Origin of the sequence: Streptomyces noursei, from assembly GCF_001646665.1 — a bacterium.
GTDB lineage: Bacteria > Actinomycetota > Actinomycetes > Streptomycetales > Streptomycetaceae > Streptomyces > Streptomyces lavendulocolor.
Window position 1 is genome coordinate 1 of record NZ_LWBU01000081.1, and the last position, 184145, is coordinate 184145.

Annotated in this window: 169 protein-coding genes and 3 pseudogenes; 62 read left to right on the top strand and 110 right to left on the bottom strand. The window is 71.8% G+C overall.

Features of this window, described 5'->3' with window-relative positions; translation table 11 throughout:
* The first annotated feature begins 94 nt into the window (after nt 1–94).
* Nucleotides 95–2344 (top strand): phosphoribosylformylglycinamidine synthase subunit PurL, encoded by a 2250-nt coding sequence (purL, locus tag A4V12_RS06550; protein WP_064068263.1) that lies wholly within the window; start codon nt 95–97, stop codon nt 2342–2344.
* Nucleotides 2345–2403: 59 nt separating this feature from the next.
* Here purL and purN read toward each other — a convergent pair whose 3' ends face one another.
* A complete protein-coding gene (purN, locus tag A4V12_RS06555) occupies nt 2404–3033 on the bottom strand; it encodes a phosphoribosylglycinamide formyltransferase (RefSeq protein WP_064068264.1) in 630 nt (209 codons plus the stop codon).
* Nucleotides 3030–3944, bottom strand: coding sequence for a MarR family transcriptional regulator (locus tag A4V12_RS06560; RefSeq protein ID WP_064068265.1), 915 nt, complete (start codon nt 3942–3944; stop codon nt 3030–3032). The genes purN and A4V12_RS06560 overlap by 4 nt, the downstream gene beginning before the upstream one ends.
* Nucleotides 3945–4540: 596 nt before the next feature.
* Between A4V12_RS06560 and A4V12_RS06565 the strand changes: the two genes are divergently transcribed.
* Nucleotides 4541–5557 carry a LuxR C-terminal-related transcriptional regulator gene (locus A4V12_RS06565; protein ID WP_159028828.1) on the top strand — a complete coding sequence of 339 codons (1017 nt, stop codon included), beginning with the start codon at nt 4541–4543 and terminating at the stop codon, nt 5555–5557.
* Nucleotides 5558–5925: 368 nt separating this feature from the next.
* The gene (locus tag A4V12_RS06570) at nt 5926–6354 is read left to right on the top strand and encodes a hypothetical protein (protein WP_064068267.1); all 429 of its coding nucleotides are present in this window, start codon (nt 5926–5928) and stop codon (nt 6352–6354) included.
* Nucleotides 6355–6424: 70 nt separating this feature from the next.
* On the opposite strand, the gene A4V12_RS06575 is transcribed toward A4V12_RS06570, so the two are convergent.
* Both A4V12_RS06575 and fdxA read right to left on the bottom strand, forming a co-directional pair.
* Nucleotides 6425–7522 carry a bifunctional succinyldiaminopimelate transaminase/glutamate-prephenate aminotransferase gene (locus A4V12_RS06575; protein ID WP_064068268.1) on the bottom strand — a complete coding sequence of 366 codons (1098 nt, stop codon included), beginning with the start codon at nt 7520–7522 and terminating at the stop codon, nt 6425–6427.
* 83 nt (nt 7523–7605) lie between these two features.
* Entirely contained in the window at nt 7606–7926 is a 321-nt protein-coding gene (gene fdxA / locus A4V12_RS06580; protein WP_031078476.1) for a ferredoxin, read from the bottom strand.
* A 113-nt stretch (nt 7927–8039) separates the two neighbouring features.
* Between fdxA and A4V12_RS06585 the strand changes: the two genes are divergently transcribed.
* Nucleotides 8040–9041, top strand: coding sequence for a GNAT family N-acetyltransferase (locus tag A4V12_RS06585; RefSeq protein WP_064068269.1), 1002 nt, complete (start codon nt 8040–8042; stop codon nt 9039–9041).
* A 5-nt stretch (nt 9042–9046) separates the two neighbouring features.
* Nucleotides 9047–9871: a transglutaminase-like domain-containing protein gene (locus tag A4V12_RS06590; RefSeq protein WP_064068270.1), complete on the top strand. Its 825-nt coding sequence runs from the start codon at nt 9047–9049 to the stop codon at nt 9869–9871.
* A gap of 54 nt (nt 9872–9925) precedes the next feature.
* On the opposite strand, the gene A4V12_RS06595 is transcribed toward A4V12_RS06590, so the two are convergent.
* From A4V12_RS06595 to A4V12_RS06615, 5 genes are all read right to left on the bottom strand, one after another.
* Nucleotides 9926–10597 carry a PepSY domain-containing protein gene (locus A4V12_RS06595; RefSeq protein WP_064068271.1) on the bottom strand — a complete coding sequence of 224 codons (672 nt, stop codon included), beginning with the start codon at nt 10595–10597 and terminating at the stop codon, nt 9926–9928.
* A 167-nt stretch (nt 10598–10764) separates the two neighbouring features.
* Nucleotides 10765–12831 carry a hypothetical protein gene (locus tag A4V12_RS06600; RefSeq protein WP_064068272.1) on the bottom strand — a complete coding sequence of 689 codons (2067 nt, stop codon included), beginning with the start codon at nt 12829–12831 and terminating at the stop codon, nt 10765–10767.
* Between the two features lie 142 nt (nt 12832–12973).
* On the bottom strand, nt 12974–13354 hold the full coding sequence (locus A4V12_RS06605; RefSeq protein WP_064068273.1) for a DUF6113 family protein: 381 nt from the start codon (nt 13352–13354) through the stop codon (nt 12974–12976).
* Entirely contained in the window at nt 13351–14235 is an 885-nt protein-coding gene (mshB, locus tag A4V12_RS06610; RefSeq protein WP_064068274.1) for an N-acetyl-1-D-myo-inositol-2-amino-2-deoxy-alpha-D-glucopyranoside deacetylase, read from the bottom strand. Before mshB ends, A4V12_RS06605 begins: the two co-directional genes overlap by 4 nt.
* A 92-nt stretch (nt 14236–14327) precedes the next feature.
* Entirely contained in the window at nt 14328–14522 is a 195-nt protein-coding gene (locus A4V12_RS06615) for a DUF2304 family protein (RefSeq protein WP_064068275.1), read from the bottom strand.
* A gap of 157 nt (nt 14523–14679) precedes the next feature.
* Between A4V12_RS06615 and A4V12_RS06620 the strand changes: the two genes are divergently transcribed.
* Complete coding sequence (locus A4V12_RS06620) at nt 14680–16806, top strand: S9 family peptidase (RefSeq protein ID WP_064068276.1); 2127 nt, start codon at nt 14680–14682, stop codon at nt 16804–16806.
* Nucleotides 16807–17036: 230 nt separating this feature from the next.
* Here the strand turns inward: A4V12_RS06620 and A4V12_RS06625 are convergent, their stop codons facing one another.
* The 12 genes from A4V12_RS06625 to A4V12_RS06680 all read right to left on the bottom strand — a co-directional run bounded on the left by A4V12_RS06625 (nt 17037) and on the right by A4V12_RS06680 (nt 33802).
* The gene (locus tag A4V12_RS06625; protein ID WP_064068277.1) at nt 17037–18080 is read right to left on the bottom strand and encodes an ABC transporter ATP-binding protein; all 1044 of its coding nucleotides are present in this window, start codon (nt 18078–18080) and stop codon (nt 17037–17039) included.
* The gene (locus A4V12_RS06630) at nt 18064–19047 is read right to left on the bottom strand and encodes an ABC transporter ATP-binding protein (RefSeq protein WP_064068278.1); all 984 of its coding nucleotides are present in this window, start codon (nt 19045–19047) and stop codon (nt 18064–18066) included. The genes A4V12_RS06625 and A4V12_RS06630 overlap by 17 nt, the downstream gene beginning before the upstream one ends.
* 6 nt (nt 19048–19053) lie before the next feature.
* Nucleotides 19054–20016: an ABC transporter permease gene (locus tag A4V12_RS06635; RefSeq protein WP_064068279.1), complete on the bottom strand. Its 963-nt coding sequence runs from the start codon at nt 20014–20016 to the stop codon at nt 19054–19056.
* Nucleotides 20009–20932, bottom strand: coding sequence for an ABC transporter permease (locus A4V12_RS06640; RefSeq protein ID WP_064068280.1), 924 nt, complete (start codon nt 20930–20932; stop codon nt 20009–20011). Before A4V12_RS06640 ends, A4V12_RS06635 begins: the two co-directional genes overlap by 8 nt.
* Before the next feature lie 29 nt (nt 20933–20961).
* The gene (locus A4V12_RS06645) at nt 20962–22587 is read right to left on the bottom strand and encodes a peptide ABC transporter substrate-binding protein (protein WP_064068281.1); all 1626 of its coding nucleotides are present in this window, start codon (nt 22585–22587) and stop codon (nt 20962–20964) included.
* 227 nt (nt 22588–22814) lie between these two features.
* Nucleotides 22815–23963 carry an ABC transporter ATP-binding protein gene (locus tag A4V12_RS06650; protein WP_064068282.1) on the bottom strand — a complete coding sequence of 383 codons (1149 nt, stop codon included), beginning with the start codon at nt 23961–23963 and terminating at the stop codon, nt 22815–22817.
* Nucleotides 23956–24990 (bottom strand): ABC transporter ATP-binding protein, encoded by a 1035-nt coding sequence (locus A4V12_RS06655; protein ID WP_064068283.1) that lies wholly within the window; start codon nt 24988–24990, stop codon nt 23956–23958. The genes A4V12_RS06650 and A4V12_RS06655 overlap by 8 nt, the downstream gene beginning before the upstream one ends.
* An 11-nt stretch (nt 24991–25001) precedes the next feature.
* On the bottom strand, nt 25002–25955 hold the full coding sequence (locus A4V12_RS06660) for an ABC transporter permease (RefSeq protein WP_064068284.1): 954 nt from the start codon (nt 25953–25955) through the stop codon (nt 25002–25004).
* A complete protein-coding gene (locus tag A4V12_RS06665) occupies nt 25948–26871 on the bottom strand; it encodes an ABC transporter permease (protein ID WP_064068285.1) in 924 nt (307 codons plus the stop codon). Before A4V12_RS06665 ends, A4V12_RS06660 begins: the two co-directional genes overlap by 8 nt.
* A gap of 155 nt (nt 26872–27026) precedes the next feature.
* Nucleotides 27027–28646, bottom strand: a complete 1620-nt coding sequence (locus A4V12_RS06670) for a peptide ABC transporter substrate-binding protein (RefSeq protein ID WP_064068286.1) — start codon at nt 28644–28646, stop codon at nt 27027–27029.
* A gap of 612 nt (nt 28647–29258) precedes the next feature.
* Nucleotides 29259–31166, bottom strand: coding sequence for a translational GTPase TypA (gene typA / locus A4V12_RS06675; protein ID WP_064068287.1), 1908 nt, complete (start codon nt 31164–31166; stop codon nt 29259–29261).
* Nucleotides 31167–31486: 320 nt separating this feature from the next.
* A complete protein-coding gene (locus A4V12_RS06680) occupies nt 31487–33802 on the bottom strand; it encodes an ABC transporter family substrate-binding protein (protein ID WP_064068288.1) in 2316 nt (771 codons plus the stop codon).
* Nucleotides 33803–34045: 243 nt separating this feature from the next.
* Between A4V12_RS06680 and A4V12_RS06685 the strand changes: the two genes are divergently transcribed.
* The 4 genes from A4V12_RS06685 to A4V12_RS06700 all read left to right on the top strand — a co-directional run bounded on the left by A4V12_RS06685 (nt 34046) and on the right by A4V12_RS06700 (nt 38267).
* Nucleotides 34046–34276 (top strand): hypothetical protein, encoded by a 231-nt coding sequence (locus A4V12_RS06685; RefSeq protein WP_064068289.1) that lies wholly within the window; start codon nt 34046–34048, stop codon nt 34274–34276.
* 443 nt (nt 34277–34719) lie between these two features.
* Nucleotides 34720–35580 carry a hypothetical protein gene (locus A4V12_RS06690; protein ID WP_064068290.1) on the top strand — a complete coding sequence of 287 codons (861 nt, stop codon included), beginning with the start codon at nt 34720–34722 and terminating at the stop codon, nt 35578–35580.
* Between the two features lie 15 nt (nt 35581–35595).
* The gene (locus A4V12_RS06695) at nt 35596–37500 is read left to right on the top strand and encodes a fumarate reductase/succinate dehydrogenase flavoprotein subunit (protein WP_064068291.1); all 1905 of its coding nucleotides are present in this window, start codon (nt 35596–35598) and stop codon (nt 37498–37500) included.
* The gene (locus tag A4V12_RS06700; protein ID WP_064068292.1) at nt 37497–38267 is read left to right on the top strand and encodes a succinate dehydrogenase/fumarate reductase iron-sulfur subunit; all 771 of its coding nucleotides are present in this window, start codon (nt 37497–37499) and stop codon (nt 38265–38267) included. The genes A4V12_RS06695 and A4V12_RS06700 overlap by 4 nt, the downstream gene beginning before the upstream one ends.
* 6 nt (nt 38268–38273) lie before the next feature.
* On the opposite strand, the gene A4V12_RS06705 is transcribed toward A4V12_RS06700, so the two are convergent.
* Nucleotides 38274–39383 (bottom strand): hypothetical protein, encoded by a 1110-nt coding sequence (locus A4V12_RS06705; protein ID WP_423552171.1) that lies wholly within the window; start codon nt 39381–39383, stop codon nt 38274–38276.
* Between the two features lie 104 nt (nt 39384–39487).
* On the opposite strand from A4V12_RS06705, the gene A4V12_RS06710 reads away from it, so the two are divergent.
* A complete protein-coding gene (locus tag A4V12_RS06710) occupies nt 39488–41182 on the top strand; it encodes a hypothetical protein (RefSeq protein WP_064068294.1) in 1695 nt (564 codons plus the stop codon).
* A 63-nt stretch (nt 41183–41245) separates the two neighbouring features.
* Here A4V12_RS06710 and A4V12_RS06715 read toward each other — a convergent pair whose 3' ends face one another.
* The 7 genes from A4V12_RS06715 to A4V12_RS06745 form a co-directional block, all read right to left on the bottom strand.
* Nucleotides 41246–43786, bottom strand: coding sequence for a SpoIIE family protein phosphatase (locus tag A4V12_RS06715; RefSeq protein WP_064068295.1), 2541 nt, complete (start codon nt 43784–43786; stop codon nt 41246–41248).
* A 149-nt stretch (nt 43787–43935) separates the two neighbouring features.
* Nucleotides 43936–44364 (bottom strand): ATP-binding protein, encoded by a 429-nt coding sequence (locus A4V12_RS06720; RefSeq protein ID WP_064068409.1) that lies wholly within the window; start codon nt 44362–44364, stop codon nt 43936–43938.
* Nucleotides 44365–44855: 491 nt separating this feature from the next.
* Nucleotides 44856–45296 carry a (deoxy)nucleoside triphosphate pyrophosphohydrolase gene (locus tag A4V12_RS06725; RefSeq protein WP_064068296.1) on the bottom strand — a complete coding sequence of 147 codons (441 nt, stop codon included), beginning with the start codon at nt 45294–45296 and terminating at the stop codon, nt 44856–44858.
* Nucleotides 45297–45357: 61 nt separating this feature from the next.
* Nucleotides 45358–45537 carry a hypothetical protein gene (locus A4V12_RS06730; protein WP_064068297.1) on the bottom strand — a complete coding sequence of 60 codons (180 nt, stop codon included), beginning with the start codon at nt 45535–45537 and terminating at the stop codon, nt 45358–45360.
* Nucleotides 45538–45801: 264 nt separating this feature from the next.
* Nucleotides 45802–46554: a GntR family transcriptional regulator gene (locus A4V12_RS06735; protein ID WP_064068298.1), complete on the bottom strand. Its 753-nt coding sequence runs from the start codon at nt 46552–46554 to the stop codon at nt 45802–45804.
* Between the two features lie 208 nt (nt 46555–46762).
* On the bottom strand, nt 46763–47839 hold the full coding sequence (locus A4V12_RS06740; protein WP_064068299.1) for a DUF4190 domain-containing protein: 1077 nt from the start codon (nt 47837–47839) through the stop codon (nt 46763–46765).
* Nucleotides 47840–48199: 360 nt separating this feature from the next.
* On the bottom strand, nt 48200–49777 hold the full coding sequence (locus A4V12_RS06745; protein WP_064068300.1) for a S8 family peptidase: 1578 nt from the start codon (nt 49775–49777) through the stop codon (nt 48200–48202).
* A gap of 179 nt (nt 49778–49956) precedes the next feature.
* On the opposite strand from A4V12_RS06745, the gene A4V12_RS06750 reads away from it, so the two are divergent.
* Nucleotides 49957–51072 (top strand): pyridoxal-phosphate dependent enzyme, encoded by a 1116-nt coding sequence (locus A4V12_RS06750; RefSeq protein WP_199831230.1) that lies wholly within the window; start codon nt 49957–49959, stop codon nt 51070–51072.
* Nucleotides 51073–51155: 83 nt separating this feature from the next.
* On the top strand, nt 51156–51404 hold the full coding sequence (locus A4V12_RS06755) for an SCO4226 family nickel-binding protein (RefSeq protein ID WP_064068301.1): 249 nt from the start codon (nt 51156–51158) through the stop codon (nt 51402–51404).
* A gap of 242 nt (nt 51405–51646) precedes the next feature.
* Here the strand turns inward: A4V12_RS06755 and A4V12_RS06760 are convergent, their stop codons facing one another.
* The gene (locus A4V12_RS06760; RefSeq protein ID WP_079136861.1) at nt 51647–53830 is read right to left on the bottom strand and encodes a DEAD/DEAH box helicase; all 2184 of its coding nucleotides are present in this window, start codon (nt 53828–53830) and stop codon (nt 51647–51649) included.
* 245 nt (nt 53831–54075) lie between these two features.
* Here A4V12_RS06760 and A4V12_RS06765 point away from each other — a divergent pair, with 245 nt between their 5' ends.
* Together A4V12_RS06765 and A4V12_RS06770 are read left to right on the top strand one after the other, a co-directional pair.
* The gene (locus A4V12_RS06765) at nt 54076–54327 is read left to right on the top strand and encodes a hypothetical protein (RefSeq protein ID WP_064068302.1); all 252 of its coding nucleotides are present in this window, start codon (nt 54076–54078) and stop codon (nt 54325–54327) included.
* Nucleotides 54327–54719 (top strand): hypothetical protein, encoded by a 393-nt coding sequence (locus A4V12_RS06770; protein ID WP_064068303.1) that lies wholly within the window; start codon nt 54327–54329, stop codon nt 54717–54719. The genes A4V12_RS06765 and A4V12_RS06770 overlap by 1 nt, the downstream gene beginning before the upstream one ends.
* A gap of 236 nt (nt 54720–54955) precedes the next feature.
* On the opposite strand, the pseudogene A4V12_RS06775 reads toward A4V12_RS06770, so the two are convergent.
* Nucleotides 54956–55174: pseudogene (locus tag A4V12_RS06775) on the bottom strand (hypothetical protein); the annotation flags it as partial.
* Nucleotides 55175–55268: 94 nt separating this feature from the next.
* Between A4V12_RS06775 and A4V12_RS06780 the strand changes: the two are divergent.
* Together A4V12_RS06780 and A4V12_RS06785 are read left to right on the top strand one after the other, a co-directional pair.
* Complete coding sequence (locus A4V12_RS06780) at nt 55269–55535, top strand: type II toxin-antitoxin system Phd/YefM family antitoxin (protein WP_064068412.1); 267 nt, start codon at nt 55269–55271, stop codon at nt 55533–55535.
* The gene (locus A4V12_RS06785) at nt 55528–55791 is read left to right on the top strand and encodes a type II toxin-antitoxin system RelE family toxin (protein ID WP_030207783.1); all 264 of its coding nucleotides are present in this window, start codon (nt 55528–55530) and stop codon (nt 55789–55791) included. Before A4V12_RS06780 ends, A4V12_RS06785 begins: the two co-directional genes overlap by 8 nt.
* A 204-nt stretch (nt 55792–55995) precedes the next feature.
* On the opposite strand, the gene A4V12_RS34430 is transcribed toward A4V12_RS06785, so the two are convergent.
* On the bottom strand, nt 55996–57180 hold the full coding sequence (locus A4V12_RS34430; RefSeq protein ID WP_079136862.1) for a tyrosine-type recombinase/integrase: 1185 nt from the start codon (nt 57178–57180) through the stop codon (nt 55996–55998).
* Nucleotides 57155–57721 carry a hypothetical protein gene (locus tag A4V12_RS06795; RefSeq protein WP_064068305.1) on the bottom strand — a complete coding sequence of 189 codons (567 nt, stop codon included), beginning with the start codon at nt 57719–57721 and terminating at the stop codon, nt 57155–57157. Before A4V12_RS06795 ends, A4V12_RS34430 begins: the two co-directional genes overlap by 26 nt.
* 139 nt (nt 57722–57860) lie before the next feature.
* On the opposite strand from A4V12_RS06795, the gene A4V12_RS37405 reads away from it, so the two are divergent.
* Nucleotides 57861–58025, top strand: a complete 165-nt coding sequence (locus tag A4V12_RS37405; RefSeq protein ID WP_159024987.1) for a helix-turn-helix domain-containing protein — start codon at nt 57861–57863, stop codon at nt 58023–58025.
* A gap of 116 nt (nt 58026–58141) precedes the next feature.
* Nucleotides 58142–59101: an AAA family ATPase gene (locus A4V12_RS06805; protein ID WP_064068306.1), complete on the top strand. Its 960-nt coding sequence runs from the start codon at nt 58142–58144 to the stop codon at nt 59099–59101.
* Between the two features lie 532 nt (nt 59102–59633).
* Here the strand turns inward: A4V12_RS06805 and A4V12_RS06810 are convergent.
* The 5 genes from A4V12_RS06810 to A4V12_RS06830 all read right to left on the bottom strand — a co-directional run bounded on the left by A4V12_RS06810 (nt 59634) and on the right by A4V12_RS06830 (nt 69279).
* Nucleotides 59634–61628 (bottom strand): ATP-binding protein, encoded by a 1995-nt coding sequence (locus tag A4V12_RS06810; RefSeq protein ID WP_064068307.1) that lies wholly within the window; start codon nt 61626–61628, stop codon nt 59634–59636.
* Between the two features lie 170 nt (nt 61629–61798).
* A complete protein-coding gene (locus A4V12_RS06815; RefSeq protein ID WP_064068308.1) occupies nt 61799–62521 on the bottom strand; it encodes a M48 family metallopeptidase in 723 nt (240 codons plus the stop codon).
* Nucleotides 62508–65621, bottom strand: coding sequence for a type I restriction endonuclease subunit R (locus A4V12_RS06820; protein ID WP_064068309.1), 3114 nt, complete (start codon nt 65619–65621; stop codon nt 62508–62510). Before A4V12_RS06820 ends, A4V12_RS06815 begins: the two co-directional genes overlap by 14 nt.
* Entirely contained in the window at nt 65618–66850 is a 1233-nt protein-coding gene (locus tag A4V12_RS34440) for a restriction endonuclease subunit S (RefSeq protein ID WP_159028830.1), read from the bottom strand. Before A4V12_RS34440 ends, A4V12_RS06820 begins: the two co-directional genes overlap by 4 nt.
* Nucleotides 66847–69279, bottom strand: a complete 2433-nt coding sequence (locus tag A4V12_RS06830) for a type I restriction-modification system subunit M (RefSeq protein ID WP_079136866.1) — start codon at nt 69277–69279, stop codon at nt 66847–66849. Before A4V12_RS06830 ends, A4V12_RS34440 begins: the two co-directional genes overlap by 4 nt.
* 373 nt (nt 69280–69652) lie before the next feature.
* Between A4V12_RS06830 and A4V12_RS06835 the strand changes: the two genes are divergently transcribed.
* Together A4V12_RS06835 and A4V12_RS06840 are read left to right on the top strand one after the other, a co-directional pair.
* Complete coding sequence (locus A4V12_RS06835; RefSeq protein ID WP_159028831.1) at nt 69653–70027, top strand: hypothetical protein; 375 nt, start codon at nt 69653–69655, stop codon at nt 70025–70027.
* A gap of 243 nt (nt 70028–70270) precedes the next feature.
* Entirely contained in the window at nt 70271–70543 is a 273-nt protein-coding gene (locus A4V12_RS06840) for a hypothetical protein (RefSeq protein ID WP_064068312.1), read from the top strand.
* On the opposite strand, the gene A4V12_RS06845 is transcribed toward A4V12_RS06840, so the two are convergent.
* The 7 genes from A4V12_RS06845 to ychF form a co-directional block, all read right to left on the bottom strand.
* Nucleotides 70536–70826, bottom strand: coding sequence for a hypothetical protein (locus tag A4V12_RS06845; RefSeq protein WP_064068313.1), 291 nt, complete (start codon nt 70824–70826; stop codon nt 70536–70538). The genes A4V12_RS06840 and A4V12_RS06845 overlap by 8 nt on opposite strands.
* Nucleotides 70827–70944: 118 nt before the next feature.
* A complete protein-coding gene (locus tag A4V12_RS06850; RefSeq protein ID WP_064068314.1) occupies nt 70945–71166 on the bottom strand; it encodes a hypothetical protein in 222 nt (73 codons plus the stop codon).
* On the bottom strand, nt 71166–71336 hold the full coding sequence (locus A4V12_RS06855) for a hypothetical protein (protein ID WP_234372094.1): 171 nt from the start codon (nt 71334–71336) through the stop codon (nt 71166–71168). Before A4V12_RS06855 ends, A4V12_RS06850 begins: the two co-directional genes overlap by 1 nt.
* A 94-nt stretch (nt 71337–71430) precedes the next feature.
* Complete coding sequence (locus tag A4V12_RS06860; RefSeq protein WP_064068316.1) at nt 71431–72261, bottom strand: helix-turn-helix domain-containing protein; 831 nt, start codon at nt 72259–72261, stop codon at nt 71431–71433.
* Nucleotides 72258–72803 (bottom strand): DUF6879 family protein, encoded by a 546-nt coding sequence (locus A4V12_RS06865; RefSeq protein WP_064068317.1) that lies wholly within the window; start codon nt 72801–72803, stop codon nt 72258–72260. Before A4V12_RS06865 ends, A4V12_RS06860 begins: the two co-directional genes overlap by 4 nt.
* On the bottom strand, nt 72787–72978 hold the full coding sequence (locus A4V12_RS06870) for a hypothetical protein (RefSeq protein ID WP_030145782.1): 192 nt from the start codon (nt 72976–72978) through the stop codon (nt 72787–72789). The genes A4V12_RS06865 and A4V12_RS06870 overlap by 17 nt, the downstream gene beginning before the upstream one ends.
* Before the next feature lie 331 nt (nt 72979–73309).
* Nucleotides 73310–74398, bottom strand: a complete 1089-nt coding sequence (gene ychF, locus A4V12_RS06875; protein ID WP_064068318.1) for a redox-regulated ATPase YchF — start codon at nt 74396–74398, stop codon at nt 73310–73312.
* 457 nt (nt 74399–74855) lie between these two features.
* Between ychF and A4V12_RS38405 the strand changes: the two genes are divergently transcribed.
* Entirely contained in the window at nt 74856–75341 is a 486-nt protein-coding gene (locus tag A4V12_RS38405; protein ID WP_064068416.1) for a DUF6542 domain-containing protein, read from the top strand.
* A gap of 19 nt (nt 75342–75360) precedes the next feature.
* On the opposite strand, the gene ppgK is transcribed toward A4V12_RS38405, so the two are convergent.
* From ppgK to A4V12_RS06895, 3 genes and pseudogenes are all read right to left on the bottom strand, one after another.
* Nucleotides 75361–76101 (bottom strand): polyphosphate--glucose phosphotransferase, encoded by a 741-nt coding sequence (gene ppgK / locus A4V12_RS06885; protein WP_064068319.1) that lies wholly within the window; start codon nt 76099–76101, stop codon nt 75361–75363.
* A gap of 44 nt (nt 76102–76145) precedes the next feature.
* Nucleotides 76146–77144, bottom strand: a complete 999-nt coding sequence (locus A4V12_RS06890) for a 4-hydroxy-3-methylbut-2-enyl diphosphate reductase (RefSeq protein ID WP_079136867.1) — start codon at nt 77142–77144, stop codon at nt 76146–76148.
* 475 nt (nt 77145–77619) lie between these two features.
* A pseudogene (locus A4V12_RS06895) lies at nt 77620–78381 on the bottom strand (sulfatase family protein); the annotation flags it as partial.
* A gap of 176 nt (nt 78382–78557) precedes the next feature.
* Here A4V12_RS06895 and xseA point away from each other — a divergent pair.
* The 3 genes from xseA to A4V12_RS06910 all read left to right on the top strand — a co-directional run bounded on the left by xseA (nt 78558) and on the right by A4V12_RS06910 (nt 80794).
* A complete protein-coding gene (gene xseA / locus A4V12_RS06900; RefSeq protein WP_064068321.1) occupies nt 78558–79787 on the top strand; it encodes an exodeoxyribonuclease VII large subunit in 1230 nt (409 codons plus the stop codon).
* A gap of 10 nt (nt 79788–79797) precedes the next feature.
* The gene (locus A4V12_RS06905) at nt 79798–80028 is read left to right on the top strand and encodes an exodeoxyribonuclease VII small subunit (RefSeq protein ID WP_064068417.1); all 231 of its coding nucleotides are present in this window, start codon (nt 79798–79800) and stop codon (nt 80026–80028) included.
* A 175-nt stretch (nt 80029–80203) separates the two neighbouring features.
* Nucleotides 80204–80794, top strand: a complete 591-nt coding sequence (locus A4V12_RS06910; RefSeq protein ID WP_064068322.1) for a malonic semialdehyde reductase — start codon at nt 80204–80206, stop codon at nt 80792–80794.
* A 200-nt stretch (nt 80795–80994) separates the two neighbouring features.
* Here A4V12_RS06910 and A4V12_RS06915 read toward each other — a convergent pair whose 3' ends face one another.
* Nucleotides 80995–81522 (bottom strand): DUF4245 domain-containing protein, encoded by a 528-nt coding sequence (locus A4V12_RS06915; RefSeq protein ID WP_199831232.1) that lies wholly within the window; start codon nt 81520–81522, stop codon nt 80995–80997.
* A 136-nt stretch (nt 81523–81658) separates the two neighbouring features.
* On the opposite strand from A4V12_RS06915, the gene glpX reads away from it, so the two are divergent.
* Nucleotides 81659–82690 carry a class II fructose-bisphosphatase gene (gene glpX / locus A4V12_RS06920; protein ID WP_064068324.1) on the top strand — a complete coding sequence of 344 codons (1032 nt, stop codon included), beginning with the start codon at nt 81659–81661 and terminating at the stop codon, nt 82688–82690.
* 174 nt (nt 82691–82864) lie between these two features.
* On the opposite strand, the gene A4V12_RS06925 is transcribed toward glpX, so the two are convergent.
* Nucleotides 82865–83242 carry a WhiB family transcriptional regulator gene (locus A4V12_RS06925; protein ID WP_064068325.1) on the bottom strand — a complete coding sequence of 126 codons (378 nt, stop codon included), beginning with the start codon at nt 83240–83242 and terminating at the stop codon, nt 82865–82867.
* Nucleotides 83243–83377: 135 nt separating this feature from the next.
* Nucleotides 83378–84049 (bottom strand): DUF1707 SHOCT-like domain-containing protein, encoded by a 672-nt coding sequence (locus A4V12_RS06930; RefSeq protein WP_064068326.1) that lies wholly within the window; start codon nt 84047–84049, stop codon nt 83378–83380.
* A 149-nt stretch (nt 84050–84198) separates the two neighbouring features.
* Between A4V12_RS06930 and A4V12_RS06935 the strand changes: the two genes are divergently transcribed.
* Entirely contained in the window at nt 84199–85878 is a 1680-nt protein-coding gene (locus A4V12_RS06935; RefSeq protein WP_064068327.1) for a fumarate hydratase, read from the top strand.
* 103 nt (nt 85879–85981) lie between these two features.
* On the opposite strand, the gene A4V12_RS06940 is transcribed toward A4V12_RS06935, so the two are convergent.
* On the bottom strand, nt 85982–87517 hold the full coding sequence (locus A4V12_RS06940) for a ricin-type beta-trefoil lectin domain protein (RefSeq protein ID WP_064068328.1): 1536 nt from the start codon (nt 87515–87517) through the stop codon (nt 85982–85984).
* 140 nt (nt 87518–87657) lie between these two features.
* Between A4V12_RS06940 and A4V12_RS06945 the strand changes: the two genes are divergently transcribed.
* The 3 genes from A4V12_RS06945 to A4V12_RS06955 all read left to right on the top strand — a co-directional run bounded on the left by A4V12_RS06945 (nt 87658) and on the right by A4V12_RS06955 (nt 92266).
* Complete coding sequence (locus A4V12_RS06945) at nt 87658–89061, top strand: class II fumarate hydratase (RefSeq protein ID WP_064068329.1); 1404 nt, start codon at nt 87658–87660, stop codon at nt 89059–89061.
* 82 nt (nt 89062–89143) lie between these two features.
* Nucleotides 89144–89833 (top strand): cytidylyl-2-hydroxypropylphosphonate hydrolase, encoded by a 690-nt coding sequence (gene fomD / locus A4V12_RS06950; protein WP_064068330.1) that lies wholly within the window; start codon nt 89144–89146, stop codon nt 89831–89833.
* Between the two features lie 234 nt (nt 89834–90067).
* Nucleotides 90068–92266, top strand: a complete 2199-nt coding sequence (locus A4V12_RS06955) for a SpoIIE family protein phosphatase (protein WP_064068331.1) — start codon at nt 90068–90070, stop codon at nt 92264–92266.
* A gap of 94 nt (nt 92267–92360) precedes the next feature.
* On the opposite strand, the gene A4V12_RS06960 is transcribed toward A4V12_RS06955, so the two are convergent.
* Nucleotides 92361–94628 (bottom strand): transglycosylase domain-containing protein, encoded by a 2268-nt coding sequence (locus tag A4V12_RS06960; protein WP_064068332.1) that lies wholly within the window; start codon nt 94626–94628, stop codon nt 92361–92363.
* Between the two features lie 211 nt (nt 94629–94839).
* On the opposite strand from A4V12_RS06960, the gene A4V12_RS06965 reads away from it, so the two are divergent.
* The 5 genes from A4V12_RS06965 to A4V12_RS06985 all read left to right on the top strand — a co-directional run bounded on the left by A4V12_RS06965 (nt 94840) and on the right by A4V12_RS06985 (nt 99646).
* Nucleotides 94840–95778 (top strand): SPFH domain-containing protein, encoded by a 939-nt coding sequence (locus A4V12_RS06965; protein WP_064068333.1) that lies wholly within the window; start codon nt 94840–94842, stop codon nt 95776–95778.
* On the top strand, nt 95775–96026 hold the full coding sequence (locus tag A4V12_RS06970; RefSeq protein ID WP_064068334.1) for a hypothetical protein: 252 nt from the start codon (nt 95775–95777) through the stop codon (nt 96024–96026). Before A4V12_RS06965 ends, A4V12_RS06970 begins: the two co-directional genes overlap by 4 nt.
* A 94-nt stretch (nt 96027–96120) precedes the next feature.
* Nucleotides 96121–96654, top strand: coding sequence for a PadR family transcriptional regulator (locus tag A4V12_RS06975; protein ID WP_064068335.1), 534 nt, complete (start codon nt 96121–96123; stop codon nt 96652–96654).
* Nucleotides 96651–97328, top strand: a complete 678-nt coding sequence (locus A4V12_RS06980; RefSeq protein ID WP_064068336.1) for an ABC transporter ATP-binding protein — start codon at nt 96651–96653, stop codon at nt 97326–97328. Before A4V12_RS06975 ends, A4V12_RS06980 begins: the two co-directional genes overlap by 4 nt.
* Nucleotides 97325–99646, top strand: coding sequence for an ABC transporter permease (locus A4V12_RS06985; protein ID WP_064068337.1), 2322 nt, complete (start codon nt 97325–97327; stop codon nt 99644–99646). Before A4V12_RS06980 ends, A4V12_RS06985 begins: the two co-directional genes overlap by 4 nt.
* 22 nt (nt 99647–99668) lie before the next feature.
* Here A4V12_RS06985 and A4V12_RS06990 read toward each other — a convergent pair whose 3' ends face one another.
* The gene (locus A4V12_RS06990) at nt 99669–100619 is read right to left on the bottom strand and encodes a LysR substrate-binding domain-containing protein (RefSeq protein WP_064068338.1); all 951 of its coding nucleotides are present in this window, start codon (nt 100617–100619) and stop codon (nt 99669–99671) included.
* A 133-nt stretch (nt 100620–100752) separates the two neighbouring features.
* Here A4V12_RS06990 and A4V12_RS06995 point away from each other — a divergent pair, with 133 nt between their 5' ends.
* Both A4V12_RS06995 and A4V12_RS07000 read left to right on the top strand, forming a co-directional pair.
* A complete protein-coding gene (locus tag A4V12_RS06995) occupies nt 100753–101307 on the top strand; it encodes a peroxiredoxin (RefSeq protein WP_064068339.1) in 555 nt (184 codons plus the stop codon).
* A gap of 18 nt (nt 101308–101325) precedes the next feature.
* Complete coding sequence (locus tag A4V12_RS07000; protein ID WP_064068340.1) at nt 101326–101874, top strand: alkyl hydroperoxide reductase; 549 nt, start codon at nt 101326–101328, stop codon at nt 101872–101874.
* A 78-nt stretch (nt 101875–101952) separates the two neighbouring features.
* Here A4V12_RS07000 and A4V12_RS07005 read toward each other — a convergent pair whose 3' ends face one another.
* The 5 genes from A4V12_RS07005 to A4V12_RS07025 form a co-directional block, all read right to left on the bottom strand.
* A complete protein-coding gene (locus tag A4V12_RS07005) occupies nt 101953–102675 on the bottom strand; it encodes a hypothetical protein (protein WP_064068341.1) in 723 nt (240 codons plus the stop codon).
* Nucleotides 102672–103991, bottom strand: coding sequence for an AI-2E family transporter (locus tag A4V12_RS07010; protein ID WP_064068342.1), 1320 nt, complete (start codon nt 103989–103991; stop codon nt 102672–102674). Before A4V12_RS07010 ends, A4V12_RS07005 begins: the two co-directional genes overlap by 4 nt.
* A gap of 125 nt (nt 103992–104116) precedes the next feature.
* Entirely contained in the window at nt 104117–104833 is a 717-nt protein-coding gene (locus A4V12_RS07015; RefSeq protein ID WP_064068343.1) for a transglycosylase SLT domain-containing protein, read from the bottom strand.
* Nucleotides 104834–105217: 384 nt separating this feature from the next.
* Complete coding sequence (locus A4V12_RS07020) at nt 105218–106540, bottom strand: PhoH family protein (protein ID WP_064068344.1); 1323 nt, start codon at nt 106538–106540, stop codon at nt 105218–105220.
* A gap of 357 nt (nt 106541–106897) precedes the next feature.
* Entirely contained in the window at nt 106898–107659 is a 762-nt protein-coding gene (locus A4V12_RS07025) for an isoprenyl transferase (RefSeq protein ID WP_064068345.1), read from the bottom strand.
* Nucleotides 107660–107836: 177 nt separating this feature from the next.
* Between A4V12_RS07025 and mgrA the strand changes: the two genes are divergently transcribed.
* Nucleotides 107837–108874 (top strand): L-glyceraldehyde 3-phosphate reductase, encoded by a 1038-nt coding sequence (mgrA, locus tag A4V12_RS07030; protein WP_079136870.1) that lies wholly within the window; start codon nt 107837–107839, stop codon nt 108872–108874.
* A 415-nt stretch (nt 108875–109289) separates the two neighbouring features.
* On the opposite strand, the gene A4V12_RS07035 is transcribed toward mgrA, so the two are convergent.
* The 4 genes from A4V12_RS07035 to A4V12_RS07050 form a co-directional block, all read right to left on the bottom strand.
* A complete protein-coding gene (locus A4V12_RS07035; RefSeq protein WP_064068346.1) occupies nt 109290–109649 on the bottom strand; it encodes a winged helix-turn-helix transcriptional regulator in 360 nt (119 codons plus the stop codon).
* Nucleotides 109650–109706: 57 nt separating this feature from the next.
* The gene (locus A4V12_RS07040; RefSeq protein WP_234372097.1) at nt 109707–111083 is read right to left on the bottom strand and encodes a DUF2079 domain-containing protein; all 1377 of its coding nucleotides are present in this window, start codon (nt 111081–111083) and stop codon (nt 109707–109709) included.
* 377 nt (nt 111084–111460) lie between these two features.
* Entirely contained in the window at nt 111461–111859 is a 399-nt protein-coding gene (locus A4V12_RS07045; RefSeq protein ID WP_064068348.1) for a cupin domain-containing protein, read from the bottom strand.
* A 58-nt stretch (nt 111860–111917) separates the two neighbouring features.
* Nucleotides 111918–112703 carry a prepilin peptidase gene (locus tag A4V12_RS07050; protein WP_064068349.1) on the bottom strand — a complete coding sequence of 262 codons (786 nt, stop codon included), beginning with the start codon at nt 112701–112703 and terminating at the stop codon, nt 111918–111920.
* 118 nt (nt 112704–112821) lie between these two features.
* Here A4V12_RS07050 and A4V12_RS07055 point away from each other — a divergent pair, with 118 nt between their 5' ends.
* On the top strand, nt 112822–113232 hold the full coding sequence (locus A4V12_RS07055) for a DUF192 domain-containing protein (protein ID WP_079136873.1): 411 nt from the start codon (nt 112822–112824) through the stop codon (nt 113230–113232).
* On the opposite strand, the gene A4V12_RS07060 is transcribed toward A4V12_RS07055, so the two are convergent.
* The 17 genes from A4V12_RS07060 to A4V12_RS07135 all read right to left on the bottom strand — a co-directional run bounded on the left by A4V12_RS07060 (nt 113204) and on the right by A4V12_RS07135 (nt 126270).
* Nucleotides 113204–114322: a glycosyltransferase family 39 protein gene (locus A4V12_RS07060; RefSeq protein WP_107415352.1), complete on the bottom strand. Its 1119-nt coding sequence runs from the start codon at nt 114320–114322 to the stop codon at nt 113204–113206. The two genes, A4V12_RS07055 and A4V12_RS07060, sit on opposite strands and share 29 nt — an antisense overlap.
* A gap of 11 nt (nt 114323–114333) precedes the next feature.
* Nucleotides 114334–114600 (bottom strand): hypothetical protein, encoded by a 267-nt coding sequence (locus tag A4V12_RS34455; protein ID WP_079136874.1) that lies wholly within the window; start codon nt 114598–114600, stop codon nt 114334–114336.
* 18 nt (nt 114601–114618) lie between these two features.
* Nucleotides 114619–114849, bottom strand: coding sequence for a hypothetical protein (locus A4V12_RS34460; RefSeq protein ID WP_079136875.1), 231 nt, complete (start codon nt 114847–114849; stop codon nt 114619–114621).
* 137 nt (nt 114850–114986) lie between these two features.
* Nucleotides 114987–115637, bottom strand: coding sequence for an OmpA family protein (locus A4V12_RS07070; RefSeq protein ID WP_064068351.1), 651 nt, complete (start codon nt 115635–115637; stop codon nt 114987–114989).
* Complete coding sequence (locus A4V12_RS07075) at nt 115637–116269, bottom strand: hypothetical protein (RefSeq protein ID WP_234372098.1); 633 nt, start codon at nt 116267–116269, stop codon at nt 115637–115639. Before A4V12_RS07075 ends, A4V12_RS07070 begins: the two co-directional genes overlap by 1 nt.
* A gap of 5 nt (nt 116270–116274) precedes the next feature.
* On the bottom strand, nt 116275–116853 hold the full coding sequence (locus A4V12_RS07080; RefSeq protein WP_079136883.1) for a pilus assembly protein TadG-related protein: 579 nt from the start codon (nt 116851–116853) through the stop codon (nt 116275–116277).
* Nucleotides 116850–117086, bottom strand: coding sequence for a hypothetical protein (locus A4V12_RS07085; protein ID WP_064068353.1), 237 nt, complete (start codon nt 117084–117086; stop codon nt 116850–116852). Before A4V12_RS07085 ends, A4V12_RS07080 begins: the two co-directional genes overlap by 4 nt.
* Before the next feature lie 113 nt (nt 117087–117199).
* Nucleotides 117200–117928, bottom strand: coding sequence for a response regulator transcription factor (locus tag A4V12_RS07090; protein ID WP_064068354.1), 729 nt, complete (start codon nt 117926–117928; stop codon nt 117200–117202).
* Nucleotides 117907–119190 carry a sensor histidine kinase gene (locus tag A4V12_RS07095; protein WP_064068355.1) on the bottom strand — a complete coding sequence of 428 codons (1284 nt, stop codon included), beginning with the start codon at nt 119188–119190 and terminating at the stop codon, nt 117907–117909. Before A4V12_RS07095 ends, A4V12_RS07090 begins: the two co-directional genes overlap by 22 nt.
* A 12-nt stretch (nt 119191–119202) precedes the next feature.
* Complete coding sequence (locus A4V12_RS07100; RefSeq protein WP_064068356.1) at nt 119203–120090, bottom strand: DUF5936 domain-containing protein; 888 nt, start codon at nt 120088–120090, stop codon at nt 119203–119205.
* A gap of 14 nt (nt 120091–120104) precedes the next feature.
* Complete coding sequence (locus tag A4V12_RS07105; protein WP_064068357.1) at nt 120105–121043, bottom strand: type II secretion system F family protein; 939 nt, start codon at nt 121041–121043, stop codon at nt 120105–120107.
* A gap of 189 nt (nt 121044–121232) precedes the next feature.
* A complete protein-coding gene (locus A4V12_RS07110; RefSeq protein ID WP_064068358.1) occupies nt 121233–122576 on the bottom strand; it encodes a CpaF family protein in 1344 nt (447 codons plus the stop codon).
* A gap of 16 nt (nt 122577–122592) precedes the next feature.
* Nucleotides 122593–122970 carry a TadE family protein gene (locus A4V12_RS07115; protein ID WP_064068359.1) on the bottom strand — a complete coding sequence of 126 codons (378 nt, stop codon included), beginning with the start codon at nt 122968–122970 and terminating at the stop codon, nt 122593–122595.
* On the bottom strand, nt 122967–123329 hold the full coding sequence (locus A4V12_RS07120; protein ID WP_064068360.1) for a TadE/TadG family type IV pilus assembly protein: 363 nt from the start codon (nt 123327–123329) through the stop codon (nt 122967–122969). Before A4V12_RS07120 ends, A4V12_RS07115 begins: the two co-directional genes overlap by 4 nt.
* A gap of 23 nt (nt 123330–123352) precedes the next feature.
* Nucleotides 123353–124600: an AAA family ATPase gene (locus A4V12_RS07125; RefSeq protein ID WP_064068361.1), complete on the bottom strand. Its 1248-nt coding sequence runs from the start codon at nt 124598–124600 to the stop codon at nt 123353–123355.
* A gap of 7 nt (nt 124601–124607) precedes the next feature.
* Nucleotides 124608–125330: a Flp pilus assembly protein CpaB gene (gene cpaB, locus A4V12_RS07130; RefSeq protein ID WP_064068362.1), complete on the bottom strand. Its 723-nt coding sequence runs from the start codon at nt 125328–125330 to the stop codon at nt 124608–124610.
* 97 nt (nt 125331–125427) lie between these two features.
* Complete coding sequence (locus tag A4V12_RS07135; protein ID WP_064068363.1) at nt 125428–126270, bottom strand: hypothetical protein; 843 nt, start codon at nt 126268–126270, stop codon at nt 125428–125430.
* 311 nt (nt 126271–126581) lie between these two features.
* Here A4V12_RS07135 and A4V12_RS07140 point away from each other — a divergent pair, with 311 nt between their 5' ends.
* Nucleotides 126582–128300, top strand: coding sequence for a chitinase (locus A4V12_RS07140; RefSeq protein ID WP_064068364.1), 1719 nt, complete (start codon nt 126582–126584; stop codon nt 128298–128300).
* A 3-nt stretch (nt 128301–128303) separates the two neighbouring features.
* Here the strand turns inward: A4V12_RS07140 and A4V12_RS07145 are convergent, their stop codons facing one another.
* Entirely contained in the window at nt 128304–128642 is a 339-nt protein-coding gene (locus A4V12_RS07145) for a hypothetical protein (protein ID WP_234372100.1), read from the bottom strand.
* Nucleotides 128643–128829: 187 nt separating this feature from the next.
* Nucleotides 128830–130167 (bottom strand): Nramp family divalent metal transporter, encoded by a 1338-nt coding sequence (locus A4V12_RS07150; protein ID WP_064068366.1) that lies wholly within the window; start codon nt 130165–130167, stop codon nt 128830–128832.
* 176 nt (nt 130168–130343) lie between these two features.
* Between A4V12_RS07150 and A4V12_RS07155 the strand changes: the two genes are divergently transcribed.
* Nucleotides 130344–131678: a M14 family metallopeptidase gene (locus A4V12_RS07155; protein ID WP_064068367.1), complete on the top strand. Its 1335-nt coding sequence runs from the start codon at nt 130344–130346 to the stop codon at nt 131676–131678.
* A 96-nt stretch (nt 131679–131774) separates the two neighbouring features.
* Here A4V12_RS07155 and A4V12_RS07160 read toward each other — a convergent pair whose 3' ends face one another.
* Genes A4V12_RS07160 through A4V12_RS07170 form a run of 3 tightly spaced genes read right to left on the bottom strand, consistent with a single transcriptional unit; the run spans nt 131775 to nt 134115 of the window.
* The gene (locus A4V12_RS07160) at nt 131775–132179 is read right to left on the bottom strand and encodes a RidA family protein (RefSeq protein ID WP_064068368.1); all 405 of its coding nucleotides are present in this window, start codon (nt 132177–132179) and stop codon (nt 131775–131777) included.
* Nucleotides 132176–132937, bottom strand: coding sequence for an IclR family transcriptional regulator (locus A4V12_RS07165; protein WP_064068369.1), 762 nt, complete (start codon nt 132935–132937; stop codon nt 132176–132178). Before A4V12_RS07165 ends, A4V12_RS07160 begins: the two co-directional genes overlap by 4 nt.
* Nucleotides 132934–134115, bottom strand: coding sequence for a sugar kinase (locus A4V12_RS07170; protein ID WP_064068370.1), 1182 nt, complete (start codon nt 134113–134115; stop codon nt 132934–132936). The genes A4V12_RS07165 and A4V12_RS07170 overlap by 4 nt, the downstream gene beginning before the upstream one ends.
* Before the next feature lie 123 nt (nt 134116–134238).
* Between A4V12_RS07170 and A4V12_RS07175 the strand changes: the two genes are divergently transcribed.
* Together A4V12_RS07175 and A4V12_RS07180 are read left to right on the top strand one after the other, a co-directional pair.
* The gene (locus A4V12_RS07175) at nt 134239–135519 is read left to right on the top strand and encodes an amino acid deaminase (RefSeq protein WP_064068371.1); all 1281 of its coding nucleotides are present in this window, start codon (nt 134239–134241) and stop codon (nt 135517–135519) included.
* Between the two features lie 11 nt (nt 135520–135530).
* Nucleotides 135531–137117 carry an N-acyl-D-amino-acid deacylase family protein gene (locus A4V12_RS07180; RefSeq protein WP_064068372.1) on the top strand — a complete coding sequence of 529 codons (1587 nt, stop codon included), beginning with the start codon at nt 135531–135533 and terminating at the stop codon, nt 137115–137117.
* A gap of 30 nt (nt 137118–137147) precedes the next feature.
* Here A4V12_RS07180 and mptB read toward each other — a convergent pair whose 3' ends face one another.
* From mptB to A4V12_RS07195, 3 genes and pseudogenes are all read right to left on the bottom strand, one after another.
* Nucleotides 137148–138614 (bottom strand): polyprenol phosphomannose-dependent alpha 1,6 mannosyltransferase MptB, encoded by a 1467-nt coding sequence (mptB, locus tag A4V12_RS07185; protein ID WP_064068373.1) that lies wholly within the window; start codon nt 138612–138614, stop codon nt 137148–137150.
* Between the two features lie 51 nt (nt 138615–138665).
* A complete protein-coding gene (locus A4V12_RS07190; protein ID WP_064068374.1) occupies nt 138666–139502 on the bottom strand; it encodes a S1 family peptidase in 837 nt (278 codons plus the stop codon).
* Between the two features lie 379 nt (nt 139503–139881).
* Nucleotides 139882–140660: pseudogene (locus A4V12_RS07195) on the bottom strand (SDR family NAD(P)-dependent oxidoreductase).
* Nucleotides 140661–140780: 120 nt separating this feature from the next.
* On the opposite strand from A4V12_RS07195, the gene A4V12_RS07200 reads away from it, so the two are divergent.
* Nucleotides 140781–141992, top strand: coding sequence for a pyridoxal phosphate-dependent aminotransferase (locus A4V12_RS07200; protein ID WP_064068375.1), 1212 nt, complete (start codon nt 140781–140783; stop codon nt 141990–141992).
* Nucleotides 141993–142074: 82 nt separating this feature from the next.
* A complete protein-coding gene (locus tag A4V12_RS07205) occupies nt 142075–142467 on the top strand; it encodes a hypothetical protein (RefSeq protein WP_064068376.1) in 393 nt (130 codons plus the stop codon).
* Nucleotides 142468–142525: 58 nt separating this feature from the next.
* On the opposite strand, the gene A4V12_RS07210 is transcribed toward A4V12_RS07205, so the two are convergent.
* Entirely contained in the window at nt 142526–144274 is a 1749-nt protein-coding gene (locus tag A4V12_RS07210; protein ID WP_234372101.1) for an Ig-like domain repeat protein, read from the bottom strand.
* 232 nt (nt 144275–144506) lie between these two features.
* Nucleotides 144507–146333 (bottom strand): phosphoenolpyruvate carboxykinase (GTP), encoded by a 1827-nt coding sequence (locus tag A4V12_RS07215; protein WP_064068377.1) that lies wholly within the window; start codon nt 146331–146333, stop codon nt 144507–144509.
* A gap of 206 nt (nt 146334–146539) precedes the next feature.
* Here A4V12_RS07215 and trhA point away from each other — a divergent pair, with 206 nt between their 5' ends.
* Nucleotides 146540–147217, top strand: a complete 678-nt coding sequence (gene trhA / locus A4V12_RS07220) for a PAQR family membrane homeostasis protein TrhA (protein WP_079136876.1) — start codon at nt 146540–146542, stop codon at nt 147215–147217.
* A gap of 86 nt (nt 147218–147303) precedes the next feature.
* A complete protein-coding gene (locus A4V12_RS07225) occupies nt 147304–147963 on the top strand; it encodes a TetR/AcrR family transcriptional regulator (RefSeq protein ID WP_079136877.1) in 660 nt (219 codons plus the stop codon).
* On the opposite strand, the gene A4V12_RS07230 is transcribed toward A4V12_RS07225, so the two are convergent.
* From A4V12_RS07230 to A4V12_RS07250, 5 genes are all read right to left on the bottom strand, one after another.
* On the bottom strand, nt 147941–150343 hold the full coding sequence (locus tag A4V12_RS07230; RefSeq protein ID WP_064068379.1) for a galactose oxidase early set domain-containing protein: 2403 nt from the start codon (nt 150341–150343) through the stop codon (nt 147941–147943). The two genes, A4V12_RS07225 and A4V12_RS07230, sit on opposite strands and share 23 nt — an antisense overlap.
* Before the next feature lie 50 nt (nt 150344–150393).
* Nucleotides 150394–151611 (bottom strand): glycosyltransferase, encoded by a 1218-nt coding sequence (locus A4V12_RS07235; RefSeq protein WP_064068380.1) that lies wholly within the window; start codon nt 151609–151611, stop codon nt 150394–150396.
* Nucleotides 151608–153269: an ArnT family glycosyltransferase gene (locus A4V12_RS07240; RefSeq protein WP_064068381.1), complete on the bottom strand. Its 1662-nt coding sequence runs from the start codon at nt 153267–153269 to the stop codon at nt 151608–151610. The genes A4V12_RS07235 and A4V12_RS07240 overlap by 4 nt, the downstream gene beginning before the upstream one ends.
* A complete protein-coding gene (locus A4V12_RS07245) occupies nt 153266–154522 on the bottom strand; it encodes a glycosyltransferase (RefSeq protein WP_064068382.1) in 1257 nt (418 codons plus the stop codon). Before A4V12_RS07245 ends, A4V12_RS07240 begins: the two co-directional genes overlap by 4 nt.
* A gap of 269 nt (nt 154523–154791) precedes the next feature.
* A complete protein-coding gene (locus A4V12_RS07250; RefSeq protein WP_064068383.1) occupies nt 154792–156822 on the bottom strand; it encodes a thioredoxin domain-containing protein in 2031 nt (676 codons plus the stop codon).
* A 174-nt stretch (nt 156823–156996) separates the two neighbouring features.
* Between A4V12_RS07250 and A4V12_RS07255 the strand changes: the two genes are divergently transcribed.
* On the top strand, nt 156997–160209 hold the full coding sequence (locus tag A4V12_RS07255; protein WP_199831231.1) for a tetratricopeptide repeat protein: 3213 nt from the start codon (nt 156997–156999) through the stop codon (nt 160207–160209).
* Nucleotides 160210–160505: 296 nt separating this feature from the next.
* On the opposite strand, the gene A4V12_RS07260 is transcribed toward A4V12_RS07255, so the two are convergent.
* The gene (locus tag A4V12_RS07260) at nt 160506–160739 is read right to left on the bottom strand and encodes a hypothetical protein (protein ID WP_064068385.1); all 234 of its coding nucleotides are present in this window, start codon (nt 160737–160739) and stop codon (nt 160506–160508) included.
* A 1-nt stretch (nt 160740) separates the two neighbouring features.
* Nucleotides 160741–161622 (bottom strand): mycothiol conjugate amidase Mca, encoded by an 882-nt coding sequence (mca, locus tag A4V12_RS07265; RefSeq protein ID WP_064068386.1) that lies wholly within the window; start codon nt 161620–161622, stop codon nt 160741–160743.
* Between the two features lie 151 nt (nt 161623–161773).
* Here mca and A4V12_RS07270 point away from each other — a divergent pair, with 151 nt between their 5' ends.
* Nucleotides 161774–162175, top strand: a complete 402-nt coding sequence (locus tag A4V12_RS07270; RefSeq protein WP_064068387.1) for a DUF4307 domain-containing protein — start codon at nt 161774–161776, stop codon at nt 162173–162175.
* A 178-nt stretch (nt 162176–162353) separates the two neighbouring features.
* The gene (gene greA, locus A4V12_RS07275; RefSeq protein ID WP_064068388.1) at nt 162354–162851 is read left to right on the top strand and encodes a transcription elongation factor GreA; all 498 of its coding nucleotides are present in this window, start codon (nt 162354–162356) and stop codon (nt 162849–162851) included.
* Nucleotides 162852–163027: 176 nt separating this feature from the next.
* On the opposite strand, the gene A4V12_RS07280 is transcribed toward greA, so the two are convergent.
* The 3 genes from A4V12_RS07280 to ilvA all read right to left on the bottom strand — a co-directional run bounded on the left by A4V12_RS07280 (nt 163028) and on the right by ilvA (nt 166320).
* Complete coding sequence (locus A4V12_RS07280; RefSeq protein WP_064068389.1) at nt 163028–163879, bottom strand: ABC transporter permease; 852 nt, start codon at nt 163877–163879, stop codon at nt 163028–163030.
* On the bottom strand, nt 163876–164895 hold the full coding sequence (locus A4V12_RS07285) for an ATP-binding cassette domain-containing protein (RefSeq protein ID WP_064068390.1): 1020 nt from the start codon (nt 164893–164895) through the stop codon (nt 163876–163878). Before A4V12_RS07285 ends, A4V12_RS07280 begins: the two co-directional genes overlap by 4 nt.
* A gap of 195 nt (nt 164896–165090) precedes the next feature.
* Complete coding sequence (gene ilvA, locus A4V12_RS07290; RefSeq protein ID WP_064068391.1) at nt 165091–166320, bottom strand: threonine ammonia-lyase; 1230 nt, start codon at nt 166318–166320, stop codon at nt 165091–165093.
* 114 nt (nt 166321–166434) lie between these two features.
* Here ilvA and A4V12_RS07295 point away from each other — a divergent pair, with 114 nt between their 5' ends.
* The 3 genes from A4V12_RS07295 (at nt 166435) to A4V12_RS07305 (ending at nt 167797) form a co-directional block, all read left to right on the top strand.
* The gene (locus A4V12_RS07295; RefSeq protein ID WP_064068392.1) at nt 166435–166959 is read left to right on the top strand and encodes a MarR family winged helix-turn-helix transcriptional regulator; all 525 of its coding nucleotides are present in this window, start codon (nt 166435–166437) and stop codon (nt 166957–166959) included.
* 89 nt (nt 166960–167048) lie between these two features.
* Nucleotides 167049–167546 (top strand): sigma factor-like helix-turn-helix DNA-binding protein, encoded by a 498-nt coding sequence (locus A4V12_RS07300; protein ID WP_064068393.1) that lies wholly within the window; start codon nt 167049–167051, stop codon nt 167544–167546.
* Complete coding sequence (locus A4V12_RS07305; protein ID WP_064068394.1) at nt 167543–167797, top strand: hypothetical protein; 255 nt, start codon at nt 167543–167545, stop codon at nt 167795–167797. Before A4V12_RS07300 ends, A4V12_RS07305 begins: the two co-directional genes overlap by 4 nt.
* A 24-nt stretch (nt 167798–167821) precedes the next feature.
* Here the strand turns inward: A4V12_RS07305 and A4V12_RS07310 are convergent, their stop codons facing one another.
* Nucleotides 167822–168976, bottom strand: coding sequence for a cystathionine gamma-synthase (locus A4V12_RS07310; protein ID WP_064068395.1), 1155 nt, complete (start codon nt 168974–168976; stop codon nt 167822–167824).
* A 60-nt stretch (nt 168977–169036) separates the two neighbouring features.
* On the opposite strand from A4V12_RS07310, the gene A4V12_RS07315 reads away from it, so the two are divergent.
* From A4V12_RS07315 to A4V12_RS39440, 3 genes are all read left to right on the top strand, one after another.
* Entirely contained in the window at nt 169037–170146 is a 1110-nt protein-coding gene (locus A4V12_RS07315) for a hypothetical protein (RefSeq protein WP_064068396.1), read from the top strand.
* A gap of 226 nt (nt 170147–170372) precedes the next feature.
* A complete protein-coding gene (gene msrA, locus A4V12_RS07320) occupies nt 170373–171035 on the top strand; it encodes a peptide-methionine (S)-S-oxide reductase MsrA (protein WP_064068397.1) in 663 nt (220 codons plus the stop codon).
* Nucleotides 171036–171052: 17 nt separating this feature from the next.
* Complete coding sequence (locus A4V12_RS39440) at nt 171053–171478, top strand: hypothetical protein (protein WP_064068398.1); 426 nt, start codon at nt 171053–171055, stop codon at nt 171476–171478.
* 51 nt (nt 171479–171529) lie between these two features.
* On the opposite strand, the gene A4V12_RS07330 is transcribed toward A4V12_RS39440, so the two are convergent.
* The 3 genes from A4V12_RS07330 to A4V12_RS07340 all read right to left on the bottom strand — a co-directional run bounded on the left by A4V12_RS07330 (nt 171530) and on the right by A4V12_RS07340 (nt 173874).
* Nucleotides 171530–171877, bottom strand: a complete 348-nt coding sequence (locus tag A4V12_RS07330) for a DUF1330 domain-containing protein (RefSeq protein WP_064068423.1) — start codon at nt 171875–171877, stop codon at nt 171530–171532.
* 202 nt (nt 171878–172079) lie between these two features.
* On the bottom strand, nt 172080–173345 hold the full coding sequence (locus A4V12_RS07335; RefSeq protein ID WP_064068399.1) for a L,D-transpeptidase: 1266 nt from the start codon (nt 173343–173345) through the stop codon (nt 172080–172082).
* A gap of 214 nt (nt 173346–173559) precedes the next feature.
* Nucleotides 173560–173874, bottom strand: a complete 315-nt coding sequence (locus A4V12_RS07340; protein ID WP_350498002.1) for a hypothetical protein — start codon at nt 173872–173874, stop codon at nt 173560–173562.
* A 133-nt stretch (nt 173875–174007) separates the two neighbouring features.
* On the opposite strand from A4V12_RS07340, the gene A4V12_RS07345 reads away from it, so the two are divergent.
* Nucleotides 174008–174298 carry a hypothetical protein gene (locus A4V12_RS07345; protein ID WP_064068400.1) on the top strand — a complete coding sequence of 97 codons (291 nt, stop codon included), beginning with the start codon at nt 174008–174010 and terminating at the stop codon, nt 174296–174298.
* A 30-nt stretch (nt 174299–174328) separates the two neighbouring features.
* On the opposite strand, the gene hutH is transcribed toward A4V12_RS07345, so the two are convergent.
* From hutH to A4V12_RS07370, 5 genes are all read right to left on the bottom strand, one after another.
* Nucleotides 174329–175870, bottom strand: a complete 1542-nt coding sequence (gene hutH / locus A4V12_RS07350) for a histidine ammonia-lyase (protein WP_064068401.1) — start codon at nt 175868–175870, stop codon at nt 174329–174331.
* A gap of 64 nt (nt 175871–175934) precedes the next feature.
* Complete coding sequence (locus tag A4V12_RS07355) at nt 175935–177221, bottom strand: GGDEF domain-containing protein (protein ID WP_079136880.1); 1287 nt, start codon at nt 177219–177221, stop codon at nt 175935–175937.
* A 30-nt stretch (nt 177222–177251) separates the two neighbouring features.
* Complete coding sequence (locus A4V12_RS07360) at nt 177252–178040, bottom strand: enoyl-CoA hydratase/isomerase family protein (protein ID WP_064068402.1); 789 nt, start codon at nt 178038–178040, stop codon at nt 177252–177254.
* A gap of 38 nt (nt 178041–178078) precedes the next feature.
* The gene (locus tag A4V12_RS07365; protein WP_064068403.1) at nt 178079–179248 is read right to left on the bottom strand and encodes an adenylate/guanylate cyclase domain-containing protein; all 1170 of its coding nucleotides are present in this window, start codon (nt 179246–179248) and stop codon (nt 178079–178081) included.
* A 108-nt stretch (nt 179249–179356) separates the two neighbouring features.
* On the bottom strand, nt 179357–180208 hold the full coding sequence (locus A4V12_RS07370; protein WP_064068404.1) for a biotin--[acetyl-CoA-carboxylase] ligase: 852 nt from the start codon (nt 180206–180208) through the stop codon (nt 179357–179359).
* 109 nt (nt 180209–180317) lie between these two features.
* Between A4V12_RS07370 and A4V12_RS07375 the strand changes: the two genes are divergently transcribed.
* The 4 genes from A4V12_RS07375 (at nt 180318) to A4V12_RS07385 (ending at nt 183056) form a co-directional block, all read left to right on the top strand.
* Nucleotides 180318–181919 (top strand): acyl-CoA carboxylase subunit beta, encoded by a 1602-nt coding sequence (locus A4V12_RS07375; protein WP_064068405.1) that lies wholly within the window; start codon nt 180318–180320, stop codon nt 181917–181919.
* A gap of 9 nt (nt 181920–181928) precedes the next feature.
* Nucleotides 181929–182138 (top strand): acyl-CoA carboxylase epsilon subunit, encoded by a 210-nt coding sequence (locus tag A4V12_RS07380; protein WP_064068406.1) that lies wholly within the window; start codon nt 181929–181931, stop codon nt 182136–182138.
* A gap of 119 nt (nt 182139–182257) precedes the next feature.
* Nucleotides 182258–182386 (top strand): morphogenic membrane protein MmpB, encoded by a 129-nt coding sequence (gene mmpB / locus A4V12_RS39445; protein WP_267893184.1) that lies wholly within the window; start codon nt 182258–182260, stop codon nt 182384–182386.
* Nucleotides 182387–182447: 61 nt separating this feature from the next.
* Nucleotides 182448–183056: a Maf family protein gene (locus A4V12_RS07385; protein WP_079136881.1), complete on the top strand. Its 609-nt coding sequence runs from the start codon at nt 182448–182450 to the stop codon at nt 183054–183056.
* Between the two features lie 12 nt (nt 183057–183068).
* On the opposite strand, the gene A4V12_RS07390 is transcribed toward A4V12_RS07385, so the two are convergent.
* Nucleotides 183069–183518 (bottom strand): hypothetical protein, encoded by a 450-nt coding sequence (locus tag A4V12_RS07390; RefSeq protein WP_064068408.1) that lies wholly within the window; start codon nt 183516–183518, stop codon nt 183069–183071.
* Between the two features lie 357 nt (nt 183519–183875).
* On the opposite strand from A4V12_RS07390, the gene A4V12_RS07395 reads away from it, so the two are divergent.
* The coding region (locus A4V12_RS07395; RefSeq protein ID WP_350498003.1) for a biotin carboxylase N-terminal domain-containing protein at nt 183876–184145 on the top strand (270 nt) is incomplete at its 3' end.

Sequence of the window (184145 nt, forward strand, 5' to 3'; positions counted from 1 at the left end):
ATCTGATGAGCCTCGACACCGGAACGGCCGAGGGAGCGACTGAGCGCCCGGCGCCGCGACGAGAGCACCACCCCGCGCGAAGGAGCGACCGAGCGTGACCCTCGACACCGTCAAGCATGCGACCGAGACCCCTGATGTCGAGCAGCCGTGGGCCGAGCTCGGTCTGAAGAAGGACGAGTACGAGCGGATCCGGGAGATCCTGGGCCGGCGCCCCACGGGGGCGGAGCTGGCGATGTACTCGGTGATGTGGTCCGAGCACTGCTCGTACAAGAGCAGCAAGGTCCACCTGAAGCAGTTCGGTGAGAAGGCGCCGGAGAACGATGCGCTGCTCGTCGGCATCGGTGAGAACGCCGGTGTGGTGGATGTGGGTCAGGGGTATGCGGTGACCTTCAAGGTCGAGTCGCACAACCACCCTTCCTACATCGAGCCGTACCAGGGTGCGGCCACCGGTGTGGGCGGCATCGTCCGCGACATCCTCGCCATGGGTGCCCGTCCGGTCGCGGTGGTGGACCCGCTGCGGTTCGGTGCGGCCGACCATCCCGACACCAAGCGTGTCCTGCCGGGTGTGGTCGCGGGTATCGGCGGCTACGGCAACTGCCTGGGGCTGCCGAACATCGGCGGCGAGGTGGTCTTCGACTCCTGCTACCAGGGCAACCCGCTGGTCAACGCCGGCTGCATCGGTGTGATGCGGCACGAGGACATCCACCTCGCCAAGGCGTCCGGCCCGGGCAACAAGGTCATCCTCTACGGCGCCCGCACCGGTGGTGACGGCATCGGCGGTGTTTCCGTGCTGGCCTCGGAGACCTTCGATGACACCAAGCCCACCAAGCGGCCGGCGGTGCAGGTCGGTGACCCGTTCCAGGAGAAGCTGCTGATCGAGTGCACCCTTGAGATCTTCAAGGAGAAGCTCGTCGCGGGCATCCAGGACCTGGGTGGCGCGGGCCTGTCCTGCGCGACCAGTGAGCTCGCTTCGGCGGGTACGGGTGGTATGCGGGTGGAGCTGGAGACGGTGCCGCTGCGTGATGCGTCGCTCTCGCCGGAGGAGATCCTCATGAGCGAGTCGCAGGAGCGGATGTGCGCGATCGTCGAGCCGCAGCACGTCGACCGTTTCATGGAGATCTGCGAGAAGTGGGACGTCATCGCCACCGTCATCGGTGAGGTCACCGACGGCGAGCGGCTGGAGATCTTCTGGCACGGCGAGCAGATCGTGGACGTGCCCCCGGGCACCGTCGCCCACGAGGGCCCCACCTACCACCGCCCCTACGCCCGCCCCGCCTGGCAGGACGCGCTCCAGGCCGACGACGCGAACAAGCTGCCCCGCCCGCAAAGCTCCGAGGAACTGCGCGAGCAGGTGCTGAAGCTGGTGGCGCATCCGAATCAGGCGTCGAAGGCGTGGATCACCGATCAGTACGACCGGTTCGTGCAGGGCAACACGGTGCTCGCGCAGCCCGAGGATTCGGGCATGATCCGGATCGACGCCGACACGAATCTGGGTGTGGCGATCGCCACCGACGGCAACGGCCGGTACGCGAAGCTCGACCCCTACACCGGTGCGCAGTTGGCGCTGGCGGAGTCGTACCGCAATGTCGCCGCCTCCGGCGCGAAGCCGCTGGCGATCTCGGACTGTCTGAACTTCGGCTCGCCCGAGGACCCGGCGGTGATGTGGCAGTTCGCCGAAGCCACCCGTGGTCTCGCCGACGGCTGCCAGAAGCTCGGCACCCCGGTCACCGGCGGCAACGTCTCCCTCTACAACCAGACCGGTGAGGTGGCGATCCACCCCACCCCGGTCGTCGCCGTCCTCGGTGTGATCGACGACGTCAACCGCCGCACCCCCATCGCCTTCGCGGAAGAGGGCCAGCTGCTTTACCTGCTGGGCGACACGCGTGAGGAGTTCGGCGGCTCGGCATGGTCCGAGGTCGTCCACGGTCACCTCGGCGGCCTGCCGCCGGCGGTGGACCTGGACCGGGAGAAGCTGCTCGGCGAGATCCTGATCGCCGCTTCCCGCGACGGCATGATCGACGCCGCCCACGACCTGTCCGACGGCGGACTGATCCAGGCCGTCACCGAGTCCTGCCTGCGCGGCAACAACGGCGCCCGCCTCATCGTCCCGGACGGGCTGGACGCCTTCACCTTCCTGTTCAGCGAATCGGCCGGCCGCGCGGTCGTCGCCGTCCCCCGCAGCGAGGAACTCCGCTTCACCGACATGTGCGGCGCCCGCGGCCTGCCCGCCACCCGCATCGGCGTCATCGACGGCAACACCATCGACATCCAGGGCCAGTTCACCATCCCCCTGGACGAGCTCCGCCACGCCCACGAAGCAACCATCCCCGGCCTGCTCGCATGAACGAGCCGAAGGCTGTGACCGTCTCCCGCGGGAGGACGGTCACAGCCTTCGGACGGCGGTCAGGGGATCAGCACCCTCCGCCCCACCAGGCGGTGGCCGTGCCGGGCGATGCGTCGCACGACGTCGACCAGCAGGGTGCGTTCGACCTCCTTGATGCGTTCGTGCAGCCGGGACTCGTCGTCCTCGTCCCGGACCTCGACCACGCCCTGGGCGATGACCGGGCCGGTGTCGACGCCGTCGTCCACGAAGTGCACCGTGCACCCGGTGACCTTGACGCCGTACTCCAGTGCGTCGCGGACGCCGTGGGCGCCCGGGAAGCAGGGCAGGAGGGCGGGGTGGGTGTTGATGACCCGGCCGCCGAACCGGGCCAGGAAGTGCTTGCCCAGGATCTTCATGAAGCCGGCCGACACGATGATGTCCGGCTCGTACGCGGCGACCGCCTCGGCGAGCGCCGCGTCCCACGCGTCACGGGAGTCGAAGTCGCCCACCCGGCACACGAAGGTCGGCACCCCCGCCCGTTCGGCCCGTGCCAGACCGGCGATGCCCGGCCGGTCGGCCCCGACGGCGACGACCGTCGCCCCGAAGCCGGCCGGGTCGGCGGCGGACGCGTCGAGAAGAGCCTGGAGGTTCGTACCGCCGCCGGACACCAGGACGACCAGGCGGGCACTCGATGTCTCTCGGAGTGTCATGACAGGGCGTCCACCAGTGCGTCCCCGCGGAGGGTGCGGGAGATCCGCACCTCCCGTCCCTGCCGCTCCCGGGAGAGCAGACCGGCCTGTTCCAGCTGCCGGCAGTGGTACGTCACCGTGCCGGCGGTGCAGTGGAGCATGTCGGCCAGCGTCCCCATGGAGACGGACTGCGTCCCCTTGCGGAGGATGACCGCCCTCAGCTCGCCGAGCGTCAGCGCCAGCGGATCGGCCGACGACGCCTCCTCCGGGTCGGCGCTCCCCCGCAGCAGCCGGCCGAGACCGGCGAGGGGGTACCCGATGTGGGCGTGCCCGTCCGGGTCGACGCGATGGACGCACGCACGTGTCCCGGAGACGAGAGGCGTGAGCGTCATCCTGCGCAGCGGGGTCGCGGGTGTCCGCGGCGCGTTCGCCGGGAGCACGAGATTGCCGTCCGCGAAGGAGATGCGGGGGCTGAGGTCGGCGAGAACCGCGCCCATCGCCCCGGTGACGGAAGCCACACCGATCCGCCCGACCTCCCTTTCGAGGAATGGTTTACTCCGCTGCCACAGCTCGGCCAAGGAGGCCCATACCGCGCGGGCCATAGCGGCGTAGGCGATAAGAAATCGAGACGGATTGTCGATGACTTTGCGCCATACCGGCGGTACTTTTCCGTCATACAGTCGGCCGAGATCGGCGAGCAGCACCTCGGGTGCCGTCTCGGCAATTCTCTGGGTCTCCTCACGGACGCTTCTGCCACCCTCGTCCCCGCTCATCCAGAGAAGGCGGGGAACATGAAGGGTGCCGGTCGAGGTGAGGGGCCCGGCCACGTCCGACAGGTGGTCCGGGCAGGCCGCCCTCAGCGACCTCCGCCAGCCCGCCGGCACTCCCTGCGGCACCCCGAAGGTGTCGGCCAGCAGGGAAAGAACCGACATACCGGGCTCAATAGATACGGATACTGGTATGTCCACACGTGCGCCTACCTGAAGTCGGACGATTTCGTCCACTTCGCTCCCCCGTTTTTCAGTGTTCAGCGGTGACCCGCATGCGATCCGCATGCCGAGGAAGCACCCTCGGCACACCAGGTGTTGCGACCTCGAGGATCTGTCAGTTCGGCGATCTGCGCACCGCGGCCGCTGCCGTGAGCGGCCCGGGCGACCCCGGACGCGGGGCAGGGCCTCCGGCCCCCGGTCCGCCGTCATGGCGCCGGGTCCGGCGGGAAAGGAACGTGCGCATGGTGCTACCTACCCTGCCGAAGCGAATGAGTGCACAGATCGGGCGAGGGCAAGGCACGACACCGTCCCCCCGCACGGCGATCCTCGCCTTCGATCCTTACTCAGCGCCCGGCCGAAGGGCCATCCGAATAGGTTGCCTGATGTTACATTGCACATCTGTGAAGCGGCATCAGAGGTGCGCATCGGCGCCCAATTGCGGCCAAGCCGAGCCAAAGGCTCCCTGCGATTGGGCGAAGGGCCTGTATCGCCAAGCAGTAGTTGAAGGCGATATCTTTATTGATGCCATACCGGATTGCTTGCGGAAACTTCAACTGCTCGTCATGTCCGGCGAGGAGGACGGGCCGGCCCGCGCGGTGCCGCCCCCCGTCGCCGCCGAGGCGGCCCTCCGGCCCCTGGAGGAGGCGATGGCGCGGCTCCGGCGGGAGGCGTCGGAGATCCGGGCCGCCGTGGCGGCGTACGACTCCGTGTACTCCGAGGGCAGGGGCCGTACGAGGGAGAGCCTCACCGTCGTGCACGGCAAGCGCGCCATCCACCACGCGCTGGAGGCCGCCGCGCACAGGTGCGCCACCGAGGTCCTCGTCGCCCAGCCCGGCGGCGGCCTGCCCGCCGAACTGCTGCAGCGGGGCCTCGCGCTGAGCCTGCCGCTGCTCGCCCGGGGGGTGCGCCAGCGCACGCTGTACCAGCACTCCGCACGGACCCACAAGCCGACCCTCACGCACGTCGAGCAGCTCCTCGAGCACGGTGCCGAGGTCCGCACCCTCGCCGAGATGTCCGACCAACTCATCATCTGCGACGAGGACGTGGCGTTCCTCCCGTCCGCGGAGGACGGGGGGCGCGCGATGCTGATCGCGACCCACCCGGACCTGGTCCGGTACCTCCGGGTGATGTTCGAGCGCTCCTGGGCGCAGGCCGCGCCGGTCGACCCGTCGGCGTCCCGGCGGCCGGACAGCCCGTTCATGACCGACCTCCAGCGGACGATCCTGCGGGCCGTTGTCGAGGGCGAGACGGACGAGCGCATCGCCCGCAGGATCGGCCTCAGCCGCAGGACCGTGGTGTCCCACATCCGCAAGGTCGCCGAGCACTTCGGCAGCAACAGTCGCGCCCAACTGGGCTTCCTGCTCGCCGGTTCCGGCCTCCTCGACGACGGCGTCGCCCCCGCGGGCGCTCCGGAGCCCTCGCCGGGCCGCGCCCGCCGGAGCGCCTCGGGCGGCGCGGAGGACGGTGCGGAGGACGGCGCGGAGGACCGCGCGGAGGACCGCGCGGAGGGCGGCACCGCGCCGCACAGACCGGCGTCGCCCTTCACGTCCGACTGACCCGCGCCGGCTCGCTCCCCCGCGCCGCCGGGCCACCCGCACCCGGGTGGCAGCGCTGGCCGCCGGGCGATCGCGCGCACGTACGGTGCCTCACCCGGGAGGGGTGTCCGCCGCCCTGTCCGGCGGCCGCGCCCGCCCCGGCGCACGCCCGCCGCCGCTTTTCCCTGCGGCCACCGGGAAGTGACGCTTCTTCACCTCTGCGCAGCACTGTCGTTTTGCCCTGGTTGAGGCGGAGCCGATTATGCGACGCATTACCAACTCTTTACGCGGGCCCTCCGCAACCTCTCCCGCCCCCGGAGCGGTTGTCACAGCGTCCGATCGTCGGACAGGCACCACCGTCGAACGACCTCCCCCGTCGAAGGAGCACCATGTCCCTCCCCCTGACCCGCCGGATCGCCCGTGCCGCGCTGCTGGTCGCAGCAGGCGCAGCTCCCGTGGTCGGTGCGGCCGGCTCCGCAAGCGCCGTGGACCTCCCCAAAGCCCCCGAGCTGGGCGGCGTGAGCAGCCTCGACACCGCCTCGGCGACCGAGACCGTCAGCGGCGCCACCACCAGCACGACCGGCACGGTCCGCGAGGCCGGCGGCAAGGCGGTGCGGCAGGCCGTGCCCGCCGCCGGCGAGGCCGTCGCCGGGGCGAGCGGCACCGCGACCCCCGCCGCCGAGAAGGCCGCCGGTGACGCGGCCGGCGCCGCCGGCGGGCTGGTGACCGGCGCCGCGGGCGCCGCACCCACCGAGGCGCTCGCCGGCGGCGTACCGGCGGACCTGCCGGTGCGGACCCTCCCGGCGCTGGGCGCGTAACCGCCCGCGGCAGCGCGAAGGGCCCGGGGAGTCACCCTCCCCGGGCCCTTCGGCATGCGTGGCCCGGCCCTCAGCCCAGCCGCTTGACCGCGGCCTCGACCCGCTCGTCGGTGGCCGTGAACGCCACCCGGACGAACCGCTCGCCCGCCGCGCCGTAGAAGTCACCGGGAGCGGCCAGGATGCCCAGGGACGCCAGGTGGGCGACGGTGTCCCAGCAGGGCTCGTCGCGGGTCGCCCACAGGTAGAGGCTGGCCTCGCTGTGCTCGATCCGGAAGCCGTGCGCCTCCAGCGCCGTGCGCAGCGCACCGCGCCGGGCCGCGTAGCGGGCGCGCTGCTCGGCCACGTGCGCGTCGTCGCCGAGCGCCGCGACCGTCGCCGCCTGCACCGGCGCGGGCGTCATCATCCCGCCGTGCTTGCGGATGCGCAGCAGCTCGCCGAGGACGTCCGCGTCACCCGCGATGAAGGCGGCACGGTAGCCGGCCAGGTTGGAGCGCTTGGACAGCGAGTGGACGGCGACGATCCCCTCGTACGACCCGCCGCACACGTCGGGGTGCAGGACGGAGACGGGGTCGGCCTCCCAGCCGAGCTCCAGGTAGCACTCGTCGCTGAAGACCAGGACGCCGTGCTCGCGCGCCCAGGCGACGATCCGGATCAGCTCGTCCTTGGGGACGACCTTGCCGGTCGGGTTGGACGGCGAGTTCAGCCACAGCAGCTTCAGCCCGGCCGGGTCCAGCTCCGTCGGGTCGTCGTAGACGACGGGGGTCGCGCCGCACAGCCGGGCGCCGACCTCGTACGTCGGGTAGGCGAGCCGCGGGTACGCCACCGTGTCGCCGGCGCCCAGGCCCAGCTGGGTCGGCAGCCAGGCCACCAGCTCCTTGGAGCCGACGACCGGCAGGACGTTGGTGTGCGCGACGCCGCGCGCGCCGAGGCGCCGCTCGCACCAGCCGGTGAGCGCGTCCCGCAGCTCGGGGGTCCCCCACACCGTCGGATAGCCCGGCGAGTCCGCCGCGGCCACCAGCGCCCGCCGGACCACCTCGGGAACGGGGTCCACCGGGGTGCCGACGGACAGGTCCACGATGCCGTCCGGGTGGGCCATGGCCGTCTTCTTGTACGGCTCGAGCCTGTCCCACGGGAAGACGGGGAGGCGTGAGGAGACGGGGGAGGACACGGTGCTCGCTTTCTTCTGCGTCAGGGGTGATACGCGTCGGTCCCGTACAGCGGCGGGGGCCGTACGGGACCGAGGATGCGCTATCAGCCGTTCTGCGGCGGCAGGGCGGCGATGAACGGGTGGTCGCGCTCGATCAGGCCCAGCTTCGAGGCGCCACCGGGCGAGCCGAGGTCGTCGAAGAACTCGACGTTCGCCTTGTAGTAGTCCTTCCACTCCTCAGGAGTGTCGTCCTCGTAGAAGATCGCCTCGACCGGGCAGACCGGCTCACAAGCACCGCAGTCGACGCATTCGTCCGGGTGGATGTACAAGGACCGCTGGCCCTCGTAGATGCAGTCGACGGGGCACTCCTCGATGCATGCCTTGTCTTTGACGTCGACACAAGGCTGCGCGATGACGTAGGTCACGCTGGTCGTTCCTCCTCGGTAGGGCTGTGTGCGCGGGAGCGCGGCGTCGTCGATGCCCGCACCTAGTATCTCCGTTCTCGGGACGGAACCGAACAGGAGGGGCGGACACAGCTGTGGAATTCACTGCGGGCGGACGGCTGGAGGTCCGGATCGACCCCTCTGACGTGGGTAAACGAGTCTCCGTCCGCCGGTTGAGCGACACCGGAGCACGGCCGGAGACGTTCACCGACACGGTCGGTGTTCTCACATCATGGACCGGCGGTGTGCTGCTGATCACACGACGGACCGGCGAAACCGTCCGCATCGCGGAATCGTCGCTGGTCGCGGGCAAGGTCGTGCCTCCCGCGCCCGCCCGCCGCAGGGGCCCCGCGGCCGGGTTCGAGGAACTCGCGAGGGTGACCGCCCGGGCCTGGCCGCCGGTGGAGGCCGAACCGCTCGGGGAGTGGACCCTGCGGGCGGCCTCGGGCTTCACGCGCCGGGCCAACTCGGTGCTCCCGCTCGGCGACCCGGGCATGCCGCTCGACGACGCCCTGGCCCGCGCGCGTGCCTGGTACGAGGAGCGGGGCCTGCCCCCGTACGTCCAGGTGGCGACCGGCGCGGAGGGCACCCAGGAGCCGCTGTGCGCGGCGCTGGAGGAGCGGGGCTGGCGCCGTGAGGTCACGGCGGAGGTACGCGTCGGGGGCCTGGCCCCCGTCGGTGACCTGGAGCCCGGTGACGTACGGCTGTCGAGGTCGGTCGACGAGGCGTGGCTGCGCCGCTACAACCGGTCGGGCGTCCCCGGCCCCCACGTCCTGGGCGTCCTGAACGGCGGCCCGTCGGTGTGGTTCGCCTCGGTGCCCGGTGCGGGCGGTGTGCCCGCCGCCGTCGGGCGGTGCGTGGTCGACGGGCGGTGGGCCGGTTTCATGGCGGTCGAGGTGGATCCGGAGCAGCGGCGGCGCGGCCTCGGCACCGCCGTGATGGCGGCGCTCGCCCGGCGGGCGCTGGAGGAGGGCGCGTCCGCGGCCTGGCTCCAGGTGGAGACCGACAACCGGGCCGCCCTCGCGCTGTACGAGGGGCTGGGCTTCGCGGTCCACCACCTCTACCACCACTTCCGATCTCCCGAAGCGGGTACGTGAGGCGTATGCACACCACCGAGTGGCGCCGCCGGTTCGCCGAGGAGGCCCGCGAGGAACGGCCCGACCTCGCGGCGCTCTGCCTGCTGGTGGGCGCGGAGGCGGACCCGGCGCTGGGCCAGGCCGGGATGGACGCCGCCGAGATCGAACTGGACCGGCTGGCCGGGCTGCTGCCGTACGGGCTGCGCGGCCCCCGCTCGTGGGTCACCGCGCTCGCCGGGCTCCTCGGTGAGCGGTGCGGCTTCCACGGCACGCCGGGCGACTACCAGCGGCTGGACTCGTCGCTGCTGCACGAGGTGCTGCGGCGGCGCCGGGGTCTGCCCATCCTGCTGTCCGTCGTCTGGATCGAGGTGGCGCGGCGGGCGGGCGCCCCGGTGTACGGGGTGGCGCTGCCCGGGCACTTCGTGGTCGGCTTCGGCGATCCCGGGGAGGGGGTGCTGGCGGACCCGTTCGCCGGCGGCCGGGCGCTGACCGGGGCGGACGCGGAGCTGCTGGTGGCGGGGGCGACGGGTGAGCGTCTGCACCCGTCGATGCTGACGCCCGCGGACCCGTTGCAGATCGTGCAGCGGATCCTCAACAACATCCGCGCCTGGGCCTCGGTGCGCCCCGAGCGCTCGGACGTCGCCCTGTGGGCGGTCGAGCTGTCGCTGCTGATGCCCGCGCACCCCGCCCGGCTGCGCTACGAGCGTGCGCAGCTGCTGGTCCAGCGGGGCGACTTCCTGACCGGCGCGGCGGAGATGGACGCGTACGCCGAGGTGGTGGCGCCCGTCGAACCGGCCGTGGCGGAGTCGGTGCGCCACCGCGCCCGGGCGGCCCGCGCGCGTCTGAACTGACGCCGGCCGCCCGGGGCCGGCGGGCGCCGGCGCGGGCGGTCGGCTCCTGCGGGGTCAGTCGCGGTCCACGTGCCGGCGTACGACCTTGCCGGTCCTCGCGTCGACGTCGTACGTCGTCTTGTTCCAGTCGCCGGTGGTGACCACGTCCACGGACCACACGGCGTCGTCCGGCTGGAGGGCCGTGACGGTGCCCTTCGTCCGGCCGGTGGCCGTGTCGGCGGCCTGCCGCGGGGTGACCGTGGCGGCGGCGAGGCGGGCGGTGAGTTCCCGCTTGTCGTCCTGGTCCTGGCCGGGGTCGACGCGCGACTCGGTCACCTGGCCGGAGACGGCGTCGACGCGCACGGTGTGGAGGGTGCCGTCCGGGGCGGCCACGGCGGTGTCCCACTCGGGGGTGCGGGGGCCGGCACCGGGGCTGGCGACGGTGGGGCGCGCCCACCGCAGTTCGATCTCGGTGAGTCTCCCGTCCCGTACGCCGGCGACCGCCGTCCCGGCCGCCTTGTCCCACGGGATCTCGGTGGCCTGGATCAGGGCCTTGCGTTCGGCCTGGTCGCGGGTGGTGCGGCGGGGCGGCGCGGTGGCGGTGGCGGTGCCGGGCGCGGAGGGCGCGGCGGCGGTGACGCGCGGTTCGTCCGCGTTCCCGCAACCGGTGAGGAGCGGGGCCGTCGCGGCGGCGGCGCACACGGCGACGGCGGCGGGCAGACCGCGGAGGCGGAACTGTCGGGTCATGTCCGCACCGGTAACCCCCGCGGCGCCCGCGCATGCCGGGCCGGACTCACCCGAAAGGCCCCCCGCCCGGGAGGGGCGGGGGCCTTTCTCGGCGGGGCGGGGGCCGCGCGGGGCGCGGGCCCGGGGGGCCGGCCGGCGCCGGGGCGGGCCGACCATGGCCCGGTGGGTCAGCCCTGGGGGTCGAGCTCGATCGTCTCGGTGCGTTCGGCCGGGGTCTTGCCGAGCAGGGCCTTCTGCATCGCGTGGGCCACGTCGTCGGCGGAGACCTCGTGCTGCTTGCCGTCGCCCTTGGTGATCAAGACGCCTTCGAAGACCCCGTCGAGGAGCTTCTCGATCGCCTGCTTGTCGTAGACCTCCACCAGACGGCCGTTGATCGGCTTCATGGAGAGGATCTGCGGCAGCGACCTGGAGGGCCCGAACTGGATCTCCTTGCCACCCGCCCTGATCGTCACCCGTGCGGACATCGCCGGCTCGGCGAACTCCTTCATCGCCCGGTCCAGTTCGGCCTGGGTGATGGTCGGCTCCTTGGCGACGACGGGCAGTTCGACCGGGTTCGTCCGGCCCGTCTCGACCTGGGCGCGGTAGGCGTCCCGCACCGAGATCATCGAACGCTGCACGTCCAGGGCCTTGCCGGCCTTGCCCGGCACGGCGACCGCCTTGTCGGGCTCGAACCGGATCGTTCCCTCGGTGACCGAGCCGGACGTGCCCGCCAGGTCGGTCAGGGCGACGCTCAGCTTCTCCTCGTCGACCAGGATGACCGGCTGGGCGACCCGCTCGCCGCCGAAGAGGGACCCGATCACGGAGACCGGGTTGTAGTCGGCGCCCGCGGCGGCCCGCACGGTCTCCTGAGCGTCCAGGGACAGTCCGGCCTTCTCCGGGGACAGCTCCTCCTTCTTGCCGCCCACGCTGAGCTGGAGCGGGGCGGTCGCCCACTCGCCGAAGGCGGTCTCCAGCTTCTGCACCGCCTGCTCCTTGGTCCCGCCGCCGATGTCGACGCCGAGGACCGTGGTGCCCTTCGGCACGTCGGAGTGGTTGAGGAGCAGACCGGCGCCGTACGCGACGACCAGCAGGGCGACCGCCGCCACGCCGAGGAGGACCACCTTGGAGCGGCCCTTCTTCTGCGGGCGGGCGGCCGCGGGGGCGGGCGACGGCGCGGGGGCCGGGGCGGGCGGCGCGGGGGCGGCCGCGGGCTCCGGGCCGTCGAAGACATCGTCGTACGGCCCGGGGGCCGGGTCGGAGGCCACCTGCGCCGGGCCCGAGACGGGGAACGGCGAGGGAGAGCGGTGCTCCGGCGGCACCACGGGGATGCCGCTGGTGAGCGTGTCGCCGGAGACGTGGCCGCCGGCCGGCGGGCCCTGCTCGTAGGGCGGCTCGTAGTCCGTCTCGTAGCCGGGCTCGAACCCCGGTCCGGGCGCGGGCTGCTGCGGGGTCAGTACGGCGGTGTCGTCGGACATCCACGGCGCCCGGCCCTGTCCGGTGCCGCCGGGGACCGGGCTCATGGTGCCGGTCACCGGGCCGGTGGTCGGACCGTTCGGGTGCGCGCCGCCCGGGCGCGCGGGGCCGCCGGGCGGCGGCGCGTCGGCCGCCAGGTCCGCGAGGGAGCTGTGCGGGCGCGGCGCGTCCGGCGCCTGCGGACCGTTCGGGCCCTGGGGTCCGTTCGGGTTCTGCATGCCGCCGGGCGTCTGCGCGCCGCCGCGGGCCTGCACGCCGTTCGGGGCCGCGGAGGGGTGCGGAACGCCGCCCGCGGACGGCTGCGCGGGCTGCTGCTCCGGCGAGGACCCGGGCGCCGGGGCGGACTGCCGGTCCTGCGCGGGCGCGGGGGCGGACGCCGGGGGCTTGCGGGGGGCGAACCAGTCGCTGGCGGGCTTCTCCTCCGCCTGCGGCTCCTCCACCGGCTCCGGCGGCGCGGCCGCGGGCGGCCGCTCGGCGGTGGGCCGGGGAGCCGGAGCGGCTCCGGCGGCGGCCGCGTCGCTCTCGCTCACCGGCTTGCGCATGACGACCGGCGGGATCGGCCGCGAGCCGGGGATGTTGATCCGGATGCGGGTGGTCAGCGTGGTCTCGGTCCTGGGCTCGTCCGGCTCCGCGGCGGCGGCTCCGGTGCCCTCCTCCGGTGCGTCCTGCGTCGGGTGCAGCGACGGATACTGGCGCGATCCGTACGGCGGTGTACCCGAGGGGTACGCGGCTCCGCCGCGCCCCTGCGGGCCGGAGGACGAACTGTCAGTTTCACGACTCAAAGCAGGTTCTCCCGGTTGGCTCCGCCGCCCGCTCTTACACGTGCGGGCGCTCGGCGGCGCGCACCACCATACTGGCCACCGCCGCCGGGTATCCCCCGACCAGGGCAAGCCGAACGGTCATTCCGCCCCAAGTCAGGGCACGTCACGCCCCAAGTGCCCCGGATCGGTCGCCATGATGGGGAACCCGCGGGATCGTGGCGCACATCACAGCGACCACCATGCCGCCGATGACGTACACCAGCTCGGCGAGGCCGCCCCAGAAGACCTGGTCGCCCTCCGGGCGGCCGAGGCTCAGCAGCACCACGGCGAGCAGCCAGCCGGCGCCCGGCGCCATCACGCCGGTCTGCGTGCCGGTCGCGCGCAGCCCGCCGTAGAAGAGACCCGCACAGGCCGCCAGCGCCAGCAGCAACCCGCCCGGGAAGAAGGCCCCGTGGACCAGCGCGCCGGCGACCCCGACCACGGCGCCGAGCACGACCAGTCCGGCGTACGCGGCGATCCGCCCGGCCTTCGCACCGCCGCTCATGACGTCACCCCGGCGAACAGGTCGTCCTCGCGCCGGCCGGCCGGGGCGCCGCCGACTCCCCGTACCAACTGGTAGTACTCGGTGGCGAGGATGGGCTGGCCCAGGTCGTTGGAGAGCGCGAAGTAGTCGCCCTCCACGGCGATCTGCGTGGCGTGGGCGCGCATGGCGGCCACCTTCCGTCGGGCGTGGTCCGCCCCGCCGATCTCGGCGGTGACGAGGGTGTCGTCGACGACGCCGGGCACGTCGCCGACGTCGGCGGTGCGGGGGAAGACCCCCGCCGCCCGCAGCCGGGCGAAGCCCTCCTCGGCGACCGAGCGCGGCACCCGGTTCCAGTAGATCTTGTCGATCGTGTGCGGGCGGCCGAGGCCGGGCCGGAAGTGCGGCTCGGCGGCGAGGTCGGCGGCGCGCATCGCGACGCGGTGGGCCTGGATGTGGTCGGGGTGTCCGTACCCGCCGTCCGGGTCGTAGGTCACCAGGACCTGCGGCCGGACGGCCCGGACGATCTCGACGAGGTACGCGGCGGCCTCGTCCACGTCCGCGTTCCAGAAGGCGCCGTCGCGGTGGTTCTGCTCGGCGCCCATCATCCCGGAGTCGCGGAACCGGCCGGGGCCGCCGAGGAAGCGGTGGTCGATGACGCCCAGCTCCTTCATCGCGGCGGCCAGTTCACCGGCGCGATGGGGGCCGAGCCGGTCCTCCCGGTCGGGTGCCAGGTGGGCGAGGGCGGGCGGGATGACCTCGCCCTCCTCGCCGCGTGTGCAGGTCACCAGGGTGACCCGGGCACCCTCGGCCGCGTACTTGGCCATGGTGGTGCCGTTGTTGATCGACTCGTCGTCGGGGTGCGCGTGCACCAGGAGCAGACGACGGGCGGGGAGTTCCGTCATACGGACACTCTAAGAGGCCGCATCGGCGAACCCGCCGACGGTGAGCGTGCGTGCCGGGCGCCGGCGGCGGGACGGGGCTCCGGCGGCACCATCTAGAACTTGAGGCCGCCGATCATGCCCGCGACATTGGTCGTCAGCTCACTGATGGTCGGGGCGATGGAGGAACTCGCCAGGTAGAAGCCGAGCAGCATGCAGACGACCGCGTGGCCGGCCTTCAGGCCGGACTTCCGGATCAGCAGGAAGACGACGATCGCCAGCAGCACCACCGCCGAAATCGAGAGTGCCACGGCGGTTCACCTCCATACGTGTTCGTTCCGGACCGGGCAGGGCGCACGTGCCGGAGAGTACATACCCACCCGGCGCTACGGATCATAACTATCCGTTCCCACGCATCGATCGGTGCACGGCAGCACATGGGGGCGCACGACCGCTAGTTTCGGTCGTATGACCTCCAGGCAACAGCTCTCATTCCCCCGCCAGTACGCACGGACCCAGCGCTACACCCTCGGTGTTCCCCGGGCGTTCACCGTCTCGCCCGACGGATCCCGGGTGGTGTTCCTCCGCTCCCCCTCGGGTACCGACAGAGCGAACCGGCTGTGGGTGCTCGACCTGGACGACGGTGCCCGGGAGCGCGTGGCCGCGGACCCGGTGGAGCTGCTGGGCGGCGCGGACGAGGAGTTGTCGCCCGAGGAGCGGGCACGCCGCGAGCGCAGCCGGGAGGGCGCGGGCGGCATCGTGGGGTACGCGGTGGACGGGGCCGTCGAGTTGGCGGCCTTCGCGCTGTCGGGGCGGCTGTTCGTGGCGGAGCTGCGGGCGGGGACGGCGCGTGAGCTGCGGGTCCCGGGTCCGGTGATCGACCCGCGGCCGTCGCCGGACGGGCGGTACGTGGCGTACGTCGGCGGGGGTGCCCTGCGGGTGACGGGCGCCGGGGGCGAGGGCGACCGGGCGCTGGCCGAGCCGGAGAACGAGCAGGTCACGTACGGGCTGGCGGAGTTCGTCGCGGCCGAGGAGATGGGTCGTTCGCGCGGCTTCTGGTGGGCGCCGGAGTCGGACCGGCTGCTGGTCGCGCGGGCGGACGACAGTCCCGTACGGCGCTGGTGGATCGCCGATCCGGCGCACCCGGACCGGGAGCCGGTGAAGGTGGCGTACCCGGCGGCGGGGACGCCGGACGCGGAGGTGTCGCTGTGTCTGCTCGGTCTGGACGGAACGCGTACGGAGGTCGAGTGGGACCGTAGGCGCTACCCGTACCTGGCGCGGGTCCACTGGTCCTCCGGTGGGGCGCCGCTGCTGCTCGTGCAGGCGCGCGACCAGCGCACGCAGGCGTACCTGGCGGTGGACACCGGGACGGGAGCGACCCGGACCGTCCACGTCGACGAGGATCCGGATTGGCTGGAACTGCTCGGTGGGGTGCCGGCCTGGGCCCCGGACGGGCGGCTGGTGCGGATCGCCGACGAGGGCGGGGCGCGGGTGCTGGCGGTCGGCGACCGGACGCTGACGGGTGCGCAGCTCCACCTGCGCGGCGTGCTGGACGTGGGCGGGAACGACGTGCTGGTGGCGGCGTCCGCGGGCGAGGAGGCCGCGGCGGCGGAGATCGGCGAGATCCATGTGTACCGGGTCAACGAACTGGGCGTGGAGCGCGTCTCGGAGGGGCCCGGCGTCCATTCGGCCGTCCGGTCCGGGGCGGTGACCGTGCTGGCGTCGGCGCGCCCGGACGAGCCGGGGACGACCGTGCGGGTGCTGCGGGAGGGCAAGCCGGTGGCGGAGGTGGCGTCGTACGCCGAGCGGCCGGTGCTCTCGCCGCGCCTGACGCTCACCGAGGCGGGCCCGCACCGCATCCCGTGCGCGGTGCTGCTGCCGCGCGGGTACGAGGAGGGCGACGGGCCGCTGCCGGTGCTGCTGGACCCGTACGGCGGTCCGCACGGGCAGCGGGTGGTGGCGGCGCACAATCCGCACCTGACCTCGCAGTGGTTCGCCGAGCAGGGCTTCGCGGTGATCGTGGCGGACGGGCGGGGCGCTCCGGGGCGTTCGCCGGGCTGGGAGAAGGCGGTCAAGAACCGGTTGACGCTGGCGCTGGACGACCAGATCGAGGCGCTGCACGGGCTGGCGGACCGGTTCCCGCTGGACCTGGGCCGGGTGGCGATGCGGGGCTGGTCGTTCGGCGGGTACCTGGCGGCGATGGCCGTGCTGCGGCGGCCGGACGTGTTCCACGCGGCGGTGGCGGGCGCGCCGATGTCCGACCTGCGGCTGTACGACACGCACTACATGGAGCGGTACCTGGGGCTGCCGCAGGAGGCGCCGGAGGTGTACGCCGCGAACTCGCTGATCACGGACGACGGTCTGTCGGCGCCGGAGAACCCGGCCCGCCCGTTGATGCTGGTCCACGGGCTGGCGGACGACAACGTGGTGGCGGCCCACACCCTGCGGCTGTCGTCGGCGCTGCTGGCGGCGGGCCGGCCGCACGAGGTGCTGCCGCTGACGGGCGTGACGCACATGACGCCCCAGGAGCAGGTGGCCGAGAACCTGCTGCTGCTCCAGGTGGACTTCCTGAAGCGGTCGCTCGGGACGGCGTAGGCCGGGCGCCGGCGGGGCGGGGCGCGGACGTCCGCACGAGGAGGCCACGGGGCCCGGGGGTCCGGGAGGCCCGGGGGAGGCTCGCGCGGGACGGCGACCGGCCGGGGCGGCATCGCGCGCCCCGGCCGGTCCACGGCACCCGCACGGCCGTACGCTGTCCAGCCTGACGCGTCCGTATATCGGAACGGGGTCGCGCAAGTTGCGCCGGTGTTAACGGGATTGAGGGCGGATCAGCCCATTTGCCCCCGGGTGTCGCCCGGGACGACGCGCCTCTCCTCGGCGAAGTGGCAGGCCGAGTCGTGCCGCGCCGGGGTGTGCGTGTCGCGGAACGCGGCCGGGACGGCCAGCAGCGGCACCTCCAAGGCGCACCGCTCACGCGCCTTCCAGCAGCGGGTGCGGAAGCGGCAGCCGGACGGCACGCTGGTGGGCGATGGCACGTCGCCGGTGAGGAGGATCCTCTCCCGCTGCTCCCGGACCTCCGGGTCGGGCACGGGGACGGCCGACAGCAGCGCCTGGGTGTAGGGGTGCGTGGGGTGGTCGTAGATCTCGGTGTCCGTCCCCGTCTCGACGACCCGCCCGAGGTACATCACACCGACGCGGTCGGAGATGTGCCGGACGATCGACAGGTCGTGCGCGATGAAGACGTAGGCGAGGCCGAACTCGCCCTGGAGCTTCTCCATCAGGTTGACGACCTGCGCCTGCACCGAGACGTCGAGGGCGGAGACCGGCTCGTCGGCCACGATCACCTCCGGCCGGAGGGCGAGGCCGCGGGCGATGCCGATGCGCTGGCGCTGACCGCCGGAGAACTGGTGCGGGTAGCGGTTGATGTACTCGGGGTTCAGCCCCACCACGTCGAGCAGTTCCTGCACCTTGCGGCGCCGGTCGCCCTTGGGCGCCACCTCGGGGTGGATCTCGTACGGCTCGCCGACGATGTCGCCGACCGTCATCCGCGGGTTGAGCGAGGTGTACGGGTCCTGGAACACCATCTGGATGTTGCGCCGCACCGCCTTCAGCGCGCGCCCCGACAGCCGGGTGATGTCCTCGCCCTTGTAGAGGATCCGACCCGCGGTGGGCCGCTCCAGGCTGACGAGCATCTTGGCGACCGTGGACTTGCCGCAGCCGGACTCGCCGACGATGCCGAGGGTCTCCCCCGGGCGGAGGGCGAACGACACCCCGTCGACCGCCTTCACCGCGCCGATCTGCTTGCGGAACAGGACGCCGCGCGTGAGGGGGTAGTGCTTGACCAGCTCGCGGACCTCAAGCAGAGGAGGCATCGACCGTCTCCTCCCAGAAGTGGCAGGCGCTGCGCCGGTCCTGCGAGACCCGGTACAGCGGGGGCAGGTCGGTCCGGCACACGTCCCGGGCGCGCGGGCAGCGCGGGTGGAAGGGGCAGCCCGGCGGGATGGCGGTGAGGTTGGGCGGGAGGCCCTTGATCGCGTACAGCTCCCGGCCCTTGTGGTCGAGGCGCGGGATGGAGTCGAGCAGGCCCCTGGTGTAGGGGTGGGCGGGTGCCTTGTAGATGTCGTGGACGGGGGCGGTCTCGACGATCCGCCCGGCGTACATCACGGCGATCCGGTCGGCGACGTCGGCGACGACGCCGAGGTCATGGGTGATGAGGATCAGGCCCATGCCGAGTTCCCGCCGCAGTTCGGCGAGGAGTTCCATGACCTGGGCCTGGACGGTGACGTCGAGGGCGGTCGTCGGTTCGTCGGCGATGATGAGGGCGGGTTCCAGGGCCATCGCCATGGCGATCATGATGCGCTGGCGCATGCCTCCGGAGAACTGGTGCGGGTACTGGCCGACGCGTTCCGCCGCGGCGGGGATGCGGACCCGGTCCATCAGCTCCACGGCCCTGGCGCGGGCGGCCTTCTTCGACATGCCCCGGTGGACGACGAACATCTCGCCGAGCTGGTCGCCCACGGTGAGCACGGGGTTCAGGGCGGACAGCGCGTCCTGGAAGATCATCGCCATTTCGGCGCCGCGCACCGTGCGCCGGGCGTCCTCCTTGAGCGCCAGCAGGTCCCGGCCGCGGAAGAGGACCTCGCCGCCGCTGACGCGGCCGGGCGGTGTGTCGAGGATGCCCATGACCGCCTGGGCGGTGACCGACTTGCCGGAGCCCGACTCGCCGAGCACGGCGAGCGTCTCGCCCGCGTCGACGGAGTACGACACGCCGTTGACGGCCTTGGCCACCCCGTCCCGGGTACGGAACTCCACGTACAGATCGCGCACTTCCAGCAGCATGGTCGCCTACCGCAGCTTGGGGTCGAGGGCGTCGCGCACCGCGTCGCCGAGCATGATGAACGCGAGGACCGTGATGCTCAGGGCGCCGGCCGGCCACAGCAGCATGTGCGGCGCGTTGCGGATCTGCGGGGCGGCGTTGGAGATGTCGATGCCCCACGAGACGGTGGGCGGCCGCAGCCCTACGCCCAGGAACGACAGGGTGGCCTCCAGCGCGATGTACGTGCCCAGGGCGATCGTCGCCACGACGATGACGGGGGCGACGGCGTTGGGCCCCACGTGGCGCAGGAGCATCCGCCCGCCGCCGGCGCCGAGGGCCCGGGCGGCCTGGACGTAGTCGTGCTCTTTGGCGGTGATGACCGAGCCCCGGGCGATGCGGGCGATCTGCGGCCAGCCGAGCAGCACGATGAAGCCGACCACGGGCCAGACGGTGGAGCTGGTGACGACGGACAGGAAGACCAGGCCGCCCAGGACGACGGGGATGCCGAAGAACACGTCCGCGACCCGCGAGAGCACCCCGTCCCACCAGCCGCCGAAGAACCCTGCGAGCCCGCCCAGCAGGCTGCCGAGGAGCGCGGCGCCGAGGGTGGCGCAGACGCCGACGGTGATGGACGCCCGCGCCCCGTACACGGTCCGGGTGTACACGTCGCAGCCCTGGGTGTCGTAGCCGAAGGGATGCCCGGGGGCCGAGCCCTGCTGCGACTTGGAGAGGTCGCAGCGCAGGGGGTCGGCGCTGGTGAGGATCTGCGGCCAGATGGCGATGAGGACGAGGAAGACGATGAGCAGCGCGGAGACCAGGAAGACGGGGTTGCGGCGCAGCTGGTGCCAGGCGTCGGACCACAGGCTGCGCGGGCGGCCGGTGCCGTCGCGCTCCAGGGTCTCGGCCTCGCTCATGGCCAGGTCCATGGCGCCGCCCGCGCCGGTCGGGGCGACGGCCTCCTTCGGGTTCTGGTACGGGTCGGGCTCAGGCATAGCGGATCCTCGGGTCCAGGACCGCGTACAGCAGGTCGACGAGCAGGTTCGCCACCAGGAAGACGATCACCAGGATCGTCACGAAGCCGACGACGGTGGGGGCGTTGTTGCGGAGGATGCCCTGGTAGAGCTGGTAGCCGACGCCGTGGATGTTGAAGATCCGCTCGGTGACGATGGCGCCGCCCATCAGGGCGCCGATGTCGGCTCCGATGAAGGTGACGACGGGGATGAGGGAGTTGCGCAGGAGGTGGCGGGTGATGACCCGGTGGCGTGGCAGTCCTTTGGCGACGGCGGTGCGGACGTAGTCGGCGCGGACGTTCTCGGCGATGGAGGTGCGGCTGAGGCGGGTGACGTAGGCGAGGGAGACGAGAGCGAGGACGACGCCCGGGAGGATCAGCTCGTCGAGGCGGGCCTCGGAGGAGACCGAGGGCCGCACCCAGCCCCATTTGACGCCGAAGAGGAACTGCAGGAGGTAGCCGGAGACGAAGGTGGGGACGGAGATGACGACGAGCGTGAGGACGAGCAGCCCGGTGTCGAGGGGGCGGCCGCGCTTCAGGCCGCTGACGACGCCCAGCGTGATGCCGACGACGATCTCGATGACGATGGCGACCAGGGTGAGGCGGAGGGTGACGGGGAAGGCCGACGCCATCAGCTCGGTGACCGGCTGGCCGTTGAACGCGGTGCCGAAGTCGCCCTGGAAGATGGCGCCCATGTAGAGCAGGTACTGCTTCCACAGCGGCTCGTCGAGGTGGAGGTCCTCGCGGATGCGGGCGGCGGTGGCCGGGTCGGGCGCCTTGTCGCCGAAGAGGGCCGCGACGGGGTCGCCGAGCGCGTACACCATGAAGAAGATGAGGAACGTGCTGCCGATGAACACCGGGACCATCTGGAGCAGCCGCCGGATCACGTAGCGTCCCATGGGGGCTCCCGTGGTGGAGGTGGCGGGGGTCAGCCGACCGTGATCCGGTCGTAGACCGGGACGCTGAACTGGTTGAGGGCGACGTCGGAGAGCCGTTCGGAGTAGCCGGCGCTGCCGTTCTGGTACCAGAGCGGGACGGCCGGCATCTGTTCGGCGAGGATCTGCTCGGCGGCCTGGAAGTCCTTCACGGCCGTCGCCTCGTCGGCCTCGCGGTTGGCCTTGTCGACGAGGGCGTCGAACTCCTTGTTGCTGAACTTGCCGTAGTTGGAGGACCCGCCGGTGTAGTAGAGCGGCTCCAGGAAGTTCTGGATCAGCGGGTAGTCGGCCTGCCAGCCGGAGCGGAACGGGCCGGTGAACTTGTAGGTGGTCTGCTGGTTGCGGAAGTCGGCGAAGGTGCCGATGGGGTTGACGGTGCAGACGGCGCCCCGGCCGAGCGCGTTGTTGACGCTGTTGCAGACGGCGTCCATCCAGGCGCGGTGGGAACCGGTGTCGACGTTCGAGGTCAGGGTGACCTTGCCGCCGGGCAGGCCGCCGCCCTCCTCGATGAGCCGCTTGGCCTCGGCGGGGTCGTAGGTGCAGGCGTCGCCGCAGATGTCCTTGTAGCCGCCGTCGGCGCCGAGGGCGGGTGAGGTCCAGTCCTTGGCGGGGGTGCGGGTGCCCTGGAAGATCTGCTTGGTGATCTCCTCGCGGTTGATCGCCATGGACAGGCCCCGGCGGACCTTCTCCGTCCCGGCCTTGTTCCACTCCGGGCGGTAGAGCGGGAAGACCAGCGTCTGGATGATGAGGGCGGGCTGGTTGATGTAGCGGTCGCCGAGGTCGTTCCGCACGTTCTTGAGCTGCTGCGCGGGTACGTCGTCGACGAGGTCGAGGTTCCCGGCGATCAGGTCGGTGTAGGCGGTGTTGTTGTCGGTGTAGACGATGAGGTCCACGCCGCCGTTGCGGGCCTTGTCCTCGCCGGTGTAGCCGTCCCACCGGCGCAGCTTCATGCCGCTGCCCCGGGTGTACGACTCGACCGTGTAGGGGCCGTTGCCGATGGGCTTGGCGAGCCAGGCGTCGTGGTCGGTGAAGAACACCCGGGGCAGGGGGACGAAGGCCTGGTAGCCGAGGGTCTCGGGCCAGGTGGAGAACTTCTCCTTCAGGGCGACGGTGAAGGTGCGGTCGTCCTTCACGACCAGGCCGCGCATGGTCTTCGCCTTGGCGGGCCCGGAGGCGGGGTGGACGTCCTCGTAGCCGACGATGTCGCTGAAGAAGGGCGCGTTGGCCTGCTTGTTGTCGACGTGGGCGCCGTAGTTCCAGGCGTCGGTGAAGGACTTGGCGGTGACCGGTTCGCCGTTGCTGAACTTCCAGCCGGACCTGAGGGTGATGGTGAAGTTCTGCGAGTCGGTCGTCTCGATCTTCTCGGCGACCGTGTCGCGGGCCTCGCCGGTCTTCGGGTCGTACCTCTTCAGGCCCCGGAAGATCATGTCGAGGACCTTGCCGCCCTGGACCTCGTTGGTGTTGGCCGGCTCGATGGGGTTCTGGGGGTCGCCCCAGGAGGAGGTGAGGATGCCGTCGGCGCCGCCGGCCGCGTCGCCGCCACCACCGCAGGCGGTCGCCACGAGGGCGACGGCCGTGGCGCAGACGGCCCACTTGGCGTGCCTGGTGGCTCGGCGCATGGGTGCCTCCCGTGGTCGTCGGCGCGGTCGGGCCGTTACGGCCCAGGCCCACATACCACCGCATAAGGTGCACCGGTGCACGCTGTACCCACCCGTCCGTGCACCGCACCACCCGCATGCGCGACCCCGCCCCCGGCCCGCCCACGGCTCCCGGCCCGGGGGCGGGGATACGCAAAGGTGCCCCGGCCGTTTTCGGCCGGGGCACCTCTTTCGTGCGTACGGACGCGTCACGCCGCGTGGACGACGTCCTTCTCCTCGGCGAAGTGGCACGCCGACTCGTGCGCCGCCGGGGAGTCGGAGCCCTGGAAGCGCTCCGGGATCGCCAGCAGCGGCACCTCGGTGGCGCACTTGTCCTGCGCCTTCCAGCACCGGGTGCGGAAGCGGCAGCCGGACGGCGGGTTCGCCGGCGAGGGGACGTCACCGGTGAGGATGATCCGCTCCCGGCCCTCGCGGGCCTCGGGGTCGGGCACCGGGACGGCCGACAGCAGCGCCTGGGTGTAGGGGTGCGTCGGGTGGTCGTAGATCTGCACGTCGGTGCCGATCTCCGCCATCTTGCCCAGGTACATCACACCGACGCGGTCGGAGATGTGCCGGACGATCGACAGGTCGTGCGCGATGAAGAGGTAGGAGAGGTTGAACTCGTCCTGGAGCTTCTCCATCAGGTTGACGACCTGCGCCTGCACCGAGACGTCCAGCGCCGAGACCGGCTCGTCGCAGATGATGATCTCCGGGTTGAGCGCCAGGCCGCGGGCGATGCCGATGCGCTGGCGCTGACCGCCGGAGAACTGGTGCGGGTAGCGGTTGATGTACTCGGGGTTGAGACCGACCACGTCGAGCAGTTCCTGCACCTTGCGGCGCCGGTCGCCCTTGGGCGCCACCTCGGGGTGGATGTCGAAGGGCTCGCCGATGATGTCGCCGACCGTCATCCGCGGGTTGAGCGAGGTGTACGGGTCCTGGAACACCATCTGGATGTTCCGGCGGACCGCCTTCAGCGCGCGGCCGGACAGCTTGGTGATGTCCTGGCCCTTGTAGAAGATCTCGCCCGCGGTCGCCGTCTCCAGCATCATCAGCAGCTTGGCGACCGTGGACTTGCCACAGCCGGACTCGCCGACGATGCCGAGCGTCTCGCCCTGGTACAGGTCGAAGGAGACCCCGTCCACGGCCTTGACCGCGCCGACCTGCTTCTTGAACAGGATGCCCTGGGTCAGCGGGAAGTGCTTGACCAGGCCGCGCACCTGCAGGATCGGCTCGCCGCGCTCCACCGGGGCCTCGATCGCGGCGACGGCCGCGGTCTCGGTGGCCGCCTCGACCGTCTCCACCTCGGTGACGTTCGGGGTCGCGTCCACGGCCTCGTCCTCTTTCCTGAGCTCAGCCATGGATCGTCTCCTTCCAGAAGTGGCACGCGCTGCCGCGGCCGGGCAGCTCGCCGCCGTCCTGCTCGGTCACCGACACCAGGGCCGGGACCTCCGTACGGCAGATGTCGGTCGCCTTGGGGCAGCGCGGGTTGAAGGCGCAGCCCGTGGGGATCTTCATCAGGTTGGGCGGCAGGCCCTTGATCGCGTACAGCTCCTGGCCCTTCTGGTCCAGGCGCGGGATGGAGTCGAGCAGACCACGGGTGTACGGGTGCGCCGGGCGCTTGTACAGGTCGTGGATGGGCGACTGCTCGACGATCCGGCCCGCGTACATCACCGCGATCTTGTCGGCGACGTCCGCGACCACACCGAGGTCGTGGGTGATGAGGATCAGACCCATGTTCTCCTCGCGCTGGAGCTCCGCGAGCAGGTCCATGACCTGGGCCTGGACGGTCACGTCGAGCGCGGTGGTCGGCTCGTCCGCGATGATCAGGTCCGGCTCCAGCGCCATCGCCATGGCGATCATGATGCGCTGGCGCATACCGCCGGAGAACTGGTGCGGGTAGTCGTTCACCCGTGCCGCCGCGGCCGGGATCTTCACCCGGTCCATCAGCTCGATGGCCCTGGCCTTCGCCTCCTTGCGGGACAGGCCCAGGTGCACCCGGTACATCTCGCCGAGCTGGTAGCCGACGGACAGCACCGGGTTCAGCGCGGAGAGCGCGTCCTGGAAGATCATCGCGATCCGGCGGCCGCGGATCTTGCGGCGCTCCTCGGCGGACATCTTCAGCATGTCCTCGCCGTGGAACAGGATCTCGCCCTTGGGGATGCGGCCGGGCGGCATGTCGAGGATGCCCATGATCGCCTGGGCGGTCACCGACTTGCCGGAGCCGGACTCGCCGAGGACGGCGAGGGTCTCGCCGGCGTCGACGCTGTAGCTCACACCGTTGATGGCCTTGGCGACGCCGTCCCGGGTGTGGAACTCGACGTGCAGGTCGCGCACTTCGAGGAGCGGAGCGCTCGTCGCGCTCGTCTTCTTGTCGATGGTGGTCAACGTACGCCCTCCTAGCGCAGCTTGGGGTCGAGGGCGTCGCGGACAGCTTCGCCGAGCATGATGAACGCCAGGACCGTGACGCTGAGGAACAGCGACGGGAAGAGCACCATGTGCGGGGCGCTCAGGAAGCGGTCCTGACCGTCACTGATCATCAGGCCCCAGGAGATGTTCGGGGACTGGACGCCGATGCCGAGGTACGAGAACGCCGCCTCGGCCGAGATGTAGACGCCGAGGTTGATGGTGCTGACGACGATCACCGGGGCGAGCGCGTTCGGCAGGATGTGGCGCATCGCGATGCGCCAGCCGCCGGCACCGAGCGCGCGGGCGGCCATCACGTAGTCGTTCTGCTTGTTGGTGATCACCGCACCGCGCATGATGCGGAACAGCTGCGGCCAGCCGAGCACCGCCATGATCAGCGAGACCGTGACGACGTTGCCGGTACCGAGCATGGCCAGCACGAGCAGACCGCCGAGCATGGTCGGGATGGCGAACCAGATCTCGGTGAAGCGGGAGACGAGGACGTCCAGCCAGCCGCTGCGCAGACCGGCGACCATGCCGAGGACGCAGCCGACCAGCGTGGTCAGCACGGAGGTCAGCACACCGACGATGATCGAGTTGCGGGTGCCGTAGATGGTCCGCGTGTAGATGTCGCAGCCCTGGACGTCGAAGCCGAACCAGTGCGCGCCGCTGGGCGGCACGACCGAGTTCGACAGGTCGCAGAAGCCCTTGGCGTACGGGTCGCCGCTGGTGAACAGGCCCGGGAGCGCGGCGATGACCAGCAGGGCGAGGATCAGCACGGCGGAGACCAGGAAGACCCAGTTGTGCATGAGGTCGCGACGGGCGTCGCTCCACATGCTGGCGACCCGCTCGGGCTTGTCCTTCTTCATGCCCTTGACGGCGCTGCCGGGCGCGGTCGCGACCGGGACCGCGCTCTCCTCGACGGTGGCGGAGGTGTTCTCAGGCATAGCGGATCCTCGGGTCGAGCACGGCGTAGAGCAGGTCCACGATCAGGTTGGCGGCGATGTAGACGAGGACGAGCACGGTGACGATGCTGACGACGGTCGTCCCCTGGCGCAGGTACACGGCCTGGTAGAGCGTGCCGCCGATGCCGGGGATGTTGAAGATGCGCTCGGTGATGATCGCTCCGCCCATCAGGGCGCCGAGGTCGACACCGAGGAAGGTGACGATCGGGATCATGGCGTTGCGCAGGGCGTGCCGCACGATGACCCGCGACCGGCTCAGACCCTTGGCGGTGGCGGTGCGCACGTAGTCGGCGCGCATCGTCTCCATCATGGAGGTGCGGGTCAGGCGGGTGATGTACGCGAGCGACGCGGAGGCGAGCACCACGGCCGGCAGGATGAGGGTGGTCATGTCCTCGGAGTCGTAACTGATGGGCGCGATGGCCCACTTGACGCCGAGCACCAGCTGGAGCACGTTGCCCAGCACGAAGACCGGGACGGAGACCAGGAGAAGGGTCGACAGCAGCACGACGTTGTCGAGGAACTTGCCGCGGCCGAGGGCCGCGAAGACGCCGGCGACGATGCCGACGACCGCCTCGACGGCGAACGCGATGGTCGCCAGGTTGAGCGTGACGGGGAACGTCTCGCTCATGATCTCGGCCACCGGCCGGCCGGTGAAGTCGGTGCCGAAATCGCCCGTCAGCACGCCCGAGATGTAGTACCAGTACCGCTGGTAGAGCGGGTCATTGAGGTGGTACTGCTCCCGCAGGATGGCGGTGATGTTCGGGTCTGCCTTCTTCTCCCCGGCCAGCGCCTGGATGGGGTCGCCGGGCAGCAGGAAGACGAGGCAGTAGATAAGAATTGTCGCGCCGAGCAGTACGGGTATCGCCTGCAGAAGACGCCTGATCACATAACGACCCATCAGGTCTCCAGTTGTACGGATACCGGGGAGGCACAGCCATGGGCCCCGGCCCGGGTGAGGGGTAATCGACAACGGGACGGCAGAAGGGGGGTGACGGGGTACACCCCGTCACCCCCACTGCTGTCAGGATCTCCCTGCGGAGATCCTTTGAACCGTCAGGCGGGGTTGACCGTGGTCCAGTCGATCTGGGTCATGTTGTCGATCCGCACGCCCGGCTTGAGGTTCTTGGAGAGGCCGGCGTTCAGCTTGTAGAAGTACACCGGGATGTACGGCATGTCCTTGAGGATGAGGTCGTCGGCCTGCTGGTAGGCCTTGATCGCCGCGTCCTCGGTGGTCGCCGTGTCACCCTGGTCGAGGAACTTCTCGACCTGCGGGTTGACGTAGCCCGAGTAGTTGGAGCCGTGCTCGATGGCGTCCTCGGAGAAGACCGGGCGCAGGTAGTTCTCCGGGTGCGGGTAGTCCATGGACCACGCCAGGCGGAAGGCGCCGCTGTACTTCTTGTCGCCGAGGTCGTTCAGGATGGTCTGGAACTGCTCGAACGGCTTGACGGTGACGTCGACGCCGAGGTTCTTCTCGAGCTGCGCGGCGACGGCCTCGATCCAGTCCTTGTGGCCGCCGTCGGCGTTGTAGCCGAGCTCCATCTTGTTGCCCGGCAGGCCGCCCGCGGCGTCGAACGCCTTCTTGGCCGCGGCCGGGTCGAAGGTGCAGGGCGCGCCGCAGGCACCGCTGCGGTAGCCCGGGACCAGCGGGTTGATGAAGTCGTCCGCGGGCGTACGGGTGTTGACGAAGATCTTCTCGGTGATCGCCTTGCGGTCGATCGCCTGGGAGATGGCCTTGCGGATCTCCGGCTTCGCGTAGACCTTGTTGTACTTGATCGGGAAGCCGATGTAGCCGACGCCCGAGTCGGTGCCCTGGATGTAGCGGTCACCGAGGTCCTTGGCGGCGGTGGTCATCGCGGACAGCGGAACGGTGTCCATGATGTCGACGCGGCCGCCGAGCAGGTCACGGTAGGCCGTGTCCTGGTTGTTGTAGATCTTGAACGTGACGCCGGGGATCTTGACCTCGGCCGCGTCCGGGTGCTTGTCGAACTTGACCGTCTTGATCTGCTGGTTGCGGACGAACTTGCCGTCCATCTTGAACATGCCGTTGCCGATGGGCGCGGTCTCGAAGCCCTTCGGGTCCTTGAAGAAGGCCTTCGGCAGCGGGTAGAACGCGTTGAAGCCCAGCATGGTCTTGAAGGCGCTGAACGGAGCCGTGAGCGTGACCTCGAGGGTCTTCTCGTCGACGACCTTCAGGCCCTTCATCTTGTCCGTCGCGGGCTTCTTGCCCTCGCCCGGGTTCAGGTCGGCGTAGCCCTCGATCTTGTTGTAGAGAGGGTTCGTCTCCTGCGTGTTGTCCTGGTTGGCGCCGTAGTTCCAGGCGTCCGCGAAGGACTGAGCGGTGACGGGCTCACCGTTGTGGAACGTGTAGCCGTCCTTGAGCTTGATCGTCCAGACCTTGCTGTCCTTGGTCTCGATCGACGCGGCCATGTCGAGCTGGGTCTCGTTCTTCTCGTCGTACCGCACGAGGCCGGTGAACAGGGCGTTCATGACCTCGGAGCCCTCGGACTCGTACGTGTTCGACGGGATCAGACCGTTCTGGGGCTCTCCGAGCTCCATCACGACCTGCTTGGCACCGTTGGCCTTGCTGTCGCTACCGCCACCGCCACAGGCCGTGGCTGCCAGGGCGACGACTATCGCGCCCGCGACCCACTTGGCGCTCTTGGCACCGCGCATGGGTTCCTCCTCATGAGTCCACTTGTCACTACAAGAGGGGCACTTCGAGGTGGTACGCCGACACCCCTGACGGCGATGACCCAAGTGCCCCGAGTGTGCTCGTGAGTCGGCGCTCCCCACAGCGCGTGACCCATTGACCCGAGCTCAATGGAGCCAACTATTAAGTACGTCCGGGCCGTAAACCACACTTAAAGGGTCTCGTTTTGGCAACATCACCAAGGCCCCGAAGACCGAAATCCGGACAAAGCGAGCACAGACAGACACCCGCGAAACGGACCGTTAACACATGTTCCGGAGAGCGACGGTCGATATCCGGACGCTTCGTCAGGGAAAACTCGTTGACGTGCCGCCGGCCGCAGCCACCGGGAAGCGGCCGGTGCGGGCCCCGCCGGCCGTTCTGGTAGGGGGCCCGCGGGTGCCCCCTGCCTGCCCGGCGCGGGGACAGCGAAAACTCCCCGCCGGGGAAGGGGATCAGCCCTTCCCGGACGGGGAGTTGACGGCTCGCGGGCGCCTCGGGAGCCGCCGGCGGCCCGTGGGGACCGCCGCGGGGGCGGCCCCGGTGGACCTCCGCGGGTCCGTGGCGAGGCGCCCAGGGCCCCTGAGGGCCCCCGATCAGCCGTTCTTGGCGCGGGATGCGGCGCGGGCGCGCTCGCGCTGGTCCAGGTTCACCTTGCGGATGCGCACGGCCTCCGGGGTGACCTCGACGCACTCGTCGTCGCGGCAGAACTCCAGGGACTGCTCGAGCGACAGCTTGCGCGGCGGGACGATCGCCTCGAACGAGTCGGCCGAGGACGACCGCATGTTCGTGAGCTTCTTCTCCTTGGTGATGTTGACGTCCATGTCGTCGGAGCGGGAGTTCTCGCCGACGATCATGCCCTCGTACACCTCGGTGCCGGGCTCCACGAAGAGGACGCCGCGCTCCTGGAGGTTCGTCATCGCGAAGGCGGTGACCGCGCCGGAGCGGTCGGCGACGAGCGAGCCGTTGTTGCGGGTCTGGAGCGTGCCGAACCACGGCTCGTGGCCCTCGTGGATGGAGTGGGCGATGCCCGTGCCGCGCGTCTGCGTCAGGAACTCGGTACGGAAGCCGATGAGGCCGCGGGACGGCACGACGAACTCCATGCGTACCCAGCCGGAGCCGTGGTTGGACATGTTGTCCATGCGGCCCTTGCGGACGCCCATGAGCTGCGTGACGGCGCCCATGTGCTCCTCGGGCACGTCGATGGTCATGCGCTCGACCGGCTCGTGGACCTTGCCGTCGATCTCCTTGGTGACCACCTGCGGCTTGCCGATGGTCAGCTCGAAGCCCTCGCGGCGCATCTGCTCGACCAGGATGGCCAGCGCCAGCTCACCGCGGCCCTGCACCTCCCAGGCGTCGGGGCGCTCGGTGTCCAGGACGCGCAGCGAGACGTTACCGATCAGCTCGCGGTCCAGGCGGTCCTTCACCTGGCGGGCGGTGACCTTGCGGTCCTTGACGGCCGCCTTGTTGTCCGCGCCCTTGCCGGTGGCACCCCGGCCGACCAGCGGCGAGGTGTTCGTACCGATGACCATCGAGATCGCCGGCTCGTCGACCGTGATCAGCGGGAGCGCGATCGGGTTCTCCGGGTCGGCCAGCGTCTCGCCGATCATGATGTCGGGGATGCCGGCGACGGCGCAGATGTCACCGGGGCCCGCCACCTCGGCCGGCTTGCGGGTGAGCGCCTCGGTCATCATCAGCTCGCTGATGCGCACGTTGGCGATGGTGCCGTCCCGCTTGATCCACGCGACGGTCTGGCCCTTGCGCAGCTCGCCCTGCTCGACGCGGAGCAGCGCGATGCGGCCGAGGAAGTTGTCGGCGTCCAGGTTGGTGACGTGCGCCTGGAGCGGGGCCTCCTCGTCGTACACCGGGGCCGGGATGTGCTCCAGGATCGTGGAGAAGAACGGCTCCAGGTTGGTGGAGTCGGCCGGGACCGTGCCGTCCTCCGGCTTGGTCAGCGACGCGATGCCGTCACGGCCGCAGGCGTAGACGATCGGGAACTCGATCTGCTCCTCGTCCGCGTCCAGGTCCAGGAAGAGGTCGTAGGTCTCGTTGACGACCTCGTCGATCCGGGAGTCCGGGCGGTCCGTCTTGTTGATGCAGAGGATGACCGGCATCCGGCGCTGGAGCGCCTTGCGGAGCACGAAGCGGGTCTGCGGCAGCGGGCCCTCGGAGGCGTCCACCAGCAGCACGACGCCGTCCACCATCGACAGACCGCGCTCGACCTCGCCACCGAAGTCGGCGTGGCCGGGGGTGTCGATGATGTTGATGGTGATGGGCGCCCCGCCGTCCTTGGGGTGGTACTTCACCGCCGTGTTCTTGGCGAGGATCGTGATGCCCTTCTCACGCTCCAGGTCGTTCGAGTCCATCATGCGGTCGTCGACCGAGTCGAGCTGGTGGGCGGCGAAGGCGCCGGCCTGCTTGAGCATGGCGTCGACGATGGTCGTCTTGCCGTGGTCGACGTGGGCGACGATGGCTACGTTACGGATGTCGTGGCGCGTGGGCATGAGTGGCTGGCGCTTCTCTCGGATCGTGGGTGCGGCGTCTCTTTGTTCCTCGTACGCCCGCCGGGCGGACGCGCCACGGCTGTGTCCATGGTACGGGGCCGAGGCGCACAAGGCTTCCCGGCCCGTCCGGAGAAGATCGAACAGGTGTCTGGCGGGGTGGGGGCGGAGGCCTGTACCGGGGCGGGTACGGGCCGGTTTCGCGGGGCTTGCGGTGGCGCTGGGGGTGCTGCGTGAGTGTGGCCCGGGTCATGGTCCGGAACGGAGCTTGCCCGCCGGTGACACCGGCGGGCAAGGGACTTGAGCGGATTCTGAGGTTGGCCTTACTTCCCCCGGAAGCCGATGTTCTCGTAGCGGGGGGTGGCGAACCCGAACGCCCCGGCGTTCACCACCGCCGGCCTGGCCGCCACCAGCTGCGGACGCTGGTACAGCGGGATGGAGCCGGCGGCGGCCCAGATCCGGGCGTCGGCCTGCTTCACCAGGTCACGGGCGGCGTTCTCGTCCAGCTCGGCGGCCGCCTGGTCGAAGAGCTGGTCGATGTGGTCGGTGCCCACCCGGGTGTAATTCTGCTCCACCAGCAGCGAGCCGTCGGCGGCGGGCCGGGGCTTGGCGAAGATCGGGCGGCCGTCGGTGGCCGGGTAGGCGGTGCCGGGCCACGAGTACAGGGCCAGGTCGTAGTCGCCGGCGGCGATGTGGTCCTTGAAGTAGCTGTCGTCGGGAACCTTGACGATCTCGGTGCCGATGCCGACCCGGCCGAGCATCGCGGAGATCCGCTCACCGACGGTGCGCAGCGCCTCGGAGTCCGGGCCGGCGGGCAGGACGAAGCGGAGCGTGAGCGATTCGCCGTCCTTGCCGAGCGGGCCGGCGGCGGCCGCGGGAGCGGCGGTGCCGCGCGGGGCGTAGGCGCCGGGAACCCCGCCGCCCCGGGCCTTGGGCACCTCCGCCGTGCCCCTGTCGGTGTCCCCCAGGGCCTCGGGGAGACGCTGCGCGTCCGCCTCCGCTTCCTCCCGTGCCCCGGTCCGCGCCTGGGCCTCGGCCTGGCGGTGCAGGGCGACGCCCTGGGCGGCCGCGGCGGGGGCGGGGGCCAGCACGTGCGTACCGGCGGGCCCGCCGTTGCCGCCGATGGCGGGCTTGTCGTCGCCGACGATGTACAGGCCCTCGCCGGACGGTACGTCGTCCTCCGCGCCGTTCTTCCCGCTCGCCGCGACGGGCCGGTGCGCGGCCGGCGAGGCCTGCGCGCCCGGTGAGGCCTGCGCGCCCGCCTTCGTGCCGTCCTTCGGGGCGGCCGGCTTGCGTGCGCCGCCGCGCGTCCAGCCCGCGTCGGCGAGGAGTTCCTGGGCCTCCTCGGTGTCCTGGCCGCCGAGCGCGCCGCTGCTGTCCGCGTACGCCTGCTGCCCGACGAGCGCGAGGTGGCTGCCGACCGGGTGGGCGGGCAGCCCGAGCGGCTTGAGGACCGCGTCCGCGAGCTCCTGCCGGTCCAGGGCCCGGGCGACCGCCCGCCGGACCCGCTCGTCGGAGAGGGGGCCGTTCTCCCCGTTCAGCGCCAGCTGCGTGTACGCCGGCTCCAGGGACTTGCGGACCACGTACCCGCGCAGCGCCTTCTGCTCGGTCGCGTACACCGCGAGCACCTGCCGGTTCCTTGCCCCCGCCGCCCCGGCGGGCCGGGCCTTCGCGGGGTCGCCGGCGGGCGCCGGCGGTGCGGGCTCGCCGCGCGCGGCGCCGCCCTTGTCCTTCGCCGCCCTGGCGATCCGGTCGGCCGTGGCGCGGTCCACCTCGGCGAGGTCCAGCGTGCCGGCGGCGAGCGCGGCGGCGCGGGCCGCGCGCGGGACGGCGCGCAGCTCGATCGTGTCGAGCTTGGCCGGCTGCCCCCACCAGCGGGGGCTGCGCACCAGGGTCGCGGTTCCGGCGCGGGCGTCGAGGCCCTTGAGCTGGAAGGGGCCGGCCGTCGCCGCCAGCTGCGTACGGGCGCCGTCGTTGAAGGCGGCCGGGGTCGCCATCACGTCCTTCGGGTACAGCGGGGTGAACAGGGCGCGCCAGTCCGTGTACGGCTTGTTGAAGGTGACCCGCACCTCCAGGTCCCCGGCGCCGCGCTCGATCTTCTCGATGCGCTCGTAGCCGGCGTTGCGGGCGGTCCAGTAGGCGGAGTCCCTGCCGCTGAGGGCGCGCCACTGCGCGACGAAGTCGGGGGCGCCGATCTCCCGGCCGTCGCTCCACACCGCCTGCTGGTTCAGCTTGTACAGGACGACCTGCTTGGGCTCGCGCTCGACGATCTCGGCGGACTCGAGGTAGTCGGCGTTGCGCTGGGGCCGCCCGCGGTCGTCGAGGGTGAAGAGGGTGGGCAGGACGGCCTGGGTGATGCGGGCGGTGGTGGCGTCGGCGTCCGCCTGGAAGGCGTTGAGGGTCGTCGGCATCGCGTCGACGGCCCACCGCAGGGTGCCGCCGTCGGTGACCTGGGCGCGGGCGGCGGGGGCGATGTCCTGCGGGACGGCCTTGGCGTCGACCTCCTCCTCGGGGGAGCTGCAGCCGCTGAGCACGGAGACGGCGAGTACGCCGGTGGTGAGGAGGACGGCGGACCGGAGTCTGCGGGAACGGGGGCCCCGGGAGCATGTCCTCCCCCGAGGGGTGCCGACGTGGGACATGTCTTGTACCTCTTCGTCCTGTTTTGTGGAATTTAGAGATGATCACACCTATTGCCCATACACTGAAAACGACCTGACGGCCTCCGTGGCGGCGACACGGCGGCATTCCGCGCGAACACCACCCGTGCGGCCCAAGGCCCGGGAGAGTGGAATCCGTGCACACGGCTTCACAATGGGGGATGTGACGCGCGACACTCTCAGGCGCGTGTTTGCCACCCGCTATTGCGGAAGTGAGGGCAATTCATGTCACTCGAAGACGATCTGACCGAGGTCAAGCGCCGTCTCGAAGAGCTGGCCCGCTCGGTCATCCAACTGGAACGGAACCTCGTGCGGCAGCGGGAGGGGCAGCCCGTCCCCATGGCGGTCGGCCGGCCCGACGGCCTGGTCACCATCTCGGACACGCCGTACGACAGCTCCCTGTGGACCGACTCGGACGACGAGGGCCTGGGCGCGCGGGACCGCCGGGCGCCCTGACGGGCACGGTGCCCCGGCCGCGCGGCGAGCGGCCGGGGCCCGGCACGCACGGAGTGCGCCGCCGCGCGGTCCGGCCCCGCGTGCGGGGCGGGCGGAACCTCCGCCCCGCGCCCCGGCTCGCCCGCCCCGCTCCCCTCCGGCGCCCCGCGGCTCCGGGCCCGCCAGGCCCCGCCCGGCACGCGCACACCCCGCTCGGGCTGTCCCTGCGTTCCGGCGCCGAGCACGCCGTCCCTCCCGGACCCGGGGGTGGCAGGTCCCGAGCGGGCCGTACCACCCGGCGCCAGGACAGCACACGGGCAGCGGACCCCCGGCCCACCGGCCCGCCACCCCGGCACCCCGGCACCCAGCCGGCAGCCGGCTCGCCGCACCCGGCACCGGCACGGCACCCCATCCCACCCCCGGCCGGCACGCGCCACCACCGGCGCGCGCCCTAGGAGACCCCGTTGGCCACAGGCACCGAACACCCGCCTCCCGAGACCGGTCCCGCCACCGCCGCCACCGCCCGCAAGGGCCGCGGCGGCGTCCACGGTCCCGCCCGCGCCACCATCGCGGCGGGCCACCTCCGCACCGACCGCTGGTGGCTCGCGCCCGCCGCCACCGCCGCCGGACTCCTGGCGTTCGTCGTCTACTCGACCTGGCGCGCCTTCGCGAACGCCGACTACTACGCGGCGCCCTACGTCTCGCCGTTCTACTCGCCCTGCCTCGCCGAGAACTGCGTGCCCATGAAGGGCGGCCCCAACTGGGAGATCTTCGGCAGCTGGTGGGGCCTGTCCCCCGCGCTGCTGATCCTGGTCTTCCCCCTCGGCTTCCGGCTGACCTGCTACTACTACCGCAAGGCCTACTACCGGGGCTTCTGGGCCTCGCCCCCGGCGTGCGCGGTCGCCGAACCGCACGGGACGTACACCGGCGAGACCCGTTTCCCGCTGATCCTGCAGAACGCCCACCGGTACTTCTTCTACGCCGCGCTGCCGGTCGCGGGCATCCTCACGTACGACACCGTGCTGACCTTCCGCGACGCGTCCTACGCGTGGGGCCACATGGGCCTCGGGACGCTGGTCTTCCTCGTCAACATCGGGCTCATCTGGGCGTACACCCTGTCCTGCCACTCCTGCCGGCACATCGTGGGCGGACGCCTCAAGCACTTCTCCCGGCACCCCGTCCGCTACCGGCTGTGGGGCTGGGTCGGCCGGCTGAACGCACGTCACATGCAGCTCGCCTGGGCCTCGCTGTTCAGCGTCGCCCTCGCCGACTTCTACGTGTACCTGCTCGCCGTCGGTGCTTTCGACGATCCGCGCTTCTTCTAGAAAAGGTGCTCACCGATGACGCAAGCGGAACGGCAGCAGTGGGACGTCGTCGTGGTCGGCGCCGGCGGGGCGGGGCTGCGGGCGGCCATCGAGGCGCGGGAGCGGGGCGCCCGCACGGCCGTCATCTGCAAGTCCCTGTTCGGCAAGGCCCACACGGTGATGGCCGAGGGCGGCATCGCGGCCTCCATGGGGAACGCCAACGCCGGTGACAACTGGCAGGTCCACTTCCGCGACACCATGCGGGGTGGCAAGTTCCTCAACCAGTGGCGGATGGCCGAGCTGCACGCGCGCGAGGCACCGGACCGGGTGTGGGAGCTGGAGACCTGGGGCGCCCTCTTCGACCGCACGAAGGACGGCCGCATCTCGCAGCGCAACTTCGGCGGCCACGAGTACCCGCGCCTGGCGCACGTCGGCGACCGGACCGGCCTGGAACTGATCCGTACGCTCCAGCAGAAGATCGTCTCCCTCCAGCAGGAGGACTTCCGGGACTGCGGGGACTACGAGGCGCGGCTGAAGGTCTTCCAGGAGTGCACGGTCACCCGCGTCCTCAAGGACGACGAGGGCAGGGTCGGCGGGACGTTCTGCTACGAGCGCGAGTCCGGCCGCTTCTTCGTCCTCGAGGCCCCGGCGGTCGTCCTGGCCACCGGCGGGATCGGCAAGTCCTTCAAGGTGACCTCCAACTCGTGGGAGTACACGGGCGACGGGCACGCCCTCGCCCTGCTGGCCGGCGCGCGGCTGGTGAACATGGAGTTCGTGCAGTTCCATCCGACCGGCATGGTCTGGCCGCCGTCGGTGAAGGGCATCCTGGTCACCGAGTCGGTGCGCGGCGACGGCGGGGTGCTGCGGAACTCCGACGGCGAGCGGTTCATGTTCGACTACGTCCCCGACGTCTTCAAGGACAAGTACGCCGAGTCGGAGGAGGAGGGCGACCGCTGGTACGAGGACCCGGACAACAACCGGCGTCCACCCGAACTGCTGCCGCGCGACGAGGTCGCCCGGGCGATCAACTCCGAGGTGAAGGCCGGGCGCGGCTCGCCGCACGGCGGGGTCTTCCTGGACGTGTCCACCCGCATGCCGGCCGAGACGATCCGGCGCCGGCTGCCGTCGATGTACCACCAGTTCAAGGAGCTGGCCGACGTCGACATCACGGCCGAGCCGATGGAGGTCGGCCCGACCTGCCACTACGTGATGGGCGGTGTCGCGGTCGAGTCGGACACCGCCGAGGCGATCGGGGTGCCCGGGCTGTTCGCGGCCGGTGAGGTCGCGGGCGGCATGCACGGCTCCAACCGGCTCGGCGGGAACTCCCTCTCCGACCTGCTGGTCTTCGGCCGGCGGGCCGGGCTGTACGCGGCCCGGTACGCGAGCGGCCCGGCCGCCCGCACACCGGTCCCCGACGCCCAGGTGCGGGCCGCGGCCGCGGAGGCGCTGCGCCCGTTCAGCGGCGCGGACGCGGGCGGGCGGGCGGAGAACCCGTACACGCTGCACCAGGAGCTCCAGCAGACGATGAACGACCTGGTCGGCATCATCCGCCGGGAGGAGGAGATGCGGCAGGCGCTGCGGAAGCTGGCCGAGCTGCGGCTGCGCGCCCGGGGCGCGGGGGTCGAGGGGCACCGGCAGTTCAACCCCGGCTGGCACCTCGCGCTGGACCTGCGGAACATGCTGCTGGTCAGCGAGTGCGTGGCGCGCGCGGCGCTGGAGCGCACCGAGAGCCGGGGCGGACACACCCGCGAGGACCGCCCGGCGATGGAGCGCGCGTGGCGGCGGGTGAACCTGCTGTGCCGCATCGCCGATCCCGATTCCGACGAGGGGCAGATCGCCCTGGAACGCACCACGACCGAACCCATCCGTTCCGACCTGCTCTCCCTGTTCGACAAGGAGGAGCTGGTCAAGTACCTCGCCGAAGAGGAGCTCTACGAGTGACCGGCTATGACGCGAGCTTCCGGGTGTGGCGGGGCGACCCGGACGGCGGCGCACTGAAGGACTTCACCGTCGAGGTGAACGAGGGTGAGGTCGTCCTCGACATCATCCACCGGCTCCAGGCCACCCAGGCGCCCGACCTGGCGGTGCGGTGGAACTGCAAGGCGGGCAAATGCGGTTCGTGCAGCGCCGAGATCAACGGCCGGCCGCGGCTGATGTGCATGACGCGGATGTCGGTGTTCTCGCGCGAGGAGGTCGTGACGGTGACCCCGCTGCGGGCCTTCCCGGTCGTGCGCGACCTGGTGACGGACGTGTCGTTCAACTACGAGAAGGCGCGGGAGGTGCCCTCCTTCGTCCCGCCGCCGGGCGTCGCACCGGATGAGTACCGGATGCAGCAGATCGACGTGGAGCGCTCCCAGGAGTTCCGCAAGTGCATCGAGTGCTTCCTGTGCCAGGACACCTGCCACGTGGTGCGGGACCACGAGGAGAACAAGACCGCGTTCGCCGGGCCCCGCTTCCTGATGCGCATCGCCGAACTGGACATGCACCCCCTGGACGCGGCGGAGGAGTCGGGCCTCGACCGCAAGCGCACCGCCCAGGAGGACCACGGGCTGGGCTACTGCAACATCACCAAGTGCTGCACCGAGGTCTGCCCCGAACAGATCAGGATCACCGACAACGCGCTGATCCCGCTGAAGGAGCGGGCGGTGGACCGGAAGTACGACCCCCTCGTCTGGCTCGGCGACAAGATCACCCGCCGGAGGTCCTGACCCCTCCTACGGGTGCCAGCCGGCCCGGTACGCCGCCCAGTCCCCCTCCTCGGCGGCGAAGTCGACGTACAGCGCGACGCCGAACCGCTCGCGGTCGCGGTCCGTGCGCCCCAGGCCCAGCCGGGTGCCGCGGACCGCGGCGGCGACCGTCTCCGCCGACTCGTGGTGCCCCAGGTCGTCCTCGTGGAAGAACGGCAGACCCATCAGCAGGTCGGTGTCCTCGGGCGTGACCTCCAGCGCCAGTGAGGTCTGCTGGGCGACATAGCCGCCGTACATCCCCTCCAGTGGCATCCAGGTGTCGTAGGACATCACGGCTATCTGGTCGACGCGGCGGGCCACCTCGCCGAAGAACTCCTGCGACCACCACTTCTCGCTGCCGCTCAGCGCGCCGTTCACCGCGTGGGCGGCCGGCAGCGGGTCTATCTGGTGGGCGGCGACGGACAGCGGCACCTTGCGGGCCCGGGTCACCTCCCCCAGGTCGTCCAGGAGCGAGAGGTAGTTCCGGTCGCCGGAGAGGAGGGGCTCCAGGTCGAAGTGGACGCCGTCGAAGCCCGCGTCCAGGATCTGCCGCGTCGAACGCACGACGGCCGCCCTGGAACCGGCCTCCTCCAGCCGCAGCCCGTCCGGACCCTCCGTGGCCAGCACGTCCCCGAGCCACGCCTGCACCCGTATGCCGGGCATGGTCCGGTGCACGGAGTCGATCAGCCACCGCGCCCTGGGGTAGCGCGCGGCGGGCAGCGTCCCGTCGTGCTCCAGCGGCCCGGCGTGGACGTACAGGTCCCGGATGCCGGTCCCCTTCACCCGGGCGGCGAACGCGGCGAGGTCCGCGTCCTTCTTCCGCCCGTCCACCCAGGCGTGGCCGAGCCAGATGGCGTCCTTGCCGCGCGTGGTGGTCCCCTCCTGGAGGTCGCCCGCGTAGTTCGCCCGCAGCGCCGCCCAGGCGGCGAGCGGGGGCAGCACGACCAGCAGGACGAGCACCAGGCCGATCCTCCCGGACCACCTGAGCCACCTGGGCCTCGACGACCCCGTCCGCCCCGCTCGCGCTACCCGCCGTACACGCAGCTTCACTTCCGACCCCCCGTCAGCCGTGCCAAGTGATCCCACCCTAGCCGCCATCACTGACAGTGACGTTCGGCGCCGGGTCGCGCACGGACGTACCCCGTCATAACCTCACGAACGTGACGCGGAGAGCCATCCGGTTCTGCCTCGCTGTCCTCCTCATGACCCTGGTGACGGCGTGGTGCCCGGTCCTGCCCTCCGTCACCCCCGACCCCGCCGGCCCCGCCGCCCCCGGTGGAAACGGCGGAAGCCCGGGCGCCGACCTCGTCCTTCCCGTGGCGCTGCTCGTCGCGGCCGGCGCGGTGGCCGCGTACACGTACACCAAGCGACGGCGGCGGACCGCCACCCGCACCACACCGCACGGCCGGCCCGGCCACCTCCCGCCCGCGCCGCCCGCCGTGGAGGAGCTGGACGCCCGCGCGCAGCGGGTGCTCGTCGACACCGACGAGGCCGTCCGCACCAGCGAGGAGGAGCTGGGGTTCGCCGTCGCCCGGTCCGGGGAGGAGGCGGCCCGGCCCTTCACCGAGGCCGTCGCGTACGCCAGGGGCGAGCTGGCCGCGGCCTTCCGGCTGCGGCAGCAGCTCGACGACGCGGTCCCGGAGGACGAGGCGGCCCGGCGCCGGATGCTGGAGGAGATCGCCGCGCGGTGCGGCGACGCCGGCCGGCGGCTGGACGCCGAGGCCGGGGCGTTCGACCGGCTGCGCGCCCTGGAGCGCACGGCGCCGCAGGCACTCGCCGCCGCCGGGTCGGCGACGCGGGAGGTGAGCGGGCGGGCGGACCTGGCGGACGCCGCGCTGGTCGCGATGTGCGAGCGGTACACGCCGGCCGCGGCCGTGCCGGTGGCGGACGGCGCCGAGCCGGCCAGGGACCGGCTGCTGTTCGCCGCGGCCAACCTGGAACGGGCGCGGCGGGCGGTGGACGAGGGTGACGGCGCGGCGGCCGCGGTCCATGTGCGCGCCGCCGAGGGCGCCCTGGACCAGGCGGCGCGGCTCGTCGACGCGGTCGACCGGCGCGCCGGGGAACTGGCGGAGGCGGCCGGCCGCCTGCCGGTCGCCCTCGCCGACACCGAGGCGGACCTCGCGGACGCCCGCGGGCTGCTGAAGGGGGCCGCGGAGGGAGTGCCGGCCGCCGATCTCCGCGGGCGGGCCGCGCGCGCCGAGTCGGTCGTCGCCGACGTACGCCGTGCGTCGGCGGCCGGCCGGTACGACCCGATCGACGCGCTGCGCCGGGTCGGGGAGGCGGGCGCCGCGCTGGACGAGGTCCTGACGGCCGCGCGGGAGGGCGAGCGGGGGACGCGGCGCACCCGGGCGCTCGTCGACGGGGCGCTGCTCACGGCGGCCTCCTCGGTGGGGGCTGCGGCCGACCGCATCGCGACGCACCGGGGCGCGGTGGGCGCCCGTGCCCGCACCCGGCTGGCGGAGGCGGACCGCCTGCTGGAGCACGCCCGGTCCCTGGCGGCGGGTGCGGCGGGTGCGGCGGGCGGGCCGGGCGGTGGTTCGGGTGACGCGCGGGACGTGCGGAACGCGCTGGCCGGGGCGCGGCGGGCGGACGTGCTGGCCCGGCAGGCGCGGAGCCTGGCCGAGCAGGACGTGGCCGGGTACGGCGACCCGACCGGGCCGGGCGGCGCGGTGCTCGGCGGCGCGGTGCTCGGCGGCATCCTCCTGGGCGGGCTGCCGGGCCGCGGGCACCGACGGGACGAGGGGCACGAGGACGGGCACGGCGGGGGTGCGGGGGACGGCGGCGGGCCCGGGCGCTTCGGCGGCGGGGGCACCCGCGGCCGCCTGGGCGGCGGCGACCGGTTCCGGCCCGGTCCCCCATGGGACGTACCACCGGACGGACGACGGGACGTGCCCTGACGGAACGGACCGTCCTCACGCCCGCGCCCCGCGCCGCACCCGCCGGGCGGGCCGGCGGGTGCGTCAGAACATGCTGAGCAACTGGTCGACGGTCGGCTCCGCCGAGGCGTCACCGTCCGGGAGGGGCAGCTCGAACCAGACCGTCTTGCCGCGCGGGGTGCGGCGCGACCCCCAGCCCGCGCTGAGCAGCCCGACGAGCTGGAGCCCCCGCCCGCCCTCGTCCGTGTCCCGGGCCCGCCGCCGCCGGGGCTGGACCAGGCCCGCGTCCCACACCTCGCACACCAGGGTGCGGTCGCGCAGCAGCCGGAGCCGTATCTCGCCCTCGCCGTAGCGCAGCGCGTTGGTGACCAGCTCGCTGACGAGCAGTTCGACCGTGTCCACGAGCGGTTCGAGGTCCCAGGCCGTCAGCTGTGTCCGGGCCAGCTCGCGGGCGCGTCCCACCGAGCGGGGCTCGCGGGGCAGCCGCCAGTCGCCGACGGCCTCGGCCGGCAGCCCCTGGATACGGGCCATCAGCAGGGCGATGTCGTCCTCGCCGTGCCGGGTGTCCAGGGTGCTCAGGACGTGGTCGCACACGTCCTCCAGCGGCCGGCCCGGATCGGTCAGCGCGCTGCGGAAGGCCTGCATGCCCTCGTCGAGCGGGTGGTCGCGGGACTCGACGAGCCCGTCCGTGTAGAGGGCGAGCAGCGCGCCCTCGGGCAGTTCGACCTCCACCTCCTCGAAGGGCTCGCCACCGACACCGAGGGGCATCCCGGGCGGTACGTCCAGGTGCAGCGCCGCCTCGCCCGGTTCGACGAGCACCGGCGGCAGGTGGCCGGCGTTGGCGAACGTGCAGCGCCGGGTGACGGAGTCGTACACGGCGTAGACGCAGGTGGCGAGGTAGACCTCGGACAGCTCCGGGCCGCGTGCCGCGCCCGCGACCCGTGAGGCCTGTCCGCCGCCGGTGGGCGTGCCGAGGCCCCGGGCGATCTCGTCGAGGTGGGAGAGCACCTCGGCCGGTTCCAGGTCGAGCTGGGCCAGCGTCCTTACGGCGGTCCGCAGTTCGCCCATGGCGACGGCGGCCCGCAGTCCGCGTCCCATCACGTCGCCGACGACCAGGGCGGTGCGGTGGCCGGGCAGCTGGATGACGTCGAACCAGTCGCCGCCGACCTCCGTGGCGGTGTTGCCCGGCAGGTAGCGGCAGGCGATGTCCAGGCCGGCGGCCTCCGGGTCGCCGGGCGGGAGGAGGCTGCGCTGGAGGATCAGGGCCCGCTCGTGCTCCCGCCGGTAGAGGCGGGCGTTGTCGATGCAGACCGCCGCGCGGGCGGCCAGTTCGGCGGCGAGCGCGCGGTCCCGTTCGCCGAACGGCTCGCTGCCCTTGGTGCGGGAGAACTGCGCCAGTCCGACGACGGTGTCGTGCGCCACCATCGGCACGATGAGCGTGGACTGGACGAGGCTTCCCTCGGCGCCGGGCATGGCGGCCGGCCGGCCGGTGCGCAGAGCTTCGGCGCAGAGCGAGGTGAAGGGGTAGCGGTGGACGGCGCCCATGTCTATGGGCACCGGCTCGCAGCAGCCGGGCGCGGCGGACGGGTGCAGCAGCGGGGCGTCGGAGACGGCGCTGGCGAAGGCGACCCGGCGCAGTTCGGCGCTGGCGCCGTCGGCCCGCCCGGGGGGAGCCTCGTCGCCGCTGAGCAGCCCCTGGTAGAGGTCCACGGAGGCGAGGTCGCAGAAGCCGGGGACGGCGACGTCGAGGAGTTCGCGGGCGGTGGTCTCCAGGTCCAGGGAGTTGCCGATGCGGGCACCGGCCTCGTTGAGGAGGGCCAGGTTGCGGCGGGCGCTGTCGGCCTCGCGCGCCGCGATCTGGCGGCGGGTGACGTCGATGCCGAGACCGGCGACGCCGACGGGCCGGCCCGATCCGCTGTGCACCCGGTAGAGGTTGATCGACCAGTGCCGGCGGTCGGTGCCGCCGGGTACCACGCCGGTGATCTCCAGATCGGTGACGGGGTCGCCGGTCTCCAGCACCCGGCGCAGGGCGGCGGTCATCCGATCGCCCTCGGCGCGGGAGAGGTAGTCGTGCACGGTGCGGCCGCGGTGGTCGTCCGCGGAGCCGCCGAAGACGGTCGCGAACCGTTCGTTGGCCCGCCTGACCGTGAGGTCGGTGTCGAACAGCAGGAAGCCGAAAGGAGATTGTCCGAAAATCGCCTGCGAGGCGGCGAGGTCGGTCTCCATCCGCCGCAGCGCGCGGACGTCGACGACGATGCAGAGCGCGGCCCGCTCGCCGCGCTCCGTCTCGCTCGGCATCACGTACACCTCGGCGATCCCGCGCGGTCCCCGCTCCCCCGGCACCCGGAAGGGGACCAGGCCGGTCCACTCCTTGCCATCGAGGATCTCGGACACCTTGCGGTGGCCGCGCGGCCGCAGTTCGGCCGGCATGAAGGCCTCGACCGGATCCTTGCCCTTGACCTCCTCGGCGGCGATGCCGAACAGGTCGGCGGCGCGAAGGCTCCACTGGTCGACCAGCCCGTCGGGGCCGATCGAGAAGGAGGCGACTCTGATGTAGTCATAGATCGAGCCAGGTGGACTGCTCTGCCACACGACGCCGTTCGCCGTCTCAGGTATCTCGCTCAACGCGACCGTCCCCTCCAGCTCACCGCACCGGACCGGCCATTCCCGCAGTATTCAGCACTACGGCCCCCGGCGGCACGCCGTTCACGATCACAGGGTGGTCTCGTTCGTTTTGAGCCGAGCCCGAAGGTGATCGTTGTCCCTTCCCTCTTCTAACCAGGCAGGGCCAGCTCGAACCACACCGTCTTGCCCGACCTGCCCTTTCGAGTCCCCCAGCGGCGTGCGGAGCAGGCGACCAGCTGCAGTCCGCGCCCCCCTTCGTCGTCCGGGCCGGCGGGCCGCGCGAGAGGCGGATCCGGAAGCGGGTCGGAGACCTCGACGAGGAGCGCCGGAGAGGGCCGGAGGGGCCCGCCGTCGGGGAGGAGGCGGGCCAGGCGGACCCCGATGGGGCCGGAGGCGTAGCGCAGGGAATTGGTCACCAGCTCGCTCACCAGCAGCACCGTCACGTCGACGGTCGCCGGGTCGAGCTGCCAGGTGCGCAGCGTGTCACGCACCGCGTGACGTGCCGCGCGCACGGCGTCGAGTTCGGCAGGGAAGATCCACTCGGCGCACTCGCCCTCGGTGTCGATCACGCCGACCACTTCCAGACCCAGCGGCTGACCCACGTCCAATTTCGGTGGGTTAATCAGCACATACCCGATATTTGGGGTGGGCTATCTCCGTGGCGGGCGCATCGTGGCACGAACGGCGTACTGCTCGCCCGCGTGCCCCTCGCCGCTTCCGGGTGTCCCGCGCCCGCCGGCGCGCCCCGGCGCACCCCGGTGCCGCCACCGGCATCCGGACTCCGGTACGCCCCTCCCGCGCCTCACGCGCCATCCGGGCCCGCCCTCGCCCCCGCTCGCCGCCCTCGCCGTGCCGCCACCGGCGCCCCTCGCCACCCGCGCCCGCCCGCGGCGCGCGGCACCTCACCGGGCGGGCGCGGGTACGGGGACGCGCGGGGGGGGGGCAGCGGCCGTGCGGGGAGGGGCAGCGACGGGCGGGGAAACGGCGACGCGTGCGGGGGGCCGTTCCACGGGCCGTTCCGTCGGTCCGTCGATCCGTCGGTCCGTCGGTCCGTCGGTCCGTCGGTCCGTCAGGAGCGGTCGGCGGGCACCTCGGTGACGGGGCCGGGGGACGGCGGGCCGCCGGGCAGGTGACGGGCGGCCTCAGCGACGGCAGGACGGTCCTGATCCAGCCAATCGACGGTGTCCAGTTCGTGGCGGTACAGCCATCGCAGTTCGTCGTGGTCCTCCAGGGGGCGCGGCTCACCGGAGACGAGCCGGGCCGTCCACACCTGGAGTACGTAACCGGGGGCCAGCGGCCACTCGCCCGGGATCCGCTCACCCGGCTCGGTCTCGACGCCCAGCTCCTCGCGGAGCTCGCGCACGAGGGCCTGCGGCGGGGTCTCGCCCGGCTCCAGCTTGCCGCCGGGCAGCTCCCAGCGGCCGGCGAGCTCCGGCGGGGCGCTACGGCGCGCGGCCAGCAGCCGCCCCTCGTCGAGGACGGCCCCGGCCACCACCACACGATCTGTCATGCGCCGGAGCGTAACGCGCGCCGGACGGCACCCCGCACGGGCCGGGTCGGGACGGACCCGGTCAGGTCGCGGGCTGGCCGACGCGCTCCACCCAGTAGAGCTGCTTGTGTCCGGGGGCGTCGAGACTGTCGGCGATCTTCTGCGCCTCGTCCCTGGTCGCGTACCTGCCCACCCGGTAGTGGTTGCCGTTGTCGTCCTGCCGGATCACCAGCCAGGGAAGGACCGCGCCACTCTCGTTCATCACGCCTCACCCTCCGCCGGCCTGCACGCTTCTAAGCATCCCCACGAAACAGCAATCCGCATATGCCTGAGCCTACGCCAGACCTTTACTGAGCGGATACGTGTTTTTACGAAGAGGTACGCATCCGGCCATGAAATCGGTGCGCCGAGGGGGCGCACCCGGCTGGGTGCGCCCCCTTGCGCGGAGCCGCGGAGCGGAACCACACGAGGCCGGCGCGGGACCGGCACGACCGGAGCGGGGCTGAGTGTCCGTCAGGCCGCCCCGTCACCGCACCGGGAGGTGGTAGGCGATGCGGTAGCGGTCGGCGGGCACGACGACGTCCGCCGTCTCGACCGCCCTCCCGGACGCGTAGTAGGTCCGCTCCACCACCATCACCACATGACCCGGCACTCCCCCGAGCGTGAGCAGCTCCTCCGCCAGCCCCGGGCGCGCGCCGACCTCCTCCACCACGTTGTCCACGACGACGTCGATCGCGGCCATCCGCTCGACCACCCCGCAGCCGCCCAGCGGTCCCTCCTCGGGCAGCATCACGGGCGTGCGTCCGGTGAGGGCGAGCGGCTCCCAGGAAGTGGAGAGCATCATCGGCTCCCCCGCGTCCCGGAAGACGTACCGCGTGCGCATCACCCGGTCCCCCGGCTCGATGCCCAGGCGCTCGGCGACGGCGGCGCTCGCGGCCTCCTGCTCGCTGCCGGACTCCCAGGTGCCGCGCGCCCCCTCGGCGGCCTGCTCCTGGCGGAAGGGGTTGGCACCCGCCGTCAGTCCGAAGCCGGAGCGGGCGATCCTGCGCGGCACGGGCCGCTCCCGGACGTATGTCCCGGACCCCGAGCGGCCTTCGACGAGCCCTTCCGCCATGAGGACCTTCCGGGCCTCCAGCGCGACGGTGTCAGAGACGCCGTACTCCTCGCGGATGCGGGCCTGCGAGGGGAGCCGGGTGTGGGGCGGCAGCGAACCGTTCACGATCTTTTCCCGGAGATCGCTCGCAACGCGCAAATAAGCGGGCTGCTCACCGAAGGTCACGTGGCCACTCCCATCAGGTTGACAGACAGCAACAGACTGGCAACCGTGGGTTGCCCACCGCAAGCGTGGGCCAAGGTTTCACTCGATGTGATGACAGCCGTTTGAGCACCAGCTCACCACGGGTACGGACCCGGAACCGCCACCCCGGCGCCCGGCCACGCCACCCCTGCTCGCGGTCCGCCCGCACGCCGGGTCCCCGCAAGCCCGATCAGGTGCTGTCCGTGCCGTCCGCGCCGGCGGCTTCGTCCGAGCTGTCGGAATCGTCCGCGAACCCGGGCGGCGGCGTGACGTCCAGGCCCAGGGCGCCGCGCGCCCGTGCCCCCAGGTCCGGCGGGAGCGCCTCGTACGCGGGCTCGTAGTGCTCCCAGAAGGTGTCGGGATCCGTGGCCGCCGCCATCGCGGCCCAGTGCTTCCGGGCCGCCTCCAGTTCCGTGACCAGGTCCGCCACGGGCTTGCGCGCGGCGGACGGCCACGGGTGGGCGCGCAGCCGCGCGGCCGTGGTGCTCAGGGTCGCCGACACCTTCCCGGCCCACGCCACGTTGGCCTTCCGGTCGTCCTCAACGTCGGCCTCGGGCTCCTCCCAGAGGACCGCGTCGATCCGGTTGACCGGCTCCAGGAAGGCGATCTGGTGCCTGTCGAGGGACGTGCCGTCGTTGCGCACCGACCCGGTCAGCTTGCCTTCCTCGGCGGCGAAGGCGCAGGTCACCGACCGGTCGCCGATCGCCCAGCTCTCCTTGCTCGGCTGGTAGTAGTACGTCGAGGCGTTGTCCGGGACGGCCCAGCCGTCCATCGCGTAAGCGGTGCTCAGCGCCTCGCAGCGCCGCTCGGCGAGCGGCTCGACGGCCTCGTCGCCGGGCCACGCGTCGAACCCGGTGATCGTGAAGCTGCCGGATATCTCGCCGTCGTGGGGCCCGGCGCAGTCGACGATCGTCACGTCGGCGGAGCCCGCCTCGGCGATGCCGCCGGGGCTGTCGAAGCACTGCCCCTTGCGCAGGTCGAAGGTCGACCGCGTGCGGGACACCTCGTCGACGGCCTCCCGCATGCCGTCCGAGACGTCGCGGAACGTCCCGGTGGCGATTCCGGCCACCACCAGCAGCGTGCTGACCAGGGACAGGGCGATGCCCGTGACGGCCATGCCCGTGCCCCGCTCGCCGCGCTTCCTGATCCGGCCGAGGGCCAGCCCGCCCAGGACCATGCCGAGCGGCGGCAGCACGCACACGATGCCGGTGACGAGGGCGGCGATGGCGAGCCCGTTGACGTTCGCCGCGGGCGGCGGGCCGGGCACACCGAACGGCGGGGGTGCCTGGGGGTACGGCTGCCCGGGCGGGGGCCAGCCCTGGGGGGCGGCCTGGGGCGGGCCCTGGGGCGGGCTTGGAGGGGTGTCCTCTGAGGGTCCCTGGTGGGCTCCCTGGGGCGGGCCCTGGGAGGGTCCCTGGGCGGACGGTTCCACGGTTCTCGGTGCTCCTGTCGGGGGCGGGGCGCATCGCACGCGTGCGCGGCTGGCGCATCGTACGTGGTCGTCGGCAGGAGGCGGCACGGGGGAAGCACCGGGGTCCCGGCCCGCCGTCGGCGCAGCGGGGAGGGGCGGCCGCCGTGTGGCGACCGCCCCTCTCTTCACTCACCCGGTGCTTCGCTCACCCGGTGCTCAGAACTGCAGGGCCCAGGAGTCGATCCGGCCGGTGTCGTAGTTCGCGTTGTCGCTCACGCGCAGTTTCCACGTGCCGTCGGCGACCTCGGAGGAGGCGTTGACCGTGTACGTGGTGTTGATGTTGTCGGCGCTGCCGCCCGTGCCGTAGCCCTTGAGGGTGTAGGCGGTGCCGTCGGGGGCGATCAGCTGGACCTGGAGGTCACCGATGTAGGTGTGGACGATGTTCACCGGTACCTGGAGGGCCGACGGGGCGTTGCCCGTGACGCCGCTGACGGTGATCGGCGACTCGACCGTGGTGTTGTCGCCGATCGCGTAGTCGGCGGTGTTCTCGAAGCGCTTGCCGGGCGGCGGCGTGGTCCCGCCGTCACCGACGTACAGCAGGCGGTTCGGGGAGCCGGTGCCCGGGTTGCCGACCACGCCGGTGGTGGCGGCGGAGGTGAGGGCGGTGGCGACCTGCGCCGGGGTGGCCGTGCGGTTGTTCGCCAGGTAGAGGGCCGCGGCGCCCGCGACGTGCGGGGTCGCCATCGACGTACCGGAGATGGTGCTGGTGGCGGTGTCGCTGTTGTTCCAGGCGGAGGTGATGGACGAGCCGGGCGCGAACAGGTCCACCAGGCTGCCGTAGTTGGAGAAGCTGGAGCGGGCGTCGGTGTTGGTGGTGGAGCCGACCGTGATGGCCTCACCGACGCGCGCCGGCGACGAGTTGGACGCGTCGCGGCCGTCGTTGCCCGCGGCGATGGCGTACGTGACGCCGCTGGCTATGGAGTTGCGCACGGCCGTGTCGAGGGCGGAGTCCACGCCGCCGCCGAGGCTCATGTTGGCCACGGCCGGCTTGACGGCGTTGCGGGTCACCCAGTCGATGCCGGCGACGACCTGGGCGGTGGTGCCGGAACCGGAGTTGTTGAGGACGCGGACACCGACGATCCTGGCCTTCTTGGCCACGCCGTAGGAGGACCCGGCGACGGTGCCGGCGACGTGCGTGCCGTGACCGTGGCCGTCCTGCGCCGTGTTGTCGTTGTCGATGGCGTCGTAGCCGTAGGTGGCCCGCCCGCCGAAGTCGCCGTGGGTGATGCGTACGCCGGTGTCGATGACGTACGCGGTGACGCCCTCGCCCGCCGGTTCGGGGTAGGTGTAGCTCTGGTTCAGCGGCAGGGCCCGCTGGTCGATCCTGTCCAGGCCCCAGGACGGCGGCGACGGCTGGGTGCCGTTGATCGTGAAGACGCGGTTCTGCACGACCGAGTCGACGGCCGGGTCGGCGGCGAGCTTCTTCGCCTGGGCCTCGGACAGTTCGACGGCGTAGCCGTTGAGGGCGGAGGTGTACGTCCTCTCGATCTTCGCGCCGTAGCGGGCGGCGACGGCCTTGCCCGCCTTGGACTCGGCGTCGGCGGCCGCCTCGTCGAGGGTGACGATGTAGCTGCCCGCGACGGCGCCGGGGGCTCCGGCGTTCTCGATCACACCTTCCGGGGCGGCCGCGGCCGCGGTGGCCGGGAGGGCGGAGAGGGTGCCGAGCGCGAGGGCGGCGACGACGGTGGCGCCGGCTGCGGCCAGTCTTCGCCGCGGGGTACGCATCACTGACATGTGAGGGGTCCTCCTCATTGGTGGTGCGTTGCTGTGGGGGTTTGGACAGGTGCATGACAAACAGCGCCGCCGTGTACGCGGCGTTGCCCGAATTCGCCTGCCGAGCGAAAGATTGACCGATCCATAGGAATCCCACAAGGGTCCTGACGCGCCGGTAACAGCCCCGCCACATGAATGTCATGCTGGCTTTCATGACCCTTCCGGCGAACTACCGGTGCCCCCGTTGCGGTGCCCGATCGTCCGTATCGGCACTGACCTGGTGCTGCCCCGGGTGTCAGGGTCCCTGGGACCTGGATTTCCGTGCCGCGCCCGTACCCCTGGCGGCGCTGCCCGGCCGGACCGGTTCGCTCTGGCGCTACGAGGAGGCGCTGCCGCTCGCCGACCCCGGCTGCTCCCTGGGCGAGGGCCGCACACCGCTCGTCCGGCTCACCGACACCGTCTCGGCCAAGCTCGACTTCCTCATGCCCACCCTGTCGTTCAAGGACCGGGGCGCCGTCATGCTCGCCGAACTCGCCCGCCGCCTCGGCCCCCGCCGCGTGATCGCCGACAGCAGCGGCAACGCGGGCACCGCCATGGCGGCCTACTGCGCCCGCGCGGGCCTGGACTGCACCGTGTACGTCCCGGAGGGCACCTCCCCCAAGAAGCTGGAGCAGATCCGGGCGCACGGGGCACGGCTCACGGTCGTCCCCGGCGACCGCGAGGCCGCGGCACGGGCCGCCCGCGAGGCCGCCGGCGAACCGGGCACCTTCTACGCCTCGCACGTCCACAACCCCTTCTTCCTGCACGGCACGAAGACCTACGTGTACGAGCTGTGGGAGGACCTCGGCGGGCGGCTGCCCGACACCCTGGTCCTCCCGGTGGGCAACGGCACCCTCCTCCTGGGCGCCGCCCTCGCCACCGCCGAGCTGCACGCGCACGGCCTGATCCCGTCGCGCCCCGCCCTGGTCGCCGTGCAGGCGGAGGCCGTCGCGCCGCTGGCGGAGGCGTTCCGCGCGGGGGCCGGCGAACTGATCGCCCCCGCGCAGGCGCGCCCCACCCTCGCGGAGGGCATCGCCATCCCGAACCCCCCGCGGGCCCGCCAGATCCTGCGGGCGGTACGGGAGTCGGGCGGCACGTTCCTCACGGTGACGGAGGACCGGATCCGGGCCGCCCAGCTCGACCTGGCCGCCCGCGGACTGTTCGTCGAGTCGACGGGCGTGGCGTGCTGGGCGGCGGTCCGCGCCCGCCCGCAGACCGGCAGCACGGTGGTCCCGCTGTGCGGCGCGGGCGCCAAGACGGGCCTGGCACCTGCCTGACCCGACGCCGCGCCGCCGGGCGCCGACGGGTGCAGCATGGAAGAGGGGCCGAAACCCAACAGCCAGCCGGAGGAGCGGGAGCCATGGGCACGTACATGGACGTCCACCGAGGAATGAAGGGCATCACGTCGGACCAGCTGAGCGAGGCCCACCGGGCGGACCTGGCCATCGAGAAGGACGAAGGGGTGCACTTCGAGCACGCCTGGGCCGACCCGGAGTCGGGCACGGTCTACTGCCTGTCCACCGGCCCCTCGGCCGACGCGGTCCAGCGCATCCACGAACGCACCGGCCACGCGCCCGACGAGATCCACGAGGTGACCCTCACGGTCTGACCGCACACCCCGGACGCACGGCGGCCCCCGAGGGCCCGGGCGGGCGACCGGGCGAGCGCGGTCACGACCGCCACGGCCGCTGCCCGCCCCCGCCTCGGGCCGGTACTTCCGGCAGCGGGGCGGGCCCTGCGGGAGCCGGGACCTTCGACGCCGCCGCCGGGGCAGCAGTGCGGGATCACCGCACGGGGCCGGTGAGCCGGGTAGCTGTACATGGCGGAGTGCCGGGCGGTCCCCGGCCCGTCTCAGTCGGCTGCCGTCCGTGGCCGCCCGTCCGTCATGCCCAGGCGTACCTGCTCCTCCTCGACGATCCGGCGGGCCAGCTCGGTGTCCGACACGTCGACCGCGTCCGGCGTGGACTCGGCCACGGCACTGCGGCGGGCGTAGGCGTCGAACAGCCGCGTCTTCTCCTCCAGCATCCTCACCATGCGCTCGTCCACTCCCCCGGTGGCGAGAAGTCGATGCACGTGCACCGACCTGACCTGGCCCATGCGGTGGGCCCGGGCCACCGCCTGGTGTTCGAGGGTCGGCTTGATCTGCGGTTCGCAGATGACGACGACGGAGGCAGCCTGCATGTTGAGGCCGATACCGGCCGCCTGGATCTGCGCCAAAAGCACCGCCGGTCCCGGGACCCCGGCGAAGTCGTCGACGATCTGCTGCCGTCGCCCGGCCGGGACACTGCCGGTGAGCGGACCGAGCAGCGGGAGACCGGCGGTCGGGCCCGTCGCGAGCGCGGTCCCCACCACGTCCAGCACGTCCCTGAAGTGGGAGAAGACCACGGTCTTCTGCCCGTTCTCGCCGGCCTCCCGAACGATCTCCCTGAGGCGGTCGAGCTTGGCCGACTTCTCGGGGCGCGTGTACGCGGCCCTCCGCATCGCCATGAAGTTGCCCGCGCGCACGGCTTCGCGGTACGCCTCCTCGTCCGACGCGCTCAGTTCCTCCCACTCGTCGGTCCGCTGAAGACTCGGGAGTTCCGTCAGCACGTCCTCCTGATTGCGCCGCAGGTAGACCGGGGCGACGGCCTTGCGGAAGGCGACCGACCCGGCCAGGGCGTCCCGTTCGCCCAGGGAGTCCGCCACCCCCTCGTCGAGCATCCGGACCAGGTTGCGGAACTCCACGACCCGGTTCTCCATCGGGGTGCCGGTCATGAAGAGGCCGCGCTCACAACGTTCCGTCCACAGGGCCACCGCCTGGGACCGCTTGGTCTTGGGGTTCTTCACGCCGTGCGCCTCGTCGACGACGAGCAGGCCGACCTCCCCGCCGCCGGGTGCCGGGAATCCGCGCAGGGCTTCGAACGTGGTCACCGCCACCCCGCCCCTGCCCTTCCAGTCGGCGAACGCGCCGTGCCGGTCGGGACCGTGGAGCACCATCACGCGAAGGGCGCTGCGGGCCTCGATCTCGCGGGTCCAGTTCACCAGCACGCTCGCCGGACAGACGACCATGAAGTGGCTCTGCCCCTCGGCGGCCAGGTGGGCCAGCACGGCGATGGCCTGGATGGTCTTCCCGAGGCCCATCTCGTCGCCGAGTATCACCTTGCGCTGTGCGAGCGCGAACCGCGCGCCGAACGCCTGGTACCCACGCAGGGAGACCCGCCGGTGCGAGTCGTCGAGCTGCTGTGTCCGTACCCGCTCGGCGATCTCCTCGGGCAGGAACCCCTCGGCGGCCGCCGCGTCCGGCAGCCGCCCGGAGACCTCGGCGAGCAGGCTGTAGTACTCGGCGGAGCGGAGTTCGAAGTCCACCCATGCCGCGATGTCGGACGACGATCCGCGGAGCAGGTCCACCGATGCCTGGGCGAGCAGCTCGGGCAGGCCGGCCTGCTCGGCCTCGTCCACCAGCGAGCGGATCCCGTCGACCGCCGCCAAGGCGCGCCCCTTCTTCTCCCGGCCGGCCAGCAGCATCCCGAAACGCCCGGCGGCGGGTCCCGCGTCGGCCAGCAGGGGGCCGAGCCGTTCCGACAGGGCTGTGGCCCGGTCCACCGCGCGCCGGGCGTCCGGGCCCGCCTCCACGAGCACGTGCAGGGCCGTGACGAGCGCGGTGGTGCTCGGCTCCGGCCGGTCCACGTCGATGTGGACGGCCACCGTCTCGTGCACCGCCTCGGCGAGCCGGCGGGCGGCGGCGAGGATCTGGTCGACCGTGCGCTGCCCGACTCCCGGGATCTGCCGCAACCGGTAGGGACCCGCTTCGAGGACACCGCCCACGGTGCCGAGGCCGCTCTTCTCGACGTTGCCCAGCCGCAGGCGGCCTTCGGTGACGTCCTGCAGCCGTGCCACCGGGATGGCGCCGAGCTCCCGCGCGACCGCCGCGTCGTGGATCGGCTTCAGCGCCGCCCGCACCGCGTCGACCGCCGCACGGTGATCACCGACCACTGCCCGCGCCGCCTCGTGCAGTCGCGCTCCCCTCGCGACCGCGTCCCGCTCACCACGCCCCACGCGCCCCCGCCCCTCTCTCGCAGTCCCCGCATCCTCCCACCGCCCTCCGGCCTGGACGGGGTGCTCGTTCAGTCCGAACAAGGTGCCGGTGTCCCTGCGGACGGGGCCTGCATGACCTGCTCTGCCACAGGTCAGAGGCCCCCTGCGTGCGATTCCCCGCATGCGGGAGAAGCCGGCGCGGAGCAGTCGGGCCCTCAGGAGATATTCGGCTCCCCAGCCTTACGACCACCGGTAGCATTGGTGGCATGAGCGGTAGCAGGAAGTACTCCATCAGTCTGCCCGAGGACCTCGCCGAGGCCGTACGCGCCCACGTCGGCCCTGGCGGCTTCTCCGCCTACGTCGCCGAGGCCCTCGAACAGCGAGTCGCCATGGACAAGCTCCGGGAGATCGTCGCCGACTTCGAGACCGACAACGACGCTCTCACCCGCGAACAGGTCGAGGCCGCCCGGGCGCTGCTGCGCCACGACCACCGGCAGGCCGGCGGGGCCGCCGCCTGATGCCCGGCACCCTCCTGCTCGACAGCGAAGGCCTCTCGAAGCTCTACCGCAAGGACCGCACCGTCGTGACTCTGGTCCAAGCGGCGTCGGAAGAGGGCATCCGCGTCGCCACCAGCGCCATGACCACTCTTGAGGCCGACTACGAGCGTGTCCACCCGGCCCGCATCACGTGGATCCTCTCCCGCGTCGACGTTTGCGACGTCACCAAGGAGATCACCGACCAGGCTGCCGCGCTTCTGCGCGCCCATCACCTCCACGGCCACAAGTACGCCATCGATGCCGCCTTCGCCGCCATCGCGCTCAACGCACCCCGGCCGGTCACTGTCCTCACGTCCGACCCCGAGGATCTGACACTCCTGTGCGGCCCTTCCGCGGAGGTCATCAAGGTCTGAGGCAGTGTCACTGCCACGCCGACCGGACCTGCCACTGCCCCTCACCCCGGAGCGTGGACTCCCCGCGGACATGAGCTCATGCCCGACCCGCCGGCAAGCGGGCCGGGCACGGTTCTTGCCGAACGTCACACGTTGAAGCGGAATGCCTGAGCTCTGGCCCTGACCTGCGGCGGAGTCGCATGCCACGCGCTGAACAGGCATTTCCCCGTTGACGTGCGTCGGGTCCCGACGGTCGCTTACGGGTGTCCTGCGGACTCTTTGCGGACCGCTCCCAGCCGCGCCTGCTCCTCCTCGACGATCTGGCGGGCCATCGCCGTGTCCGAGACGTCAACCGCATCCGGCGTCGACTCGGCGACCGCGCTCCGACGCGCGTACGCGTCGAACAGACGGGTCTTGTTCTTCAGCATTTTCACCATCCGCTCGTCCACCCCACGGGTGGCGAGCAGCCGGTGCACCTCGCTGTGTCCCCGCATACTGCCACCGGTGCCCCCGGAGCGGACCGGGACCCGCGGCATTGTGTACACATGGCACACTCGGTACCCTTGGGTCATGACTCAGCCACCCATAGAGTCCATCCGCGACGTACGCGCTCACTTGGCCGAAGTCGTCGAACGGGCCGACCGCGACGACGTGCCCACTGTCATCACCCGTCGCGGCAAGCAGGTTGCCGCCGTGGTCTCGATCGAGGTGCTGCGCAAGTACCAGGAGTGGGAAGAGCGCGAGATCAACCGCATCATCGACGAGCGCATGGCAAACCCGGCCGCCGGCGTCCCGATCGAGGACGTGATGAGGGAGACGCTGGCACGCAGTGAGTGACTACCGCACGGTTTTCCGGCCCGAGGCCCAGGCGGAGCTGCGCAAGATCCCGCGTGACATGGCGCTTCGCATCCTGGCCAAACTGACGGAGCTGGAGAGCGACCCCTTCGGCTTCAACACCACCGCACTCGTATCCCAGCCCGAGCGCCGTCGCCTACGGGTCGGCGACTACCGTGTCGTCTACACGATCGACAACGGGGAGCTGGTGGTGTGGGTCGTACACGTCGGACACCGTTCCACGGTCTACGACACTTAGCCGCTCCAGGTTCTGCGAACTGCTGCGGACAGCACAACGGCCTGACCTGCTTTCTCGCAGGTCAGGCCGTTTGTCCACGTCCAATCAGACGTTGAAGCGGAACGTTCATGGAACCCCTTCCTTCCCAGTGTTCCCAAGGGTTTCTGCCCCTCGAAGGGGCGCAGGGTCAGCACCAAGTCAGCACCGTGTCGCCGGGTCAGCACGTCATGCCGCCACTGCGACGGCGCGTACCGGCGACGGCCGAAGCGCCTGCTGCATCACGTCCCGGCACCGGTCCCACGCCTCCGGCACCAGGTGCCCGTACGTGTCGACGGTGGTCTTGATGTTCCGGTGACCGAGCCAGCGGCTCACTTCATGGATCGGGACGCCGTTCGCAAGCGCGGTCGAGGCGAAGAAGTGGCGCAGGGAGTGCGGGGTGTACCTCGGCTTCTTGTCCGGGGTGACCACGCCCGCCGCCACGCACGCCTTCCGCCAGTGATAGCCGTACGTCGACGCCGTGGGCATATTCCCCTTGCCCCGCTCACGCGGTGCGAACAGCGCCTCTACGCCGTCGACCTTGACCGTGCCCCAGCGCTTCAGGTGGTTGCCGATCTCCTGGTCAAGGAACGTCGGCGTGGGCACGTCCCGGTACTCATCCGCCGTACGGTGCTTGAGCGGCACGAAGCGGGTCACGCAGTCACCCTGATTCGCCTTGGCGCTGATCTGCCGGCGCAGCCGCAGGAAGCCCTCTCGCTGGCAGTCGGAGGTCAGCCCGAGAGCCTCGCTGATACGCAGCCCAGCACCCGCCTGGAGCCACACCGTGAGCCGGTACTGATCGGACATGGCGGCGGCGATGGCGTACACCTCCGCGAGCGTCGGTATCTCGTCCGGGTCGACGGCGGCGCCTGCCGTCTTGATCGGCGGCACCCCGTCGCACGGGCTCTCGTATATGCGCCGTTCCTTGACGGCGGTCGCCATCATGGCGCGCAGGATGTTCATACGGTCGTTGACTGTCGATGCCGCCAATCCGCCCTTCACCATTGCCGTCTGAAGCTTCTTCACATCCGGGATGGTGACGCTGGCGAGGGTGCGGGCACCGAGCGCGGGAACCAGGTGGTTCGAGATGAAGCCCTGGTAGTTCCGTCGGGTCGACTCGTTCACCTGGTGCTGCGCGAGCCACTCTTCCGCCCACTTGCGCATGGAGATCTGCCCGAGCTGGTGGTCGATGTAGACCCCGGCCCGCTTGTCGTTCTCCGCCTTGACGCCGAAGCTCTCGGCCTCCCGCTTCGTGGGGAACGACTTCTCCCGCTGACGCCCCGTCCGCCCACCGGGCTCGCGGTACCGGACTGTCCACAGGTGCGCGCACCGGGTCTTGTTCCGGCAGTCACACTTCTTCAGTACCTGCGCCACTCTTCATCTCCCTGAGCACCTCGTCGGCCTTCTCCGTCAGCTGTCCGCCCGCCTTGCCCTCGACCTTGGTCAGGAAGCCGCGCTTCCGTGCAGCGCGCAGGTGCCCCTTGAGCGTGGCCTGCTTGATGTTCGTAATCTCCTCAAGCGCCTGGATCGGGGCCCGCTCGCCGATCTCGACGACCCGCACATAGACCGCCGAGAGCATGGCCAGGTACCTATCGGTGACCCCTCTGGGCGCGTCGGCGAGCCACCCACGCAGGAGTCCTGCTTCCTCCTCCACGGCCTGGTCAATACCGGTCGGAGCTGCGTCGAGCATCTCCACGAACGATCTGGTGTCGATCTGCCGGAGCACCGTGCTGGACAGGCCGCGGGCGATCTCCTGCGGGTCGCCGTCTTCGTGAGGCTCGATCCGAATCTCCTGCGGCCCACCGCCCACGGAGTCGGCTGGCCGCCACATCGTCACCTTCCATGAGCCGATACGCCGGTGAATCTCGATGCCCGCACGCGACGGCGGACCGTCAGGGCTACGTGTGATCTCCATGCGAGGAACGTACGAGCCTATTCAGCCCCAGTCAAGTCTAGATGTGACGCATCCGGCTTTGACAGAACCAGATGTATTGCTCAGGATGATGCCGGTACGACGAACCGAAGGAGATCCGTCTTTGCACCACAACCGCCTGATGACCGTTGACGAACTGGCTGAGTACCTGGGCAAGAAGCCCGCCTGGATCTACAACAACCACCGGATACTCGGCCTCCCGTCCCGGAAGGTCGGCGGCAGCCTGCGCTTCCGCATGTCCGAGGTCGACCGCTGGCTCGACCGGGAGTGCCCGGCCTCGGCCTGACCTGCGGTCCTCTCATCTGTACCCGACCGAATGGAGGTCACATGATCCCGCCACCCGGCGGGAGACAGCGGCGCACACCTGTGCCGCTCCGCTCAAAGGAAGGACGGCCACGCACGGTGGGAGCCATCAAGGACAAAGGGCGGCAGCTCCACGAGATCGAGCGGGTCCCGTACGAGGACGCGTTCCTGATCGGCGACCTCCTCACCACCCGGACAACATTGCTGGCGGGTGAGCCCAAGGCGGGCAAGACACTGCTCAGCGCGGGCATGGGCATAGCCCTGCTCAACGGCGAGCCGACGTTCCTCGGCCTGCCGGTACATCGAAGAATCGACCACATCGTCTACGGCCTGACCGACGACGGCGCGGCGGAGGAATTGAAGGAGCGGCTGGACGGTGCCGTACCGGACGACTCTGTGACCATCTTCCCCGTCCGGGACGCGGGGGACTCCGGCTACTGGAAGGGCATCTACGAAGACCTCGCGGACATCAGGCCGGGCCTGTTCGTCCTGGACAACATGCTCGGCGCGCTCGCACCGGGTGAGGACATCTCATCCCCGGTGACAGCGCAACGGTTCGGGCACAGCTTGCGTCCGATCACGGACATGGGCATCCCCGTGCTGGTGGTGACGCACACCCCGAAGGGAACGGCGGAGGGAATGAGCGTCGCATCCTCGCCCATCGGCGGACGGGCGATCGCGGCCGGCGCTCGCGGCATCATCACCTTGAGGAACTCCGGCAAGCGCGGGCGGCGCATCGAAGTCAAGATGAATCGCGCCCGGGAAGACCTCAACCTCGACGTCACCGTGCACCGGGCCAGCGCGACAAGCGAGGTCCCTGTCTGGGAGCGGGCGAGGCCCCAGATCAAGGCCGTCGACATGCCGAAGGCGAAGCCCTGGGACGAAGTGCTCGCAGCGCGGATCATCGAGGAGCAGCCGGAGGAGACGAACTACAAGCCGCTCGCCCAGCGGTACGCCCCGACGGTCGGCAAGAGCGTGGAGACCATTCGCCCCAAGCTCAGGGATGCCCTGGAGTACGTTGACGGGCGCTGGACCCGGAGGCGCTCCGAGCCCGCCTGATCCGTGGTGGTGGTGATGCAGCCCCCTTACAGGAAGTGTCACCACCACCAGCTACCTCGCTCCGCTCGGCAAGCCTCGCTCCTCCTTCTACTTATGTAAGTACGTCAGGATCTCTGGACACTGGCGGCCTGTGGCCGACCAGCACGCAGGCCACTGGGGGACTACGAAAGCCCGAGGCCTCGAAGCCCGCCAGACAAAGGCAGCGGCTCCCCGAAGGAGCTGTTGAACGAGCAAGACGACTTACGCAAGTACGCGATTGCGTCCAGCGGCGAAGCCGTAAGCCTGTGCAGCGGAGAAGAGCAAGTACGTGAAGCCGTGAAGAAGCCCAACTAGGAAGCGGCCTATCGGCCGTTCTTCGCGTAGACGACTTACGAGGCTCGACTTGCGTACTTGCTCTCGCCGCTGCCTTCCTCGGGGCCGCGGATGCGGCCCACTCGTCAGGAGTCGGTGAGGCTCACGTCCAGTTTCTGACGCCGTTGCTCCCTACCCATGCCGTTCCGCCGTTGCCCTTCACCGCCGTAGGGATGGGGCCTCACGATGTGGCGGCAGCTCCGATCGTTCCGCTGTCCCCCGCCCTGGCCGCGGGCACCGTACCGTCGCCCACCAGATCCATGACCGCGTCAGTGTGTTCCCTGATCAGATAGTCCATGGCGTGCTCGGTCGACGACTGATACTCAAGCTGCTCGCTGTAGAAGCGAAGCCGCTCCTGCGCGTCCTCGATGATTTCGCCCCAGGTGCGTACCCAGATCCGGTACGTGGGCTGGTTGACAGCACATCCAGGCATCCGGTCCTGCTGGTGAGCAAGTTGGCGAAGACCGTCGTCCATGGCATTGCCGACGAGCCAGAAGTCCCAGGTCACCTTGGGGTCCCGGAACCGGTCGTCGTTCATAACCGCTTGCGCATAGCTGTTGATCTGCGTGAACTCGGACATGCCGAGGGTGACACTCGACCTCTTGAGTTCGATCACGAGGTGGTGACGCTCCCCTTTCCGCTGCCGGGCTGCACGGGACAGCATGAGGTCGACGATCCCCCGGCTCCCGTCCTCCCTCAGAACGGGGGCCTGTGCGGGTGTGTCACGATCGAGAAGACGACAGTGCTGTCTCAGCACCTCGTTCAGACTGCGGTCGCTGACGTGCAGTCCATACTCCTCACCGAAGATCCAGCACTCGTTCTCCAGGATCCGGTGCAGCTCCGTGCGTTCCTTGACCCGCCCCTTGGCCACGGGGTCGAAGACGAGGTGCTCCAGGGCAGACAGGAAATCGAGGCGTCCGGTTGTCGCGGTCGACGCCTTGATCAAGGCGGACAGCGGCGTACGATCCAGCAGCCGACTGAGTTCTGCCTGCTCCTGCTTGGAAAGCGCGAATAGCTCCTCGGCGATGCGCAGCACTTCGCCCGGCTCGTGGGTCAAGACGGAGCGCAGAAGCGCGAAGGACACCTTCTGGGCCCTCTTGCTCGCCGGCAAGTGCCGGACGACCGCGGTCGCCACGGCGTCAAAGGTCTCGCGCTCCGCTCGCTCCTGGTCGTTGGCGGGCTCGCCTGCATACGGGTAGAAGCCTTCCGCACGCCACGAGTCGACGAGCTCACGACGGCGCTCATCGGCTCGGGAACGGAAGTGCTCACGCATACGCTCTCGGGCTTCGGCCAGCACCTCGGCAGCAGGCCCCTCCGGTGTCCAATCGGCGAAGGCGAGGTCGCCGACCGAATCATCCTCGAACCCCGACCAGGACAGGTACGCCGTGAAGTGGAAGCCCGGAGCCTGGATCTCCGGCTTCAGCTGCGCCAAGGACATGCCTCGGCCGTCGCAGAGGAACAAAGCCCGGGAGTACGGACGCGACCATTCGATGATCTTCAACTGGGCCGACGGGTGAGAACTGTCCGGCGGAGCCGCCACCTCGTACGTCTCGACGTGAACCTGCTCAGACGCCGGGTCCAGCCGCGTCCCGTCGTAGGTGATGCAGATGTCCGGGTACGCCTCCAGGTGAAGCGCGAAGGCGGCAGTGAGCGCGGTACGGGCGGCATCCTCGGTCAGCTTCTGGAGGTCCTCCCCGCCGAACGCCTCAAAGACCGTCCCCGTTGCGTCGGCCGTCGGCTCGGGATCGCTGACGTCGAACTCGTCCATGGAGCTGCGATCGGACTCGATGACCACACGCCGGCGGATCCCCCGCGCACCGCTGACGCTGGTCCAGCGCACCTCACTGCCGAGCGCGAAGGCCCGGACTCGGCCCCGCCCGTTCTTCCCGTGCAGCACGCGCTTCTTTACCTCACTGACCTGCGTGCGCTTCTTCCAGGACGTACCGATCTGCTCGAAGTAGTCGCTGCACTTCTCCGCCGCGATACCAGTACCGTCGTCGAGCACGGCTACTCGGTCGACTCCGTCGAAGTCGTTGCGCTCAAGTACGACGGTGACGTTCTCGGCATCCGCGTCGAGAGAGTTCCAGATCAGCTCCTCGACGGCTCCCACAGGATGACGAAGCCGGGCAAGCTCCTCGACGTGTCCGCGCCCTACGGTCAACCGAAGCTTCGCCATGGGGTCAGCACCTTTCACGTCAGCGTCATCTCTTAGGGCCTGCGGGGAGGGAGGCAGAACGCTTCCCACGTCATTGTCATTAACTCGGATACCTGATGAACGTCACTCACTGTTTTCGAGCGCCGGACGTGCGTCCACGATCCGCTCCTTCGCCTGCGCGGCCTGGCACGTCACGTCCACAGCTCGTCGGCGAGCGGCTCCGCGTCCAAATCGTCGCGGCGACTGCGCCAGTCCGGCAGGCAGCTGTCCATCAGCCGGGCGAAGCGCGGGCCATGCCCGCGTTCGAGGAGGTGCGTCATCTCGTGGACGATGACGTACTCAAGGGACGCCGGGTGCTTCTTGGCCAACTCGGAGTTGAACCACAGGCGGCCGGTCTCCTGGTTGCACGAGCCCCACTTGGTTTTCATCCGGCGGATGCCCCACCAGGGCACCGAGACGCCGAGCTTCGCCTCCCACCGCTCGATGAGCGGAGGGACGGCGCGTCGGAGCTGCTCTCGGTACCACTGGTCGAGCAGGTCTCGGCGTCCCTGGTCGTCAGTTCCCGGAAGCGCGTACAGGACTAGTCGATCTCCGTCGATCTCCACGTGCGGACGTCCGGGACGTTCAACAACCTTCAGGCGTCGCCTCACACCCCAGCTGTAGTGGGACTCTCCACCGACCATTTCTCGCACGGACTGCCGTCGAGCCGATCGCAGCTCGTCCTGCTGTCGTCTGATCCACGGCAGCCGCTGGATGACGGCCAGCCTGATCTGGTCGTCATCCATCCGCTGGGGTGCCGCCACCCGGACACGGCCCACCGGCGGATAGACACCGATGTGCAGGTTCTTGATGTCCTTGAAGTCCACCTGGACATCGATGCCGAGGACGGTGATCCGCGTGCTAGTGATACTCATGCCTTGCTTTCACCAGTTCGAAGAGCTCATCGAGCCGGTCGAAGTCGTCTGGCAGCGCACGCTTGACCGCGATACGCAGCTTCTTCTCCCTCATTGGGCTTCCAACCCAGTTGTGCGGCTTGTTGTGCAGCACCGTGGTGTCGACTTGGATAGCCAGCTGCTGGTCGTCGCGGAAGAAGTCGCACAGCGCTCTGCGCGCGCCGTTGTCAGCCCACTTCGGGTACCGCTCGGCGTCGCCTGAGTTCCTGCTTCCAAGATCCGCCGCCGTCTCCAGCAGCTTGGCGAGGTACTCCTCGTACTCGATCGCACCCTTGCGACGCTCCTCGATTATCGCGTCGAGCAGCTGTGACATCTCGTCGAAGTACTTCGGGTTCGTCGCACGCTCGTCGACGATCACCTTGCGCATGTTGTTGGTGATGGTCGCGGCAACGGCTTCGGGGTTGCTCTTGATTCCCGTAGGCAGCTTGTCGACGGCGCCCGCACCCAGTTCGACGATGAGCTGGATGAGTCCGGCGTCCTCGAAGTCGGACACGGTCCTTGACGCGTCCGCCTGGATGTAGGTGTCCAGGAGGAAGCGCATGCCTGCTTCGTACTGCTTGAAGTCGACGTCCTCGCCTGCGCCGAGCTTCACCTCGGCCCGGACGTCCACGTAGTGGCGGACCTCCTTGCGGATGTCCTCGGCGGCCTGCGGCGAGTACTTGGCTGCCTCCATGTCGTTCGCCAGGTTGGCGAAGGCCCGCGTCACCCCTGCGACGGCCTTGTACAGCTCGACACGCTTGGGCTCGTTAGCCTTGAGCTGTGCGGCGTTGCCCTGCTCAGCGGCGCAGAAGTACTGCTGGTACTGGAGTGTGCCTCGGGGCGGCGCGACCGGCTCGCACAGTGCGCGGATACGTTCCAGCGCATCGTCCAGGTCCTTTCGCCCCTTGTCGATACGGTCACTCAACAGGCCCTCGATGTCCTGCCGCTCATAGGCATCGAACATCCCGGACGTGTAGTCGGTGACGGCGTCCTGAAGGGAGTTGAAGAGGTCGCGGTAGTCGACGATGTAGCCGTACTGCTTGTCATCCCCGTCGAGCCGGTTGACGCGGCAGATGGCCTGGAACAGGCCGTGGTCGCGCATCTTCTTGTCGATGTAGAGGTACGTGGCACTCGGCGCGTCGAAGCCGGTCAGGAGTTTGTCGACGACGATGAGGAGGCGCATACGGCCAGGCTCCTCGACGAACTGCCTCTTGACCTCCTTCTCGAACTCCTCGACCTTCGTCATCGCCACGTCTTCGGGCTCGTTGAAGTGGGCGGCCAGCATCTTCCGGTAGATCTCGTACTTCCGGAGGTTCTCTGTGTGGCCGGCACCGGAGTCCTCCTTGGAGATGTCTCCCGGACTCGGCTTATAGCTGGTGACGATGGCGCATTTGCCGTCGAAGCCCGCCTTGGAAAACAACTCGTAGAACTTACATGCCTGGTAGACGCTGTCACCGACCAGCATGGCGTTCCCGCGGCCGTCCTTCAGACGGTCCTTGGTCTCCATGTCCATCAGGATGTCCTGGACGATCTGCATAGCCCGAGGCTCGGAGGAGACGACCTTCTGCATCGTCCCCCAGCGCTTCTTCAGCTCCGCCTTGGACAGGTCCGTCATGCCCTTGGTCTTGGCCGCGAACCACTTGTCGACGTGCGCGGCAGAGGTCAGCCGCTGGTCGATCGCACGCGCCTCATAGCTCAGGTCGAGTACGACGCCGTCCTTGATGGCCTCGTCGAACCTGTACTCGTGGATGAAGGTACCGAAGGTCTCCATGCTCGTACCCTTGTCCGCCTTGAGCAGGGGCGTTCCCGTGAAGCCGATGAACATCGCGCCGGGCAGCAGGCGCTTCATCGCGGCATGCATCTTGCCGGACTGGGTGCGGTGGGCCTCGTCGATGAAGACGAACAGGTTGCCCTTGGCCTTGAAGTCCCTTGGGACGTTGGCCTTGAGCTCCTCGATGAACTTGTCCTGCGCCTTCTCCTCGTCGCCTACCTTGCCCACAGAGCTGCGGAACTTGTGCACGAGGGAGCAGATGAGCCACTCGGTGGACTTGTTCAAGGTGTCCAGGAGATCCGCGCCGGACTTGGTGCGGTAGATCTTCTCGTTGACGCCGTTGAAGACCTTCTCGATCTGCTCGTCCAGCTCATCGCGGTCGGTGATGAGGAGGACACGGGGGTCCTTCTGGTTCTCACGGATCCACTTCGCCAGCCACACCATCGTGAGCGACTTGCCCGACCCCTGGGTGTGCCAGATGATGCCGCCCTCACGACGACCGATACGTTCCTGTGCCTTCTTCACGCCGAAGTACTGGTTGTGGCGGCACGCTTTGCGGACACCGGAGTCGAACACGGTGAAGTCGTGGATCAGCTCCAGGAGACGCTCCTTGCCGCAGAGTTGAAGCAGGGCGCGATCCAGCGGCCCCTCGTCGGAAGACTCCTCTCCCCCTTCCGCCTCCTCCTTCCACTCCAGCCAGTACTTCTCGGGCGTGTCGATGACTCCGTAGCGCAGCCCTTCGACGTCGTTGCCGGCAAGCACGAGCTGGACCGTCGAGAAGAACGGCCGGATGAAATCTGGCCGTTGGTTGCCGATGGTCTGCCGAATTCCCTCACTCACGGCCACATGGGAACGCTTTAGTTCCAGAGTCGACAGTGCCAGGCCGTTTACGTAGAGCACGATGTCGGGGCGCTTCGTCTGGCGTCCGACGATCGTGACTTCCTCGGCGATGGCGAAGTCGTTCTCATGCGGTTTCTTCCAGTCGATGAGCCAGACCGTCTTATTCTTCTCACTCCCTCCCGGATTGATGCTCACCCCGTAGCGCAGTAAGCCGTACACATCGCGGTTCGCCTCGTACAGGTCTCGGCCACCTCCGAGCGCGGCGGCCTTCTTCAGCTGGTCAATCGCCCTGGTGATGAGGAGGTTGCTGTAGCCCCGCGTACGGAGGTTCTCCTCCAACAGCCCGACCTCGATGTTCGAGTTGCGGGCACGGCGCTCATGGTTGCCGAGATAGCGATAGCGCAGCCGCTTCTCGAACAGCCGGATGACACGCTCCTGCGTCTCGCGCTCTACCTGCCCGACATCACTCATGCCTCACCCTCCCCCTGAACTGACAGTCGCGTCCGGCCTGTCAGCAGCTCCTGCATCATGCCGATCTTCTGCTCATGCGCCTTCCCAAGCCTCCTGTGTAGGGCGCCGAGCTCACGGTCGGCATCAATCAGAACCTCAGCCACCGCATCTTGTTCCACACGCTCCGGGATCTTAACGGTGATCTCTGCGAGCGCACGGCTGCTGATATGAACGACGGCATCGCCCTGTCCCGCCCGCGCCTTCTGCTGGGTAACCGCCGGGGAGTTTGCGAGGGTCGCCAGATAGACCGGATTAAAGCCGGAACCCCGGAGGACCACGATGTCGCCACCGGCAACGGCTTCTTGCTCACCCACATAGGCAACGCACATACCGATCTCATCGCGCGTCTCTCCGGAGCCCGCAAAGAGGAGATCTCCTGAGTAGATCGGTAGGGCAGTGGCGGCAACTTCATGACTGACGAACGAGCGAGTGACCGCTGTATAGTTGGCGAATTCCGTGTAGAGCTCTCCGTACCGAATACAGGGAATCCCAGAAGGTCGCACGTCGTCCCGCCGGACACCACGACCCTTGAGGAAGATTCCGAGTTCCCCCAGAGATACCGAGGCCCATGACTCGGCAAATCCAGGAAGGCGCATATTTCCGCTGAGGAGCTGCTGCACAATCCCCTGCTTGACCGCCTGCTTCTTGGCGATCAACTGCCGCAAGGAGAAGATCCTCTCTTCGGCATCATCCAGGGCTTCGGAGATTTCCTTCTGTTCATTGAGCGAGGGAAGATCCACCGGAAATCCCATGACATCGGATTTTGTGATATTGGGGTCCTTGCGGCTACTACTGGCAACAGTTCGCCAGTAGTCAACCTTGTAATTCAGGAAATGAAGCAAGTACCTGGAGTCTAGACTGTCAGGGTCAGGAAAAATCGCGGTAATAGCTTGGTTGGTTGCGGCAGGAGCGCAAAGGATACCCGTTCGACCAATCTGACTAAACCCACCGTACATTGCAATCAACACCGTACCGGGGCGATGGATCCGAATCTTCGTATCCGACACTGCGCGACTCGTAATGCACTCACTTGTACGGGAAATGCGCCCGTTATTCAGGTCCATGGTCTTGACCCATGGGATTTCCCCTGCATCGAAATACTCGGCTTGACGCGATCGCGGAGGAGTTTTCCCTGAAGCGAAGCTTGCCAAATCACCAAGAGGGCGGCTTTCCCAATTTTCCCGGCTCACGAGATCCCCATTCCCGCCAGATGCCGAGTGATCCTGGATTCTAGGACTTCCACCCTCGCGGCGAGTGTGCCGGCAGTCTGCGTATAGCGATCGCCAAGCTGCTGAATTCGGTGCACTAGAATAAGTGTTAGCGCCTCGGCTTCGGACGTGACGCGCGCTGTGACCGTGGAACGCCACTTGGCATCCAACACAAGCCCCTGCACATCCGTCTCGGTGAGATCGCCGTACTTCTTCAGCGTGGCAAGATTCAGCGCAGCTTCCGCCTCCTTGGCCGCCTTCTTCGCTACCGCCTCCGCGTCATACAGCTTGATGAGATGTGACAGAGAGGTCACCTCGTCTGCATCCGTACCCTCATGTCGCGCCTTCTTCAAGCGGGCCGAAGCGAGTGCCTTGTTAATCTTTTCGTCGTCCATCGCGTCCGCCAGAAGCCCGCCCTCAACGGCATGCTCCTCGACGTACTCCTCGACCAGGCGACTCGCCTCCTCCCATACCAACATCAGCTCATCGACCTCAGCGCGTTCCTTGGCGAAGTAACGCTCAACGATCAGGCTCGGCGGGAGGAGGTCCATCTTGTACTTCTCAACGCTGCGCCCCGTACCCACCACGAGGTCTGGGGTCTCGGAGAGCTTTCGTTCCTTATCCACCACGATCTTGCGCGGCTTGGCGGCTTCGAGCCAGCCGTCGTTCATGACCATGAAGACGTCATCGTGCATGACGTCGTGCCAATACGTCATGAGCCGTTCGTAGACGTCGTACTCGTCCAGCAAAGGCACTGGTTTGAAACGGGCCAGCAGGTCATCAGCGAGGACGGCGATGAGGTCATTTGGCCGAGTGGTCTCGTCGATCTCTTCGAGCCGCTTGCGATGAGCGGCGAACCACTCAGTGGTGAGTTCCCTGGCCTCTTGGGTGAACTTCTGGAACTCAGGCGAATCAAGGATCGCCTGTTGGACCTTGCTGACGTCGATGGTCAGATCACTGTAGCCGGGACGGTTCGGCTGGAAAAGCTGGTCTCGCAACTGCGGGAAGGCATCCCAGTAGCCGCTGACCGCGTCGAGATCGCGGTCAGGGATGCCACCGTGCAGGTGTGCGTGGAGGTCCTGGATGTCCTCGGGATCGGAGGAGTCGATGTATCGGGGGATGTTGAGGTTGTAGTCGTTCTTCGAATCGGCGATCTCCGACAGCGGAACCATGCGCGAGTAGCGGTCGATCGTAGTCTGCCGCGTGAAGACGTCGACGATCTTGTGGATGTCCTGGCTGCGGAGGCGGTTCTTGTTGCCGTCCTTAATGAAGCCATTGGACGCGTCGATCATGAAGACGCCGGTGCGGCCGACGGCGTTCTCCTTGTCCAGAACGATGATGCAGGCGGGGATGCCGGTCCCGTAGAAGAGGTTCGCGGGGAGGCCGATGATGCCCTTGATGAACCCCTGCTTCAGCAAGCGCCGACGGATGTCAGCTTCGGCGTTACCGCGGAAGAGCACGCCGTGCGGGAGGATGACCGCCGCCTTGCCCGTGCTCTTGAGTGACTTGAGAACGTGCAGCAAGAACGCATAGTCACCGTTCTTCTCCGGCGGCCGGCCGTACTCGAAGCGGCCGTACTCCTGCTCCAGCCCGTTGCTCCAGGACTTGAGGGAGAACGGCGGGTTGGCCACCGCGAAGTCGAAGGTCTGAAGCGTGTTCCCGCTGGTGAACCGAGGGCTCGTGATGGTGTCACCCTTGAGGATCTCAGCGTCCTCGTTGCCATGCAGGATCATGTTCATCTTGGACAGCGCCCAGGTGGCGTTGTCCTTCTCCTGGCCGTAGATCGAGATGCCACGTGAGGTCTCGGCGGCGACCTTGAGGAGGAGCGAGCCGGAGCCGCAGGTGGGGTCGTAGACCGTCTGGTCCTGCCGGGTGTCCTTTGTGATTCCAACCACCTTAGCGAGCACCCGGGAGACCTCTGCCGGGGTATAGAACTGGCCCTTGCTCTTGCCGGACTCCGTGGCAAAGTGACGCATGAGGTACTCGTAGGCATCGCCGAGAAGATCGTCGCCCTCGGCTCGGGAGCCTCGAAAGTCAAGGTCACTGAAGATCGCGACCAGCTTCGACAGCCGATCCTGGATCTCTTTGCCCTTGCCGAGCTTCTCCTCGTCGTTGAAGTTGGCGAGGTCGATGACGTTACGCAGGTCGTTAGCCTCGGCGAGCTTGTAGATGATCTTGTTGAAGCGGTCGCCGATCTCTTTGTCGCCCTTGGCGGCGACCATGTCGTCGAAGGAACCACCGGGCGGAACCTCGATGAGACTGTCGGGGTCTGCCTTGGCCTTGTCGGAGACGTACTTCACGAAAAGCAGCGTGAGAATGTAGTCCTTGTACTGACCGGCATCCATGCCGCCGCGCAGCTCGTCGCAGCTCTTCCAGAGCGAGCGGTAGAGGTCTGTCTTCTTGAGGGCCAAGGCTCTTCTTCCCGGTGTGTCATGGCGGTCGCGAGGGCCGCCAACCCTGATGCCTGCGGCGTGACGTACGTCGCGCGGCCGTTTCCAGCCGCCGATGCGAGTTGCAGGCAAGCGCGGCAGCCGAGTCCACGCGGGAAGCGTAGTAGAGAAAGCGGCAGAGTAGCCCTGCAGAGGAAGAGATGCACCTCGCGGCCTACGCCAAGCAGAGCCGCCCCCGGCGGGCGGGCCACAGAGCGAAGACGGCAATCCGCTGCGGCCGCCAGAGGATGCACCTTCGCGAAGACTCGAAGACGTACGAGCGCCACGGAACCTGATCGGGCGATGTCAGGTGATTACCTGACAGGCGAGGGACGGGTCCGGTAGATCTGTGCACGTGACTGACTCCACTCCCAGCGAGCCCATCCCCCAGGACGGCGAGCCGACCTCTTTCGCCAAGGCGAAGGGCTGGATCAGCAAGCACAAGCCGAAGATCCTCGCCGTGGCCGGCACGGTCGGCAGCGCGGCTCTGGCCGTCGCCGTCCTGGCCGCTAAGCATGCCGAGGAACAGAACGCCGCCGAGGGGTCCCAGGACACCGGGTCGGCCGCCGACTCTGCAGAGGAGAAGGAGCAGCGGAACCCGCCCACCAAGCACAACGTCGCCCCGCACAAGAGACGGCTCGCAGACGGCCGCGAGATCGACGTGTCGGGTTACGAGCGGGGCGGCTCCTCGGAAGACGAGGACGAGGACCCCGGCGAAGTCGCGGCCTGAGCGCTTCTCATTCCTGTGCAGTGCCGACGGATGCCCTGCAGAACGGTTGGATCGCCGCTGACATGCGGCTTCTTTCGCCGCCGGGGGGAGCGCCACAGCTGCCCCGTCGCCCCTGGAACCGTGGCAGAACCCGAGCTGCTAAGACGCGGCGGCCGACGACGGGCCCCTTCGGGGGTCGTACCCCCACCCCCGCTCGCACCTCTGGCTCTTCACGCCGCCCGCCACCGTCCCTACGATCCGCGCATGATCAAGCTGACGTGGGCCCTGGTGGCCGAGCACGTGGACGAGTGGACCGGGGACGACGCGGCGCAGGGCGCGGCCGTACTCGAAGCCAGGGTGGGGGCCTCGGTCGAGGCGAGCGGCATGAAGCCGGAGGCCGTGCAGCATTGGCGTACGGACTTCCTGACCCCCGTGGTCACGTCGCTGCGCACGGAAGGCGCGGCAGCACTCGCCAGGGGAGAAACATGGAGCCGGGCGGCCGGGCCGTTCATGGCCTGCGCATCCCCGTTCAGCTGAACACAGCCCGTTTCGTGAGCCAGGCAGGCTGATCGGCTCGCCGAGTGGCGCGGAGCCTTGGAGCCGCGATGAAGCTCAGGGCTCCAGCTGTGCGCCTTGCGGAGCGTTCCTCCTTCTCCCGGAGCATCGCCTGGTAGGCCGCCTCCACCTGTTCCGTCGGGAAGCCGAACCTGTTGAGCACCCACCAGACATCCTCGGCCGTCGGATCCGGGGCATTGGCCAGCTGTTGTTCGATCCACTCCTCCTTGGTCATCGTCTTCTTCGGCTCGGAACGCTTCGTCATGGGTTTCGTCCTGTTCAATCTCATACGGGGGCCTGTGTCTGTGTCGCGTGCTGGGGGCCGTCGGCGTCGCCTCCAGCGCGTCTGACGGCAACTGAAGCAAGGGACGCTCGGGTCGCCGTCACCCCGCCCGCACCACTAGAGCGAACGATGTGCACACCCGCCTGAATCCCTCGTGGCCGGTGCGTCCCGTGTGCCCCATGCACTCGATGTCCACGGCCGCCCCGTCCTCGGAAGGCGTCGCCGACCAGTCGCAGCGGAGGCACTCGGCCTCGAACGTCACGTCGGTGTCTGGGTGCTGGGTGATCCGATGCGTGACGTACCGCAGCACAGTGCGGGGCATTACTCGCCCCCGTGCGCGTCCCGCAGGTGTGCGCGCAGGGTCACGTTCATGTCGGACACCTTGGAGTAGTCCCAGACCGACCCGGCGTTGGCCCGTTGTACCGCGAGGCCGAGGCAGTCCCGGCAGCCCGGGACGGGTTCCGGCCGTGCCGGCGGTAGGGAAGAAGCCACCGGCTCCGGCAGCGTCGACCGTTCTCCGTGCATCTCGTATGCCTCCCCGCATCTCGTCGAGAAGGCCATGGTCAGCCGGTCCGAGGGGCCGAAGCTAGGGCGTTTCCCGTTCGCGCAAGAACGTGTCCCGGATGCCCTCGACTAGGTCGCGCATTGCGTCCCCGGCAAGGGACACGGAGGCGAAGCGGTCGAACTTCTCGACGTACAGGGAGACGTCCCGTGGGTCGGTGACGACCACCTCGGCGTGTGTCGTCTCGACTGTCACCACACGGTCGTCCCGGGTGACGAAGGAGTGACCGGGCACATAGCGCTGCGGCGCGTCGAGGGGGACCACGCGCACGTCCACGTTCGGCAGGCGGGACACCGACACGATGCGGTCCAGCTGGCCCGCCATCATCGCGGGCGGAAGGAGACGCCAGCGCAGGACGGGTTCCGTAACCACGAAGTGCAGGGCTTTGCTGGTGTCGTACAGGACGCGTTGCCGCTCGATCCGGGCGGAGACCGTACGGGAGAGCTGTTCGTCCGTGAGGCCCTTCGGCTCCAACACTGCCCGGATGTACTCGGGCGTCTGGAGCAGACCGGGAACCAGGGACGGCTGGAAGAGGCGCAGGAGCGTCATCGAGGACTCCAACGCCCTGATCTGCTCCTGCTTCTTGTGGTAGCCCATCCGCCGAAAGAGGCGCCATGCGGTTGCCTCTGTGGCCTGTGCGCGGGCTACAGCGAGGTACTCGGCCTTGATCTCCGGGGACACGTCCAAAGCCGTGAGGATGCGTTCCACGTCCGCCGTCGCCGGAGCGACACGGCCGTTCTCGATCTTCGACAGCTTGGCGGTCGACATGACTGCGCTGCGGGCGACGACCTTGGCTTCCTTGCCGGACGCCTGCCGCAGCGCCCGCAGCGCGGCGCCGAGTTCTGCCTGATTCACGCTGCTCCGTACTTCCCCCACCACTCGGTGAAGGGCACCGACATGGCCAGGGCGACGCTTCGATACGTCGCGTACTCGGACTCCTCGCCCGTGGGCAACGCCCCCGGTGCCGGGACGAACGTCGGCCCGGTGAACGCGCCGTTCTCGTCATAGTTGAGCACCACAGGCTCGCGGCCGTCGAAGAGCCAGAAATCGGGCACACCCTCCAGCGGATTCGGGCGGTCGGTCGTGTCGACGATGTGGAACTCCTCACCCGCCGTCATGTTCGTCTGGTAACCCCAGCTCAGCTCGTAGCGGAGGTACGGCGTGAGCGGGCGGGACAGGACGTGGACGCGCACCATGCGCTTGCCGCTCTCCGTCGCCTTTCGCACGGTCTCCAGCCAGTCTGCGTTGTAGTCGGCGGGCTTGGTCTCCCCCGCAAGGAAGGCACGGAAGACGGCAGGGTTGCCCGAGTTGCTGTAGTCGTCGAGGGTCTCCAGCCGGAACGCCTCCTCCTGGAAGGTGGAGAAGCGGGCAGCCAGGTCGTTAGATGCGCTGATCACGGATTGCCTTCCGGATGAGGTCCATCGGGATTTCCACCAGGGATTCGCCCTCCGGCACGTCGAGGCCGTGTCCCGTCGGCACGCCTCCCTGCACGATCAGGGTTCCCTTGTCGGTCGCATACAGGGTGGGACAGTCCCCGTTCTCACAGGTGGTGGCCAGCTTCGTCAGCCTCATACGGTGCCCCCTCGTTCCCGTGCTCCGGTGTCCCGTTCATCGTTCCCAGCCGGCGGCCTGCACAACAAGAGGTTCGGGTTTCCAGAACGGGAAACCGGTCCGCCGTCGCTTCGTCCGGGGCAATCCCTTCGGCTGTCCTCCCCTCTCCCACCGGAGCCCCAGGTCAGAGCTTCTGAGAGTCGCCGCCAGGGTCAGCACCAAGTCAGCACACGACCCGGAAACAGCCTGAATCCGCAGGAGAAAACAGGAAGGGGCCAGACCCGATGATCTGGCCCCTGACCTGGGGATTCATGCCCTGACCAGCCACGTTAGCCGATCAAGGAATCAGGCACTACACGTTGAAGCGGAACTCCACCACGTCGCCGTCCTGCATGACGTACTCCTTGCCCTCCATACGGGCCTTGCCCGCCGCGCGGGCTTCGGCGACCGAGCCCGTGTCGACGAGGTCGGCGAAGGAGATGACCTCGGCCTTGATGAAGCCCTTCTGGAAGTCGGTGTGGATCACACCGGCCGCCTCGGGGGCCGTCGCGCCCTTCTTGATCGTCCAGGCGCGGGACTCCTTGGGGCCGGCCGTCAGGTAGGTCTGGAGGCCCAGGGTGTCGAAGCCGACGCGGGCCAGGGTGGCGAGGCCCGGCTCCTCGGCGCCGACGGACTGGAGGAGCTCCATGGCGTCCTCCTCGTCCAGCTCGGCGAGGTCGGCCTCGAGCTTGGCGTTGAGGAAGATCGCCTCGGCCGGGGCGACCAGGGCGCGCTGCTCGTCCTTGAAGGTCTCGTCCGTCAGCTCGTCCTCGTCGACGTTGAAGACGTAGAGGAACGGCTTGGTGGTGAGCAGGTGCAGGTCGTGCAGGAGCTCGGCCTTCTCGGAGCCCTGGACGATGCCCTGGGAGAAGAGGGTGTCGCCCCGCTCCAGGATCTCCTTGGCCGCCTCGACCGCCGCGACCTTCGGCGCGACGTCCTTCTTGATCCGGGACTCCTTCTGGAGGCGCGGCAGGACCTTCTCGATGGTCTGGAGGTCGGCGAGGATCAGCTCGGTGTTGATCGTCTCGATGTCGTCCTTGGGCGAGACCTTGCCGTCGACGTGGACGACGTTCTCGTCCTTGAAGGCACGGATGACCTGGCAGATCGCGTCCGACTCACGGATGTTCGCCAGGAACTTGTTGCCCAGGCCCTCGCCCTCGCTCGCGCCGCGCACGATGCCCGCGATGTCGACGAAGTCGACCGTGGCCGGCAGGACGCGCTGCGAGGAGAAGATCTCGGCCAGCTTGGTGAGGCGGGCGTCGGGGACGCCGACCACGCCGACGTTCGGCTCGATGGTGGCGAACGGGTAGTTGGCCGCCAGCACGTCGTTCTTGGTCAGGGCGTTGAACAGGGTCGACTTGCCGACATTCGGCAGACCGACGATTCCGATCGTGAGCGACACGGTGGCGACTTCCCTAGAAGTGAGGATGGTGGGCCGACCCCCCAGTTTACGGGCGCGACGGAGCGGGCAGTGACGGCAGCCGTTGGGCGAACTCTTGGCCAAGGTCACTCAAAGTGCGTGTCCCATGCCGGACTCCCGGCCCCCGGCGACCTACGTTGTCCGGGTGGAGCAGCACAGGAACAGTCCCCCCCAGCGCCCCCGGCGGGCGCAGGCCCCGGCGGGGCCGGCCGGTCCGGTGGCGCCCGCGGCGTCGGCGGCGGCCCCGGCCCCCGGCGCCCTGCCCCAGGGCGCGCTCATCGACGGCGCGGGCGTACGCCCGGTCGGGACGCGTCCGGCACGGCCTCCCGCCAGGCCGGGCGGCAAGGCCGCGCCCGGCGGCCGCACCGGCGGTGGCGGCGGCACACCGGGCGGTGCACCGGGCGGGCACGGCACTCCGGGTGGGCCGGGTGGTCCCGGGGTGCCCGGCGGCGGGCCGCGGCGGCCGGCGGGCCGGCCCGGCGGGCGGGCGGTGCCGCCCGTGGTGCTCGCGCTGCGCCGGCTGCCCTCGCCCCGCCTGACGGGCCTGGGCGCCGGGCTGTTCGCCGCGGCGTCGATGTTCGTGATCGGGTGCCTGGACCGGCTGCTGTTCGACGGCTCCCCGCTGGTGTACGGGCTGCTCTTCCTGCCGGTCAGCGCCCTGACCGCGCTGTGGGTGCGGGATGCCGACCTGGTCACCGCGCCGATCGGGGTGCCCATCGCCTTCGCCGTGGGCGTCGTGCCGATCGCCGGGGGCCCGGGGGGCCTGGGCGGCCGGATCATGGCGGTGGTCACCACCCTCGCCGTGCACGCGGGCTGGCTGTACGGCGGGACGCTGGTGGCGGGCCTCATCACCTCCGTACGCAAGGTGCGGCAGATGGGGCGGCGGCAGCGGGCGGCCGCCGCCCCCCGCGCCACTCAGCGCTGACGCTCCGCGCGGCGCCGCCTCAGCGGGCCGCGGCGGCCATCGCCGCGCCCACGATGCCCGCGTTGTTCTGAAGCTCCGCCGGGACGATCTCGGCGCGGACGTCCGTGAGCAGGGGTACGAACTTCTCCGCCTTGCGGCTCACGCCGCCGCCCACGATGAACAGCTCGGGCGAGAACAGCATCTCCAGGTGCGCCAGGTACTTGCGCACCCGGTGCGCCCACTCCTCCCAGCTCAGGTCCTTGTCCTCCTTGGCCTTCGTCGACGCGCGCTTCTCCGCCTCGTGGCCGTCCAGCTCCAGGTGCCCCAGTTCCGTGTTGGGGACCAGCCTGCCGTCGGTGAAGAGCGCGCTGCCGATGCCCGTACCGAAGGTCAGCATGATCACCGCGCCCTTGCGGCCGCGCCCGGCGCCGAAGGTCATCTCCGCGATCCCGGCCGCGTCGGCGTCATTGAGGACGGTGATCGGCATCCCGCTGAGCCGTTCGCCGATCAGCGCCGCCGCGTCGACGCCGATCCAGCCCTTGTCGACGTTCGCCGCCGTCCGGATGGTGGAGCCCGTGACGACACCCGGGAAGGTGACGCCGACGGGGCCCGACCACCCGAAGTGCTCGACGACCTCGGCGACGCACCCCGCCACACCGTCGGGTGTGGCGGGGTGCGGTGTCAGTACCTTGTGGCGGGGCTCGGCCAGATCTCCGCGCTCCAGGTCCACGGGAGCGCCCTTGATCCCCGACCCGCCGATGTCCACTCCGAAGACGTTCATGGACTCAACGTTACGGGGAGGCGCTGACGGTCACCGGCTTTCGGTCACCGGTTTTCACCGAGAGCGGCAGCCTCGGCGCGCAGATCGCGGCGGAGTTCCTTGGGCAGCGAGAAGGTGATCGACTCCTCGGCGGCCTTCACGATCTCCACGTCCTCGAAGCCGCGCTGCGCCAGCCACTCCAGGACGCCCTCGACGAGCACCTCCGGGACGGAGGCGCCGGAGGTGACACCGACGGTGGAGACGCCCTCCAGCCAGGCCTCGTCGATCTCGTCGGCGAAGTCCACGAGGTGGGCGTCCTTCGCGCCGGCGCCGAGGGCGACCTCGACGAGCCGGACCGAGTTGGAGGAGTTCTTCGAGCCGACGACGACGACCAGGTCCGCCTCGGCGCCCATCTGCTTGACGGCGGTCTGGCGGTTCTGCGTGGCGTAGCAGATGTCGTCGCTCGGCGGGGAGATCAGCTTCGGGAACTTCTCCTTCAGCTTGTCGACCGTCTCCATGGTCTCGTCGACCGAGAGGGTGGTCTGGGAGAGCCAGACGACCTTCGAGTCGTCCCGGACGGTGACGTTCTCCACGTCGTCCGGGCCGTCGACCAGGGTGATGTGGTCGGGGGCCTCGCCGGAGGTGCCGATGACCTCCTCGTGGCCCTCGTGGCCGATGAGGAGGATGTCGTAGTCCTCGTTGGCGAACCGGACCGCCTCCTTGTGCACCTTGGTGACCAGGGGGCAGGTCGCGTCGATCGTGGCGAGCCGGCGCTCGGCGGCCTCCTGGTGCACGGTCGGCGCCACGCCGTGGGCGGAGAACATCACGATCGACCCCTCGGGCACCTCCGCCGTCTCGTCGACGAAGATGGCGCCCTTCTTCTCCAGGGTCTGTACGACGTACTTGTTGTGCACGATCTCGTGGCGGACGTAGATCGGCGAGCCGTACTGCTCCAGAGCCTTCTCCACGGCGATCACGGCACGGTCCACGCCCGCGCAGTAGCCACGGGGAGCGGCGAGGAGGACGCGCTTGTCGGACGACGGGCTGGCAGGCGTAGCAGTCATGTCCCCATCGTAAGGGCGCGTATGGGGGCGGGAAGATCCGCCGGGCGGCCGGGGCCGAGGGGCGCGGCCGGCGCCGGCCGTGAGGGCGGGGCCGGCGGGGCGGGCGGGCGCACCGGGCCGCGGCGGGGGCCGGGCCCGCGGACCTCGGCCCCCATGGCGCCGTTCGGGCGTTTCCGGCTCCCCGGACGCCCGCTCGCACGCCGCCGTCGCGCCGCTGTACCGGGTGGCGCCGGTGGCGAGGGGTTCACCGCGTCGGGTTACCCGCCGATGGTCCGGGTGGCCCCGTACGGGGCCGATCAGCGCGCGTACGCGCGCGTGCCCGGCCACCCGCTCGTCCCGGCCGGACGGGACGGGCCGCGGCGCGGGTGGCCGTCGCCGCCGACCCGGACGCCGGTTTCGCCCCCTGGGGCGGTGTCGCGCGGCGGCCCCGTCGCGCTCCTCCCCGCCCCCCGGGGGGCGGGGAGGGGCCGGTCCGTCAGCGGGGGGCCGGGTAGGGCAGCAGCCCGGCGTCGATCCGCTCCCACCGGGCCCGCAGCTCGCCGAGGAGGGCCGGTTCGGCCGCCGCCCGGTCCGCCTGCTCCCGCTGGTCCGAGGGGAGGTGGAAGAGGCGGTCCCGGCCGTCCTTGCCCCGGTAGTACTTCCAGTCCCCCTGCCGCAGCGCCCGCTCCCCTCGTACCCGCCAGAACAGCGGCCGCCGGGGCGGTTCCTCGCCGCGCAGCAGGTAGCCGGCGAGGCTGCCGCCGTCGAGGGGGTGGGCGGGGTGGGGACGGGCACCCGCGAGCTCCAGCAGGGTGGCCGTCCAGTCCGGGGAGAAGACCGGCTCGTCGCTCACCTGCCGCCCGTCGAGGCGGGCCGGCCAGCGGACGATCGTGGGCACCCGGATGCCGCCCTCCTGGAGGGAGCCCTTGGCGCCGGACAGGGGCCAGTTGTACGAGAAGCGTTCGCCGCCGTTGTCGCTGGCGAACACCACGAGGGTGTCCTCCTCCTGTCCCGATCTCCTGAGGGCGTCGAGGACCCGGCCCACGGAGCGGTCGAGGTCCTCCACCAGCTGCGTGTACTTCTCGACCGAGCCGCCGTCCTGGTGCCACAGCGCCCTCGTGTCGCCGGACCTGATGCGGCGGGTGACCTCCGCGCTCTCCTCGGTGTCGCCCTCGGCGATCCACGGCCAGTGCGGGGTGGTGAAGTTGAGGTTGAGCAGCCAGGGGCGGTCGTGGTCACGCCTCACGTACTCGACGGCACCGACCGCCCCCGCACCTGTCAACGCCGGGCCGTATCGCGGACGGTCGACCGCCGGGCCGGTCGCGGACCGCCCCGGACGGTCGAGGCCCCGGACGGTCGCGGACCGGGCGTCCCGTAGCCGGGGGCGCTGCCGTACCGGAGGCGTTGTCGTAGCGGGCGCGTACGCTCGCGTCCATGGGTCTCACTACGTCTGCCGAAGCTCCCCTGCCCGTCGGTGAGGTGTCGCGGCTCATCGGGGGGTGGGTCGACCGGCTCGGTGCCGTCTGGGTGGAGGGGCAGATCACCCAGCTGTCGCGGCGCCCCGGTGCGGGGGTCGTCTTCATGACCCTGCGCGACCCGTCGTACGACATCTCGGTGAGCGTCACCTGCTACCGGCAGGTGTTCGACGCGGTCGCGGACGTGGTCTCCGAGGGCGCTCGGGTCGTGGTGCGCGCCAAGCCGGAGTGGTATGCCCCGCGCGGGCAGCTGTCGCTGCGGGCGACGGAGATGAAGCCGGTGGGGATCGGGGAGCTGCTGGCCCGGCTGGAGATGCTGAAGCGGTCGCTGGGCGCGGAGGGGCTGTTCGCGCTCGACCGCAAGAAGCCGGTGCCGTTCCTGCCGCAGCTGATCGGGCTGGTGTGCGGCCGCGCGTCGGCCGCCGAGCGGGACGTGCTGGAGAACGCGCGCCGCCGCTGGCCGGCCGTCCGCTTCGAGGTGCGCAACGTGGCCGTGCAGGGCGTCCACGCCGTGCCTCAGGTGGTGCAGGCGGTCAAGGAGCTGGACGAGCTGCCGGACGTGGACGTGATCATCGTCGCCCGGGGCGGCGGCAGCGTGGAGGACCTGCTGCCGTTCTCGGACGAGCAGCTCGTCCGGGCCGTCGCCGAGTGCCGTACGCCGGTGGTGTCCGCCATCGGGCACGAGCCGGACGCGCCGCTGCTGGACCTGGTGGCGGACCTCAGGGCGTCCACCCCGACGGACGCGGCCAAGAAGGTCGTGCCGGACGTGGGCGAGGAGCTGGACCGGGTGGCGGGGCTGCGCGACCGGGCGCTGCGCACGGTGCGGGGCCTGCTCGACCGCGAGGAGCGGGGCCTGGCTCACGCGCTGGCCCGGCCCGTCATGGAGCACCCGCGGCGGATGGTGGAGGAGCGGGAGACGGAGGTGGACGCCCTGCTGGCGCGGGGCCGCCGTGTGCTCGGCCACCTGCTGGACCGGGCGGACTCCGAGCTGGCCCACACCCGCGCGCGCGTGGTGGCGCTCTCTCCCGCGGCGACGCTGGAGCGGGGGTACGCGGTGCTCCAGCGGGCGGACGGGTCGGTGGTCCGGTCGCCGGAGGAGGTCGCGGCGGACGAGGAGCTGCGCGCGCGGGTCTCCGGCGGCGACTTCGCCGTGCGCGTGGCCGCCGACGGTGTCGTACCCCGCCCTTAGGGTGGTCCGCATGGCAGCGAACACGACGGAAACGGCGATCGGGTACGAGCAGGCGCGCGACGAGCTGATCGAGGTCGTCCGCCGGCTGGAGGCGGGCGGGACCACGCTGGAGGAGTCGCTGGCCCTGTGGGAGCGGGGCGAGGAGCTGGCCAAGGTGTGCCGCCGCTGGCTGGAGGGCGCCCGCGCCCGGCTGGACGCGGCGCTCGCCGAGCAGGAGGCGCCGGCGGACCGGGAGGAGTGAGGAGCGGGCGGGGCGACGGTCGCGCGGGGGCGGCGAGCCAGGAGGAGTGAGCCTCCGCAACCGGTGTGTGAGGGGACTCACGGGTCACCCACCGCACCGTTAGTTGAAACTTAACCTATCTCGGGCGTACGGTGGACGCATCGCTTGATCCTTTGCGCGTCCGAAAGGCACCAGCATGTCCCTCGTTCTCGACCCCGCCGCCCAGGACCTTCTCTTCCGTGAGGCCCGCACCGCCAACACCTTCACCGACGAGCCGGTCACCGAGGAGCAGGTCCAGGCGATCTACGACCTGGTCAAGTACGGGCCGACGGCCTTCAACCAGTCGCCGCTGCGCGTCGTCCTCGTGCGCTCCGCCGAGGCCCGCGAGCGCCTGGTCCCGCTGATGGCGGAGAGCAACCAGGCCAAGACCGCGTCGGCGCCGCTGGTGGCGATCCTCGCCGCCGACAACGAGTTCCACGAGGAGCTCCCCGGCCTGTTCCCGCACTTCCCGCAGGCCAAGGACGTGTTCTTCGCGGAGCGCCCCGTCCGCGAGCAGGCCGCCGGCCTGAACGCCGCGCTGCAGGCCGCGTACTTCATCGTCGGCGTCCGCGCCGCCGGGCTCGCCGCCGGCCCCATGACGGGCTTCGACTTCGCGGGCGTGCAGAAGGAGTTCCTCGACGCGGACCACACCCCGCTGATGATCGTCAACATCGGCCGGCCGGGCGAGGGCGCCTCGTTCCCGCGCAGCCCGCGCCTCGCCTACGAGGACGTCGTCACCACCGTCTGACACGACGGTCCACGGACCGGCGGCCCCGCGCACCATCCCCCCTGGTGCCCGGGGCCGTCGCCGTTCCACGCTCGCACCGCCGGCGCCGGCACCGTCCCGACCGGCGGGAGCACCCGGTGCGCCCCGGTATCCGCCGGTACGGCATCGCCGCCGGCGGAGACCGGCTCGGCGCCCGTCCGCGCAGGAGCCCGCCAGAATTCCTAGGCCGGCTGGGCCTTCTTCGCCGGGCGCAGCGCCTCGGCCATGCGCGCGAGCTGCTCCTCGGTCGCCGTGCCGGTCACGACCGTCGTCACGCCCTTGTCGCGCAGGACCAGGGCGTCGTACTTCGGGCCCTCCCAGAGCTGCCAGGCCCGGCCCGCCACCTGCCGCGTCCGGCCGGTGTCCCGCGCCTCGTGGGTCACCTCGGAGATGTACTTCCGCGACGCCGCCGTCGACTGCTCGACCGCCACGTACTGCCGGTCCGGGGTGAGGAAGCCGAGGTGCCAGGCGTCGCCCTCCTCGCGGTCGTACGCGACCGAGGTCGGCTTCCAGTCGTCGGCGAGCCCCTCCGGCGCCAGCACCGGGTAGGGAGCCGCGCGCTGCGCGGTCACCAGCTCGACCCGGTAGTCGACCGCCTTGATCGGGTCCGCCTTCTCGTCGTGCGGGATGAAGAGATAGATCACGCCCGCCGCGGCGCAGATGACCGCCATCGACTGGAACATCCCGCGCACTGTCTGCTTGCCACGCATACCTGCCACGCCCCCTATGGTCGCATCAGGGTGGCCTGCTCATACGTGGGCCCCTCTGCTCAATATGTCGACCTACCGATAGAGTCGCAGCACCCTCTTCACTTGCGGCCGTCGCCGTACAGAAAGGTGCGTTCCGATGACCGACAATCATCTGCCGTCCGAGCTCGAGGTCTCTCCCGAGGCTCCCGACCGCAACCTGGCCCTCGAGCTGGTCCGGGTCACCGAGGCCGCCGCCATGGCCGCCGGCCGCTGGGTCGGCCGGGGTGACAAGAACGGCGCCGACGGCGCGGCGGTGCGGGCCATGCGGACCCTGGTCTCCACCGTCTCGATGAACGGTGTCGTCGTGATCGGTGAGGGCGAGAAGGACGAAGCCCCGATGCTGTTCAACGGCGAGCGCGTCGGCGACGGGACCGGCGCCGAGTGCGACATCGCCGTGGACCCGATCGACGGCACCACGCTCACCGCGAAGGGCATGCCGAACGCGATCGCCGTGCTGGCGGCCGCCGACCGCGGCACCATGTTCGACCCGTCCGCGGTCTTCTACATGGACAAGCTCGTCACCGGCCCGGAGGCGGCCGACTACGTCGACATCAACGCCCCGGTGTCGGTGAACATCCGCCGCGTCGCCAAGGCGAAGCACTCCTCGCCCGAGGACGTCACCGTCGTCATCCTGGACCGGCCGCGCCACGAGGGCATCGTCAAGGAGATCCGCGAGACGGGCGCCCGCATCAAGTTCATCTCGGACGGCGACGTGGCCGGTTCGATCATGGCGGTGCGCGAGGGCACGGGCGTGGACCTGCTCATGGGCATCGGCGGCACCCCCGAGGGCATCATCAGCGCCTGCGCGATCAAGTGCCTGGGCGGTGTCATCCAGGGCAAGCTGTGGCCCAAGGACGACGAGGAGCGGCAGCGCGCCCTCGACGCCGGACACGACCTGGACCGTGTCCTCTCCACGAACGACCTGGTCAGCGGCGACAACGTGTTCTTCGTCGCGACCGGCATCACGGACGGCGAGCTGCTGCGCGGAGTGCGCTACCGCGCCGAGACGGCGACCACCTCGTCGCTGGTCATGCGCTCGAAGTCGGGCACGATCCGGCAGATCGACTCGACGCACCGGCTGTCGAAGCTGCGCGCGTACAGCCAGATCGACTTCGACCGCGCGAAGTAGTCCCGCGGCCGGCCACCGGCCGCCGCGACGCGGCAGTCCCGCGGCCGCCGGAACACGGCGAAGGGGCGCCCCCCTGTGCGGTGGGGGCGCCCCTTCGCCGTTCGCGTACCCGCGCCGGAGGAGAACCGCGAGGACCCGGTGCCCCGGGCACCGGGAACGCCGCGGGTGCCGCGGTCAGCCGGCGGCGGCGATGCGGGGGCCGGTGGAGGCGGCCTTCTTCAGCTCCACCTCGCGGCGCCGGCGCCGGGCGAGCACGACGCGCCGCTCGGCCGCCGTCAGGCCGCCCCACACGCCGTACGGCTCGGGCTGGAGCAGCGCGTGCTCCCGGCACTCGACCATGACCGGGCACCGGGCGCAGACCCGTTTCGCGGCCTCCTCCCGTGCCAGCCGGGCGGCCGTCGGCTCCTTGGACGGGGCGAAGAACAAGCCTGCTTCGTCCCGGCGGCACACCGCCTCCGAGTGCCACGGACCGGCCTGGTCCTCCCGCGCCGGAAGGCGCTGGGAGGGGGCGGCGGCGGCGACCTGGAGCGGCTGGGGCGGCAGTTGCAGCACGGTCTACTCCTGACGACGGCTTCGCGAGCGAGAGACGATGCAGCAAGCCCTACCCGCTGTGCGCACGCCTATGCACTGCGTGGCAGTCCGTTCCAGGGGGCGGGACCGCGACCGGCCGGAACCGGCCGTGGCGCGTCAACCACCCAAGTGCTTGCGCAACTTGTGGTGCAGATCGGCGATGATGCTGCCGCGCTTGGGCCGGGCCTCCACGCTGCCGAAGACGGCGTACCCGTTGATCACCACGACCGGGGCCTCGGGGTCCTCGGCCTCCAGGGTGTGGACCTCGAAGTTCCCGAAGACCCCGGTGCCGCCGCCGCGCAGCGTGATGTTCTCGGGCACGCGGACCTCGACGCTGCCGAAGACCGAGACCGCGTCGATCACGGTCAGCCGCTGGGTGAAGACCGCTTCGGTGAGGTCGATCTCGACGCTGCCGAAGAGCGCGAAGGCGTGGGTGCGCGGCCCGAGCCGCCGGCGCCCCTTGCGGGTGGTGCCGGAGAAGACGGCGATCAGCTTGTCGGCCGGGGCGGCCGGGTCGTCGGCGGCGTACGCGTACGCCTGGCGCTGCTGCGGCGCCGCCGCGGGGTGCGGGTACGCGGCGGGCAGGTCCCGGACGAGCGGTTCGAGTTCGCCGAGCGTCTTGGCCCGGTAGACGGCGTCGATGCGCTCGCCGTGCTCCTCCGCGTCGAGCCGGCCCTCGGCCAGGGCGTCCCGGAGGATGTCCGCGATCCGGTCCCGGTCGGCGTCCGAGGCGCGCAGGGCGGGTTCGGCGGGCGCGGGCGGCTGCTGGGGCTGCTTCTCGAGGTCCACCGCCCCAGCCTAGCCAAACGCGATACATCGCGACCAGGGGTGCGCGTCCGGGAACTGAGCCTTACCTCACAGGTCCGGGCGCCTCGGGGCGTTCTACGCTTGTGGGCGCGCTGCCAACGGAGGCCGCGTCGCCGTCTGCCGAGTGAGGAATGGCCGCAATGCCAGAGTTTCAGTACTCCGATCTGCTCCCGCTGGGAGAGGACACCACGCCCTACCGCCTGGTGACCGCCGAGGGTGTGTCCACCTTCGAAGCCGACGGCCGTACGTTCCTCAAGGTGGAGCCGGAGGCGCTGCGCAAGCTCGCCGAAGAGGCGATCCACGACATCCAGCACTACCTCCGCCCGGCGCACCTCGCCCAGCTGCGCAAGATCATCGACGACCCCGAGGCGTCGTCCAACGACAAGTTCGTGGCACTGGACCTGCTGAAGAACGCCAACATCGCGGCGGCGGGCGTCCTGCCCATGTGCCAGGACACCGGTACGGCGATCGTCATGGGCAAGCGCGGCCAGAACGTGCTGACCGCGGGCGAGGACGAGAAGGCCCTGTCGCACGGCGTCTACGACGCGTACAAGAACCTCAACCTGCGCTACTCGCAGATGGCGCCGCTCACCATGTGGGAGGAGAAGAACACCGGCTCCAACCTCCCGGCGCAGATCGAGCTGTACGCGACCGACGGCGGCGCGTACAAGTTCCTCTTCATGGCCAAGGGCGGCGGCTCCGCCAACAAGTCGTTCCTCTACCAGGAGACCAAGGCGGTCCTCAACAAGACCTCCATGATGAAGTTCCTGGAGGAGAAGATCCGCTCGCTGGGCACGGCCGCCTGCCCGCCGTACCACCTGGCGATCGTCGTCGGCGGCACGTCCGCCGAGTTCGCGCTGAAGACCGCGAAGTACGCCTCCGCCCACTACCTGGACGCGCTGCCGTCCGAGGGCTCGGAGCTGGGCCACGGCTTCCGCGACGAGGAGCTGGAGAAGAAGGTCTTCGAGCTGACCCAGAAGATCGGCATCGGCGCGCAGTTCGGCGGCAAGTACTTCTGCCACGACGTGCGCGTGGTGCGCCTGCCGCGGCACGGCGCCTCGCTGCCGGTCGCGATCGCCGTGTCCTGCTCGGCCGACCGCCAGGCCGTCGCCAAGATCACCGCGGAGGGCGTCTTCCTGGAGCAGCTGGAGACCGACCCGGCCCGCTTCCTGCCCGACACCACCGACGAGCACCTCGACGAGTCGGGCGACGTGGTCAGGATCGACCTCAACCGGCCGATGGACGACATCCTCGCCGAGCTGACCAAGCACCCGGTCAAGACCCGGCTGTCGCTGTCCGGCCCGCTGGTCGTGGCGCGCGACATCGCGCACGCCAAGATCAAGGAGCGGCTGGACGCGGGCGAGGAGATGCCGCAGTACCTCAAGGACCACCCGGTCTACTACGCGGGCCCGGCCAAGACGCCCGAGGGGTACGCGTCCGGCTCCTTCGGCCCGACGACGGCCGGCCGCATGGACTCCTACGTGGAGCAGTTCCAGGCGGCGGGCGGCTCCAAGGTGATGCTCGCCAAGGGCAACCGCTCGAAGCAGGTCACCGACGCGTGCGGCACGCACGGCGGCTTCTACCTGGGCTCGATCGGCGGCCCGGCGGCCCGCCTGGCGCAGGACTGCATCAAGAAGGTCGAGGTCGTCGAGTACGAGGAGCTCGGCATGGAGGCGGTCTGGAAGATCGAGGTCGAGGACTTCCCGGCGTTCATCGTGGTGGACGACAAGGGCAACGACTTCTTCACTTCACGGGAACCTGAGCAGCCGACGTTCACCAGCATCCCGGTGCGCGGCCCCGGCCTGGCCTGACCCGACGGAGCGCGCGGGCCCGGTCACCGTCGCGGTGGCCGGGCCCGCGCGCGTGCGGGGCGCCCGCGGGCCGGGCGGGCCTTTGCGGACGCGCGGACGCGCCCTAGGCGAACCGCTGCCTCGCCGTGCCGTCGCACGGCTGGAGCCGCAGCGGGTCCCTGGCCGCGGCGAGGGTGAGGCACAGGGCCGGTGCCGCCGCCGGGCGCAGCGTCGCGCCCTCGCGGACGAACCGCTGGTTGGCCGCGCCCGAGCAGTTCCACAGGACCAGGGCCGTGCCCGCCCGGTAGGCGGCGCCCGGGACGTCCAGGCACCGGTCATGGGTGAGCGCCGTGTGGACCGACCCGCGGCCCGGGTCGTACCACCAGTCCTGGTTCCGCCCCGCGTGGCAGTCCCAGCCGCCGACCGCCGTGCCGTTGCGGGTGACCGCTCCGGTGACGTCCACGCAGGTCCCGGCGGCCTCGCCGCGCAGCGGGGCGAACTTGTCGTCCCACGCCCCCGGCAGCAGCACCGGCCTGCCGGTCGAGGCGGGGTCGGCGCAGCCGGCCTCGCGGACGCCGGCGGCGTACAGCTGGGTGAGGCAGGAGGCGAAGGCGGCGTGGCCGGCCGCGTTCGGGTGGAAGGACTGCCGGACGGAGTTCTCGTCCGGCAGGCCGGGCTTGGACAGGTCGATGTACAGGCCGCGGGCCCAGCTGTCCTCCATGCAGACCTCGTGGCCGTGGAACAGCCGGGAGTTGTCGAGGTACACCGCCCCGGTGTTCGCCGCCGCGCGCCGCATGCCGCGCTCGAACGCGGGTACGGCGGTGTTGCGGCCCCAGACGGTGTCGGAGTCGTGGCCGAGGCCGCCGCAGGCGAGCTTGCCGGGGAAGGCGGGGTTGTCGTGGAAGTCCGGCCCGATGGGGCTCGGGTAGCCCATGACGACGAGCTTGTAGTCGCCGTCGGCGTACCCGGCGTCGCGCATCACGGTCCGCAGGTCGCGGATCGTCCCCTCGACCTTGGGGACCAGCGCGTCGACGCGGGCCTGCCAGCCGGGGGCGTACTTCGGCTCGCACGGGCCCTGGAGGGTGAGGTAGCGGGTGACGCAGTCGGTCATCACCGGGCCGAACTGGAGGTCGTCGTTGGCGCCGGCGACCAGGAGCACCATCCTGATGCGGGTGTTGCGGGCCTTGACGGCGAGGTTGTCGCTCTGGACGAGTTCGTCGGCGTACTGCTTGCCGCCGCCGATGCGGATGTTCGGCGTGGCCGCGCCGGAGCAGGCGACGTTGTAGGTGACGTCGGCGGGGATGCCCGTGCGGTGGATGGCCGCCTGGGGCGAGCGGTGGCACCAGTTGTCGGGGCCGTTGGTCGGGGGCTCGTACGTGCCGACGCCCTCGCCCGAGATCTCGCTGTCGCCCAGGGAGATCAGGCCGGTCTTCCGCTCCGCGAAGGGCCGTTCGGCGGGACTGCCGTACAGCCGGGTGGCCTCGGCGGCGCGGATCGCCTCCAGCTCGGGCGGCAGTGGTACGGATGCGGTGGTGCGGGGTGCGGTCGCGGTGTCCGCCGCGCCGGCGGCGGTCGTCCCACCGAGGGCGGTGGCGAGTGCGGCCGCCGCCGCGACCGTGCAGCGGAGTCCGAACCCTGCTCTGGTACCGGTGCGCGTCATTGCGCCTCCTGGAAGTGGGGTTACCCACGGTTTTTACTGGCCGGTACAGGGCTTGGGAATACGCAGAACAAGACAAGTGCTCAACTTTTCCGGGGGGTTCGGGGGGTCGCCCCCCGAAAGACGCAGCAGGAGGTTGACCGATGAGCCACGAGCAGCGCGACTACCGGATCGAACACGACTCCATGGGGGAGGTGCGCGTCCCCGCCCACGCCAAGTGGCGGGCGCAGACCCAGCGGGCCGTGGAGAACTTCCCCGTCTCCGGCCAGCGGCTGGAGCGGGCCCACATCGAGGCCCTGGCCCGTATCAAGGCCGCGGCGGCGAAGGTCAACGCGGAGCTGGGCGTCCTGGACCGGGATATCGCCGCCGCCGTCCAGGAGGCCGCCGCCGAGGTCGTCGAGGGGCGCTGGGACGACCACTTCCCCGTCGACGTCTTCCAGACCGGCTCCGGCACGTCGTCCAACATGAACGCCAACGAGGTCCTCGCCACCCTCGCCGCGGAGCGCCTCGGCCGTCCCGGCGCGGTGCACCCCAACGACCACGTCAACGCGTCGCAGTCGTCCAACGACGTCTTCCCCTCCTCCATCCACATCGCCGCCACCGCCGCCGTCACCCGGGACCTGATCCCGGCGCTGGAGCACCTGGCGGCCGCCCTGGGGCGGAAATCGGCCGAATTCGCGGACGTCGTCAAGTCCGGCCGTACGCACCTGATGGACGCGACGCCGGTGACGCTCGGCCAGGAGTTCGCCGGTTACGCCGCCCAGGTGCGGTACGGCGTCGAACGGCTGCACGCCTCGCTGCCGCGGCTCGCCGAGCTGCCGCTGGGCGGCACGGCGGTGGGCACCGGGATCAACACCCCGCCCGGATTCTCCGCCGCCGTCATCGCGGAGGTCGCCCGGTCGACCGGGCTGCCGCTGACCGAGGCCCGCGACCACTTCGAGGCGCAGGGCGCGCGCGACGGGCTCGTCGAGACGTCCGGGCAGCTCCGGACGATCGCGGTCTCGCTGACCAAGATCTGCAACGACCTGCGCTGGATGGCCTCCGGCCCCCGCACGGGCCTGGCGGAGATCAACCTGCCCGATCTCCAGCCCGGCTCCTCGATCATGCCCGGCAAGGTCAACCCGGTGATCCCGGAGGCGGTGCTGATGGTCGCCGCCCAGGTGACCGGGAACGACGCCACGGTCGCCGTGGCCGGTGCCGCCGGGAACTTCGAGCTGAACGTCATGCTCCCGGTCATCGCCAAGAACCTGCTGGAGTCGGTCCGGCTCCTCGCCAACGCCGCCCGCCTGCTGGCGGACCGCACGGTCGACGGCATCACCGCCAACGTGGAGCGGGCGCGCGAGTACGCCGAGTCGTCGCCCTCCGTGGTGACCCCGCTCAACAAGTACATCGGCTACGAGGAGGCGGCGAAGGTCGCCAAGAAGTCCCTCGCCGAGCGCCGGACGATCCGCGAGGTGGTCCTCGCGTCGGGGTACGTGGAGCGCGGCGACCTGACGCTCCAGCAGCTCGACGAGGCCCTGGACGTCCTGCGGATGACCCGGCCGTGACCTGGTGTTCCGTACGCCTCCGGGCCCGCCGTCCGTGATCCGGGTCGCGGCGGGGCCGGGGGCGCACCTCTAAGATCTGCGCATGACAGCCGAGACGACGACAGGGAGAGGAACGCGCTCCGGCGGTGCGCGCTGGTCGCCGGGCACGCGGATCCTGTGGCGCTACCGGGACAACGGCGACGGTCACATCCACATCTGCCGGCCGGTGACCGTCGTCCAGGACACCGACGACCTGCTCGCCGTGTGGATGGCGCCGGGCACCGAGTGCGTCAAGCCGGTGCTCGCCGACGGCAGCCCGGTCCACGAGGAGCCGCTCGCCACCCGGTACACCGCGCCGCGCACCACCGTGCGCACCCGGTGGGAGGGGGCGGGCGTGCTGAAGCTGGCCCGGCCGGACGAGCCCTGGTCGGTGTGGCTGTTCTGGGAGGGCGGCTGGCGGTTCCGCAGCTGGTACGTCAACCTGGAGGAGCCACGTACCCGATGGGCGGACGGCGTGGACTCCGAGGACCACTTCCTGGACATCTCGGTGTACCCCGATCGCAGTTGGCTGTGGCGCGACGAGGACGAGTTCGCCCAGGCGCAGCGGAGCGGTCTGATGGGCCCGGCACAGGCCCGGCGGGTGCGGGAGGCGGGGCGGGCGGCGGTCGAGGTGATCCGCGCCTGGGGCACGCCGTTCGCGGACGGCTGGGAGAACTGGCGGCCGGACCCGGGCTGGACGGTTCCGCCACTGCCCGCGGACTGGGATCGCACCCCGGCGCCCACGGCTCCGTGAGACCCTTGATGCGCCCCTGGGGTGCAAACGTAGGATCGTCCTCCGCGCATCAGCGGAGCGGTAACGACTGAGCCAAGAGCAGGAACTGACCGTAAGTCATCCATGGAGGGGGTGGACCGTGCCTGATCCGTGCCCGGATCCGTCACCCCTTGTCGACGCCGCGCTCAGAGCGGGTATAGCGCCTGACAGAGCGATCGCATCGCACCACCGGCCCGGACGGACGGAATCCCACGCGTGACGGAGCATCCCACCTCCCACGAAGGCCGGCAGCCCCTGGCTGCGCGGCCGCAGGAACGCACCCGGCCGCGGCAGGAGACGCCCCCGTCCCCCGCCGCGCCGCCGGTGCCCGCGCCCCTGTCCGCGCCCCGCGCGGGTGCCGCCCAGGCACCGGCGTCCCCCTCCGCGACCGCCTCGGCGCCGGCCGGGGCGTCCGGGCACGCGGGCGGGCCCGGCCGCGGCACCCCGGGCCAGGCCGACGGCGCTCCCGGACGCGGAGCGGGACGCGGCGGCGGACGCGGCGGCGGACGCGGAGCCGCGCCCGACGGACACGTCCCGGCCGCCGGCGGTGCGGGAGCGGGCGCCGGAGGCGCCGGGGGATCGACGGGTGCCGGCGCCGGTACGGGCGGCGTCACCGGCGGCATGCCCGCCGGCACGGCGGGGCCGCTGGAGGGACTGCCCGTCCAGGGCGGTTCCGGCGGCCCGAGCGGCGGCAAGGACCCCGTGGTGGCCGCGCGGCGCGAGGGCGACCGGCTGCGGTTCGTCGGCGCCGCCACGCGGCGCATCGCCCGCGGCATCGACCTGGACGAGATCGTGCTCGGCCTGTGCCGGGCCACCGTGCCGACGTTCTCCGACGCGATCCTCGTCTACCTCCGCGACCCGCTCCCGGTCGGCGACGAGCGGCCCGTCGACCCGTTCGTCCTCCGCCTGCGCCGTACCGACCGGCTGCGTTTAACGGAGGACGAGGCCGACCTCGGACTGTCGGCGGCCGACCCGGAGACCGATCTCGACCTCGGCCCGGCGGCCGAGCTGTGCGAGGTCCAGGCCGGCGGCGCCCTCGCCGAGGTCCTCCGCGGCGTGCGCCCGGTCTTCGGCGACTCGGCGGCCGCCCGCGCCGCGCTGCCCGAACTGCTCGGCGACGGGCGCTGCGTACCCTCCGGCCACCGGGCGATCCTCGCGCCGCTGCGCGGCCGGCGCCGGGTCATCGGCGCCGCCGTGTTCCTGCGCCGCCCCGACCGGCCGCCGTTCGAGCCGAACGACCTGCTGGTGGCTGCGCAGCTGGCCACGCACACGGCGCTCGGCATCGACAAGGCCGTGCTGTACGGGCGGGAGGCGTACATCGCCGACGAGCTCCAGCGCACCATGCTGCCGGAGAACCTGCCGCAGCCGACCGGGGTGAAGCTCGCCTCCCGCTACCTCCCGGCGGCCGAGACCGCCCGGGTCGGCGGCGACTGGTACGACGCGATCCCGCTGCCCGGCAGCCGGGTCGCCCTCGTCGTGGGCGACGTGATGGGCCACTCCATGACGTCCGCCGCCATCATGGGCCAGCTGCGCACCACCGCGCAGACCCTCGCCGGGCTCGACCTGCCGCCGCAGGAGGTGCTGCACCACCTCGACGAGCAGGCCCAGCGGCTCGGCGAGAACCGCATGGCGACCTGCCTGTACGCGGTGTACGACCCGGTCGCGCACCGCATCACCATCGCCAACGCCGGCCACCCGCCGCCGATACTGCTCCACCTCGGCGGCCGGGCGGAGGTGCTGCGCGTCCCGCCGGGCGCGCCCATCGGCGTGGGCGGGGTGGACTTCGAGGCCGTCGAGCTGGACGCCCCCGCCGGGGCGACCCTGCTCCTGTACACCGACGGGCTCGTGGAGTCGCGGCTGCGCGACGTGTGGACGGGGATAGAGCAGCTGCGCGAACGGCTCGCCGCCACCGCCCAGCTGACCGGCCCGGACCACTCGCCGCCGCTGGAGGCGCTCTGCGACGACGTGCTGGACATGCTCGGGCCCGGTGACCGGGACGACGACATCGCGCTGCTCGCCGCCCGCTTCGACGGGATCGCGCCGAGTGACGTCGCCTACTGGTTCCTGGAGCCGGAGGAGCAGGCGCCCGGCCGGGCGCGGCGCCTCGCCCGGCGGGCGCTGGCCCGCTGGGGCCTGGAGGACCTGTCGGACAGCGTGGAGCTGCTGGTCAGCGAGGTGGTCACGAACGCGGTGCGGTACGCGGAGCGGCCGGTGACGCTGCGGCTGCTGCGGACGGACGTGCTGCGCTGCGAGGTCGGGGACGACTCGCCCCAGCTGCCGCGCCAGCGCCGGGCCCGGGACACCGACGAGGGCGGGCGCGGCCTGTTCCTGGTGAACCGGCTGGCCCGGCGGTGGGGCGCGACCCGGCTCTCGACCGGCAAGGTCGTCTGGTTCGAGCTGCCGACCCGGATCTGAGGCGTTCGCACACACGGAACGGCGGTGGCCGGGCCCCTGGTGAGGGGCCCGGCCACCGCCGTCGTGCCGGGTCGGGTCCGCGGCCGTCCGCGGGTCAGGGCCTGGGGGGCTTGAGGTCGCCCTCCGTGCCGCCGTCGGCCGGGTCCCCGGTCGGGTCGCCGCCGCCGTCGCCGCCGCCCGTGGTGCCGACGGTGTCGCCGTCGTCGGTGGGGTCGTCCGTCGGGGTGCCGGTCGGCGTCGGGATCGACGGCGTACGGGTCGGGGTGGACGGCGTACGCGTGGGTGTCGGCTCCTCGGTGGGCGACTCGGTCTCGGTCGGCTCCTCGGTGGGCGACGCGGACTCGGAGGGCTCCTCGGTGGGCGACGTCGTCGGGTCCGGCCGGGACGGGGCCGCCGTCTCGGCGACGTCCAGGTCGAACCGGGCGTCGGAGCCGCCGTCGAGGGCGCCCAGCGTGTAGTCGGCCCAGATGCGGGCGGGGAAGCCGCCGCCGTTGGCGCGGCCCGAGTCGGCGGTGCCGGTGAGGGTGACCTGCCTGCCCTTGTCGGCGTCCTCGCCGAACAGCGCGACGACCGTGGCCAGTTCGGGCGTGTACCCGGCGAACCAGGCCGACTTGTTGTTCTCCGAGGTGCCCGTCTTGCCGGCCGCCTGGTAGGCGGAGGTGCTGGCCTCGTGGCCGGAGCCGTTGCGGACGACGCCGGTGAGGGCGGCGGTGACGGTGTCGGCGCTCTCGCGGCTGATGACCCGCTCGCCGACCGGGGGCTCGGTGCGCTCGAAGGTGCGGCCCTTGTGCTCGGCGGACTTGACGATCGTCGGGGTGACCTTTTTGCCGTGGTTGTCGAGGGTGGCGTACACCCCCGCCATGTCCCAGGTCGAGGCGCCCATGGTGCCGAGGGACATCGCGGGCTGCTCGACGAAGCCGTCGCCGTCCTTCATGCCGAGGGCGAGCGCGGTCTTCTTCACCTCGGCGGGCTCGGCGTCCACGATCATCTGGGCGAAGACGGAGTTGATGGACTTGTTCATCGCCTCCTGCACGGTGACCGGGCCGTAGCTGCGGTCGTCCTCGTTCTGCGGGGCGAACGGCGTCTCGCTGCCCTCGACGGGGCGGCGGCTGGTGCCGTCGTAGAGGGTGTTGAGGCCGATCTCGTCGCCGTCCTGCGTCTCGGCGCCGTTCTCCAGGGCGGAGGCGAAGACGAGCGGCTTGAAGGTGGAGGCGGGCTGGTAGTCGCGGCGGGTGGCGTTGGACATCCAGTGCTCGGTGGCGCCGGCGCCGCCGTACAGCGCGACGACGCTGCCGGTCTTCGGGTCGACGGAGGTGGCACCCGCCTGGACGGTCGCGTCGACCTTGTTGTCCTTGCGGTCGAGGCGGGCCTCCAGCTGCTCGTCGACCGCCTCGACGAGCTCCTTCTGGCGCTTCTCGTCGATGTTGAGCGTGATGGTCCAGCCGCCGGCGTCGATGTCCTTCTCGCTGATGCCCTGGTCGACCATCTCCTGCTTGGCGGCCGCGACGAGGTAGCCGGTCTGGCCCTCCATGCCGGGGGCCGCCTTGGGCTTCTGCGGCACCTGGAACTTCTGCGCGGCGCGCTCGGCCCGGTCGAGCCAGCCCTCCTCGACCATGTTGTCCAGGACGTAGTTCCAGCGCTCCCTCGCCAGGTCGCGGCCGGTGGAGGTCGCGATGGCCCAGTCGTACTGGTTGGGGGCCTGGAGCAGCGCGGCGAGGTAGGCGCCCTGGGACACGGTCAGCTTCTCGGCGTCGACGCCGTAGTAGGCCTGGGCGGCCGCCTGGACGCCGTACGCGCCGCGGCCGTAGTAGCTGGTGTTCATGTACCCGGCGAGGATGGCGTCCTTGTCCATCCGCTGGTCGACCTTGAGGGAGATCACCAGTTCCTTGAGCTTGCGGCTGACCGTCTGGTCCTGGTCCAGGTAGTAGTTCTTGACGTACTGCTGGGTGATGGTGGAGCCGCCCTGCTTGCCCTTGCCCTGGAGGGTGTTGAGCAGGCCGCGGGCGGTGCCCATGAAGTCGACGCCGGCGTCCTCGTAGAAGGTCTTGTTCTCGGCCGCGACGAACGCCTTCTCCACGTCGTCCGGGATCTTGTCCAGGCCGACGATCTCCCGGTTGATCTCACCGGTACGGGCGAGGATCTTGCCGTTGCTGTACCGGTAGACGTTGCTCTGCATCGTCGCCTGGGCGTTCGCCGAGGGCACCGGGACGAGCAGGTAGACGACGTAGAACGCGCCCATCGCGAGCAGGCAGATCACGAAGAAGCCGCCCAGCAGCTTCTTCCAGGTGAAGAACCGGCGTATGCCCGCGCCTTCGGTCTTCGCACCGCGCGCTCCGCGTTCCCGCGCTCCCGCTCGACCCATCGCTCCGTCGCTCCGCTCTGCTCATCTGCGAATCAGCTCAGCAAACTAACACCACGGGTACGTACAAAGCTCAACGGATCCGGTCTTTTCCGGACGTGACAATGAGCACCCGTATCACTGGAACCGACTCCTCAGGGGTGCGAAGGGTTGCCACCCGCGATAAAGTGATATCACTTTGCTAGACGATCCGGACCGGAGAGACGGGGGCACCATGACCACGAACGACCGCGCCGCACTCGCGGAGGACCTGCCCGAGATGCCCGCGCCACGCGTACGCGAGTTCGCCGCGCACAGCATCGGCGGCGGGCTCGCCCTGCTGCTCGGCCTGGCGGGCCTGGCCGCCGGCGTCTGCCTGGTGGTGGCGGGCGCCGCCACCGGCGCGACGGGGGTGAAGGTGACGCTGATCCTCGTCGGCGTCCTGGTCGGCATCGCCTCGTTCCTCGCGATGTGCGGGCTGAACATGGTGGCGCCGGGCGAGGCCCGGGTGGTGCAGCTCTTCGGGCGGTACCGCGGCACGATCCGCACCGACGGCCTGCGCTGGGTCAACCCGTTCACCTCGCGGGCGAAGATCTCCACCCGGGTCCGCAACCACGAGACGGCCGTGCTGAAGGTGAACGACGCCTACGGCAACCCGATCGAGCTGGCCGCGGTCGTGGTGTGGAGGGTCGAGGACACCGCGCAGGCGATGTTCGAGGTCGACGACTTCCTGGAGTTCGTCTCCACGCAGACCGAGGCCGCCGTGCGCCACATCGCGATCGAGTACCCGTACGACGCGCACGACGAGGACGGACTCTCCCTGCGCGGCAACGCGGAGGAGATCACCGAGAAGCTCGCCGCCGAGCTGCACGCGCGCGTGGAGGCCGCGGGCGTCCACATCATCGAGTCGCGCTTCACCCACCTCGCGTACGCCCCGGAGATCGCCTCCGCGATGCTCCAGCGCCAGCAGGCCGGCGCGGTGGTCGCGGCACGGCGGCAGATCGTGGACGGCGCGGTCGGCATGGTCGAGGCGGCGCTGGAGCGGCTGGAGGACCGGGACATCGTCGAGCTGGACCCGGAGCGGAAGGCGGCGATGGTGTCCAACCTCATGGTGGTGCTCTGCGGCGACCGGGCGGCACAGCCGGTGCTGAACACGGGCACGCTGTACCAGTGACGCCGTCCGACCGCCGCCCGCGCAAGCAGGTGCTGCTGCGGCTCGACCCGGGGGTGTACGAGGCACTGGCGCGCTGGGCGTCGGACGAGCTGCGCAGCGCGAACTCCCAGATCGAGTTCCTGCTCCGCAAGGCCCTCGCCGACGCGGGCCGCCTCCCGTCCGCCCCCGGGCCCCTCCCCCGCCGTGGCCGCCCGCCCAAGGAACCCCCGCCCCCGCCGGCGGCCCCACCGGGCGCCCCGCCGGAATGAGCCCGTTCTCCCGCGGGGCCACCGGCGCCCCGCGGGAGAACGGCACGCGGGCCGTATACGTCGCGTGTATACGCCCGATGTACAGTCGTTGCCCATGTCCATCGGTCACACCCTCCTCGGGCTCCTGGAGTCCGGCCCCCGCCACGGTTACGACCTCAAGCGCGCGTTCGACGAGAAGTTCGGCCACGACCGGCCGCTGCACTACGGCCAGGTCTACGCGACCATGTCGCGGCTGCTGAGGAACGGGCTCGTCGAGGTCGAGGGCATCGAGCCCGGCGACGGACCCGAGCGGAAGCGGTACGCGATCACCGAGGCCGGCGTCACCGACGTCGAGGGGTGGCTGACACGGGCCGAGAAGCCCGAGCCGTACCTCCAGTCGACGCTCTACACCAAGATCGTCCTCGCCCTCCTCACCGGCCGCAGCGCCGCCGAGCTGCTCGACACCCAGCGCGCCGAACACCTGCGGCTGATGCGGGAGCTGACCCGCCGCAAACGGGACGGCGACCTCGCCGACCAGCTCATCTGCGACCACGCCCTGTTCCACCTGGAGGCAGACCTCCGCTGGCTGGAGCTGACCGCCGCACGGCTCGGGCAGCTCGCGGAGGCGGTCGGGGGCACCGCCCGATGAGCGCCCTGCTGCGCGCCGAGGGGATCGGCAAGGCGTACGGGCGGACGCCGGCGCTCGTGGACGCGGACCTCACCGTCCGGGCCGGCGAGGTCGTCGCCGTCATGGGCCCCTCCGGGTCCGGCAAGTCGACCCTGCTGCACTGCCTGGCCGGCATCGTGCGCCCCGACACGGGGACGGTCACCTACGACGGCCGGGACCTCACCACCATGTCCGACGCCGCACGCAGCGCGCTGCGCCGCGGCGACTTCGGGTTCGTCTTCCAGTTCGGGCAGCTCGTCCCCGAGCTGACCTGCGTCGAGAACGTCGCCCTGCCGCTGCGCCTGGGCGGTGAGCGCCGCAGGGCCGCCGAGCGCAGGGCCCACGAGTGGCTGGAGCGCCTGGAGGCCGCGGACGCCGCCGGCCGGCGCCCCGGCGAGGTGTCCGGCGGCCAGGCGCAGCGCGTCGCGGTGGCCCGCGCGCTGGTCACCGCGCCGCGCGTGGTCTTCGCCGACGAGCCGACCGGCGCCCTCGACTCGCTCAACGGCGAGCGGGTCATGCGGCTGCTGGGCGAGGCCGCCCGCGACACCGGCGCCGCGGTCGTCCTGGTCACCCACGAGCCCCGCGTCGCCGCGTACTCGGACCGCGAGGTCGTCGTGCGCGACGGGCGGATCCGCGACCTGATGGGCGCCCCGTGATACGCGACCTCCTCCTGGGGGCCCGGTTCGCCGTCACCGGCGGCCGGCCCGGCTGGGCCCGTACCGTCCTCACCGCGCTGGGCGTGGGGTTCGGCGTCACGCTGCTCCTGGTCGCCGCGTCGGTGCCGAGCATCCTCGAAGGCCGGGACACCCGGCACCAGGCGCGCGACCTGACGTCCGGCGAGTCCGGGGCGCCCCGCTCCGACCGCTCGTTCCTGTACGCGGACGCCTCCACCCTCTTCCACGACCGGCCCGTGCGCGGGCTGCTGCTGCGCCCCGACGGCGCGCACGCCCCGGCCCCGCCGGGAGTGGCCGCGCTCCCGGGGCCCGGCCGGATGGTCGTCTCACCTGCCCTGGACCGGCTGCTCGCCTCGCCGGAGGGCGCGCTGCTGAAGGAGCGGCTGCCGTACGGGATCGCCGGCCGCATCGGCGACGCGGGGCTGGTGGGACCCGCGGAGCTGGTCTACTACGCCCACCGGGCGGCCCTCACCGACGCCACCGCCGACGGCCGCGGCGCGGGCTTCGGCCACAACGTCGGCGTCGACCGGCCCTCCAGCGCCTTCCTGCTGCTGCTGATCGTGGTGGCGTGCGTGGTCCTGCTGCTGCCGGTCCTCGTCTTCGTCGCCACCGCCGCCCGCTTCGGCGGCGAGCAGCGCGACCGGCGGCTGGCCGCGCTGCGGCTGGTCGGCGCGGACATCGCCATGACGCGCCGCATCGCCGCGGGCGAGGCCCTGGCCGGAGCGCTGCTGGGCCTGCTGGCCGGCACGGGGCTCTTCGCCCTGGCGCGGCGGTTCGCGGGCCGGGTGACGGTCTGGGACGTCAACGCCTTCCCGGCGGACGTGGTGCCCGTTCCCGCGCTGGCCGCGCTGGTGGCGGTGGTGGTGCCGCTGTGCGCCGTGGTGGTGACGCTCGCGGCACTGCGCGCGGTGGTGATCGAGCCGCTGGGGGTGGCCCGGCACACGGCGTCCCGGCCGCGCCGGGTGTGGTGGCGGCTGCTGCTGGTCGCCGCCGGCCTGGCGCTGCTGCCGGTCGGGGGGCCGGTCGCGCTGGCGGAGACCACCTGGGAGATGGCGCCGGTGGCGGGCGGGGCGCTGCTCGTGCTCACCGGCGTGACGACGCTGCTGCCGTGGCTGATCGAGACGGTGGTGCGGCGGCTCCGGGGCGGTCCGGTGCCGTGGCAGCTGGCCGTGCGCAGGCTCCAGTTGAGCAGCGGGACGGCGGCCAGGGCGGTCGGCGGCATCGTGGTGGCGGCGGCCGGGGCGATCGCGCTCCAGATGCTGTTCGGGGCCGTCCAGAGCGACTTCATGCGGCCGACGAACATGGACTCCGCGCGCGCCCAGCTGAGCATGCGGCTCGACCGCGGGCAGCCGGACGCTCCGCGCGAGGTGGTCCGCGAGCTGTCGGCGGCGCGGGGGGTCACCGGGGCGGCCGCCACGCTGGAGGCCTCGGTGCGGCGCCCGGGGCCGCCGCGCGCCGGCGAGGACTTCGCGCCGACGACCTCCCTCACCGTCGCCGACTGCCCGTCGCTGCGGGAGCTGGGCCGGCTGCCCTCGTGCCGGGACGGCGACGTGTTCATCGCCCGCTCCCACGGCGGGGACGGCCCGGACGACGCCTACCTGGCGAGGACGGCCCGCCCGGGCGCCCTGGTCGACCTGCGGGACGAGGGGGAGCCGCCGCTGCTGTGGCGCGTCCCGGCGGACGCCCGCACGGTGGAGGGGCGGCCCGATCCCATGGGCTGGACGGCGTTCGGGATCCTCGCCACGCCCGCGGCGATCGACGCCGGGAGGCTCGGCGCGCCTGCCCTGACCGCCTGGGCCCGGCTGGACCCGGCGGTGCCGGACGCCGAGGAGCACGCCCGTAACGCGGCCGCCCGGATCAGCCCGACGATGCGGGTGGACACCGTCCGGAACATGGAGCGCGACGAGCGGTTCACCAGCGTCGGCCGGGGCGTGTTCGCCGCCGCGACGCTCACCATGGCGCTGGTCGCGGTGTCCCTGCTGGTGTCGATGGTGGAGCAGCTGCGGGACCGCAGGCGGCTGCTGTCGACGCTGGTCGCGTTCGGTACGCGCCGCTCGACGCTGGCGTGGTCGGTGCTGTGGCAGACCGCCGTCCCGGTCGCCCTGGGCATGGTCCTGGCGGTCGCCGGGGGGCTGGGCCTCGGCGCGCTGCTGCTGGCGCTGATCGGCAAGCAGGTGGCGGACTGGTGGGTGTTCTGGCCGGTCGCCGGGGTCGGCGCGGGTCTGGTGGCGGCGGTGACGCTGCTGAGCCTGCCGCCCCTGTGGCGCCTGATGCGCCCGGACGGCCTGCGCACCGAGTGACGGGGGCGGCGGGCCGGGCGGCTCAGCGTCCCGGCTCGACGACCCGGACGGGCAGGGCCCGCATCGCCTCCCGCAGGGCGCCCGCCAGTTCCTCGAACTCGGCCTGGCGGGCCGCGCCCGTGCGCATGGCCAGCGCGACCCGCCGGGAGGGGGCCGGGTCGGCGAACCAGCCGGTCACCAGGTGGTCGGTGCGCCCGGTCTCCACCGTGACGGCGGTGCGCGGGAGCAGGGTGACCCCGAGGCCGCCCGCGACCAGCTGGACCAGCGTCGAGAGGCCCGCCGCGGTGGTGGTGACCGCGGCGCCGTCCTCGCGCCCCGCCTCGCGGCAGATGTCGAGCGCCTGGTCGCGCAGGCAGTGCCCCTCGTCGAGGAGGAGCAGCCGCAGTTCGCGCAGCGCGTCGCGCGGGATGTCGGTGCGCCCGCCCAGCCAGTGGTCCTCGGGCGTGACCAGGACGAAGTCCTCGTCGAACAGGGGCAGCTCGGTGACGCCGGGCACGCCCAGCGGCACGGCGAGCAGGAGCAGGTCGAGCCGCCCGGCGGCCAGCCCCTCCAGCAGGGAGGAGGTCTGCTCCTCGTGGACCTGGAGGTCCAGGTCGGGGTACCGCTCGTGGACCAGCCGCAGCACGGTGGGCAGCAGGTAGGGCGCGACGGTCGGGATGACGCCGAGCCGGAGGACTCCGGTGAACGGCGCCTGGGCCGCCTCGGCCTCCTCCATCAGCTCGCCGACCGTGTCCAGCACCGCCCGGGCCCGGACCGCGAGCCGCTCCCCGGCCGGTGAGAGCAGCACCTTGCGTGTCGTACGCTCCAGCAACTGGACACCGAGTGCCTCTTCGAGTGCCGAAACCGCGCCCGAAAGGGCGGGCTGGCTCATACCGATCGCGGCGGCCGCGTCCCGGAAGTGCAGGTGCTCGGCGACGGCGACGAAGGCCCGGAGCTGGGCCAGACTGGGCTGCTTACCCTTATATACGGACACACTGATAACCACCTTCGATCAACACGACCAAGTCTAGCTATTTCACTGATCAATGCACGCCGTGCCATGCTGGGGCTCCGTCCAACCCCCACGGAAGGCCTCAAAAGGGACTTCCCAGCTGCAAGGAGAGCGTGTGCTCACTGTCGGTGACCAGTTCCCCACGTACGACCTGACCGCCTGTGTGTCGCTGGAGAGCGGCAAGGAGTTCGCGCAGATCGACCACAAGGCCTACGAGGGCAAGTGGCGCGTGGTGTTCTTCTGGCCGAAGGACTTCACCTTCGTCTGCCCCACCGAGATCGCCGCCTTCGGCAAGCTGAACGACGAGTTCGCCGACCGCGACGCCCAGATCCTCGGCGTCTCCGGCGACTCCGAGTTCGTGCACCACGCCTGGCGCAAGGACCACGCCGACCTGCGTGACCTGCCCTTCCCGATGCTCGCCGACTCGAAGCACGAGCTGATGCGCGACTGCGGCGTCGAGGGCGAGGACGGCTTCGCGCAGCGCGCCGTCTTCATCGTCGACCCGAACAACGAGATCCAGTTCTGCATGGTGACCGCCGGCTCCGTCGGCCGTAACCCCAAGGAGGTCCTGCGGGTGCTGGACGCCCTGCAGACCGACGAGCTGTGCCCGTGCAACTGGAGCAAGGGCGAGGACACCCTCGACCCGGTCAAGCTCCTGTCCGGCGAGTGACGGGACGGCTGATCTGACATGGCTCTCGACGAACTGAAGTCCGCCATACCGGACTACGCCAAGGACCTGAAGCTGAACCTCGGCTCGGTCATCGGCAACAGCGAGCTGCCCCAGCAGCAGCTCTGGGGCACGGTCCTCGCCTGCGCGATCGCCTCGCGCTCGCCGAAGGTCCTGCGCGAGCTGGAGCCGGAGGCCAGGGTCAACCTGTCGCCCGAGGCGTACCAGGCGGCCAAGTCCGCCGCCGCCATCATGGCGATGAACAACGTCTTCTACCGCACGCGTCACCTCCTCTCCGACCCGGAGTACGGGACGATGCGCGCCGGTCTGCGGATGAACGTCATCGGCAACCCGGGCGTGGAGAAGGTCGACTTCGAGCTGTGGTCGCTCGCCGTCTCCGCCATCAACGGCTGCGGCATGTGCCTCGACTCGCACGAGCAGGTGCTGCGCAAGGCCAGCGTGGACCGCGACACGATCCAGGAGGCGTTCAAGATCGCCTCGGTGATCCAGGCGGTCGGCGCGACGCTCGACGCCGAGGCCGTCCTCTCCGAGGCCGTCCTCGCCGAGTAGTCCTCCGCGTCACCGGACGCACGAAGGGGCCCACCGACTCCGTGTCGGTGGGCCCCTTCCGTACGCCCGCGGGGGCGCTCAGCAACGGAGTTCGGTCATCAGCGCCCGCATGTCCGAGACCATGCGGTCCTTCATCCCGGTCAGGGCGGCCTTGTCGGGGGGCGACGGCTCCTCCTGCGACTCGGGGTCGTAGTCGACCTGCGCGCTGAGGAAGAGCGTCAGCACGGCCTGCCCGTCGAGCACCTTCAGCGCGGCGAAGCCCTCCTTGTCCTGGGCGAAGAACGCGCGCTCCCCCAGACCGGACAGCGGCTCCCACTCCCACTCGTCCCACACGCCGACGGTCTCCGCCGGCTCGAACTCCGGCCCCGGGTCGGTCTTCTTGTGCAGGACGTAGGAGAGGTCGGCGCCGAAGGAGGACTCGTCCGTCCCGAAGGTCACCGAACAGTGCGCCTGGTCCAGCGCCTCGTGGCTCTCCTGCACGTCCGCCGTGCCGTCACCGCGCTCGCCGTACGCGGCCGCCAGTGCGGGCAGCTTCGCCTCCGCGCACAGGTCCTCGCTGGCCCGGTAGCCGCCCAGGTCGGGCCCCTTGGCCTGGTACGCGTACAGCCCGCCCGCCCAGAGCGCGGACGCCACCAGCGCGCCGCCGACCGCCCACAGCCACGGGCGCCCCGCCGGCCGGCGCCCGCCGTCCCCGTCCCCCGGCGGTTCGATCAGGTCGGTTCCGCCGTGGGGCGGCATCCCGTGGGGCGGCGGTATCGGTACGTCCCCGTCGTCGCCCACGAGTTCCGGCTCGGATATCACTCGCCCTCCTTGGCGGGGCCCTGCGGCCCCGGTGCCGGTTCCGCCCCGTACGCGGTCGCCCCGTGCGCCGGCGCGGTCCGCAGCGCCTGTTCCTCGCTGTACGCCCGCAGGTAGCCCACCACCGTGTTGGTGACGGCGACCAGCGGGACGGCCACCACGGCGCCGCCGATCCCGGCGACCAGACCGCCGGAGGCGACGGCGAGCACGACGGCCAGCGGGTGCACCCGTACGGCCCGGCCGAGGATGAACGGCTGGAGCACGTGCCCCTCGATCTGCTGCACCGCGAGCACCACCAGCAGCACCATCAGCGCGGTGAACACGCCCTGGGTGACCAGGGCGACGATGACGGCCAGCGCGCCCGAGACGACCGCGCCGACCAGCGGGATGAAGGAGAAGAGGAAGATGAACACGCCCAGCGGCACGGCCAGCGGCACGTCGAGGAAGTAGATGCCGAGGCCGATGAAGATGGCGTCGATCATCGCGACGATCACCGTGCCGCGCACGTAGGCGGTGAGGGTGCGCCAGGCGCGCGGGCCGGCGCCCGCGACCCCGGGACGGGCCTGGGCCGGGACGAGTTTCAGCCACCAGGTCCACACCTTCTTGCCGTCGTACAGCAGGAAGAGGGTGGAGAACATGGTCAGCAGGATGCCCGTGAGGATCTCCACCATCACGGTCACGCCCTGCAGACCGGCGGTGGTGATCTCCTCGGTGTTCGTCCCGATCGTGTCGCTGAGGTTCTTGGCGATGTCGTTGATCTGCTGCTCGGTGACGTGGAAGGGGCTGTCGAGCAGCCAGGCCTTCAGCTCGTCGATGCCGTCCCTGACCCGGTCGGAGATGTCGCCCAGGTTGTCCATCACCTGCCAGACCACGAACCATCCGACCAGCCCCATGATGACGAAGCCGGTGATGGCGGTGAGGGCGGTGGCGAGCCCGCGCGGCAGGCCGAGCCCCCGCAGCCGGGCCACGGTGGGCTGGAGCAGGGCGGTGATCAGCAGCGCGGCCACGAACGCGAGGACCACCAGCTGCACTTCGGCGATGACCTTCATCAGCACCCACAGGGTGCCCGCGAGCACCAGCAGCCGCCAGCCCGCCTCGGCCGCGACGCGCATGCCCCAGGGGATGGCGGCCACCGGGTCGGGCCGCGCGGCGACGGCGGGCGCGTACGTGGGCGGCGCGGGCACGCTCTCGGGTACGGCCGCCGGCTCGTCACCGGGCTCGTCCCCGGACACACCCGCGGCTCGGCGCTCTTCCAACCGCTGTCCCATCCGGGTCAGGCCGGCGCCCACTCTGCCGAGCCACCCTGGCACTTTCGACATGATCTTCTCTCTTCCCCCCCACCGCTCCCCCCGGGAGTCACGGCCCCGACGGTACACGCACGGAGCCCCTCACCGTAGGACGGTGAGGGGCTCCGAGGGGTCGAGCCGGGCGGCGGGACCGCCTCCTAGTACCAGTGGTTGGCCTGCCAGAAGCTCCACGCGCCGCACGGGCTGCCGTAGCGCTCGTTCATGTAGTTGAGGCCCCACTTGATCTGGGTGGCCGGGTTGGTCTGCCAGTCGGCGCCGGCGGACGCCATCTTGGAGCCCGGCAGCGCCTGCACCAGGCCGTACGCGCCCGACGACGGGTTCTGCGCGCGGTAGTTCCAGGTGGACTCGTGGTCCACGATGTTGCTGAAGCACTGGAACTGGTCGCCCGGGACCATCTGGCGGGCCATCGCCTGGACCTCGGCGACGCTGTAGGACGACTGCGTGGCGAAGCTGGAAGCGCTGCGGACCTCGTCGCGGCTGGCGCGCTCGGCGGCCTCCCGCTCCTTGCGCTCCTCCTCGGCCTTGGCGGCCTTCTCGGCCTCCGCGTCGGCGGCGGCCTTCTTGGCCTCCGCGTCCTTGGCGGCCTGGATGCGCGCGGCTTCCTCGGCGGACTTCTGCGCGGCCGAGTCGGCGGCGGCGGCCTGCGCCTCCGCCTGCTGCGTCAGCGACGAGACCTGTACCTGGGCCTGCTCGCCGACGGGGATGTCGGCCAGGAGCGTCGTGTTGGCGGCGGCCGCCTCGAAGTTGTCGTTCGAGGGCTGGGTGTTGCCCGAGGCAACACCCACGACGGCGCCGACGGTGGTGACCGCAGTGGCCGAAGCCACCGCGAATCCCCGGACCGAGATCCGGCTCACACGGTTTTCCTTCCAGCATCGTCCGCTTAGGTGACCTCGCGGGCGAAATCTTGCCCCTGACGCTGGTCCCCCCACTGCTGGGTCACGGGGGACACGGGCCCGGTGGGCAACTCCCTTGCGGAAGCGCCGCGTGGTGCTGCGGGCGGCATACGGCGGACGACTGTTGAGTTGTGTCACGCGAGTGACAGGGGTGCCGTATGCGGGGCCTGACGGAAGCAAGACTCTGCCCGAAGCCGACACCGCAAGGCAATTATTCGTTGCGTGTGAAAGCTCACACCCCAACGGTCCCAGGAGTTTTGCGGAATTCCTCGCACGGCGCGACGCCGCCCGGCTAAGCTCTCGCGCTTCGCCGGGCGGCGTCAATTCCATGTCGGACTTGGTCGGTTAAATCTGACCGTCCTCCAGCATTTCGGTCACCAGTGCGGCGATCTGCGAGCGCTCCGAGCGGGTGAGCGTGACGTGGGCGAAGAGCGGATGACCCTTCAGCTTCTCGACGACGGCCACGACTCCGTCGTACCGGCCGACCCGGAGGTTGTCGCGCTGCGCCACGTCGTGGGTCAGGACGACACGGGAATTCGCCCCGATACGGGACAACACGGTCAGCAGGACGTTGCGTTCGAGGGACTGCGCCTCGTCGACGATCACGAACGCGTCGTGCAGCGAGCGGCCCCGGATGTGGGTGAGCGGAAGGACCTCCAGCATCCCCCGGCTGAGCACCTCCTCGATGACCTCGCGTCCCGCCACCGCCGAGAGGGTGTCGAAGACCGCCTGCGCCCAGGGGCTCATCTTCTCGGCCTCGGTGCCCGGGAGGTAGCCGAGCTCCTGCCCGCCGACCGCGTACAGCGGACGGAAGACCATCACCTTCTGGTGCTGCCGGCGCTCCAGCACGGCCTCCAGCCCGGCGCACAGTGCGAGCGCCGACTTGCCGGTGCCCGCCCGGCCGCCCATCGAGACGATGCCGACGTCCGGATCGAGGAGCAGGTCGAGCGCGATGCGCTGCTCCGCGCTGCGGCCGCGGATGCCGAACGCCTCCCGGTCGCCCCGCACCAGGCGCACGTTGCCCTCGGCGGTGACCCGGCCGAGCGCCTTGCCGCGCTCGGACTGGAGCACCAGCCCGGTGTGCACGGGGAGGGCGGCCGCCTCCGGGACGTACAGTCTCTCCTCCGCGTACAGCAGGTCGACCTGCTCGGCGGAGAGGGACAGCTCGGACATTCCGGTCCAGCCGGAGTCCGTGATGGCCAGTTCGGCCCGGTACTCCTCGGCGAGGAGACCGACGGACGACGCCTTGATGCGCAGCGGCAGGTCCTTGGAGACGACGGTGACGTCGTACCCCTCGGCCTGGAGGTTGCGCGCGACGGCGAGGATCCGCGCGTCGTTGTCACCGAGGCGGTAGCCGGCCGGGAGGACGGCGGGATCCGAGTGGTTGAGCTCCACACGCAGGGTCCCGCCGAGCTCCCCGATCGGGAGCGGGGCGTCGAGGCGGCCGTACCGGACGCGGAAGTCGTCCAGCCGGCGCAGCGCCTGCCGGGCGAAGTACCCGAGTTCCGGATGGTGCCTCTTGGCCTCCAGTTCCGTGACCACGACGATCGGGAGCACGACCTCGTGCTCCTCGAAGCGGGCCATGGCGCCGGGATCGGCCAGCAGGACGCTGGTGTCGAGAACGTAGGTGCGCCTGTCGTTGAGGCGGCGCTTTGTGCTGTTCACCACGGAAGGACCTACCCCCTCAGGTGAGGTCGGGTGCGACTTCGACGGCGTCGCGGGGGGATGGGGCCGGGCTCTGGCCGCGATGCGCGGGCCGAACTCCGGCCCTCCGCGATGTCCGTGCGTGTCCGGCACGGTCGTCCTGGTGCAAAGGGCCTCCCGGGTGAGCGGGCTGGCGTGCCGCTCACACTGGAGGGGGTATTCCCTCGAACGCCCGGCGCCATGCCATGGCATATGACGACGCGTCGGTGAACGAGTGGTGACGGCCGCGCGTCAAGCGGGCGCGCGGCCCTTCCGGAGCGCTTTCCGGACGGCCCGGGATACCGTCCGGCGGCCTCCCGGGAGCCTTCCGGGAACGTTCCGTCAGGTGCCGTAGCGGCGGTGGCGGGCCGCGTAGTCACGCAGCGCGCGCAGGAAGTCGACCTTGCGGAAGGCCGGCCAGTGGACCTCGCAGAAGTAGTACTCCGAGTGGGCGCTCTGCCAGAGCATGAAGCCCGACAGGCGCTGCTCGCCGCTGGTGCGGATGACCAGGTCGGGGTCCGGCTGGCCGCGCGTGTACAGGTGCTCGGAGATGTGCTCGACGTCGACGATCCCGGCGAGCTCCTCGAAGCTCATGCCCTTCTCGGCGTGCTCCAGCAGCAGCGAGCGGACCGCGTCCGCGATCTCCTGGCGGCCGCCGTAGCCGACGGCCACGTTCACGAGTATTCCGGTGCGGTCGCGGGTGGCCTCCTCGGCCTCCTTCAGCACCGCCTGCGTGCGGGGCGGCAGCAGGTCCAGCGTGCCCACGTGGTGGACGCGCCAGCGGCCGTCGGCGGCCAGGGCGCGGACCGCGTCCTCGATGATGCCGAGGAGCGGCACCAGCTGTTCCTCGGGCCGGTTGAGGTTGTCGGTGGAGAGCATCCAGAGGGTGACGACCTCGACGTCGGTCTCGTCGCACCAGCCCAGGAGCTCCTGGATCTTGCTCGCGCCGGCCTTGTGACCCTGCTCCGGGGTGCCGCCGGACGCCTTGGCCCACCGGCGGTTGCCATCGAGGATGACGCCGATGTGCTTGGGCACCTGTGCGTGGTCGAGGCGGCCTTCCACCCGGCGTGCGTAGAGCCTGTACACCAGGTCGCGCAAGTTCACCGATCTCACCTCTCGATTTGCTCACGGGCCCGCCACGGCGTCGGCCCAGGGAGACAGGGGGAAGCGGCACCGCTCGATCCCGGCGCACCGCGGCTGTCCCCGAAGCCGCCACATTACTGCGCGGGGGTCACGGCGGCCCAACCCGGTCTGTCACAAGTCCGTGATAAGGAGAGAGGTGTGACTGATTCCCCCGCATACCGCCCCGCCGACGACCGCTACGACGCCATGGAATACCGCCGTACCGGCCGCAGCGGGCTCAAGCTGCCCGCCATCTCGCTGGGCCTGTGGCACAACTTCGGTGACGACCGCACGCTCGCCTCGCAGCGCGCGATCCTCCGCCGGGCCTTCGACCTGGGCGTGACGCACTTCGACCTGGCGAACAACTACGGACCGCCGCCCGGGTCCGCCGAGTCGAACTTCGGCAAGATCTTCGCCGAGGACTTCGCCCGCTACCGGGACGAGCTGGTCATCTCCACCAAAGCGGGCTACCTCATGCACCCGGGCCCGTACGGCGAATGGGGCTCCCGCAAGTACCTGCTGTCCTCCCTCGACGCGTCGCTGAAGCGGATGGGCCTCGAATACGTCGACATCTTCTACTCGCACCGCTTCGACAAGGACACCCCGCTCGAGGAGACGATGGGCGCGCTGGCCTCCGCCGTCCAGCAGGGCAAGGCGCTGTACGTGGGCGTCTCCTCGTACAGCAGCGCGCAGACCGCCGAAGCCGCGCGGCTGCTGCGGGAGATGGGCGTCCCGGCCCTGATCCACCAGCCGTCGTACTCGATGATCAACCGCTGGACCGAGGACGACGGGCTGCTGGACACGCTGGAGGAGGCCGGCATGGGCTGCATCTCCTTCGCGCCGCTCGCCCAGGGCCTGCTCACCGACAAGTACCTCCGGGGCATCCCGGAGGGCTCCCGGGCCACGCAGGGCAAGTCCCTCGACCCGAACCTCCTCTCCGACGAGGTCGTGCGCCGGCTCCGCGGCCTCGACGAGATCGCCCGGCGCCGCGGCCAGTCGCTCGCGCAGCTCGCGCTGAACTGGGTGCTGCGCGACGAGCGGATGACGTCGGCGCTGATCGGCGCGTCCAGCGTGACCCAGCTGGAGGAGAACATCGCCGCCCTGTCCGGTGCGCCGCTGACGGACGAGGAGCTGAAGGAGATCGACTCGTACGCGGTCGACACCGCCGGCACCAACATCTGGGCCGCGCGGAGCTGACGCCCGGGGCCTCGGCGCGGTGCCCGCCCGCGCCTCGCTGCGGGCCGCCGGGGCGGGGTCCGGAGCGGGGGCGGTCCGGGGCCGGAGGCGGGTCCGGTGGGGCCGGGAAGAAAAAACGGGCCGGTCCGTGGGGGGGATACGGACCGGCCCGAGGGGGGGTTTCCACCATAACCCTTCGTAAGTGATGCTGCGCGCCACGACAGGCCGGCGCCACGCTCCGAAATCGGGGCACCCCGCCGGATGCGCCGGAACCGGCCGTATCACCGCCCGTTCGCCCGCCGGACGCTGTACTCCACAAGGGGGACCCCGCCGTACGGGCGCCACGTTGACGGCCCCCGCGCGGCCCCGGGACGGGGCCGGCGGGGGCGGTGCCGGGCGGCACCGGGCGGCACCGCGCCGGTTCCACCGGCCGGGTTCAGGCGGCCTCTCCGGACGCCGCCTTGCGGGCGAGGATCAGGTCCATGAACCGGTCGCCCCACTCGCCGAGCGGCAGCAGCGCGGTGTTCAGCGCCCGGCCCAGCTCGGTGAGCGAGTACTCGACGCGCGGCGGCACCTCCCGGTACACCTCGCGGTGCACCACCCCGTCCGCCTCCAGCTCCCGCAACTGCTGGACCAGCATCTTCTCGCTGACACCCGGCACCGAGCGCCTCAGCTCACCGAAGCGCACCGGGCCGTGGCTGTGCAGCGCCCACAGGATGAGCGGCTTCCACTTCCCGCCGACCACGTCCACCGCGGCGTCCAGTCCGCAGCTGTACGACGTCCTGCCCTTGGCCATCGCCGGCTCCTCCCACCCCTGGGGCACGTACGGTCCCGACCGACAGTACGACAGGTCTCAGCGGCGCAGCAGGGTGATGCCGTCACGCTCGGCGATCTTCCGGTAGCCGTGGCGCGCCTGCGCGGCGGCCAGCTCGGCCTCCTGCTGCTCGGCGGGGTACGGCCAGTGGCCCGTCTTGTACGGCCAGGCCTCCGGGGCCCGCCGGTCGTGGACGATCCACTCGGCCGTGGGGGGCGGGAGGCGCTTCCTGTCGTACTCGTACAGCCTCCCCTCCACCGGGAAGGTCGGGAAGACGACGACCGTGCAGCGGGAGGTGAGCTGGGGCACGAGCCGGTTGGACGCGGCGACGGTCGCGCCGTCCGGGATCCGCGCCAGCAGCGCGCGGGCGGCCTCGATGTGCCCGGTCGTCCGCCAGGTGGCGCGCTGGACCAGCTGGGCCAGGGGGAAGGACGGCAGCATCACCAGGGTGACGGCGAGGACGGTGGCGAGCGAGGCGCGCACATGGCGCGCGGCGAGCGGGTGGTCGGTGCGCCGCCAGGCCGTCAGCGCGTCGATCAGTCCGGCCACGACGACCGGCATGAGGACCGCGCTGTAGTGGAACGCGGTGCCCCAGTGGAACCCGTTGTCCGACATCATCCGCCAGGCGAGGGTCGGCACGGCGATCAGCGAGAGGGGGGAGCGGAGCGCGAGCAGCGCGGACGGGGCGAAGACCAGGACCAGCGTCATCGCCTTGATCTCGGGTCGCAGCGCGTCGAGCGGGGCGTGGGCGAGGGTGCCGAGCAGCGACCCGTAGCCCTCGGCGAGGTTGCCGCCGTGCGCGTACCCGCCCGCCGGGTGGAAGGCCGGCATCAGCAGCTTGATCTCGACGGCCGAGCCGATCAGCCCGGCGGCGGTGGTGGCGAGGCCGAGCCGGCGCGCGCCCCCGCCGCCCTTGAGCACGATGTACCCGCCGACGGCGGCGAGGGTGAGCCCCAGGTCCTCCTTGATCAGCAGCAGCGGGGCCGCCCAGGCGACGGCCGGACGCCAGCGCCGGTGGGCCAGGGCCTCCAGGCACCAGGCGAGGAGCGGTACCGCGAGGGCGACCTCGTGGAAGTCGAAGGCGGCGGCCGACGCGATGCCCCAGCTCAGCCCGTACGCGGCGGCGATGGCGTGGGCCGGCCGGCGGCCGAGCGCGCGGGCGGCCCAGCGGGCGAGCGGGACCACGGCGACGGCGAGGAGCGCGGACTGGGCGACGAGCAGGCAGAGCGGGGAGGGCCAGAGGCGGTAGAGCGGGGCGAGGGCGGCGAGCAGGGGGTGGAAGTGGTCGCCGAGGAGGTTGAAGCCGTCGCCGCGCAACGGGACGACGGGAGCGCGGAGTTCGGCGTAGGCGCGTACCGCCTGCTCGAAGATGCCGAGGTCGTAGCCGGTGGTGCGGAGGAGGAGGTGGCGGCGCACGGCGACGGTGGCGTAGAGCGCGAAGAGCCCCGCGGCCCAGGCCCAGGGGAGCAGGGCCGCGGGGAGCCGGCCGGGGACGCCGGGCGGCGCGGGGCGGGTGGTGGGTGGTGCGGCGGAGGTGGTGGGTGCGGTGGGTGGTGCGGGGCGGGTGGCGGGTGGTGCCGGGGAGGGGGGTGCGGGCGACGGCGGGGCGGGGGGGGGCGGGGGCTCGGGGGGGGAGGGGGGGGGGGGGGCGGGGGGGGGGGGCCGGGGGGGCTCCCGGCCAGGGGGGGGGGCNNGGCTCGGGGAGGGTGGCCCGGGAGGCCTCCCGACCAGAGGAGGGACTATTGTCGGGAAATGTCCGCATGTGCCCGCATGTTAGGACGCGGGCAGGCGGCTCAGGTCAGGTCGTGGCCCGTGGTGCTGTCGACGTGGTGCGGAATCTCCCCCTCATGGCGGTCCCCCGTGCTCCGGGTCCCGGACGGTTCGAACATCTGAATCGACGCCCCGTTCGGCGCGGACGGCTTGTGCTCGGTGCCCTTCGGTACGACGAAGGTGTCCCCGCGCCGCAGGGCGACCGTCCGCTCGGTGCCGTCGGCCGCGCGCAGCGCGATGTCGAACCGACCGTCCAGGACGAGGAAGAACTCGTCCGTGTCGTCGTGGACGTGCCACACGTGGTCGCCGGCGGCGTGGGCGATCCGTACGTCGTAGTCGTTCACGCCGGCCACGATGCGGGGGCTGTAGACGTCGTCGAAGGTGGCGAGGGCTTCGGTGAGGTTGACCGGTCGGGCGTCCATGCCCCCGATACTGCACGGCTCCCCCGCGCCTTGTCCGGTGCTCGTACGGACCGGCCGGTCAGGCGGCCGGGACGGCCGCCGAGGCGCCCAGCAGTATGCCCAGCAGCGCCCCGCCGATCATGAACGGGCCGAACGGGATCGCGCTCTTTCGGCTCGCCCTGCGCAGCGCGACCAGCCCGAACCCGTACACCGCGCCGAACAGGAAGCCCGCGAAGGCGCCCGCGAACAGCACGCCCCAGCCGTACCAGCCGAGCGCGACGCCCAGCGCGAGGGCCAGCTTCACGTCGCCGAAGCCCATGCCGCCCGGGTTCACCAGGAACAGCACGAAGTAGCCGGCGCCCAGCACGAGCCCGCCCAGCAGCGCGGACGGCCACGTCCCCGCGTGCCCCGGCAGCAGCGCGGCGCCCCCGAGCAGCGCGGCCGTCCCGGCGGCGAGCGGCAGCGTCAGCCGGTCCGGCAGCCGGTGCACGGCCCGGTCGACCAGGGCCAGCAGCACCGCGACCGGAGCGGCCAGCAGCCACACCACCAGCTCGGGCCGGGGCCCCGTCGCCGCGGCGAGCGTCCCGCAGACGAGGGCGGTGACGACCGGCACCGTGGCGGTCGCGGGGGTGGACGCGGAGGTGGACGCGGGACGGCCGGCCCCCACCGGGACGGCCACCGCGCACACCGCGCAGCGCGGCGCCCCGAGCCAGCCGCGCGCGGGCCCGGTGAAGGGGTGGCCGGCGGGGCAGGCGTCCCGCCACGGCTCGTCCGGCGCGACGGACAGGCGGTACGCGGCGCGCGGCACGAGCAGACCGGTGGCTGCGCCCCACAGGGCGGCGACGGCGATCAGCGTGGCGTACACGCACCCGACCCTAGGACGGGCCGGCCACCCGGTCATGGGCCCACGGGCCCACTGCGGCCGGGGCCGGGCCCACGGGCCCACTGCCGTGGAGGCGGGGCCCACGCTACGGTCGTCCCCCATGGGGAACCCGAGCCGATGGCGCGACGGCACCGGACGGTTGAGCCTGCCGCACGCCCCCGCAGCCGTGCCCGCGACCGCGCCCGTACCCGCGCCCGTACCCGTCGAGATCGCCGCGTCCTACGGCACCCGCAGGCGCGGCCTGCTGGGCCGGGACGGCATCGCCGGCGCACTGCTGCTCAGCCCGTGCAACAGCGTCCACACCTTCCGGATGCGGTTCGCCATCGACGTGGCCTACCTCGACCGGGAGTTGCGGGTCGTCGACGTGGTCACCATGGTGCCCGGCCGCCTCGGCCTGCCCCGCCCGCGCGCCCGCCACGTCCTGGAGGCCGAGGCCGGGGCGATGGAACGGTGGGGCATCCGGCCCGGCACCCGCCTGACGATCACGGCGGACCCGCCCCCAGCAGGGTGAACGCCCCGTACGCCCCCGACGCCGCCGCGAGCCCCGCCAGCACCGGCACCACCGTCCGGTCCCGCAGCCGCGCCAGGGCCACCGCCGCCGGGAGCAGCAGCGGGAACGCGGGCATCATCAGGCGCGGCCGGGACCCGAAGTACGCGGCGCCGACCAGCGAGACGACCACGATCCCCACGGTGTACACCAGCACCGGCAGCGGCTGCCGCTGCCGGACGCACAGCCACACCACCCACCCCACCAGCGCGAGCGCCAGACACAGCCCCACCCCGGCGAGCGGCACCGGACCCGTCAGGTTCCGCCACACGAACCGGGCCAGCGCCACGCCCCCGTCGACGCTGTTGCCCCACGCGGCCTGCACCTCGAAGTACGCGGTCGCGCTCCCGCGCCGCAGGGCGACGAAGACCACGTACCCGAGCCAGCCCAGCGGCGCCAGCAGCACCCCGGCGGCCATCCGGACCGGCACCCGCCGCTCCCGGACGGCGGTCACCAGGGCCGTGACGCCGACCGCCGCCACCAGCGCGGCGGCCGACGGCCGGGTCAGCCCCGCCCCGGCGCACAGCACGCCCGCCCAGATCCAGCGGCCGTGCAGCACCGCGTGCAGGGACCAGGCGGCGAACGCCGTGAACAGCGTCTCCGTGTACGCCATCGACTGCACGAACGCCGTCGGGTACACGCCCCACAGCACGGCCAGCACCACCCCGGCCCGGCGCCCGGCGACCCGCTCCCCCACCGCGTAGATCCCCCACGCGGCGGCGAGCGACGCCGCCCACGACACGACGAGCCCGGCGGTCGCCGCGTCGATCCGCGCGACCTCCGACAGGCCCCTCTCCAGGGCCGGCAGCAGCGGGAAGAACGCCAGGTCGGAGTGGACGCTCCCGTCGGGGAGGGTCACCTCGTGGCCGTACCCGTGCTCGGCGATCCGCACGTACCAGACGGAGTCCCAGCGGCCCTTCAGCCGGTGCAGGGCGTCCTCGCCCGCCACGGCGGCGGCCACCGCGAGGATCACCAGCCCCACCGCCCGCACCGCCGCGTAGCCCCACAGGGCGGTCACGGCGGAAGCTGGGGGTCGGTCGGTGCGCGGGGACATGCGCCCGATTATCACGCCCCGCGGCGGGCCCCCGGCTCCCCGGCCTCCTCGATCGGTACGTCGCTGACGGCCGCGACGGTCATGGGCGGGACGTCCCCCTCGCACGGCGCGGTGCTCACCGCCACCCAGCGCGGGCCGTGCGGGGTGACGACCGGCCCCCACACCAGCAGGGCGCCGCCGAGGCCGGGGCCGTCCCCGTCGACGGAGCGCAGCTCCTCGAGGAGCGGCAGCACCGGCCCGTCGCCGTCCTCCCCGGACGGCAGCGCCCGCAGGCTCACCTCGCGGTGCGGGCCCCATCAGTCCTCCAAGGCGCTCGTCAGGGCGGCGAGGCGCTCCCCGGCCTCGTCCTGCCCCGGGGCGCCGTGGCCGGCGCGGCCCTCCCACAGCGGCTCCAGGCGGAACCCGGCGCCGTGGCTGCCGCCCCATCCGCCGTCCGGCGACGGCTCCCGCTGCACGGGGCCGCTCGCCGGCAGCGCCCCGTCCAGCAGGGCGTCCACGGCGTCGAGGGCCGCGGCGATGCGCCTCATGGTCCGACCTCCTCCGTAGGCCCTGTTCCTCTTCCCCGTCTCCTTCTCCGCATCCCGGGAACCGGTCGCACACGCGCGGGAGGCGGACCTCCCGCGCACGGCGGGCCGGTCCGCCTCCCGGCCGGACGGGCGGCACGTCAGCCGCGCGGGAAGGACACCTCCACACGGCGGTTCTTCTTGCGGCCCTCCTCGGTGCTGTTGTCCGCGATCGGGTACTGCTCGCCGTATCCCCGGATCTCGTACGTGATCCCCCCGGAGGTGAGCAGCGGCGACAGCACCTTGTGCACGGCGTCCGCGCGCTGCTTGGACAGCACGTCGCCGTGGGCGGAGGAGCCGAGGTTGTCGGTGAAGCCGAAGATGCGGACCTTGGTGGCGTTCTGCTTCTTGATCTCCTCGGCGATGGCGGCGATACGGGAGTTGGCCTCGGGCGTCAGCCTGGCGCTGTCCTTGCCGAACAGGACCTCCGCCTGGAGCGCGAACTTCAGGTTGGAGCTGGTCTCCTCGCGCCGCTCCTCGCCGCCCTCCGACTCGACGATCGAGATCAGCGGCAGCACCTTCGCGGGCGCGAGCGTGGCACCGTCGCGCATCTTGAGGTTCGGCGAGTTCCCGTCCACCTCCGGCGGCGGCACCGTCGACTCGGTGCCCGGAGGCGTACTGGGAACGTCGTCGGCCAGCGCCCCGGAGGCGCCGACGAGCTGGGCGCCGGTGAACAACACCACGGCCACGAGCACGGACGCCGCCGGCCGGCGCACGGAGACCCTGCGGGTGCAGGGGGTGGTGGCGGGCATCACGAGATCTCGATCGTGGCGACGGGCATCTGCGGGATCTGGATGTCCACCTGGGCGATGTTCGCCGGCGGCGCGGGGAACTGGGCGAACACCGAAATGGTCTCCCCGGCCTTCACCGTGGTGACGCCGGTGGTCGTGAGGGGGTAGCCCTCGGTGTCACGCAGCACGTAATAGCGCTTCTTCTCCGTCTTGTCCAAGAGGGTGATACCCGCAAGGGAGGGGCCCGTCTGCTTCACACTGACTTCCTCGCCGCTCCAGTGCGGCGGGGCGATCAGCATCTTGGAGGACGTGTTCTTCAGGCTCCCCGTGACGGTGAGAAAGCCGCCCTGGTCCCTTGCAGCGCTGTGAATGACGAACTGAAACCCGTTGGCGCCGTTGATGGTGGCCAGTGTGGTGCTGGTGTCCGGCACAGTCGGGCCGCTGTCTTCCTTGGGCGTTTGCCGACCGCTGGGCACCGAGGAGGCGCTGCCTGCGTTCTCAGGAGCCTTCCCCGTGTCGTTGCCGCCCTGGTCGCCCCCTCCGCCGCAAGCCGACAGAAGCGCGGCCAGTGCCGCAACGGACACTCCGGCCGCCGCTCTGCGCACTGCCGTCCCATACCGATTGCTCATGAATGCCATTCCTTTGCGTTCCATCGCGGTCAGTCCTCGGCGAGCCGGACGTCGAAGAGGTCGGACATCTCCGGGAGAAGCTCCGGGTCGAGGTCCGTCACCTCACCCTCGCAGTCCAACGAGCCCGGGGACGGCGAATCGGTTTCCTCGGCGGGGTCGAAGCTGCACCGGGGTACGACGATCGCCGTGGCCGTCGCTTTGGCGGTCAGGGTGTCGGTACCGGGGAGGATGGTGTCTCCCACCGGCTTCTGCGACGTCACGCTCACCGTGGAGCCCCAACGGCCGTCCGTCAGCGGGACACAGCCCACGACGTCCGCCCCGTTCTGGCCTGCGTAGTAACCGCCGGCACCACAGCCGTCGAATGCGGGAGTGAACTCCCCACTCAACAGGTCAGCGAGGTCGTCGATGGTGAGCTCGAAGCTGTCCCGCTGCTCCCGCGCCGCTGCGAGCGCCGCGGCGTCTGCCGCCGACTGGGCGCCGTTGCGCGTCGCCCCTGCCTGGCCGACCGCGAAGAACGCGAGCGCGAGAAAGAGCAGGCTCGCCACTACGAAGATGTAGAGGGGCGAAGCCTGCCCTGACTCGCGCGTTCCGTGGACGTACGGGGTCAGCCACCGCCGACGATCGCCGTGACGCGCGCGAGGAGTCCGGCCGCGATCGTGTTGCCCACGCCCGACCCCACCACCGCCGCGATGATCACGCCCACCAGGATGATGATCCCGACGTACTCCACGGCTCCCTGGCCCCGGTCGCCCCGGTGCTTGAGGGCCGACGCGGTGGTGTCGGCCCAGGTGCCCACGTACACCTTGGCCCGGGTCGCGGCCTTCAGGACGGTGTTCGGCATGGTGGTCTCCTCCGGGCTCGAACAGGTCGGTGGGGCGAACGTACGGCGGGTGGAGGGGGGCGGGCATGGGTCCGGGGGCCCAAGTGGGGGCCCAAAGCGGGGTGCGGGGGTGGTCAGCCATGGGTGGGTCCTCCCTGGGTGGGGGAGAGGCCGTGCCAGATGGCGATGGCCTGGCCGCGGCTCGCGGCGTTGAGTTTGGCGAAGATGCGGTTGATGTGGTTCTTGACCGTCTTCTGACTGATGAAGCAGGTGGCGGCGATCTGCTGATTCGTCATGCCCGAGGCGATCAGGTCCATCACCTCCCCCTCCCGTTGGCTCAGTAATGAATGTGCCATATCCGCTTGCTGCTGCGAAGGGGTTCCGGCAAATGCCTTACGGGTGGCGGAAGAAGAAGCACGATGCGGCGTTGCAGGAGCATAGCCGTCCCGGACCGTGGCCAGCAGGGCGTTCGACGCCGTGTGGGTGAAGTGCGGGCGTCCCAGCTTCGCGTCGCGGACCGCGTCGACGAGCTGGTCGGCGGTGAACTCGCCGTGCACCAGGTAGCCGCACGCCCCGAGGCGGAGCGCTTCGTGGACGATGTCGCTCTCGCGGCTGTAGGTGGTCATCAGGACCGGGGCGATCCGGACCAGGTGCGGCAGGGCCGTGATGCCGTCCACCCCGGGCATGCGGACGTCGAGGAGGATGACGTCCGGCCGGTGGCGGACGGCGGCCTCGCACGCCTCCCGCCCGTCCGCGGCCTGGGCGGCGACGTCGATGTCCTCGCGGCCGGACAGCAGCGCGGTCAGGCCCGCCCGGACGACGGGGTTGTCGTCCGCGACGATCACTCGCAGGTGCTCGTGCATGGTGGTGCGCCCTCCGTTCCCAGTGCCCGTACCGGCAGTTCCAGCCGGACCTCCGTGCCCTTCTCCGCCCCGCCCCGGCCGATGCGGATGCGTGCGCCTATCGAGGCGGCGCGTTCGACCATGCCCACCAGGCCGAAGTGCCCCGCCCGCCGCAGGTCGTCGAGCGTCGTCCCGGCGGGCAGCCCGCGCCCGTCGTCGTAGACGCTGAGGACCAGCACGTCGCCGGAGACGCCCGACGACACGTCGATGCACGTGGGCGCCCCGTGCCGGTGGGCGTTCTCCATGGCCTCCGCGGCGACCGCGAGGAGCTGGCGCGCCACCACGTGCGGGACGCGGGGCGGCGCGGCACCCAGGGCGCGGTACTCGGCGCGGACGCCGTGGCGGCGGGCGAAGTCCGCGGTGCGGGCGGCCAGCTCCCCGGCGACGTCCACGCCGCCGTCCAGCCCCGACTCGCGCCGCAGGTCCGCCAGCAGCTCGCGGGACTCGGCGGCGGCGCGGCGGGCGGACCGGGCGACGAGTTCCGCCTGTCGCCGGACCGACGCGGGGTCGTCGCGCTCGGCCGTGGACGCCAGTCCGTCGGCGGCCAGTGCCAGGCCGTGCAGGGTCTTGGCGACGGAGTCGTGCATCTCCCGGGCCAGCCGGGCGCGTTCGGCCTCCACCGCGCCGGTGACGGCGAGGCGGGCGCGCGCCTCGGTGAGGGCCTGGCTCGCGGCGCCGAAGTCGAGGATGAGGTTGCGGAGGGTGGAGCCGACCGCGCCCGCGATCACGCACAGTCCGGGGAACAGGAGCGACGACGGCTCCACCGCCACCTCCCGGCTGACGCCGTACGACAGCAGGAGCAGCAGGGACTGGAGGACGGCGAAGAACGCCGCGCCGCGCCAGCCGTACAGCAGGCCGGCGAGCAGCGGGGTGCAGATGGTGACGTACGCGAGCGTCGACTCGGGCGAGGCGGTGGCCAGCAGCAGCGCGCCGAAGAGCATGTCCCCGGCGAGGACGGCCGGGTGGCGCAGCAGGACGCGGCCGAACCGCTCCCAGTCCCGCAGCACGACGTACGACACCATGAAGGTGATCAGGACGGCGGCGCCGACCAGCCAGGTGCCGAGACCCGGGGCGGCGCCGTCGAGGGCGAACGGGGACGCCAGGACGATCATCGCCAGCCGGAAGCCGAACACCTGGCGGCAGAGTGCCTGGAGGGCGTTGATCTGGAGGGGGAGGGACGGTGCGGCCCTCGGTGCCGGCCTCCTGAGGTGGATGGCGTTCATCGTGACCGGTCCCTACCCGCCGATGATGTCCGTGAAGTCGACACCGGAGCCGTAGTAGAAGCTCAGCGCGATCAGGATCATGGTGGCGGGCAGCATGACCATCGTGACGACGAGCGTCGTCTTCGGTACGGCCTTGGCGGCGGCGCGGCGGGCGTTCTGCGCGTCCGTGCGCCGCATGTCGTTGGCGATCTGGATCAGGGTGTCGACGATCGGCGCGCCCAGTTCCTCGCCCTGCTGGAGGGCGGTGACGAACATGGAGACCTGCTCGGAGGCGTTGCGCCTGCGCAGCTGGTCGAAGGCCTCGCGGCGGCTGACGCCCATGTCCATCTGGCGCAGGGTGATGCGCAGTTCGTCGGCCCACGGCCCGGAGTACTTCTCGGCGACGCGCTCCAGGGCCTGGCGGAAGCCGAGGCCGGCGGAGACGACGACGGCGAGGACGTCGAGGAAGTCGGGCAGGGTGCGCTCGATGTCGTCCCTGCGGCGGCGGATGGCGAGCCGCAGCAGGACGTCGGTCCAGGTCAGTCCGTACAGCAGGATGACGACGGCGACGACGGTCTGGCCGCGCGCGAGCATGGCGAGTGCGGCGAGGACGCCGAGGAAGCCGTAGACGGCGCGGCGCGCGGCGTAGCGGTCGACGGTCATGCCGCCGGGGTTGCCGGCCATGTCGAGGCGGCGGCGCAGCGCGTCGACCCGCTTGGGGCCCATCATGCCGAGGACGGCGGGCGCCCAGCGCATGCCGATCCGGTCGATGCCGCCGCCGACGGCGGTGGTGCGGGTGGCGCCCACCTCCAGGGCGAGGACGAGGTCGCCGGGGAGTTTGGCGTCGGCCCGGTACATCCGGATGCCGTGGAAGACGCCGTACACGGACAGGCCGATGACGGCCGCGTACAACAGGCCCATGACGTGTCACCTCCTCAGACGCGGATGCGGGACAGGCGGCGGATGAGGACGAAGCCGGCGGCGTACAGCCCGAAGGCGAGGACGGAGCCGATCTGTCCGGCGGCGGAGCCGGTCATCTTGTCCAGGGCGCCGGGTGCCATGCCGTTGATCATCAGCAGGAAGCCCAGGCCGAGGAGGGGCAGGGCGAAGGCGGTGACCTTGACCTGGGAAAGCAGGGTGACGACCTCGCGGCGGGTCTCCTTGCGCTCCTCCAGGGTGCTGGTGAGGTTGCGCAGCGAGGTGACGACCTGGCCGCCGGCCCGGTTGGACAGCACCAGGGTGGAGACCAGGACGACGAGTTCGCGGGAGGGGAGCCGGTCGGCGAGGTCGCCGAGGGCGTCGTCGAGGCTGTGGCCGAGGGCGAGCTGGTCGGCGACCTTGCGCAGCTCCTCGCCGGCCGGGTCGTCGAGCTCCTCGGCGGCCATCGCGATGGCGGTACGGAGGGCGAGGCCGGCCTGGGTGGCGTTGGCGAGGACGCGGGTCAGCTCGGGGAGCTGGCCGATGAAGGCCTCGGTGCGTTTCTGGCGCTGCCAGTTGAGGAACGCCACGGCGCCCCACAGTCCGGCGAGCGCGCCGAGGACGCCGAAGAACGGGGCGAAGACGGCGCCGATGGTGAAGTGCACACCGAGCAGGGCGACGACCGCGTAGACGGCGTACTCGCCGGGGGTGAGGTCCAGGCCGGTGGCGGCGATCCTGCGTTCGAGGCGGCGGCCGGGGCGTGTGGCCCGCAGGCGCCGGTCGATGCCCACGAACCGGCGGCGCCGGCCCCGGTGGGTTGCCTGGCCCGTCTGGGTCATCCGGGCCACGAGGGCTTCGCGCTGCGCCTTGCCGGACGCGTAGACGTGCACGCCGACGACGCCCAGCACGCAGGCGAGGAGCGTGACACCGAGCGTCAGGAGGGGGACGTTGTCCATGGTGGCGGGGTCCAGTCGGGTCCGGTCGGAGGGACGGGGGCGGGGTGGGGCGGGCGGCGGGGCTTCGGCGGGCGGGTTTTTCGTCGGTGGGGCATCGGGGGGAGTGGGGCGGCGGACGGGGCTTCGGCGGGCGGGCCCTGCGGGTCGGTGGTCCGGGGTGTCGGCGGGTGGTCGTCCGGGATCGACGGGTCAGAGGGTGGTGGCGCGGCGGAGGGCGAGCTGTTCGTCGGTGTGGGCCACTCCGAACGCGGCCGGTATGGCCTCGCTCTTCATGTAGAGGCGCTCGGCGACCCGGCGCGGCAGCGGGTAGTACTCGAAGTGGCCGTGGATCCGGCCGTCGGCCGACATCGGCCGGGCGGCGAAGCGGCAGACGGTGACGATCCGGTACTCCTCCCGGCCGTGCGAGTCGACGACCGCGATCTCGGTGATCTTGCGGGCGCCGTCGGCGTGCCGGGTGAGCTGGACGATGACGTCGACCGCGCTGTTGATCTGGTCCTTGATCGCGGCGAACGGGACCTCGACCTCCGACATGGACCCGAGGGTCTGCAGGCGCATCAGGGCGTCCTCGGCGCTGTTGGCGTGGACGGTGGCGAGGGAGCCGTCGTGGCCGGTGGACATGGCCTGGAGCATGTCGAGCGTCTCCCCGCCGCGGACCTCGCCGACGATGATGCGGTCCGGGCGCATGCGCAGGGAGTTGCGTACGAGGTCGCGGATGGTGACCCGGCCCTTGCCCTCGACGTTGGGCGGGCGGGCTTCGAGGGTGATGACGTGGGACTGCTGGAGCTGGAGTTCGGCGGAGTCCTCGATGGTGACGATGCGTTCGCCCTCGGGGATGAGCCCGGACAGCGCGTTGAGCAGGGTGGTCTTCCCGGTGCCGGTGGCGCCGGAGACGATCACGTTGAACTTGGCCCGGACGAGTCCGGCGAGCAGCATCACCATGTGCTCGTCGAGCGAGCCGAGGGCCACCATCTCCTGGAGCGTGAAGGCGCGCGGGAAGCGGCGGATGGTGAGGACGGGGCCGGTGAGGGAGAGCGGCGGGATGACGACGTTGACGCGCTCGCCGGAGGGGAGGCGGGCGTCGACCATCGGGTTGGACTCGTCGACGCGGCGGTTGACGGTGGAGACGATCCGCTCGATGGTCTGCATCAGCTGCTCGGTGGACGAGAACCGCATCGGCAGCTGTTCGAGACGGCCGCGCCGCTCGACGAAGACCTGCTCGGGGCCGTTGACCATGATCTCGCTGATGGAGGCGTCCTCCAGGAGCGGTTCGAGGATGCCGAGCCCCAGGGCCTCGTCGACGACGCGGCGGATCAGCTGCGACCGCTCGGTGGAGGACAGGACGGGGCCCTCACGGCTGATGATGTGGCCCAGCACCCGCTCCAGGCGGGCGCGGCGGTCGGCGGCCGCCAGGGCGGACATCTCCGCGAGGTCGATCTCCTCCAGGAGCTTGACCCGGTAGACGCCGACGAGGTGGTTGTCCTCGCCACGGCCGTCGACCGGCTCGGGAGTGGTGATGCGCGCCCGCAGGCTCATGTCGTTCTCGTCTCCCTCAGTCGGTGGCGGGCGTGGTGACGGGCATGGTCGTGGACCTCCGCGCGCCGGGGAAGGTGAACAGGGGGATGACGGAGGGGATGGGGACGGTCGCGGTGGCCGTGACCTCGTCGCCGCCCCCGCCGACGGTGACGTCCGCGCCGAGCCACGCGCTCGCGGCGGCCTGTCCCGCGCCCTGCGCGTCCGCCGCCGGGTCCTGCGACGCCACGCGGGCCGCCGCCCTGGACGCGGTGCCCGCCTGCTGCACCGCGTACGCCACGAAACCGAGCTGGACGGCGGCCAGGGCGGCGATCAGCAGGACGGTGAGCCAGCCGACGAACTCGACGGCCGCCTGGCCCGTCTCGGCGGGGCGCCGCCGCCACGCGTACCCGCTCATTCGTCGCCCTCCCTCGCCACGGCCGCCGTGCCGCGCACGGGGACCGGGATGTCGAAGCCGGGGAAGAGGACCGGGACGTTCACCTGCACCGAGGCGGTGTACAGGTCGCCGCCGGCTCCGCAGTCCGCCGCGACGGTCCATGCCCCCGACACGCTCGCCTGCGCCGCCGCGGCGCACGCGCCGGCGCCTCCCACGGTCCCGGCCCGGGCCGCCGCGTCGGCCGCGTTGCCGGCCAGCGACCAGGCGTACCCGACGAGCGCGGCCTGCCACAGCAGCACGATCGTGCCGAGCACCACCGGGACCATGCCGGTGAACTCGACGGCGACCTGGCCCCGGTCACTTCCGCAACGGCGTTCCATGTCCCACTCCGCCCCCTGACCCGCTACTTGCCGCGTGCCCGCCGGAGGCCCACCGAGCCCCGGTCGCCGCGGAACTTCCCCTGCCTGACTTCCCCTTCCGGTGCCTTGACGATTCCCAGTTCGGCCGCAAGTGCCCACAGGGCCTGCTTGACGGAGGACTTGGCCTCCAGGTCCTGCATCCGGCCGGCGTCGACGACCGACTGGAGCTCCTTGAAGCCGGCCGGTACGGAGGTCCTGGCGACCCGCGTGCCGGTGATCCTCTCCACGAGCGGCGGCTGGATCTCGGAGTTGCGGACGTGCCGGTTGACCACCGTCACCGTCTCCTCGGCCTTGCGGATCTGGAGCCGGTCCCAGAGCCTGACCATCCGCTTGGCGGCGCGTACCGCGACGACGTCGGGCGTGACGAGCAGCAGGGTGGTGTCGGCCATCTCGATGGCGGCGGCGTTGGCGCCGTCGAGGTGCGTACCGCAGTCGACGACGACGACCTCGTAGCGGTTGCGCAGCGCGCTGACGATCTGGCGCACCGACCGGTCGCTGACGTCCTCGCCGCGCTCCCCCTCCGCCGGGGCCAGCAGCAGCCCGATGCCGGACTGGTGGGCGTACAGGGCGTCCTGGAGGACCCGGGGGGATATGTCCTGGACGGCCGCGAGGTCCACGACGGACCGCCGGAACTGCACGTCCAGGTAGGAGGCGACGTCCCCGGACTGGAGGTCCAGGTCCACCAGCGCGACGCTCAGCCCGGAGGCGCGGGCGGCGAGGGCGAGCTGCACGGCCGTCACGGTGGTGCCGACCCCGCCCTTGGCGCCGGTCACGGCGACGACCCGGCCGCCCGGTCCGGTGAAGACGTCCCCGCCGTGCCCGAGGTGGCGGCGTACGCCCACGGACCAGGCGGCGGCGGACTGGACGCGCTGGGCCAGTTCCTCGTACGACAGGGGCATGCCGACCAGGCCGCGGGCACCGGAGTCCATGGCGGCCGAGTAGAGGCCGGGGCCCGCGTCGGCGGTGACGAGGACGACGCCGACGGCGGGGAAGCGGAGGGCCACCTCCCGGATCAGTTCGAGGGCCGGGACGGGTCCGATCCGCTCGTGGACCAGCACCACCTCGGGCAGTTCGTCCAGGGACTCGGCGGCGAGCCGGGCGAGCATGTCGATCAGGGAGGTGGAGTCGCCGACGGGACTCGCCGGTTCGGTGTCCGGGAGCTGGCCGAGGAGGGTGGTGATGGAGCGGGCGGCGTCGGCGTCGCCGACGGCCGGGAGGATGCGTGTGGTCATCCGGCCCTCACTTGTTCCTGTCTTCGTCGAGCGTGTAGCTGCCCTCGCCGGGCCGCAGGACGGTGGGGCTGTTGCGGGGCAGCAGCGCGAGCCGTACGTGCTCGGCGAACGACTCGGCGTAGGCCACGCGCTGGGCGTCGGTGGTGCCGAGGGCGAAGGTGATCGGCACGGCCTCCCGGACGCCGACGCCCCGGTTGTCGTCGCGCTTGCCGTCGAGCGGGGTGAGCTTGCCGACGTCCAGGACGCGGGCGTTGGCGACGATGACGCGGGACTCGGCGACGGCGCCCTTCTCCCGGTTGTCGTCGCCGAAGGTGGCGTAGATGTTCACCAGCGAGCCGGGGGTGATCTTGCCGGCGACTCCGGTGGCGGCGTCGATCATGATGGCGATCTCCTGCTGGCCGCTCTCCAGGGCGGGCCGCCCGGCGATCATGTCCTCCTGGAGGAGGGAGCCCTTCTTGAGGTCGGTGACGGCGATCTTGCCCTTGACGAGCGAGAGGTCGGTGACGGCGTTCCCGGAGAGCCAGCGCTCGGGCATCGTTATCCGGCGGAACTGGCCGGGCTGGAGCGCCGTGTAGGCCGCCACGTCGGCCTTCAGCTCGTACGCGTCGACCTCCGGGCCGACCTTGGAGTTCACGTCGCTGATCACCGTGACCACGCCGGCGAACGCGCCGAGGGCGCACAGGAGGGAGAGGAGCAGGAGAATGACACCGCGGCGCTGACGTGAGTTCATGGGCGGGGCGACCTCGTGAGGGGACGTGGGCGACGACGTGGGCGACGAGCTGGGTGTGACGGGCGCGGACGTGCCGGATGCGGACGTGCCGGGGACGTCATGCCGCTCCCCGGCCGGGCTCGGGCGGCACGAGGGGGGCCGCGCAGAAGCCGCAGCGGTCTCCTATGAGGTCCATGCCGCACCAGGAGCACATCTCCCGCCGGACGGACGCGACGAGCTGGTAGAGGACCGAGATGTCGGGAAGGAAGGCGGCGAACTCCACGAGCTTCGCCGTCCCCCACCACCGCGGTGACTCGCCCGGCAGCGCGCCCTCCACGACGCCCTGCACCCGCCAGGCGGGGGCGAGGGACTCCGTGACCCACTCGGAGGCCGACTGGCCCCGCGCCACCATCAAGTGCGTACCGAACTCGGGTCCGGCGAGCTGTTCGCCGGTACCCACCTTGACCAGCTGGGGCGCCGGGTTGGCCAGGACCCCGAACTGGCTGCCGGGCACCCACGACTTGGCGTGCGTCCGCAGGCTCACGGGTACGCGGTCGAGCCGGGCGACCGTGTTGAGCAGCGCTCCGGCGTAGACGTAGTGGGACAGCAGGCGGGCGGCCGAGGCGATGACACCGGCGCTGAAGTCGCAGACGGAGAGCTGGCGCAGCTGGCGGACGAGGACGGCGACGCCGAGCGGGGGGAGGTCCAGTCGCAGCAGCGCGATGCGGTCGCTCTCCAGGACGGACCGGACGGTGTGCAGGCGGTGCTCGTGGCGGGCGGGGAGGGAGGCGGGGTAGAGGGCGACGACGTAGCCGTGCTGCTCGACCAGGACCTGCATGTCGGCGATGGCGGCGTCCAGCGGCTGTGCGTCGGGGGACGGGAGCAGCGCCGCCGTGGGGGTCTGGTGGTCGGTCGGCGGCAGCACCAGATCGGCGCTGGTGACGGCAATTGCGGTCGGCACGCTGTTCCCCGTTCAGCTCCGGCCACCGGGATTCCGGCGAACCGCAGACACCTGCTCTGCCTGCTCCTCCACGCTCACTCCTGCCCACCCGCACTTTAGCCACGTCTCCGGGGGCGGAGAACAGCTTTCGGATCGCTCGGTCGCCCGTTGTGGACGGCCCGTGGGTCACCAATCAGGACGAAGGCGTCAGTGGTTAACTCCTGTTTCTTTCCACAGGTCTTGACAAGTCGATTGGTCTGGACCAGTTTTACGGAAACGGCGGTGGCCACCGTTCTCCCGCACCTCCCCGACTCCCCCACCGGAGGCAGCACGTGGACCCCTCACCCCGCAGATCCGCCCGCGCACGTCACGGCCGATGGCTCGGCGGAGGCCTGGCCCTGGCCGTGGGCGCCGGGCTCGCCCTCACCGGCGCGACGGCCGGCACCGCGTACGCCGCGGACGTCAACGTGGCCAAGAACGCCGGCTTCGAGTCCGGGCTCGCCAACTGGACCTGTTCGGCGGGCAGCGGGGCCACGGTCTCCTCGCCCGTGCACGGCGGGGCCGCCGCGCTGAAGGCCACGCCCGGCGGGCAGGACAACGCCCGGTGCGCGCAGACCGTGGCGGTCAGGCCCAACTCCACGTACACCCTGAGCGCCTGGGTGCAGGGCGGCTACGCCTACCTCGGCGCGAGCGGCACCGGGACGACGGACGTCTCCACCTGGACGCCCGACTCGGCCGGCTGGAAGCAGCTGACCACCCGCTTCACGACCGGCGCCACCACCACGTCCGTGACCGTCTACACGCACGGCTGGTACGGGCAGTCCGCCTACTACGCCGACGACGTCTCGGTCTTCGGACCGGACGGCGGAGGCGGCGGCGACCCCGACCCGGTGGTGCCCGCCACGCCCGCCGGGCTCACGGCCGGCGCGGTCACCTCGTCGTCGGTCGCCCTGAGCTGGAACCCGGTCTCCGGCGCGACCGGCTACCACGTCTACCGGGACGGGGCCAAGGTCCAGTCGGTGACCGGGACGTCGGCGACCGTCACCGGGCTGGCCGCGGACACCTCGTACAGCTTCCAGGTCAGCGCCGGCAACGCGGCCGGCGAGTCGGCCAGGTCGGCGGCGGTGGCGACGAGGACCTCACCCGGCGGGCAGAATCCCAACCCGGCCGTGCCCCGCCACGCGGTGACCGGCTACTGGCAGAACTTCAACAACGGCGCCACGGTGCAGAAGCTGCGGGACGTGCAGGCGCAGTACGACATCATCGCCGTGTCGTTCGCCGACTCGACCGCCACGCCCGGCCAGATCGTCTTCAACCTCGACCCGGCCGTCGGCTACGCCTCGGTCGCCGACTTCAAGGCCGACATCGCGGCCAAGAAGGCGGCCGGCAAGTCGGTGATCATCTCGGTGGGCGGCGAGAAGGGCAACGTCACCATCAACAGCGACGCGTCGGCGACGGCCTTCGCGAACAGCGCGTACGCCCTGATGCAGGAGTACGGCTTCAGCGGGGTCGACATCGACCTGGAGCACGGCATCAACTCCACCTACCTGACGAAGGCGCTGCGCCAGCTGTCGGCGAAGGCGGGGCCGGGCATGGTGCTGACGATGGCGCCGCAGACCATCGACATGCAGAACACCGGGACGGAGTACTTCAAGACGGCGCTGGCCGTCAAGGACATCCTCACCGTCGTCAACATGCAGTACTACAACAGCGGCTCCATGCTGGGCTGCGACGGCAAGGTCTACTCGCAGGGGTCCGTGGACTTCCTGACGGCCCTCGCCTGCATCCAGCTGGAGGGCGGCCTGGACGCCTCCCAGGTCGGTCTGGGCGTGCCCGCCTCGACCCGCGGCGCCGGCAGCGGTTACGTCGACCCGCAGATCGTGAAGAACGCGCTGGACTGCCTGACCCGCGGCACCGGCTGCGGTTCCTTCAAGCCGTCGAAGACGTACCCGGCGCTGCGCGGGGCGATGACCTGGTCCACCAACTGGGACGCCACCGCGGGCAACGCCTGGTCCAACGCGGTCGGGCCGCACGTCCACAACCTGCCGTAGCGCTCAGCCCCGGTACGCGAGGTAGTGGTGCAGCACGGGGCCCAGTTCCGCCAGCCACTGGTGGAGCTGGGCCTTGCGGCGTGCGTCGATCCGGCACTCGTACAGCATGCCGCCGGGGTGGACGACCGCCACCATGAGCACCTGGCCGTACGGGGCCGGGGCGGCGTGGACGGTGGTGATGCCGGACCACGGGAAGTCCAGGGTGTGGCCATCGATCTCCAGCGACACCCCGGACGGGTCCACGATCACGGAGTTGCGCCGGTCGTGCGCCACGAACTCCGGCCCGTCGGCGGGCGGCGGCGCCCCGTGCGGCGGCGCCGGGTACGGCGCGGGGTACGGCACGGGACCGCCGTACGCGGGCGGGGCCGGTGCGCCGTACGCAGGCGGGGCCGGCGCCCCGTACGGAGGTGACGGCGGTGCGCCGTACGGTGCCGGCGGTGCGCCGTACGGCTGCGGTATCGGTGGCGGCGGGCCGAACCCCGGGGGCGTCGTCATGCCCCAAGTATGGCCGCGGTCCACCGCCCCGCCCCTACCAGGGCAGCTCGCGCACCTGCTGGATGCAGAGCACCAGGAACAGCACCCCGGCGGCGCCCAGGACGCCGTTGCTGAGCATGCCGTTGCGCCACTCCCGCGGGGTGCGGGAGGAGTTGAGGAGCCAGACCAGCGTGAGGGCGAGGAACGGCATGAAGAAGGCGCCGATGACCCCGTAGACGATGACCAGGCCGAACGGCTGGTCCAGGAAGAGCAGCGACATGGGCGGGAACGTCAGCCACAGCAGGTAGGCACGGAAGGGCAGCGACCTCTCGCGGGCGCCGGCGGCGACCTCCTCGCCCGTGGTGGCACCCGCCCCGCTCCCGGCGGCGCCCTGGTCGTCCCCGGCGGCACGGCGCTTGCGGTAGTGGGTGACGAAGTCGGCGAACATCAGGCTCACGCCGTGCCAGACCCCGATGAGGGAGGTGATGGAGGTGGCGAAGAAGCCGATGAGGAACAGCTTGGAGGTGACCGTGCCGTACTGGTCCGCCAGGACCCCGCCGAGGTCCAGCAGCCCCTTGTCGCCCTTCGCGAGCGCCACACCGGCGGAGTGCAGCAGCTCGGCGCCGACGAAGAGCATGGCGACGACGAAGATCCCGGTGGTGACGTAGGCGACGCGGTTGTCCAGCCGCATCACCCGCATCCACGAGGTGTCGGTCCAGCCCTTGGCGTTGACCCAGTAGCCGTACGCGGCGAGCGTGATCGTGCCGCCGACGCCGCCGATCAGGCCGAGGGTGTAGATCAGCGAGCCGTCCGGCAGGACGGGCGCGAGGCCGGCGACCGCGTCCCCCAGGTGCGGGGTCACCCGGACGGCCAGGTACACGGTGACGACGAACATCACGCCGACCAGCAGGGTCATGACCTTCTCGAACACGGCGTACCGGTTGAACCAGACGAACACCAGCCCGCCCACCCCGCACAGGACCGCCCACCATTTCAGGTCCATGACGCCGGGGAAGAGCGCCTGGAGGGGCAGGGCGCTGGAGGACATGGCGGCGGCGCCGTACACGAAGCCCCAGACGGCGACGTACCCGGCGAAGTAAACGGTGGTCCAGGCGCCGAGGCTGCGCCAGCCGTCGAAGAGGGTGCGGCCGGTGGCCAGGTGCCAGCGTCCGGCGGCCTCGGCGAGCGAGATCTTGACGAGGCATCCGGCGACGGCGGCCCACAGGAGCGTGTAGCCGAACTTGCTGCCCGCGATGAGCGTGGCGACCAGGTCCCCGGCGCCGACGCCGGTGGCGGCCACGACGATGCCGGGCCCGATGTGGCGCCAGCTCGCCCTGCGCATCGGGGGTCCGTCCGTGCCCTCGGCCTCACCCTGTCGTGCGGTGTCTGCCATGCCTTGCCGCCTTTCTTCACCCGACGTCACGTCACCAAAGCGCGACGCGGGGTGATCGCGCAAGGGGGCCGCGCGCGGCGGACCCGACCGAACGCATACTTGACGCGGTCATGCCAGCGCCGGACGATGCGTCGCACGGGGAGACCCACCCCGTACCCCCCACCGCAGGAGACAGCATGCGCATGCGCATACGCGGCAGAAGGTCCGTCACCCTCACGGCCCTGCTGGCCCTCGCCGTCGCGGCCCCGCTCACCGCCACCACCTCCACGGCCACGGACGTGCCGGCCACCCCCGCCGCCACCGCGGAGGAGGTCGTCCGGCAGTACGAGATCCACGGCCCCTCCACCCCCGCCGAGCGGACCGCCCTCGCCGCCACCGGCGTGTCCATCGACGAGGCCGACTCCCACGCCGTCGTGGTCAGCGCCAACGCGGAGCAGGCACGGAAGCTGCGCGCCCTCGGCCACCGGCTGGAGGCGCTGCCCGCACCGCCCGACCGGACCGGCGGCAAGTCCGTCGGCGCCATGGACTTCCCCTCCGCCGACGCCCGCTACCACAACTACGCGGAGATGAACGCGGAGATCACCCAGCGGCTCCAGCAGTACCCGAACATCATGAGCCGCCGCGTCATCGGCAAGAGCTACCAGGGCCGCGACATCGTCGCCATCAAGATCAGCGACAACGTGGCGACGGACGAGAACGAGCCGGAGATCCTCTTCACCCACCACCAGCACGCCCGGGAGCACCTCACGGTCGAGATGGCGCTCTACCTGATGCGCGAGTTCGGCGCCGGTTACGGCTCCGACTCCCGTATCACCAGCGCCGTGAACAACCGCGAGATCTGGATCGTGCCGGACCTCAACCCGGACGGCGGCGAGTACGACATCGCCTCCGGCTCCTACCGCAGCTGGCGCAAGAACCGGCAGCCCAACGCGGGCTCGTCGTACATCGGCACCGACATGAACCGCAACTGGAACTTCAAGTGGGGCTGCTGCGGCGGCTCCTCCGGCTCGCCGGGCTCCGACACCTACCGCGGCACGGCCGCCGAGTCCGCGCCCGAGGTGAAGGTCGTCGCCGACTTCGTCCGCTCCCGCAACGTCGGCGGCAAGCAGCAGATCAAGGCGGGCATCGACTTCCACACGTACAGCGAACTGGTCCTGTGGCCCTACGGCTACACCTACAACGACACCGCCCCGGGCCTCACCCAGGACGACCGTGACGCCTTCGCCACCGTGGGCCGCAAGCTGGCCGCGAGCAACGGCTACACGCCCCAGCAGTCGAGCGACCTCTACGTCACCGACGGGTCCATCGACGACTACCTGTGGGGCGCGCACAAGATCTTCGGCTACACCTTCGAGATGTACCCGCGTTCCGCCTCCGGCGGCGGCTTCTACCCGCCCGACGAGGTCATCGAGCGCGAGACCTCCCGCAACCGCGACGCGGTGCTCCAGCTGATCGAGAACGCCGACTGCATGTACCGCTCGATCGGCAAGGAACAGCAGTACTGCGCCTAGCCGTAGTCCCGCCGCCCGGCCGGCGGTGAGCGGGGCGGCACGGCGTCCGGATGGCGGGCGCCGTGCCGTCGCGGCTCGTGTGGGACGGGCGGGGGATCAGTCCAGGACCGCCATGGCGTCGATCTCGACGAGCAGGCCGGCGGGGAGACCGACGTAGACCGTGGTGCGGGCGGCGGGGGGCGCGGTCAGGTCCGCGAAGTACGCGTCGTAGATCTCGTTCATCTCGGCGAAGTGCGCCGTGTCCGTGAGGTAGACGCGGATCATCATCACGTCGTCCCAGCTCGCGCCGCCCGCCGTCAGGACCGCCTCGACGTTGGCGAGGGTCTGCAGGGTCTGTTCGCGCAGGGTCGGGCCGGCGGGGGTGGGGGCCTCGCCCTCGGCGGCCGGGAGGAAGCCCACCTGACCGGCGACCTGGAGGATGTTCCCCTTCCGTACGCCGTGGGAGAAGCGGGCGGGCGGGGCGGTGTGGCCGGCGGGGGTGAGGGCGGTCTTCTCGGTCATGCGGTGTCCTTCGGGGCCGTGGTGCCGGAGTACTCCCCGCTGATGGCGTCGGCGGTGCGGCGCACCAGCGGGAGGAGGGTGAGGAGTTCGTCGGCGGTGACGACGACGTTCGGCGCGGAGACCGACATGGCGGCGACGACCCGGCCGTCCGCGCCGCGGACGGGGGCGGCGACGCAGTTGATCGACTCCTCGTGGCCACCGAGGTCGGTGGCCCAGCCCTGTTCGCGCACGGTCGCCAGTTCCTGGAGGAACGCCGCGGCGTTCGGGATCGAACGGGGCGTGTACATGGGGTAGTCGAGCTTCGCGGCGAGGGCGCGCCGCTCGGGCTCGGGCAGGTCGGCCAGCAGCAGCTTCGCCACCGCGGCGACGGTGATCGCGACGGGCTTGCCGATGCGCGAGTACATACGGACCGGGTAGCGGCTGTCGACCTTGTCGATGTAGAGCACCTCGCCCTCCTCGTGCACGGCGAGGTGGACGGTGTGGCCGGTCTCCTCGTTGAGGCGTACGAGGTGGGGGTGGGCGATCTCGCGGATGTCGAGGTTCTCGACGGCCTCCTGCGCGAGGGCGAACAGCCGGGCGCCGAGGCGGTAGCGCTGGTCCTCCTGGCGGTAGACCAGGCCGTGCTCGTGCAGGGTGCGCAGCAGCCGCAGGGCGGTCGACTTGTGCACGCCGAGGGCGTCGGCGACCTGCCCGAGGTCGGCGGGGCCCCGCGCGAGCAGCGGCAGGATGCTGAGCGCCCGGTCGACGGTCTGGCTCATGGGGTGCGTACCTCCTGGTCCTCCCCGGTCCGTGTCCAGCCGGGGCCGAGGTGCAGTCTCCCCCAGGCCGCGTCGTCGAGGGCGGCGAGGCGGTCGGCCCGGGCGCGGGCGGGCGGGGTGCCGAGGTCGCCGGGGACGGTGAGCGCGGCGGCGGCCATCAGGTGCCCGTGGCGCAGCCGGCGCGTGAGGTCCAGCCCGCGGAGGGTGGCGGACAGGAACCCGGCGGCGAAGGCATCGCCGGCGCCGACCGGGGCGACGACCTCCACCCGGGGCGCGGGGACGAACACGACGGCGTCGGACGCGGGAGGCGCGGGCCGTCCGGGGCCGGGGCCGGTGGCGGGGGCGGGCGGTCGCGGTGCGGCGGGCGGTCCGGGGGCGGGCCGTCCGCGGTCGGCGGCGGGCGCCGGACATGCGGTGGCCGGAACCGCGGGCGTGTCCGCGGGCGGGGTCCGAGGCGACGGCTCCGTGCCGCGGGCGAACGCCGTCGCGCCCCGCCCGCCGTCCTTGACGACCAGGACGGCGGGCTCCGGCAGTGCCTCGCGGAGTGCCGCCGGGCCCCGCAGGCCCCACGCCGCCTCCGCCTCGTCCACGCCGACGAGGACGAGGTCGGCGCCCCGCGCCAGGTCGAGCAGGACGCCCGGGTCGGCGCCGCGCCACAGGCCGGCCCGGTGGTTGACGTCGAAGGAGACCAGCGGGCGCCCGGGGCGGCGGGCGGTGAGGTCGCGGAGCAGGGCCAGGCACCCGGCGGAGAGCGCGGCGGTGATGCCGGTCAGGTGCAGGACGCGCGCGGGCCCGAGGTCCCCGGGCGGCACGGTGCCGGGGGACATCGCGGAGGCGGCGGAGCCGGCGCGGTAGTAGAGGACCTCGTGGGCGTCGTCGGCCCGGTCGGTGGCCGTGCGGAAGTAGACGCCGGTGGGGCGGTCCGGATCGCGCCGTACCGCGCTGGTGTCGACCCCGTACGCGGCGACGGCCGCCACCAGGTGGTCGCCGAAGCCGTCGGCGCCGACGCGGCTGACCCATGCCGCGCGGTGGCCGGCGGCGGCCAGCGCGCAGGCGACGTTGGACTCGGCGCCGCCGATGGCGCGGGTGAAGGACGGCACGTCGGCGAGGCTGCCGGGGCGCGAGGGCAGGAAGGTGACCATGGACTCGCCGAGACAGACGACGTCGGTAGCGGTCACGCTGGGGGCTCCTCACCGGGTCCACCGGATCCATTGACCCGGCGTTGGGCCGGATGTTAGACACCACTGAGCGATATACGCAATGACCGTTGCACAGAATGCAACAGATGGGGAGGGGTGGCCATGGCCGCCGAACACCTCGGGGCACAGCACCTCGCGAGCGAGCGCGTCGACCACCGGTTCAAGGGGCTGCCCATGGACGCCGAGGGCCTCACCGTGGGCGAACTGGCCGCGCAGCGCCGCGACCTGTTCACCGGCGGGTTCACCACCCCCGTGCTCGCCCTCTCAGCCGAGGCCCTGGAGCACAATCTGGCGCTGCTGGAGACCTACGCCGAGCGGCACGGCCTCGCCTTCGCCCCGCACGGCAAGACCTCCATGGCGCCGCAGCTGTTCGACCGGCAGATCGCGTACGGCGCCTGGGGCATCACGGCGGCCGTGCCGCACCAGGCCCGCGTCTGCCGCGCGTTCGGCATCCGGCGGATCTTCCTCGCCAACGAGCTGGTCGACGCCGCCGCGCTGCGCTGGGTCGCCGCCGAGCAGGACCGCGACCCGGACTTCCGCTTCCTCTGCTACGTCGACTCCGTGCGCGGCGTCGAACTGATGGACCAGGCCCTGCGGGGCTCCGGACGCCCCGTCGACGTCGTCGTCGAGCTCGGCGCCGGCGACGGCGCGCGCACCGGGGCGCGTACGGAGGCGGACTGCGCCGCCGTCGCGGACGCGGTCGCCGCCACCGGCACGCTGCGCCTGGCCGGTGTCGCCGGGTACGAGGGCGAGGTGCCGGACGCGACGCCCGGGGCCGTACGGGCCTGGCTGCACCGCCTGACCGCCCTGGCCGCCGAGTTCGACAAGGCGGGCCGGTTCGCGGACGGCCCGGACGAGATCGTCGTCAGCGCGGGCGGCAGCGCCTGGTTCGACACGGTCGCCGAGGTGTTCGCGCAGCTGCCGACGCTGTCCCGCCCGGTCCTGAAGCTGCTGCGGTCGGGCGCCTACGTGTCCCACGACGACGGCCAGTACCGCGACCTCACCCCCTTCAACCGCGTGCCGGAGGAAGGCGCCCTGCGGCCCGCGTTCCGGCTGTGGGCCCAGGTGGTGTCCCGCCCGGCGCCGGGCCAGGCGTTCGTCAACGCGGGCAAGCGGGACGCCGCGTACGACCTCCACCTGCCCGAGGCGCAGGTCGTCCGCTCGGCGCGGGACGGATCGGTCCGCCCTGCGGAGGGGATCACCGTGAGCCGCCTGTCCGACCAGCACGCCTGGCTGGAGACCGCGGCCGGCGCGGACGTGGAGGTGGGCGACTGGGTCGGCATGGGCCTGTCGCACCCGTGCACCTCGTTCGACAAATGGCAGCTGATCCCGGTGGTCGAGGCGGACGGCACGGTCGTCGACTTCGTCCGCACCTTCTTCTAGGAACGGCCGGCATGGACCTCGTCATACGGGACGCGCGCGTCGTCGACGGCACCGGCGGCCCGTCGTACCGCGCCGACGTCGGCGTCGCCGGCGGCCGGATCGCCGCGATCCGCCGCGAGGGGGACCCGGCACTGTCCGGCCGGCGCGTCCTCGACGCGTACGGGCTGGTCCTCTCCCCCGGCTTCATCGACATGCACGCCCACAGCGACCTCGCGCTGCTGCGCGACCCGGACCACAGCGCCAAGGCCGCGCAGGGCGTCACCCTCGAAGTGCTGGGCCAGGACGGCCTGTCGTACGCGCCGGTCGACGACCGCACCCTCGACGAGATCCGCCGTGCCCTCACCGGCTGGAACGGCGGTGCGCCCGGGGACACGGCCGTCGACTTCGACTGGCGGACCGTCGGCGAGTACCTGGACCGCATCGACCGCCAGGGCGTCGCGGTCAACGCCGCCTACCTCGTCCCGCAGGGCACGGTCCGGGCGTACGTCATGGGCTGGGAGGACCGCCCGCCCACCGGCGCCGAGCTGGCCCGGATGAAGCGGCTCGTGGCGGAGGGGCTGGAGCAGGGCGCGGTCGGCATGTCGTCCGGCCTCACCTACACGCCCGGCATGTACGCGCGGGACGCCGAACTGACCGAGCTGTGCCGGGTCGTGGCGGCGTACGACGGCTACTACTGCCCGCACCACCGCAGTTACGGGGCCGGCGCCCTGGAGGCGTACGCGGAGATGATCGCCCTCACCCGGGAGGCCGGCTGCGCGCTGCACCTGGCCCACGCGACCATGAACTTCGGGGTCAACGCGGGCCGGGCGCCCGAACTGCTCGCGCTGCTCGACGAGGCGCTGGCCGCCGGATCGGACATCTCGCTCGACACCTACCCCTACACCCCCGGCTGCACCACGCTCGTCGCGGTGCTCCCCGGCTGGGCGAGCGAGGGCGGCCCGGAGGCGGTCCTGGCCCGGCTCCGGGACGACGCGACGGCCGAGGCGATCCGCCACGACCTGGAGGTGACCGGGTCGGACGGCTGCCACGGCGTCCCCGTCGAGTGGGACACCATCGAGATCTCGGGGGTCTCCGCCCCAGGTCTCGCCGGCCTCGTCGGCCGCCGCCTCGACGGCTGGCCCACCGCGCGGCGCCTGCTGATCGAGGACCGGCTGGGCACGACGATCCTCCAGCACGTCGGCCACGAGGAGAACGTCCGGGCCATCATGCGCCACCGCGTCCACACCGGCGGCTCCGACGGCATCCTCCAGGGCGCCAAGCCCCACCCCCGCGCCTACGGCACGTTCCCCCACTACCTGGGGCGGTACGCGCGGGAACTGGGCGTCCTGTCGCTGGAGGAGGCGGTCGCCCACCTCACCTCCCGCCCGGCCGCCCGCCTCCGCCTCCCCGACCGGGGCCTGGTCCGCGAGGGCCACCGCGCCGACCTGGTCCTGTTCGACCCCGCAACCGTGGCGGCCGGCTCCACCTTCGAGGCCCCCCGAACCCTCCCGGTCGGCATCCCCCACGTCCTGGTCGACGGCCGCTCCGTCATCGCGGACGGCCACCGTACGACCGCCCTCCCCGGCCGCGCCGTCCGCCGCACGCCCGGGCGCCGCTGAGCCGGCTCCCGGACCCGCCGCGCCGGACCGTCACGGCGTGCGCGCTCCGTGGCGCTCGGCCGTGCGGGGGGCGGGGACCCGGGTCCGGTCGGGGCGAGCCCTCGCGGACCGGCGTACCAGGACCGTCCCGGCGGCGCCCGCGACGGCCGCCAGGGCGAAGCCGTACCACGGGGTGGCGCCTGAGGGGGCCGTCTCGTACACGAGGGCGGCGGACAGGACGGCCAGCACCCGGCCGGCGCGGCCGTCCCACGCGGTCGCGGCCACCACGGTGGTGCCCCACAGCAGGTACCAGGGCTGGACCATCGGCGAGAGGACCACCAGGGCGACGAGGGCGAGGCCCAGGGCGTGGACCGGGGACGGGCGGCCGCGGGCCGAGCGCCACGCCAGGTACGCGATGACGGCGAGCGCCGCCGCGAGGCCGAGGCGCTGGACGGCCGTCTTGACCGGATCCGGGTCGGTGCCCAGCAGCGCGTGCAGCAGCTCGCCGAGGAGGAGGCCCAGGTCGCTGGTGACCGACAGGGCGGTGTGGATCGTCCCGGCGACGCTCTGCGTGCGCAGCCAGCCGAACCCGGTGCCGGCCAGCAGCGTCGCACCGGCCGCGACCGCCCCCGCGACCAGCCCCGGCCCGACCAGCCCCTTCACCACCCGGTGGCCGGCCGGGCGGCCGGCGGCGGCGCGGCCGACGATCACGCCGATGAAGAGGAGCGCCACGGCGGCCGGGGACTTCACCATCATCGCGAGCCCCACGAGCGCGCTGCCCGCCATCCAGCGGCCGCGCCGGGCGAGGACCACGCCCGCCAGCATGAAGGCGATCATCAGCCCGTCGTTGTGCATGCCGCCGACCACGTGCATGAGCAGCAGCGGGTTGAGCGCACCGAGCCAGAGGGCACCGCGCTCGCCGTCCTCGCCGCGGTCGCGTACCAGTCGGCGCAGCGCCCAGACGATCAGGGCCAGGGCCGCCACGGCGATCAGCCGCATGCCGAGCACGGCGGGCACGATCGACCCGCCGGTGGCCAGGGTCACCGCCTGCGCCAGCACCAGGAAGACCGGGCCGTACGGGGCGGGCGTGTCCGTCCAGTGCCCGCCGACGCTCGCGGCGGCGTCCCCGCCGACGCCGCCCGGATCGAGCACGGACGGCCCGGCGCCGTAGACGTCGTGGCCCTCCAGGACCATCGCGCCCTGGGCGATGTAGCTGTACACGTCGGCGCTGAAGAGGGGCGGGGCGAGGAGCATCGGCGCCGCCCACCAGCCGAGCGTCACCAGGGTGTGGCGCACGGACGACCCGGCCCGGCCGTAGCCCCACCAGGCGACCACGAGGAGGGTCAGGCCGAGGTACGCCAGGACGGTGGCCGCCACCGTGACCCCCGGCCCGTGGGGCACCCAGATGCCCCACGGGTCGCGGGTCGGCAGTGTCCCGGCGGCCCAGCCGCCCGCGGCTGTCGCGACCGACCCGGCCGCGCCCAGCCGGCGGTACCCGACAGCGCTCATTGCCCACATGACCCGCCAACCTATCGGGCGGGTCCGGGCCGCTCGGCTACGGCCGCCCTGCTACGGCTTGGGCAGGGTGCACCCGGGCCGCCCGAGGTCGATCTTGTTGCCGGTGCCGACGCAGGCGACGATGCCGTACGTCTGCTGGCCGTAGTTGATGCCGGGGCGGACCGTCACGGTGCCGTTCTGGTCGACCTCGCACGGGTTGTTCATCGTGCAGCGCTGACCGTCCTCATTGCCGGTGTTGTTGACCGCGACGACCTTGCCGGTGGCGCTGTCGACGACGGGTGACCCGGACGTGCCGCCGATGGTGTCGCAGGCGGCGGTGTAGCGGACGGAGTCCTTCATGGTCCAGCCGGCTTCCTTGAGGCGGTACGCGAAGCCGTCGATCGAGCAGCTGTAGATCCGCTTCCAGTAGCCGGAGACCACCTTGATGGCCGTGCCCTGGGCGGGACGGGTCGCGTCCAGCTCCAGCGCCTTGATGGAGTGGCGCGCCTGTATCTGGGCGTACGTGCTGGTCAGCTCGTACAGGGACACGTCGGTGTCGGTCATGGTCGCGTACGCGATCTTGGATGCGCGGAGGGTGGCGACCTTGCTGCCGGCGGAGTTCAGCAGGCCGAAGGTGCGGGTGGAGGGCTTGTCGACGACGACCGTGCCGGGTCCGGGCATGCCGCTCTCCAGGCAGTGCCCGTTGGACAGCACGAGCGCGGGGTCGGTCGGCTGGGAGCCGGGCAGGCGGACGAGGGAGCCGGAGCAGTTGCTGAGCGCGACGGTGCCGGCGAAGTCGACGGCCTTGGTGGTGGGGGCGGTGGGGGTGGTCGGGGCTGCCGCGGCGGTGGTGGCTCCGGTGCCCAGGAGCACCAGGGCGAGCAGCGTGCCGACGAGAGGCTTGCGCATGTGGGGGGTCCCCTCTGGCGGTGACTTTGTCATGCGCATTGTGAGGGGTGGGGCGTGGGTGGGAGGAGAGCCTTTTCGGCCGTGCGGTGCGGGGCGGTGCGTGCGGTGCGGTGCGGTGCCTGCCGGTGGGTGTGGGGTGCGGCCCCTCCGGGCTCACCTCCTCGAGGCCGGCTGGGTCTCGGCGATGGGGAGCCCTCCCGACGCCGCCGGCCTCTGCGGGGGCGGCCCTGCACGGCCGCACCCCGGTCGTACGCCGGGTGCGGGCCGGTGGTTCTTGCAGGACGGGGACGAGGGGGTGTGCAGGGTCGCCCCCACGCCCCCCGGGTCTACGCCCGCAGGGGCCCCGACCCGGGCCCGCCGGCCGCACCGCGGCGCGGCGTCAGCCCTCTTCGACGACCCGGGTGAAGCCGGTGTTCACCGCCAGGAGGCCGCCGTCCACGCGGAGGGTGGTGCCGGTGATCCAGGAGGCGTCCGCGGAGGACAGGAAGGCCACCGCCGCCGCGACGTCCTCCGGTTCACCCACCCGGCCCAGCGGGTACACCCGGTCCGCCAGCACCTCCAGCTCCCGCTCCCGGCCCTTCCAGCCGCGGGTGCGGATTGTGCCGGGGTTGACCTGGTTCACCCGGACGCCGCGCGGGGCGGCCTCGGCCGCGAGGGTGCGGGTGAGCGAGGTGAGCCCGCCCTTGGCGGCGCTGTACGCGTGGCCGCCGAAGGCCTGCTCGGCGTTGACCGACCCGATGTTGACGACCGCCCCGCGCCCGGACGCCGCCAGGCGCCCGAGCGCCGCCCGCGCGCACCGCAGCGCGCCGAGCAGCGTCACGTCCAGGGACGTCTGCCAGACCTCGTCCGCCTCGTCCTCGAAGCGGGGCGCGTCCGGGACGCGCGCGAAGGCGTTGTTGACGAGCACGTCCAGGCGGCCGAACGCCTCCGCGGCGTACGCCACCGCCGTCTCGACCGCCGCGCGGTCGGCCACGTCGCACCCGTACGCCACCGCGCCGGGATCGTCCCGGCGACCGCGCGGGCGGGCTCCTCGTCGAGGTCCACCACCAGCACCCGGGCCCCCTCGGCGCCGAACCGGCGCGCGGTGGCCTCGCCGATCCCGCGCGCGGCCCCGGTGACCAGTACGCCGTACCCGTCGAAACGCCCCTGAGCGGCCATCCGCCGATGATGCCCGCACCGGCGCGCGGCGATCAAGGGTGCCCCGCGCCGGGGGCCGCGCGGGGGCGAAGTGGCACAAAACACGAGGCGCCCCACCCGCCACCGCCGTAAGCTCGCGACATGCAGGTGATCCAGTCCACGAAGCTCGCCAACGTCTGTTACGAAATCCGCGGCCCGGTGCTCGAGGAGGCGATGCGGCTGGAGGCTGCCGGTCACCGGATCCTGAAGCTGAACACCGGCAACCCCGCCGCCTTCGGCTTCGAGTGCCCGCCCGCGATCCTCGAGGACATGCTCCGCAACCTCGGCGAGTCGCACGGCTACGGCGACGCCAAGGGTCTGCTGTCGGCCCGCAGGGCGGTGATGAGCCACTACGAGACCAAGGGCATCCCGCTCTCGGTCGAGGACATCTACCTCGGCAACGGCGTCTCCGAGCTGATCCAGATGGCGATGCAGGCACTGCTCGACGACGGCGACGAGGTCCTCGTACCGGCCCCCGACTATCCGCTGTGGACGGCGTCGGTGTCCCTGGCGGGCGGCACGGCGGTGCACTACCGCTGCGACGAGCAGGCCGACTGGATGCCGGACCTCGCCGACATCGAGCGGCGGATCACCGACCGGACGAAGGCCATCGTCATCATCAACCCGAACAATCCGACGGGTGCGGTGTACGACGACGAGATGCTGCGGGGCCTCACCGAGATCGCCCGGCGGCACAACCTGGTCGTCTGCTCCGACGAGATCTACGACAAGATCCTGTACGACGGGGCCACGCACACCCCGACCGCCGCGATCGCTCCCGACCTGCTGGTGCTGACCTTCAACGGCATGTCGAAGAACTACCGGGTGGCCGGCTACCGCAGCGGCTGGCTGGCGGTCTGCGGGCCGAAGGCCCACGCCTCCTCGTACATCGAGGGGCTGACGATCCTCGCCAACATGCGCCTGTGCGCCAACATGCCCGCGCAGCACGCGATCGCCGCCGCGCTCCAGGGCCGGCAGTCGATCGAGGCCCTGGTGCAGCCGGGCGGCCGGCTGCTGGAGCAGCGGGACGTGGCGTACGAGCTGCTGGTGCAGATCCCGGGCGTGACGTGCGTGAAGCCCAAGGGCGCGCTGTACCTGTTCCCGCGGCTGGACCCGGACGTCTACAAGATCAAGGACGACCGGCAGATGGTGCTGGACCTGCTGCGGGCCGAGAAGATCATGGTGGTGCACGGGACGGGCTTCAACTGGCACGAGCCGGACCACTTCCGGATCGTCACGCTGCCCAACGCCGCCGACCTTGCGGACGCGGTGACCCGGATCGGCAACTTCCTGGACGGTTACGGGCAGCACTGACCCCGGCGCATGGAGTCAACTCAACTTTAGACACGATCCAAGGTAGGATGGTCTCCTGTCATCGAGCAGGAGGCTGTCCACCATGTACGAACCGATCCGCACCAAGTCGGTCCACCGGACGGCCGACGACGCCCAGGACCGCATCCCCCACCGCTCGCGCGAGGAGGAGCTGGACATCCAGCTCGCCGGACACCTCGCCGCCCTGCTCGCCGTGACCGACGAACTGGGCGACACGACCGCGGCGGAGCACATCGCCCAGCAGGTCGCCCGGCTCCGCGGAGCCCCGCCTGCCCGGCACGCGGGCCTCACCGGCGCCGATCCGGTCACCCTGCACCGCCGCGCCCACGCCCTGGCCGGCCGCGCCCTGGTCGTCGCCGCCTCCCGGGCCGACACGGCCGCCGCGATCCTCGCCGCCGAGCGCATGGACGCGCACACCGCCGCCCTGGACGAACTCCGTCCGGTCGGCGCCCTCTGACGGCCCCGGTCCGCGCCCGGGGAGGGCGCGGACCGGGTTGCCACTCACGTACGCCGGATCAGCGGCGCACCAGCACGGTCGCCTCGGCGGTCGACGCCGCGTGGACGTCGTCCCCCGCGTAGCCGACGGTGTACGTCACCGAGCCCCGCACCCGCGGCAGGTCGTTGATCCTGAACGTGCCGTCGGCCGCGACCGCCACCGAGGTGAGCGTGCCCGTGCCGAGCCGGTCGGCGCGCTGCACGGCGAGCGTGATCCCCGCCGGCAGCGCGGGTCCCTGGGCGGTGAACCTGCCGGTGATCTCCAGGCCCGCGCTCTTGGACGCCTCGGCGGGGGCGGTGAGCGTGATCGCGCTCGGCGCCTTGGCCACGGACACGGTCAGGCTGACGTCCTCGGCCGGGCGGTGGGTGAGGTCGCCGAGGAAGGACAGCGTGTACGTCGACTCCCCCACCCGCGAGGGCACGTCCAGCACGGTGAACGTGCCGTCCGCGGCCACCTCGGCTGCGGCGAGCTTGCGCGTGCCGTCGGCGTCGGTGCGGACGGCCGTGACCCGGACCGGCTCGGCGGGCGCCGGTCCGTCCAGCTCCAGGCGGCCCCGGATGCCGACCGGTTCGCCGATCACGGCCTGGGCCGGGGTGGAGGTCAGTCCGCCGGTGAAGCGGGAGTCGTACTGGGCGGCGGGCGGCTGGATGATGTGCAGCCAGAAGGCGTTGCCCGCCGTGTTGGTGGTGAGCGCGAACAGCCGGGAGCCGTCCGCGGACCACTCCATGCCGCGCGGGACGATCCTGCTGCCGTCGAGCTCGCCCTCGTAGGCGAACTCCAGCGCGGTGGTGCCGTTCGCCGGGTCGGCCGGCTGGATCAGCAGGTCGGGCGTGGAGCCGCCGGCCGAGGCGCCGCGGGCGATGTACTTGCCGTCGCCGCTGAAGGCGACCCCGGAGGCGACCGCTCCGGCGGGCAGCGGCTGGTACGGGGTCGTGGCGTCGGACAGGTCGCCGGCGTTCAGCAGCCGGGTGCCGTAGGCGGCGTCCGCGACCGCGAGGTGCTTGCCGTCCGCGCTGACCGCGAGGTCCTTCAGCTCCAGGCCGCCCTTGCCCGTGGCGTCCGCGAAGCGGCGCGCGTCGCCGCGCACGGGCGTGTCCCCGCTGGTGTCGAAGGACGTCAGCGCCGGGTCGGTGGCCTTCTCGTTCTTGACCTGGCCCATGAACAGACGGTTCCCGGCGCCCGGGCCGGCCTCCAGCAGCATCCGGCCGGTGACGTTCCAGTCGGTGACGCTCTGGACGCCGTTGTTGACGTAGTCGAGTCCGTGGACGGCGTACGCGCACTCGCTGTCGTACTGGGCGTTCCCCCTGGTGTGCCACTGCTTGCCGCCCGAGAAGGCGAGTTCCCGCCCGCACGTGTCGCTGTACGCCGGGGTCCGCTTGGCCGGCTGGAGCGTGGTGGTGTCGTAGGCGGTGATCGCGTCCCGCTCACCGGCGTACAGGGTCGCGCCGTCGGCGCTCAGCGCGAGTCCGGTGACCGGGCCGGTGCCCGTCAGGGTCGCGACCCGCTGGCCCTCGAAGTTGTAGACGAGGACGGTGCCCTTGTCGTTGTAGTAGTAGGACCTCTTGTCCGCGATGTACACGCGTTCGTGCGCGCTGTCGACGGCCAGCGCGGAGTACGAGGCGATCGGCAGCTTCGCGACGACCTCGCTCGCCTCGGCGGCGTACGCGGCGGGTGCGGCGGCCGCGACCAGGCCGGTCGCGCCGAGCGTGAGAGAGAGGGCGACGAGCGTGGACGTGATGCGTCGCCGGGAACGTACGGATGTACTCAACTGGGCCCCCCACAGGCATGCTTGGCCCCCTCCGTGAAGAGAGGGACGCGTGGGGGAAATGTAACTGCCGTGCACACCTTGTGCACACGGGTTCGAAAAAGTGGTGCGGGCGAAGTTCGGCCCCCGGAGCCTGAGGGGGCTCCGGGGGCCGATCGGATCGTGGCGGACCGTCGTGACCCCACTGGTCAGGGCGGTTGTCGGGGCAGCCCGCCACGAGTCATGGGGCGGGGACTCAGCCCAGGCGGGCGACCAGGGAGCGGTACTCGTCCCACAGTTCCTTGGGCGTGTGGTCGCCGAAGGTGTTGAGGTGCTCGGGGACCAGGGCGGCCTCCTCGCGCCAGACCTCGTTGTCGACCTTCAGCAGGAAGTCGAGGTCCTCCTCCGGCAGGTCGAGCCCGTCGGTGTCGAGGGCCTCGCGCGTCGGCAGGACGCCGATCGGCGTCTCGACGCCCTCCGCCTTGCCGTCCAGGCGCTCGACGATCCACTTCAGCACGCGGCCGTTCTCGCCGAAGCCGGGCCAGACGAACTTCCCGGCGTCGTTCTTGCGGAACCAGTTGACGTAGTAGATCTTCGGCAGCTTGGCCTGGTCGGGGGCGTTCTTGCCGACCTTGATCCAGTGGGCCATGTAGTCGCCCATGTTGTAGCCGCAGAACGGCAGCATGGCGAACGGGTCGCGGCGCAGCTCGCCGACCTTGCCCTCGGCGGCGGCGGTCTTCTCGCTCGCCACGTTGGCGCCGAGGAACACGCCGTGCTGCCAGTCGAAGGACTCGGTGACCAGCGGGACGGCGGTCGCGCGGCGGCCGCCGAAGAGGATCGCCGAGATCGGCACGCCCTTGGGGTCCTCCCACTCGGGCGCGATGATCGGGCACTGCGAGGCGGGCACGGTGAAGCGGGCGTTGGGGTGGGCGGCCGGGGTGCCGGACTGCGGCGTCCAGTCGTTGCCCTTCCAGTCCGTGAGGTGCGCGGGCGCCTCCTCGGTCATGCCCTCCCACCACACGTCGCCGTCGTCGGTGAGCGCGACGTTGGTGAAGACCGCGTTGCCCCACAGGGTCTTCATGGCGTTGGCGTTGGTGTGCTCGCCGGTGCCGGGGGCGACGCCGAAGAACCCGGCCTCGGGGTTGATCGCGTAGAGCCGGCCGTCCTCGCCGAACCGCATCCACGCAATGTCGTCACCGATCGTCTCGACGGTCCAGCCGGAGATCGTGGGCTCCAGCATCGCGAGGTTCGTCTTGCCGCACGCGGACGGGAAGGCGGCGGCGACGTACTTCGACTCGCCCTGCGGCGGGGTGAGCTTGAGGATGAGCATGTGCTCGGCGAGCCAGCCCTCGTCGCGGGCCATGACGGACGCGATGCGCAGGGCGTAGCACTTCTTGCCGAGGAGGGCGTTGCCGCCGTAGCCGGAGCCGTACGACCAGATCTCGCGCGTCTCGGGGAAGTGCGAGATGTACTTGGTGGAGTTGCAGGGCCACGGCACGTCCTGCTCGCCCTCGGCCAGCGGGGCGCCCAGGGTGTGGACGGCGCGGACGAAGAACCCGTCCTCGCCCAGCTCGTCGAGGACCGGCCGGCCCATGCGGGTCATGGTGCGCATGGAGACCGCGACGTACGCGGAGTCGGTGATCTCGACGCCGATGGCGGACAGCGGCGAGCCGACCGGGCCCATGCAGAAGGGCACGACGTACATCGTGCGGCCCTTCATGGAGCCGCGGAAGATGCCCTTCTCGCCGGCGAAGATCTCCTTCATCTCCGCCGGGGCCTTCCAGTGGTTGGTCGGGCCCGCGTCCTCCTCCTTCTCGGAGCAGATGAAGGTGCGGTCCTCCACACGCGCGACGTCGGTCGGGTCGGACGCGGCGTAGTACGAGTTCGGACGCTTGATCGCGTCCAGCTTGCGGAACGTGCCCTTGGCGACGAGCTCCTCGCACAGGCGCTCGTACTCGGCCTCTGAACCGTCGCACCAGACCACGTTGTCCGGCTGCGTGATGCTGGCGATCTCGTCGACCCAGGAGATCAGCCCCTGGTGGTTGGTGGGGACGGTGGTGGGAGCCGCATTACCGCGCGCCACGATTGCTCCTTGTCGAGGGGTTTTGGGTTGTCTGCCCCGTGGGGGCTGCGACCCGGATGCTTCGTTGCATGGACCTCTGGCGCTCATCCGGTGCCGACCGCACTCATCTGATCATCCGTGTCTTGTGCGCATATGTCCAGAGGGCCTCTCACGTGAGCATGGCCACTCGTCACCGTCACCCACGGTGGCGTCGGTAGCATTCCGCCATGACTGCAGCGCGGCCCGAAGTGACCGAGATAGAGCCTCCGCCGGTGAAACCGAGGCTGCGCGGGTGGCTGCACGCGGGCATGTTCCCCGCCGCCCTGGTCGCCGGTGCCGTCCTCACGGCGCAGGCCGACTCGGCCCGTGCCCGGATCGCGTGCGGGGTCTACGCCCTCACCGCCTGCCTGCTCTTCGGTGTGAGCGCCCTCTACCACCGGGGCGACTGGGGCCCGCGAGCCACGGCCGTCCTGCGCCGCCTCGACCACGCCAATATCTTTCTCATCATCGCGGGCACCTATACCCCGCTGACGCTGCTCCTGCTCCCCGACTCCACCGGGCGGGTGCTCCTGTGGGCGGTCTGGGCGGCCGCGGTGGCGGGCATCGCGTTCCGGGTGTTCTGGGTCGGCGCCCCGCGCTGGCTCTACACCCCGTGCTACATCGCCATGGGCTGGGCGGCCGTCTTCTTCCTGCCCGACTTCCTGCGCACCGGGGGCGTCGCGGTGCTCGTCCTGGTGGTCACCGGCGGGCTGCTCTACAGCCTGGGCGGCGTGGTCTACGGCATGAAGCGCCCCAACCCGTCACCGGCGTGGTTCGGCTTCCACGAGGTCTTCCACTCCCTCACGGTCGCCGCGTTCGCCGCCCACTACGTGGGCATCTCCCTCGTCGCCCAGCAGCACGCGTGAGCCGGCCGGCCTGAGGACACGGACGGCCGTGGCGCCCTTGCGCCACGGCCGTCCGCCCCTCACGGGGATGGCGGACAATGAGCCACATGCCCGCCGATTCCCTCGACTCCCTCCACGCACCCGGGTCACTCCACCCGCTCGACCCGTTCGACGCGGCGCACCGGCCCCCGGGGCTGCGGGAGCGCAAGAAGCTCAAGACCCGGGTCGCGATCCGCCGGGCCACCCACCGGCTGATCGCCGAGCAGGGGTACGAGGCGACCACCGTGGAGCAGATCGCCGAGGCGGCCGAGGTCTCGCCCAGCACGGTCTTCCGCTACTTCCCGTCCAAGGAGGACATCGTCCTCAGCGACGAGTACGCCCCGGCCATGGCGGACGCGCTGCGCGGGCGGCCGGCCGGCGAGGAGCCGCTGGAGTCCCTGCGCGCCGTCCTGACCCGGACCGTGGTCGCGCTGCTGGCGCACGAGCCGGAGGAGACCCGCCGGCGCGCCCGGCTGATGGCGGAGGTCCCGGCCGTACGCGCCCGGACGACCGGGACGATGGCCGCCACCTCCCGGGCGCTGGCCGGGGTGCTGGCCGACCGTACCGGCCGGGACGCCGACGACCTTCAGGTGCGGGTCCTCACCGCCGCCGTGATGGGCGCCCTCGGCGAGGCGATGGTGTATTGGGCCGAGCGCGGCCAGCGGGACGACCTGGCCGCGCTCGTGCACCGGTCCCTGGACACCCTCAGGGGCGGTCCCGTCCTGTAAGCGGGTTCCTCGGGACGTCCCCCTTCCCGCACGCCGTGCCGTCCCGGTTCGGGTCGAGCCGCAGCGGGTCGTCCTTGCCGTTGACCTTCAGACGGCCGTAGTCGTGGTCCGCCAGCCAGTCGCAGCGGGCCTTCACCGTCGCCTTCACCGACCGCGGGAACACCGTCGGCACGCACACGCCGGCCGAGCCGTAGTGCCGGTCGCACCCGGCGATCCGCGGGCTGACCGGGACGGAGTCCCGCTTCTTCAGCGGCTTCTTCGGCGCGGCCGCGAGGTCGCCCGCGAAGTCGTGGACGTGCGCCGACCGCTCCGCCTCCGCCGCCATCGCCGCCGGTCCGCCGAGGTGCACCCACTGGGCGACGGACGGGATGCCGTTGGCGTCGACGGCGAAGAGCATGTACCAGCCGGGCGGGGCGAGGTTCGGGTTGCCGGTGACGTTGAGGTCCACCGTCCGGTCGTCGATCACGGACAGCGGCAGGTCGACGAACCGCTGGTTGGGGTCGGAGGAGTGGGTGACGGCGGCCGGGCGGATCAGCTCGGCCCGGGCGATCGGCCGGTCGACGGTGATGCGCTGGGTGTCGCCGTAGTTCCACCGGCCGTCGATCACGGAAGTGATCTTCGGGCGGGGGCCCTTGAGCAGGTACGGCGGCGTGTAGACCGACACGTCGTGGTTGTAGGTGCCGTTGCCGGGGTTGTCGCCGACCGCCATGACGCGGCCGTCGGGCAGCAGGAACGCCGAGGAGTGGTAGGTGCGCGGTACCGGGTCGGCGGCCAGGCCGGCCTCGTAGGTGTTGGTGACCGGGTCGAAGAACGACGCCTCGTACACCGGGTCGGCCCGGTCGTGCAGACCGCCGCCGGTCTCCAGGACCTTGCCGTCCGGCAGCAGCACCGCCGAGACGAACATCTTGCCCTCGTCGCCGGTCTGCGGCCGCTTGCCCTGACCCTGGTCGACCAGGCCCTGCGGGAGGGGCGGCCCGGCGACGTAGGCCGGGTTCGGCTGCTTGAGGTCGATGATGTCGGTGAGGCGGTTGGCGACCGGGTTGCGCTCGTTGTTGCCGCCGCCGATGGTCAGGACCCGCTGGTCCTGGGCGGGCGGCAGCAGCACGCTCGCCGACTCGTCCCGCTCGTCCTTGTTCCTCAGACCCGGTACGTCGGTGATGGTGTTGGCGTCGTAGTCGTAGATCGACGCGCCGGTGCCGGGGGTGCCGTTGCCGAAGGTGTGGCTGCCGGAGTAGAACAGCCGCCCGTCCTGCATCAGGATCATCGACGGGTACAGGCCCCAGTACGACCAGGTCTGGTTGACCTCGTTCATCGGCAGCCACTTGTTCTGCGCGGCGGAGAACTTCTCCGCCGTCACATTGCCGGTGGAGTCCTCCTTCAGACCGCCGAAGGAGATCACGTCGCCGTTGCCGAGGATCGTCGCCGAGGGGTACCAGTGCCCCTCGTGCATGTCGTTGGTCCTGGTGTACCGCTCGGTGGCGGGGTCGAAGACGAACGAGTCCTTCAGGCCCTGGTAACCGATCTTCCCGTCGGCGGAGGGGTAGCCCTTGTTGCCGCTCATCACCAGCACCCGGCCGTCGGACAGCTGCACATGGCCGGCGCAGAACATGTCGACGGGGGTGGGGATGGTTTTGAACGAGCCGTTCGCCGGGTCGTACACGGCCGAGGTGAAGGTCCCGGCCCGGAACATCTCCGGGTCGTTGCCGGAGCCGGCGATCAGCAGCACCTTGCCGTTGCGCAGGACGACCGAGTGCATGGAACGGACCGGGTTCTTGACGCCCAGCACCTCCCACTTGCCCTTGGCGCACTCCTCGGCGGTGCCGGTGCACACCGGGTCGGGCGCGGGCGGGGCGACCTCCTCCATCACGTAGTCGTCGGTGGTGACGCTGCCGGTGCCGAAGACGGACACGCCCCAGGCGATCCGGTCGGTGCCGGGCGGCACGACCGGCGTGCGGACCTCGGCACGGGTGTAGGCGGCGGCGACCGGGAGGGTCTTGAGGTCGGTCCAGTACTGCCAGCCGGCGGTCGCGTCGTGCCGGAAGAGCGTGATCGCCGCGTCGGGGGTGGTCGACTTGTACCAGAGGGACAGGTCGTACTGCCGCTCGGCGGCGACCGTGGGCGCGCAGGCGGCCGACTCGGTGATGAGGGCCTTGCGGTCGCCGTCGACGCGGCGGGTCAGCTCGACCTTCATGGCGCGGGTGCCGGAGCGGGCGTCGGTCGTGGTGGTGAAGGTGAAGTCGTTGTCGCCCCAGCCGGACCTGGACCAGCAGTCGGGCATGCCGTCGGCGCCGGTGCCCGGGGTCTCGAAGCCGGGGTTCTTGATGAGGTTGATCCCGGCGGCGGCCGGGGGCTGGGCGGCCAGGAGCAGGCCGGAGGTCATGGCGCCGATGGCGAGGAGGGCCGCTTTCCGCCTTCGTCGAGGGATCGGTTTCACCGGGCGTTCCTTCCCGTGCGGGCCGCACGCGCTCTGCGGGGCAGCCGTGTCTTCCCGGGGGACGACCCCCGGACCCCCGCGTACACCAGCGCCTCGGTCCCGGCGAAGCGGAGGACGAAGGTGGTCAGCAGCGCGAGGGCGGTGGCGGGCAGCACCGCCAGGTGGAGCTGCCCGACGAACAGGGCGATCAGGGGGATGCGCAGGACGAGGTCGGCGTTGGCGAGGAGGGCGAAGCGCCCCGCCCGGTCGGCGAGGCGCCGGTGGTGGCGGCGGTCGCGGAACAGCAGCACCTCGATGAGGAGGAAGTTCCAGGCGACGCCGAACTGGTTGGCGAGGATCTCGGCGGGCAGGTAGTGCAGCCCGGCGCCGGTGAGCAGGTACAGGGCGGCGAGGTTGGGGACGAAGCCGGTGAGGCCGATCAGCCCGAAGGCGACCATGCGGGCGAGCGGCGAGGCGGTGCGCAGCTCGACGAGGTGGCGGAGGAACCGCCCGCCTTCCCTGGCGGTGGACTTGGACTCGCCCGCGAACCGCTCCTCGAAGACGAACGGCACCTCGGCGACCCGGGCCGGGCGGCACCGGACGGCGAGCTCCAGCAGGATCTTGTAGCCGAGCGGGCGCAGGGCGTCGGCGGTCACCGCGCTGCGCCGGATGGCGAAGAACCCGCTCATGGGGTCGCTGATGCCGCGCAGGGCGCGCGGGAAGAGCCCCTTGGCGAGCCAGGTCGCCCCGCGCGAGACGGCGACGCGGTAGCCGCCCGCCAGCCCGGCGCGGCTGCCGCCGGGCAGGTAGCGGCTGGCGACGACGAGGTCGGCGTCCTCCTTCTCCCCGGTGGCGACCAGGTCGGGCACGAGCGCGGGCGGGTGCTGGAGGTCGGCGTCCATGACGACGACCCAGTCCGACGCGGCGGCCCTGAGTCCCTCGACGACGGCGCCGCCGAGGCCGCCCTCGGGGGCGTCGCGGTGGATGACGGAGACGGGGAAGGGGCAGTCCCGCGCGGCGTCGGCGATCACGGCGGGGGTGTCGTCGGTGGAGTCGTCGACGAAGACGACCTCGCAGGGCAGGCGGTCGGGCACGCCGGCGGCTATCCGGCGCAGCAGCTCCCGGACGTTCGCGGACTCGTTGAAGGTGGGGATGACCACGGTGACGGCACCCGGCTCGGGGACGTCGTCGGTGACCGGGGCGACGTGCTCTGCGCCGGTGGGCTGGATGGTCAAGAGGCCTCCGCTCGGCTGTTGCGGTCTCCGGTGGTCCCGTCGCCGGTGATCTTCCGGATCTCGATCCGTTCCTCGCCCTCGCCGAAGGTGGCGACGGGCGTCGAGTGCTCCAGCGCCGCCTTGACGTTAGGCAGGTCGCGCGCGTCGCGCCGTACGGTCGGGGAGGCGACCACGTAGTCCAGGTCCCGCCAGCCGCGCGGCAGGGTCCTGGTCACGGCCGGGTCGAGGTCGGCCTTGTAGAACCAGATGGCGCCCAGCCCGGGGTCGTACCCGGCGTGGACGAGGTCCAGCCAGAGCGCGTCGTCGACCAGTACGCGCGCGCCGGCCGGGTCGGGGACCTCGGTGCCGAGCCAGGACGCGGCGGCCCGGTAGGGGGCGTTGGCGTCGGCGGTCATGGCGGTGCGGTCGCCGTCGTACCAGCGCGGCACGACGTACACGGCGGCGGTGGCGGCGAGGAGCACGGCGGCCGCGCGGCGGGCCGGGAGCAGCGCCGGGGTGGCGCGGCCCTTGCGGAGGACGGCGTGGGCGACGCTCGCCGCGCCGCCGGCCAGGACCAGGGCGAGGAAGGGCAGCGCCTGGATGACGTACATGGCGGGCAGGTAGCCGGAGGGGCGCATGGCGACGACCGCCAGGATGGCGACCGCCAGTGCCGGTCCGGCCAGCGCCCGCGCGGTGACCGACCAGCGGGAGGTGGCCAGGAGCAGGGCGGCGCCCGCGAGGCCGCCGAGGGGCAGCACCCGGTCGTAGTAGAGCCAGGATTCGAGGACCCCGTTGGAGCCGGTGCCCTCGTCGAGGATGAAGCCCGAGCCGGGGCGGCTCATCTGGTACGTGATGCCGTCCCACAGCGAGACGTGTCCCGCGCCGGGCAGCAGCTCGCCCTTGAGGAGCGCGAACAGCGGGTAGGAGAAGCCGATCAGGGCGCAGGCAGTGATGGCGCCGGTGACGGCGAACTTGCGGGTGTCGCGGTGGCTGTGGCGCCACATGGTGACCAGCAGCGCCGGCAGGACGACCAGCATCGTCTCCTTGGTGAGGACGCCGACGGCGGCGACGACACCGGCACCGACGTGGTGCCACAGGTGCCTGCTGGGCGAGGCGGCGAGGCAGAACGCCAGCAGCATCCACATCACGGCGAGGTTGTCGAGGAAGATCTCCCGCTGGAGGACGACCGACAGCGGGGAGAGCCCGAACAGCACCATGGCCAGGCCCGCCGCCCAGCGCGGCAGCCACAGGCGGCGCGCCAGCACGTAGAGCAGCACGGCGGAGGCGGCGGAGACCAGCAGCATCGCCAGGCGCATCGAGGCGACGGTCATCGTCTCGGGCGCGATCAGCGACGGGATCCAGGTGAGGGCGGCCAGCTGCATCCAGCCGAGCGGCGGATGGTCGTACCAGTACGTGTAGTGGGCGAGGCCCCGGCCGTTCTGGACGGCCCAGGCCTGGGCGAGGTAGGTGCCCTCGTCGTCGCTGAGGGTGGGGTAGTGCTGGATGTTCCAGCCCTGGACCAGGAGGATCGCCGCGAGGAGCACTCCGCACAGCAGCAGGTCGGGACGGGAGCCGCGGAAGCGGACGACCGGCCGGGTGACGAGGCGTCTCTTGTCCGGCGGCGGCTCGGCGGTGGCCGGCTCGGGCGCCGCGGGGGCGGCCGGCAGGGTGGCGGTCATCGGGCTGCCCCCTCACGCACGAGGTGGGCGCCGACGTGGCTGGTCAGCTCCCACTCGTTGCGGCCGCGCTGCTCGCGCCAGACGGCGCGGATCGCCGCGCCGGCCAGCAGCACCTGGTAGAACGGGCCGCCGACGATGAGCTTGAGGTAGTGGACGAGCCTGACCCGCAGCCCGTACTGGCGGCCGAAGTCGTGCAGGCCGACGATCTCGAAGACGAACGTCACCATCGCGGTCAGCAGGGGGAGGAAGGTGATGACGGCGACGCCGATGGGGACGTCCAGGAAGAGCGCGATGGCGATGTTGAGCGGGATGATGACGCCGGTGAAGGCCTGCATGAACGGGGTCATCAGGGTGTAGCGGGCGAGCATCCGCTGCCCGAGGGTGGGCAGTTGCTTCCAGTCCTTCTTCCGGTAGACCTGGAGGAAGCCCTGGTTCCAGCGGGTGCGCTGCTTGAGCAGGCTCATCAGGCTGCCGGGGGTCTCCTCGCGGGTGACCATGTCGGCGTCGTACGCGACGACGACCTTCTTGCCGACGCTGGACAGCCGCACGCCCAGGTCGCAGTCCTCGGCCAGGCAGTTCTGGTCCCAGCCGCCGGCCTCGCGCAGGACGTCGGTGCGGACGAAGACGGTGTTGCCGCCGAGCGGGATGAAGCCCTTGGCGGCGTGCAGGTGCAGACGGCTGCGGAACCAGAAGAAGTACTCCAGGCAGTTGCGCAGCGAGTACCAGCTGGAGTGGAAGTTGATCAGCTGGACGCCGCCCTGGACGACGTCGGCCCCGGTGGCGCCGAAGGCGTGGTCGACGTGGGCGAGCAGCTCGGGATGGACCTGGTCCTCGGCGTCGAAGACGCCCACCACGTCCCCGCGGCAGTGCGGCAGGGCGGTGTTGAGGGCCTTGGGCTTGTTCTTGGCCTCGTGGGTGTCGACGACGACCCGTACGCGGCCGGGGTCGCGCGCCGCGGCCCGTTCGGCGACCTCGGCGGTCCCGGGGTCGTCGTGGCCGACTATCACGATGATCTCGTAGTCCCGGTGCCGGGACTCCAGCAGCCGGTCGATCGTGTGTTCCAGGACCAGCTGTTCATGGCGGGCGGGCAGCAACAGCGAGAACGACAGGCCCTGTTGCCCGTCGGGACTCTCGAACCGGGTGGCGGCGAGCGTCTCCGGCGTACGCCACGCGTGCATCTGCCACCACAGGGTGAAGGCGGCCATCCAGAAGAGCGCCAGCGATATGGCGGCGACGGACACGGAAATGAGCACGGAAGGATTCCCCCCTCCGACCACGCCACGACGGAGCAGGTGCGCCCACCGGTGATCACACCGGTGGCACACCGCCGCGGCACGGTCGTTCCCCAAGAGACATGTCAGGGCGAATCGCGGCAGGACCCCCCTGGCCGTCGACGCCCTCGTTCAACGTCCGCGCACGCCCTCCCCAGAACGTGTGCGGAGTCTCCACTCCTTTGTGCGATGAGAATAGAGGCAGACGGTGACAGTCAGGAGGTGTCCCGATAAAAACTGTGTTTCCGACGTCAGTTGGCCAAAGCGGCCGCCAGATCCTCCTGATTTGTGGTAGGCGCCTCGCAGGTGAAGTGCCGGCAGACGTACGCCGCGGGCCGCCCGTCGACCAGGGGACGCTCCCTGAGCAGCGGGAACTCCTCGCCGGCGTCCGGTGCGCCGAAGGCGACGACCGCCCCGGGAGCGGTGCCCAGCAGCGCGGTGCGGTGCAGCGTCCGGGCCGCGTCGTCGTCCGTGCGCCCGACGACGGCGACCTCGCGCGGCCCGTCGAGGAGCGCCTCGGCCACGGCCAGGCCCCAGCCGATGAAGCGGGGGGCGCGCGGACCGAGGGCCTTCACCACCCCCAGGGCCCCCTCGGCGGCGGCCCGGTGGGCCTCGGAGCCGGTGTGGGCCGCGTACGACAGCAGCGCCCCGGCGGCGGCGGTCCAGCCGGAGGGGGTGGCGTTGTCGGTGGGGTCCTGGGGGCGGCGGATCAGCCGCTCGGCGTCGTGCGCGGTGTCGTACAGCGCGCCGCCCTCGCCCGTGAACCGGTCGAGCACGATGTCCAGGAGCAGGCCGGAGAACTCCAGCCAGACGCCCTCGCCGGTCACCGACGCCAGCGCCAGGAACCCCTCGGCGACGTCGGCGTAGTCCTCCAGCACCCCGGCGTTGGCGCCCGCGCGCCCGTCCCGGGAGGTGCGGCCGAGCCGCGCGCCGGTCCCCAGGTGCAGCCGTACGAGCAGGTCGGCGGCCTCCGTGGCCCGCTCGACCAGGTCGGGGCGGTCGAAGTAGGCGCCCGTCTCGGCCAGCGCGGCGATCGCCAGGCCGTTCCAGGCGGCGACGATCTTGTCGTCCCGGCCCGGCCTGGGCCGCTCCTCGCGCGCGGCGAGCAGCCGCGCCCGGATCCCCTCCAGCCGCTCGGCGTCCACCACCCCGGCGCCCTGCGGCAGTTGCAGCACCGAGGCGCCGTGCTCGAAGGTGCCCTCCTCGGTGACGCCGTAGTGCCGGGCGGCGAACGCGGCGTCCTCGTCGCCGAGCACCTCGCGCAGCTGCTCCGGCGTCCACACATAGAAGGCGCCCTCGACGTGCCTGCCCGTACCGTCGTCCGAATCGGCGTCCAGCGCGGAGGCGAACCCCCCCTCGGCGGTGCGCAGTTCCCGCACCATGAAGTCCGCGGTCTCCAGGGCCACCCGGCGGGCCAGGTCGCTCCCCGTCACCCGCCACAGGTGGGCGTACACCCGACACAGCAGGGCGTTGTCGTACAGCATCTTCTCGAAGTGCGGCACCACCCACTCGCGGTCCACCGAGTAGCGGGCGAAGCCGCCGCCGAGCTGGTCGTAGATACCGCCCCTGGCCATCGCCTCGCAGGTGTCGGCCGCCATCTGCAGCGCGCCCTCGGCACCGGTGCGGGCGTAGTGGCGCAGCAGGAACTCGATCACCATGGACGGCGGGAACTTGGGGGCCCCGCCGAAACCGCCGTGCCGGTCGTCGTACTCCCGGGTGAGCCCGAGCAGTGCCTGGGCGAGCTCCTGCTCGCCGGGCGCGCCGTCCCCGCCGAGGGCGAGGGACCGCCCCGCCAGCTCCCGCACGATGTTCCCGGCGACCTCGTCGACCTCCTCGCGCCGGTCGGCCCAGGCCACCGCGACGCCCTGGAGGACCTGCGGGAACGACGGCATGCCGTGGCGGGGCTCGGGCGGGAAGTAGGTGCCGAAGTAGAACGGCTCGGCGTCGGGCGTCAGGAACACGGTCATGGGCCAGCCGCCGTGGCCGGTGGCGGCCTGCACGGCCTCCATGTAGACGGCGTCGACGTCCGGGCGCTCCTCGCGGTCCACCTTGACGGGGACGAAGTGCTCGTTGAGGTACTCGGCGGTCGTCGCGTCCTCGAACGACTCGTGCGCCATGACGTGGCACCAGTGGCAGGAGCTGTAGCCGACGCTCAGCAGCACGGGCACCCCCCGGCGCCGGGCCTCCTCGAAGGCCTCGTCCGACCAGGGCCACCAGTCGACCGGGTTGTCGGCGTGCTGGAGCAGGTAGGGGGACGTCTCATGGGCCAGTCGGTTCGCCATACCACCCATCCTGCCGGAAGTGCCCGCCGGACGCCCCGGGCGTCGCGGCGCGCCGGGCGGACCGGGCGGCGGGCGGGGACGCGGGGTTGTCCACAGCCCCTCGCGCCGATCAGCCGTGCGGCGGACACTTGTCCCCGGAGCGATCGCCGGCGGAGGGGGACGTGGATGACGCGCATGCGGGACAGCCATCGTGCGGAGGCCGAGCGGCTGTTGGCCAGGGCCGTGGAGGACGAGGTGCGGCGTTCGGGCGGCCGCGCCGACGCGGGCGTGCTGCTGGCGCGGGGCCGGGACGCGCTGGACGCCATGGCGGCGGGCGCCGCCGAGGAGTACGCGGCCTACGCGGCGGCGCTGGCGGAGGCGGAGGCCGGCCGGGTGCCCCTGGCCCGGCGGCTGGACCGGCGGGCCGTCGGGGCACCCGCCCTGGTCGCGGTGGTCGCCGCCGTGGCCGCGACCGGCGCCGACCTGGCGCTGGGCACCTCGGCGGGCACGGCGCTGGGGGCCGGGGCGGTGGTGGCGGTCGCCGGGGCGGCGGCGACGGTGCTCAGGGCGACCGCGGCGCACTGGCCGGCCGCCCACCGCAGGGCCGGTGCGCTGGGGCAGCCCGGCGGGCCGGAGCAGCTGCGGCTCCAGTGGCTCACGGCCCTGGAGGTACGGGGCATCCGCCCGTTCCTCGACCAGCAGCGCATCCTGACGGCCGCCGCCGCCAAGAAGCCGGAGCCCCGGCCGGCACCCCGGCTGCGCGGTCTCGACCGCAGCGCCGTCGCCCGCCGGCGCGCCGCCCTGGAGCAGTCCTACGGGCACCTGCCGGAGCCGGACGCGCCCTTCGCGGGGCGGCGCGCCGAGCTGGAGCGGATCGAGCGGTGGGTGCGCGAGGCACGGGCCTCCACCGAGACGCGGCCGGTCGTGGTGGTGCTGCACGGCGAGCCCGGCGCGGGCCGCACCGCGCTGGCCGTCCGGGCGACGCACCGGCTGCGCGACCTGTTCCGCGGCGCGTGCCTCGTGGACCTGCGGGGCGGCGCCGGGGGCGACGAGCCTCCCCTGACGACGCGGGACGCGCTGCTGAACCTGCTGAACCGGCTCGGCGCGCCGCGCGAGCAACTGCTGCCGCGGGACCGGTCGTCGGCGGAGCAGCAGGCCCGCAGGCTGGCCGAGGTGTACCACCAGCACCTGACCGGGCTGCCGGTGACGGTGGTGCTGGACGACGCGCAGGACGCCGCGCAGGTGCGCACGCTGATCCCCGATCGCTCGGACGGCCTGGTCCTGGTGACGGCGCGCGAGCCGCTCGACCTGGGCGAGGACGTGCCGGCGTGGGTGCACCACCTGCCGGTGGGCGGTCTGGACGGGGCGGACGCGGAGGAACTGCTGCGCTCGGCCGCCGAGGGGCCGCGCCCCGGACCGTACGACGCGGAGGGCACGGAGCGGCTGCGGGAGCTGTGCGGCGGGCTGCCGCTGGCGCTGCGGGTGGCCGGCCCGGCGGCCGGTGCGCGGCCGGTGGGCGAGGTCGTGGGGCTGCTGGCCGGGCGGGACGGCGGGCCGGTCGAGCGGGCCCTGGACGTCTGCTACACCACCGGCCTGGACGACGACCAGCGGCGGCTGCTGCGGCGTCTGGCGCTGGCGGGCCGGGCGTCGCTCGGGGCGGCGGCGGCCGCGGCCCTGCTGGCGGCCGGCGAGGAGGAGGGCCGGCAGCGGCTGCGGGAGCTGGCGCGGGCGGGGCTGCTGGACCGGGTGCGGGGCGACCGGTTCCGGCTGCACGACGCGGTGCGGGCGTTCGCGGCGGCCCGGCTGCGCGAGGAGGAGGACGCGGAGGCGATCGCGGCCGCGCACGAGCGGCTGATCCGCAACTACGCGGAGCTGGCCGACGCGGTGATCCGCATGGTCGACGGCAAGATGTCGACGCGGGCCGGCCAGGGCGCCCGGTTCGACGGCCACGGCTTCGCGTCGCCGGACGCGGCGCTGCGCTGGCTGGACGACGAGTCGGCGTTCATCACGGCCGCGCTGCGGGGCGCGGAGGGAGTCGGCCGGCAGACGGTGCTGGACCTGCTGGGCGCACTGTGCGACTACTGCCTGCTCCGCGGCGACCTGCACCGCCTCGGCGAGCTCCAGCAGCTCACCGAGGCGGTGGACCAGGGGCTGCTGGTGCGGTCGGTGCGGTGGCGCACGGGTATCGCGGCGCGGCAGCTGGGCGAGCTGGACACCGCTCGCACCACGCTCACCTCGGTGGTCTCGCTCTACCAGGAGGCCCATCAGGACGCGGGGGCGGCGCTGGCGCTGTGCTCGCTGGGCATCACGCTCCACCACCAGGGCAACCTGCCCGAGGCGGCGGTCCGGCTGCGCGAGGCGCTGGAGCTCCAGGCGCCGCCGGAGCTGGCGGCGGACCGGGCGTGGACGCTGCACGCCCTGGCGGCGGTGGAGCGCGACCGGGCGAACATCGGCGAGGCCCTGACCCTGCTCGGCACCGCGCTGGCGCTGCACCGGGAGAACGAGTCGCTGCACGGCGAGGCCTGGGCGCACTTCCAGCTGGGCCAGGTGTGCCTGCGCAGGGGCGACGTGCCGCGAGCGGAGGAGGAGCTGCGGACGGCGCTGGAGCTGTACGGGCGGACGCACGACGAGCGCGGTGAGGCCTGGGCGCTGACGCAGCTCGGCCGGGCACGTCTGGTCGCCGGGGATCACGGCCCGGCCGCCGAGCAGCTGCGGACGGCCCTGGTGCGCCACCGGGACAGCGAGGACGTGCGCGGCGAGGCGTGGACGCTGTACTACCTGGGCCAGGCGCTGGAGGACGGGGGCGAGACCGACGAGGCGGTGCGCGAGCTGGAGCGGGCCCGCACGATGTTCTCCCGCATGCGGGACGTGTACGGCCTGGCGTGCGCCCGCCACCACGCGGGCCGCGCCACCCGCGACCAGCGCGCCGCCCGGACCGGCAACCTCCGCAACTCGGGCTTCGCCCGGCAGCTGCTGGTGGACGCCCGCGCGGACTTCCGCCGCATCGGGGTGGCGCACGGCGAGGGGTGGACGTGCGTGGAGCTGGCCGTCATCGACGCGGGCAACAGCCGCGCCCCGCAGGCGCTCGCCCTGTGCGACGAGGCGACCGCGCTGTTCACCTCGTACGGCGACCTGCGCGGCGCGGACTGGTCCCGCTTCCTGCGCTGCACGCTGCTGCCGTACGCCTCCCCGGGCGGCGTGGAGGTGGGGACGGCCGTCGCGCAGCAGGAGCTCGCGGCGCTGGAGGACGCCGCCCACCCGGCGAGGGACCCCCGTCTCGGGGAGGCCATGGCGGCCTGGTCGCTGGTGCTGGAGCGGGGCATCCGTCTGGAGTCCCCGTGGCAGGCCTGGACCCTCGGCCTGACCCCCGACCGCCACGCCCGGGAGGTCATGGGCGTCCCGGCGTGAGCCCGCCCGGCACCCGAGCCCGCCTCGCCCTATTCGGCACCCGAGCCCGCCTCGCCCCGCCCGGCACCCGGGCCGGCCCGGCGCCCGCCGGGCCCGGAGCACCGCCCGGGACACCGTCGCTCCGGGGCAGGACACCACGGCCCCGGAGCCGTCCGGGTGCGGGCAGGCCGCGGCTCCACGTCCACCCGCGGTGGTCGTGGAGCCGTCATGGAGCCGTCATGGAGCCGGAGGCCGGCGGGCAGGCCCCGCCGGCATGGAGCCGGTCGCGGCGTCCGGCCGGCGGGCCCCGCCGCGTCCTACCGGGTGCTCTTGCCGGCCTTGGCCTCGGTGCCCGCCGCGGCGGGGGCCTCGGGGGCCTCCTCGAAGTCGACCTTGCCCATGTGGCGGTTCATCGACTTCATCAGCAGCCACACGCCCACGGCCATGACCGCGAAGACGATGAAACCGAGGACGCCGGGGGTCACCTTGTTCTCGTCGAGCTCCTTGGCGGCGAGCGGGACGAGATGGGTCAGTGCCTGGTGTGCGCTCATGTCAGGCATTGTCGCGGATGCCCGCGAAGAGGTCGTCCTCGGGGAGGGAGGTGTCCACCACGGACTTGGCCAGCTCGTAGTCCTCCGTGGGCCAGACCTCCTTCTGGATCTCCATCGGCACGCGGAACCAGCCGCCGTCCGGGTCGATCTGCGTCGCGTGGGCGATCAGCGCCTTGTCGCGGATCTCGAAGAAGTCGGCGCACGGCACGTGCGTGGTCAGCGTCCGCTCGGCGCGCTCGAACTCCTTCCAGCGCTCCAGCCACTCGCCGTACGGCGACTCCAGGCCGCGCGCGAGCAGTGCCTCGTGCAGCGCGACCGTACGGGGACGGTTGAAGCCCTGGTTGTAGTAGACCTTCGACGGCTGCCAGACCGGGCCGAACTCCGGCTCCGGGTACTTCTCGGCGTCCGCCGCGCCCTCGAACGCCACCATCGTGATCTTGTGGGTCATGATGTGGTCGGGGTGCGGGTAACCGCCGTTCTCGTCGTACGTGGTGATCACCTGCGGGCGGAAGGCCCGGATGGACTTCACCAGGCGCCCGGCCGCCTTGTCCACGTCCTCCAGGGCGAAGCAGCCCTGGGGCAGCGGGGGCAGCGGGTCGCCCTCGGGCAGGCCCGAGTCGACGAAGCCCAGCCACTCCTGCTTGACGCCGAGGATCTCGCGGGCCTCGTCCATCTCCTTGCGCCGCACCTCGTGGATGTTCTCCTCGATGTACGGGTCGCCCTGGAGCTTCGGGTTGAGGATGGAACCGCGCTCGCCCCCGGTGCAGGTCACGACCAGCACGTCCACCCCCTCGGACACATACTTGGCCATCGTTGCCGCGCCCTTGCTCGACTCGTCGTCGGGGTGGGCGTGAACGGCCATCAGTCGCAGCTGCTCAGTCAAGACTCGATCCTCATGAATTGTCACGGTGAATAAAGGCCGTCCCGGAGGGACGTCGATGCGGGGTGGCGGTCGGGCGGCGGGCGGGCGGCTTCTATAGTGACGGAATCGGTGGGCGGAAAATTCCGTCGTCCGGCCGAGGAGAGGAACGATCATGAGCGCGGTGCGGGAAGGGCTCCCCGAGGGCCGTTACGGCCGCTCGGCGGACGAGCGCGCCGACCGCAAGCTCAAGATCGTCGGCTCGGTGCTGGGCGTCGCGCTCCTCGCCCTCATCGGCTGGTTCGGGTACGACTACATCACCGGCCAGCGGATCAGCGCCGAGCTGATCAAGTTCGGCGTCACGGCCGACGACCGGGTGCAGGTGCACCTGGAGGTGCGCAAGGACCGGGATGCCAAGGGCTCCTGCACCGTGCGCGCCCTGGCGGAGGACGGCGGCGAGGTCGGCCACAAGGACGTCCGGTTCGACCGGGCCGCCGACCGGATCGACGAGGTCGTCACCGTGCGTACGACGGCCAGGGCGACCAGCGCCCAGCTGCTCGGCTGCACGTCGGAGTAGACGCGCCACGCAGCGTCCCCGTGTCCCCACCGTGACCTGCGGGGACACAGATTCCGTGGCTTTCGTCCTCCCCCTTCCCCGCCGAAATTGTTAGGCTCGTGGTTTCGCCCATCCAGGAAGGCACAATCCTTCTGGGTAGGGCGATGCTTTGTATTCCCAGTACCGACGAGGAGCACCTGTGACCCAGACCAGCGAAAACGTCACCTGGCTCACCCAGGAGGCGTACAACCAGCTCAGGGCCGAGCTGGAGTACCTGTCTGGTCCCGCGCGAACCGAGATCGCCGCCAAGATCGCGGCTGCGCGCGAGGAGGGCGACCTGCGCGAGAACGGCGGGTACCACGCGGCCAAGGAGGAGCAGGGCAAGCAGGAGCTGCGCGTCCGCCAGCTGACCCAGCTCCTGGAGCACGCGAAGGTGGGCGAGGCTCCCGCGGAGAGCGGTGTCGTGGCGCCCGGCATGGTGGTCACGATCGCGTTCGACGGTGACGAGGACGACACGCTGAGCTTCCTGCTCGCCTCCCGCGAGTACGCGAGCTCCGACATCGAGACGTACTCCCCGCAGTCGCCGCTCGGCTCGGGCGTCAACGGCAAGAAGGTCGGCGAGGACGCGCAGTACGAGCTGCCGAACGGCAAGAAGGCGTCGGTGACGATCCTCGACGCGAAGCCGTACTCCGGCTGACACGACGGCCGACGGCCGACGAACGACGACGACGGAGGGCCGGGTCCGCGCGGGATGCGCGGGCCCGGCCCTCGGCGTACGGCGGCACGCCCGTCGGCGGACGCGACCCGGGTCGTGTCCGCGAAGTCCTGCCTCGCCCGCCCTCCGGGCGGACGCCGACACCGTGCGGACACTCCCTAGGAAGCCGAGCGGTACTTGCGGACCGCCAGCGTGCGGAACAGCGCGATGATCAGCAGTGACCAGATGATCGACGCCCACACCGAGTGCTGCATGGGCCATGCGCTGGAGTTCGAGACGCCCGGGTTGCCGAACAGTTCGCGGCAGGCCTGCACGGTGGCGCTGAAGGGGTTCCACTCGGCGACGTGCCGCAGCCAGGGCGTCATCTGGGACGAGTCCACGAACGCGTTCGAGACGAACGTGACCGGGAAGAGCCAGATGAGCCCGCCGGAGGTGGCCGCCTCGGGCGTGCGCACGGACAGGCCGATCAGCGCGCCGATCCAGGAGAAGGCGTAGCCGAGCAGGAGCAGCAGCGCGAACGCGCCGAGCGCCTTGGGCACGCCCTCGTGGATGCGCCAGCCGACGAGCAGCGCGACGACCGCGAGGACCACGACGGTCAGCGCCGTCTGGACGAGGTCGGCGAGCGTACGGCCGGTGAGGACCGCCCCGCGGGCCATGGGCAGGGACCGGAACCGGTCGATGAGGCCCTTGTGCATGTCGTCCGCGATGCCGGCGCCCGCCCCCGCGGTGGCGAAGGTGACGGTCTGGGCGAAGATGCCCGCCATCAGGAAGTTGCGGTAGACGTCCGCGTCGGTGGTGCCCCCGATGGTCATCGAGCCGCCGAAGACGTAGCTGAACAGCACCACGAACATGATTGGCTGAATGAGGCCAAAAATGATCATTTCGGGAATCCGGGACATGCGGATCAGGTTCCGCCGGGCGACCACGAGGGAGTCGGCGACCGACTGGACGACGCCCCCGCGCGGCCGGGGGGCGGCGAGCCGGGGAGTGGTGTCGGAAACGGCGCTCATTTCACGGCCTCCTTCGGTCCCTGGCCGCGATCGCCGCCGCCCGCGGCGGCGGAGTCGCCGTCGCCCTCCTCGGCCAGCTCCGCGGTGTGGCCGGTCAGCGAGATGAACACGTCGTCGAGCGTGGGGCGGCGCAGGCCGATGTCGTCGATCTCCACGCCCCGGGAGTCCAGCTCGCGGATGACCTCGGCGAGCAGCTTGGCGCCGCCAGCGACCGGGACGGTGAGCTTGCGGGTGTGCGTCTCGACGGCGACCTCGCCCTTGCCGAAACCGGCGAGGACGGCTCGCGCCGGGTCGATCATGTCGGGCCGGTGGACGACGACCTCGACGCGCTCACCGCCGGTGCGCAGCTTGAGCTGGTCGGAGGTGCCGCGGGCGATGACCTTGCCGTGGTCGACGACGCAGATGTCGTGCGCCAGGTGATCGGCCTCCTCCAGGTACTGCGTGGTCAGCAGCAGAGTGGTGCCGCCGGCGACCAGTTCCTGGATGACGTCCCACAACTGCTGCCGGTTGCGGGGGTCGAGGCCGGTGGTGGGTTCGTCCATGAACATCACGGGCGGCGACACCACGAGCGCGGCGGCGAGGTCGAGACGGCGGCGCATGCCACCGGAGTAGGTCTTGGCGGGGCGGTCGGCGGCGTCGGCGAGGTGGAACCGCTCCAGCAGCTCCCCCGCCCGCGCCTTCGCCGCCCTGCTCGACATCTGGTAGAGCTGGCCGACCATGTGCAGGTTCTCGCGGCCGGTGAGGTACTCGTCGACGGCGGCGAACTGTCCGGAGAGCCCGATCGACCGGCGGACCTCGTTGGGGTGCTTGAGGACGTCCACGCCCGCGACGACCGCCCTGCCGCTGTCGGGCCTGAGCAACGTGGTGAGCACGCGTACGGCGGTGGTCTTGCCCGCACCGTTGGGGCCGAGCAGCCCCAGGACCGTCCCCTCGGGGACGTCGAGGTCCACGCCGTCCAGAGCCCGTACGTCGCCGAAGGTCTTCACCAGACCCTCGGCGTGAATTGCGCCTGGCATGTGGGTTCTCCCGTTGATGGGGTGAATCGCTACCCGCAGCCTAGGGACACCCGGCGCGGCGCGCCCGGCATTTATGTGACTGGCGCCACATGTCTCACGGGCCCGGCCCGCCCGCGCGCCCGGACCGCCCGCCCGCGCCCGGACGGCGCCGGGACGCCCGGGCCGTGCCGGGACGGGACCGCCGCCCGCCCGCGCTCAGGGCATCACCGTGTAGCCGGCGTCCCCGAGGGCGGCGGCCACCTCGGCGCAGTGCTCGGGGCCCTTCGTCTCCAGGTGCAGCTCCACCTCCACCTCCGTGAGGCCCAGCCGCGGGTCCGTGCGGACGTGGCCGACGTCCAGCACGTTGGCGTCCACCACCGACAGGACGCCCAGCAGCGTCGCCAGGGCGCCCGGCCGGTCGGTCAGTCGGAGCCGCAGGCTCAGGTAGCGGCCGGCCGCCGCCATGCCGTGCCGCAGGATCCGCTGCATCAGCAGCGGGTCCACGTTCCCGCCCGACAGCACCGCCACCACCGGCCCGTCGAACGTCTCCGGAGCGTCCAGCAGCGCCGCCACCGGGCTCGCCCCGGCCGGCTCCACCACCAGCTTGGCCCGCTCCAGGCACAGCAGCAGCGCCGCCGAGAGCTGGTCCTCCGTGACGGTGCGCACCTCGTCGACCAGCTCCCGGACGATCGCGAACGGCACGTCGCCGGGCCGCCCCACGTGGATGCCGTCGGCCATGGTCGGCGCGGTGTCGATACCGAGCGGGTGGCCGGCCGCCAGCGAGGGCGGGTACGCGGCCGCGGCCCGCGCCTGCACGCCGATCACCTTCACGTCCGGCCGCAGCGCCTTGACCGCCACCGCGATGCCGGCGGCCAGCCCGCCGCCGCCGACGCCCACCACGATCGTCCGCACCTCGGGGCACTGCTCCAGGATCTCCAGCCCCACCGTGCCCTGGCCCGCGATGACGTCCCGGTGGTCGAAGGGGTGGATGAAGACCGCGCCGGTGTCGTGGGCGTACTCCTGCGCCGCCGCCAGCGTCTCGTCGACCACGTGCCCGTGCAGCCGCACGTCCGCCCCGTACTCCCGCGTCGCCGCCACCTTCGGCAGCGGCGCCCCCACCGGCATGAAGACCGTGGACTTCACGCCCTGGAGCGACGAGGCCAGGGCGACGCCCTGCGCGTGGTTGCCGGCCGACGCCGCGACGACCCCCGCCGCCCGCTCCTCCGGCCGCAGCCCGGAGATCCGCACGTACGCGCCCCTCAGCTTGAACGACCCGGTCCGCTGGAGGTTCTCGCACTTGAAGTGCACCGGGGCGCCCACCAGCCGCGACAGGTACCGGCTGCCCTCCATCGGGGTCACTCTGGCGACACCCGAGAGCATCTTCTGCGCCCCCCGGACGTCGTCGAGGATCAGAGGGTGTGAGGGGTATGGCGTACCGAAGCTCATGACGCCAAGTCTCGCAGCTCATCACGTTTGCGCAGCGCTGGTACCAAGGCGCGCGGGTCCGCGTACTCTGTCCCCCACCAACCGACCACCACCGCACGAGAGAGCCCCGCAGCCATGCCCACATCTCAGGACATGACGACTGATCTCGACCACGGTCTCCTCGATGCCCTCCAGCACCAGGTCGCCGTTTTCGCCCGCCGGGCCGAGCAGACCCGCCTCGGCGGCACCGGCCAGCTCCGCAACTCGATGGACCGCGCCGCCTACCTGCTCCTCAACCGCCTCGACCAGGAAGGCCCGATGGGCGTCAAGGCGCTGGCGGCGGGGATGGGCATCGACTCGTCCACCGTCACCCGCCAGGTCGCGCCGCTGGTCGACACCGGCCTGGTGAAGCGGACCTCGCACCCGGAGGACGGCCGCGCCGTCGTGCTCCAGCTGTCGCCGCGCGGCCAGGCCCGCCTGGAGGAGGTCCGCTCCTCGCGGCGCGAGCTGATGGCGCAGGTGACGGACGGCTGGACCGAGGCGGAGCGCGAGTCGTTCTGCACCCTGCTCACCCGGTTCAACTCCGCCCTCTCCGCCCGGCAGGCGGGCCTGCCACCCGTCGAGCGGGAGTCCGAGACGGAGACGACCCCGGCCGGCTGACCGCCCCGGCCGCCCCCGCGCCCCGTCGCGCGCACGCGACCCGCTCCGGCCTCTTGACCGGGACCGGGCCCCTGGCCTGATATGAGCAGGTGCGAGAGCAGCGGCGGCACCGGGCCACGGCGCGGCTCCCCGGCGCCCGGGAGCGGGACTTCGAGGCGTACGTCGCGGGCGCGGCGGGCAGGCTGCTGCACGCCGCCACGCTCCTGACGACCGAGCACCCCGGCCGCGCCCCGCGCGCCCAGGCACTGCTGACCGCCGCGCTGGGGGCCACGTACGCGCGCTGGGGCCGGCTGCGCGGAGAGGATCCGTACGACCTCACCCGCCGCGAGCTCGCCACCCGGTTCGCCCGCGCCGCCTGGCGCTTCCACCGCCCCCGCGGCGGCGTCCTGTCCCCCCTGACCCCGCCGGAACGGCTGGTCGTCGTGCTGCGGCTGTACGAGGGTGTCGCCGAGGAGCAGGCGGCGGCGCTGCTCGGGCTGCCCGTGGAACGCGTCCGGGCGACCTGTACGCGCTCGGTGGCCGTGCTGCGGCGGACCCCGGTCGCGCGGGACGCCGCGAGGGCGACCGGGAAGGCGGGGGCGCCATGAGCGACCACGACCGCAAGGAGGACGAGGTGCGGCGCATGCTGGACGCGCCGCCGCGCGGCCAGGTGCCGCCGGACCTGCTGCCCCGGGTCCTCGACCGCGGCACGCGCGCCCTGCGCCGGGCCCGGGTGCTGCGCCGGCTGCTGTGGGTGCTGCTCACGGCGGCGGCGATCGCCTTCACGGTGTGGGCGTCGGCCGCCGAGCCGTGGCGGCCGCCACCCGCGGGGGTCACGCCACCGTTCCAGGGCTGGTGACGTGACCGTCCGCGACCGGTGGGCTCAGCCCAGCGCCTGGCGCAGGTCCTCCAGCAGGTCGTCCACGTTCTCGATGCCGACCGACAGCCGCACCAGGTCCGCCGGGACCTCCAGCAGCGATCCGGCGACGCTCGCGTGCGTCATCCGGCCCGGGTGCTCGATGAGCGACTCGACCCCGCCCAGGGACTCGCCCAGCGTGAAGAGCTTGGCGCGGTTGCAGACCTCGACGGCCGCCTCCTCACCGCCCTCGACGCGGAACGAGATCATGCCGCCGAAGCTGCGCATCTGCTTGGCCGCGACCTCGTGCCCCGGGTGCTCGGGCAGGCCCGGGTAGAGGACCTGGGTGACCTTCGGGTGCTGCTGGAGCATCTCCGCGACGCGGGTCGCGTTCTCGCTGTGCCGGTCCATGCGCACCGCCAGGGTCTTGATGCCGCGCAGCACGATCCACGAGTCGAACGGCCCGGCGACCGCGCCCATCGCGTTCTGGTGGTACGCCAGTTCCTCGCCGAGCGTCTCGTCGGCCGTCACCAGCGCGCCGCCGACGACGTCGGAGTGGCCGCCCATGTACTTGGTCAGCGAGTGCACGACGACGTCCGCGCCGAGCGCCAGCGGCTGCTGGAGGTAGGGGCTGGCGAAGGTGTTGTCGACGACGAGCCTGACGCCCGCCGTGCGGGCGACGTCCGCGAGGGCCGCGATGTCGGTGATGCCGAGCAGCGGGTTCGACGGCGTCTCGACCCAGATGGCCTTCGTACGGTCGGTGATCGCGTCCCGTACCGCCGCCGGGTCGGAGGTGTCGGCGACCGACCACTCCACGCCCCAGCGGGCGACGACCTTCGCGAAGAGGCGGAACGTGCCGCCGTACGCGTCGTTCGGGATGACCACGTGGTCGCCGGGGACGAGGAGCGTGCGCAGCAGGCAGTCCTCGGCGGCGAGGCCCGAGGCGAAGGCCAGGCCGCGCCGGCCGCCCTCCAGCGCCGCGAGGTTCTCCTCCAGGGCCGTACGCGTCGGGTTGGCGCTGCGGCTGTACTCGTAGCCGCCGCGCAGGCCGCCCACACCGTCCTGCTTGTAGGTGGACACCTGGTAGATGGGCGGGACGACCGCGCCGGTCAGCGGGTCGGCGGTGTTGCCCGCGTGGATGGCGCGGGTCTCGAAGTTCTGGTGGGTGTGCTGGTCGCTCATGGGTCCCGAGCGTAGTCGCGGGCGGCTGTACCCACAGGGCGCGTCCGGGACAATGGCGGTATGGAGATTCTCTGGTTCCTGTTCACGGTGGCCCTGATCGGCGTGATCGTGGTGCCGTGGCTGATGCGCCGCCGCGCCGGCGGCGGTGTCCGGCTGGTCGCGCCCGGTTCGCCGGACGCCGCCGACCCTAGCGCCTACGGCTTCGTGCTCCAGGAGGAGCTGGACGTGCGGATGCCAGGGCCGGACCAGGACCTCCTGGACGTGCTGGACGTGGTGCAGCGCACCCAGGACTGGCGGGCGGCGTCCCAGCTGCTGGCGGGCACCGACAAGGACGGCGAGGTGCGCTGGCAGCGGGTCCAGGCGTTCGCGGGGGCGGCGTCGCTGGAGCTGGCCCGGGAGCCGGGCACGGGCGGGGCGTGGCTGCGGGCGTGGCGCGCCGAGCAGCCGAAGGACCCGGGCGGTGCCCAGGTGCACGCCGAGTTCCTGGTGCAGCAGGCGTGGCGCTCCTCGTCGGCGGGCACCGACGACTTCCGGATCATCCTGGAGGAGGCCCGGGCGGTCTGCGCGCAGGCCGCGCTGCTGTCGCCCGGCGACCCGGTCCCGTACATCACCGAGCTGGCCGTCGCGCGGGGGCTCGGCTACACGCACGAGCAGTTCGACCAGGTTTGGGCGAAGATCATCGACCGGGCGCCGCAGCACATGGGCGCGCACCTGGCGGCCCTCCACTTCTGGTGCGAGAAGTGGCACGGCTCCCGGAAGGACGCGGACCGCTTCGCGACGGCGGCCGCGGCGCGCGCCCCGCAGGGCTCGCTGCTCGCCGCGCTGCCGCTGTTCGCGGTCTTCGAGCATCTGCCGGAGGTGGCGCTGGTACGGGACTTCTACGGCACCGAGGTGGTGTCGAAGGCCATGGAGGGCGCGCTGTACGCGGTGCACTCGGCCCGCCCCGACGACCCGATGCTGGCGCATGTGCGGCACCTGCTGATCCACTTCCTGGTGCGGGCGGAGCGCTGGTCGGAGGCGATGCACCAGCTGATCCACGTCGACGGCCACATCGGCGCCCTGCCGTGGACGCTGAGCGAGGACCCGGCGGCGGAGTACGCGGTCTACCGGGCGCTCGCCGTCGCGGGCTACGAGGCGAACGGCGGCAGCCCCGCGACGCTGCCGCACTGACGCCGGCCGGCCCCTGTCCCCGGCCGGCCCGTCACCGGCCGGTCCCTGTCCCCGGCCGGCCCGTCACCGGCCGCCCGGTACCGCCGCCGGGGCGCCGCGCCGGACCGGGTCCGCCCCGGGCCCGCGCGGACCCGGCCGCCCGGCGCGGACCCGCCGGAATTCCGCTCCGCTCCCGAGCGTTGTCCGGATGCCGCCCGCACCGCGTCCGTACGAAGGAGACACCGTCATGCTGTTCGGCCGCACCCCCGTCCTCCCCACCCCCGAGCAGGCCCTGCGCGGCCGCCCGGAGCCCGGCTTCACCGTCCCCTCCCGCCACACGGTCCTCGGCAACCCGCTCCTGGGCCCGTACCCGGAGGGCTTGGAGGTCGCGGACTTCGCCCTCGGCTGCTTCTGGGGGGCCGAGCGGAAGTTCTGGCAGACCGAGGGCGTGTGGACGACCCTCGTCGGCTACCAGGGCGGCTACACGCTCAACCCGTCGTACGAGGAGGTCTGCTCCGGCATGACGGGGCACACCGAGGCCGTCCGGGTGGTGTTCGACCCGTCCGTCGTCTCCTACGACACGCTGCTGAAGCTCTTCTGGGAGTCCCACGACCCGACCCAGGGCTTCCGCCAGGGCAATGACGTGGGCACGCAGTACCGATCGGCGATCCACACCCACTCCCCCGCCCAGGCGGCGGCCGCCGAGGCCTCCCGGGACGCCTACCAGCGAGTGCTGAACGGCTCCGGGTACGGGACGATCACCACGGAGATCCTCCCCGCCGGCGACCGGCCCTTCTACCCGGCCGAGGGCTACCACCAGCAGTACCTGGACAAGAACCCCGGCGGCTACTGCGGCATCGGCGGTACGGGCGTCTCCTGCCCGATCGGCGTCGCGCGGGCCGACGGCTGAGCGGATCCGCGCGGACCGTGTCGTACCGGGTGCGGCGCGGGCCGTGGGGCATCGCCGTCGACCTGACGGCCGGGGCGTCGGTCGCCCCGGAGCCCGCGCGCGGGGCCGAGCACGTCGCCGGGCGCGTGTGGCCGGCCCTCGCGCCGGTCCTCCGTCATCCGCACGCCGACCGGTCCGGGGTGCGGATCGCCGGTGAGGAGGCCGCCTGGCTGCGGCACGGGGCGGCCCTGGCGGCTCCGGCCGTGGAGGCGGGGGCCCCGGCGGCGCACACCACGATCACGGTGCACCGGGTGTACTTCCACCCGTGCCACTTCCAGCCGGAGGGGCTGGCGGCGGCGCTGCTGCTGTGGGCGCGCGAGGAGTTCGGCCCGCCCGCCCACCCCGGGGAGGCCTCCTTCGACGCGGCGGCCGGCCGGTACGTGTACGACTGGCGGGCGGGGTGACGGTCGTCCGCCGGAGCGGGGGCGGCCCGGGGCGCGTCGCCCGACCGTCCGTCAGGAGCGTGCCGCCCGCAGCTCCGCGGCCGTCGTCGCCGGGTCGTAGCCGGGTGCGACGCCGTCGACGAGCAGGACGTCGCCGGCCATGTGGCGGGTGCGCAGCGGTATCAGCCGCTGGTAGGCGTCGGAGTCGTACCAGTCGCGGGCGTGGCCGAGGGACGGGAAGCCGATGATCACGAGGGCGGCGTCCCACGACCCCTCGCGGACCTCCCTGGCCGGCGCGCCGTGCACCAGGAAACGGCCGCCGAAGGGGTCGAGGGTGGCCTGGATGCGCTCCATGTAGGTGAGGACCTCGTCGTCGAGCTCGGCCGGGGGCGTGAGGTTGGCGAGGGCGTAGGCGGGCACGGTGTCCTCCTGGCGGGTCAGGGCGGGCGGGGAGGACTCCATGCTGCGGGGCCGCGGGGCCCGGGGTCGATTACCGCGGAGGTCATGACGCCGTGCCGGAGAGGGACGGCCGGACGCCACGGGGTGCTCCGTGCGGGTACGGCGAAGGCGGCGGCCCTCCCGTGGGGAGGACCGCCGCCTTCACGTACCCGTGGACCGCGGATCAGACGGCGGAGCCGGCCTTCCACTCGGCCCAGCTCATGTTCCAGCCGTTGAGGCCGTTGTCGGGGGCGATGGTCTTGTCCTTGGAGTTCTTCACGACGACCACGTCACCGACGATCGAGTTGTCGTAGAACCAGGCGCCCGGCTGGCTCGGGTCGTCCGCGCCCTTGGCGTCATTGAGGCCCACGCAGCCGTGGCTGGTGTTCACGTTGCCGAAGATGGAGTCGGAGCCCCAGTAGTTGCCGTGGATGAAGGTGCCCGAGGTGGACAGCCGCATGGCGTGCGGCACGTCCTTGATGTCGTACTCGCCCTTGCCGTCCTTCTTGGTGAAGCCGACCGTCGAGCCGTCCATCCGGGTCTCCTTGAACTTCTCGGAGATCACCATCTGGCCGTTGTAGGTCGGGTTCTCGGGGGCGCCGGCGGAGATCGGGATGGTCTTGACCGTCTTGCCGTCCTGGGTGACCGTCATGGTCTTGGCGGCGGCGTCGACGGTGGAGACCTGGTTGCGGCCGATGGTGAAGGTGACGGTCTTCTGCTGCACGCCGTAGACGCCGTCGGAGCCCTCGACGCCGTCCAGGTCGAGCTTGAGCGTGACCTTGGAGCCCTCGGCCCAGTAGTTCTCGGGGCGGAAGTCGATGCGCTGGGCGTTGAACCAGTGGCCGACGACCTCCTGGTTGCTGCTGGAGGAGACGCTGATGCCGGACTGGACGGCCTTCTTGTCCGTGATCGGCTTGTTGAAGGTGATGGAGACCGGCATGCCGACGCCGACCGTGGAGCCGTCCTCGGGGGTGAAGTTCCCGATGAAGCTGTTCTCCTTGGACACGGTGGTGAAGGAGGAGTTCTCGTGGGCCTCCCGGCCCTCGGCGTCCTTCGCCGTGACGGCGATCTTGTAGGTGGTGGCCCGCTCCAGCTGCTCGGCGGGCTTCCAGCTCTTGGCGTCGGCGGCCATCTCGCCCTTGACGGTCGTCCCGTCGGGCGCGGTCATCATCACCTGGGTGAGCGTGCCTTCACTGACAGTGACCTTGGCGTCGTCGTTGATGCCGGCGTTCTGCGCGCCGTTCTTCGGTGTGATGGCTATTCGGGCCTGGGAGGCGTCCTTCGCCGCCGCCGCGTCGACCTGGGACTGTGACGTCTTCGAGCTGTCGGAGGCGTCGGCCTTCTCGTCACCGCCGCTGCAGCCGGTGAGCACCAGAACGCCGCCGAGCAGTGCGGACGCGGCCGTCAGGCTCCTGCGCCGCTTGCTGTCCGTCATCACACGCTTCTCCATCGTCGCCGAATCCCTGCCAACTGTCTCAACAACACCCATAACAACCCGTCCGGTTCCCCATCTGGCGTGGATGTGGGGAACACCACTGATCGACGCGTCCGGGGGAGCCGCCGGTTCCCGATCCCCGCGAGGTATACGGGGCCGTGCGGGACGGGCCCCGGACACCGCCCCGGGGGCGGCGCTCCGGGGCCCGGAACGTGTCACGACTCACACGCTACGGACGTACGTCGTCGAGGTGATCCTCATCATCCTCCTCGTCCAGGTCCCACATCTCCGCGTCGGGGTCGTGCTCGGCCCGCTCGCTGGTCCACGACGCCTGGGCGAGTTCGACGCCGGGCACCCGGCTCACCAGATCGACCGGCTCGACGAGGTATGCGAGAGCTTCCGCTTCGTCTTCTCGTACCGCGGACCGGGCGTGCGTACGCTCCTCGTCCGGCATGAATTCGTCGGCCTCGACGCGCTCCAGCGCGGCTCCGGCGAGTTGATCGGCGTCCGTCACTTCCAGCAGCAGTTCCACCCGAAGGCGCACATACCGTGATGTCTCAGCAGGGCTCATATGACGGAGCGTAAGCCGCCGGGAGCCGCGACTTTCCTACGACCCGCTGTGTTCATTAGCATCGGCGCACCAGCCAATTCTCGGTTCCGCAAGGGGATCTGAATCTGTGTCCGTCGCACGTCGACCGCTGCTGACCGCCACCGCCGCCGGGACCCTGCTCGGCGCGCTGTGGTTCGTCCCTTCGGCCAACGCCACCGTTGAACGGCCACCCGCGGAGCGGCACGAGACGAGAGCTTCCGCGGTGGCGTCCCCCACGGGGGCGCAGGACGGCCTCGCGCTCGCCGACACCGGAAGCGTGGACACCACCCCGTACCTCCTGGGGGGCACCGCCTTCCTGGGGATCGGCACGGGCCTGGTGGCCTTCGCCGTACGACGAGGGGCGCACACCGTCCTGTGACGGTGCGCGCCCCGCGCGTGCGTTCCCCGGTCAGGCCAGCGGGCCGGTGACCTTCTCGACGGCCTCGACGAGCCGGCCGTCGCGGACGAAGGCGTCGGCGGCCTCCAGGTCGGGCGCGAGGAAACGATCCGGCCCGGGGCCCTGGACGCCTGCCGCGCGCAGCGCCTCGATGGCGGCGCGGGAGGCGGGGGCGGGGGTGAGCCCGTCGCGCAGCTCGATGGCCCGGGTCGCGGCGTACAGCTCGACGGCGATGATCCGGCCGAGGTTGCCGACGGCGGTGCGGAGCTTGCGGGCGGCCGACCAGCCCATGGAGACGTGGTCCTCCTGCATCGCGGAGGACGGGATGGAGTCGGCGGAGGCCGGGACGGCCAGCCGCTTCAGCTCGCTGACCAGGGCGGCCTGCGTGTACTGGGCGATCATCAGGCCCGAGTCGACACCGGCGTCGTCGGCGAGGAACGGCGGCAGGCCGTGGGAGCGGTTCTTGTCGAGCAGCCGGTCGGTGCGGCGCTCGGCGATGGAGCCGAGGTCGGCGGCGGCGATGGCGAGGAAGTCCAGCACGTAGGCGACGGGCGCGCCGTGGAAGTTGCCGTTGGACTCGACGCGGCCGTCGGGCAGGACGACCGGGTTGTCGACGGCGGAGGCGAGTTCACGCTCGGCGACGAGCCGGGCGTGCGCCATGGTGTCGCGGCCGGCGCCGGCGACCTGGGGGGCGCAGCGCACCGAGTAGGCGTCCTGGACGCGCGGGGCCTCGTCCTGCTGGAAGTGGCCGGTGAGGCCGGACCCCTGGAGCACGGCGAGCATGTTGGCCGCGGCGGCGCCCTGGCCGGGGTGCGGGCGGATGGCGTGCAGCTCGGGGGCGAGGACCTTCTCCGTGCCGAGGAGGGCTTCGAGCGACAGCGCGGCGGTGATGTCGGCGGACTTGTAGAGCTTCTCCAGGTCGGCCAGGGCCATGATCAGCATGCCGAGCATGCCGTCGGTGCCGTTGAGGAGGGCCAGGCCCTCCTTCTCGCGCAGCTCGACGGGCTCGATGCCGTGCTCGGCGAGCAGTTCGCCGGCCGGGCGGACCCGCCCGTCGGGTCCCTCGGCGTCCCCCTCGCCCATCAGGGTGAGCGCGCAGTGGCTGAGCGGCGCGAGGTCGCCGGAGCAGCCGAGGGAGCCGTACTCGTGGACGACCGGGGTGATCCCGGCGTTGAGGACGTCCGCCATGGTCTGCGCGACCTCGGGGCGGACCCCGGTGCGGCCGGAGCAGACGGTCTTGAGCCGCAGGAACATCAGGGCCCGTACGACCTCGCGCTCCACGGGCGCGCCCATCCCGGCGGCGTGCGAGCGCACGATGTTGCGCTGGAGCCGGGCCCGCAGTTCGGGGCTGATGTGCCGGGTGGCGAGCGCCCCGAAGCCGGTGGACACGCCGTAGACGGGCTCGGGCCTGGCGGCGAGGGCGTCGACGATCTCGCGGGCCTTGGCGAGCGCGGCGAGCGCCTCGGGGGAGAGCTCGACACGGGCGTTGCCGCGGGCCACGGCGATGACGTCCTGTGCGGTGGTACCGGACGTCCCCACCACGACTGTGTGCATATCCATATTCAGCAGCGTACGGACTGAATCCCAACGTGTCACTACCCTGGCCGACGAGAGCCCCTTACGCCCCGTCAGCCCCGGCAGCGCCCTCCCGTCCCACCGGCCCCGCACCCTCGCCCGCCGGGGCGTCCGCCACCGTCGGGGCCTCCGTGACCGGCGGGGCCTCCGTGACCGGCGGGGCGGGGAGCTCCGGCGCCACGGCCGGGTCCGGGACCGCGTCACGGAAGCTGCGCCGGTCCCGCGAGGGGCCGGGCGGGTGGTCCGCCAGGGCGATCACGGTGCCGTCGCGGCCGGCCACCACCGGCTTGGGCGACCGCGCGGCCTTCGCCCGGTACTGCGCCGCGTCCGCCAGGCGGAACAGGCGCCGGGCCGACTGCACCGGCCCGATCGGGTCACCGGTCGACGCCACCCCGCACGCCACGCCCTCGCCCAGCTCCAGCTCCCCGGCGCGTACGCACAGCTCGTCCGCGGCGGCCACCACCTCGTCCGTCTCCGGCCCCACCGACACCAGGCAGAACTCGTCACCGCCCAGCCGTGCGGCCAGCGCGCCCGGCAGCATCGCCCCGCAGTACGACAGGACCGAACCGAACCGCTCCAGCAGCCGGTCCCCCACCGCGTGCCCGTGCGTGTCGTTGACGCGCTTGAGGCCGTTGAGGTCGCAGACCACCAGGCTGACGACCGTGCCGTCCGCCAGGAAGCGCTCCACCGCCTCGTCCAGGCGCATGTCGACCGCCCGCCGGTTGGCCAGTCCGGTCAGCGGATCGGTGAAGGCCAGCCTGCGGACCTCCTCCAGCCGCTCGGTCTGCGCGATCCCCGCCGCGACGACCGAGGCGAGGACGGTCGCGAAATCCGCGTCGTGGCGGTCGAAGACCGGCACGCCGACCGGCCGCGCCACGTACAGCTCGCCCCAGGCCCGCCCGTGCATCACTATCGGCGCGACGACGCAGCAGCCCCGGCCGCGCCGCCGCAGCGCCGCGACCCGGCCGCGCAGCGCCGCGTACTCCGGCCGTCCGGGCTCCTCGCGCCCCTCGGCGGTCTCCACCCAGGCGTTCGGCTCCCCGCCGCCCGCCCAGCGCTCGTGCAGGAACTCGGTGATCTCGCAGAACTGGTGGACCGGGTACGTCTCGGAGTCGGGGAACTCCTCCTCGCCCGGCGCCCGCGCACCCGCGTTCACCAGCACCTTCAGCCGGCCCAGATCGCGCTCCCACATCGAGAGCGCGGCGAACGACCCACCGAGCGCGTCCCGTGCGCCCAGCGCGGCCGCCCGCCAGGTCTCGCGCGGAGTGTGCGCCGACGCCATGGCCTGCGCGAGCGCCACTACAGCGCGTAGCCGGACATCCTCACCCATTCCTCAAGCTTAGGGAGGATCCCCGACTTTTCACTCCCCGGGCCACTCCGGCTTCCGCTTCTCGTTGAACGCCGCCACTCCCTCGGCGCGGTCGCCCGAGAAGGCCACCGACCGCCAGGCCGCGTCCTCGACCTCCAGGCCCGCCCGCAGATCCAGGCCCTGCCCCAGCCGCATGGCCCTCTTGGCGGCGCGCAGCCCGACCGGCGAGTTGGCGGCGATCCGCGCGGCCAGCTCCAGGGCGCCCTCCCGGGCGTCGTCCACCAGCCGGTCCACCAGCCCCAGGGACTCCGCCTCGGCCGCCTCCAGGCGCCGGGCCGTGAACACCAGCTCCGCCGCCCGCGCGGCCCCCACCCGGCGGGGCAGCAGCTGCGTGCCCCCGCCGCCGGGGATCACCCCCACCGAGACCTCCGGCAGGCCGACGACGGCCGTCGCGTCGGCCACGATCAGGTCGCAGGCGAGCGCCAGCTCGAACCCGCCGCCCAGGGCGAAGCCGTGCACGGCGGCGATCGTCGGCATCGGCAGCTCCAGCACCCCGGTGTAGGCGCCGCGCGCCACCGGCCGCTGGCGCACCAGCTCGGCGTCCGTGAAGGAGTTGCGCTCCTTCAGGTCGGCGCCGACGCAGAACGCCCGGTCGCCGGAGGAGGTCAGGACGGTGACGCGCACCGAAGGATCCTCGGCCAGCGCGGCGCAGGCGGCGCCGATGGAGCGGGCCATCTCCGTCGAGACGGCGTTCATGGCCTTGGGCCGGTCGAGCACCAGCTCGGCGACGTGCTCATGACGGCGTACGGCGACGAACTCCCCGAAGCGCTGCTCGGACATCACGAAAGGCCCTCCCGGTTAACGAACGTTAGCGACCGCTATCCGGGGATCCTAGGCTCCCGCCGCGTCAACAGCCAGGGCTCGATCACTCCCAGCCCGCGCACCGGCCGCTGCCACATGGGCTGGAGCGCGAAGCGGTACTTCGCCGGGGCGGCCGCCGTCTCGCCCTCCTTCTCGGCGCGCGCCGCCTCCTCGGCGAGCTGGGCCTCCGACACGGGGGCCTCGCCCGTGCGCGCCAGCTCCTCCGCGAACGCCCCGTCGACCAGGACCGCGTCCTTGGGCGCTATGGAGGTGAGCCGGCTCGCCAGGTTCACCGTCGTGCCGAAGACGTCGCCCATGCGGGTCGTGACGGTGCCGAAGGCGATGCCGACGCGCAGCGCGGGCATCGTCTCGTCGTGGGTGAGCGTCTCGATGAGCCGCAGCGCGATCTCCGCGGCCGTACCCGCGTCGTCGGCCGCGTAGAGCACCTCGTCGCCGAGGGTCTTGATCAGGCGTCCGCCGTGTGCGGCGACCAGGTCGGCGGAGGTGGTCTCGAACGCCTCGACCAGCTCGCCGAGCTCCTCCTCCTCCAGGCGCCGGGTGAGCCGGGTGAAGCCGACGAGGTCCGCGAAGCCGACGGCCAGGCGCCGGTCCACCATCTCCTCGTCGTCGGCGGCCTGCACCACCCGCCCCGTCGCCGCCGCGAGCTGCCGCCGCCACACGTACACCAGGAACTCCTGGAGTTCCGGCAGCAGCAGCTCCACCAGCGGATAGGTGACCTCGGTGCGCGTCATCCCGGGCTCGGGCGGCTCGGTGAGGCCCTCCAGGAAGGAATCGATCTGCCATTCGGCCAGCCGGGCGGTGGTCTGGCCGGTGGACCGGGCGACCTGCACCGCCATGGGCTCGCTCAGCAGGCCCGCCTCCACCAGACCGGCCAGCCGCCGCAGGGCCAGCACGTCCGCCTCCGTCAGCGCCTTGGCCTGCCCGATGTCGGCGAAGCCCATGGCCCGCCAGAACCGGGAGGCCAGGTCCATGGACACCCCGGCCGTGCGGGCCGCCTGGAAGGGCGTGTAGCGGCGCTCGGCACCGAGGATCAGCTGCTCCAGCCGGATGGCCAGGGGGTCGTCGGTCGGCTCCGCCGTATGGTCGACGACATGGTGCGGGGTGGGGTACTCCGCCCCGCTCGGCCCGGACCCGGACCCGCCCGAGTTCGCGTCGTCGACGGTCACCGGCCGCCTCCTGCCCGTTCCCTGCGCACTGTCCTGCCGATCTGTAGCTGGATCGCCGTCAACGATACGGCAGGTGTGCCCTGGCTCACGTCCGCACGGCCGAGCGCGTCAGTCCACCGGGCGCAGATGCACCACGTCGCCCGCCCCCACGGGCTCCCTCCGCCCGCCGGGCGGCGCCACCACGAGCCGGCCGTCGCCGTCGATGGCCACGGCCTCGCCGGTCAGGGTGCGGTCGCCGGGCAGCTCGGCGCGGACGGTGCGGCCCAGGGTCGCGCAGCCGGCGGCGTACGCCTCCTGGAGGCCGCTGGCCGCCGGATCGCCGGCGGCCGCCGTCCACCGGCCGTACCACCGCTCCAGCGAGCGCAGCACGGCGCGCAGCAGGGGGTCGCGGTCGGTGGAGACCGCGTTCGCGAGGAGCAGGGAGCCGGCGGTGGGGACGGGCAGCTCCTCCTCGCGCAGCGTCACGTTGAGGCCGAGGCCCACGACGATGCCGTCGTCGCCGGCGCGCTCGGCGAGGATGCCGCCGGCCTTCCGCTCCTCGCCCCCGACCTTCACCATCAGGTCGTTGGGCCATTTCAGCGCCATGTCGACACCGGCGGCGCGCGCCAGGCCGGTCGCGGCGGCGACACCGGTCAGCAGCGGCAGCCAGGCGAGCCGGGCGACGGGGACGTCCGGCTTGAGCAGCACGGAGAAGAACAGGCCGGAGCGGGCGGGCGCGGACCAGGAGCGGTCCAGCCGGCCGCGCCCGGCGGTCTGCTCCTCGGCGACCAGCACGGCGCCCTCGGGGAGGGAGGCGGCCCGGACGGACAGGTCCGAGTTGGTGGAGCCGGTGGCGGGCACGATGTCGAGCGCGGTCCACAGGCCGCCGGGCCGGACGAGGGCGCGGCGCAGGGAAGCGGCCTTCAGGGGCGGTCGTTCGAGGTCCGACCAGGGGCTCCCTGGACCAAGTGAGGGCGTCATGCAAGCCAGCGTAGGTGTGGTAAACACCGCACTGCCGAACGGTATCGCCGCCGATACGCTACGGGTCAGTAGCCAACGAACCCGTGACCAGGCAGGGAGCGCCATCCCGATGTCCGAGCCGGCCAAGCCCCAAGAGCCCCAGAAGATCGACATCCATACGACCGCGGGGAAGCTCGCGGATCTGCAGCGCCGTATCGACGAGGCGACGCACGCGGGCTCCGAGCGCGCCGTCGAGAAGCAGCACGCGAAGGGCAAGTTGACGGCACGGGAGCGGATCGCCCTGTTGCTGGACGAGGACTCGTTCGTCGAGCTGGACGAGTTCGCCCGGCACCGCTCCACCAGCTTCGGCCTGGAGAAGAACCGCCCGTACGGCGACGGTGTCGTCACCGGGTACGGAACGGTCGACGGCCGCCCGGTGGCCGTGTTCTCGCAGGACTTCACCGTCTTCGGCGGCGCGCTCGGCGAGGTGTTCGGACAGAAGATCATCAAGGTGATGGACTTCGCCCTGAAGACCGGCTGCCCGGTGATCGGCATCAACGACTCGGGCGGCGCGCGCATCCAGGAGGGGGTCATGGCCCTCGGGATGTACGGCGAGATCTTCCGCCGCAACACCCACGCCTCGGGTGTGATCCCGCAGATCAGCCTGGTGGTGGGGCCGTGCGCCGGAGGCGCCGTCTACTCGCCCGCGATCACCGACTTCACGGTGATGGTCGACCAGACCTCGCACATGTTCATCACGGGCCCCGACGTCATCAAGACGGTGACCGGCGAGGACGTCGGCTTCGAGGAGCTGGGCGGCGCCCGCACGCACAACAGCACCTCCGGCGTGGCGCACCACATGGCGGGCGACGAGAAGGACGCCATCGAGTACGTCAAGTCCCTGCTGTCGTACCTGCCGTCGAACAACCTCTCCGAGGCGCCCGCCTTCCCGGAGGAGGCGGACCTGCAGCTGAGCGACGAGGACCGCGAGCTGGACGTCCTCATCCCGGACTCGGCGAACCAGCCGTACGACATGCACACCGTCATCGAGCACGTCCTGGACGACGGCGAGTTCCTGGAGACGCAGGGGATGTTCGCGCCGAACATCCTCACCGGCTTCGGGCGGGTCGAGGGCTACCCGGTCGGCATCGTCGCCAACCAGCCGATGCAGTTCGCCGGCTGCCTGGACATCGACGCCTCGGAGAAGGCGGCCCGCTTCGTCCGCACCTGCGACGCGTTCAACATCCCGGTCCTCACCTTCGTCGACGTGCCGGGCTTCCTCCCGGGCGTCGGCCAGGAGCACGAGGGCATCATCCGGCGCGGCGCCAAGCTGATCTACGCGTACGCCGAGGCGACCGTCCCGCTGATCACCGTCATCACGCGCAAGGCCTTCGGCGGCGCGTACGACGTCATGGGCTCCAAGCACCTGGGCGCCGACCTCAACCTGGCGTGGCCGACCGCGCAGATCGCGGTGATGGGCGCGCAGGGCGCCGTGAACATCCTGCACCGCCGCACCATCGCGGAGGCCGAGGACGTCGAGGAGACCCGGGCACGGCTGATCCAGGAGTACGAGGACGCCCTGCTCAACCCGTACACGGCGGCCGAGCGCGGGTACATCGACGCGGTGGTCATGCCGTCCGAGACGCGGACCCAGGTCGTCAAGGGACTGCGTCAGCTGCGCACGAAGCGGGAAAGCCTCCCCCCGAAGAAGCACGGCAACATCCCCCTCTAAGGAGCCCCCATGATCAAGGTGCTGCGGGGCAACCCGACCCCGGAGGAGCTGGCCGCCGCCGTCGCGGTGGTCCAGGCACGCGCCGCCGCGACCGCCTCGGCGGCCTCCGAAGGCGCGGAGCGCGTCCCCGAGGGCTGGTCGGACCCGGCGCGCATCGCGCAGAGCCGCCGCCCGCGCCCGGGCCCCCGGTCGTGGGCCCGCTCGTACTGGCCCGTCTAGGTCGCGGGCGCCCCGCTCCGGCCCCCGTGTGGCCGGAGCGGGGCGCCGGCGGGCCCGGCTCCGGCGCCTGAGTACGCGTACTCAGGCGCCGGACGGGCCGGGGACCGCAGGATCGAGGCATGCTGTGGTCCGATCCCGAGAACGAACCCCCCGAGGACATGCGCGACATGCAGGCCATGCTGCGCCGGGCGGGGATCCTGCTGGCCCTGGCGATGGTGCTGGCGATGTTCGCGGTGGGGCTGCACTGACGGCCCGTACCGCCCCGGCGAAGGCCCCGGCGGCCGGGGTGCCTTCCGTACGATGGCGCCCATGACTGCTGATCGGCGCCGCCGCCTCGTGCTGGCCTCCGCGTCCCCCGCCCGTCTCGGCCTGCTGCGCCAGGCCGGGCTCTCCCCCGAGGTCATCGTCAGCGGGGTCGACGAGGACAGGTTCACCGCCCCCACCCCGGCCGAACTGGCGCTCGCGCTCGCCGAGGCCAAGGCCGCCCATGTGGCCGCCAAGCCCGAGGTGAGCGGTGCCCTGGTGATCGGCTGCGACTCGGTGCTGGAACTGGACAAGCAGGCCCTCGGCAAGCCCGCGGACGCCGAGGAGGCCACCGCCCGCTGGAAGGCGATGCGCGGCCGCGCCGGCATCCTCCAGACCGGCCACTGCGTCTACGACACCACCGCCAAGCGGTACGCCTCCGCGACCGCCTCCACGCTGGTGCGCTTCGGCGACCCGACGGACGAGGAGATCGCCGCGTACGTCGCCAGCGGCGAACCCCTCCACGTGGCGGGCGCGTTCACGCTGGACGGCCGCTCGGCGCCCTTCATCGACGGCATCGACGGCGACCCGGGCAACGTGATCGGCCTGTCGCTGCCGCTGCTGCGCCGCCTGCTCGCCGAACTGGGCGTCGCCATCACCGACCTGTGGGACTGACCCGCCGGCCCCTCACGCCGCCGCCACGCCGCCCCGCTCCGCGGGCGGCGCGGGCTCCGGCTCCGGGCCCTCCGGCGCGTACAGCAGCAGCGACGCGACGATCAGGCCCAGCACGACCATCATGTACGCGAAGGCCGCCCACCCGACCAGGCCCACCGTGACCGCCCCGAGCACCGCGTGGGTGATCGCGCAGGAGATGAGCAGGATGCGCACGGCCCGCCCCGGTACGCGGTCGCGCGCCCCCAGGAGCCCCAGCAGCACCCCGCAGAGCCCCACGTAGGCGCCCAGGACCGCGCCCATGACCCAGGTGGCGGTGACCATGAGGTCGGGGTCCAGTCCGTCCAGCGACATCCGCTGACCGGCCAGGAGTTTCGCCAGCACGATGTGCAGCAGCACCAGCCCCGCCGCCTCCAGGACCAGCACGATCCCGGCCGCCAGCGCTATCGGTCTGCGGGCCACCATGGGCGCTCCCCTGCCTGTTACCTGCTGCGACGAGTGGGTCAGGACGACAGCGCGCAGGCTACTGACTGGTAAACCTTCGGACAAGGGTTCTGACAGGGCCGCAAAGAATCATTCGCCCATTCGTAGGGACTCCACAAAGAAACGGGATGCCCTGCTGACCGGCAGGACAGAGACCTAGACCACACCCGCGGGCTACTGTTCCGTCAAGAAGCCCTGCGTAACGTGGTGCGACAAGGGATTTCACGACTCCACTACGCCTCGAATCACGCTCCGTGTGGGCAAGCTCACCATTGGGGACGGGTCGAAACGCCGTGTCGGCTGTCCCTAAACTCAGCTTGTTTCAAGGAGGGAGCCATCGTGCGCAAGGTGCTCATCGCCAACCGTGGCGAAATCGCTGTCCGTGTCGCCCGTGCTTGCCGGGACGCCGGGATCGGGAGCGTGGCGGTCTACGCCGATCCGGATCGGGACGCCCTGCACGTCCGTGCGGCGGACGAGGCGTTCGCCCTGGGCGGTGACACCCCGGCCGCCAGTTATCTGGACATGGCCAAGGTGCTGCAGGCCGCGGCGGACTCGGGGGCGGACGCGGTCCACCCGGGGTACGGATTTCTGTCGGAGAACGCGGAGTTC

What these genes read in the sequence shown, in the direction of transcription:
- purN (WP_064068264.1), bottom strand. Translation starts at nt 3,033, where the DNA reads ATGACACTCCGAGAGACATCGAGTGCCCGCCTGGTCGTCCTGGTGTCC.
- A4V12_RS06560 (WP_064068265.1), bottom strand. Translation starts at nt 3,944, where the DNA reads ATGTCGGTTCTTTCCCTGCTGGCCGACACCTTCGGGGTGCCGCAGGGA.
- A4V12_RS06570 (WP_064068267.1), top strand. Translation starts at nt 5,926, where the DNA reads ATGTCCCTCCCCCTGACCCGCCGGATCGCCCGTGCCGCGCTGCTGGTC.
- A4V12_RS06590 (WP_064068270.1), top strand. Translation starts at nt 9,047, where the DNA reads ATGCACACCACCGAGTGGCGCCGCCGGTTCGCCGAGGAGGCCCGCGAG.
- A4V12_RS06595 (WP_064068271.1), bottom strand. Translation starts at nt 10,597, where the DNA reads ATGACCCGACAGTTCCGCCTCCGCGGTCTGCCCGCCGCCGTCGCCGTG.
- A4V12_RS06605 (WP_064068273.1), bottom strand. Translation starts at nt 13,354, where the DNA reads ATGAGCGGCGGTGCGAAGGCCGGGCGGATCGCCGCGTACGCCGGACTG.
- mshB (WP_064068274.1), bottom strand. Translation starts at nt 14,235, where the DNA reads ATGACGGAACTCCCCGCCCGTCGTCTGCTCCTGGTGCACGCGCACCCC.
- A4V12_RS06620 (WP_064068276.1), top strand. Translation starts at nt 14,680, where the DNA reads ATGACCTCCAGGCAACAGCTCTCATTCCCCCGCCAGTACGCACGGACC.
- A4V12_RS06625 (WP_064068277.1), bottom strand. Translation starts at nt 18,080, where the DNA reads ATGCCTCCTCTGCTTGAGGTCCGCGAGCTGGTCAAGCACTACCCCCTC.
- A4V12_RS06630 (WP_064068278.1), bottom strand. Translation starts at nt 19,047, where the DNA reads ATGCTGCTGGAAGTGCGCGATCTGTACGTGGAGTTCCGTACCCGGGAC.
- A4V12_RS06635 (WP_064068279.1), bottom strand. Translation starts at nt 20,016, where the DNA reads ATGCCTGAGCCCGACCCGTACCAGAACCCGAAGGAGGCCGTCGCCCCG.
- A4V12_RS06640 (WP_064068280.1), bottom strand. Translation starts at nt 20,932, where the DNA reads ATGGGACGCTACGTGATCCGGCGGCTGCTCCAGATGGTCCCGGTGTTC.
- A4V12_RS06645 (WP_064068281.1), bottom strand. Translation starts at nt 22,587, where the DNA reads ATGCGCCGAGCCACCAGGCACGCCAAGTGGGCCGTCTGCGCCACGGCC.
- A4V12_RS06650 (WP_064068282.1), bottom strand. Translation starts at nt 23,963, where the DNA reads ATGGCTGAGCTCAGGAAAGAGGACGAGGCCGTGGACGCGACCCCGAAC.
- A4V12_RS06660 (WP_064068284.1), bottom strand. Translation starts at nt 25,955, where the DNA reads ATGCCTGAGAACACCTCCGCCACCGTCGAGGAGAGCGCGGTCCCGGTC.
- A4V12_RS06665 (WP_064068285.1), bottom strand. Translation starts at nt 26,871, where the DNA reads ATGGGTCGTTATGTGATCAGGCGTCTTCTGCAGGCGATACCCGTACTG.
- A4V12_RS06670 (WP_064068286.1), bottom strand. Translation starts at nt 28,646, where the DNA reads ATGCGCGGTGCCAAGAGCGCCAAGTGGGTCGCGGGCGCGATAGTCGTC.
- typA (WP_064068287.1), bottom strand. Translation starts at nt 31,166, where the DNA reads ATGCCCACGCGCCACGACATCCGTAACGTAGCCATCGTCGCCCACGTC.
- A4V12_RS06680 (WP_064068288.1), bottom strand. Translation starts at nt 33,802, where the DNA reads ATGTCCCACGTCGGCACCCCTCGGGGGAGGACATGCTCCCGGGGCCCC.
- A4V12_RS06685 (WP_064068289.1), top strand. Translation starts at nt 34,046, where the DNA reads ATGTCACTCGAAGACGATCTGACCGAGGTCAAGCGCCGTCTCGAAGAG.
- A4V12_RS06695 (WP_064068291.1), top strand. Translation starts at nt 35,596, where the DNA reads ATGACGCAAGCGGAACGGCAGCAGTGGGACGTCGTCGTGGTCGGCGCC.
- A4V12_RS06705 (WP_423552171.1), bottom strand. Translation starts at nt 39,383, where the DNA reads ATGGCGGCTAGGGTGGGATCACTTGGCACGGCTGACGGGGGGTCGGAA.
- A4V12_RS06710 (WP_064068294.1), top strand. Translation starts at nt 39,488, where the DNA reads ATGACCCTGGTGACGGCGTGGTGCCCGGTCCTGCCCTCCGTCACCCCC.
- A4V12_RS06725 (WP_064068296.1), bottom strand. Translation starts at nt 45,296, where the DNA reads ATGACAGATCGTGTGGTGGTGGCCGGGGCCGTCCTCGACGAGGGGCGG.
- A4V12_RS06730 (WP_064068297.1), bottom strand. Translation starts at nt 45,537, where the DNA reads ATGAACGAGAGTGGCGCGGTCCTTCCCTGGCTGGTGATCCGGCAGGAC.
- A4V12_RS06745 (WP_064068300.1), bottom strand. Translation starts at nt 49,777, where the DNA reads ATGTCAGTGATGCGTACCCCGCGGCGAAGACTGGCCGCAGCCGGCGCC.
- A4V12_RS06750 (WP_199831230.1), top strand. Translation starts at nt 49,957, where the DNA reads ATGCTGGCTTTCATGACCCTTCCGGCGAACTACCGGTGCCCCCGTTGC.
- A4V12_RS06755 (WP_064068301.1), top strand. Translation starts at nt 51,156, where the DNA reads ATGGGCACGTACATGGACGTCCACCGAGGAATGAAGGGCATCACGTCG.
- A4V12_RS06765 (WP_064068302.1), top strand. Translation starts at nt 54,076, where the DNA reads ATGAGCGGTAGCAGGAAGTACTCCATCAGTCTGCCCGAGGACCTCGCC.
- A4V12_RS06770 (WP_064068303.1), top strand. Translation starts at nt 54,327, where the DNA reads ATGCCCGGCACCCTCCTGCTCGACAGCGAAGGCCTCTCGAAGCTCTAC.
- A4V12_RS06780 (WP_064068412.1), top strand. Translation starts at nt 55,269, where the DNA reads ATGACTCAGCCACCCATAGAGTCCATCCGCGACGTACGCGCTCACTTG.
- A4V12_RS06795 (WP_064068305.1), bottom strand. Translation starts at nt 57,721, where the DNA reads ATGGAGATCACACGTAGCCCTGACGGTCCGCCGTCGCGTGCGGGCATC.
- A4V12_RS37405 (WP_159024987.1), top strand. Translation starts at nt 57,861, where the DNA reads ATGACCGTTGACGAACTGGCTGAGTACCTGGGCAAGAAGCCCGCCTGG.
- A4V12_RS06810 (WP_064068307.1), bottom strand. Translation starts at nt 61,628, where the DNA reads ATGGCGAAGCTTCGGTTGACCGTAGGGCGCGGACACGTCGAGGAGCTT.
- A4V12_RS06815 (WP_064068308.1), bottom strand. Translation starts at nt 62,521, where the DNA reads ATGAGTATCACTAGCACGCGGATCACCGTCCTCGGCATCGATGTCCAG.
- A4V12_RS06820 (WP_064068309.1), bottom strand. Translation starts at nt 65,621, where the DNA reads ATGAGTGATGTCGGGCAGGTAGAGCGCGAGACGCAGGAGCGTGTCATC.
- A4V12_RS06840 (WP_064068312.1), top strand. Translation starts at nt 70,271, where the DNA reads ATGATCAAGCTGACGTGGGCCCTGGTGGCCGAGCACGTGGACGAGTGG.
- A4V12_RS06845 (WP_064068313.1), bottom strand. Translation starts at nt 70,826, where the DNA reads ATGACGAAGCGTTCCGAGCCGAAGAAGACGATGACCAAGGAGGAGTGG.
- A4V12_RS06850 (WP_064068314.1), bottom strand. Translation starts at nt 71,166, where the DNA reads ATGCCCCGCACTGTGCTGCGGTACGTCACGCATCGGATCACCCAGCAC.
- A4V12_RS06870 (WP_030145782.1), bottom strand. Translation starts at nt 72,978, where the DNA reads ATGAGGCTGACGAAGCTGGCCACCACCTGTGAGAACGGGGACTGTCCC.
- ppgK (WP_064068319.1), bottom strand. Translation starts at nt 76,101, where the DNA reads ATGAACGTCTTCGGAGTGGACATCGGCGGGTCGGGGATCAAGGGCGCT.
- A4V12_RS06890 (WP_079136867.1), bottom strand. Translation starts at nt 77,144, where the DNA reads ATGACTGCTACGCCTGCCAGCCCGTCGTCCGACAAGCGCGTCCTCCTC.
- xseA (WP_064068321.1), top strand. Translation starts at nt 78,558, where the DNA reads ATGGGTCTCACTACGTCTGCCGAAGCTCCCCTGCCCGTCGGTGAGGTG.
- A4V12_RS06905 (WP_064068417.1), top strand. Translation starts at nt 79,798, where the DNA reads ATGGCAGCGAACACGACGGAAACGGCGATCGGGTACGAGCAGGCGCGC.
- A4V12_RS06910 (WP_064068322.1), top strand. Translation starts at nt 80,204, where the DNA reads ATGTCCCTCGTTCTCGACCCCGCCGCCCAGGACCTTCTCTTCCGTGAG.
- A4V12_RS06915 (WP_199831232.1), bottom strand. Translation starts at nt 81,522, where the DNA reads ATGCGTGGCAAGCAGACAGTGCGCGGGATGTTCCAGTCGATGGCGGTC.
- glpX (WP_064068324.1), top strand. Translation starts at nt 81,659, where the DNA reads ATGACCGACAATCATCTGCCGTCCGAGCTCGAGGTCTCTCCCGAGGCT.
- A4V12_RS06935 (WP_064068327.1), top strand. Translation starts at nt 84,199, where the DNA reads ATGGCCGCAATGCCAGAGTTTCAGTACTCCGATCTGCTCCCGCTGGGA.
- A4V12_RS06940 (WP_064068328.1), bottom strand. Translation starts at nt 87,517, where the DNA reads ATGACGCGCACCGGTACCAGAGCAGGGTTCGGACTCCGCTGCACGGTC.
- A4V12_RS06945 (WP_064068329.1), top strand. Translation starts at nt 87,658, where the DNA reads ATGAGCCACGAGCAGCGCGACTACCGGATCGAACACGACTCCATGGGG.
- fomD (WP_064068330.1), top strand. Translation starts at nt 89,144, where the DNA reads ATGACAGCCGAGACGACGACAGGGAGAGGAACGCGCTCCGGCGGTGCG.
- A4V12_RS06960 (WP_064068332.1), bottom strand. Translation starts at nt 94,628, where the DNA reads ATGGGTCGAGCGGGAGCGCGGGAACGCGGAGCGCGCGGTGCGAAGACC.
- A4V12_RS06965 (WP_064068333.1), top strand. Translation starts at nt 94,840, where the DNA reads ATGACCACGAACGACCGCGCCGCACTCGCGGAGGACCTGCCCGAGATG.
- A4V12_RS06975 (WP_064068335.1), top strand. Translation starts at nt 96,121, where the DNA reads ATGTCCATCGGTCACACCCTCCTCGGGCTCCTGGAGTCCGGCCCCCGC.
- A4V12_RS06980 (WP_064068336.1), top strand. Translation starts at nt 96,651, where the DNA reads ATGAGCGCCCTGCTGCGCGCCGAGGGGATCGGCAAGGCGTACGGGCGG.
- A4V12_RS07000 (WP_064068340.1), top strand. Translation starts at nt 101,326, where the DNA reads ATGGCTCTCGACGAACTGAAGTCCGCCATACCGGACTACGCCAAGGAC.
- A4V12_RS07010 (WP_064068342.1), bottom strand. Translation starts at nt 103,991, where the DNA reads ATGTCGAAAGTGCCAGGGTGGCTCGGCAGAGTGGGCGCCGGCCTGACC.
- A4V12_RS07035 (WP_064068346.1), bottom strand. Translation starts at nt 109,649, where the DNA reads ATGGCCAAGGGCAGGACGTCGTACAGCTGCGGACTGGACGCCGCGGTG.
- A4V12_RS07045 (WP_064068348.1), bottom strand. Translation starts at nt 111,859, where the DNA reads ATGGACGCCCGACCGGTCAACCTCACCGAAGCCCTCGCCACCTTCGAC.
- A4V12_RS07055 (WP_079136873.1), top strand. Translation starts at nt 112,822, where the DNA reads ATGGGGAACCCGAGCCGATGGCGCGACGGCACCGGACGGTTGAGCCTG.
- A4V12_RS07060 (WP_107415352.1), bottom strand. Translation starts at nt 114,322, where the DNA reads ATGTCCCCGCGCACCGACCGACCCCCAGCTTCCGCCGTGACCGCCCTG.
- A4V12_RS34460 (WP_079136875.1), bottom strand. Translation starts at nt 114,849, where the DNA reads ATGAGGCGCATCGCCGCGGCCCTCGACGCCGTGGACGCCCTGCTGGAC.
- A4V12_RS07070 (WP_064068351.1), bottom strand. Translation starts at nt 115,637, where the DNA reads ATGCCCGCCACCACCCCCTGCACCCGCAGGGTCTCCGTGCGCCGGCCG.
- A4V12_RS07075 (WP_234372098.1), bottom strand. Translation starts at nt 116,269, where the DNA reads ATGGAACGCAAAGGAATGGCATTCATGAGCAATCGGTATGGGACGGCA.
- A4V12_RS07085 (WP_064068353.1), bottom strand. Translation starts at nt 117,086, where the DNA reads ATGCCGAACACCGTCCTGAAGGCCGCGACCCGGGCCAAGGTGTACGTG.
- A4V12_RS07090 (WP_064068354.1), bottom strand. Translation starts at nt 117,928, where the DNA reads ATGCACGAGCACCTGCGAGTGATCGTCGCGGACGACAACCCCGTCGTC.
- A4V12_RS07095 (WP_064068355.1), bottom strand. Translation starts at nt 119,190, where the DNA reads ATGAACGCCATCCACCTCAGGAGGCCGGCACCGAGGGCCGCACCGTCC.
- A4V12_RS07100 (WP_064068356.1), bottom strand. Translation starts at nt 120,090, where the DNA reads ATGGGCCTGTTGTACGCGGCCGTCATCGGCCTGTCCGTGTACGGCGTC.
- A4V12_RS07105 (WP_064068357.1), bottom strand. Translation starts at nt 121,043, where the DNA reads ATGGACAACGTCCCCCTCCTGACGCTCGGTGTCACGCTCCTCGCCTGC.
- A4V12_RS07110 (WP_064068358.1), bottom strand. Translation starts at nt 122,576, where the DNA reads ATGAGCCTGCGGGCGCGCATCACCACTCCCGAGCCGGTCGACGGCCGT.
- A4V12_RS07115 (WP_064068359.1), bottom strand. Translation starts at nt 122,970, where the DNA reads ATGAGCGGGTACGCGTGGCGGCGGCGCCCCGCCGAGACGGGCCAGGCG.
- A4V12_RS07120 (WP_064068360.1), bottom strand. Translation starts at nt 123,329, where the DNA reads ATGGAACGCCGTTGCGGAAGTGACCGGGGCCAGGTCGCCGTCGAGTTC.
- A4V12_RS07125 (WP_064068361.1), bottom strand. Translation starts at nt 124,600, where the DNA reads ATGACCACACGCATCCTCCCGGCCGTCGGCGACGCCGACGCCGCCCGC.
- cpaB (WP_064068362.1), bottom strand. Translation starts at nt 125,330, where the DNA reads ATGAACTCACGTCAGCGCCGCGGTGTCATTCTCCTGCTCCTCTCCCTC.
- A4V12_RS07150 (WP_064068366.1), bottom strand. Translation starts at nt 130,167, where the DNA reads ATGGCAGACACCGCACGACAGGGTGAGGCCGAGGGCACGGACGGACCC.
- A4V12_RS07155 (WP_064068367.1), top strand. Translation starts at nt 130,344, where the DNA reads ATGCGCATGCGCATACGCGGCAGAAGGTCCGTCACCCTCACGGCCCTG.
- A4V12_RS07160 (WP_064068368.1), bottom strand. Translation starts at nt 132,179, where the DNA reads ATGACCGAGAAGACCGCCCTCACCCCCGCCGGCCACACCGCCCCGCCC.
- A4V12_RS07165 (WP_064068369.1), bottom strand. Translation starts at nt 132,937, where the DNA reads ATGAGCCAGACCGTCGACCGGGCGCTCAGCATCCTGCCGCTGCTCGCG.
- A4V12_RS07175 (WP_064068371.1), top strand. Translation starts at nt 134,239, where the DNA reads ATGGCCGCCGAACACCTCGGGGCACAGCACCTCGCGAGCGAGCGCGTC.
- A4V12_RS07180 (WP_064068372.1), top strand. Translation starts at nt 135,531, where the DNA reads ATGGACCTCGTCATACGGGACGCGCGCGTCGTCGACGGCACCGGCGGC.
- mptB (WP_064068373.1), bottom strand. Translation starts at nt 138,614, where the DNA reads ATGTGGGCAATGAGCGCTGTCGGGTACCGCCGGCTGGGCGCGGCCGGG.
- A4V12_RS07190 (WP_064068374.1), bottom strand. Translation starts at nt 139,502, where the DNA reads ATGCGCAAGCCTCTCGTCGGCACGCTGCTCGCCCTGGTGCTCCTGGGC.
- A4V12_RS07200 (WP_064068375.1), top strand. Translation starts at nt 140,781, where the DNA reads ATGCAGGTGATCCAGTCCACGAAGCTCGCCAACGTCTGTTACGAAATC.
- A4V12_RS07205 (WP_064068376.1), top strand. Translation starts at nt 142,075, where the DNA reads ATGTACGAACCGATCCGCACCAAGTCGGTCCACCGGACGGCCGACGAC.
- trhA (WP_079136876.1), top strand. Translation starts at nt 146,540, where the DNA reads ATGACTGCAGCGCGGCCCGAAGTGACCGAGATAGAGCCTCCGCCGGTG.
- A4V12_RS07225 (WP_079136877.1), top strand. Translation starts at nt 147,304, where the DNA reads ATGCCCGCCGATTCCCTCGACTCCCTCCACGCACCCGGGTCACTCCAC.
- A4V12_RS07230 (WP_064068379.1), bottom strand. Translation starts at nt 150,343, where the DNA reads ATGACCTCCGGCCTGCTCCTGGCCGCCCAGCCCCCGGCCGCCGCCGGG.
- A4V12_RS07240 (WP_064068381.1), bottom strand. Translation starts at nt 153,269, where the DNA reads ATGACCGCCACCCTGCCGGCCGCCCCCGCGGCGCCCGAGCCGGCCACC.
- A4V12_RS07250 (WP_064068383.1), bottom strand. Translation starts at nt 156,822, where the DNA reads ATGGCGAACCGACTGGCCCATGAGACGTCCCCCTACCTGCTCCAGCAC.
- A4V12_RS07255 (WP_199831231.1), top strand. Translation starts at nt 156,997, where the DNA reads ATGCGGGACAGCCATCGTGCGGAGGCCGAGCGGCTGTTGGCCAGGGCC.
- A4V12_RS07260 (WP_064068385.1), bottom strand. Translation starts at nt 160,739, where the DNA reads ATGAGCGCACACCAGGCACTGACCCATCTCGTCCCGCTCGCCGCCAAG.
- A4V12_RS07270 (WP_064068387.1), top strand. Translation starts at nt 161,774, where the DNA reads ATGAGCGCGGTGCGGGAAGGGCTCCCCGAGGGCCGTTACGGCCGCTCG.
- A4V12_RS07280 (WP_064068389.1), bottom strand. Translation starts at nt 163,879, where the DNA reads ATGAGCGCCGTTTCCGACACCACTCCCCGGCTCGCCGCCCCCCGGCCG.
- A4V12_RS07285 (WP_064068390.1), bottom strand. Translation starts at nt 164,895, where the DNA reads ATGCCAGGCGCAATTCACGCCGAGGGTCTGGTGAAGACCTTCGGCGAC.
- ilvA (WP_064068391.1), bottom strand. Translation starts at nt 166,320, where the DNA reads ATGAGCTTCGGTACGCCATACCCCTCACACCCTCTGATCCTCGACGAC.
- A4V12_RS07295 (WP_064068392.1), top strand. Translation starts at nt 166,435, where the DNA reads ATGCCCACATCTCAGGACATGACGACTGATCTCGACCACGGTCTCCTC.
- A4V12_RS07305 (WP_064068394.1), top strand. Translation starts at nt 167,543, where the DNA reads ATGAGCGACCACGACCGCAAGGAGGACGAGGTGCGGCGCATGCTGGAC.
- A4V12_RS07310 (WP_064068395.1), bottom strand. Translation starts at nt 168,976, where the DNA reads ATGAGCGACCAGCACACCCACCAGAACTTCGAGACCCGCGCCATCCAC.
- A4V12_RS07315 (WP_064068396.1), top strand. Translation starts at nt 169,037, where the DNA reads ATGGAGATTCTCTGGTTCCTGTTCACGGTGGCCCTGATCGGCGTGATC.
- msrA (WP_064068397.1), top strand. Translation starts at nt 170,373, where the DNA reads ATGCTGTTCGGCCGCACCCCCGTCCTCCCCACCCCCGAGCAGGCCCTG.
- A4V12_RS07335 (WP_064068399.1), bottom strand. Translation starts at nt 173,345, where the DNA reads ATGGAGAAGCGTGTGATGACGGACAGCAAGCGGCGCAGGAGCCTGACG.
- hutH (WP_064068401.1), bottom strand. Translation starts at nt 175,870, where the DNA reads ATGCACACAGTCGTGGTGGGGACGTCCGGTACCACCGCACAGGACGTC.
- A4V12_RS07355 (WP_079136880.1), bottom strand. Translation starts at nt 177,221, where the DNA reads ATGGGTGAGGATGTCCGGCTACGCGCTGTAGTGGCGCTCGCGCAGGCC.
- A4V12_RS07360 (WP_064068402.1), bottom strand. Translation starts at nt 178,040, where the DNA reads ATGTCCGAGCAGCGCTTCGGGGAGTTCGTCGCCGTACGCCGTCATGAG.
- A4V12_RS07370 (WP_064068404.1), bottom strand. Translation starts at nt 180,208, where the DNA reads ATGACGCCCTCACTTGGTCCAGGGAGCCCCTGGTCGGACCTCGAACGA.
- A4V12_RS07375 (WP_064068405.1), top strand. Translation starts at nt 180,318, where the DNA reads ATGTCCGAGCCGGCCAAGCCCCAAGAGCCCCAGAAGATCGACATCCAT.
- A4V12_RS07380 (WP_064068406.1), top strand. Translation starts at nt 181,929, where the DNA reads ATGATCAAGGTGCTGCGGGGCAACCCGACCCCGGAGGAGCTGGCCGCC.
- mmpB (WP_267893184.1), top strand. Translation starts at nt 182,258, where the DNA reads ATGCTGTGGTCCGATCCCGAGAACGAACCCCCCGAGGACATGCGCGAC.
- A4V12_RS07385 (WP_079136881.1), top strand. Translation starts at nt 182,448, where the DNA reads ATGACTGCTGATCGGCGCCGCCGCCTCGTGCTGGCCTCCGCGTCCCCC.
- A4V12_RS07390 (WP_064068408.1), bottom strand. Translation starts at nt 183,518, where the DNA reads ATGGTGGCCCGCAGACCGATAGCGCTGGCGGCCGGGATCGTGCTGGTC.